The organism is Paenibacillus sp. EZ-K15, from assembly GCF_002573715.1.
Classification (GTDB): Bacteria; Bacillota; Bacilli; order Paenibacillales; family Paenibacillaceae; genus Paenibacillus_AQ.
Map to the genome: position 1 here is coordinate 84,000 of NZ_PDHM01000018.1, position 230,686 is coordinate 314,685.

Genomic DNA, 230,686 nt, shown 5'->3' on the forward strand with positions numbered 1-230,686 from the left:
CCTTCTCGGTGCTGAAAATCGACCTTTTTGAACACGCACTTACACGCTTTTTTCGCTGTCCAGGCCAAGCTTCACATACATTTCGCGAGAATAGCCCTGCAGCTTTTGCTCTAACGCTTGAGCCTGGTCCTTAAATGCGGTCAGCTCCCGAATCATTCGGGAACGGCCAGCCGGACTGAACGTCTCATGAATCCGTTCTTTGAAATAATCATGAACGATGTAGTTACGCTGCTTCCAGACTTCTTTTAATTGAAGTGTTTCTTCTTCGGAGAATGGAAAGTAATGCTGGATCTCGTGTACCAGTTGGCCCAGAGAGCTGCTTAATTTCCGATGATATAATTGGGTGAAATCTTCTTCTGAAGGCACATTCCCTTGGGAAAGCTTGATCAGCATCAACAGATTCGCGAGCTGCTGCTCAAGCGCCTGTGAATAATACACCGCTAATCCGAAATAGGCAAACAGCTCTTTGGAGTGGTCACTATCCATCAGTCGAGATTGTTTCATGGTATCCTCCTCTAGTATTGGCTGTCTTTACCGTTTCTATTTGTGTATATCCCTATGGTAAAGGAAGATTCCTCCTACTTCAACCTACTTTTCGGATTATGCTTGCCGCATCCTTACGACAGGCCGTCCATAGATAAACAGCCAGCAAAATAAAGCTGTAAATGAACGTGTACGCAATCGTCATGAATAACACGAACTGGGAACGCTCGTCAGCATGAATGAACATGTCAATCATAACAGAGACAGGCGGCAGAACATAAGGAATCAATCTCAAATAAGCAAGATCATCCTGAACGATAGATTGCCCGGCTAAGGAAATAACGATAACGATTAACAGCCATCCTGCCGCTCTTCCCTGATTCTCCATAAAGCCAAACTGAAAAAATACGGACAGAGAAATCCCGAGCAAGGACAATGCAACATGTCCTAGATAACCCAATGCAAACTGGGATAATGTAATCGGCTTATCAAACATTCCAAATACGATTGGATAAAGGACGGCAAATAAACTGAACAGGATAGATAGAAGCGTTACGGTTACATATTGGGCGGCATAATATCGTATGGCCTTCCCACTGTGAACGATCAGGAGCATCGTTTGACGCCCTTGATCATGATTGAGAAAGTTCAAACCAAGCCAAGCTGAGCCAACAAACAGAAATGCAGCCGTTACCGCATAACTGTCCATGATCGGGTTGGGCCGGTAGGAGTAGATAAACACCACCGATATCAACATGAAGGCAATCGGAGCGAAATATCGATAGGATCTCGTGTAACTAGCAAGCATGTAACGAATCAATGATCCCATTATGCTCCCTCACCTTCCATTGATTGACCGGGGCTTGGGTACACTTGCTCTGTCATCTCTCCGCTCCAGGGCTCCAGCCGTGTCAGCGATCCGCCTGACTGTAAAATATCCAGCAGCATTTCATCCACAACCTGCCGCGACACGACCATCGATGTTGGATTACCTCTCGATATCCAGTAATGAAACCCTGAACGGCGTTCCAGTTCCAGCATTTTGTCCTGAGAAACACGCGAGAATTCCAGCTTCATCCGTCCCATCTCCGAACCGGTTTCCAGCATTCCGTCCCGTTCGATCCGTCCCCGGCGGAGCTGCGTTACACGGTCGGCCAGCGAAGCAATAAGCAACGGCTCGTGAACGGACATCACAATCGCTGTTCCTTGTCTTTTGATTTCACTTAGAATGCCAATCATCTCCATTTGAGAAGCCTCGTCCAGTCCCGACAGAGGCTCATCCAGAACCAATAGATCGGGCTGACGAAGCAGGGCCTGCATGATGTTGACTTTTTGCAGCATCCCCTTGGAGCATAGGGTCATCTTCATGTCCTGCAGCTGAAACACGTTCAACATCGCATCTATTCGCTTTCCTGCTTCTTGCTTGTTCATACCCTGAATGGCGGCCATATGGCGCAAGTATTCAGAAGGACGAAATCGAAGCGCAGGAAATCGCTCCGGAACATATCCGACGCGAAGCGAGGATTCATATTCGACCCGGGATCCTTCCGATGGGTTAGCAAGCCCGGCTATTACATGCAGTAGGGTGCTCTTTCCAGCGCCGTTGCTTCCTGTAACAGCAACGCATTCGGCTCGGGAAATGCTCCAGGTAATGTTATGTAAGACGGCGAATTTGCCGAAACGCTTGTGTACTCCGTTCAATTCCAGCAGCTCTTGCAAACATTTCAACTCCTGTTCACTTAATCTGGTGTTATATGTATTGTAGAGCTATTTTACCTGAAAGCACAACACTTCAAGCTCCATGAACAAAGGTGCGGTTATCTCACATAACACGAAAATCCAGCGTTTATTCCGGCTACGAGGCTATTATCAAAAAGCATCGGAGGTCACGGGCAGGAAGATAAAATAAGCAAAGGCGGCCTAATGGCCGCCTTGTTAATCATTCTTTCTTAACGTTCACCTTGGTCATAACCCTTTTCTGATTGACCCAATCCATTTACGCTGTCATCATCGCGCCCGTTGAACCTGCCACTTCAAACGATTCAATCTCTCCTGATCCGGCGCCTGCGTTTAGCGCAGCGCCTATGGCCTCTTCGGCATGACCTTTGGCTCACATGAGTCACATTGCTTTAACCGCTAATTATTTTGCTTATTCTCCAGATCTTCGATATTCTTATCGCCTTCATTCTTGTAATCGTCATAAACCTGGTTTCCATTTTTAGTGACTTCGTCATATAAACGTCTCCCTGTATCACGAGCATAATTCCATGCGAAATTCTTACGATTAGTAACCTGCATCCAGATCTCACCGTGAGGGATATCATTTCCGTATTTAGTTTCTAGAACCCGAAGGGCTGCTAGCAGATTATCATATTCTTTGTTCGCTAGAATTTGCATATCCATTTCTGTAGTATTGATAGCTCCCTGCTTCCGTATGACTTGTGTATTTGCCTCTCCTTCTCCTTTTATTTGCCACGTCTTCCACTCGCCGAGTAATTTGATATACGCTTTATTGAGATAATTTTTTAGTGATTCGTCATTATTTACAGAAGTGAACTCTCCACCTCCAGATGAAGCAACTTGTCGAAGCAATTTCTGTCCTTCGTTATCCACATCAAAGCCAATAATATTTACAACGGTCTTCACTTTGGATTGGTTGAGTTCTTTGGCAATCTGTACTGGATTACCTCCACATGTTTCAATTCCATCACTAACCACATATACGACCGAATCGGTTGTCTCGGGATTAATATCTTGTTTTACAGATTCCAGAGCATTTGCAATGGGTGTCCATCCAGCTGGTTTTACGCCTTGTAGTGCCGTTTTCATTTGATTTGCCTGGTCACCTTGGCCATGAAATATTTCTTCTGTACTGTTACATGATACTTGTTTATCTTTCTGACTTCCTGTTCCTTTATGTCCATATACCCGCAAAGATACTTCTGCATTTTCAGGTAATTTATCTGCGAAGATCTGTATAGCTTCTTTGGCAGAGTCCATTTTTGATTTGCCATTGATCTGCGCTTTCATGCTGCCACTGGCATCAAGTAGGATCGAAATGTGTAATTTCCTACTTGCGGGTAATGTGATGTTTCCATTAGGTCGCTCAATATCCACTTTAACTTCTGTGTCATATTCTTTGAAAGTGGTTATATAAGAGCGATAATCTTCAGCCAATAGAAGGAGAAGTTCTTCAGTATATTGATCAACAGTCAAGTCATTCGGTAATTGATCCACAGCTTCCTTAACTTTCTGTTCATCATAATTGGAACCGGCAAAACGTCCTGGTGGTTTCATTAATGTTTCTTCATCGGTCAAGGAAGTCTGAGGTTCACTTTGATTAGAGTCCGGTGGACTCTGAATTTCTGAGCTGGGTTCATTTTGATCTGAACCTGATGGGGTCTGAATGTTTGAAGGGTTCTTTTCTGGTTCAATACTTTGCGTAGAATCCGATGAGTCAGGAATTTTAAAAGCATTCTTATCTGTTTCATTACTGCAACCTGCAAGGAATAAGATTAACATCATAAAAATGAAGATAGATCTTCGAAACATCAACTCACCTCTAATTAATAATCTTCTGATACATAAACAAATGATTATCCATCCATCCGGAGTTCATTTGGATTACCGCTGCTTGCGAGATCATGCCAATGAATAGGCTGGTAAGGGAAATTTGGAACCCCCCCTCTCGTATTCGTACTTCCCTCCTTAATCTAAGTGTTGTTATAAGGACCCGAATCTCCTGTGTCTTTCCAAAATCATACACTACAATCAAGTAATTAACACCCAATAATGGATAATCGAATAAATATTAGACTTTCTTCCCATAACCATTGAACCATAAAGCGGACCCACCAGCTCTTATCGTAAATAAAGTGGTGAACTTTATCATGATATTCAAGATTCTTGATCGTAATTTATAAAATCTTGATACTTCGTAATTAAATGCCGAATAGCCCTGTGCAACAACACTTGATATCGTTTAGCAGGTTAACCGTTTAAACAAGAACTTAATATCATTTTTGCAATCCTCAGCACCTGTATAGAGCGTCTGCAAAGCCTCGATTTTGGCAAAGATGAGTACACTTCGATAGCAAAAATTGATTGAAAAAGCAAAAACAGCTCGTTCATCTGACGATGAACGAGCTGTTTTTGCTCCCCTACTACACTGCGGATTTGCCTTACCAAAATCAATATCTGAGCATAGCCACGAACTTTCACGAATTCCAAAGTGACCGGTTTCCTGCGCCAACATCCGCTTGAACATGTCTTTAGTGGACTTTGATAACGTCGGGTACTGTAGAAGTTGATCCAGAGCCACTTAGGGCGGTGGCTTCACAGATTATTAAACCGTATTTATTATTTATGTAGGTGAGGGTATCCTTTTCCCCTCTAATCGCTTATTTCATCCAAGTATTTTTCAAACACAATCGTCCCTGCGCCAACGATGCCCGCATGTTCTCCCAACTCGGAGGGCTGCAGCACCATTTTATTATGGAAGCTGGACAGGCTTCTGTTAAAGGATGTTTCTTTAACATGATTGAAGAAATCCGGGTAACAATTAGCCAGTACTCCGCCAAGGATGATGGTCTCCGGTGTAAGCAGATTTATGATATTGGCCAGGGATATACCGACATAACGTGCCGATTCGTGCAGTATATTGGCAGCCAATTGATCTCCAGCCAGCCCAGCATTGATTACATCAACTACATCCAGACCATGATCATCGCCATTAAAATAAGAACTAAGAGAACTTGCAGCCCCACCTCCTAACTCCTCACCCACTCTGCGGACGATGGCAATCCCCGACGCAATCGCTTCAAGGCAGCCGTCATTACCGCAATTGCAGCGCGGACCGTCGATATCGATCGTACAGTGCCCAATCTCACCGGCTCCATAGGGATAACCTTGATATATTTTCTGGTTGAAAATCAGTCCGCTCCCGATCCCGATATCCGCATCCACGTACACCAGATTGTTGAAATGCCGGCCGTTTCCATACCATAACTCACCGAGTGCCATTACGTTAGCGTCCTTCTCAACATGGGTTGGAAGCTCCGTATTCTCCTCGATCAGTTCCTTTAATCGTACTTGATGCAGACCGGGTAGATTGGGCGGAGACAGAATTTTGCCTTGAACCGGATCAAGCGGTCCGGGAGCTCCTACGCCGATGCCGATAATTTCGGACTCCAGGCCTGACTTGTCCAGTACAGCTTGTATCGTGGATATAATAATATTCACTACGCTGCCGCGATTGGCGCTATCTTCAAAGGAGCAACGTTCCTCCAACAACATTTTCCCTTGCAAATTAATGACTGCCGCCCGTACGGAGGATGCGCTAATATGAACTCCGACTGTGTACATATCGGCGGGATTCAACGAGATGAGCTTGGGCTTCCTGCCACGGCTGGATTCATCATATAACCCGGCTTCAATGATTAATCGCTCCTTCATCAGCTCTTCCACCAGATTGTTAACGGCCGTAAACGTCAAGTTCATCTTGGCTGCGATTTCCGCTTTCGTTAAACTGCCGTAGTCACGTAGCAGCGCGATAATGCCGATACGATTCAGGTTCCGGACATGCCGATTGTTCTTACCAACTGAACTATTCATATTACAACCTCATTCTTTTACCTATAATTGAACTTGCCTTCTCACACATCTATCATAGGGGAAAATTCGGAGTTAGTAAAATTCCTCTAGGTGGTCTCGCAGAGAAAATGTCCTTGGAGTCTGGCCTGGAATCTTATGTACGCCGACCCCAAACCCGGCGAAGCCGGGCCAACAGAGAGGCTTGGAATCTGGCCAAAATTGCCGTTTTCCACGTTGAAGCGGATCAGTACACCGGACCTGAAGACACTTCACTCACAACCAAAAGCCTGATCTCCCGCTTCGGAAATCAGGCTTTGTTATATCGCACGATAGAGACTGGTTAACTTACATGTGATTTAGCATTTCGCGGCATGCTTCAGCACATTTCCGGCACGCCTCGGCACATTGTTTGCAGTGCTCGTGATCATGCTTCCCGCATTCTTCCGCACAAGCCAGGCATGCCTTGATGCATAGTTCGCAAATTTCCTTAACGTAAGGACTTTTCCGTGACATGGCTTGAGCCGCAAACGCGCATATATCGGCACACTCTCTGTCGAGCGTTATACAATCGCGAAGCATGGCCAGTTCATATTCTTTCAGACAGGATACATAGCATACATTGCAAGCGTTCATACATTGGAGACATGCTTCAATACATTCTTTATATTTGAGTTCATTTAACATTGGGTAGATCCTCCTTGTAGTTATTACGCTATGCCTTTGTATTAAACTTTGAACTGCCCTCTGAATCAAACATGGGCCAGAAAGCCCCCGTACAATTGCCCAAAAAATGATCAGGTAAGTCTGTGACTTATGCCCGACTTATCTTCCCTTCCAGCATTTCAAGCTGCTCTCGCAGCAGCGACTTCTGGAAGTGCTCCCCGATAAATACCACCACATCCGGTACTTGACCCTGGGGCGTAATTTTCATAAAGTCGGATTCCCGGAAGGCGTACTGAAACAGAAACCGACTGTTGGTATCATTGAAGGTGAGGATGCCTTTAGCCCGGTACACATCCCTTGGCAGCCCAGCTATGAATCGCTCGAATTCCACACTGTTTACCGCATGGCTGAAATAGTAGGTGTAGGACATCACATGATCATGAGAATCGTGAGCATGTCCATGGTCGTGGTTGTCGGCATGGTCATGGTTGTGCGCATGGTCATGTCTGTTGGCGTGCTCTTGCTTGTCTGTATGTACATGGACCTCCCTGTCCTCTCGATCATGTACATGCGAGTGCTCATTCTGTCCATGTGGACCACCCTGCAGTAGATCTTCAAGATTCAAGTCGCAGCGCACCGCAGGAATAATCGGAGCATACGGATTCCAGTGCTCAACCAGCTGCTGAATCGTCTCCTTGTCCTGATCGTTCACCAGGTCCATCTTATTGAGGACGAGCGCTGAGGCGGCGCGAATCTGCTCCTGCATCAAACGATACGTCTTCCCCTTCTGTTCTATGTTCAAATGCAGCAGATGCGCGGCATCCACGACGGTGATCAGTTTTTTTACATCGATTCTCATGTATAAAGAAGCTTCCGCCGCTGCGTCCAGAATTTCCATCGGATTCGCGATCCCCGTCGCTTCAATGACGATGACATCCGGCTGTTCCCGCAAGATCAGCATCGCGATTTCAGATGATAAATCGGATCGAATGGTACAACAGATACAGCCGCTTAGCATCTCAGCCGTCGGTACCTCTTCACCGGCGACAAGGCCTTCAATGTTGACCTCGCCGATCTCGTTCATGACAATGGCCGGCCGTAAGCCCTGCTGCTTGAAGTAGGTAATGAGACGGCTAAGCAATGTCGTTTTTCCACTGCCAAGAAAACCTGATAAAATATAAATGGGTGTTACGTGCTCCACGTTCCATACTCCTTTGCGTGCATCATGATTATGCTAGCGAGTGTACTACATTTCATCCGACTACTGCAAGCTCACCACCATTAACTACAACAGGAGATGTCATTTCTATGAATTCAACGCAAGAGCATAAACAGCAATCCCCCGCTTCCGTGAACTGTAAGGTGATTACCGTCTCGGACACGCGGACCAAGGACACGGATAAGAGCGGTAAACTGATGATCGGCTTGCTTGAAGAAGCCGGACATGTCGTTGTATCTTACAGCATTGTCCAGGACGACTACGAAACGATCCGTGAAACGATCTATTCCGCGGTCAGCAATCCGGAGATTGATGTCGTCCTATTAACCGGCGGAACAGGCATATCGAGCCGGGATACCACCTATGAAGCCGTATCTTCACTGCTTGATAAGGAACTCCCCGGATTCGGCGAGATCTTCCGCTTCCTAAGCTTTACCGAGGATATTGGGTCTGCAGCCATTTTGAGCCGCGCGATCGGCGGCACGTTAAGCCACACGGCCGTCTTCTCGATGCCAGGTTCGACCGGAGCCGTCAAGCTTGCGATGAACCGGATTCTGCTGCCTGAGCTGCGGCACATCAAATATGAGCTGGATAAACACAAATCATAATAACAGTGAATTTAACATGCTAAAGAGGGTGTCCCAAAAGATCTTAGATCTGGCGGGATGCCCCCTTTTTCTGTTAGGAGACGCTCCGTGTACGAATCGTTCCTCCCATCGCTGTTGCCCCCAAATTTCTTGGAACGGTTCTAAGCAAGGATGAAATTTGGGGACAAAGGCGACCGCTCTCGCTTGTCCGGAATCGTTTCGTCCTCTCCGCTAAGTTGTGCAGATCCCCCACTTCAATTAGACATACGAAAAGAAACTGGACTTGGAGGACGACATTCCACCTCATCATCTTGTTCGCATCATTCATGAAGCGGTTTACCGCTTTTACGGCCGCCTATCCCGGTGGCGGACGAGACAGCTACCATCCCAAGATGCTCATCAAAGTCATCATTTACTCCTACACACAGCGAATCTATTTCTCTCGTCAGATCGCCAAAGCCGTCCATAACAAAGTGACCTAGGTCGGATGGCTTTCGCTTGCCCATAATCTACTCAAGCAAGCGACAAAGACCGAAAAGCAAGAAATGGCGGTGCAAGGATAACATCCTGAGCACCGCCATTTCTTCATTTGACACATTTTTTATCTGACGAACCGCCAGTAAAGTGAGCAAATCTACTTATGGACAGCTCCTTCTCTCCATTCTAACTGCTGGCGCGTCGTTGATGTTTGGCGAGCAGGGAGGGCGCTATTTTTTTGACCTGGTCATAATAGTTATCCGTTTTGTCGCCCGTCGACGTATATACGATGGACGTTTCCTTGTCGCTCATGATCAGGTTATGCCCGCCGGCCGCATTGGCATCCCCTTCTGTAACGCCGTATATCTCCTTGATCCCTTTTTCCCTGGCCGCTTGATCCTGATAGACATACACGGTAATAAACTGGCTTGCATCATAATTGATCCGGTATTGATACGTGATGTTGCCTACGTTGTCCTCCGCATAGGTTTCATTGGTCAGCGGCATGCCCACCTGATTGAATGAGGCCTGGAGATCCTCAAGGAATTTTCCATTCATGCCCCGCCCCGATATCCGGGCCTCCCTGGAACCTTCCTCGTAAGCCCTCATGTTATATAGACGCATCTCGTCCTTGGCCACCTGCCTGGAGCAGCCAACCGATATGGCAAGAATGGAACAAAGCAATAAAGCGGTAACGATTCTGCGGTAATTCATGTTCACTCACCCTTCCTTAGGTGTCAGAGGTTGCCTTCCCTTAGAATGCCTGTGGATGAGGAACATTATGCGAAATCAAGCCAATTATTATAGAGCGATGACGCTTCTTCCAACCGCCCCGCCCTGCAGAATGGTGTTCAGCACTTCAGGCAGATCGTGTAGACCGTATTCTGTAATTCCTTCTTGAAGCACGGATGCCGGCTTCCATTCATCGGCCAGCTTCGACCATACCGATCGGCGGTAGGCCATAGGACAATACACCGAATCGATTCCGAGAAGATTGATCCCCCTAAGAATAAACGGAAACACCGTCGAATCAAAAGCACCGCCGCCCGTCATGCCGGAAACGGCGACGCTCCCGCCGTATTTCACGCCTTTCAGCAGTGAACCCAATTGGTTTCCACCGACCGGATCTACCACCGCTGCCCATCGCTCGGCAGAGATGGCCCCCTTGGAGGATGCCGCAGCCTCTTCCCTGGATATCACTTCATGGGCTCCCAGCTTTAAGAGCCAGTCCCTCTGACTTGATTTACCTGTGGATGCTGTTACGCTATAGCCTAATTGACTGAGGATGGAGACCGCGAAGCTGCCCACGCCCCCTGTTGCCCCCGTAACTAGAACGGCCCCCTGTTCCTGTCGCAGTCCATTCCGTATCAAGGCCTCTATCGATAATGCAGCCGTAAAACCTGCGGTTCCGATAGCCATCGCATCACGCGGGGACAAACCCTGCGGCAACGGGACGAGCCATTCTCCCTTAACCCGTGCGTACTGGCTGAACCCCCCTTCATGAGATACCCCTAATTCATAACCGGTACAGAGAACGCCATCGCCTTCCTTGTAATCAGCATGAGCGGAATGCACAACCGTCCCTGCCAGATCAATACCCGGAATGAACGGGTACCGGCGGACAATTTTCCCCTCCGGTATGCTGGCTAGACCGTCTTTATAGTTGACCCCGCTGTATAATACCCGCACAATAACGTCACCTTCGGGCAGCTGCTTCAAACTCATGTTCTCCACACTGCCGCGAACCCCTTGCTCATCTTGACGCAGCACGTAGGCCTGAAATTCGGTTTCGTTGTCCACATATATCACTCCTTGGGTTAGTTTAGGTGCTGTAAAGCAATCTGGATCTGCACTATGAATATGTCGAAGCTTTATACATGCTCTCGGAATATGGCGACTTATGCGCTTTCCCGAGAAATGATCCAGTATCGTCCTTTATAATCAGAATTATGTTATTATGGAAAAAGAATACTTTCATAAAAAAATTATCAGCAGGAGTTGAAATCCACGTTATGACTCATTTTGATCATGGATCTAAACGTAGATCCTACCGCTTCTCGTTCTTGCTCACTCTGGTGACGCTACTTCTGTTACCGGTCATCTATAAACCGATCAGCCAGGTTTTTGGATTCCTTGGGATACACACACAATCAGGGGGCATTGCCGGCTCGTTTCTCGTTTTCTTTCTAAGCTTGGGTCTCGTTCTAACGCTGTTTAGACTAGTCTTCTGGGTTTTCCCTTTAATTACCCGGCCTGGTCTCAAAGTGTACGTACTAATCGGCCTCCTCTTCATTTTGATAACAGGGATCTACGAATACACAAGCACACACCGCTCGATCGAAGCGGCGGTATTCAACGAGAAACATGCTTTTATTGAAGCACCTTTCAGCATTGATCATGCTGAAATCATACAATCCGAATTAACCTCTGAGAAGGCTTATTCTTTCGTGGTGACATCTAGACTGGGACTACAATTATCCACCTATACCAAAGGATGGTTCGGATGGAATATGTCCGCCGTATCTACATTATACCCTTCTGCCGAGAATCCCTCTTCTCCGTCCGTATTCTCGGAGACAAGCATGGATTCATCACTCGTATTTGGCCTGTATAGAAGCACAGAACCCATTCAGATTCATGTAAATGGTCAGCCGGCACATACCATACCCTACCAACAACTGAGGCCAGATGTCAGTGAAGATTTGTACATGTGGTATTACGAACGCCAGCCCGACATGCTAGAGAACAAGGACAAGGTTCATCTCACCGCGCGTGACGTCAACGGAAGTATAGTGGATCGACTTGAACTGTAGCCGAGTACAAAAAGACGCCCCTTCTCCTGCCAAGCGGCAAGATTGGGAAAGCGTCTTTTTCATTGCTGTATTTTATAACCTACTCTTCATGCTGTTCCATGAACTCGGCCATCATCCGCTGTTTCACTTCCCAGACCTCTTCACTCAGATTAACGCGGTATATTTCCGGATTCAGCTTCCGCAGATACTCCGGCCAGAACTGATCCAGCTGAGCATCATGATAGCTGCGAATTTCTTCAAGCTTCGGTAGCTCATACACCAGTTCGCCATTCATGAACACCGGTTCAAGCATGGACACCGCTTCAAAGTTCTTCACGTTTTTGCGCATATAAGGATGCAGCGGATTAAACAGCTTCAGCTTGCCGTTTTCCGGCGGCATCTCTTCTTCCGGGAAGCAGATGTAATCGGCTATCGCTTTGCCACTTCCCTTGGATATGATGCGGTATACTTCTTTTTTGCCTGGTGTGGATACTTTTTCGGGGTTGCCCGAGATTTTGAGAGTCGGCACCATCTTGCCGTCAACTTCCCGCTCCACGAGCTTATAGACGCCTCCAAGCGCAGGCTGGTCGGCTGCCGTGATCAATTGGGTACCAACTCCCCAAGTATCCACTTTAGCCCCCTGTGCCTTGAGATCCAGAATCGTTCCTTCATCCAGATCATTGGATGCCACGATGCCGACGTAATGAAGACCAGCCTCATCCAGCATCTTCCGTGCCTGAATCGACAGATAGGCCAAATCCCCGCTGTCCAGACGAATAGCATTCATCCGCTTCCCTTGAGCCTCCAGCTTCTTCGCTGTTACAATGGCATGGGGAATCCCGCTCTTTAACGTATCAAAGGTATCCACCAGCAGCGTCACTTGATCCGGCATCACCTCGGCAAAAATATCAAAGGCCTCCTGCTCACTCCGGAAGGTCTGCACCCAGGAATGCGCGTGCGTACCTTTCGTCGGGATTCCGAACTTCTCGCCAGCCAGCATATTCGATGTGGCATGGAAACCGGCCAGATACGCAGCACGCGCGCCCCAAACCGCCGCATCCGCTTCCTGTGCACGTCTTGTGCCAAACTCCAGCAAGGTATCGCCGCTGGCAACCTGACGGATACGGGACGCTTTGGTGGCGATCAAGGTTTGAAAGTTCATGAAGTTCAAGAGTGCCGTTTCAACCAGCTGTGTTTCAAAAATGGTGCCTTCAACTCGAATGAGCGGTTCATTCGGGAATACCAGCGCCCCCTCTTTCATGGAATGAATATTCCCTTGAAAACGGAACCGGCGAAGCTCCTCCAGAAATTCAGGTTTATACTTCTCTTCCTGTTTTGCCAAATATGCGATATCATCCTCCGTGAAACGCAAGGATTCAATATAATGTATAATCCGTTCAAGACCGGCAAAAACCGCGTATCCGTTACCGAATGGCAGCTTGCGGAAATACGCCTCAAACACCGCACGCGTACGATGAGAGCCATTAATCCAGTGAGCGTACATCATGTTGATCTGGTATTTGTCCGTATGTAGTGCTAATCCTGCTGTCAGCATCACGATCATCCTCCACTGTTACCCGGTTCATCTAGGCTTCCGGGTGGTTCAAGCTGTCTATTGATTAAGAAGTTCCTTGCTTCGCACGACCGATGCCCCGAGACTACCTTGAAAGTGACTTAAAGCCCACTTGTGTCCCTCCGGATTAAAGCTCGCGACGGCATCTTCATAAACCGTAATCCGGTATCCGTAATTATAAGCATCCACTGCAGTATGCAGCACGCAGATGTCGGTGCACACTCCGACGAGATCGACTTCGGTAATCCCGCGTTCCCGCAGCTTCTGGTTCAGATCCGTACCGCAAAATGCGCTGTACCTCGTTTTGTCCATCCAATAAATAGCGTCCTTGCGTTCCTCATATACCTGCTGAAGTTCACCGTATAATTCCCGCCCCCGGGTTCCCCGAATGTTATGGGGAGGAAACAGCTTGGTTTCGGGATGATAAGCATCATTGTGCTCATGCAGGTCCACGGCCATTACAACAAAATCACCACGATCGCTGTATGACTTGGTTAGCTCCGCGATTGTGTTCTGAATGTCGATGGCGGGTTCGCCTACGGGCAGATTACCATCCACGAAATCATTCGTGAAATCTATCACGATCAAGGCTTTCATCTGACACACTCCTCTTCAACATGATTAATGTGATCGATAAAATAACAGCGGGTGAATCCATTCCATTCCTACGTATAAATCGATAGCAGTGGTGCATGATCCGTAAAACGATACAATTGGGCCGGCCGTTGGGAATATTGATTGGAATTTAGCGGCTTGCCGTTCTCATCCCGGGCTTCTTCCAGTATCCCCTGCCTGCTGCGGGTCGATGTGATTTTGCGGATAAAATTGGGCTCGTTGAACTCGGGCACGACGGTCTGAATGACCTGATACAACTCACTCAGTGTAAAATGCTCCGGTAAAAACTGCCGCGCAATCGTCGTTTGCAGCATTTGCTGCTGAATCTTGCGGTACGCATCCATAATGATATCCCTGTGGTCAAAAGCAAGCTCCAGCTCCTCCAGAGCTTCCGCTACAGTAAACAGACCCACCTCTTCCGCATCATCGGCAGCCTGGCGGTGCTCCAGCATCCATTCTTCTACCAGCGCATAGAATGCATGGCTGATGATCCAACCCCTTGGATCCCGTCCCGGTGCGCTGTACACGCCCAAGTACTCCAAGTGACCGCCGTCCACCCCGGTCTCTTCTTTCAGTTCCCGTTTGGCGGCATCGTAAATAGACTCACTCTCACGGCAAAATCCGCCGGGGAGTGCCCACATCCCCGCACATGGCCATGATCTACGCCTGATCAGCATCACCTTAAGCTCACGTATGGGCAATGTCTTGGTGAAGGTTTTCCGTTCCCGCTTCGTCAAGGTAAACATCACGATATCGGCGGGTACACCATCCGGTGTTCTGTATTTCTTGGCACTGCTCTCTGGCGCCTGTTCGCGATCCGTCATTTCCATCACCATAACTATTATTTTGATAATTTCATTATGACATATTTAAAGATGATGTCAAGGATTTCCTGACCTCATCCTCTTTATAAGTGTACTATGCCCTATTCATTCTCATTCTGTGCATAGTGTAACAAGAATAGAAAAGGTGCGGAACCATTCCGCACCTCGTTTCATCTATCCGCAGCTGCTTGGCGGCGTATCTTTTCCTGTTTCCACATTCACTTTTTCCGAAACGGTATCATGAATCACGGATACGACCAGCTGAAGAAGATAATTAATATCGCTTTGACTTTGCTGGAATTCCATCACGAGCGGAATACCGTCAATCTCCTCTTGCAGTTCCTCGATCTCCCGTTCGATTTTGGCAACCATATCCTTGTTCTGGAACGTTTCAAAGGCTACGATTTCTTTTTGCTTTTTCTTAATGGTTTTGATCAGGTTTTGAACCCGTTCGTGGTTCTGGATCTTCTCTTCGGCCTGCTTAAACATCTGAACTTCTTCACTGGTGGATATTAATTCAGCCAGCTCGCCCGCTTTTGCTAAAATATCGTCACGTATAATCAATTCACGAGTGTTGTAAGTTGACATACCGTATGTGTTCGTACGAACATGATCATGTGCCAAGGTTCATCGCTCCAATTCTTCATCATCTATATGGGAATATGCAGCACCAGCCGGATTCTGCTCGCGGCCCAATGCTGCATTTGAATGCTGTGCTTCTCTATTATACCGCATCCGAGGCAGGAATCGTGTCCGGGATCATATCCCCTTTGATATACCAGGTCTTCGTATCCGTAATTCGGACATTCACGAAGCTGCCTATGAGATCCGCTGAGCCTTCGAAATGAACCAGCTTATTCGTGCGTGTGCGTCCCGACAGCATGGAATCATTGTTCTTGCTGACACCTTCTACAAGGACCTCCACCGTAGCGCCAAGCAGCCTGTCATTGCTCTGGCGGCTGTACTCACTAATGGCTGCATTCAGACGTTGAAGCCGCTCGCTCTTGACCTCCATCGGTACATTATCCTCCATCACTGCAGCCGGTGTTCCTTGGCGAGGAGAATAGATGAACGTATAAGCAGCATCATAACCTACTTCTCGCACAAGAGACAGCGTCTCCTCAAACTGCTCATCGGTCTCACCGGGGAACCCGACAATAATGTCGGTGGTAAACGCTACATTGGGAATTGCCTTCTTAATTTTATGGGCCAGTTCCAAATACGTCTCGCGTGTATATTTGCGGCTCATTTTTTTGAGCACTTCGGAGCTGCCCGACTGTACCGGCAGATGAATATGCTCGACCAGGTTGCCACCCTTCGCCAGCACTTCGATCAGATGATCGTCGAAATCCCTTGGATGGGATGTCGTGAAGCGAATACGTGGGATATCGATCTTGTGAATATCATCCATCAGATCGCCGAAACGGTACTCGATATCTTCAAAATCCTTGCCGTAGGCGTTCACGTTCTGACCGAGCAGCGTAATTTCCTTATACCCTTGCCGGGCCAATTCACGAACCTCAGCAATGACATCCTCCGGACGCCGGCTGCGTTCCTTGCCGCGGGTGTATGGAACGATGCAATATGTACAGAATTTATCACAGCCGTACATAATGTTGACCCAGCCGCGGAGCCCTTCTCTCTTCTTCGGAAGATTCTCAACAATGTCCCCCTCCTTGGACCACACTTCAACCACCATTTCCTTGCTGAAGAGCGCTTCCTGAATAAGGTGAGGCAGACGATGTACGTTGTGCGTACCAAAGATCAAGTCCACGAAGCCATGCTTTTGGAGAATTCGATTAACAACCGATTCTTCCTGCGACATACAGCCGCAAACCCCAAGCAGCATATCCGGCTTTTCGATCTTCAAATGCTTCAGGTGGCCGAGTTCGCCAAACACTTTGTCCTCCGCATTTTCACGAATGGCACATGTATTGAGCAAAATGATGTCCGCCTGCTTCCGATCCTCGGTTGCCTGGTAGCCCATCTGCTCCAGCAATCCCTTAATCGTCTCGGAATCATGCTCATTCATCTGACATCCGAACGTATACACAATATAATGCTTGCCAGCTCCGATGCTTCGGAACTCTTCCGGCAGCTCGGTATCATACAATACTTCGACACTCTGCTTGCCGCGCTGTTTTTCCTGTCTATGATTAGGCTCCGAAAGGATGTTGATTTCCCGGCCATTGATGCGAATTCTCTTCCCGTGTTCATCTTCCGAGAGAACTTTGGCTCCTGAAAAATCAAAATACTTGGAGTAGTCCTTACTTTCTTTGGACATGCTTGGTCACTCCTTAGATCCGCAAAATCTTTGGTTTACATGACAAAATATCTTAAATAGTACGTGTTCAAAAAGTCAGGTTTTCAGCACCGAGAAGGTTGGATGAAGCTAGGGACTGAGGAGCGGAGCGTAGGCAAAACCTACGTGAGCACCGGAAGGCCCGGCTGAATTCAATATTCGATGTCGATTAAGCTTCATGTGCTGCTTCGTGATCAAAAGATGACTTTTTGAACTACCTCTAATAGGCACTATTTTAAATTATATCATGATCTTAAAACCTAAGCTACCACCCTGGCGTTATTGAGGCTAAACCTTAACAGATGAACTTTCTCCTTCAAATTGGCTTCCCGAAACATTAAACCCTTGGGAAATTTCAAAAAAGAGCCTGAAATCGAAGTGAATCGACTCAGGCTCTTCCAGCTGTGATCGCTTAACAGCAGCACATGCGTGACACATACAGTATGTTCATAAAGGTTTACTGAAGCTATGGATTAATCAATAATTTCAGCAGTGTCTCCGGTTTTGGCGCCAGCAGCGTTAGCTTCATCGGTATCGATGTGCATGTCGAGCGCAAAATTATCGGATACACGGGCAATGACGTTCTCCAGTACAAGACCGCGTTCGCCGCCTAAGCGTACCTTCAGCAGATCCTTGTCTTTAATCCCCCATTGATCCGCATCGGACGTATGGAAGTGAATGTGACGAGCAGCTACGATAACACCTTCGTCCACCGTTACTTCGCCTGCCGGGCCTTTAATCGTGATACCCGGGGTACCGGTAATGTTTCCGGATTCGCGTACGGGTGCTTTCACACCGATGGCGAAGGAATCCGTGCGGGAAATTTCCAGCTGGGTAGCAGGACGTGCAGGTCCCAAAATTCTTACTTTATCGAATTGTCCCTTCGTTCCAATGACCGCTACCGTTTCGTTGGCTGCGAATTGTCCTGGTTGGGACAATGGTTTGAACTCTGTAAGCTGATATCCAGGGCCGAACAAAGCCTCAATATGCTCTTGGGTTAAATGAATATGGCGGGCGGATACACCCACAGGTACAGTTTTACTCATCTGTCTCACTCCTTGTTTTTCTCTATATGCTGTACATGCCATCACCTATTATACTCTCTATTACCCAAAAATAAAAAGGCAACCCGGGTGATTCAGGCCGCCTTCTTCCGTTTCTCGAGCAATCTGCAACAGGATTGTCAAAGTTATCCTCGAATCATAGTCGTTATGCGAAAGTTTACTACGCTCGGGCTGACATTGAAGGTAAATTCTGCTCAAGAAAATGGAGGGTATACTCCGACATCCAGCCCTTGACCATCGATTCAGGATAATGTTTAAGCAGCAGCTCCTGAAAATCCGGATACCGGCCCGGATGCTCAAGTCCGGCAACCCATTGATCAATCCCGTCGAAATCCGAACCAAACATGATGTGCTTCTCTCCGCCCAGCTCACAAATCTTCTCGATATGCGGCAATACGTCCTCCGGCTTGACACGCTCCACTCCGCTGCGGATAAACCAGGGCACAAACGTGATTCCGATCATCCCGTTTAGCGCGATTAATGCCCGTATCTGTTCATCATTCAAATTCCGGGGATGCTGGCAGACGGAGTACGCATTGGAATGCGAGGCAATGATGGGCCCTTTGGTCAACTCCGCGAGCTCCCAGAAGCCAGCTTGGGACAGATGGGACACATCCAGAATGATACCTGTCGAATTGCATAGCTCCACCAGTTGACGCCCCCGTTCTGTGAATCCCCCATTTCGCTGCTCCAATGCTCCATCTGCAGCCCAGTTCGCATAATTCCAGGTAATCCCCATAAAACGAACGCCCATCTCAAACAAGAGCTGGACGTAATACAGATTCCCCTCCAGCCCGTCAACGCCTTCCAGCGACAGAACGCCGTACCGTCCATTCTTCCGTTGTACGATCTCTTGGACTTGCTCCCGCCAGAGCAGGGGCTTCAGATGACCCGGTTTAACAATGCGGCTGCGGTAAGTATCGATTTGTGCCAGCACCCGTTCAAAGGAGGGTCTCCCCCATTTCTCCGATAAAAAAACAGCGAACACCTGAAGAGCCAGATCACCCTCCTCCATGCGCTGCAGCGTTACATCCAAATGCGGGTCATCCACAAAGGAAGCTTGGGAATCTTCCCACATTTTGCTCAAAACATCACAGTGAAAATCAACCGTCCGCATCGCGCCGTTCATCTCCCTTCTAAACTTGTCACAGCAAAAAGCCTGTTTACACCAAGGAGAGTAAACAGGCTAATACCTCAACATTCGAAATTTATCTAGGTTCTACGATCAATTTAATTGCCGTCCGGTCTTCGCCATCAATCACAATATCCGTAAAAGCAGGGATACAAATCAAATCCACCCCGCTCGGTGCTACAAATCCCCGGGCAATCGCTACCGCTTTAATGGCCTGGTTCAGTGCTCCCGCCCCAATCGCTTGCAGTTCCGCCCCGCCGCGCTCCCTAAGAACTCCAGCGAGCGCCCCTGCAACTGAATTAGGATTGGATTTTGCTGAAACTTTTAATACTTCCATGGTAAGTACCTCCCCTGGGAATGTTGAGTGATGGTTTGCTTCCGCTTACTAGATGTTATTCGTGAGAGGGGAAAAAATTCCTGCTTTTTACCATCCGTTCCTAATTTAATTAAACGGATTCCGCCTTTTTTAATCCATCCGCCATTCGTCTTCGTACATGCGGATTTTTTGTATCTTCCGTGCTCTTCCCGTTTCCTCATCCATATCCACGCACACGGCATGGAACTGCCATTTGCCTTCGTCGACCTGGAAACGAGCAGGAAGCTGGGTCTTGAACTTATACATTACCGCATCACGCTGCATGCCGAGGATGCCTTCCTTGGAGCCCACCATGCCGGTATCCGTAATGTAAGCCGTTCCTCCCGGCAGTATGGTATCGTCATTGCTTTGCACGTGCGTGTGCGTTCCGACCACCATCGAGGCGCGGCCTTCCAGATGCCATCCCATAGCAATCTTCTCCGAGGTCGCCTCTGCATGGAAGTCCACCAGAATGCACTTCGTCTTCTGGAGAAGTTCATCCACAATGTCATCGGCTGCACGAAACGGGCAATCGATCGCTGGCAGGAATGTTCGTCCCTGTAGATTCACAATCGCTAGCTGTTTGCCGTTCGCTTTGATGATCGTGTATCCGCGGCCCGGTGTGCCGGGCGGAAAGTTTGCCGGACGAATCATGCGAGGCTCATCATCGATAAACTCAAAAATATCCTTGTTATCCCACGTGTGGTTTCCCAAGGTGATGCCATGAATGCCCCAATTAAAAAATTCATTGGCTATGGCCGAGGTAATGCCGCGTCCTGAAGCTGCATTCTCCCCATTGGCAATAATGATGTGCGGATTATATTTGGACTTCAGCTCCGGAAGGGAAGCCTTCAAAGCTTTACGACCTGTACTGCCGACAATGTCTCCGATGAATAATACGTTGATGTCAATCACTCCTTCAGGGATGCTTGTCCTGATTCCCGGCAAGACCGTTCCCGATTCATAAATGTCCGAACTGTATTTTCGGAAATTTCAAAGATAAAAAGTGGCCGGATTGCGGCCACTTTTTAAGGTCCAAACTCTATTTTGCGTAATCCACCGCTCGGGTTTCCCGGATAACGGTGACTTTGATATGACCCGGATAATCCAGTTCATTCTCAATCGTTTTGGTAATGTCGCGTGCCAAGCGGAATGCTTCGGCATCGTCGATTTTCTCAGGCTGTACCATGACACGAACTTCACGTCCTGCTTGAATGGCATAGGATTTCTCAACGCCTTCAAAGGATTCGGAAATTTCTTCGAGCTTCTCAAGACGACGGATATACGTCTCAAGCGTCTCTCTGCGTGCTCCCGGTCTGGCAGCAGACAATGCGTCAGCTGCGCCAACCAGCATGGCAATAACCGAAGTTGCTTCACAATCACCGTGATGAGAGGCAATGCTGTTGATAACCACCGGATGTTCCTTATACTTCTTCGCCAGCTCCACGCCGATTTCAACGTGCGATCCTTCCACTTCATGATCCAGCGCTTTACCGATGTCATGCAACAGTCCTGCCCGTTTCGCAAGCACGATGTCTTCGCCCAATTCGCCGGCCATCAGCCCAGTCAAATAGGCCACTTCCATGGAGTGTTTCAACACATTTTGTCCATAGCTTGTACGGAATTTCAGTCGACCCAGAATTTTGATCAAATCTGGATGCAAACCGTGAACGCCAACCTCGAAGGTGGCTTGTTCTCCATACTCGCGAATGCGTTCGTCCACTTCTTTGCGGGATTTCTCCACCATTTCTTCGATACGAGCCGGATGAATCCGTCCGTCTGCCACGAGCTTTTCCAAAGCTGTACGGGCAATTTCACGGCGAATCGGATCAAAACCGGAGAGAATAACAGCTTCCGGAGTATCATCGATAATAAGGTCAATCCCTGTAAGGGTCTCAAGCGCACGAATGTTTCGGCCTTCACGTCCGATAATCCGGCCCTTCATTTCTTCATTCGGCAAGGTGACTACAGATACCGTGGTCTCAGCTACGTGATCAGCCGCACAGCGTTGAATAGCCAGCGTGATGATCTCGCGTGATTTCTTATCTGCCTCTTCCTTCGCCTGCTGCTCGATTTCTTTAATCATCTGAGCGGTTTCATGACGAACTTCCTGCTCAACATTACTGAGAATGATGCTGCGGGCATCCTCCATCGTGAGGTTGGAGATGCGCTCCAGTTCTGTCGTTTGTTTCTTGTAAATGGCATCGATTTGCTGCTGGGTCTCTTCTATTCGTTTCTCTTTGTTCGCCACTTGTTCTTCTTTACGTTCCAAAGATTCTATTTTTTTATCCAGCGACTCTTCCTTTTGCAACAATCTGCGCTCCTGCCGTTGAATTTCATTCCGGCGCTCACGAGTGTCTTTTTCAGCTTCGGCTCTGATTTTATGAACTTCGTCTTTAGCTTCAAGAACCGTTTCTTTCTTCAATGCTTCTGCTTCCTTCTTCGCACTTTCTACGATCTGCAAAGCGGCATGCTCGGCACTGGAAATTTTAGCTTCTGCAAGGGATTTGCGAATAAAATAACCGAACCCAAAGAATATAGCGGCTACAACGAGAACGATTATGATCCACCAAATGGAATCCATCTGATCACCTCCTCGTTGGTTCCTCCAAGGCATTCCTTGGGAAATGTGCAATTGTCAGGTTACTCATTCATACATAAAATTTTCCGGCAGTGGAAGCTGCCGTCCATACTGCGAACGCCGTATCACGTACGCAAATTCCGCCTTAACCAGCGGAATACATTTCACTATGAATTGGCGATTTAAGAATCTTTCACAAAGTAGTCACTTTTTTGGAAGGAAAAAGGATTCTAATTTATGATAAAAAGATTCATATTTATTTTAGTATTTATAAAAAGATATTGTCAAGGGAAAGCAATGGGTAAACGTCAGTTTCATCCAACGAAACCATTTCTTTCACGAAAAAGTGCCCAATTTGCCCTTTATTCGAAATCTTCCAGCCCCTCGTCCCACTCGCCCTGTTGCTGATCCTCATCGACCAGAAGTTTGAGTACCTGACGCACTTGCTCCCCGCCGAAGCCCCTACGCATTAAATATGCTCCCGTTTTACGTTTGCGATCCAGCATCTCCCCATGGGTTTGCTGCCATTTTTTCCGTCCCACGGCGAGCGCGCTCTCCAATTCGGCATCTGCACTGATCTCGCCCAATGCCTCGGAGATCAGCTCCGTGCCGATTCCCTTCTGTCTCAGTTCCTGCTTGACCCACAGCCGTCCCTTCTTATGGCTGGTCATTCGCTGCTCTGTCCACATCTTGGCGTATAACGCGTCATCAATCAGCTTGTCCTTCTCCAGGCGCTCCAGCGTCGTCTCCACGCTGCTCGGCTCGAAACCTTTTTGCTGCAGTCGCTGGGTAACCTCCTTGGCTGTTCTTGGCTTCCTAGCCAGATGATTCAGCGCCTCTACGTAAGCCCGCTGTCGCTCGTCGGCCACGATAATTTCTTCCAGCTCTTCCTTGCGAAAAACATTTCCCTTGAACATCCGGTATTTCAGCATTACATCTTCATGAACGGTCATGAGGTACGGACCAAACGCGATTTGGTATCGGTGTTTGGGCTTTTTCAGCATTTCGACTGACGTTACAACCAAATCCTCGTGAGCCGGGAAATGCTCAATACCTGATGATTCTGCCTGCTCCGACATTTCTTTATTCTCTTCTTCCATATGTCGCTCCTCTCACTGCCGCACCATCCTGAGTAAAATAACCAAGACTGACTCTCAAGTCTGGTAAATGCAAAGAAGACCGTCTGGCGTTACAAACACCGGACAGTCCTCAACACTGTAATCGTTAACCAGCAATTTACTACTCTACTTTAAACAACTCTTGCTCTTCTATTTCCTCTTGTTCCTTATCCTTCTCGGAAGGCTCAGGAACAGCCGTAGTCAGATTGCTCGCTTCACGGATTTTGTTCTCGATAACACTAGCGATCTCCGGATTCTCCTTCAAGAATTGCTTCGCATTCTCACGTCCTTGGCCAAGACGGTCACCTGCATAAGAATACCATGCACCACTCTTATCCACGATATCGAGGTCCGTTCCGATATCGATTAGGCTTCCCTCTCTAGAGATGCCTTCACCGTACATAATATCAAGCTCAGCCTGTTTGAAAGGTGGCGCTACCTTGTTCTTAACAACCTTAATCCGTGTGCGGTTACCCACCACATCGTTCCCCATCTTGATGCTCTCAATTCGACGCACGTCCAAACGAACCGTCGAGTAGAACTTCAGAGCACGTCCGCCTGGAGTCGTCTCAGGGTTACCAAACATAACACCAACCTTCTCACGAAGCTGGTTGATAAAGATGGCAATCGTTTTCGATTTATTAATAGCACCCGACAATTTACGAAGAGCCTGGGACATCAGACGAGCTTGCAGACCTACGTGGGAGTCACCCATGTCGCCTTCAATTTCAGCTTTTGGTACAAGCGCAGCAACCGAGTCAATAACGATGACATCAACTGCACCACTGCGTACCAGAGCTTCCGCAATTTCCAGCGCCTGCTCACCCGTGTCCGGTTGGGAGAGCAGCAATTCATCAATATTAACGCCCAGTTTGCTTGCATACGATGGATCCAGAGCATGCTCGGCATCGATAAATGCAGCCTGTCCACCAGCTCTCTGAACCTCCGCAATAGCATGGAGGGCTACTGTTGTTTTACCGGAGGATTCCGGTCCATACACTTCAATAATCCGGCCTCTAGGCAAGCCGCCGGTTCCTAAAGCTATATCCAATGCCAACGATCCGCTCGGCACAATCTCAACTTGCATGTGGGTGGATTCACCCAGTTTCATGATGGAACCTTTTCCGAACTGTTTCTCTATCTGACGAAGCGCCATTTCCAGCGCAGCACGACGATCTGACAATTGTTCCACAACCCTTCACTGTTGATAGTCATATCATACCTTGTTTTGACACGTTTGCCAAGCTTTTTTTCGAACATACATTCGTTTTTTTTATTCAACGCCCCTTCCGGTATATGCTCCATACCCTATGTATAAAGAACAAGAACCGTGGCAACATCATTCGATATGCCACGGTTCTTCCGTATTTCCCATTATACTTGGAACTGTTCATTAATTCAAGAAGAGGCACCAAGCAAGGTGTAAATTATTTACTTTTTTTGAAAAGCGGATCTCTCTATTCTGCAAAATTAATCCTGTTTGGAGGCATCAAGACGCTGCCAAAGCCGGTAGAGCAGCGCCTTCGTTGCACGGAGCCGGATCGTCTCACGGTTACCCTGGAGGTGCAGCTCATGCACTTCTGTTTCTTTTCCCCGTTGAGACAATCCGATGTAAACAAGACCTATAGGCTTACGTTCAGCGTACCCTGGACCTGCTACGCCCGTTACCGATAAACCAAAGTCGCTGTCGGTTACCATCCGGACATGATCCGCAAGCGCTTCGGCAACCTCCGCGCTGACGGCTCCCGGCGCATCATCCCCCTCAAGCAGCGCATGCGGGATATGCACAAGCTTCTCCTTGATCTGGTTGGTATAACAGACGATCCCGCCAAGGAACATCGATGCGCTGCCGGGGATGGAGGTCAGCGTCTCCGCTACAAGGCCTCCCGTGCAGCTCTCCGCGGCGCTCAGCGTCCAGCTATGATCTGCCATCATATCCACGATAACCTTCTCAATGGGCACATCCTCGTTAGCATACATAAACTCAGGGCCTCTCTCCTGGATCCGGGCTTCCAGTTCATTCAACCGGACCATCGCCTCAGCCTCGCTTGCGGCCTTCGTGGAGATTCGGACGGTGACCTCCCCTTCCTTGGCATACAATGCAATCGTCGGATCGGTCTGGGCCGTAATCAGGTCTTCCAGGCGCTTATCAAGCGCGGACTCCCCGATGCCTGCGAATTTGAGCATCTTCGAATAGATGGGAAGCTCTCCCGTAAGTACATGCTGCAGAAGCCAAGGCTTGGCCTCCTGCTCAAACATCGGCATCAGTTCTTTCGGCGGTCCCGGCAACACAATATAATGAGTGCCTTCATACGATACCGCGTTCCCGACGGCGAGGCCTGTTTCGTTCGGAAGCGGAGTCCCTCCCTCGATAGCCAGGGCCTGGCGCCGATTGTTCTCGGTCATTACGGATCCCCGTTCTTGGAAGAAACGTTCAATCCGGTCCATAGCCATCCGATCAATATGCAATGAACGATTCAGAAAGGATGCGAGCGCATCCTTCGTCAGGTCATCCTGTGTGGGGCCCAGGCCGCCGGACAGAAGCACGATATCGGCTCTGCTGCTGGACAGCTGCAAGGTCTCCTTGAGCCTCTCCATGTTATCCCCGACAACGGTTTGATAGTACACATCGATTCCCATTGAAGCAAGCTGTCTGGACAAGTACTGTGCATTGGTATTCACAATCTGTCCAAGGAGAAGTTCGGTTCCAACTGCAATGATTTCTGCTTTCATGATTCGTCGATCCTCCTGTATCTTCTATCTCTTCACTATTCGCCGTCACTAATTTCTTACCCAGCGGAAGAAAAAAGCAATAGGATAGCTCCTATTGCCGTTATGCCCCGGTACCTTTAAGAAGATGCCTGTTCTGGACAAAATATTCGATTCCCGAATAGATCGTAATTATCGCGGCAGCCCAGATTGCAATGACATCAAACGGAATTCCCAAGAATACAAACGGGAAATTATTAATCAGAAGCGCGACAATCGCCACAATCTGAATCACCGTCTTGATTTTTCCTGATTGACCTGCTGCAACGACGGAACCTTCCAGGAGCGCAATTTGTCTCAAGCCAGTAACCGCGAATTCTCTGCTGATAATGACAACAGCAATCCATGATTCACATTTCCCCATCTCCACAAGCGATATGAGGATAGCTGCCACCAGCAGTTTGTCCGCGAGCGGATCCATAAGTTTACCCAGGTTTGTCACCATATTGTTTTTCCGGGCCAAATACCCGTCAATCCCATCCGTGCTTGCAGCAAGTATGAATATCAAAGCCGCAATCAATTGGTTATAGGGCAGGACAAAATCATTCCATACAATAGGAGCCGGATAAAAATCAAAATCCACCAGCAGAAAAATCATCATGACAGGGATCAAGCAAATGCGGGCCAACGTGATACGATTGGGTAAATTCATGGGGCAACCTCCCTTGCAACGGGTTGTCTTGATAATTCGGCAGACCCCGCGACTGTTATCCATCTGTACTTCAAAAGGGTCGCTCTTCCCAAGAGCCTAAAGGGTTTGAAGCGTGAAGCGCTGTCTGTCATATTCATCCCCCAGTGATCTATGTATACGTTAATCCTTATATATCGTTTTTTAGTATAATATTTCCGTTGACGCCCTGTCAAAAGAAACAACCTGTCCATCCAATCCTACGTGAGCCTGTGACGGCGTTTATTTAAAATTGGTGAACTGCAGGTCCAGAGAAAGATCCGCTTTGCGAAGCAGCTGCATGATCTGTTGAAGATCGTCCTTGTTTTTTCCGGTTACCCGAATTTGGTCACCTTGAATCTGACTCTTGACCTTCAGCTTGGAATCACGGATCAATATATTGATCTTTTTCGAATTTTCCTGATCGATTCCTTGCTTTAAGGTCAAACGCTGGCGAACGGTACCCATGGAAGCCGGCTCGATCTTGCTGTACTCCACATTTTTCAGCGACAAGCCCCGTTTCACCATCTTGGTTTGCAAAATATCAATAACGGCGTTGAGTTTATACTCGTCATCGGATGCAATGACCAGTGCGTCCTTGTCCAGCTTCAAGCTGCTCTTGCTGCCCTTGAAGTCAAAACGGTTCTCAATCTCCCGCTCCGCCTGATTAACCGCATTACTAAGTTCCTGCATATCCATTTTGGATACGATATCAAATGAATTTTCTGAAGCCATGGTGAATCCTTCCTTTCATTAACGATAATGCTTCTATTATAGGTAAAACATAGAGACAAGTCTAATCCCATAAAGGATCAGCGGGTGGATCTGGAACGAAAAAGACTCCGCTTATCGCCAACACCCGGCGAAAACGAAGTCTGCTCCTTCAACTGCTCGCTTTCTCATCATGCACCGGACGGCGGAACATGCTCAATATACCAAGCAAAATATGTGCCAGTCCAAAGCCTAATATGCCATATCCCCAGTCGCTTGGAATCAAATAATAGCCCAAGAGGCTGACGATGACGCCTAATCCGAATATAATCCAGTTGACCGTCACAGAGCAACACCTCTTCCAGGAAGCGAAATAACAGCATGCAGCTGCATGCTGTTATGATGGCCTAGAGGTCAGACAATTATTCTACATCCGTGGTGCCTGTAGAGTCAGTAGTACTGGTATCCGTAGTCCCTGTGGAACCATCTGCCGGCTCCAGCAAGATACGCGACGTTGATTTCCCATCTGTTACAGGCTGGCCGCCAACCGTAATGGTGGTTGCAGCGGAATTCCCCGATTTCACGTAGAGTCCCTGGCTATCCAGGTCAAAGCTGAGCGCAGCACCATTCTCAAGCATTTGGAAAGCCAGCTTCTCCCCGGAGGTATTGTAACCACGATACACTTCTACCCAGCTCTTTCCGTCGCTCGTTGCCACAATTTCAACCTTCACAGACGAGCCTGATACCTTAAATACGGTGTTCTTGCCTTCCGTCCGGTCCTGCGTCACCGTAGTTGCTCCAGGCGTTGTATTCCCTGGTTCATCGATGTCCGTGCCATCTGTTCCATCCGTTGCGTCTGTTCCTTCACCGTCTGTGCCTTCGTTACCTGTACCGTCCGTGGCGTTATCGCCGCCCTGCGCTCCGTCACCTGGCGTGGCGGGATCCGTATTGCCAGAATCTTCCGGCTTTTGGGCTTGATCCGTCTGCGTCTGGTCATTATTGCTTACCTGAGGTTCATCCTTAGGCTCATTCGAATTGATTGCCACCAAATAAATGACAACAACGATCAGAATCGGGAATGTCCACATCAGCAGAGTAGGCAGCCATTTCATGTTCCGTTCGGCTGAAGGTCTGGTGGCACGTTTTTGAATAACCGGCTCCATGGTCGCTTCCGGTTCGGATTTAGGCACATCCTGTTTATGGCCTTCAAGCAGTTCGTCCGGGTCAATCCCCACCGCTTCCGCATAGGTTTTGATGAATGCCCGCACGTAAAAACTGCCGGGAAGTACTTTGTAATCCCCTGCCTCGATGGCTTCCAAGTATCGCTTGCGTATTTTTGTCATTTCCTGCACATCATCAAGGCTCATCCCTTTTTGTAGACGCGCCTCCCTCAATTGCTGTCCCAGTTCGGACATGCCATCACCTCCTACTTTAGAATTTCGTGGTCAAAGTCAAAAAAATATTATAAATCGTCACTATAAGAGCCCGTGAACGTATCATAAACGATTTCCTCTTCCGGATTGTTTCGCAATTCGATTATAATGTCGAAATCATCATAGGAATATTCGGATTCGCGAACAAAAATATCCGGATGCTCGATCACCTTCGTGCTCCCCATCCCCATAATATCCTGCAGGAGCTGATAGTGGCGCTCATTCGATCGGATCGTGCTGACAATCCCGTCAATGATGAAAACGTTGTTCGAGTTCATCTCGTCCTCAGAGAGTTGACTGCGAATGGTTTGGCGGAGCAGCGTAGAGGAAACAAACGTCCAGCGCTTCATAGCGCAGACACTGCCAGCGATAATGGACTCGGTTTTGCCGACGCGAGGCATTCCGCGAAGACCGATGACCTGATTACCTTCCCTTTTGAACAATTCACCCAAAAAATCAACAAGTAAACCGAGCTCATCACGCGTAAAACGAAACGTTTTACGATCATCCGAGTCCCGGTCAATATATCGTCCATGTCGGACAGCCAAAATATCCACCAGTTTTGGGGGTCTCAAGGCTGTTACCGTAATATTTTTCATTTTGTTTAACATTTTGCCCATCAGGATAATTTTTTCTTCATCATCCGTTTCCAGCAGCATCCCGCGAGTTTGGCCTTCAACGCCATTAATTGTTAGGATATTCACTTCGAGCATACCGAGCACAGAAGCAATATCACCGAGCAAGCCAGGCCGGTTCTTATGTATCTTGTATTCCATGTACCATTGATTCGATTCCACAAAGACACCTCTTTGCACTTCTTTTCCATCAATATTCGACAAATTCCAGCGAAAATTGCACGCAAAAACAGGTCAAATGAAAAATGGGTCACGTTAATGATATATAAAATAAAAATGAAAGGCAAGTATTAACGATGACATGAAAATTACATTCTTTTTTCTTGACAAAAAGCCCCCGTTGGCGGGGGGCTTTTTGCAAGAGGGTTATGCGTTGTTCTTGGCCAGTTTCACCATCAGACGCGCGATAACGTGGCGTTCTTCCTCGTTACCTACATCCCACAATTCTTTCAGTGCCCGGTTGGATGAGTTTTGCGGATCAACCTTCTCATCAAGGAAATCACCGATCTCATAAGCCAGCTGAGAAATGGTGTCTTCACTCATACCCGCTTTCTCGGCTTGAACGACACGATCGCCCAGGAATTTCTTCCAGGAATCAAAGTTTTTGATTACGGATGACATGAGTTAAATCCTCCTTTTGCGTGGTGGCAATTCAGATTTAAAGTAACAATAGTAATATGTCCCCGTAACCAATACCTTATGAGTGGTGAATTGCACCACGAACTTACGATCAGGTCACCCAGCCGCCATTCGGGCTGATCACTTGCCCGGTAATGTATCCCGACTCGGGCAGCGCCAGAAAATACACCAGTGATGAAATCTCATCCGGCTGCGCCAATCTGCCGACCGGAATTTCATCCTCCAGCATGCGGATCTCATCCGATTCCAGATGCCCCAGCATGGACGTATCCACCGCGCCGGGTGCAACGGCGTTCACCGTCACGCCTGATGGGGCAAGCTCCTTCGCAAGGGCCTTCGTAAAGGCGTTAACGCCGCCCTTGCTTGTTGAATACAATACCTCGCAGGAGGCACCCGATAAACCCCAGATCGAGGACACATTGATAATCCTGCCAAACCGCTGAGAGATCATACGCCCCATAAACGCCTGGGAACACAGAAACATCCCTCTCAGGTTAATGGACATCAAAGTGTCCCACTCCTCTTCCGTCACGTCAGACAGAAGCCCATAATGGGACACCCCGGCGTTGTTTACCAGGATATCGGGCTCCATATCATGACTCTGCAGCTTCTCTTTCATGCGCAATATCTGCTCTTTGTCGCGAAGGTCCGCAGATACGGTTAATACCTTTGCTCCATAGGCCATACAGCGACGGGCAACTTCATTGGCCGCTTCATGCGAATTCATGTAGTGAATAACCACATTCATGCGTACCGAGGCAAAGCGCTCGGCAACAGCCGCACCAATGCCTCTGCTCGCACCGGTGATCAGCACCGTCATTTCCCCGATCGGTTTCAGTTCTCTTCCCATGTCTTGCTTCATTACGGACTCACAACGATCGATACGGCCAATTGATCCCAATCGACATGCTCCTGCAGGCGGCGGTTTACATCATCAATGGTAATAGATTCATAAACCGAAAGAACCTTGAAGAAATCCACCCCGCGGAATTGATAGCGAGTGAATTCATGAGCAATGTTTTCCGGGGAATTGAGCATACGCAAGTATCCGCCCATTTTCTTTTTGCGGGCACGTTCAAAGTCGGAGACCTGAAATCCGGTTGCCTTTAGCTTATCCACCTCAGTGCGGATGCGCTCCAGCAGTTGATCCGGATCCTTTGTATCTCCGCCAACCGCAGAGAACGCATACTGTGGTGAACTGTTATACTCATGGCCGAAGCTGTCGGAAATCAAATCTTCGTCATATAGCTGCTGATACAATTCCGTACTGGATCCGAACAGGAGATCCATCATCAGCTTCGTTGTCAAATCGCGTCGCAGCTGCTCCTCGGCCGTTAAGCCGACCTGCTTCTCCTTGAAGCCGAACAGGCATTTCGGCAGCGATACAGCCAGGCGGCTCTCTCTCCGCTTCTCTTCAACTCCCTGCGGCTCTTGATCGAATAAACGCTCAATGGAGCCTTGCTTCTCATACGATTTCGCGGCTTGATTCGAACGGATCAGGTTCATCGTTTCTACAGGATCTACGCCACCCACCACGAACAGCAGCATGTTGCTCGGGTGATAAAACGCATTGTAGCACGTATACAGATCTTCCTTCGTAATCGTCCCGATGGATTCAACCGTACCGGCAATATCAATATGCACCGGATGCACCTTATACATCGCTTCGATAAGACCGAAGTATACGCGCCAATCCGGATTGTCCTGGTACATGTTGATTTCCTGCCCGATAATCCCTTTTTCCTTCTCCACGTTCTGATCGGTAAAATAAGGGTTCTGCACGAAATTGATCAGTGTCTCCAAATTTTCATGGATGTTCTCCGTGGCAGAAAAGAGATATACGGTCTGGTCAAAGCTTGTAAAGGCATTCGCCGAGGCACCGTTCGAGGCAAACTTGGCAAAAATGTCGCCTTCCGGCTCCTCAAACATTTTGTGCTCGAGAAAATGCGCAATGCCATCAGGAACGCGAGTTTCGGACTCGCCTTCGACCTTGAAATGGTTATCCACCGAACCGTATTTGGTTGCGAAGGTCGCATAAGTTTTCTGGAAGCCGGGTTTAGGCAGCACGTACACGTGCAGCCCGTTATCCATCACTTCGTAATACAGCGTTTCCTGCAGGTTGTCATAATGAATGCTCTCCACCGGCTATTCCTCCTTTTGACCTTTCAGGAAATAGATCGTATCCAGCGAAAATGCCGCAGCCGCCTGCTTCACATCATCCGCTGTAATGCCTTCCACCTGCTGCAGCAGCTCATCCGGCGTACGTTCCCGGCCTGACAGCGTTCGATTGAAGTCATAGGCAATCATCTCAAAGGCCGAATCCTGCATTTCCTTAATTACGTTGCGAATCATCGCTTTCGTTTGGGTCATTTCGATATCCGTAATGGCACCCTTGGCCATGTCATCAAGCTGCTGGCGAATAATTTGGACGGCCTTCTCAAAATTTTGAACTTCGATGCCGGACTGAATGGTAGCAATCCCTTTATGGCCGTCATATCGGGACGACGCGTAATACGCCAGACTTTCCTTCTCCCTCACGTTAACGAACAGCTTTGAATGTGGGTAACTTCCCAAAATCCCGTTATACATGAGCGCAGCGGCATACTCATCATCGCCGTAAGTAATCGTGCTTCTCAGGCCCATGTTTAGCTTGCCTTGATTAATGTCCAGCTTCTCCACAACCGTCTGCGTCTCGCTCGCGACCGTTCGTGTGGTGGAAGGGACATAATCCTTACTTCTGGTTCGGTTCAGTTTAAAATGCTCCTCTACGAGCTTTTTCACCTCATCCAAACTCGTATCGCCAACCACATACAGATCCAGAACAGATTCATTAAGCCAATTCTGATAGGACTCATACAAGCCTTCCGGCGTGATACCGTCAAGATCCTTCCGTTCTCCTAACGGATGCAATCGATACGGTTCGTTCTTGCACATGACCTCAATGCAGCGCTCCGCGGCGTAACGAATCTTATCATTGACGATGGACTCCAGCTTCTTGCGGACCGTGTCACGCTCGGTCTGTACATAAGATTTGCGGAATGCGCCATTCTCTAGCACAGGCTGGGTGAAAGCCTCACCCAAAAAAGCAAATGAAGAGCGCAGCAGGCTCTCCGGACTCTTAACAAAAGAGTCATTGATCGTATCCATGCGAAAGTGCACGATCTGATAATCGCCACGCTTATACACATCAAATCCAAATCCGGCGCCATATAACTGCTCCAGCTGCTCACGGAATGCTCTTGTTTCCGGGTATGAAACGGTTCCTCTGCGCAGCACAAAAGGTGTAAGCGCGGTCGAGGTCACGGTTTCTTCTGCTAACGGACTTCCGGCGTAAAGCGATATCGCAAATGTCTTGAATCGGTTGGTCGGCAACACGTGAATTCGTATTCCTCCGGCCATACCGTGTTCAAATTCCGTTTTCGTCAAGGTCCATATCCCCTTACATCATGGATTGTCGTTGCCATAATTTACTTCATAGATAACTTTCATTCTAACCCATTGCAAAGTGAAGAAGCAACCGAAGACAGGCCCCGGTTGCTGTTGTTTGCGGCTTACATACAGAAGATATGTTGACCGATGGTTTTGACTTGAGGGCGGGTCCATATCCATGGCGAGGTCGCTGTTTTCGGATTAAAGTAATACAGACAGCCCCCTGTCGGATCCCAGCCATTTAGCGCCTGCTCTACGGCTTTCCGCGCCTGCTCGTTCGGCTCAAGCCATATTTGACCGTCAGCCACCGCGGTAAAGGCTCTCGGCTCAAATATAACCCCATGCGGCGAGTTAGGGAAGCTTGGAGATTTCACCCGATTGATAATAACCGCCGCTACGGCAACCTGCCCTTCGAACGGTTCTCCGCGCGCTTCACCATAAACGGCATTCGCCATGATCCTTAAATCGTTGTCTGAAAGTCCCATTGTATTCGAAGAGGCTAAGTTGTTATTGCCGCCTTCCTTGTTGGATGTACCGCCGCCCGCACCGGCCGCTGCTCCGCCCCCACCTTCATGAAGCTTCGGAGCGGTCGGACGGAAATCCTTGGTTGCATTATACAGTTTAAGCTTGACCTTCGGACCTACGACACCGTCCACCTTCATGCCAAACTCCGATTGGAACCATTTAACGGCTCCTTGAGTTTTGGAGCCAAATACGCTATCGATTTTGCCATGATAAAAGCCCAGGTGTTTCAGACGGCCTTGCAGCTCATACACATCTTCGCCGGTAGAACCAAATTTAATGGTCTGCTGGCTAAAGGTTGGCAAAGCTTCCTGAAGATTCGAATGATCTGCTTTAAGGCCTCCCTGAGCGAAGACAACGGCAGATAACAGGATCGCAATGCTGATCAGAATCCAGATTCTTGAGTTTTTCATGCTGCGCTCTACCTTTCTCTTGTGGTTTAACAAGCCTCGCTACCGTTATTATGACAAGCCTGCCAGTTTCCTATGCACCTGTTCGGCGAGAGGAGCGAACGAAGACGGCACATCATTGAAACACAAAGAGAGCTGTTCCTCTAAGGAACAGCTCCTTGTCGTTCGGAGTATAGTTAACGATCCTGCACGGATTTATTCAGATGTTCTGCCAAGTTCTACACACGCCATGACCAACGCTCCAACCCCATGAAGATCATTCTCGCACTGCTGCCTTTCCACATAGTGCTTATAATCGCCGACACCTGTCCCGATGCAGATTTTAGGCATAACCAGATGCCCCTGATCATTCATATATACAGATTGGGCCAGGCCATTATATCCGTGTCTTGCGTGCGAGATCAGGGAAGAATCCAGGTAACCGAGACGGATTCCTTTAGCTAAGGTATATATGAAGAGACTGGAGCATGAGGTTTCCAGCCAATTGTCCTCCCGGCCCCCTTTATCTATAACCTGATACCACAGCCCGGTCAGTGGATCCTGATAACGCACCAGCGCCTCACTTAATTCACGGAGCACGACAGCCAGTTCTTCCCTCGCCGGATGATCCTCAGGCAGTAAATCAAGGAATTCCACGATCGACAGCGCATACCAGCCTAACGCGCGTCCCCAAAATTCCGGGGATTGTCTGCTAACCGGATCTGCCCAAGGCATCGTTCTGCTCTCGTCCCAAGCATGATAAAATAACCCGGTTGCCTGGTCCTTGGTATGGGAACGCATCAGCCTCTCCTGGAACAGCACCTCGTCAAATAAATGCGGCTCGTTATACTGCTGCGCATATTTCATCGTGAACACGCCACCCATATACAAGCCGTCCAGCCACATCTGATAAGGGTAGCGATCCTTATGCCAGTATCCTCCATCCGTGGTCCGATTCAGCGTAGATAACAGACGGAGCAGTTTATCCGCGGCAGCCCTGTACCGATGTTCGGGACATACGGCATCCAGCTCCATCAGGAGTTGGCCCGCTTGAACGGAATCCAGCTCCCCCCGCTCCAGCAGCAGATTCCCGTTGGAATCCACCAGATGATCGACATAACCCTTTACGTAATCCAAAAACTTTGACTCACCGCTAAATTTCCACAATTGAGACATGCCGACCAGAAATACGCCCTGATGGTAATGCCACCGCCCTGCAGGCGGCAGCTGCTCTGGCGAATATGTTTCCATGATCGATTGACAAGCCTTGGTGCCAAGTTCTAGGGGTGATAAGGTTAACGGTCCTTGCTGCTGAATAGGATTGGACATATGTGCTCCTCCTCTTTTTTCTATACATCGTTCCAACAACTCATGCTATAAAATGACGCCATCCTTAAAAATGGATATTTCCCGGAAGCCATTGCGTTCATTTCTCGTCTGTTCAATGCCCGAGGCTAATTGGACCATACGATTCATGAGTTCCTCATGGAGGTCATCCATGCTTTTACCTTCCAGCAAAGCACCTGCATTAAAATCAATCCAATGCTTTTTGCGAGCGGCCAGTTCGGAATTGGTCGCGATTTTGACGGTGGGGACCGGGCCGCCAAACGGCGTCCCCCTGCCCGTCGTGAACAGCACGAGATGGGCGCCAGCTGCAGCCAAGGCCGTAACCGATACGAGATCATTGCCTGGCGCTTCGATCAGATTTAACCCCGGCTTCGTTGATCTCACGCCGTAACGGAGTACATCGGATACCGTGGCATTTCCCCCTTTTTGAGTGCACCCCAGCGATTTCTCCTCCAGGGTTGTGATGCCACCGTCTTTATTCCCGGGAGAAGGATTTTCATAGATTTCCTGTCCGTGCGATACGAAATATTGCTTAAAATTGTTAATCAGCACCGTAATATCCTTAAACACCTGTTCGTCGGCTGCCCGGTCCATCAGGATCGTTTCGGCTCCGAACATCTCCGGCACCTCCGTCAGCAGAGCTGTGCCACCATGAGCGGTGATGGTATCTGCAATGCGGCCCGCCAGCGGATTGGCTGTAATGCCCGACAGACCGTCCGAGCCCCCGCATTTCAGTCCGACCTTCAGTTTGGAGAGAGGAACTTCCGTTCGTTTGAAAGTCTCGGCATATTCCACAAGCTCGGATATGAGGGACATGCCCTCCTCCAATTCATCCTCCATATCCTGAGCCCGCATATATTTGATGCGTTTCCCATCCTGCTCTCCAATCATGGCCTGCATCTGATCGATCTGATTGTTCTCGCAGCCAAGCCCGATAATAAGCACGCCTGCTGCATTGCCATGGTGGGCCAGGGATGAGAGCAGACGCTGGGTATGGCTTAGATCGTCTCCAAGCTGCGAGCAGCCGTAGGGATGCGGGAAGTGATAAACTCCATCAATGCCTCTCCCTTGAAACTGCTGGCCAGCCATGCGCGCTAACAGCTCGCAGGTTTTGTTAATGCAGCCGACGGTGTTGATGATCCAAATTTCGTTGCGGATCCCAACCTCACCGCTCGGTCTGATATATCCATGGAACGTCGGGGATTCCATAACAGTTGGTGAATCTTGAGGCGCTGCTTTTGGATTAGGCTTATACTGGTACTCCACTTCACCGGATAGTCCGGTTTTCAAATTGTGAGTATGGATCCATCGTCCCGGCAAAATGACTTCCTTCGCCAGTCCGATCGAATAACCGAATTTTAAAACATGGCTGCCCGGCTCTATCAATCGAAGAGCCACCTTGTGACCTTTGGGCACGTTCTCGGTTACCTCGATCGCATGCTCCTTCCCGTTCAGAAGCCCGATGGCATGTTCTCCTGCTGACAAAGGACGAAGCGCGATGCCTACATCATCCTTGTTGTGAAGTATGACGATGTCGCTCATGTCTCGATCAGCTCCATTTCTTCGATATAGCTGCTTACAACTTCATGAAGATTGGATATCTGGTTCAAATCCTCGCCCCATAAAGCCTGATTGCCAAGAATGGATGCCACAAGCTGACGTATACTCCATTCCCCGCCTTCTACCTTTTGCCACGCTTGACAAAATGTCATCAGGCTGTCTGGATCATCTCTTAACAGCATCTGTTTACCATCAAGACACGTTCCGTTCCACTGCCCCTCGATCGATTTGGCATGATACAGACGGATCAAGGAGGCCAATCCCCGAGTCATAAGGCTTGGGAGCGTGTTGTGCGAACTGACATATTCCTTTAAGCTTGGCAAAAGTCTCACCTTGAACTTGGAGATGCTGTTCATGGCAATATCCTGGAGATTGTGCCGAAGAAAGGGATTGCGGAATCGCTCCCATACAGATATGGCATATGCTGTAACCTCTTCCAACGGGAGAGGCACCAAGGGGACGATCTCTTGCAACATTGCGTCGCGAATGTCTTTTCCCCATTCCGTGCTTTCTGCGATCTCTTTCACTTCAGTGAAACCATGAAGCAAACCGATGGAAGCCATCAGCGTATGCGTTCCATTCAATATTCTTACCTTTCTCACTTGATACGGGGTCAGATCGGGTACCCACCTTACCTGGAGACCCGCTGACTGCAGGGGCAGCCTGGACTCCAAGGACGGGTCGCCCTCAATAGCCCAGAAATAATAGGGCTCCGCCGTGTTCAACAATCGGTCTTCATAACCCCATTGGTCAAAATAGCGCTCAGCCTCTTCCGGATAACCGGTTACGATCCGGTCCACAAGTGAGTTCAGAAACAGGTTGCACTCCTCGATCCAGCTCCGAAAAGACGACGAAAGCCCCCAATCCTCTGCATGCCGCAGCACAATCGAGCGCAAGATGTCCCCGTTTCGTTCCAGCAGCTCGCATGGGAGGATCAACAGGCCCTTGTCCGGCGAGCCTTCATAACACTCATAACGCCGATATAAAAGCATGGTCAGCTTTGCGGGGAATGACATCGGTGGTTCCGACGGATTCCAGTCACTGTGCTGATAATCAAGACCAGCTTCCGTTGTATTGGAGACTACGATCTCCAGGGAATCCAGCTCGGCTATCCTTAAGAAATTCTCCCATTCCGCATAAGGATCTATGATCTTTGAGAACACCGGGATCCACCGTTCTTCTTCAATCTTCCGTCCATCCTGCATACCTCGGGTCAGCAAACCGTAAATCCCTTCCTGCTCTCGAAGCTGCTCCAGCTTACGTCGTCCCCCTGGTCTTGGCTGACTGACGGCAACGCTCCCTTGAAATAACCCCTGCCGGTTGCATTCATAGATCATCCAATCGAAGAACCCCCTAAGAAAGTTGCCCTCGCCGATTTGAAGCACCTTAACGGGGTAATTCAACATTTCCAAGTGGTTCTGCTGTTGTAATTGTAAAAAATCCCGTCCTATCAACTTCAGCGCTCGGCCACGGTCTGTCTCTGCATCCATGATCTGATCTATCTCCCTTCCATCCGGCCAAATCGGAAGTAACTCTCTGCGTTGTTGTAACAAATATCCTGTACAATTCCCCCGAGCCATGGAAGATCTTCCGGCGCTTCTCCCCGTGTAACCCAATCTCCGAGGAGATTGCACAGAATCCGCCGGAAATACTCATGACGGGTATAGGATAAGAAACTTCTGGAGTCGGTCAGCATGCCGACAAATCGGCTTAACAGCCCCATATTGCCGAGTTTGCTCATCTGGTCGACCATACCGTCCTTGGTATCATTGAACCACCAAGCGGATCCGAACTGGATTTTACCCGGAATGCCGTCGCCTTGAAAACTGCCGATAAGTGCTGCGAGAATATCGTTATCGCTTGGGTTAAGCGAATAAAGAATCGTTCTCGGAAGTGCCCGCTCTTGATCAAGCCGATCCATCAACTTCACGAGCGGTACCGCGATTGGACTATCGTGAATCGAATCATAACCGGTATCCGGGCCCAATTCTCGGAACATCCGGGTGTTATTGTTGCGCTGGGCATTAATATGAAATTGCATGACCCAGCCGAGTTTCGCGTAGATTTGGCCGAGATAAAGCAGCGTATACGTTTTGAATTGTTCCTCCTCCTGACGGGAAACCCGCTCCCCTTGAAGCGCTTTCAGGAATATGTCAGCCGCTTGCTTCTCCGTAACCTCTTGATAGGGCACATAATCCAGCGCATGATCGGATACCCGGCCGCCAACCGAATGGAAAAACTCAGCCCGCTGCTCAAGTGCCTTCAGGAATACCGAATAATCCGTAATCTCCATCTGACTTCGGTCCGCCAACAATTTCACCCAGGGCAGGAACGTCTCCCGGTTAATCTCCAGTCCCTTATCCGGACGGAATGAGGGGAGCATCTGAAATCCGGTATCGCCTTCCTCCGCCAACTTGATATGATATTCCAGGTTATCCGTCGGATCATCTGTCGTACAGACGACTTTCACACGGCTTGAAACGATCAATCCCCGGGTTGTCAAATCATGTTCCTGCAGTCGCTTGTTTGCCGCTTCCCATATCTGCGGAGCATTCTGTTCATGAATGATATCCCTAATGCCAAACAGTCTTTGCAGCTCCAGATGAGACCAATGGAATAACGGATTGCCGATCGTCATCGGAACGGTGCGCGTCCAAGCCAAGAAGCGGTCATAATCGCTCACTCCCGGGCCGCCCGTGATGTATGCCTCTTCCACTCCAGCGGCTCGCATTGCCCGCCATTTATAGTGATCGCCGTTAATCCACGCTTCGGTCAAGTTCTCAAACCGGTGATTGTCATAGATCATTTTCGGACTCAGATGACAGTGGTAGTCGATGATTGGCATGTCTTTTGCATAATCGTGGTATAAGGTACGCGCAGTCTCGTTGTTGAGCAAAAAATGTTCATCCATAAAAGGTCTCATCATAACACCGCCCATTTCTGTAGATTATCTACTATGTTACGGCATCATCAGTTGGATTTCTTCACGTTTATTGCGAAATTGAAGGATTATTCAACATATCTTGCTTTGTTTTGGTTAATAGAAGTTGCTACAATATAACTGAAGAACTGGAATAGACCTGATCATGAAGGAATTGAAACGAAACGGGGGCGATTATGATATCCAGCGATACCCATACCGTAACCTACGGAGAAGAAGAAGGGGAATTTTACTACCATCGCATTCATCGCACAAAGCCCTTTGAACGAAATAACCATTATCATGGAACCTATGAAATCTACTATCTGGTTTCAGGCGAGCGCAATTATTTTATCAAAGAAAAATTGTACACCATTCGGGCGGGAGACCTCATTCTCATCAATAAATTCGACGTTCATAAAACCTCGGGTCAAGGCGATCCGGAGCATGAACGTATCGTCATTAATTTTAGCGATTCTTTTCTGGGGAAAGGCCACCCCTTGCTGGCATCCGGATTGCTGAGCATGTTTAATCAGGATACGCCGCTGTTGCGTTTAACCGTTCCAGAGCAAGCAATCATCATGCAAATTTTGAATAAAATGGCCGATGAAATCAGCGAAGGCTCCGCTTCGTACGAATACATGCTGCAGGTACTGCTTACGGAGTTATTAATTAAAATCTCTCGGTTAACCCATTCCGCCTCGCTGCCTGCTCACACCTCCATGAATCCACTCCATCAGAAAATCACGGACGTCGTTAAGTTTATTCACGCCCATTACGCAGACAAAATCACGCTGCAGCAATTATCTGAAACCTTCTACATCAGCCCGTTCTACCTGTCCCGGATATTCAAAGAAATTACGGGCTTTACGATCATTAACTATCTGAACCTCACCCGCATTCGCGAGGCACAGCGCCTTCTGACGGATACGGACCTGAAAATCGTGGACATCGCCGAATCGATCGGCTTTGAAAGCCTGACGCATTTTGACCGAACCTTTAAGAAACTTATGAAAATGACGGCGAGCAAATACCGCAAAAGGCACAGTATCCCGTGAACCAACAAAAAAGGAAGCGATCAACCCAAAATTCTGGTTGTTCGCTTCCTTTTTCTGAAGTTAAGGGATTGACTCCCTTAACTGATTCGATTCTGCTGTTGTTGGTATTGCTCCATAGACATCAGCACTTCCCGCGGTTTGCTTCCCTCGTAAGGTCCGATAATCCCGCGTGCCTCCATGGAATCAATAAGACGCGCTGCACGGGTATAGCCTACGCGCATTCTCCGCTGCAGCAGCGATACGGACGCTTGCTTCGCTTCCAGTACGATGGTCACCGCCTGCTCATACAGCTCATCCAATTCTTCTTCATCCGAATTCGACGATTCCTCTATCTCAGGCACTAACGACTCATCATATTCCGCCTGCCCTTGATCCCGGACAAAATCCACAATGTTCTCGACTTCATGATCACTCATGAAGGCTCCCTGCACCCGGATCGGCTTGGAGGAACCCATCGGCATAAACAGCATATCCCCGCGGCCAAGCAGCTTCTCTGCTCCCGCCATATCCAGAATCGTTCGGGAATCGACCTGCGAAGATACACCAAAGGCAATACGCGACGGAATGTTTGCTTTAATGACTCCGGTAATAACGTCGACCGACGGACGCTGCGTCGCAATGATCAAGTGAATCCCGGCTGCACGGGCCATTTGGGCCAGACGCGTGATCGCGTCTTCCACATCGTTGGCTGCAACCATCATCAAATCGGCCAGCTCGTCCACGATCACGACGATATAAGGCAATACTGCCGGCAGATTATCCTTCATCAGATTGTTGTAGCCTTCAATATTTCTCGTCCCGGATTTGGAGAACAGCTCATACCGTTTCTCCATCTCTACTACGATTTTCTTAAGTGCCAAGGATGCCCGCTTCGGATCCGTTACCACCGGTGCCATCAAATGCGGAATTCCGTTGTAGACATTGAGCTCGACCATCTTCGGATCGACCATCAGAAACTTAACCTCATCCGGCTTCGCTTTATACAGAATGCTGGTAATGATGCCGTTGATACATACGGATTTACCCGAACCCGTTGCACCTGCAACAAGAAGATGGGGCATGCGTGCCAAATTACCGACAATCGTCTGGCCTGAAATATCACGGCCAAATGCAATTGACAGCTTCGATTCCGCTTCTTGGAACGTCGGCGTCTCCATAACCTCTCTCATCGTAACCAGTGATACTTCGTTGTTCGGCACTTCGATCCCGATGGCTGATTTGCCGGGAATCGGCGCTTCCATCCGAATATCCTTGGCCGCAAGCGCGAGTGCAATATCATCGGTCAGATTGACGATCCGGCTGACCTTAACCCCGATGTCCGGCTGAATTTCGTAGCGGGTTACCGACGGCCCCCGGACAACCTCCAGCACCTTGGCCCGAACGCCAAAACTTTCCAGCGTCGCCTCCAGCTTGCGCGCTGTCTGCATATAATCATTCTGGTCTCCACCCTTACCGCCGTTATTCGGTTTGGATAGCAGCCGGAATGGAGGCAGCTTGTACGGCTTGGGTGGCGGAGCCGGAGGTGCTGCCGGTGCCGTTCCCTCCTGCCCCTCATTACCTGCAGCAGCAGCTCCATTCAACTCGTCATTCGACGCTTCAAGGCTACCACCGATGGGCTCAGGACTTGCTGCCATGTTCCCCGAAGGGTCCTCTTGTGCCGAAGGTATCACCGCTTCGTGATCGTCGTACTCGTCATCCAGGCGCCCTTCTTGTTTCACTTGCTCGAAGAAATCACGAATAATCGGCGAGGAAGGCACGGATTCTGCTGCAGGAGTAATAACATCCGCTCCCTCCTCCGGTTGAACCGGACTGTTGAACAGGACGACCTCCCCTTTCTCCTTAGCGCCATGCCCGTTGCCAACGGTAAATACCGGAGCCGCCTCATCCGCAGCATCCCCAGCCTCTTCCACTGCTTCGTTCCGTTTGTTGCCTTTGGAACCGAACAGCTGGAAGAATTGCGGCGCTTTGCGGCGCGGCAGCCTCATGCTCTCCATATCATCCATATCATCTTCATCTAGATCTTCCGGCAGCTGCATGCGTTGTTCCTTCGCACTTGATTTTGCCGCAGCTCTTGATTTGGTCTGCTGGCTGTTCACTTTTTTCTGAATCCGTTCTCCAGCCTTTACAACCCTCACGCGGAACATCCGCATTAAATCAACATAGGACAAATTGGTAATCAGCATGAAGCTGATTACTAGCATGACAATCACAATCAACTTTGCCCCTATGCTGCCAAACAGCATTAACAGAAAGGCAAACTGCAACGCTCCAATGTAACCGCCGCTGATGTCTCTGCCCATGACGGGATGATGTCCATCATCTGCCCCGGCATGAAGGAGCTCGCCTTGCAAATCACTATGTATCTGGCTCATCGCATTTGACGCATTCAATTGTCCAATCGGGGCCAGCTTCGACTCCAAACCTGCAATGCTGCTCATTAAAGTGAGCGATAATACCAAGAGAAGGACACCGGTGCGTCTGCTGTTCCACCGTTTGGGCCATTTCCGGTGAATCATCACCATTAACCCGTAATAGATGCCGATTAGGGGGATGATAAAATAATATTTGCCCAGCAGATATCCCGACATCTTGGACAGGGAACGCCCTACCGGTGCTTCTCCGGATAATGCGATGACCGAAAGTGTCATCAATACAATCCCATAAATTTCATACTTCAATACGGCTGCAAAGGCTGCCTTCTTCTTTCTTTTCCGCTTTGCCAAAAGTGTCACCCCCGAATCCATATTATAGCATAATATTCGGTGGCGTACCTATGTTCTGTTTTCAGCCTTTAGCCTCATTTTCTACCGTCGGAATATAGCGAATCATTGCCCCCGGAGCGTAGCGTGGATTCAAGTAATCTTGAAGTCCGCAATCCAATAAACGGACAATTTTCGCCTGATCCTCTGCCATAGGTTCAACTTCCATTAGTATTCCTTCAACCCGAACTTCCCTGGATGTGACGGCTGCCTGTTCCCCTTGCAGCATCTCGATCGGATCCAATGGCATGACGCTGTACCATATCATTGCGTAATCCCTCCAGGGCTTATCGTTTTACGTTCTTCAATCATGCTGTTCAAACGGCTTAATGCCTGCCCAATGCCCCCCACTTCGTTCATAAGGCCATATTTGACGGCGTCTGTACCTGAAACCGCGGTACCGATATCCCTGTTCAATTCACCGGTTTTGAACATCAGATCCTTAAACAGTTCCTCCGTTATCCTCGAATGGCTCGTTACAAAGCGTACGACACGTTCCTGCATTTTCTCCATGTATTCAAAGGTTTGCGGCACGCCAATGACCAACCCGCTCATGCGTATCGGGTGAATGGTCATCGTCGCGCTCTCCGCGATGATCGAGTGATCTGCTGCTACAGCGATAGGGACGCCGATACTGTGCCCGCCTCCAATGACTACCGTTACGGTCGGTTTGCTGAGCGATGCAATCATCTCGGCAATGGCAAGTCCGGCTTCAACGTCGCCGCCAACGGTATTGAGAATGATCAAGAGTCCTTCGATCCGCGGATTTTGCTCAGCTGCCACAAGCTGTGGAATCATATGCTCATATTTGGTGGTTTTATTTTGCGGTGGAAGCACGATATGTCCCTCGATTTGTCCAATGATGGTCATGCAAAAAACGTTGGATTCCCCGCCGTTAGGCAGTCCCGTCTGTCCCAGCTGCTGTATCGTTTCCGTTACGGCCGCTTTCTTGCCTTCCTCGGTGGGCACGACCGGAGGCGCTTCCGTCTCGCCAGTCCATCCTGCTCTTCTGTTGCCGGTAGTCCATTGATCTTTCTCCATCGCGCATCCCTGCCTTCATCTTAATGTCTAGCTGCTGCAATCAACACATAGCTAACCCTTAGTATGGCAAATGACGGGATCATTTTATGCTTATATGGTACATTCAGCTTGGGATCGGAATAGCAGCAACCAAAAAAACTCCTGCCGAAATCATTCGGGAGAAGTATAAGGATCAACCTATAAAAAGCCCCTCTTTCGCGGGAACCGTCCAATTATTACCTGCGAAAAAGGGGCGACTGTGTGCCTGATTTATTTTATTATCTTGTATCAGACTTCCATAATGATCGGCAAGATCATCGGTCTGCGACGTGTTTGTTCATACAAGAAGCGTCCCAAAGCGTCTTTTACGCTGGTTTTCAGTGACGCCCACTCATTCACGTTTTCACTCATCAGCTTCTGAAGCGTGCTGGAAACGATACGGTTCGCTTCATCCAGAAGCCCTTCGGATTCCCGTACGTATACGAATCCACGCGAAATAATATCAGGACCGGATACGATGGAACCGTTTTGCTTGCTCAAGGTAACGACAACGACCAGAATTCCGTCCTGGGACAGAAGCTTGCGGTCGCGCAATACGATGTTTCCTACGTCACCAACGCCAAGTCCGTCAATCAGAACATTACCAGCGGTTACTTTGCCGGCTTTGCGGGCCGAGCCACCTTGGATTTCCACAATTTCACCGATATCGGTAATAAAAATGTTGTCCGGATCAACACCAACGGACTCTGCAAGCAGAGCGTGACGGCGCTGCATCCGGTATTCGCCATGGACAGGGATGAAAAATTGCGGTTTCATCAGATTCAGCATCAGCTTGAGTTCTTCCTGACTGCCGTGACCCGATACGTGGACACCCGAATTGGATCCGCTATAAATCACGTCTGCTCCAAGGCGGAACAACTCATCAATCGTACGTCCCACATATTTTTCATTGCCTGGAACCGGTGTCGCTGCAATGATGACCGTATCCCCTGGCAGAATGTCCACCTTGCGGTGAGTGGAACGTGCCATGCGTGTGAGCGCTGACATCGGCTCTCCCTGACTGCCTGTACACAATACGACAACCCGGTCGGCTGCCATTTTGTTAACCTCTTCAGGTTCGATCAGCATGCCGTCCGGAATGTGCAAATATCCAAGCTCAGCGGCAATGGACACCACATTGACCATGCTTCTTCCGATAACCGTTATTTTGCGGCCCGTGGATTCGGCTGCATTAACAACCTGCTGAATCCGGTGCACGTTCGATGCAAACGTTGCAACAACCACCCGCTGCTCGGCTTTGCGGAAAATATCTTCCAGCACGATGCCCACGTTTTTCTCGGAAGGCGTGAAGCCTGGTCTCTCTGCGTTCGTACTATCTGACAGAAGAGCCAATACTCCCTTGCTTCCGATCTCAGCCATACGCTGCAGATCCGCATATTGGTCATTTACCGGAGTATGGTCGAACTTAAAGTCACCCGTATGCACAACATTGCCTTCCGGTGTTTCGATACAGATCCCTACGGAATCCGGGATACTGTGATTGGTCTTGAAGAAGGTCGCTTTCAGTGTGTTTCCGAGTTGTACTTCCGAATCCGCATGGATCAGAATCCGTTTCGTCTCACCCAGCAAATTCGCTTCTCTGAGCTTGTTTTCCACTAATCCGAGCGTCAATTTCGTTCCGTACACAGGAACATTCAAGTGTTTCAATACGTAAGGGAGGCCGCCGATATGGTCCTCGTGACCGTGAGTCAGCAAAATCGCTCTCACTTTGTCGCGATTCTCCGTTAAATAGCTAATATCAGGAATAACAATATCAATCCCAAGCATATCTTCTTCCGGGAACTTCAATCCCGCATCCACGACAACGATGTCATTGGCATATTGAATGACATACATGTTCTTCCCGATCTCACCGACGCCGCCCAAGGCAAAAATCGATAGTTTATCGTTGCTTATTTTCTTAGACAAATGTATCTAACCCTCCTATAGTTTTGGACGTCGTACCATTGTTATATTAAATTTCAAAAAAATACCGCACCCAGTCACTTGAATTCATTATACATGATGAAAAAGTGAAAACACAAGTCAACCACCTTCGTGAGCCATAGGATACCCAGAAACAGAAGGGTTTAAAACGAAGAAAAGCCACTGCCTTCATTGAAGGCAATGGCTTAGGTTTGGTAGGTGCGCAGCTTACAAGGAAGACAGCATATTACGGATAAATGCAGCCTCGTTCTCACTAGGAGAAACGAGCGGCAGACGAACGCCGCCGACCTGATAGCCCCGCTCATGCAGAGCTAATTTAACCGCCGCCGGGTTTGGAAGCGGGTCAGGACATTCAAACAGGCCCTTGAACAACGTGAACAAGGATTGATGCAGCTTGGCGGCTTCCTTCACGTTTCCTTCCACATAGGCGTGGATCATATCCTTCATGCGGGCGCCAGCGATATGGCTGGCCACGCTTACGATTCCGTAAGCACCTACGGCCAGAGCAGGCAGTGCTGAGGAATCGTCGCCGGAATAAACGATGAACCCGTCCGGAGCACCTGTGGCAATGGCGGTGACCTGATCAATCGAAGCACATTCCTTCGTCGCAACGATGTTCGGTAATTGAGCCAGACGCAGGGTGGTAGCCGTGCTTAGGCTGATGCCCGTCCGTCCAGGCACATTGTACAGCATGATAGGTAGAGAAGTTGCCTCAGCGATCGCCTTAAAATGCTGGTAGAGCCCTTCCTGGTTCGGCTTATTGTAGTACGGAGCGACAAGCAAAATGCCATCGACGCCGCAGCTTTCCGCTTTTTTCGTCAATTCTGCAGAATGTGCCGTATCGTTGCTGCCGGTACCTGCGATAATCTTGCTTCGTCCACCTGCCTGCTTCACTGCGAACTTAAACAATTCAAGCTTCTCGTCTTCGCTAAGCGTTGGGGATTCGCCCGTCGTTCCTGCAATGACCAGGGAGTCCGATTTCTGTTCGACAATCAGGTACTCAATCAATCTCGCAGTCTCGTCCCAATTGATCTCGTTATTCTGATTAAATGGGGTTACCATAGCCGTAATCAATCTTCCGAAATCCACAATGATTCCTCCTTAAAGCTCTCCCAAACAGGCAAGCTTCCTTCGTAAGTAATCTTATATATAGTATTTCCTATCAAACGATTAACGAACAGACTCTAAGGTATTATCGGTGAAGTTCAAATTTGTGATGCAATGCGCGCAGCGCTTGAGCCATATCTTCCTTCTTCACAAGCACCCAGATCGTTGTGTTCGAATCTGCCGATTGCAGAATCGGAATATCGTGCTCGCTCAAGGATTCTACGATTTTGGCCATGATGCCCGGAACCCCGTTGATGCCGCCGCCAATAACGGATACCTTCGCACAGCCGGACAAGCTTTTTGGTTTCAAATCCAGGCTCTGCAGCACTTCAATCGCCTTCTCCGAGTCGCTGTCAAACACCGTATAAAGGACTCCTGTAGGGGTAACATTAATAAAGTCCACGCTAATGGAATGCTCTGCCATCGATTTGAAAACCTTCAGTTGAAGACCTTCCGTGCGATCGCATTCCACTGAGATTTGCGTAATATTGCTTACATAAGCAACTCCCGTCACAAAGCGGTCCACAATTCCGGATTGTATATCTCTGAAGCCTTCCGGCTGGGTAACCAGTGTCCCCTCATTATCCGAGAAGGTTGACCGCACTCTGACCGGAATTTGGGATTGCATAGCAATCTCAACTGCTCTAGGATGAATGACCTTGGCACCTTGATGAGCCATATTGCAAATCTCCGTATAACTTACATAACTGAGCGCTTTCGCATCCTCGACGATGCGGGGATCCGCCGTAAGAATGCCGTTGACATCCGTGTAGATATCAACCATTTCGGCGCGAAGCGCGGCTCCAAGCGCGGTGGCTGAGGTATCGCTTCCGCCCCTGCCCAGCGTCGTGAAGTCACCCGAATCGGTCTGCCCCTGGAAACCAGTGACGATAACAACTTGGTGAGACTCCAACTCTTTCAAAACCCGTTCAGGTTTTACGTCCTTAATGCGTGCATTTCCGAAGTGATCGTCTGTAAGAAATCCGGCTTGGGCACCCGTCAACACCGTCGCGGTTATCCCTTCATGCTGAAGGAGACTGCATAGCGTTGTGGCTGAGATAATCTCACCGCAGCAGAGCAGTAAATCCCGCTCTCTGTCTGGAAGCGCGTTTCCGCTCTGACCGATCCAATCCAGAAGAGTATCTGTAGCGTAAGGCTCCCCGCGGCGTCCCATAGCCGATACGACCACGACCAATTGGTAGTGATTAGCCAGTTCGCGCTGGATGTGCCCAATAACATGGGTTCTTGCTTGCGGTGTAGACAACGAGGTTCCGCCGAATTTTTGAACTAAGATGCGCATAAAATATTCCTCCGTTTATATATGCCCAGGAGACGTAAATTTCGGGCCGACCGATTGAAACGGCCGGCTACTAAGCCTGGCCGTTCCGTTTGTTAACGATGATTTCTGCGATTAGCACGGCATTCCATGCTGCACCCGTCAGAAGATGATCTGAAACGATCCACATGTTAAGTCCGCGCTGATGTCCCTCCAGCAGCTTGGGAATCTGTTGCCCGACTGCGCCAGTTGCTCCAACAAAGGCCACATTATAATAATGCTCCGTCATCTGGCTAAATTCCCCTTCATGAATGAAACTGCAGCTGTAACTTTTCTATGTTGCCCTTATTGATCAAAAGGCTTTATCGCGGTTAATGCGAATATTCAACGATCATCGGCTGCAGCTGCTTCCCTTCCAGTGCCGCATAACACGCTTCCGGAATCAAATCCATTTTGGCGACAAGCGAGTTAGGCTTCTGCTGCGGATTATCCTGTCCGTAAGGAACAAAATAAATATTTTTCGTTACAAGCAGCTTCGCGATATTCGCCGCATTCAGTCCAAGGCCATCATTCGTTGAAATCGCCAGAACCAGCGGTCTGCAATTTCTCATCTGTGCCTTGGCTGCCATTAACACAGGGCTGTCAGTCATCGCATTGGCCAGCTTGCTGGTCGTGTTTCCCGTACATGGGGCGATAACCAGAACGTCAAGAAGCTTGGATGGGCCTAGCGGTTCCGCCTCCACAATTGTAGAAATAATATCATTCCCGGTTATATCTTTCAACTGTTTCTGCCAATTCTCCGATGTGCCGAATCGGGTATCCGTTGTCATGATAGTGCTGGACACAATCGGCACCACATTCGCTCCACCATCTTTGAACCGCTGGATCTGCGGCATCACTTCTTCAAGCGTGCAGTGCGATCCTGTCAGGGCATAACCCACTGTTATTCCATTCCAATTCATCTACGCATCCCCCCGAATCTTGATTTCTTCAGAAATCAGCTCCACCAGCGTATTGGCCATAATGATGCCGGCTGTTTTAGGAGCCACGATTCCGGGTAGTCCGGGTGCGAGCATGGCTTTGATGCCCCGTTTTTCAGCATAGCGAAAATCGCATCCACCGGGTGCGGAGGCAAGGTCGATGATGACAGCCTCCCGTGGCATTTTCGAGATGATTTGTGCTGTGACTATCATAGTTGGAATCGTGTTAAAAAGCAAGTCAATATCCGACACATAAGAACTCAGATCCCTTACCAGGAAGGGCTTCCAGCCCATTTCCTCCGCTCTGGCATAGTGCTCCGATTTACGTACGCCCATCCGAATTTTGGCACCCAGGCCTTGCAGGCTGCGCGCCATGGTGAACCCTGTCCGTCCCATGCCAAGCACCATGCTGGTTGATCCGTGAATCGTAAAATCCGTGTTTTGGATCGCCATCATCAGTGCACCTTCCGCTGTCGGAATGGAATTATAGATGGCTACATCGTCCCTCTCCAAAATCTCTACCAGCTTGATCTTATATTTGTCACATAGCGAGCGCAAATAGGGCTTCGCCATGCCTGTATAGATCACTCCATGTCCTGGCATCGCTGCGATATGCTCCTCCTGCAGTCGCAATGGCCCCTCTGAGAACAGCGCGCTGACACGTCCCTCATCATCACATCCCACGACAGGCAGGATCAGAGCATCGGCATTCGATAACAGCTCTGGCGTGAGCGGCTCGCGAGTCACTCCCTGAAAAGAATCCTGCAGTTTCTCAAACCCGGCGATCATGACGGAGGCATCCATCTCAGCGCATTTTCGTATGACTTCAATTTGCCTTGCGTCTCCACCTACAAAGACGGTCCGGACTCCAGTCAGCATGGAAGGCCTCGCTCCTTTCTTCTAACCAACGTATAAACCATCTTATGCCGTCGCCTATAGGGTGGTGAGCGCATTTCAATTAAACTACCGCCTTAACGCAATAAATAACACTATAGATGGCGAGTCGGATCCGAAGCCATTTTGCATGGACGCTAACGCAAAAAACACCGCCCGGCTAGGCCGGAGCGGTGTGCTTGGTAAAACTATGATGATGATGCCCATAAATTATCTATAATATAGATTACTTGCCGGTATGACCGAATCCGCCTGCACCCCGTACGGTATCGGACAACTCGTCAACTTCCATGAATTCTACCGCCGGGACGGTTTTGAACACCATCTGGGCAATGCGTTCATTACGCTCAATTGCAAATGGCTCTTGTCCCAAATTCACCAGCAGCACCTTCACTTCCCCGCGATAATCAGCATCAATCGTGCCTGGAGAATTCAAGCAGGTAATACCATGTTTGTAGGCCAGTCCGCTGCGCGGACGGATTTGAGCTTCAAGCTCGGCTGGCATGGCAATCGCAAAACCGGTCGGGATTAATTTGCGTTCGCCCGGGTTCAATACCACCGGCTCATGAACCGCCGCGTGCAGATCAAAACCTGCGGCTAGTTCGGACATTTTTATGGGAAGTTTCACATCTTCATTACCTGGCAATCTATTGATTTGAACGTAGTGCAACAAATTCATTCCTCCTAAGTACATTCAGTGCTTTATCTGAAGTTCCTACCATCGCTAGTGCATATGGAGTCCCGAACATGCGGTCAAGAACCGCGTCGACATCCTTCATGTCCACCTGTTCAATCCGCTTAATAATTTCATCCAGGCTGAAATGGCGACCCAGCATTAATTCGTTCTTACCCAAGCGATTCATGCGGCTGCTCGTGCTCTCCAGACTCAGAATGAGACTGCCCTTCAGTTGTTCCTTCCCTTTGCGCAGCTCTTCCTCCGTCATCCCGTTCTGTGCCAGATCCTGCAGCATTTCCGTGGTCAGCTGAAGGACTTCCTTTGTCTGCTTGGGCGCTGTGCCCGCATAGATGGTGAACATTCCGTTATCTGCGTGCGAACTATGATATGAGTATACCGAATAAGCCAGTCCGCGCTTCTCCCGGATTTCCTGAAACAAGCGTGAACTCATGCCGCCACCAATGGCGTTATTCAAGAGTACCATTGCATACTGAAGCTCGTCTCCGATGGAGCAGCCGGGAAACGACATGCAGATATGATTCTGCTCTGTTTTCTTCTTACGGAACTGAACACCATCCAAAAAGGCAGGCACGGCCAGCAGTTCGGAGCTGCCGTGATTGGCAAAGCCGCCAAAATGACGCTCCAATAACTCAATCGCATCCTCATTAATGTTGCCTGCCAGAGCGATCACTGTATTCTCAATGGTATAGTGTTTGTCCATGTAAGCTCTCAGCGCTTGCGAATCCATCGATTCAAGCCGTTCCTTTGTGCCGAGAATCGGATATGCCAGCGGATGATCGCCGTACGCCGATAACGACATCAGGTCATGGACCAGATCATCCGGTGTATCCTCATACATCGCGATCTCTTCCAGAATGACATTCTTCTCCTTGGCTAACTCGCCCGCATCCAGCTTGGAGTTGAAGAACATGTCGGACAGCACGTCAACCGCAATCGGAAAATGCTCATCGAGCACCTTGGCGTAATAACACGTATATTCCTTGGACGTAAAAGCGTTGACGTTGCCGCCGATAGCATCAAATTCTTCAGCAATCGCACGGGCGTCAAAACGCTCCGTCCCTTTGAACATCATGTGCTCTATAAAATGCGTTATCCCGTTGATGTCCTCCGATTCATTGCGGGATCCGGTCTTCACCCAAATACCGAATGAAACCGAACGACTTGTCGGGATTTGCTCCATAACCACTCTTAGGCCGTTAGACAATTGTATTTTTTTCACGAGGGCCCCCCTAACTGTTCCATCCAGGCTCACTTTAGCTGATTACCAGCCTCATGCCATCCATTCATTCTATCAAACTTTACCATGCCGCTCAACTTCCCTTCGGCATAATTCGCTCAGGAGAAAGCGTCTGGCTCACGGTTCCGATTTCCAGCCCTTTGGCCCGTATTCCGTCAATCATTCCCTTTAACGCCCGGGACGAGGAATCGGTGGGATGCATCAAAATCAGAAAACCCGGCTCCACCTTCGTGGAGATTTTCTGAACGACCGCATCCGGTGCAGGATGCTTCCAATCGACCGTATCGAGCGTCCACAGGACCGTCTTCAATCCCCTTGCCTGGGCGATGGATACGGTCTGCTGATTGAAATCGCCGGAAGGCGGCGCAAACCATTTGTTCTCCACACCGAGGCTTTCTTTGAGCAGATCCTGCGTCTTCGCGATTTCCAGCTCCGCCCGATCTCTGCTGAGACGGCTCATATTCGGATGCGTATAGGCATGATTCTCCACCTCATGACCTCGTTTCAGAATTTCGCCGGCAAGCTCCGGGTTCTTCTTCAACCAGCTCCCATCCAGGAAAAAGGTCGTCTTCACGTTCTCCGCATCCAGCGTGTTCAGCATCGGCACCAGAAATTCATTCCCCCAGGCCACGTTAATCATCAACGATACCATCGGCTTGTTGGGGTTGCCCCGATAAATCGGTTGCTCTCCAAGATCATTAAGCGTTACTTTGGCCGGAATTTGCCGGTATACGTAAGGAATGGCCTCTCCGGCTTTTCGCTTTTTCGACGATGCGGCTTGGTATGTAGCTTCAATATCGATTTCAAGTCCATTATAACCGGGAATCGCTTTCCACACGGAGTCCACCCTGGCATCCACCGGCTCAATGCGTGACTTCGCCGCGGCGGTTTCGATTTGACTCAATAAATCCAGGTCGACTGCCTTCTCCGAACCAGTAACGAGTTGCACCTCCGGTTTATTCTGTAGTCCCGAAACATATCCCCAGGCCCCGCTGAACACGGCAACAGCCGATACCAGTGCGGCACCGGTAAGCAGCACAGCCATCTTTTTTCCATTCACGGGCATATCCACCCTCCCCTTGAAAAGCTTTGTCCCATTTTATGTAGGTTCAGGAGGAAATATGTGCCTCAAAGTGGGCCTATGCCGTGAAGCCTATTGTAGATGCTTGTCCAAGACTAGAGGAATCCCATGGGCAAAAAAGATTAAAAAAAGAGCCAGAATGATAGGTTCTGCCTCTTTTCCTTGTATCTATATGCTGTTAAACAAACAAAGCGCGGATTAAGATCCGCTCTTGTTTGTTTCCGCAGTCAAAACCGCTTTGCGAGACAGGTTAATCCGTCCCTGCTGGTCGATTTCGGTAACCTTCACGGTAATGACGTCACCGATGGCAACCACGTCCTCTACCTTCGCTACGCGCTCAGTTGAGAGCTGGGAGATATGAACAAGCCCGTCTTTGTTAGGCAGGATTTCAACGAATGCACCGAATTTCTCAATCCGTTTGACAGTACCTGTATAGATTTCGCCAACAGCTACCTCACGGACGATGCCTTCGATAATCGAAAGAGCTTTTTTGTTCATCTCATCGTTGGCAGATGCAATGAACACGCGGCCGTCTTGTTCGATATCGATCTTCACGCCGGTTTCCTCGATGATTTTGTTAATGATCTTGCCGCCGGCACCGATCACATCGCGAATTTTGTCCGGGTTGATCTGCATCGTAATAATCTTAGGCGCATATTGGGACAACGTTTCTCTTGGCTTTTGAATGGCTTCTGCCATTTTTCCAAGGATATGCATGCGTCCTTCTTTTGCCTGCTGCAGTGCTTCCTGCAAAATCGCGCGGTCAATACCGTCAATTTTGATATCCATTTGAATGGCGGTAACCCCGTCAGGTGTCCCTGCCACTTTGAAGTCCATGTCGCCGAGATGATCTTCCATCCCTTGAATATCTGTCAAGATGGAAACATGATCTCCGTCTTTAATCAAGCCCATCGCCACGCCGGCTACAGGTGCTTTGATCGGCACCCCTGCATCCATCATAGCAAGTGTGCTTGCACAAATACTCGCTTGGGAGGTCGAACCATTCGACTCAATTACTTCGGACACGAGGCGAATCGTGTACGGGAATTCCACTTCATTCGGAATAACCTTCGACAATGCACGTTCACCAAGTGCACCATGACCAATTTCACGACGGCCTGGAGCGCGAAGCGGACGAGCTTCCCCTACGCTGAACGGCGGGAAGTTGTAATGGTGCATGAAACGCTTGGTCTCTTCCAGATCGATTCCATCGAGAATCTGTACATCACCTAGAGCACCTAGTGTACATACGCTAAGAGCCTGGGTTTGTCCACGTGTGAACAGACCGGAACCATGCGTTCTAGGCAGCAGACTGGTATCGCAATCGATAGGACGGATCTCAGACAGACCACGACCGTCCGGACGAACCTTGTCATGCGTGATCAAACGCCGAACTTCTTCCTTCACGATATCGTGAAGCACTTCTTTAACATCCTTCAACAACTCAGGTGTCTCGATATACTTCTCTTCAAATACGGTGTATGCTTCATCATTGATAGCGTCAATCGCATCCTGGCGAGCATGTTTCTCCTCAATGCGAACGGCTTCAACAAGACGAGCTTCGGCGAAATCACGCACTTCACGATTCACCGTTTCATTGACCGCATGAAGTTTAACCGCCATTTTCTCTTTACCGCAAGCGGCTACGAGTTCTTCGATCTTGGCTACAATTTTCTTGATTTCCTCATGCCCGAACATAATCGCTTCCAGCATGACTTCCTCAGGAACTTCGTTCGCTTCGGCTTCAACCATCATGATTGCATCTTTGGTACCTGAAACAACAAGATAGATGTCACTTGCTTCCTGCTGCGCAATATTCGGATTCACCACAAAATTGCCATCAACACGCCCTACGGCTACGCCGCCGATCGGACCGTTAAAAGGCACATCCGAGATGCTCAAGGCAGCGGAAGTACCGATCATGGCCGCGATTTCCGGCTCGCAATCCTGATCTACGCTCATCACGAGATTCAGAACCTGTACATCATTACGGAATCCTTCAGGGAACAACGGACGAATCGGACGGTCTGTCAGACGGCTGGCAAGAATCGCTTTCTCGCTTGGTCTGCCTTCGCGTTTGATGAATCCACCCGGAATTTTACCGACTGCGTACAAACGCTCCTCATAGTTGACCGTCAATGGAAAGAAATCCAAATCCTTCGGTTCACTGGAAGCTGTCACTGTACACAGGACTGCCGTTTCGCCGTAACGAACCATCACAGCCGCATTTGCCTGCTTCGCAAGGCGCCCTGTTTCGAATACGAGGGGTCTTCCGCCAAGCTGCATTTCAACACGTGTTTCCATGTAATCCCTCCTCATGGGGATAAATTTTTTTTGAAATCTTCTTCTACCATCAGCATGTCTTTTGCAAAACGCTGTCCACATTTCCTAACCAGAGCCATCCAAACGGTCGAAATCGCAAACCTATGTACAGGAACAACCCGAACCGTATAGAACATTCTCCGTATAGATTGCCCCTGGTTATACCATTAAGCGAAATTTAGCGAACAGACCACGCCTACAATCTATAAAGAATCTATATTAAGATAACCCCACAAAGTGGAGTTTAGGCTATGAAGCGTACGCAGTACTTTGTGGGGAAGCTCGAAAACGGTAAATTGTACAATACTTAGAAAAGAGCCCGGCTGCGCCGCTGTCGTTCCAAGAAGGACAGTGGACAACCAGGCTGTTTTCGGCACATCTTATGGATGATTAGCGACGCAATCCAAGCTTCTCGATCAAAGCACTGTAACGTTTAACATCCTTGTTTTTCAAGTATGCAAGCAACTTACGGCGTTGGCCGACCATTTTCAACAATCCACGACGGGAATGATGATCCTTCTTGTGTGTACGCAAGTGGTCAGTCAAATTCGTAATGTTTTCCGTTAGGATAGCGATTTGCACCTCTGGAGATCCTGTATCGGACTCATGAGTTTTGTGCTCGTCAATCAGTTGTTGTTTACGTTCTTGAGTTAATGCCATCCTGTTCACCTCCCTCATTATAATCGCCGTTGGCCCAGGTACCGACGGTGAGATCGAACATCCAAGCCAAGGTTAAAATCGCCCAATCTTCAGGCGACCTCTAAGAGTATAGCATACTTTACCTGAAAAAGAAAATCCGTTTGCGAACAATTTGTCCCAAAACGTTTATTCACTGACTTCTAATATTTTGCGAGCCTCGACGGCATCTCGCTGAATCCATTCCACAAGCTCCTGAACCGATTCGAATTTATGCTCCTTGCGGATATATTGAACGATATCCACCGTCATGGTCTGATCATACAGATCCCCTTCAAAATCAAACAGATGCACCTCAAAAATAGGCTCTGTGATCCCTTCATGGAACGTTGGTTTCACGCCGATGTTCATCACGCCCGGAATCCAGTCGTGATGCTTATCTGTGCGTGCCCGAACGGCATAGACGCCTAATGCAGGTACCACGAACGGATCCGTCAATTCCAGGTTAGCGGTAGGAAAACCGATCTTTCTTCCCCGCTTCTCCCCATGAATGACCGTGCCGCGGATATGATAATTCCGTCCGAACCAGCGGTTCGCATCCGACAGCTGTCCCGTTTTCAAGGCAATCCGTATGGATGAACTTCCTACCTTCTCGCCATCTACCAAGAATGGCGGAACCGTAACGACAGACATCCGGTCTTCACCGAGTTCCTGAAGTTTGACTGCGTCACCGGCGCCTTTATGGCCGAAACGGAAATCAAACCCGACCACCGCTGTTTGAAGATTCAAGGGAAACAGCATCTCTTCAACAAATGTTTCCGGACTCACCTGGGAGAACTCCTTATTGAACTCGACAACGTACAAAATATCGATGCCCATCTCCTCAAGCAGCTGCTGCTTGTCAGGCTGAGGCGTCAGATATCCCTCATAGCTCCCTTTACCAATCACGTCTTTCGGATGAGGATAAAAGGTAATGAGGGCAGCCGGCACTCCATTCTCCCGCGCAATATTGACAGCGGTCGAAAGCACGCTGGCATGTCCCAGGTGAAGACCGTCGAACTGGCCGATTGCAGCTACCTTCGGCTCGGCAGCTTCTCGTACGATATCAGAAGATACAGGATAAGATAAAGAAACAATCCTCATGATTACTCACCTCCACTCACTAAATCCAGTCATGCTTAGGAAAATACTTTCACAGGAACGATAGCCCCTGTCTCCTCTTGCCGCTGATAGATTCCCAGAAAGTTTTCCTTTATATCATACAAGCGAATAGGCTCCGAGCTGTCAACAGGTGGTTCTACCGCTCTCGAGGACAATCGCTGTCCCTGCAGGGCAGCATCCGTTTTCTCTTCAGAAACCGTATGCTTCGGCAGATAATCAATCGCTTGATCCACGGGAATAAGCCGGGTGTGCAGCGTTTCATCCATCATGAACTGCTCAATTTGCTCCAGGGTTAAGCACTGCTCCTCCGTGATTCCCGCCGATACAGTGCGTACCAACTTAACCATGACAGACGGCACGCCGAGTTTCCTCCCGATATCCACGCAAAGCGTGCGGATGTATGTACCTTTGGAGCACAATACTCGAAAAGAAATTTCCGTATAATCCCCTTCAGCATCAAAATCCGTCATTTCGATTTCATGAATCGTTACGGTCCGGCTCTTGCGCTCCACGGTCTTACCTTCTCTGGCAAGCTCGTATAATCGTTTACCATTGATTTTGACAGCGGAAAACATGGGTGGGATCTGAGAAATCTGGCCTGTAAAAGATTGCAGCGCTTCAAGCGCCTCTTCTCTGGTCACATGAACATCATCTGCCGTCTCTACCACTTGCCCGGTGATATCCTCGGTATCCGTCGAATATCCAAGGCGGAGGACCGCGTGATACTCTTTAGGCAGTTCCTGCAGGTATTCCACTACTCGCGTGGCTCTCCCCAGGCATAACGGAAGCACGCCTGTTACTTCGGGGTCCAGCGTACCCGTATGTCCAATTCGCTTCATGCGAACCATTCCCCGAACCTTCGCCACCACATCGTGTGATGTCCAGCCTGCCGGTTTGTGAACGGCCAAGATGCCTTCTAATTGCGTCATAGCTTTAATCTCACCTGCTCTACTACTCTAGGGATGATGTCATGAAGGGAGCCTTCAATGCTGCAGCCGGCTGCCCGAACATGGCCGCCTCCTCCAAATATCTGGGCTAATGCCGCAACATCCACTTTTCCGGCTGAACGCAAACTCGCCTTGACCATTCCGGATTTCAGTGACTTGAATAGAATCCCGACTTCAACTCCCTGAATGTTTCGGGGGTAATTCACAATCCCTTCCAGATCCTCGCTAACGGCGCCGCATGATTCCATAAACTCAGGCGTTACGTATACCCAGGCTATTTTACCATCATCCGACACACTTAACGTATTTAATGCCTGAACCAGCACTTTCATCTGTGGAAGCGTCATTTCCTCTAGTAACGTTTCCGCAATTTCGGGTCCGTTCACGCCGTAGGACAACAGATCGGAAGCGATGCTCATAACCTTGGGCGATGTATTCGAGTACCGAAAACCGCCGGTATCCGTTAGCAATCCCGTATAAATCGCCGTTGCAATATCGGCATCCCAGTCCACTTCAAACAAATTCAGCAAATCATAAAGGATTTCTGCGGTTGCTGCCGCATCCGGCACGACCAGGTTGACGGCTCCATAACGATCATTTGTTGGATGATGGTCAATATTAACGATGCTTGCCTGATCGGCAAATACCTGTTTCGTATAGCCTACTCTAGCAAAATCCGCACAATCCACACAAATGACGTGAGAGAACGTTCTTCCTGGCTGCTGTTCAGACAGATTGAGAATGTCTTCTGCATGCCACAACATTTTCATGCGTTTTGGAATGGGCCCCTCATTGATCATCGTGAATTTCTTGCCCAGACATGAGAGAAGCCAGCCCACCGCAAGGGTGGAACTGACTGCATCTCCATCGGGCTGAACATGCGACACAACCAAATAATCATCGTGCTCCAGCAGGAATGATTTCACCTGCTGCAGCTCTTGTTCATAGGTCTGCATTCGCCCTCTCCTTTATAAAAACGAACTACTCTATTTCTCTTCGTGATCCACGATTTCGGTCAGCAGCTTTTCAATATGGCTGCCATACGCAATGGAATCATCGAATTTGAAGATCAGCTCCGGCACATGCCGGAGTCGGATCCGCTTGCCCAGCTCGGAGCGGAGAAAGCCGCTTGCCTTCTCCAACCCTTTTAAGGAAGCTGCCTTCTGCTCGTCGTCGCCGAGCACGCTCAGGTATACCTTCGCTTGAGACAGGTCATTTGTAACATCAACACCGGTCACAGTAATGAAACCGATTCTTGGGTCTTTCATCTCCGTTTGGATCAGTTGGCTGAGCTCTTTTTTAATCTGCTCGCCTACGCGCCCAGTTCTGATTTTTGCCATGGTCTGATCACCTCATTCGTTAGCGCTCTACCGTCTCCATGATGAAGGCTTCGATTACGTCTCCTTCTTTGACGTCGCTATAGCTTACCAAGGTAATACCACACTCATAACCTTGTGCCACTTCTTTAGCGTCATCTTTAAAGCGCTTGAGGGAATCGATCTTGCCTTCATGAACGACAATGCCGTCACGGATCAAGCGAGCTTCTGCGTTACGCGTAATTTTACCGGATGTCACCATACATCCTGCAATCGTACCCACTTTGCTCACTTTAAAGGTGTTGCGGACTTCCGCATGACCGATCACGGTTTCTTTGTACTCCGGATCGAGCATCCCCTTCATAGCTTGCTCAATTTCCTCGATTACATTATATATTACACGGTGCAGACGAATATCAACCTTTTCCTGCTCGGCGGTTTGTTTCGCTTGGACGTCCGGACGAACGTTAAAGCCGATAACAATCGCGTTGGAGGCAGCTGCCAAAATAATATCGGACTCCGTGATCGCCCCGGCACCGCTGTGGAGAATTTTGACGCGAACGCCTTCCACTTCGATTTTGTTCAAGGAACCTTTCAGTGCCTCAACAGAACCTTGTACGTCACCTTTGATAATCACGTTAAGATCTTTGATCTCGCCGTCCTTAATGTGTTGGAACAGGTCATCCAGCGTCACGCGAGTATTCGTGTTCAACTCGGATTGACGATGGGTAATCGCACGCTTATCAGCGATATTACGCGCTTTACGCTCATCCTCAAACACCATAAACGGATCGCCGGCACCTGGAACTTCAGTCAAACCGGTAATTTCAACTGGTGTTGAAGGACCCGCTTCTTTTAATCGACGGCCTTTATCGTTCACCATCGCACGAATACGTCCAAAGCAGTTGCCTGCTACGAAGGCGTCGCCCACTTTCAATGTACCATGCTGAACGAGAATGCGTGCTACCGGACCTCTGCCTTTATCCAGCTCAGCCTCAATAACGGTACCGCGTGCGCGTTTGTCAGGATTTGCTTTGTATTCATTCACTTCTGCTACCAGAAGGATCATTTCAAGCAAGTCTTCCAGACCCATCCGCTGTTTCGCCGAAACGTTAACAAAGATGGTATCTCCGCCCCACTCTTCAGGCACTAACTCGTATTCCGTCAATTCTTGTTTAACTTTATCCGGGTTAGCATCCGGTTTATCGATTTTGTTCACGGCAACGATGATCGGCAAACCTGCTGCTTTGGCATGGTTAATCGCTTCGACTGTCTGTGGCATTACGCCGTCGTCAGCCGCAACCACGATGATCGTCATGTCCGTTACTTGTGCACCACGGGCACGCATGGCTGTAAACGCTTCGTGACCCGGTGTATCCAGGAACGTAATCTTCTTGTTATTGATCTCGACTTGGTAAGCACCGATATGCTGCGTAATACCGCCAGCTTCGCCACTAGATACGTTCGCGGAACGGATCGCATCAAGCAGCGTCGTTTTACCGTGGTCGACGTGACCCATAATAGTAACGACTGGTGGACGCTCTTTCAGTTCTTCAGGAGCATCGTTTTCTTCAACGGTCTCAAAACGATCTTCCTCTACCGGAATTTTCACTTCGACTTCTACACCGAATTCACCAGCGAGCAATAGAATCGTATCGATATCCAGCTCCTGGTTGATGGTGGCCATCACGCCGAGGAAAATCAGCTTCTTGATGACTTCGGAAGCGTCCTTATGAAGCAGCTTCGCCGTTTCACCGACGGTCATGTTCCCACGGACGATAATTTTCTTCGGCGTGTTGTCGATTTTCTCGCGAGGCGGCTGCTGATTATATTGATTCCGGCCGCGGTTGTTCTTTCCACCGCGATTGTTGCCACGGAATCCTCCCTGACGGTTGTCATCAAAACGCTTGGAGTCTGAACGATTGTTATTGTTGTTTCTGGAATTGCGGTTCTGGCCATTGCTGTTATTGCTATTGTTATTGTTGGATCCTGAGAAACCGCCTCCGGTTCCACCCGGCTTGCTCTGAGGACGCGCTCCGCCTTGGTTGTTGCTGCCCTGCGGACGCGTTCCACCTTGATTATTGCCTTGCGGACGTGCGCCGCCTTGACCTCCGCCCTGAGGACGTGATCCGGTCTGCGTGCTGCCGCCTGGTCTGGATGATTGGCTACGATTGTTCTGCTGACTTCCTTGTGCGGAGCCAGACTGATTTCTTCGGGTATCCTGCCCACCTTGGGGACGCTGGGAACCTGAAGTGTTCTGAGTGTTTTGATTCGTTCTACTATTCATACCTACCTGCTTTTCCTGTTGTTTTTTGGGCTGGCTTTGACCTTGTTGTCCTGGTGCTCTCTGTCCTGAATTACGCATACCGTCCTGCCCATTACGGTTGCCTTCGGCACTTACACTAGCGGAAGTGCCTTCTGTTTTTGCATTGGATACAGTCGCAGCCACATTGGCTCCGGAAACCGCTGGTTTACGGTTCTCGGTTCGGGAAGCGTCACCACTATCCCGCTTGGCTGCTGCATTCGATTTGATATCTTTGAAAAACTGCTCTACCTTGGACACCGTATCGTTTTCCATTACGCTCATATGGTTATTGACCGGAATGTTCAAACGTTTGAGGATCGTGATAATTTCTTTACTGCTCATGTTCAACGATTTAGCATATTCGTATACTCGAAGTTTATTGTCTTTGTTTTCCTGTTTACTCAATATACTCCACCTCCGACATTGTCTCCATTTTCTTGGAGATCATTTCTGCGAATCCTTGATCCGTAACTGCCAGCACAACCCGCTCGGGTTTACCTATACTTGTGCCCAGACTTTCCCGGTCAAATCCGATTACCAGAGGGATATTGTAAGAACCGCATTTATCGCGGAACTTCTTTTTTGTATTAACTGAGGCGTCACCCGCCAGAATAACCAATTTTGCTTCAGAAGACCGGATGGCTTTGAGCACGATCTCATCCCCGGTAACCACCTTACCTGCCCTCATGGCCAGGCCGAGCTGAGAAAGCGCCCTATTCATCATCGGCAGCACTCTCTTTTGCAGCCAGGAATTCATCTTCCACCTTGATGAAATCCTGTGCCAACTGTTCATAGATCTCAGGCTTCACATGTTGTTTCAACGCTCGATCCAGTGCTTTATTTTTGTGTGCCAGCTTGAAGCAGGAAACTTTGCCGCATAAATACGCTCCCCGTCCCGACTTTTTGCCGGTGAGATCGATCAGGACAGCATCCTCGGGCGTCCTAACAATCCGGATAAGCTCTTTCTTCGGCATCATTTCCTGACACGCTACACATTTACGCAGCGGTATCTTTCTCTGTTTCAAGACGACAACCCCCTGTCATTTGGAATTAATCGACAGAGACGGAATCCTGGTGCATTTCACCTGATTGGGACTTCGGTCTGCCAAATTCCTGCTCCGCCTGACTTTCGCTCTTAATATCAATCTTCCAGCCTGTCAGCTTCGCCGCGAGACGAGCATTCTGGCCTTTGATCCCAATCGCAAGCGAGAGTTGATAATCCGGAACAATTACACGCGCCATCTTCTCATCTTCAAATACTTGAACTTCAAGTACTTTGGATGGGCTGAGCGCATTGGCCACGTATTCTTCAACCTGATCGGAATAGCGCACGATGTCAATTTTTTCGCCGCGAAGCTCATTGACAATTGTCTGCACGCGCATACCCTTAGGTCCTACGCAAGAACCAACCGGATCGACTTCATCGTTGCGGGAAAATACCGCAATTTTGGAGCGGAATCCAGCTTCACGCGCAACCGAGCGAATTTCAACGACGCCATCAAAGATTTCCGGCACTTCAAGCTCGAACAGGCGCTTCAAGAGGCCCGGATGCGTACGGGACAGCATAATCTGCGGCCCCTTGGTTGTGTTCTCAACCTTGGTAATGTAAGCTTTGATCCGGTCGCCATGCTTGAACTTCTCGTTAGGCATAAGCTCGGTAAGCGGCAAGGCCGCCTCGATCTTGCCAAGGTCGATATAGATGTTTCGTAAATCTTGGCGCTGCAGCGTACCCGTTACGATATCATCTTCCTTGTCAATAAAAGCGCTGTAGATCAGGCCTCGTTCGGCTTCTCTAATGCGCTGGGTGACAACTTGCTTTGCCGTTTGAGCTGCGATCCGTCCGAAATCACGTGGCGTAACCTCGATTTCCGCTATATCTTCAATCTGAAAATGCGGATTGATTTCCCGGGCCGCATGCAGCGAAATTTCAGTCCGCGGATCCAGCACCTCGTCCACAATCAGCTTCCGCGCGAACACCTTGATGACACCCGTATTGCGATTCATGTCTACCCGTACATTTTGCGCCGTGTTGAAATTGCGCTTGTAACTCGAGATCAGTGCCGCTTCAATGGCTTCAAACAGCACATCTTTGCTGATGCCCTTTTCTCTTTCCAACTCATTCATCGCTTCAATAAAATCCATACTCATTGAAAATCGGTTCCCCCTTTCAAAACTTCCGTTTAAAAAATGATGGCCAATCTGGCACTGGCTACTTTTGCATATGGAATCACGTGCTGCTTCTTGACGGTTTGAATGACTAGCTCCTCGTTATCGAAGGATTCCAGCTTGCCTTCAAACTCTTTCAACCCGTTAATCGGCTCGTATACCGTAACAAACACGTTCTTGCCGACTGACTTCGCAACATCCTCTTTTTTCTTCAGGGGACGTTCCGCGCCAGGAGAAGAGACTTCAAGAAAATAAGCTGTCGGGATCGGATCGTTCTCGTCCAGCTTCTGGCTCAGGTATTCACTGATTAAACCGCAATCGTCAATGTCAATGCCGCCGTCTTTATCAACAAACACGCGCAAGAACCAGTTGCTTCCTTCCTTAACGTATTCCACATCTACCAGTTCAAAGCCGTGTTCGTCCAAATACGGCTGCACCATTTCTTCCACAGTCGTTTTAATCTTTGATGTGCTCAAAGAACATAACCTCCAAGTTGATTTCCTATATACCAAAGAGTAAAGAGTGGGTTGCCCCACTCTTTACACAACGGTTTTATCTCCATGATTACCAAAAAAATTATAACATAGTCTGGTAATAGTGACAAGTATGACTCCTTGACTGTCAAGGCGTCACGGCCATGAAAGGATGACAAGAATCAGAACAATGACAACTGATTGCTCTCCGGCAGACCGCGGAAGCATCCCATTTGGGTTAACAGCTCCACGGCGGTTTTGCTTGCCTTCGATTTTTGCTGGAAATCCTCTATGGAGAGGAATTCACCGAATTCACGTGCGGCAGCAATATTGCGGGCGGCATTATCACCGATCCCCTGCAGTGCAGAGAATGGCGGAATGAGCGAATCTCCATCCACCTTGAATCGGAGCGCATCCGATTGATACAGATCGATGTTCTTAAACGAGAAGCCCCTTGCCGTCATCTCCAGCGCCATCTCCAGAATCGGCAGCATCCCTTTTTCCTTCGGGCTTGCTCCGAAGCCCAGCTGCTCAATCTCTTCAATTCGGCGATAAATCGCCTCATAGCCCTGACAGCATAATTCGATATCGAAATCCTCGGCTCGAACCGAGAAGTACGTTGCATAATATTCGATCGGATAATAAAGCTTGAAGTAAGCCGTCCGCACCGCTGAGATAACATACGCGGCGGCGTGGGCTTTCGGGAACATGTACTGGATTTTGAGACAGGAATCAATGTACCACTGCGGCACTTTGCATTTCTTCATCTCGTCAATCCATTCCTGTGACAACCCCCGGCCTTTACGCACGCTTTCCGTTATCTTAAATGCGAGGCTAGCATCCATGCCTGCCTTATAAATCAGGAACAACATGATATCGTCGCGGCAACCAATAACGGTTTTGATGTTGCATGTACCATTCTTGATGAGCTCTTGAGCATTGCCGAGCCAAACGCCGGTTCCATGTGACAGACCCGAGATTTGCAACAAGTCGGCAAAACTCGACGGCTGCGATTCCACCAGCATCTGGCGTACGAATTTGGTTCCCATCTCCGGCACGCCGAAGGTGGCCACCGGCGAGCGTATTTGCTCCGGCTTGACGCCCAGCGCTTCCGTTGAGTTGAACATGCTCATCACTTTCGAATCGTTCATCGGAATGGTCGTTGGATCCACACCGGTCAAATCCTGAAGCATTCTCATCATGGTTGGATCATCGTGCCCGAGTATATCAAGCTTGAGCAGATTCGCTTCAAAGGCATGATAATCGAAATGCGTCGTTTTCCACTCCGCGTTGACATCGTCCGCAGGGAATTGCACCGGCGTGATCTCTTCCACTTCGATGTAATCCGGCACAACGACAATACCGCCGGGATGCTGGCCCGTGCTTCGCTTGACGCCGGTACAGCCTGATGCAAGCCGGTTTAATTCCGCGCCCCGCCAGCGCTTGTTGTTGTGTTCCTCGTATTTTTTGGCAAAACCAAACGCCGTCTTCTCTGCCACGGTACCGATGGTTCCGGCACGGAATACATTCTCCTCGCCAAACATCTCTTTGGTGAAATTATGGGCATGCGGCTGATATTCACCGGAGAAGTTCAAGTCAATATCGGGAACCTTATCCCCTTTAAAACCCAGGAAGGTTTCGAATGGTATATCCTGTCCCTCGCCTTTCATCATGTTTCCGCATTCCGGACAAGCTTTGTCCGGCAAGTCGAATCCACTCGGCACGCTGCCGTCCAGGAACCATTCGCTGTGCTTGCAGTCGCTGTTCAAGCAAATGTAATGGGCAGGAAGCGGGTTAACCTCGGATATGCCGAGGAACGTGGCAACGACGGATGAGCCTACGGAACCCCGTGAACCAACCAAATAGCCGTCCCGGTTTGATTTCTTAACCAGTTTCTCGGAAATCAAATAGTTCGCTGAGAAACCGTATTTAATGATCGGCTCAAGCTCTTTCTCCAACCGGGCCACTACGACTTCCGGCAAGTTCTCGCCATAAATGGACTTGGCCGTGTCGTAGCAGGTGTTGCGGATTTCTTCATCCGCGCCATCCAGAATCGGCGTAAACAGCTTATCCGGGAACAATTCCAACTCTTCAAAGCGGTCGGCCAGCTCGCTAGTGTTCGTCACAACAACTTCATAACATTTGTTCTGTCCCAAAAACTCGAATTCTTCGAGCATCTCTTCCGTAGTCCGAAAATGGGCATCCGGCTTGCGCATATCCTTGAGCGGGCTGAAACCGGTAATCCCATGGATGGTAATGTCCCGGAACAGCTTATCCCGCGGTTCAAGATAGTGCACGTTTCCTGTGGCGATGACTGGCTTGTTCAGCTTTTCCCCAATGCGCACGACTTTGGAAATTGCGGTTTTTATCTCTTCGGGACTGCCTACCAAGCCTTTGTCCACCAGATGCATATACATCGTCAACGGCTGAATCTCCAAAACATCGTAAAAGTCCGCAATCTCTTCGGCTTCCTCCTCCGTTTTGTTCAGCACCGTTTCGAAGAACTCCCCTTTTTCGCAGCCGGATAGCACCAGTAACCCATCTCGCATCTCTTGAAGCTTGGATTTAGGAATACACGGCACTCGCTTGAAATATTCGGTATGTGACATGGAGATCAGCTTGTAGAGGTTTTTCTTGCCCGTCATATTCAAAGCATAAATACCGCAGTGGAAAGGACGGGTATTGGACAGATCCGTACCGACGTAATCATTGAGGCGGTCCAGCATCTTGACGCCTTTGGTTTTGTCCACATCGCTAAGGAGCCCGTTCAGGATTCCAGCCAACGCAATCGTATCGTCAATCGCGCGGTGATGGCTTTCGAGCAGTACCTTATACTTATCTGCTAATGTGTTAAGACGATGATTCTTAAGTCCCGGATGCACCAGACGTGCAAGCTCCAGCGTATCCAGGGAGGGATTGTCGAGCGTATCCATTCCGGCATTCTTAAGTGCTGCCTGAATGAACCCCATGTCAAATCGAGCGTTGTGAGCCACAAGTACGGCATCCCCAACGAATTCAACAAACTCTTTCAATACCGGCTCCAGTTCAGGAGCATCCTTAACCATATCGTCATTGATATTGGTCAATTGCTGAATATGGTACGGGATTCTCTCGTGCGGATTAACGAAGGTCGCGTAGCGATCAATCTCCTTGCCATCGTTCATCTTCACGGCAGCAAGCTCGATGATTTTGTTTGCGGTAATGGACAAACCTGTGGTTTCAATATCGAATACCACATAAGTGGCACTGCTGAGTTCAATCGGCTGTGCCTGTTCCACGATGTTGACGGCATCATTCACGACATTGGCCTCAACGCCGTACATCATTTTAATGCCATGCTTCTTGGCGTTCTTTGCTGCATCAGGATAACACTGTACACCACCATGATCACTTACGGCGATGGCTTTATGTCCCCAACTCGCCGCTGTTTTGATATAACGGTCGATCGGCGTGACCGCGTCCATCGTGCTCATGGTCGTATGCAGATGGAATTCCACCCGCTTCTCGGCCGCGTTATCCTTGCGCGAAGGAGGCGACGGTACTTCGTTGAGATCAGACGGGATCATCACCAGCTCAGGCACCTGCATAAACCGGTCATATTCAACCCGTCCGCGAGCCTTCACCCACTTGCCGTTTTCAAGTAGGCTCAATACCTTAAGATCATCCTTCGTCTTGCCAAACATTTTCATTTGCAAGGAATCGCTGAAATCCGTTAGATAGAATGTGAATAACGTACTGCCGTTACGAAGCTCCTTACGATCCAATCCGAAGATGGTCCCCTGAATCGTAATTTTCTTTTCTTCGTCTTGGATCTCCTGGAGCGGAACCGGTTGATCCTTGATATCATACCCAACCTGCAGCCGAACCGCGCCCTCTTCCTCATCTTCCGCGTCCAGCTCAGCTTCCATGCTGCTCATGATCTGCTCGATCACTTCGCGCTCTTCCTCGCGCTTCCTCTGCTCGAACTCCTCATAAGCTGCCTGACCATTATCGCCAACCTGCATCTTCACACGCAGCGTCAGATCAAAATATTGTCCGAAAAAACGGGCAATGGCGGCATCGATCTGTTTCTTTCGGGCAAGCTCAAGCGACATGCCATCCGACATGGAGAGAAGGACTTGCCCATCTTCCACCTCGTATTTGGCCCTTGCCATCCATCCATTAACTGAAGGGATCTCCCGATGTGCCCACTCTAGAAACAAGCCCCAGTATTCTTGCACGATATCTGCTTCGGGAACGCCGCTTCCATATCGGAACACAAATTTGATCTTCGCGATATGCCCCATCTTCTCCTGAATTCTTAGACAAAATGTACGATAGACCTCAGCTGGAACCAAGGTCTCCTTCAGGACGGTTATTCTCCAGTCCTTGCTGGCCCTGCTTGTCTCTACTTGCTCGATCACACCATCCAAAAAATAGGGTTCCACCAGATTGGCCGGAACATCTCCCTGCTTGACCAGCAGTTCAAATCGCTTCCTTTTATCTTCTGTTGTGCCCATGGTTCCCTCCCCCTGCATTGCACAAAGCTATAAGAAAAACTTCTATCGACGTACATCCACAGAAGACAGACTGCGTTTAGTCGATGTGAAAAAATAGAATAAAGCCTCCGCTGGCAGCACCCATTCGTCCTGCCCCAAAAAGAAGAGCGTCCGCCATACTGCCATCCGGAAGCTTACTCCAGATGATGAATTCCGGTTTTGGACGAAGGACTCCTCCCTCATCCAAACTTGCCGGGAACTCATAATATCGATTTACTAGTACGCTCTCGCGAACAGCACCGTATGTTTCGCATCATCACCGCATACGAGACACTTGGTTTTCTTCTCAGACGGTTCAAACGGAATGTTTCTGCTCGTAGCACCGGTTTCTTGCTTGACAGTATCTTCACAAGCTTCCGAACCGCACCATCCTGCCAAGGTAAACCCGCGTTTTTCTTCCATGCTTTCCTTCATTTCATCCAGCGTTTCCACGGAATAGAAATGATCCTCACGGAACTGCTTCGCGCGCTCGAACATTTCCTGGTGCACCTGCTCCAGCATATTCTGTACTTCCTCGGTCAGATTAGCTTGCTCTACGATTTTCTTCTCGCCTGTGATGCGGGAGACAAGCACGCACACGCCATTCTCCATGTCACGCGGCCCGATCTCCAGACGCACCGGAACTCCGCGCATTTCATACTCATTGAATTTCCAGCCTGGACGCACATCCGGATTATCGTCAACGCGTACGCGGATACCTGCGGATTTCAGTTCACGGAACAGCTCGTCCGTACGACCCACAACCGCGTCTCTCGTCTTCGGTGGACCGATTGGAATCATGATCACTTGCGTTGGTGCGACTTTAGGAGGAAGCACCAATCCCCGGTCATCCCCGTGAACCATAATCAAGGAGCCAATGAGACGCGTGCTGACGCCCCAGGATGTTGTATGAGCGTATTCCAGCGTATTTTCACGGTTCAAATATTGAATGTCAAAAGCTTGTGAGAAGTTGGTACCCATATAATGCGAAGTACCTGCCTGTACAGCTCGTCCGTCTTTCATCATCGCTTCGATCGAGAATGTATCCACGGCGCCCGCGAATTTCTCCGAAGGTGTCTTCTGTCCTTTGATTACCGGAATCGCGAGATAGTCCTCTACGAATTGCTGATAGATATCCAGCATTTGCATGGTTTCCCCTCTTGCCTCAACTTCCGTTTCATGAGCAGTATGGCCTTCTTGCCATAGAAACTCGCTCGTGCGAAGGAATGGCAGCGTGCGTTTTTCCCAGCGTACCACGTTGGCCCACTGGTTGATCAGCACAGGGAGATCACGATAGGATTGAATCCATTTGGAATACATATGCCCGAACATCGTTTCAGAAGTCGGACGGATTGCCAGACGCTCTTCCAGCTTCTCTCCAGCCGCTTCCGTTACCCATGGCAGCTCCGGATTAAATCCTTCGACATGCTCCTTCTCCTTCTGGAAAAAGCTCTCGGGAATGAACAGCGGGAAATACGCATTCCGATGGCCCGTCGCCTTAAAGCGCCGATCCAACTCTTCCTGGATATGCTCCCAAATTTCATAACCGTCCGGTTTGAAGACGATGCAGCCTCTGACTGGAGAATAATCCATCAGGTCCGCTTTTTTGATGACATCGATATACCAGCGCGAGAAATCTTCCGCTTGCGGCGTAATCTCCGTCACGAATTGTTTATCCTTCGATTCCTTAGACATATAAATCGTGTGCCTCCCATTAATAAAACGCATGGTCAAAGCTCCTGATTCAGGCGGCTCGACTGGCGTTATTGGCGATATGTGTGAACGAGCTGCGGCTATAAAGCCAGCCCTTATAGTAACTCCATTTGCTAGATAGTGACGCGTCATAATCTGCTAACAATAGAAAAGGTACGGCATTCGTTGCGGCTGGCGCACCGAGCCGTACCTTAGGGTTTATCCGTTGATCAAACGCAAAATATCGTTATAGGTTACGGCTATCATTAACAGGAACAGCATCGCAAACCCGATAAAATGAACCATGCCTTCTCGGTTCGGGTCAACTGGCTTGCCTCTTAAAGCTTCAATCCCTAAGAATACGAGCCGGCTTCCATCCAATGCCGGTATCGGCAGCAGATTGAATATGCCCAGATACAAGCTTAGAATGGCTGCCCAATAGGTCAGCTGTTCGATACCCTGTTTGGCGATTTGTCCCGTCACTTCGAACGTCCGTACAGGACCGCCAAGATCATCCATGGAGAACTTCTGAATCAACTGTCTGAAACCCTGGAAGATAATATTCGTTGTATCTACCATTGCGGTCCCGGAACTGGTAATTGTCTCCCCAATCCCTGCGGATCGCGTAGGAAGCTTGGGAACAATCCCGACCTTGCCGCCTTCCTGACCCTCCATGGTCCGCGGAGTTAAGGTCAGATCAAACGACTCCTCACCCCGGCGTACCGTCCATTCCATCGGCTTGTCCTTGGAAGCCGCAATCAATTCGATCATCTTCTGATAATCGGCACCAATGGCGGTTCCGTTAATGCTCTCGATGATGTCTCCCTCTTTCAGATTGGCTTCATCTGCTGGCATGCCTTTAGTAATCTCGCCAATCTGCACATAGGTTGGATTCTCAACCGGTATACCGGCCATTTGGATGTGAAGGGCAAACAGCACGAAGGCCAGAATGAAGTTCATGACAGGACCGGCAAAAATCGCAAGCGCTCTTTGGCCCACGGTTTTGCTGCCGAATTGGCGATCTCTCGGTGCGATCTGCGTCTCGACACCTTTGGCTACCGTTAAGGCTTGCGGATGAATTTCAAATTGCTGGAATTCACCATCCACATCAAGCCTAACCGACAAACGATCCACCATATCCATAAACTGGACTTCGCCGCGAATAACATTCTTACGGTTGTCGAGTTGATCCAGATAAATCTTTTTCACTTGATTCTCTGCATTCAATCGAACCGCAATCGTCTGACCGGGCTGAATCTCGACAAGTTCCGGATCTTCTCCGGCCATGCGGGCGTATCCGCCGAACGGAAGAAGACGAAGCGTAAACTGTGTTTCATTGCGTTTATATGAGAACAGCTTTGGACCAAATCCAATCGCGAACTCGCGTACCAATATTCCGGCACGCCGGGCAAAATAATAGTGACCCCATTCGTGCACGGTAACGATCACAAAAAACATGAGCACCGTTAAAAAAACGACCCGAACCATTTCCAATTCTTTACATCCCCCTTTTCCTCTGAGAACGCAGTATGTCCCTATAGATTATCATTATTCTCCTGTCGTCCACAAGAGAATCACAAGCTGTCCGCTTTTTTTCAAGGGAGATTTCAAAAACACTTCAAATCCTATAGTCGGGAAGCTAATTCACGTGCGATTCGATCATTCTCTTCAATCGTCTCCAGTGCCGGTTCCGACACTGCATGATGGCTTTGCAGCACTTCCTCAATGATCTCTTCTATCCGCAGAAAAGAGATTTCGCCGCGGAGAAACCGGGCAACCGCAATTTCATTGGCAGCATTGAATACCGTTGGCGCTGTCCCACCCATTTTACCACATTCATAAGCAAGCCTTAAACAAGGAAAACGTTCAAGGTCCATCTCCCGGAAATGCAGCTTGCCCGCTTCTGCCAAAGATAGCCTTGGCGCAGGCGAAGACCACCGCTCCGGATAAGTCAGCGCATATTGAATCGGAACCCGCATATCAGGGTTGCCGAGCTGGGCAATGATGCTCGAATCACGGAATTCCACAAAAGAGTGAATGATGCTTTCCGGATGAAGAAGCACGGAAATATTGTCATAAGGAATATCATACAACCAGTGGGCCTCCATCACCTCAAGCCCTTTATTGACCATGGTGGCCGAATCAATCGTGATTTTGGCACCCATGGACCAGTTTGGATGTTTAAGCGCATCCTCCACCGTAACGTTAACCAGTTGTTCACGGGTATAATCCCGGAATGAGCCTCCGGAAGCCGTCAGCGTGATCCGTTCAATATCTTCATGCCGCTCTCCGTTGAGGCATTGGAATATGGCGGAATGCTCACTATCAATCGGCAAGAGTTTTACCCCTTTTGCAGCCGCTCGAGCCGTAACCAGATGACCAGCAGTTACCAACGTTTCCTTATTGGCAAGCCCGATTGTCTTCCCCTCATCGATCGCTGCAAGCGTAGAGGACAGCCCCATGCTTCCAACGACCGCTGTAACCACCATTTCCGCATCCGTCGCTGCCGCAATCTCGATCAAGCCTTCATGACCATGGAACACTTCGGTTCCGGCAGGAAGATCATGCCTGATGCTGTCAGCAAGCTCTTTCGTGGCAACGGACACTTTACGCGGAGAAAATTCCTTGACCTGCTGAAGCAGCACTTCCTTATTACTCCCTGCTGCAAGGCCCTCAATCTGAAAATGTTCCCGGTGTTTCCTCACGACATCCAAGGTCTGGGTACCTATGGAGCCAGTGGAGCCGAGTACGCTGATCTTCTTCATGCACATCTTTCCTTTCATCAGTAAGGCAGGAGACTCAATATATGTACAAACGGAAATACGACGATCCAACTGTCACATCGATCCAGTATCCCTCCATGGCCCGGCAGCAGTTTGCCCGAATCCTTGATGTCATACACCCGTTTATAAGCGGATTGCACCAAATCTCCGAGTTGACCGATAACAGCGCAGGAAAGTCCGATCAGAATCGCTTGTCCAGCCGTCAGGAATCCATCTGAGAAGAATGAAAAGAGCAGTGATGTGAACACGGCAATGACCACACCGCCGAGTGCACCCTCAACCGTTTTGTTCGGGCTTATGGAAGGCCATAATTTATGGCGCCCCATGGCGCGTCCGACAAAATACGCTCCCGCATCACTTGCCCAGATCGAGGCCAGAAGCAGAAAAGTCCAGAATACGCCATGGCCGTCAGGAGCATGTCGTGATTCGGCGATAAAGGAAAATCCGATTCCGATATACGCTGATGCCAAAAATAATAATGAAACCCGTTTGATATCAATTACATTCTTCGTCGTTACGGTCGCCAGCAAAAATAAAAGCAGCAGGAGCCAAAGTACATGTTCCCACGGGATCTGAATATTCAAATTAAGCGGACCCCATGGAAATACAAGCAGCAGCACCCCCGCGTACCCAATCCATGCCGTTCCCCCGAACGGTGCCGTATTGGTCATGCGCACAAACTCATAATAACCGATTAGCGCCATCGCCAGAATAAGAAGATGGTACCATAGACCGCCTATGAAACATAATCCTAAAAAGACCGCTCCCGCTATAATTCCGGTAATCAATCGCTGTTTCAAAACGTTCCATCCTCCATCGGCTACGAAAGTCCACCGTAGCGCCTTGTTCTTTGTTGATAATCGGCTATGGCCTCCACCAAATGATCTTTGGTAAACTCCGGCCAATAGGCATCCGTAAACCATAGCTCACTATACGCTAACTGCCACAGCATGAAATTACTCAGCCGCAGCTCGCCGCTTGTGCGGATCAGTAAATCCGGATCCGGCAATTCGCCTGTGAGGAGCCGCTGGCCAATCAGTTCCTCTGTAATATCCTCAGGACGAAGAATTCCGTCTCGCACATCTCGTCCGAGCGCCTTGACACTTTCGGTGATCTCTTTCCGGCTGCCGTAATTGAGCGCAAAGTTAAGCACAAGCCCGTCATTGCCGGCTGTCTTCGCAACTGCTTCTTCCATCGCAGACACGGTATGGGACGGAAGGTCTTCCGGATGCCCCATCATGCGGACCTGGACATTTTTTTCGATCAGCTCCTCCAGCTCAATAGCCAGGAACTCTTGCGGAAGCTTCATCAGAAAATCGACCTCATCCTTCGGACGCGTCCAATTTTCTGTCGAAAAGGCATACATCGTCAATATTTTGATTCCCAAATCATCGGCAGCGATGGCCGCTCTTTTGACAGCCTTCATGCCATTCTGATGGCCAATGATTCGCGGCATACCGCGCCGTTTTGCCCAGCGTCCATTACCATCCATGATGATGGCAACATGATGTGGGATGTTGTCCGGAGAGAGCTGATGCGTCTGCTGACTGTCCTCCTGATTCAACCACGATCGAACCCGTTTGATCATTCCATTTCCTCCAGGCATCTTTCTGCAAAAAAAGAGACAAACCCCACCATTGACAGGAGGGGCCACAAGTCTCTTATACTTCCATAATCTCTTTTTCTTTAGCAACGAGGACTTTGTCGACTTCTGCGATAAATTTATCCGTCGCTTTTTGGATATCTTCCTGATGTCTCCGGGACTCGTCCTCGGAAATATCTGTTTTCTCCAATTTTTTGATGTCGTCGTTGGCATCACGGCGAATGTTGCGGATGGCCACTTTCGCTTCCTCGCCGAATTTCTTCGTCATTTTCACCAGCTCGGTTCTGCGCTCTTCCGTCAGTGCAGGTACGACGAGGCGAATTTGATTACCATCATTCGCCGGCGTCAATCCGACATCCGATTTCATGATCGCTTTCTCGATATCGGCCAAGGACGACTTGTCCCAAGGCTGGATCATGAGCGTTCTGGAATCCGGCGTACTGATGTTAGCCAGCTGATTCAGCGGAGTTGGCGCTCCGTAGTATTCCACCGTGATCCGGTCGAGTAGGGCTGGCGCTGCCCGTCCTGCGCGCAGCGTTGCCAGGTCACGCTTCAAAGACAGGATCGCTTTTTCCATGCGTTCTTCTGCATTCTTTTTCACCGATTGCGGCATTAATCTACACTCCCTTTAACGATCGTTCCGATTTTCTCGCCCAGAACGACGCGCTTGATATTACCTTGCTCCGTAATAGCGAAGACGATGAGCGGGATGTTGTTGTCCATACATAACGATGAAGCTGTAGAGTCCATTACCCCAAGGTTTTTGTTCAATACGTCTAGATACGTCAGCTGCTCGTACTTCTCGGCAGTTTCATCCTTAAATGGATCAGCGGAGTACACTCCGTCCACCTTGTTCTTCGCCATGAGAATCACTTCTGCTTCGATTTCCGCTGCGCGAAGCGCTGCAGTCGTATCGGTGGAGAAGTAGGGGTTACCTGTTCCTGCCGCAAAAATAACGACACGACCTTTTTCCAAATGCCGAATGGCTCTACGGCGAATATACGGCTCCGCAATTTGCTGCATGGAGATAGAGGTTTGCACCCGAGTCGGCACGTCGATCTGCTCCAAAGCATCTTGCAATGCCAAAGAGTTCATCACCGTTGCCAACATCCCCATATAATCTGCTGTTGCACGGTCTATTCCGTTCGCGCTGCCAGCGATACCGCGCCAGATGTTTCCGCCGCCGCACACGATCGCGACCTCCACACCAAGCTCGACAACCTCACGAACCTGCTCAGCGATCGATGAGATCGTCTCAGCATCAATACCATATCCATTCTGCCCTGAAAGGGATTCCCCACTGACTTTCAATATCACTCGTTTATATACAGGCTGTTCCAAATGATAACCCTCCACTTTAAGACGGCGCCTAAGTATACGACGCCCGTTTGAAAAACGACAGACAGACACACCGGCACACTGCTTGACGGTTTATAAAAATCGGGTAAACACATCCGTCTCAAGTAGAAACTTCTGGTCGTCTAATCAAGACTTAAATCCACACTTTCTTGTGAGATAAGGGTGCCTTACTCCGAATTTATAACAATCTTATCTCTCTTATGCCTTTATATCTCTTAAAAAAGAAGGAACACAGGTGTGTTCCACTCTTTTCTATAACTTATATTAGCCTATTCGGCTTATTTATTCACCTGGGACATAACTTCTTCAACGAAGTTGTCTTGTTTTTTCTCCAAGCCTTCGCCCAATTCAAAACGAGCAAAACGACGGATGGAGATGTTCTCACCGATCGTGCTGATTTTTTCGTTAAGCAGCGTGTTGATCGTTTTATCAGGATCTTTGATGAAGGACTGCTCAAGCAAGCAATATTCTTCATAGTATTTGTTGATGCGGCCTTCAACCATTTTTTCAACGATTTTTTCAGGCTTGCCTTCGTTCAGGGCTTGGTTTTTCAAAATTTCTTTTTCTTTCTCAAGCTCTTCCGTTGGCACTTCTTCGCGACGAACATATTTAGGGTTTGCAGCGGCAATATGCATAGCGATATCGCGAGCAAACTCTTTGAATTGATCTGTTTTACCTACGAAGTCGGTTTCACAGTTGATTTCAACGAGAACGCCGATTCGTCCGCCGCCGTGAATATAAGACTCGACAACGCCTTCAGTTGCAATACGTCCAGCTTTGTTAGCTGCTGCAGACAAACCTTTTTCGCGAAGTACTGCGACCGCTTTGTCGATATCACCATTTGTTTCATCCAGCGCTTTTTTGCAATCCAGCATGCCCGCGCCTGTTCTTTCGCGAAGTTCTTTTACCGCACTAGCTGTTACTGCCATTAGAATTCCCTCCAAATTGGTATGATAAAGTTTGCGCTTGAACCTCTAGAAAACCGTCATACGATTGTTCTCTCCAAGATTCAGACCGCGTTAAGTAGTTGTTCTTCCCCTGCGATGCCAGGCTCCGGATTCCACGCGTTATTCGCACGTCACCCGTTCTAACATCTTAAAAAAAGGGCAGTGAGAGGTTATACACCTACCAACCACCCTTTTCATTTAATTCATGATTTATACGTTTAATCCTGATTACGCAGTTGTTTCTTCGCCTTGGTGAGCTTCAACAACAGCATCGGCCATTTTACCAGTCAACAATTTGACAGCGCGAATCGCGTCATCGTTACCTGGGATTACATAGTCGATTTCATCCGGATCACAGTTCGTATCAACGATACCAACGATTGGGATACCCAATTTGCGAGCTTCCGCTACGGCGATACGCTCTTTGCGAGGATCGATAACGAACAATGCGCTCGGAAGACCCTTCATGTTCTTGATACCACCCAAGAATTTCTCAAGACGATCTTTCTCTTTGCGGAGAAGGATAACCTCTTTCTTAGGCAATACTTGGAACGTGCCGTCCTCTTCCCAAGCTTCGAGCTGCTTCAAGCGGTTAATACGCTTTTGGATCGTTTCGAAGTTAGTCAAAGTTCCGCCGAGCCAACGTTGGTTGATGTAGTACATACCGCAACGCTCTGCTTCTTCCTTCACGGAATCTTGAGCTTGTTTTTTCGTGCCGACGAACAGGATTGTACCGTTCTCTCCAGCTACGTTTTTCACGAAGTTGAATGCTTCTTCAACTTTCTTGACCGTTTTTTGCAGGTCGATGATGTAGATACCGTTTCTTTCAGTGAAGATAAATTTATCCATTTTCGGGTTCCAGCGACGAGTCTGGTGACCGAAGTGTACGCCAGCTTCCAAAAGCTGTTTCATGGAAATTACTGCCATCTTCACGCACCTCCTAAGTTTGGTTTTTGTGTGTCCCTCCGCCAAGATCATTTTTCATTAAGACTCCCAATCCTGGAAGCACCCTCAACGAAATCACTCTAGCGTGTGTTTTAACACCGTCAATTACTATAACATAACCATGGGCAGGTTGCAATGTCTTTTGTGCACTTGAACAGGTCTATTCCATCAACGGCTGCAAGCAGATCCTGTAAAGAAAAAAACCACTCTCAACCGAAGGGCTAGTTGGAGGGTTTTGCTGTGATTTTGGTTATGATCGAATTGTAGCTCTCATCTGCTGTGAACGAATATGTACCGCTTTGGATCATGGTGTTGATCTTTTTCTCGGTTGCCTTATTAATGAATGCTTGTTTGTTATCAATGACGCCGGCACGCAAAAGACTGTTTGCCACATCACTGAGATTATTTCCAGCTGGAATATTCACTTTGATAGGCGCTTCCGCTTTGGCTGGCGTTTTCGGCTTCGCCGGATCCGTCACTTTGGGAGTAGATTCCTGATTCTTATCCACGCCCGCTTCAGGCTTCTCCGGCTGCTGCGGTGCTTCCGGCTTGTCCGTTCCCGTCTTCCGTGCAGGATCGGCCCCTTCTTCGGACTCACCAGCGCTCTCACCAAGCCTCTTCTCTTCCCACTGCTCCGCCGTCATCAGCTCGTCCGAACCTTCGACGACTTGCATATCCAAAGCTTCCGCTGCTGCCAGCAGCTGCTCCTTCGTTAACTCCTGCGTCTCCGATGCGGCTGTGCCTTGACCGATCCACATCAGCTGAAGCAGCACCGCGCCGATCACGAGACCGCTCCCCAGGCCCATCATAAATGTACGATTCTTGATCACACGGATTCCTCCTGTTTGGCCAACTGGATAATAAGTTGAACTTCGCCTCGCTGAAGACCCGTGGTCTTGGCAATCATATCGATGGACTTTCCTTGTTCATATAGATCAAACAGCTCCGCGTATCTGGATTTAATGGAATGGACAAGTGGTGCAGGCTCGGCTTCGGAAGCCGCTGCAGCCTCTCCTGCAGACAAAAAAGCGGCCGCAGTCGTTTGCGCCAGCTTCTCTTCCGCTGTTCGAAGACGCATTTGCGATTCGGTCATTTTCTGCTCCATGGCCAGCATGCGCTGCCGCAAATCACTGACCTGCTCTTGATGTGTTTGCTGCTTGGCATCAAGCTCTTTCTTCATCTTACCAACCAGTTCCACCAGCTGTTCGTTCTCGTTCTGGATTTCCGCCATATATCCTTCAAGCGTGTTCTCCACTTCTTTTACAACCCGCTCGCTGGACACGGCCTCTTCACGGCGTTTCGGCAGCATAAAAGCATACAGCACGGCGGCAATGCCAAGCAGCACGATATATATCCATGGTTTCAAATCCATTAACTCCTTTATGCCTATAAATTATCTAGAGCGAAACATCGAAATTTTTGCCTTTATAGGGATGCTCTGCCGGCTGCTCCACTGTCTCGCCCGTTTCCGCTGTTCCCCGACCTTGTTGCTGACCAGAGGATTGACGGCTCCCGTCATCGCGCACGGCTGTTTCCGCCGTCTCACTCACTTCTGTGCTTCGCTGGGCTTCCGCACGGCTGTTCTTGGATAACTCACCCGCAAGCAGCGTCTGATCATTCATCGGGCGCTGCTGGGATTCATTATGCATCTTGCCCGCTTCATTGGTTCTGGGGACCGCAATTTGCATCTCAACCGATTTCAAACTCAATGGAATCACCTCATGATATAGGATCATGTCCACAAGCATTTAAAACGTCTGTTCCGTCCTACAAGAGCGGTACCATAGTGATATCCCCTTCATGATAGTAAAAAGAAACCCGCTGCGTGGGATCCTTAACAAAGCGGGTATACCGCCCTATGACAATTTTGGCACCGCCGTAGATCGTCTTTACCACATTCACTCTTGCTTTGCCGGTATCCTCAAGCATCTTCTCGATTTCCAGCATTCGGTCCTTAATATCGGATTGTTCTGCCATGTTTGATTTTTTGGTGGCATTCAGTTTGATTCGCAGCGCCAGCTTGTCTGGCGACAATTGACCCGAGGAAGCTAACTGATTCAGAAGATAAAGCGCTTTATCGGTTTTATCCATACTTTCCAATGACTGTTTCAATTGGGCTCTAAGATCCGACAGTTCATTCCGCAGCTCGGGGAGAACACCAACTTCAATTACGGTAGCTGTCGACATGCTGTTTCCGATCGTTCGGGCAACCCCTTTTTCACCCGCCTGCAAAATGCCGCCTACCACAAGGCCCTTCATACCGTTGCATTCGATATTCCGGACCGCCCGGATATTGGAGTGCATGATGCTCTGCGAGACAAATACGCTAGCGCCGGCTATGACGTTTCCATCCTGGATGAACGAGCTTTTGACATCCTGACCCGCCTTGACATAACCCTTGTTATAACCGATGATTCCGCCGGATATATCGATCGAGCCTTCAGCCTCCAGCTCGGCTCCTTCCACAAAGCCAGTGACTCGGATATCCCCTGCTGCCTTGATTCTGAATCCGGTCAGCACATTGCCGCGAATGACCACCGTACCGACAAAGTCGATATTACCTATACTGTAATCAACATCTCCGTTAATCTCATATACCGGAAACACATTGATTTTTCCCTTTTCGGTTTTGGTGAGGAGTCCGTCAATTGCAGCGTACATGGCGGTTTTCTCGGCGTTAACAACGACGTTCTTCCCAACCTTGAAATGAGCTTCCTTTCCCGGTTTGCTCGGAATCTCCTCTCCGGTCACCGCCGTTCCGGGGACACCCTTCGTTGGCGGAATTCGGGTGGCAAGCAGCTGCCCCTTCTTTACATTATTTAAACGAATCACTTCTTTATAATCCACTTTGCCATCTTCGATCTCAAGCGGCTTCAGATTCGTCTCATTCCCAAAATTAACGGTAAATTCGATTCTGCCGTTCTGTCCGTGCATAGGTTCCGTTCCCATTGCAATCGGCGTTCTACTATATTGATACTCCTCCGCATGATCTGCGATTCGCCGCAACGTATCATGTTGAAGTCCATATCGTATCTGATGACTTCTCAGAAATTGTTCAAGAGCTTCTACGGAGCAAGAGAAATCCTTCTCCCATTTGGTGAACTGTATATAGGCGACGACCTTGTCATCCGATAGCGTAACGCTAAAGTACTGATCCAATGCATAATCTACAGACAATCCAGGAACCCCCTTCATATATGGCAAGCGTCAATCGTTTTGCATCAGCAAATCCCGATCTTTATCGAGCGCGCCCCGAAGTCTCAAAATCGCTTTGGAATGAAGCTGAGATATTCGTGAAGGTGATAGCGACATCACTTCAGCAATTTCGCTGAGTGATAAATCCTCATAATATAATAAGGAAACTACGGTCCGCTCTTTCGGGGTTAATTTACCGATACCCTTCATCAGGGCTTCTCGCAGGTAAAATTCATGGACCTTGTGATCCGGATTTTTCGCTTTCTCATCAACCAGGAGCGACATTCGGGTCTCAGACTCCTCCTCGCGGATCGGATCCTCCAGAGATGTCAATGTCATGACCGCTACTTCCTGCAGCATGTGCCGGAATTCCTTCTCGGTCACGTCAAGGTAATCACTCATCTCGGAATCACTGACGCTGCGTAAATACTTCTGTTCCAACTGCTGATATGCAGTTTCAATCTTCTTCGCCTTCTCGCGGACAGAGCGCGGCACCCAGTCCCCTTGGCGCAGCGAGTCCAGTATAGCCCCACGCACACGCCAAGAAGCATAGGTTTCGAATTGCAGGCCTCGTTTGTAATCAAACTTCTCGATGGCGTCAATCAGACCCATTACCCCATTGCTGGCCAAATCTCCCTTAGACACGTTCTTCGGAAGACCGATGGCCAAACGGCTTGAAACATAGTCAACGATGTGCAAATGATATTCGATTAGTTTCTTCTTCGCTTCATGGTCTCCATCTTCCTTCCATGCGCTCCATAAATCCGCATGGTTTAGCACAGAAGCTTTACGTTCGTCCAATTGCCTTCACCCTCCTTATTTTTCCGTAAGGTGACGAACGGCCTTGGCCAGTTCTTCGGGTTCTTTCGTTGAAACCAGCTTAGGAGGATTTAGCGGTACAAAGTCTCCATTCTCTTTGCTGCTGGATTCGGAATGGATTAAATCCATCAATTCCCGATCCTCATCAGGCGTGGATAAATCAAGAACAGTTCCTCGGTCTTGCTCCCGCTGCGTGTCGGCGTCCCCTTGAACAGTGGCTCGCGGACCCGTAATGGCAGCAAACATCCAATTCAGCAGGAACGCCAGAAGAAACCAAATCGCACATGCAAGGAGAGCCCGATACATGCTAGTCATCCACAGATTGTTACGTATGGAGAAAATAAATGTGAACACAAATCCGGCAATTCCAGTCATCAGATAAAAACGAAGTTTTCCCATTAGCTACAATTCCTTTATGCCCTTTTGTACGCTTCGTATTGTAAACTTACCCGTTGCACAGTCCAACTCAACGGTTCTTCCGTAATTTCCTCCGGTATCCTCGGCAATTAGCGTTATCCCCATCTGCTCGAGCCCAGCCTTGCAAGACTCCACATTACGAGGACCAATGCGCATGGTGTCACCGGAGCCGGCAAAAGCAAACATTTGGGCTCCCCCCGCCATTTTGGCTACCATACGTGCCGGGGAAGCCCCCAAATTCCTCATCTTGTTCAACAGGATCGGAAGAGCCGTATCGGCGTATTTTGCCAGGTTAAGCTGCCCTTCTCTGGCAATCGCTGAAGATGGAAGCATCACATGCGCCATTCCACCAATCTTCGTCACCGGATCATACAACGTCAGTCCGACACACGAGCCGAGTCCCGTTGTACGCAAAATACCGTTTGGACCTGCGACGTTCAGATCCGCCATGGCTACTTTCACTATGCTTTGTTCTTCAATCATGCTCCAAAGGCACTCCTAAAGCTTCAAAAATTTGAGCAAATGATTGTGGATCAGGTATGAGGAAGAACTGGCCTTCCACCTCGTTCTGCCCTTCTAGGAACGTCGTGTTGATTAAGAGGGCATCGTCTCCCATTTCTCCGAACTGCAGCAGTCCATAACTTAAGATGGCACCTGCCATATCCATCGCAAGAGCCGGCACCGTAGGTGTCATGGACAGATTGGTCAAATCAGCGAGCGACGATAAGTACGAGCCTGACAATATATTTCCGATCTCGCATAATGCGGACTGCTCCATCTCGGAGAATTGCTCCTCATCCGACACTTCAAAGCCCGCCAGATTCTGCAGCAAATTCTTCCCGGCTTCCGGACTCATAATAAAGAAGAGATTTCCCGGCGCACTACCTTCTACCCGTAAAAATACGGCAAGAACGAGTTGTTCGCTCCCTCCTACACTTTCGGCAATCTGTTCAAAAGGCAGGAGTTGAACTTTGGGAACAGCCATATCAATCGGTTTGTTAAGCAAGCGGGAGAGGGCGGTTGCCGCATTGCCCGCTCCGATGTTTCCAACTTCCTTCAAAACATCCATTTTGATTTCCTTGCCATGCTTAAACAGCTCCACTGTCTACTCCTCAAGGCCTTCCAGCTGAATAATCTCACTTTTGTTCAGCACTTCGGACAGATTCAGCATGACGAGAAGGCGCTCCTCTCCTACCTTCGCGACACCGCGAAGATATTTCGCTTTAATTCCGCCGACAACCTCAGGTGGAGTGTCAATGCTGTCCGTATTCAGATCGATGACATCACTTGCGGAATCCACGATAAAGCCTACCTGCATGTCATTCACCGCCACGATGATAACCCGCGTTTGATCGGTTGCTTCAACCTCGTCCAATCCAAAGCGGCCGCGCAGATTGATTACAGGAATGACGACGCCGCGAAGATTAATAACCCCTTTTACGAAAGCATAGGTCTTGGGAACACGCGTAATGGGCATCATTCGCTCAATGGTCTGAACCTTGTCTACCTCGATGCCGTATTCTTCCTCGCCAAGTCTAAAGACAATAACCTTGATTTCTTCTCCCATGAAAAAGTCCTCCTTCAAAATGTGTGGCCTGCCGCCTGAGTTATAGCAACCTGCTATTTGATAAATGCATTTGCGTCAATAATGAGAGCGACTTGTCCATCCCCTAGAATGGTTGCTCCGGATACTCCCTGAATGGCAGGCAGATATTTACCCAAATTCTTAATGACAATTTCACTCTGTCCGATAAAATCATCGATGGTGAGTGCCGCCAGACGATCCCCCTTGCGGATTACAACGATCTCTGTTTCTTCTTCCAGCTCCTCATCGAAATCCGGAATTTCAAACAAGCGGCTGAGCGAGATAACCGGAATCAGCGATTCCCGGAACTGAATCATGCGGCTGCCGTGAACATGTTTGATTTGGCCACGCTTGATGATGCCCGTTTCAACAATGGAGGAAAGCGGAATTGCATATTTTTCAGACCCCATCCGAATCAGCATAGCTGCAATGATAGACAGCGTTAATGGAAGCTGAACGGAAAAGTTCGTGCCTTTTCCCGGTGTCGAGTAGATGGTGACGTTACCGCCCAGGGCAACTATTTTGGATTTAACAACGTCCAGTCCAACGCCTCTGCCGGATACATCCGAAATTTTCTCTGCGGTGCTGAATCCCGGTGCGAATAGCAGTTGATTGACCTCGTCATCGGTCATGGTGGCTGCTTCGGCCTCCGTCACAACGCCTTTTGCCAGCGCGTTCTTCAGAATTTTGTCACGGTAAATGCCGCGTCCATCATCTTCAATCTCAATGAAAACATTGTTGCCGCTATGAAACGCACGCAGATGCACTGTACCGGTCTCCGGTTTACCAGCAGCGATGCGGTCGGCAACAGGTTCGACACCATGGTCAGCCGAGTTGCGCAGCAAGTGGACCAGCGGGTCGCCAATCTCATCAATAACCGTACGATCCAGCTCCGTCTCAGCTCCGGTAATAATCAAATCAATCTTCTTGTCCAGTGTTTTGGCAAGGTCGCGTACCATCCTTGGAAAACGATTAAACACCGTATCTACAGGAACCATGCGCAGCTTCAGGACGATATTCTGCAAATCGCTGCTCACGCGGCTCATATGCTCAACGGTGTCCGTCAGCTCCTGATTCTTGGATTCACTGGCCAACTGCTCTAGCCGTACCCGGTCAATCAGCAGCTCACTGAACAGATTCATTAAGACATCCAGCCGCTCAATATCAACCCGGATCGTTCTCGAAGGATTACCTCCCCCTGCATTTCGGGCAGGTACCTTGGACTCTTTGGCAGGCGCTGAAGGACTCTTAGCTTCCGGTGAAGCCGCAGCCGCTGGAGCTGCCTCTGAAACTTGCGGTTTGACAGCTTCTGCTGTAGCCGCACTCTCCTGAACCATTTGCTGCAAAGATTCATGATCGAGCGCCACAACCGTAGTAGTCTCGATCTCCGAAACGCCCAGAATCTGGCTTTCAATGTCTTGCGTTTCTCTTTGCGTTATGTAATACAACGAAAATACGCGATCGAATTCACCTTGTTCAATCTCTTGAACGTCCGGATACGTTTTGACGATTTCCCCGGATCTTTCCAGCGTTTCGAATACCATGTAGGCACGAACCGCCTTGAGTTGGCAATCCTCTCGCAATGTCACTTGTATATATAAAACCTTATGTCCTTCCGAAATCGATTGATCAAGCACGGAAAATTGAAACTCATCCAATTCAATTCCTTGGACGGCCACAGCGGAGTTATCTCCTTCAGCAGCTGCCCCGCCAGGCGAAGCTCCTTCACCACGTACAATCGACTGCAAGGAAGCCACGATCGAGGAAACATCCGCTTTCCCGTCTCCGCCTTCGGTAATATCCTGCACCATCGATTCAAGAGCGTCCAAGCTTTTGAAGAGCGTGTCAAAGATAAAATCCTGCATCTTTAGCTTTTCGTTCCGGACAAGATCCAGCACGTTTTCCATCTGGTGGGTAAGTGAAGCCAGATCTTCGTATCCCATCGTTGCTGCCATACCCTTCAACGTATGAGCCGATCGGAAAATAATCTGTACGATCCCGATATCGTCCGGGTTGCTTTCTAATTGAAGCATGTTTTCATTTAATGATTGCAGATGATCATTTGACTCATCAATAAACATTGTCAAATATTGATTCATGTCCATTGAGAGACACCTCCTCTTCAAGTTCACTTTCCGTTATTTACAGCTTGAACCATTCTAGGTGCAATATCATGAAGTGGCAGAACGTGGCTTACGCAACCGAGCTCAACAGCTGATCTTGGCATCCCGTATACGACGCAGGTTTGCTCGCTCTCCGCATAGGTGGATGTCACTCCTGAATCGTAAAGCTTCTTCATCATTCTCGCCCCATCGCTTCCCATGCCGGTCATCAGCACCGCATGACGCTTGATCATGGTCAACGGCAGTAGGGATTCGAACAGCACATCTACAGATGGACGGTGACCATTGCGAGTCTCATCCTGGCTGATCCTGATTTGGTAAGCGCCGCTGTCCGAGCGGTAAACCCTCATATGGTTGCCCCCCGGTGCAATGTAGGCTTTCCCCGGTTCCAATACCATTCCTTGTTCTGCTTCCATGACCTCCAGCTGACTGAATGAATTCAGGCGCTGTGCAAGCGATTTGGTAAAACTCGGCGGCATATGTTGAACGATGACAATCGGGGCACAGAAGTCACCGGGAATGGGCTCGAGAAAAGCTTTCAATGCTCTTGGCCCGCCGGTGGAGCAGCCCACCGCAACCAAATCCGTCAATTCCGTTGACTGCGGTATCTTGGCTTCACGGAGCTGACGACCCTCGTTCTCTGGAAGCACGACTGGAGTTAAGTCTGCAACAGACTTACGATCTGCCCGTTTTCTCTTTGATCCAGAGGGCTCGGCTCCTTCCGTAGCAGTAGACATCTTCTTCTCAACAGTCCGAGATGACGGCATACGAGGCGAATCCATTCGCTTGCTCCGTTGGTCAGTCTCGCGGACCGTCGTTCGCGTCTCATTCACCTGCGGCTTCTTGTTCAGCGTTTTGTCAGAAGGCTTTGGCGAAAGAGGAACCGTTATGTCCGCACTCCGTCGTCTCTGCTCTTCTTCTTCCCACAATGCCCTCCGCTGTTTAGCCTGCATCGCCGCATTCAGTTGCTTCATTAGTTCTGAACGCACCTGCTCAATATCAAGCGCATTAGAAATGGAAGGCTTTCGTATAAAATCAAATGCTCCTGCCTCAAGGGCAAGAATGGTCTCTTTCATGCCTTGCTCATTAATGCCGGACAACATAATGACCGGACGGGGGCCAGAATCCATAATGAACTTCAGAGCATCCAGGCCGTTCATTTCCGGCATTTCTACATCCAGTGTAATGACATCCGGATTCAATTCCTTTACTTTCCGAACGGCGTCAAGCCCGTTATCAGCTGTTCCGACAACCTGAAAAGATGGGTCACGCTCGATGAAATCGGAAAAGATTTTCCTCATAAATGCGGAATCGTCAACGACAAGCACACGAAAAGGCTTCATAGATGTCCACCTCAGTTTCCATTAATCCAAGCAAAGAATCATTTCGTACGTTTGAGCCACCGATGCATAAATCCTTTGATTCCCTTCGGAGCTTCCGGCTCTGTGGCAGCAGGAACGGTCATGTAGCGAAGCGCGATCCGTCTGATATCACTAGAGGCGTTACATCGCGGATAAGCTGCTGTAAATGGGACCTGCCGCTTAACCGCCTGGACAACATGCGTATCATCGGCAATCGAGCCAAGCAGCTTGATGTCGATATCAAGGAAACGCTGGGCCGTCAAAATAATTTTGTTCGCTGCCTCCCGAGCCTCCTGTTCATCACCCGCACGATTGACAATCAGGCTGAACGGAACCTGGTTTTCCGTGCCGTGCACCACCTTGATTAAGGCATAGGCATCCGTAATGGATGTCGGTTCCGGCGTCGTGACGACAAGGCATTGATCAGCGGACGTAATAAATTTCATATTTTCCTTGGATAAGCCGGCTCCTGTATCAAAGATGATATAGTCCATCTCGGAAGCAATACGCTCAATCTGAGATATAAAATAATCCATCTCGTCTTCAGATAGGGTCATCATATCCGCCAAACCGGAACCTCCGGCAATGTACGGAAGCTTGTCCGGCCCATACTGAATCACTTCTTCAATGCTCTTCTCCCGGCGAATGAGATGATACAAGCTGTACCGGGAGCTTACGCCCATAAGAACGTCAATGTTTGCCATCCCGATGTCGGCATCAAACACCAATACCTTTTTGCCCATCGACTGCAAAGTCAGCGCAAAATTCAGTGTGAAATTGGATTTCCCGACCCCGCCTTTTCCGCTGCTGACCGTTATAATCTTGGCCGTTCTTGGAGATGCTGCCTTACCGCTGTTCCCTGACTGTTGGGACGAAACCAGCTGGCGAAGCGAATGAGCTTGATCCGTCATGTACGAATCTCTCCCAGCAGCAAATCGCATAACCGCTCACGATCAGCCATCAACAGATCATCCGGCACATTTTGACCATTGGTCATATAGGACAAGCGAAGGTTATGGGCATCTATCAGATTAAACAAGGAGCCGTAACTGCCGGTCTCATCCATCTTCGTAAAGATGACCTTATCAAGCTCGTATTTGCTGAAATGATCCGCGATTTCGATCATATCACTGCTCTTGGAAGTCAGGCTGAGCACAAGATAGGTTTCACTTTGATCGGAATGGGAGAACAGACTTTGAAGCTCGGATACGAGCAGCTCATTCCGATAGTTCCGACCCGCTGTATCCATCAACACCAAATCACAATCCTGCAGCTTCTGGAGGGCCCGCTGCATATCGCCAGGCGATTGCACGACTTCCATCGGCACATTGAGAATGGATGCATAAGTACGCAGCTGTTCAACGGCAGATATCCGATACGTATCGGAAGTAATAAAACCTACCTTGCGTTGGTTACGGAACAGCTGCTCTGCAGCGATCTTCGCGATCGTGGTAGTCTTACCGACCCCTGTCGGTCCAGCGATATATACAATCCGCGTCTCGGGTTGAACGCCGCCGCCGATACGCCCCTCAAGGAACGTCTCAGCTTGCTTGTAAATCACGTTCTGCAGCTCGGCCTCACTCATCTGCATATGATTAGCTTTCCAGGCTTCCTCCGCGGCTGTAAGCCACTCTTCCGTCAGTTTGGCCGAAAGATCCTGCTTGAGCAGTTGATCCCGAATGAAATGCAGCGGCTCAGGAAGATGCTGCGCTTCTAGATTTTGCCTGGATAATCGCGCAATCCATTCCTTCATTTCCTTAAGTTCTTCAAGGACTCTTTGTTCGGATTCGCTAATTCCCAGACGGGAACTTAAAGATTCCTCCTGTCCCCCACGGGATGATTGAACCGATTCAACGGAAGCTGCTGTTTCCGTTTGATCGTTTCGCATCGCTGCTTGTGCAGCTGCTGCAGGCTGTTGCACATGGCCCACTTCGTTCTTTTGCCTGTTAACCCCCTCCTCGGAAGCTGCAACCTGGCTCAGAATCTCGGCAAAACGACTATAGTCATCCTCATGCTGTACGCCGGAAGCTGTATCCGTGTTATTCGCAGAATTCGTGGAGGTCTGTGTACCGGGCTTCGAAATTTCAGCCGTTCTTTGATAGGCCTTGGGTACAGCACCAGAAGGTACAGCAGGCAGAGCTTTGGACTTCATCGGAGCAGAACCTTTGGATTTCTCCGCTTGCTCTACTGCCGCGATCACCTCGATCTTCTTACGGGTAAACATCCCCAGGAATCCGCCTACCTTGGTTTCCTTCGTACTCAGTATGACGGCATCCGCACCCAAATCCGTACGAATGTGCTGCATCGCCTCAGGCATCGTGTCGACGATATACCTCTTCACTCTCATAAGTTCACCACTCCGACACTTTGAATTTCGACGTTCGGCTCCAGCTCACTATAAGACAACACCGGAATATCCTGCATGCTTCGTTCAATGACCTGCCTTAAATACATTCTTATGGCCGGTGAGGTAAGCAGTATAGGCTGCTGTCCCATCTGAATGATCCGGTTAACCTGTTCACTGAGCTTCTGAAACACACTCTGTGTCGATGCCGGGTCCATTGCGAGATAACTTCCTTGGTCACTCTGCTGGACGCTTTCGGCGATCTTCTTCTCCAGCTGCGGTCCAACCGTGATAACCCGCATGGCCTCGCCCTCTTGAGCATATTGCTGGGTAATTTGGCGCGAGAGGGCTTGTCTTACATATTCGGTAAGGACATCGGGATCTTTCGAATAATGTCCGTAATCCGCAAGGGTCTCGAGAATTGTGACCATGTCCCGGATCGAGATTTTTTCGCGGAGCAGCTTAGCCAATACCTTCTGTACTTCTCCAATGGTCAGCACGGAAGGAATAAGCTCATCCACAAGGACCGGATAGCTTTCTCTGATATTGTCAACCAATGCCTTGGTCTCCTGGCGTCCAATCAGCTCATGGGCATGTCTCTTAATTAATTCGGTCAAATGGGTAGCCACAACGGACGGTGGATCAACAACAGTATAGCCGGCAAGATCCGCTCGCTCTTTCATGGCTTCATCTATCCACAGAGCAGGGAGCCCGAATGCCGGTTCGGTCGTTTCGATCCCCGTTACGGAATCATCCTCGTACCCAGGGCTCATGGCGAGATAGTGATTTAATAATAATTCACCACCGCCGACAGCATTCCCTTTTATTTTTATGACATATTCATTCGGTTTTAGTTGAATATTGTCGCGAATTCGGATAACCGGTACGACGAGTCCCAGCTCAAGTGCGCATTGTCTCCGAATCATAATGATCCGGTCCAATAAATCTCCGCCCTGCTGCGCGTCTGCGAGCGGAATCAACCCATACCCGAATTCGAATTCGATCGGGTCAACCTGAAGCAGGTTGATCACACTTTCCGGACTTCGAACCTCTTCGATTTGCTGTTCCTCCTCCAGCTGCTCCACTTCGACCTGCTTGCGATCCAGATTGTTCTGCATCCTCCGTGCCGCAATGAATAAGATGAGGGCAATCGGTGCAGTCGTAATCAGATGAATGGGTGTGAAAATCCCTAGCAACAGAACGGTACCTGAAACAATGTACAATAGATGAGGGTAGGAGAAGAGCTGCCCTGTTAGATCCTCCGCCAGGTTCCCTTCCGAAGAGGCTCTTGTAACAATCAAGCCCGCTGCAGTGGAAATCAGAAGCGCCGGAATCTGACTGACCAATCCGTCCCCAATCGTCAGGATGGAGTATGTGCTCATCGCGTCTCCGAATGACATTCCATGAATCGAGATCCCGATGATAAACCCGCCGATCAGGTTGATCAGCATGATGACAATCGTGGCGATGGCATCACCCTTAACGAATTTACTTGCACCATCCATAGCCCCGTAAAAATCGGCTTCCCGCTCGATTTTTCTTCTGCGCTCCCTGGCTTGCTGCTCATTGATCAAACCTGCGTTCAAATCCGCATCGATACTCATCTGTTTACCAGGCATCGCATCGAGCGTAAATCTTGCCGCAACCTCGGCTACCCGCTCCGAGCCTTTGGTAATGACGATGAACTGTACGACAACGAGGATCAAAAAGACGATGAAGCCAACCGCAATTTCGCCATTCGCTATCCACTTACCGAACGTGGCTACAACCTCACCCGCGCTAGCTTCCGACAGGATCAGCTTCGTTGTCGAAATGTTAAGCGCTACACGAAACAGTGTCGTGATGAGCAATAAGGAAGGGAAAATGGAGAAGTCCAAGGCTTCCTTCGTATTCATGGCCACCAGCAAAATAATAAGCGCCAGCGAGACATTGATAATCAGGAGTACATCGAGCAGCCATACCGGGATCGGAAGAATCATCATGAGTACGATGCCAATGACACCCGCAAGGACAGATAGATCTTTTATTTTCACTGCACTGACGCCTCCGGTCCCTAATTATTTCACTTTACCTTTTAGTTTATATACATAGGCCAGCACTTCCGCTACGGCCTGGAACAGGTCTCCCGGAATCGAATCCCCGATTTCCGACCGTTGGTACAAAGCGCGTGCCAGCGGCTTGTTTTCCATCGTTATAATTCCGTGTTCCTTCGCTATTTCTTTAATCCGCAAGGCCATGAAATCCTGGCCCTTCGCAATGATCTGCGGAGCTTCCATCATGGACCCGTCATATTTGATCGCCACTGCAAAGTGGGTCGGGTTTGTGATGATAACGTCGGCATTCGGGACTTCCTGCATCATCCGCTGAAGTGCCATCCGACGCTGGCGTTCCCTGATCTTTCCCTTAATCAGCGGATCGCCCTCCATCTTCTTGTACTCGTCTTTGATGTCCTGTTTGGACATTCGAATGTTTTTTTCGTAATCATATTTCTGATACATGTAATCCAGAATGGCTAGAATAATCAGCCCGATGGCAATCTTGAAACCCAGTGACATGGTGATATCGGCCACGAAATGAAAAATGGTGTCGGGTCCCATCGTTGACAAGGAAGATAATCCTTCCCTCGCAGCCCACAAGGTGGTGTACACGAGGTAACCGATGATGGTCAATTTAATGACCGATTTCAAAAATTCGACCAAGGAACGCATCGAGAATATGTTCTTGAACCCTTTGATGGGATCGATTTTACTGAACTTCATTTTCAAAGTCTCGCCCGTCAGCATAAACCCGACCTGCAAATAATTAGCCACCAGCGCAATAACGAACACCGAGATAAACAACGGAGCCAGCAGAAGCAAGATTTGGACACCGTACTCCCCAAATAACTGCATCACATTGTCTTTCGTAACGTCCATGGAGAGCCGATTAATATAAATGTCGGTGAATAATCGAACGATGCGGTCTCTCATATACCCGCCGAAAATTAACAAGCAAAAGAATGCGGCCAGCAAAACCGATGCACCCGATACCTCCATACTTTTGGCAACTTGGCCTTTCTTACGCGTATCCTGGCGTTTCTTCGGTGTGGCTTTCTCCGTCTTTTCACCAGCGAAGAGCTGTAAGTCGACCGGATACCGGTATGACATCCGCTTCACCTCCATCCTCCTTAAGTCGGCCCGTCTCCAATAACGCCGAGCAACTGCCGGAGTGCTTCAAACATTTTGGCAAACAGATGATCAAATAGTGACACCAGCATCGGCATGAGCAGCATCAGCAGCACGAGTCCAACGATGATTTTGATGATAATACCGATAACAAACACATTGAACTGCGGTGCCGTCCTTGCCAGAAAGCCAAGCCCGACATCGGTCAGGAACAGGGCTGCTACCAGCGGAGCGGCCATTTGAAGTGCCAATACAAAAGAGTGCGAGAATGTCCGTACGAGAAAATCCGTCACATTGCCGTCATGGATCTTCCCAAACACATCACCCGTAATCGGAATCCAATCATAGCTGTACATGATCGCATCGAGCAGATAATGGTGACCATTCATGCTCAGGAATACCAGTAAAGCCAGATAATACTTGAAGGTACCGATTAATGGGGTTGAAGTCCCTGTAAAAGGATCGATGACATTGGCCATGCTGAACCCGATCTGAATGTCAATTAATGCTCCTGCCGTTTGGACGACGGTCATAATAAGATAAGCAGTGAAACCAAGAAGCAGTCCCACCAATACTTCCTGGACAATCAATATGACATAAGATAGATCTTGCGGAACCACTTCTCCGAGCCCGAACGAAAAATATACGATCAGGGCGATGATGGCCGAAAGGCCTATTTTGTAAGAAGGTGGTATACCGCGTGAAGTAAACACTGGCGATATTACAAAAAAAGCTGTTATTCGACAAAAAATAAGCATGAAAACAGGTAAACTTTGCTGTAACCATTCCATGGACACTCAGCCTATCCGATATATTTGTAGAGATTGTCCAAAATACCGTGGGTAAAATCCACTAACGTCGTTAATATCCAAGGACCAAACAGCAGTAATGCTACAAGAACAATAATAATTTTTGGTACGAAAGCCAGCGTCTGTTCCTGGATTTGTGTTGTCGCTTGAAAAATACTGATGATAAGTCCGACAACCAGTGCGAGAACCAGCATCGGTGCGCTCACCTGGAGCACAATATAGACCGCTTGTCCTGCCAGACCGATAATAAATTCAGCGCTCACGGCGAGTCCCCCTGTATTCGAATTACTTGCCGCTTATTGCTACGTGTTAAAGCTCATCAGCATGGATTTCACGACCAGATACCAGCCGTCTACCAAAACGAAGAGCAAAATCTTGAATGGCAGCGAGATCATGACCGGCGGCAGCATCATCATACCCATCGCCATCAGCACGCTGGCAACCACGATATCGATGACCAGAAACGGAATGAAGATCATAAAGCCCATTTGAAAGCCGGTCTTCAGCTCACTAATGGCAAATGCCGGTACCAAAACCGTTAATGGAATATCCTCGTAAGATTCGGGTTTCTCTGCGCCTGTGTAATTCATGAACAACAATAGATCTTTTTCCCGTGTGTGCGCGAACATGAACTTCTTCATTGGATCTTGAGCCTTATCCAGCGCTTCCGCTTGGGTAATCTCACCTTTAAGATAGGGCTGGAGCGCTACATCATTCATCGACGACAACGTTGGAGCCATTACGAATAAGGTAAGAAACAGGGCCAGGCCGATCAACACTTGGTTTGGCGGTGTTTGCTGTGTGCCGAGCGAAGTGCGGACAAAGCCAAGCACAATAACAATCCTTGTAAAACTAGTCATCAACACCAGTATCGCCGGTGCAATGCTAAGAATGGTGATCAGGAGTATCAAGGACAAGGAGCTTGTCCCCGGTGTGTCTCCCTCATTGCCGATTTGAATATCAATGTTTGGAATCGGATCCGCAAATGCCGTATGGGAAAACAGAAATCCAAACAATATGAAAATCGCGATAGCGTACGAGATCTTTTTATTCATGAATCTTTATGATCCTCCCGCAGCAATTCTTCGACCTTTTCTTTCCGGTTCGGTACGCTGCGCAGCTTGGATTCGAACACTTCATGGAAAGAAGATGTATCGTCCAATTCCATTTCTTCCGGTGGTTTGCCTTTACGGAGTTTTGCCGCCAATTTTGCTATAAAAGGCGGCAGTGCCCCATTATGTATTCCAGAATCCTGTTCAAATGCAGCTTGGATAAGCGCAACTTCAGCTGGATCAGAAATTTTGTCCACCAACCGGACGTCTTCGCCAACACCGATCACATAGATGATGCCCCCAATTTCGACGAGCTGAAGGGACTTGTTAGGGCCCATCCCAACCGCACCCAAAGTACGAATGGAGCGGCCCTGCATCCAGCTCTGATTCTTTCTGCTGAGAAAGCGAATCAGGAACACGATCAACGCAACGATGATGGCAAGTACGATAAAGACATAAAATAACTGTAAATAATACCCGGTAGTACTACTTGAGCTTAATCCATCAGAAGCTGCCATCATCATAAGAAGAATCCTTATACGCCAAGCGTCTTATTGATGGCTTCAATGACTCTGTCCGATTGGAACGGTTTAACGATAAAGTCCTTGGCTCCAGCTTGGATCGCATCAATAACCATCGCTTGTTGGCCCATGGCAGAGCACATAATCACTTTTGCGTTCGCATCGACTTTTTTAATCTCTTTCAGCGCTGCGATACCATCCATTTCCGGCATCGTAATATCCATCGTAATCAGATCTGGACGAAGTTCTTTAAATTTCTCGATTGCTTGCGCACCGTCCTGTGCTTCTCCCACAACCTCGAATCCGTTCTTGACCAATATGTCACGGATCATCATTCTCATAAATGCAGCATCGTCCACAATCAGAATTCGGTTAGCCATTGATAAAAATCCTCCCTAAAATGTTTGTGCTATTGTAATTTTTGAATCCGGTCCCATTGGCTTACGATATCCGTCACGCGTACACCAAAGTTCTCATCGATGACAACGACCTCGCCTTTGGCAATCAGTTTATGATTGACAAGGATGTCTACAGGCTCACCGGCAAGCTTGTCCAGCTCGATGATCGAACCTTGTGACATTTCCAGGATATCCTTAATTTGCTTTTGAGTCCTCCCTAATTCTACGGTGACTTTAAGAGGAATGTCCATCAGTAAGTTCAGATTGTTTTCATCCACCTGGGTGTAAGGCGCAGATTGCAGATTAGCGAACTGTACGGGCTGTACATTCACATTGCGATTCGGCATGCCGCCATACTGTTGCGGCTGCCCTTGGTAAGGCATCTGCGGCTGTCCATATGGCATGGATTGCGGGATCTGTCCTCCCTGTCCTTGCACTGGCTGGCCGTAGCCTTGTCCGTAGTCGAATCCTTGGCCCATGTCATTGCCATTAACAGGGTTAGCCAGTGCTTGAGCTGGTTCCTGTGTACTGACAGGTGCTTCCACCGTCGGCGCGGCTTCCTGCTTCGCAGGCTGCGGCTCTTCCGTCCCGTTGATAAGCATGTGAACCATATCCTTGGAAAAATGAACGGGAAGCAGCTGCATAATGGTTGAATCAATAAGGTCACCGATAATTAATCGGAATGAAATCTTAATCAGTGTTTCATCCGGCGGAAGGTTGTTAACCCCTTCACCATTCGCCATGTTCAGAATGTCAATGCCTGGCGGCGATATATTGACAAACCGGTTGAAAATCGTTGACATGCTCGTTGCGGAAGAGCCCATCATCTGGTTCATCGCTTCCTGAACGGCACTGATATGAATCTCGTTGAGTTCCTCTTCCACGGGGTTGCCTTCCCCGCCTAACATCAGATCAGCAATGACCTGAGCATCACGTGTTTTAATGACTAGAGAGTTAATTCCTTCAAATCCATCCACATAAGTAACATGTACCGCTACATGCGGCTTCGGAAATTCTTCTTCAAACTCGCTTCGCTTAATGATCGACACTTTGGGTGTCGTGATATCCACTTTTTTGCCCAGCAAGGTAGACAGAGCGGTTGCAGCACTTCCAAAGGTTATGTTACCAATCTCACCAAGCGCGTCCTGCTCTAGAGGTGTTAATACATCATCGACAGTCGCCGCCGAAGGAATTGATGCTGGTGATGCCATTTCCGACTGTTTTAACAAAGCGTCGATTTCTTCCTGGGATAAATAGTCTTTACTCGTCAAATTCTTCAGCTCCTTCGATGACAATTTCATCGATTTGTACAGCAACCCGGTCTTTTATCGTTCCGGGACTGCCAATAAACTTTAATCTGTCCCCAACCTTTATGGAAAGTCCATCATGCATCGGTTTGTTTAATGAGATGACGTCGCCGACACTCAGTCCTAAAAATTCGGACACGGTAAGCTGTGAAACGCCCAGCTCGGCAACAATCGGAAGCTTGGCTTTACTTACACGCTGCTTAAGAGCATCTACTTCCTCTGGAACACTCGCTTTTTTCTCCGAGATAAACCACTGATGCGCCGATAGCTTGGACATGATCGGTTCCAGCACCACATGCGGGATACACAGATTAATCATCCCCGTGGTATCGCCGATTTTGGTGCTAAGGGAAATTAGCGCAATGGTTTCGTTCGGAGAAACGATCTGCATAAATTGTGGATTCGTTTCCAATGCTTCAAGGCGCGGTGAGATGTCCAGCACCGTTTTCCACGCTTCCTGCAGACTATCGAATGCCCGGCTGAAAATGCGCTCCATGATGATTGTCTCGATTTCGGTCATCGAGCTGACGGAAGAAGGAGCAATGCCCGTTCCTCCCAGCAAACGGTCCAGCATCGCGTAAGCAATGTTCGGATGGACCTCAAGCACCATGCGCCCGACAAGCGGTTCCGCCTCGAATATATTAAGAACTGTCATTTTGGGTATGGAACGAATAAATTCATCATATGGAAGCTGTTCAACCTGCACCACATTGATTTGCACAAAAGTACGTAATTGCGCTGAGAAATAAGTGGTCAAATATCGTGCAAAATTCTCGTGAATGCGGGTCAAGCTTCGAATATGATCCTTGGAAAACCGGAGTGCCCTCTTAAAATCATAAGAACGAATTTTCTTTTGCGTTTCCTCTTTTTTCAGTTCTTCAGCATCCATTTCCCCTGAAGAGAGAGCGGCCAATAAGGCATCGATCTCATTCTGCGATAAAACATCAACCATCTACTCACCCCCTTACAGGTCGTCCGACGAACAGTCTAGATACCTACGATCATTACATCTGTCATTTCGATTTGAATCAACTGCCCGGACGTTAACGACTTATTGATCAGGTTCTGCAGCTTGCCAATAAACTGTTCGCGCCCTTTGGAGTCATTAAGCAACTCGGGTTTCGTGTCGGCCAACGTTTTGATAATAATCGGTTTGATTTTAATCTCCTTGATTTTGTCGAATTCTTCCTTTGCTTTTTTGTCATTAAGCTGAAAAGCAAAGGCCATCTGGGCAATATATTCAGGATCTGCGAGATTCGTCTTGATCCCGGTGATTTCCGAGGTCATCTTGACGATCTCATCGGCTGATAACTTGGATAAAGCCGCTGCATTAGCCGAAACCTGACTTTTACCGTTATCGCCAAGCAGTTTGTCCGACAACAGGAAGATCGCCACAACAATCAGCGTAATAGACAACAGGATCGTAACTAACCAGGGGAGCATCTTTTTCATGAAGGTTCCTCCAATTGCTGCACTTTAATGGTAGCTTGATGAATGCCTACCTCGTGATGATACGCCTTAACGGAAGCGATGATTTCATTTGCACTTTCAAGCACAATCATGCGTTTTCCATTAATCAATGTAATGTAGGTGTCAGGAGTCTCCTCAACCATTTCTATCAACAGCGCGTTAAGCCACAACTGCGAACCATTTAACCTCGTTACCGATATCATGGACAGCCTCCTTGTTTAATGAGGGAGGGGGCTCCCCCTCCCTCTCCATCCTTATCGTTTCAGATTGACAACTTCTTGAAGCACTTCGTCCGAAGTCGTGATAATCCGGGAGTTGGCTTGGAAGCCGCGCTGAGCAACGATCATTTCAGAGAATTCGCCTGTCAGGTCAACGTTGGACATTTCGAGCTGACCGGCAATAATCGCACCAGTTCCTTCTTCAGCATTATTCCCTTCAAACATAACGGCATCCAGATCGCCATCAGGAACTGCATTCAGGGTCACGCGATACATATTGCCGCCGATTTTCTCAAGACCTTCCGGATTCGGTACTTTCGCAACGCCAATGATGGCTCCCTCTTCCGTTGATCCGTCACTCATCTTCTGAATAATGGCGCCGTTTTGCGCAATCGTGAATGCTGTTACATCATCGCCCAACTGGATAGGCTCACCTGTCGCATCGAGAACAAGCATACCGTCAGACGTTACCAGGTTACGCGCTACGTCCACATGGAAATCGCCTGCACGGGTCAAGAAAGGCACATCTTGATCCTCACTAAGCTTCACCATGAAAAAACCGTCTCCGTCGATTCTCAGGTCCGTTGGATTCGGAGACATCATCGCGCTGCCTGGGGTATGCATGGTATCAATCGAACCGATCGATACACCAAGACCAACCTGCTTTGCGTTTACACCACCGGATGGATCGTCGGTTCCCGGCGTGACACCGGACATCGTTTGACTTAGTACGTCTTTAAACATCACTCGTCCCGCTTTAAACCCAACCGTGTTTACGTTAGCAATGTTATTACCAATGACATCAAGCTTGGTTTGGAAACCTCTCATTCCGGAAATACCGGAATACATGGATCTTAACATCGATTTTCCTCCTTTTGTTATGGACCGCTTCTGTCGATCAGCGGCCGCCTGGCTTCCTCACGGGCCAGCCAGATTTATGAAATAATAACTGCACTATCAATTTGCGTAAATACGTTATCCTTCATCGCTTTTCCATCCATTGCAGTGACCACGGTCCGATTCGGAATATTCACAATCAGAGCCATATCTTTCATCAAAATGAGAGATTCCTTGCTCCCCTTCGCTGCAGCTTTGTCCACAGCGCTCTGGATCTGCGCAAGCTGATCACTCTTCAATTCAATGCCGCGCTGCTGAAGTCTCTTCGCCGCATGGTTGCTGATTTTAAGAAGATTCTCACTTAAGAGTTCCTGAAACGTGCCCGCGGGTGGATTTACCAGAGCTTGTGCTGGTTTTCGTTCATTGTGAAGCGCTGCGGGATGTATTTTTCCAGGGTATAAATGGCCTATCATCATGCGGTCACTCATGGCGCTGTTCCCCCAGGCTCTTCTCCCCCTTGTCCGGGATCTCCGGCTTCAGGAACTGACGGATCGGGATTGCCTGTTTCGGGTACGGAAGGATCCGGATTGTTTGTTACAGGATCTGTTGGGCCCTGATTACTGGTGTCAGGTACAGAAGGACCCGGATTGTTTATTTCAGGATCTGTCGGACCTGAATTCAATGCATCTGGATCATTCTCGGTTACAGCGTTCTCGATTTTCACAATCTGGTCAAGCGATACTTCACTGTCACCGACTTTGGCATAATGGACGCCTTCACGAACAATGATGGAATCTACGATACCGCTCTTCATGACGGACTCCGAACCATCCTCCGGCTTGAACATCCAGCTGATCTGTTTACCGATCAAACTTGAAGCAGCGCCCAGAGACTGACTCATCGCCGTTAATTGAGTATTGATATTCATCAGCTGCTCCAGGGAAGTAAACTGGGCCATTTGGGCAATAAACTCCCGGTCCTGCATCGGCTGAAGCGGATCCTGGTGCCTTAATTGCGTAATCAGGATGCTCAGGAACTGATCCTTTCCAAGCTCCTGGCCGTTTCCGTTTTTACTGCTGACATTCCCTTTAGCATAGTTGGGCCACATATTTTTCGTAGATACCGGATTAGTTGCCATCCAAGCTCACCTCCTCACTGTTAGGCTTTCGCGGTAAATGTTCCTGCTTGTACAAGTTCATCGTCGGCTTGATGCTCAGCAATCCAATCGTTCAATTCTTCCGTCAGATTTGCGGCCAGCACGGCATCATCGGAAGGACTATCCTTCTCCTTTGAGCGGTGCTGCGGCTGCTGCTGGCCTGATCCAGGCTGACGGCCGTCTTGATAAAGATTCGCATTGGAAGGCTGGCTGCTCTGTGTAACTTCAATTTTCTCGATCTGCAGCCCTTGAGCTTGCAATGCGCTTCGAAGCTGTGCCATTTGCTGGTCAATCAGCTCTTTAGCATCCGTCGAACGTGTCATGAACTGGGCGATTAATTGGCCATTCTGCATCGTAAGTTTGATATCTACTTGACCCAGATGTTCCGGATTCAAGGAGATTCTCGCTTCCGTAAAACCGGTTTGTTTCACGATTTCGAGCTTATTAATAATGAAGGAAGTCATTTCGCTTCCGAAGTTCTCAACAGGCACCGGCGGAGCTGCAGGCTTTACTGCAACTTGCGTACCTGAACGCAGGGCTAGCTGACCGGCAGTGACCGTTCCTTGCTCCAACAGCGAATCGCCTTCGTTAATCACGAACTCAGTTGCTGTACCATCAACGTCGGTACTTGTCGTCAGCGATGACCACTTGGCATTCGCTTGGCCCGTTGTTTGTGATGAAGCCGACTGTCCTGAAGTATTCGTGGATACGTTAGACTGAACAGCATCCGGTTGCTTTTGGGCCAGAATGTTATCAAAACTGCCGCTTGCCTTACTCTCCCCGGTCCCTGTTCCTTGACCAAGCAGACTATGGAAAGATTGGACAAGCTGTTTTACAGCAGCTTCGGTAGTCAGATCCACCTGACCAGATTTGGTCAGCATCGATGCCAGCTGGCTGATCGTATCCTGTACTGCAAATCGAATGGTCTCCGGTCTGGAAGCCAATGGAGATATCTCATTCCCATCCGAATTTTCTTGTGCTTGAGGAGAAGCTCCGCTCAGCATAAGATTCGCTTGCGTTAGCCAGTTCTGCAGCTCTTGCAACAAGGATGGATCCTCCATTAATGCCTGATCCATGGTGTCCAGCTCCTGCAGCAAACCTTGAAGCAATTCCATCAAGCCTTCAAGTGATGCTTCGGTTTCCGAAGAATACTGCGTTAGCAAGGATTCCAGCTTGGCAGCGACTTCCGGCGAAGTTGTTGAAGCGCTGTTACCGCTGCTGTTCATCTGGTAAGCCAGTGTCGCATCAAAGGAAACAGCCGCTGTCGCTTGACCCGCCGCGCTTGTCTTTCCGCTTCCCGAGGGACTGCTCACGGATGGAGACATGTTTTGTACCGTTATTGTCATCGTCTTATTTCACCTCCTTTCCTGGGGATGGAGATTCATTTCAGAGCTTATTTAGAGCCCATCAGGCGATTCAATATCTTTGCTGCCAGCTCCGCATCTTTCGAGGACATCGCATTTAAAATCCGTGAACGAGTAGCATCATCCACTGTATTTAAAATGGTCATGGTCTTAGCGGGACTGATCTTGTACGTTTGCATCAGCAGCTCGGCAGCGTTGGCGGGTGTCATTCCGGCAAAGGTCTGATTCAACTGGTTTTTATCCAGATTGTCGGATGACTTCTTCTGCGCTGCCTCCGTTTCGTTCTTCTTGAGTCTGGATTGCAAAGCCGCGATGGCCAAATCTTCAGAAGTCTCAGCATCTTTAAGCATCATGGTTGCATCCGCTGCCGTTTTCGGATCCATTTTCTGCAGAATGGCAACCCGGTTGCTGCTCTTCATCTGACTAAGCATAAGCACCAGTTCTTCCTGCGTAAGGTTTTGCATAATCGGTGCGGCTTTGCTTGGACTCATGTCGGCGTAGAGCTTGGACAGTTCACGAATCTGCTTGGTATACGCGTCTTCCTCTTCTGTCTCACCGCTTGTCGGTGTGCTCTGCATCGAATCAATCTGGGTTTCCAGCTCTTTCACCTTGTTTTCCTGTGCTGCCTTTTGCTCTGATACTTCATTTAATGTTTCTTCGCGTTCGGCAAGCTGCTTCTTGAGTTCAACAATCGTTGCTTCCGCGCTTTCTTCCTGCTGCTTCGCTTCTTTGAGTTTCTGCTCTTCCGGGGTCAGCACCGGATCCGGGACCCAGTTCTTGATAACCGGAATTTTATTAGCTACATCGATTAGTCCATCCCGCACATCGGCTCTAAAAAATACGGCAAGCGCCCCGAGCAGAACAATCGTGAATATAGCAGGTACCAAAATCAACAGTATCCGTTCAAATCCTCCGCCTGATTCTTCCTTATCAAGCGGCATGTCTTTTCGTGCCACTCTCATTCCTCCTTCGCGGTCATAACCCTTCGGTGTTTGCAAACCTTATCGGGCTTTGATCGCAAAACGTACCGTCGCCATTTCGTCCAGCTCGTTTTGTTCCCGAAGGAGACTTTCATGCCGGAACTTTTCTTGGGATTTATCTCTTGCCTTTAACCACACTTTTTCGTCAAGCATCTTATCAGACAATACCTTTTGTTTCTTCGTTACATTGACATGAGCGATTCGTATGTCATCCCGTTTCCGCTCAATGCATTCTTCCAAGTACTCTGCATATACCTGAATGTTTCGGATCTCAGCAACCGGCACGCATCGCGATGCCACCTCCTGCTGAGCGCGATACATTTGATCCCGCATCTCATACAGCTCATTCAGACTTTTCTCTTCTGCCTGCAGCTTCCCGATGGCACTTGACAGCATCCATTCGGCTTGCGTTTTCTCGTTGCTTTTCAGGTCTACGATTTTCTGGAATGCATAATGAAATTTCATTCTTCAAAGTCATCTCCTTGAAAACTCGGAAATCAAACGTTCCTGAACCTCATTCAATGTTGTCTTCTCATTCACTTTTTGCTTCGTGAAATCCCATATTTGGCCGATATATTCAATCGATTCATCGATATCAGCATTCGAGCCCTGTTGATATGCCCCAATATTGATCAAATCCTCCGAGTCCTTGTATATCGCCATCAGCCGCTTTACGTTCTCGGAAGCATCGATTTGTTCCTCCGGCGAAATATCTTTCATTACGCGGCTAATGCTAGCCAGCACATCGATAGCCGGGAAATGCCCTTTGTTCGCTATATTCCGGTTTAAAACGATATGACCATCGAGGATCCCCCTGACCGCATCCGCGATCGGTTCGTTCATGTCATCACCGTCTACCAGCACCGTGTAAAAAGCGGTAATCGAACCCGTTGGCCCTGTGCCTGCGCGTTCCAGAAGCTTCGGCAGACTTGCAAAAACAGACGGAGTATAACCACGCATGGCCGGCGGTTCTCCTACAGCAAGGCCTACTTCACGCTGCGCCATCGCATAGCGGGTAACAGAATCCATCATCAGCATCACATTCAGGCCGCGATCCCGGAAATATTCAGCGATCGTTGTAGCAATCAAGGCTCCCTTAATGCGGATGAGTGCCGGTTGATCCGAGGTCGCTACAATCACGACGGACCGTTTTAACCCCTCGGGGCCCAAATCCCGTTCTATGAAGTCCAGCACCTCGCGTCCACGTTCCCCGATCAAAGCAATGACATTGACATCGGCAGATGTGTTTCGAGCGATCATTCCCATCAGAGTACTCTTCCCGACACCAGATCCGGCGAATATGCCGACCCGCTGGCCTTTGCCGATAGATAGCAATCCGTCAATCGCGCGGACGCCGATGCTGATGGGCTCCTGAACCCTCGGCCTATTGAGCGGGTTCTGGGGGACATTATGTGTTGAATAATGCGGCATACGCGCCGGAATGATAGATCCATCCAGCGGTTGTCCCAATCCGTCGAGCACTTTGCCAAGCAGTTCCGAACCTACTTGCACGCTCAGCGGTTTGCCGGTACCGACTACATCACAGCCGGGACCAATAGAGTGAAGCTCGCCAAGAGGCATCAGCAGCACTTTGTTGTCTCTAAAACCCACGACCTCCGCCTTGAGCGGCTTGGATTGCTTCGTGGGATAGATGTAACAAACATCGCCGATGCTTGCATCCGGACCTTCGGACTCCACCATCAGCCCGATAACCTGCGTAACTTTGCCGTTGATGCGAACAGGGTCCAGATGTTTCAGATGATCCATATACCGCGCGCTATTCAGCTTCTTCATCTTGATTTCTCCGTTCCTCATCATCAAGAGCGAACCGCACGAGTTCTTTTTTGATCTCGGCTAGCTGTGTATCGATGCGGGCATCCACGCTTCCGAAGGAAGACCTGATCACGCAGCCGCGATCTTTAACCGTGGAATCCGGCAAAATTTGAAGTTCTGCCTGAGAATCGATCGATAATCCGAGCTCTTCCCGTGCCGCGTTTACAAATTCGAATTGCTCAGGAGCTACGCAGAGGGAGATGACTCCTTTTTCCCGCTTGCGTGCCAGGTTCTTTCGAATCAGCTCCAGCGTGAAAGCAGGTTCAATCGTAAGCTGACGATCCAGTACTTTCTCCGCTATGCTGCAGCTGAGCTCCACCAAGAACGGCTCCGCTTCCTGAATTAAATCATCCTTAGCTTGATGGGCGAGTTGAAGCAATTCACTCGCTTGTAAAGTCGCTTGCTCCATCAGTTCCTTCATCTCAAGTTCTGCCTTAGCTGAGCCCTCGGCGTATCCTTGGTTAAATCCTTCCATCTTCAGCGTTTCAGACAAATCCTCGTCCTGAAGCCTTCTTTCGGTCCACCACGCTTCAATCTGCTGCTGCGCTTCACTCAACAGCCGCTCCGCCTCTTCCGAAGCCTCACGGATTTGCCTTTCGGCAAACTCTTGAGCATCCTTCAGCATCTCATGCTTTAAGCGTTCAGCTTCAGCCAGCGTCTGTACAGCAGCCGGCTCGGCAGTCGGGGGAGTATATTCCTCGACCGTTTCGTGGGTTGGTGACGCGTAACGACGAGCAAGATCCAACTCTTTCAACACATCCATCGGTTTATAGTGGGACGATTTGATCAAGTTAGACAATGATGTCATCTCCTCCGCCGCGAGCAATAATAACCTCGCCCGCTTCTTCGAGTCTTCGGATCGTGCTTACAATCCGCGTCTGAGCTTCCTCTACATCACGCAGCCGCACCGGTCCCATGTATTCCATTTCTTCGCGGAAGGTTTCGGCCATACGCTTGGACATGTTGCGGAAAATGACATCCCGCACCTCTTCGCTTGCCACCTTGAGTGCAAGCTGTAAATCGGCGTTCTCGACATCGCGGATAATACGCTGTATCGAACGGTTGTCCACGTTGACGATATCTTCGAATACAAACATCCGCTTCTTGATTTCTTCTGCGAGCTCAGGATCCTGGATTTCCAGGGAGTCGAGGATTGTTCGTTCCGTTCCTCGGTCAACGCCGTTCAAAATTTGAACGATGGATTCAATGCCACCCGCACTGGTGTAATCCTGCGTAACCGTAGCCGACAGCTTCTGTTCCAGCACGCGTTCCACCTGGGCGATGACTTCTGGTGAAGTACTGTCCATGACTGCAACCCTACGCGCTACTTCGGCCTGCTTCTCTTGCGGAAGCGAAGATAGGATCGCGGATGCCTGCTCGTATTGAAGATAGGACAAGACGAGTGCAATGGTCTGTGCATTTTCGTTCTGGATAAAGTTCAGGATTTGGCTTGGGTCCGCTTTGCGGGCAAAGTCAAACGGTCTTACTTGAAGCGTTGCTGTCAGTCTGTTGATCACTTCCATCGCTTTTTGCTGTCCAAGCGCCTTCTCCAAAATCTCTTTAGCGTAATTAATACCGCCTTGCGAGATGTATTCCTGGGCTAGACAAATTTGATGGAATTCCTGAATAATGCTATCTTTCTCATCACTGTCGACTTTGCGAACATTCGCAATCTCCAGCGTTAATTGTTCAATTTCTTCATCTCGAAGATGCTTAAATATTTGAGCGGACACTTCCGGGCCAAGTGTAATGAGCAGTATAGCCGCTTTTTGACGTCCGCTTAACATTTGGTTATTTCCCTTAGCCAATGCTTCCACCTCTATTCCTCAGCTAGCCATGTGCGAAGTAAATTCACGAATTCATCTGGCTTCTTCTTCGCCAAGGTTTCGAGCTGCTTACGAACCTGGCTTTCATTGGTTATACTTTCGAGATTAATCGATGGGAATTCCGTAACTGGTGGAAGCTGAATGTCATCTTCAAATTCTTCCTGCTGCTGTCTGCGTCTGCGGATGATGAAATAGGCTCCTCCGGCAATTAACGCTAACGCAGCGATACCAATCCCCCATAATACAGGTTTTGAAAGAACGGTTTTCGGATTTTCATCCGCATTTACATTAAATACCTGTGAAATAACCGAAACTTTTTTGGACAAATCAGCGTCTGTATAAGTAGAGTCTGTATCCGAGAGCGACGCTCGTACAATATTCACCAGAATGTTCTGTATTGCCGTTCTTGTTGCATCATCCAAAGTTTGTTGTCCGGCAGGTGGTTCAACCGAGACATTAATGGTTAAATCTTTAACAGTATATGGGCTTGCTATGATATCCTTCGTAATCCGGTTAACTTCATAGTTAACGGTTTTGGAGAGCTCTTCCGAGTTCGTTTCTCCACTTCCAGAATCGCTAGGATATCCCGGAACAGCTTCTTCGCCTACACCGGCCACTCCGCCGGTTGGACTACTGGTTCCCGAATAGTTCTTCTGGATCTCCTGAACACTGAGCTCAATCCCCTTCATTTCTTCTTCATCAACAGGGGTTACGATGTTTTCTTTGCTCTGCACTTGATCAAAGTTCAGTTTCGAGGCAACCAGAACATTAACTTTATTCGATCCCATGTATTGCGAGAGAAACTGCTGAACATTTTGCCTAACGTCGCTTTCGAATTTTTTCTGAAGCGCGAAGTTTTCTTCCACCTTGCCCATCAATCCACCTTGGCCGCCTTTAGCTGTTGCGAGCAGCTCGACTTCGTCATTGGTGATTGTAATGTTCTCAACCGGCAAGTTTGGAATGGCTGTCTTCACCAGGTTGTAGTACCCGTCAATGACTTCTTGATTAGGACGATAGCCCGGTTTGAATTGCACAACTACGGAAGCACTGGCTTGATCTTCGTTTCCGTTCTTGGCAAATACACTTTCTTTTGGCAGATTTAATAATACCGTTGCATCTTGGACGCCCTGCATCTTCTCAAGCAGTCGTTCTACTTCGCCATTCAGTGCATTTACATATTTCACTTCGAATTCGTTATCTGTCATCCCGATGGCCGATGCGTTCTTCTCGAAGGTTTCGAATCCGATCGTACCATTCTGTACAAGTCCTTGAGACCCTACATCAATCTGGACTTTAGCTGCGCTCGTACTCGGAACCAGGATGCTTCTGCCATCCTCGCTCAGCTTGTAGGAAATCCCTTGAGTCTCCAGGTGGCTGATGATTCCTGCGGCATCGCTGGAATTTAGATCCCGGAATGCTACTTCGTACTTCGTCTTAGAGAACTGCATCGTTAGTACGATTAGAGCAATCAAAACAAATGCTATTGTAGCGATTAACATTATTTTTTGTTTGTTGCTGAATTGGTTCCAATACTGGGTCATTCTCTCCCTATATTGGGTAATTCTCTCGTTCACATTGTCACCCCATCCGAAACTTTGCTAGAAACATTTAGATTTGCGTGCGCATGATCTCTTGATAGGCTTCTACCACTTTGTTTCGGACCTGCGTTGTGAGCTGAATGCTCAACAGAGCCTGTTGGGCGGATATCATCGCCTGATCTACGTTTACTTGTCCAATCATTAATTTATCGCTCATGACATGAGCATTTTGTTCCTGTGCTGCCACAGAGTTCAGTGCTTCATTCAGGTAAGAGCCAAAATCGCGAATCGATTCGGAAGGAGTCGCTCCATTTTTCACTTGCTCCTGCAGTTGAAGCGGCTGTACGCCCTGAACACTGAACATTGCATTTTGAATCATCTCTTTCTCTCCTCCTACAATATGGGCTTATGTATTTCTATTTGCTATCTACCGATCTCCAACGCCTTCATAATCATCGCTTTCGAAGCATTTATCGCCGTAACGTTAGCTTCGTAAGAACGGGTAGCTGCCAGCATATCCACCATTTCCTTCGTTATGTCCACGTTAGGCATAAAGACATAGCCTTCCGCATTCGCATCCGGATGTGTAGGGTTATATACCTGTTTCAGCGGAGCTTGATCTTCCCGCACCTGCGCAACCTTTACCCCTCGTCCCACATTCTGACCATTCATCTGAGCTCTAAGAAGCCCTTCAAATGACTCCTGCTGCGGCTGTAACACAACCGTTTTACGGCGATACGGAACGGCATGGCCATTCTCTATTCGAGCGCGAGTGGTTTCCGCATTGGCTATGTTGGAGGAAATGACATCCATTCGAAGCCGTTGTGCTGTTAGAGCTGATGCATTAATACCGAAGCTATTGCTAATATTCATGAACCCTATCTCCCTTCAATAGCTGTACGCATCATTCGAATCTGCTCATTTACAGCTTGTATGTATGAATTATAACGGAGCTGATTCTCTGCAAGCAGCGACATTTCTCTGTCTGCATCGACATTATTCTGGTTGTTATTCATGGAGCTGCTGCCATCCTTCATAACCGAAGCATCAGGAATCCCCCCGGTTGGACCAATGACAAAATGCCTGGGATCCGTTCTTCTGCCCTGAAGCGACAATTGGGCCCCATCCATTTCTTTTTTCAGAAGACTCTCAAAGGATACCTCGGATCTCTTAAAATGAGGAGTATCCACGTTGGCGATGTTGTTTGCAATCACATTGTTTCTGAGATTCGCTGCATCCAAACCGCTTTGAAGCCGTTGAAAAGAACTATTGTTCAACAGATTCACTAGCTCATTCCTCCTGACTGGACTTTGCAGAAAGGTATTCCACTCTTCCTAGCTAAATCCTCTTTTTTCGACAAATCATATAATCCGTATGAACTAACCTAGGTCTTAAGTAGAAAAAGACAACATGATGTCACATAAACTAAGTTTCTTAAAGATTGGGACTTTTTACAATAAGAAAAAAGCCCTATCTTTTACCAAAAAGAAGGGCTTTGTGTTCATTTTTATCCGATTTTTTTCTATATTATTGCAAATCGTACCACTAAATCTGTAAAATTTAAGCGATTTTTCCCGAAGGGTAGGTCCTGCTACGACCCATAAAATTCACAAAAAATTACGAAATCCGTCCCGATCCCTTCCAACATGCGAAAGCGCTTCGACAACTTGCTGGTAGGGTCATGATGAATATCGACAATTATTTCCTTTCGCATACCCGGAAGATAGACCTATATGCATGCAACTACAGAATATACTGGCTCAGATCCCGGTCCTGGGCGATGCCGGCAAGTTTCTCCCGGACATACTGCGGCGTAATCACCATGCGGTCCAGCGTCAACTCAGGCGCTTCAAATGACAGGTCTTCGAGGAGCTTCTCCAGTATCGTATGAAGTCTCCGCGCGCCTATATTCTCCGTGTTCTGGTTAACCGAAGCCGCGATTTGGGCGATCTCCCGTATAGCTTCCGGGGAAAACTCAACCTCAAGATCTTCAGTACGCAACAGATTGACGTATTGCTTGGTTAGTGCATTTTTCGGCTCGGTCAAAATAGATACAAAATCGTCGAGTGACAAGCTGCTAAGCTCCACCCGAATCGGAAAACGCCCCTGAAGCTCGGGAATCAAATCCGATGGCTTCGCAATATGAAATGCACCGGCAGCGATGAAGAGGACAAAGTCCGTTTTTACCGGCCCGTATTTCGTCATAATCGTGGAGCCTTCCACGATAGGCAAAATATCGCGCTGCACACCTTCTCTGGACACATCTGGACCTGATTGACGGCCCTGGCTGGCAACCTTGTCGATCTCGTCGATAAAGATAATGCCGGATTGCTCTGCCCGACGAATGGACTCCTGAATGACATCATCCATATCGATAAGCTTGCCCGCTTCCTCTTGCGTCAGCACTTTCCTGGCTTCCTTGACGGACAGCTTGCGGCGCTTTGTGCGCTTTGGCATCAGATTACCGAACATTTCCTGCATGTTCATCCCCATCTGATCATTGCCCTGCCCCGCAAACATATCAAACATGTTCGGAGCAGCATCCTCGACATCAATCTCAATCGTTTCGTCTTCAAGCTTACCGGACAGCAGGTTAAAACGAACCTGTCTCCGTTTCTCTTTGAGACTAACGTCCTTATCGTCCGCATCCTCATCTTCGGCCTGGGTATCGTTATTAGTACCGCCAAACAGCATCTCAAAGGGATTGCGCTGACTCTTCTGTCCTTTGGTTGAAGGCGCCAACAGCTGAACGATCCGCTCGTTCGCCATTTCCTCGGCTTTGTCCTTTACCTTCTCGGTACGTTCCAGCTTCACCATCCGGATCGCGGTTTCCACAAGATCCCGTACCATGGATTCCACATCACGGCCGACATAACCAACCTCGGTAAACTTTGTCGCCTCGACCTTGACGAACGGTGCATGGACCAGCTTGGCAAGCCTTCTTGCAATCTCCGTTTTGCCGACGCCGGTAGGACCGATCATCAGAATGTTCTTCGGTACGATTTCATCCCGCTCGTCATCCGTAAGCAAACTCCGGCGATAGCGGTTCCGAAGGGCTACAGCGACCGATTTTTTAGCGTCCTTCTGGCCTACGATGTATTTATCCAGCTCGGATACAATCTGTCTTGGCGTCATCGATTCTTTACTCATCGCGAATACCTCCACCCCTGATATGGCTATATGTTACTGTATGGCATCCTTACAGCTCTTCGACAATAATATTGCTGTTGGTATAGACACACACCTCAGAAGCGATCTGAAGCGCCTCTCTGGCTATATCTTTCGCTTCCATATGTCCGGCATGTCGCTTAAGCGCCCGACCTGCCGACAACGCAAAATTGCCGCCTGACCCTATGGCCAGCACATCATCATCAGGCTCGATGATTTCGCCGCCGCCTGAAATCAGGAGCATTCCTGTTTTATCCATAACAATCATCAAAGCCTCAAGTTTGCGAAGCACACGGTCTTGACGCCAGTCCTTCGCGAGCTCAACAGCGGCACGCTGCAGGTTTCCATGGTGCTCTTCCAGCTTGCCTTCGAATTTCTCAAATAACGTGATTGCATCCGCCACAGAACCGGCAAAACCGGCGACAACTTGTCCCCGGTAAAGACGGCGCACTTTCTTGGCGGTCTGCTTCATGACTACACTTTCACCAAATGTAACTTGGCCATCGCCGGCAATAGCTGCTGTGCCATTATGCCGTACTGCGCAAATCGTCGTGGCGTGAAAAGTCATTTCCATGATGGCAAGACCTCCCTAAGAAAATAAGATTAGATTGTATTTAGTTCGTTAGCATTAATAAATATTCGTACTCCGTCAAGAGCTCGGCTCGCAAGCGCTTCGTTCTTTTCCTTTTTGTTGCGAATGCGCTTCTCGAGACTCGGAAGAAGACCGAAGTTCGCATTCATCGGCTGGAAGTTATCGGGATCAGCATGGGTGATGTAGTAGGCCATACTCCCGATAGTTGATTCCTGAGGGAATACAATCCCCTCCTGCCCCTGAGCCGCTCTTGCTGCATTGATTCCAGCAATCAATCCGGATGCCGCCGATTCAACATATCCTTCGACACCCGTCATTTGTCCCGCGAGATACAGATTAGGCCTTGTTTTCACCTGATAGGTTTGTTCCAGCAGTCTAGGCGAATTAACAAACGTATTGCGGTGCATGACGCCGTAACGCACAATTTCGGCGTTCTCGAGTCCCGGAATCATGGAAATGATCCGCTTCTGTTCGCCCCACTTCAAATGAGTCTGGAAACCGACAAGGTTGTAGAGGGTACCTGCCGCATTATCCTGACGGAGCTGCACCACAGCGTGCGGCAGCTTGCCAGTATGCGGGTTCACCAATCCTACAGGCTTCATCGGGCCAAACAAGGCGGTTTGTTTACCACGCTTCATCATAATCTCGATCGGCATGCAGCCTTCGAAATAAATCTCCTTCTCAAACTCTTTCAATTGAGCGACTTCGGCATTGATAAGAGCGTCATAGAAAGCGTCAAACTCTTCTTCCGTCATGGGACAATTCAGATATGCCGCTTCGCCTTTATCGTAACGGGATGCCAGATAGACCTTGCTCATATCAATGGAATCCTTTTCCACGATCGGAGCAGCTGCATCGTAAAAATAGAAATAGTCCTCACCCATCAGCTCACGAATCTGTGATGACAATGCAGGCGAAGTCAGAGGCCCTGTGGCAATAACAACGATGCCTTCTTCAGGTATATGCTGAATTTCTTCATTTACAACCTCAATTAAAGGATGCTGATGCAGGGTTTCCGTAATTTCTCCCGAAAAACCGTCACGGTCAACGGCCAATGCGCCGCCAGCCGGGACAGAATTGCGGTCTGCCGAACCGATGACAAGCGAGTTCAGCATCCGCATTTCTTCCTTCAATACCCCGACTGCGTTGGTTAAACCGTTCGCGCGAAGCGAATTACTGCATACAAGCTCAGCGAACTTGTCCGTATGATGAGCCGGCGTCTTAACGACCGGCCGCATCTCATATAATGTAACGGGTACGCCGCGGCTAGCGATCTGCCAAGCAGCTTCACTGCCTGCAAGCCCTGCACCGATAACCGTAACCCTCTGTGAATCTGTCAACGTCATTACCCCCTGTATGCCTTACAAATCTGCTGCATCGTCCTGTTCCTCGACCATTTCGGAATAATCACAAGAAGTACATTGAAGCTTGATGCCTTGCTTGCTTTTCTTCTCTACCATCAAACTGCTGCAATTCGGACATGGCTTCGTTGACGGTTTATCCCATGATACAAAGTCACATTCGGGATAACGATCACACCCAAAGAAGACGCGCCCCTTCTTGCTCCGGCGTTCCACGACATGGCCTTCCTTGCATTTCGGGCAGGCTACGCCGATATCTTTCACGATCGGCTTGGTATTCCGGCAATCCGGGAAGCCTGAGCATGCAAGAAACTTGCCAAACCTGCCCAGCTTATACACCAATGGCTTACCGCATTTTTCGCAGATTTCATCGGAAACCTCATCTTCGATTTCGATTTCCTTCATTTCTTCCTCTGCTACTTCAAGGCGCTTTTCAAAGGATTCATAGAACTCTGCCAATACTTTGACCCAATCTTCGGAGCCCTCCTCCACATGGTCGAGGTCCTCTTCCATGTTCGCCGTAAACTCCACATTGAGAATTTCCGGGAAGAACTGCTCCATCTGTTCGATGACAAGTTCACCGAGCTCGGTTGGCATGAATTTTTTCTCTTCGATGGCAACGTAGCCTCTCTTCTGGATCGTCTCCAGCGTCGGTGCATACGTACTAGGACGCCCTATACCGAGCTCCTCCAGCGTTCGGACAAGACGTGCTTCCGTATAACGCGGAGGCGGCTGGGTGAAGTGCTGCTTCGGCTCAATATCCTGCTTCTCCAGAATGTCGCCACTATGAAGCTCTGGCAGGTATTTATCTTCCTCTGTCGTCCCGTCGTCGTTGCCTTCAACGTAGACCTTCATAAATCCAGGGAAACGAACCTTCGAACCCGTTGCGCGGAAGACTGTCTTGCCCGCGGTAATATCCACAGAAAGCGTATCCAGCACAGCAGAAGACATCTGACTCGCCACAAATCGCTCCCAAACCAGTTTATACAGGCGAAGCTGATCACGACTCATGAACGGCTTCACGGATTCAGGATCCCGCAGCACCGATGTAGGTCGAATCGCTTCATGCGCGTCCTGAGCGTTGGCCGCTTTTTTCGAGTATTGTCTCGGGCTCTCCGGAACGAACGGATCACCATACTTCTCGGTGATGTATTCTTTCGCTTCCTCTTGAGCCGTGCCTGAAATGCGCGTAGAATCCGTACGCATATAGGTAATCAAACCGACGGTGCCTTCCTTGCCAAGCTCGACGCCCTCGTACAGCTGCTGGGCAACGGACATGGTCTTGGCAGCCCGGAAACCAAGTTTACGTGCAGCTTCCTGCTGCAAGGAACTTGTCGTAAACGGTGGAGACGGGTGGCGCTGACGTTCGCGCTCTTTTACTTCGCCGACTTGGAAGGAAGCATCCCGAATCGCTTCGAGAATTTCATTGACTTCCTGTTCATTGGTCAGCTCCTTCTTCGCGCCGTTAAGCTGCGTGAATTTGGCTTCGAATGCGGATCCTTTAATGGCCAGCTTGGCCGTAATGGTCCAATATTCTTCCGGAACGAAAGCGCTTATCTCATTCTCACGGTCGAGAATGATTTTGACGGCTACCGATTGAACGCGGCCGGCAGAGAGTCCCTTTTTTACTTTCTTCCATAGAATAGGGCTGATCTTATAACCAACCAAACGGTCGAGGATACGTCTTGCCTGCTGCGCGTTAACCAAATCCATGTTAATTTTGCGCGGCGTCTTGAAGGCGTCCTTCACGGCCGTTTTCGTTATTTCATTAAATACAACCCGCAGGCTTTGAGTATCATCCAGCTCCAATGCATGCGCAAGATGCCATGCAATGGCTTCCCCTTCGCGATCGGGGTCAGCTGCGAGGTACACTTTTTTCACCTTTTTGCTAGCATCCTTAAGTTCCTTTAAGACAGAACCTTTTCCGCGGATCGTAATGTATTTCGGATTGAAGTCGTTTTCCACTTCAACCCCGATCTGGCTCTTCGGCAAATCGCGAACATGACCCATCGAAGCCTTCACGATATACTTGCTGCCGAGATATTTGCCAATCGTTTTCGCCTTAGCAGGCGACTCTACGATGACGAGTGAATCCGCCACAGGTTCATCCTCCTCTCCAACATTCAAACTTTCCCATTAAATGATCTTATATATAGCACCGGGTAATTGGGTAATCTGCTTTTTTATGATTAAAGATAACAGAACTGAATGCAAATGTCCAAAATCCCACCGGGTTCGCTCGATCATCTCATCCAGCGACCCGGGACCCTGTTCGAGCATATGGTATATTTGTCGTTCGTCATTTGTCAACCCGGCTAGTACATCCGGATGATCCTGACGAGGGGCCCGCCGCTCCTTATTGTATGTATCCGAAGCCACTTTTGGCAACCAGGAATCATATTCTTCTATTATATCACTAGCTTGCGTGACCATCTTGGCCCCTTGCTTGATCAAATCCAAGGTCCCTCTGCTCTTCGGTGAAGTGAGAGGTCCCGGAACGGAGAACACGTCCCTTCCCGCCTCCAGGGCTAAATCCGCCGTAATCAACGATCCGCTGCGGGCATCCGCCTCTACCACCACGGTGCCTAGCGTGAGCCCCGCAATAATCCGGTTTCGCTGAGGGAAGAATCCCGGGAGCGCCTTGGTGCCAGGCGGGTATTCGGAAATGATAAGTCCCTTAGCCGCGATTTCTTCATACAGCGATCGGTTCTCCGGTGGATATATAACGTCGATGCCAGCTCCGAGAACCGCTACTGTCGGTCCCCCGCTTCGCAAAGCCGTATCGTGGACTACGCTATCAATGCCTCTGGCCATGCCGCTGACAACCATGAACCCTGCTCGTGCCAACTCCTCGGATAGCATCGTTGCAATCTTACGCCCATATGCAGTAGGCATTCTTGTACCTACCATCGCAATCCCTGGCCTCGACAGCAGATGAGGATCGCCTATGCAATACAACACCCAGGGTGCCTGTGGCGAAGATTTTAACGTGTCCGGATAGATATCATCGAGGGCTGTTATAATACGTATTTTTGAACGGTTTGTCAAATTCCATACCCCGGCTTCATGTTGTCCAAACCCGACATCATCCGTACTCGACAGATCGACCTGCTTTCTTTCGACAACGGAAGAAAAATCTTTGGCCAGTTTATTCGCTTTTTCGACAGATAGACCACAGGCTCTCCAATCATTCGCATCATATGACAGCAACCCCTGATGCAGTTCACCATTCAATATGATTCGGTTAATGGACTTCCATCCGATACCTTCGCTTTCATGCAATGCGATCAGCAGTAAGCTATCCAGCTTCATAATGGGACCTCCTTAAAATATAAAATCAAAAGCAAAAAAGCAACCCTTCATTTCCTGTTTAGGAAATAAAAGGTTGCCTACCTTAGATTATAACCATGGGCTTAGCCTAGGATTGCATAAGAATCTACTTCTAGTGAGTCGTGCAAGACTCCAAAAGACCTTTCTCCTCAAGCACGCTAACCAGGGTTGAGCCCATTTCAGCAGGTGTAGGAGCTACCTTGATACCGCAAGCTTCAAGTACAGAGATTTTCTCCTTGGCTGTTCCTTTACCGCCAGAAATAATCGCACCTGCGTGGCCCATACGTTTTCCTGGAGGCGCCGTTGCGCCGCCAATGAAGCCTACCACTGGTTTAGTCATGTTCGCTTTGATCCATTCAGCCGCTTCTTCCTCTGCTGTACCGCCGATCTCACCGATCATAATAACCGCTTTGGTGTTAGGATCTTCATTAAAGAGTCTCAATACATCGATAAACTCCGTCCCTTTAACCGGGTCGCCGCCAATCCCTACGGCGGAGGATTGTCCGATGCCGCGAGCTGTCAACTGGTGAACTGCTTCATATGTCAGGGTACCACTGCGCGATACAACGCCGACATGTCCTGGCGTATGGATGTAACCAGGCATGATGCCGATTTTGCATTCACCCGGTGTAATGACACCAGGACAGTTAGGACCGATCAGACGAGTTTTCTTGCCTTCCATATAGCGGGATACTTTTACCATATCCAGCACTGGAATGCCTTCCGTAATACAGATAACCAGATCCATCTCGGCATCAACTGCTTCCAGAATGGAATCGGCTGCAAAAGCCGGAGGCACATAAATTACGCTAGCGGTTGCGCCTGTTTTGGCTTTGGCTTCCTCAACGGTGTTGTAAACCGGCAATTTGACGGTTTCGCCGTTCTCAAGCGTAATTTCGACTTCGGTTCCACCTTTGCCAGGTGAAGTTCCCCCGACCATCTGTGTACCGTAATCCAGGGCGCCTTTTGCATGGAAAAGGGCTGTTTTACCAGTAATCCCTTGCGTGATAACTTTTGTATTTTTATCGATCAAAATACTCACGATTGATTCACATCCCCTATTGTTATTTGAAAATGAAAGCAACCGCACGGCAGGGCTTTCGAAGCCCATCGTGCCATGCCCCTTCAGGAATGAAATATTACTGAACGAGGGAGACGATCTTCTGTGCTCCGTCGGCCATGGAATCAGCAGGTACGATATTAAGACCGGACTCAGCCAGAATCTGCTTGCCGAGGTCTACGTTCGTTCCTTCCAAGCGTACAACAAGCGGACGAGTTAAGCCCAGTTGTTTTGCAGCTTCGACAACACCGGTAGCGATAACGTCGCAGCGCATAATACCGCCGAAAATGTTGACAAAGATTCCTTTTACTTGAGGATCGGACAAAATAATCTTGAAGGCTTCCGTTACCTTCTCCGTTGTTGCACCGCCCCCAACATCAAGGAAGTTAGCAGGGTCGCCGCCATAATACTTGATGATGTCCATCGTAGCCATGGCAAGACCTGCGCCGTTAACCATACAGCCGATGTTGCCATCGAGAGCTATGTAACTCAAATCGTATTTGGATGCTTCGATTTCCTTCTCATCTTCTTCGTCCAGGTCGCGCAGTTCAAGGATGTCTTTATGACGGAACAACGCATTGGAATCGAAATTGAGTTTGGCATCGAGAGCCATGACGTTTCCGTCACCGGTTACGACTAGCGGATTGATTTCAGCGATAGAGCAATCCTTCTCTACAAATGCCTTATACAAGGCCAGCATGAACTGAACGGCTTTACCTACCAGTTCATTCGGAATATTAATGGAATACGCTAATTTCCGCGCTTGGAATGTTTGAAGTCCGATCGCTGGATCTACAACCTCTTTAAAAATCTTCTCGGGAGTTGCTGCTGCAACTTCTTCGATCTCGGTACCGCCTTCTTCGGACGCCATCAAAACGACACGACCGGTAGCACGGTCAACGACCACACCGATATAATACTCTTTGCGAATATCGCAGCCCTCTTCAATGAGGAGACGCTTGACTTCCTTGCCTTCCGGACCCGTTTGGTGAGTCACCAACACCTTGCCCAGAATTTCTTCAGCATAAGCACGAACCTCATCCAGGTTCTTCGCCACTTTAACACCGCCGGCTTTACCCCGACCGCCTGCGTGGATCTGTGCTTTGACAACGGTTACGGGACTGCCCAAAGATTGTGCAGCTTCAACTGCTTCTTCTACCGTAAACGCTACCTTGCCGTTCGGAACAGCTACTCCATATTGCTTCAGTACTTGTTTTCCTTGATATTCATGGATATTCATTCTCGAATCCTCCTATCAACATGACTGGAACAAGGCTGGCTAACACGGAACTAATCTATGAAAGATCACCCTGTCAACCTTTATATATTAAACCCAAGCTATTGTAACATGTTTTTAAAACGCTTACCTTAAAAAGTTCACAGTTTATCCACTCGATTTGGCATGGGTATGATTCCTTCCAGATATAAATTGGAGAAATATGTAAAATTCAATTCATTTGTTTTTTCGTGCAAAGCGTATCAATCCGATAATCCACAATACGACAACGGCAATGCCTAACAACCCTGCAACTAGAGTAATGATGATATTTCCCCAGAGTATTGTCATTCCGATTCCCTCTCCTATCCGAAATAATTAGTACAACAGTTACTATTATACCATTAAATCCCTTTTTATTTAAGTTAAACTGTGACGCAAAATAAAACTCTTTATCCTTTTTCTGCTATCCGTTAGAATGATTGAAAGATTAGTGAACGCATTCATAAGGAGATTCAGCATGAGTTGGTTGAAGTCATTTTTTCCACTGCATTCATTATTTGTCAAAATGCTGGTGTATTTTCTCATCGTGATTTTCTTGCTCTCCTCCTACAACCTATGGTCGATGACATTCTACTCCCGAAATGTAAACAATGAAATTGTCAAATATAATCTGACCCTGATTCGAAATACCGTAGATCAATTTGAGAAACAATACTCCACTTGGAAGAATCTCCTCCTCAACCTTCAGCACGATGAATTTGTCGGAAATATTAGCAGGCAGGCCGATTCCGGCGGAAAGAAAGGCATCAATTATCTGCAGGTGGATATGGTGATGGATCAGATCCGGACCTTGGTAAGCCAGCCCTACTATCACTTGAACAATGTCATGATCTACTACCAGAATCATTCCTTCCTGCTTGAACGGGATGGCATCGTTGACGATGACCGCATGTTTAAGCATTACTACATAAGCGACTCCATTCCATACGAGTTCTGGAATCGGAGAGATCACGCAACCGGTTTTCTGCAAATGCTCCCCAGCAGCACTTTCTCCATCGGGACAGAGAAGAGTGAGTTACAGCTGATGCCTCTAATTACAAACGTACAGGGCAGTCCCTGGAAGATCATAGCTTTCGTAAATATGAAAAGCTGGTATGAATCCTATAAAGGAATGACCGGTTCCCGTTTTCTGTTGGTGGACTCGAAGGGAGAAATTCTGTTCGAATCCGCCCCGGATGCGAAAACCCAGCCACTGCCGGAATGGGACGGCCAATCGGAATGGATGATGGAGAAGGGATCTTATTACTTTTTCGAAAAGGGCACCCGCTCCGGCCTCACCTATGTCTCCATTATTCCGCATAGCGAACTCAACCAAAGCATCAGCCGCATGAACTGGATTGCCGTGCTGTTATTTACAGCTACCCTGCTCATCGGGATTTTGGCATCTTGGGTATTTTCCCGCAAAATCAACCGGCCGCTCAAGAGAATGGTTACAGGACTGGGCCAGGCGGAGATGGAGCTATATCAAGGGAGCATTGCCGAATTCAGCGCCATTTCCAACCACCTGAAGGGTTTGCAGCATGAACGGAAGAGCATCAAGGAATGGATGGACCATACCAAACCGCTCTTAACCAGCTACCATTATTTGGCCCAGTTCAAAAACATTGCCATTGATACCGCCGCTGCCAAAGAGCTTTGGGTCGGCGAGGGTGCATTCATGGTTATCGTTTATCAATTGAGGTACCGGCACGACCCTTCTCGCCAGCTTGATGCCTTGATGACAAGGGCAACCGGCAAGATCAAGGCTATGATCACGCTGCAGATCCAAGAATCGTTTCCCCTATCACACACCCTTCAGATGGAGGGCAAACAAATTTTATCCATTGTGTATACACAAGAAAAATCTGACACGCTTCAGCAGTGTCTCAGTCAGCTCAAACAGATTTTTGATCAAGATCAAAGCACCTATCTCGTGAATATTGCGGTTTCGTCCGTGTTCCAGCAAACCTCTGATTTTGACCGGGCTTATACAGAAACCATGTCGCTCCTGCATCAAGCCATGCCGATTGAGGAAACCCAGATTATCTGGGAGAAGGAACGCCGGGAAGATGTAACAGGGTTCACTGCCGAACAGGAACACGAATTTTACGTGAATTTACAGGCCGGTAACGAGAGCAGCTGCCAATCGCTTATCGAGCGCGCCCTGGATCGATTGCAGCGGCAAGAGGCCACGGCAGATCAGCTAAGCCACTTTGCCAAATCGGTCTCGGTCCGCATGAGAAGGACAGTAGAACTGCTGAAAATCAATACCGACGCGCTTCCGGATTACGCTGAAAAACTTGCATACAGCATAACCCCCGGGCAATACCGGGAAATCCTTCTCGACGAGCTCGCCCATGCAACCCATGCGATCCGTCTGAAACGAGAGGAACATTACGATATCATTCAATATGTCATTCATTATCTGGAGTCCCATTTTGCTGAAGAAATATCACTTGAGCAGCTAGCCTATAAACTCAACATGTCGCCTACTTATCTGTCAGGGTACATTAAGGAGAAGACAGGGAGTAATTTCAGTGACCAATTGAATGCGATTCGAATATCGAAAGCGAAAGAACTTCTGGAGACGACAAATATGCCGATTCAGGAAGTAGGTAACCGGATCGGCTACCGTAATGTCACCTCCTTTATCCGCATGTTCAAAAAAATAACCGGCCAAACACCAGGTGATTACCGGAAAACCAACTGGGTCCGATAAACACACAGATGAGCGGCCGGCCGCTTTAACCTTTAACGGAGCCAATCAAGGCCCCTTTCACAAAATACTTCTGTATAAACGGATAGACAAGCAGGATCGGCAAGGTGGATACCATAATGGTAGCGAATTTCAGGCCATCCTCCACTACCACGATATCGCCCACAACCGGACCATCCGTTCCCGTCAATTGCCCCGACAGCACGATATTTCTTAAAATCACCTGGAGGGGCTGCATATCGGCATCCCGCAGATACAGCAGCGGCCCCATGAAGTTATTCCACATCCCGACGGCATAATACAATCCGATGGTGGCCAGCACCGGCTTGGAGAGCGGGAGCACAATCCGGAAGAAGATTCCGATTTCGGACAAACCGTCTATTTTTCCGGATTCCTCTAGCTCTTGAGGCATACCCATGAAGAAAGTTCGCATGATGAGCAGATTCCAGGTGCCTACCGCTCCGGGCAGCACCATGCCCCATATAGTATTGACAAAGCCAAGCTCCTTCACGACCAGAAACGTCGGAATCATCCCACCGTTAAAAAACATCGTAAAGACGATTAGCATCAGGATCGGTTTGCCCATGACCATCTTGGTCTTGGACAGGGCATAAGCCCCCAATGCCGTTACAATCAAAGAAATGGCGGTCCCAATAATCACATAAATCAGCGTGTTTTTATATCCTTTCAGCACCCGTCCGTCCTCAAACACATACTGATACATATCCAGGTTGAAGCCCTTCGGCCATAGCCATACTTCCCCGGAGGCGATGGATGCGGAATCACTGAGGGACACGGCCAGCATATAAACAAACGGGTAAAGACACGCCATCACAATCCCGGACAAAATCAAGGCATTGAGCGCGTCAAACCAGTTCCATTTCGGTTTCATCACGTTCCTCCTTTACCAGATGCTGCTTCCGCTGACTCGTCGGCTGAACGAATTGGCCGCGATAATGAAGATAAAGCTGATGATGCCGGTAAACAGATCAATTGCCGTGGCATAACTGTAGTTGCCTTGCGTTAAGCCGACCCTGTACACATAGGTGGATATAATATCCGCTGTCTCATAAGTGGCCGGAGTCGAGAGCAGGTATACTTTCTCAAAGCCGATCTCCAGTATTTTCCCGATATCAAGTATCAAGATAATCACGATCGCCGGCGCGATGCCGGGAAGTGTGATGTTCAGCGTCTGCTTCCACCGATTTGCCCCATCCATCCGTGCCGCCTCATATAATTGCGGATCGATTGCCGTCAAAGCAGCCAAATAGATGATGGTGCCCCATCCAATATGCTGCCATACGTCAGTCGTTACATAAATCGATCTGAACCATGAGGCCTCAACCAAAAAGTTGATTCGTTCGAGTCCGATGGCACTCAGCAGCTGGTTGACCATCCCGCCTGTAGGTGACAGAAACATGACCGCGATCCCCGCTACAACCACGTTGGATATGAAATGCGGAAGATAACTGACCGTCTGAACAAACCGCTTCAAAAAGGATTTGCTCACTTCATTAATGAGTAACGCAAGTATGATGGGGGCCGGAAAGCCGAAGATCAGCTTATATAACCCCAGCAGGAATGTATTTCGGAGAACAGGCCAGAAGTCAGGCGTATTAAAAAACATGCTGAAATATTTGAACCCCACCCAGTCGCTCTCCGTGATCCCCTTAAATAAGTTGTAGTCCATAAAGGCGATCGAAATGCCGAATATGGGAACATACTTAAAAATGATGTAATACAGAACACAGGGAAGAAGCAGCAGCAGCAGGTATTTGTCCCGCTTCACTTTCGTCAAGAAACTCGAATTCTGTGCTTGCAAAAAACGTATCCTCCTTTAGCAGCGAAATCCATGCTGTACCTGCAAGCCGCTCCCCTTGCGGACCCGGACCAGGCTTGATACGAACCATAGAACCGGTCCGTAAAAGAGAGCCACTGCGTTCATCTGGCTGCATGGCGTAAAGCTTTAAATCACTTGGCTTCATTCAGGAATTGTTGCGTCCGCTCATAAGCGCTTCTATGAACATCCAGCACCTGCTGCACGCCAAGCTTGTTCACTTCGTTCACGTAAGCATCCCAATCATCCATCGGTTTCTGTCCTAGAATGAACTTGGCAATCTGCTCCTCATGAAACTTTTTCACGGTTTCGCCGACCATGCTCAGCACTTCATTTTCTTCATTCGTATAGGCGAGTCTTGGCTGCGGCTTCGTTTCATGGTCAGGCGCGATTTTCATCGCTTCCCGCATTTTTGGGGAATACATGGACTCGTAAGCCGTCATATCCAATACCGAATGTGCCCCGATCGTTGCAATGCCCGTCTTGGTTCTCAAGTCGCCGAACTCTTTGTAATCCGCGTTGAATTTGCGAACCCCGTTCTCGGTTGTGAATGTCTCCCCTTCCCTACCCCAAGTTGCCAATTCAATTCCTTCAGGGGAGAACAAGAAATCGAGGTACTGAAGCAGACGATCCCGCTCCTTGGAATTTGCCGCCACCGCAAAGCCGTCGGACTGCAATCCGGCAAATACATTGTGGGACTTGCCATCCGGAGTTCCAACAGGAGGAACCATATAATCGAGACTGAACTCGGATGCCTTATCCCCAAGCATTAACGGAAGTTCATCCATGATGCCGATATAGTCGCTGGCGATAAACGATTTGTTCTGAAGCAGCAGATCGTTAAATTGCTTGCGTTTATGCGCCATAAAGTCAGGGGCTATCAATCCTTCCGCATAAAACTTATTCATATACTCAACCATTTTCTTGTAATTGTCCTCTGTTGGGCCGTAGCGCCATTCGTCCTTCTCATCATCGTAATAATAGCCGCTGTTGGTGTTAAACGCAGGTGCCATATTGACCAGAGGACTCAAACCGTTAAACACGGCAATCGGAAAGCTGTCCGGATATATTTCCTTCAATTTTTTCGCAACCGTATATAATTCGTCGTAAGTGGTCGGCGGCGTCAGATTGTGTTTCTCGAATACGTCGTCCCGGTAAAGCCATGACCGCCTGGATTGCTGCTCAAGTCCATACAACGGCATAAAATAATTTTTCCCCTCTGGAGACAGAATAGCTGCCTTTACTTCCGGATGGTCCTCGAGAAACTTCTTATAGTTTGGCATCTGATCCAAGTGCTCGAAATAGTCGACAAACGCTCCGCTTGCCCCGTGCGTATTGGCGGCATTCAGGCTGTTGACCATCATAAGATCCGGTATCTCGCCCGAGGATATCGCCAGGTTCATCGTTGTGGTGTAATCGCTCATCACGGGTTGTACCTTGAAGGAGATGCCGGTTTCTTCTTTTAAGTACTTATAAATCGGCCAATTTTCCTTATACGGCCAGTTCGTATGAGAGAAAGTCATCATCTCTAGTGTGACTTCCTTGCCTAAGGCGACGTTTTCATGATTCTCCTCCTTTACCGCGTTTTCTTTTGAGCAGCCGCTCAATAATGTGCCGGTTATAACGGCTGCTAATGCCACCAACCCGAGCTTTCGGTTCCAAATTTTCACGCAACCCTCTCCCTTATGTAAAATGATGTAACGCCAGCCGCTCTTAAGGCAGCATGTCGTTTATGATTTTGATTCTACTTGCCGAACCCGTGCGTTGACTATTCACATTCCTTCCCGTTATTGCCTGTAGCTACGATTCTGAAAAAGTGGCAACTTTCTGAACCACGGTACATTCACCGCTCAGATCCCGCACCACGGATGGGCCCTTGCCTATTGAATGGAGTTCCTTGCATCTTAGTGCGAATTGACAGCCAAGGGGTAAACTTTTACAATACGGACTAGAGTCACCCAGCGAAAATGAGGAAGCACCCTTTTCGAATCTTGGATGTTCTATTACGATTCAATCCACTGATATCTGAAAAGAGAGGTGCTTTCATTTATGTACGGAAAACTTCATAGCGCTTGCTTGCACGGCATTGACGGTGTTGTCATCCAGGTGGAGGTGGACCTGGCGAACGGCTTGCCCCAAACCTCCATCATCGGTCTGCCCGATTCCTCCATTCGTGAATCTATTGAGCGCGTTCGCGCAGCGATTAAAAACTGCGGTTTTACCTATCCCTTAAAACGGGTAACGGTCAATCTTGCACCGGCAGATCTGCGCAAAGAGGGCTCTTCCTTCGATCTGGCGATCGCCGTCGGCATATTGCTAACAAGCGAACAATGGACCTTTTCGAATGCCGGGCAATTGTTGATCCTGGGCGAACTTGCACTGAATGGTACGCTTAGGCCCATCACAGGGGTATTACCAATGGTAGAGCAAGCGAAAAAGGAAGGGTATGCCGGGGTTATTCTTCCACGCGAAAATGCTCCGGAAGCCGCATTGATCGGGGGGATCGAGGTCTATGGGCTCCAGCATTTAAAGGAGCTTGTCCAGGAAGGACCCGATGAAAACATCCATACTAGTGAAACTGGGGGAGCTACAAGCTTTACCGTTTCGCTGTCAAATCTCAGATATGATCGATCGAAGCCTACAAGCAGAACCCATGTGAACGGCCTGCAGGACAAGCAGCTGGAAGACTATAGAGATGTGATCGGTCAGCAGCATATCAAACGCGCCCTGACCATTGCTGCCGCAGGCATGCACAATATTCTACTCATTGGGCCCCCGGGTACTGGAAAAACCATGCTCATGAAGCGCCTCCCCACCATACTGCCGCCGCTGGCGGACCAAGAAGCGTTGACCACGACGAAAATCTTCAGCGCTGCCGGAAAGCTAAAGCCATCCGATGGGTTGATGACAAGACGTCCCTTTCGGTCCCCTCACCATACCATTTCGGCTGGCGGGCTCATCGGAGGCGGCACCATTCCGAAGCCGGGGGAAGTCAGTCTGGCCCATAAAGGGATCCTATTCCTGGATGAGCTTCCTGAGTTCTCGAGGCATGTGCTGGAGGTGCTGCGACAGCCCCTGGAGGATCGTGAAGTAACCATCAGCCGGGCACGAGCGGTGTTTACCTTCCCGGCGCATTTCATGCTCGCTTGCTCGATGAATCCCTGTCCGTGCGGTTATTACGGCAGTGATCATCCTCATCAACGATGCACGTGCAGCGTTACACGAATCGCTCAATACCGCGCTAGAATATCGGGGCCCTTGATGGATAGGATCGACCTTCAAGTGGACGTGCCTCGGCCCAAGGAATGGCCGGGAAGCGCAACACCTATATCCTCCGAGCAAATGCGGGATCAAGTCTATGCGGCACAAACGATTCAATTGGAACGCTATAGCAGGCTCCCGTTCAGCTGGAACAGCGAACTGTTCGGCAGCTTCCTGAGGAAACATGCGGTGCTGGACAAGGACTCGGCAGAGCTCCTGCAAGCGACAATCGATACGCTGGGCCTGAGCATGCGCGCTTATGACCGAATCCTGAAGCTGGCCAGAACCATTGCCGATTTGGAGGCATCCGATGCAATCCAGAGCCAGCACATCGCTGAAGCGATTCAATACCGTCAGCTGGATCGCCAATATATCGCTGCCGAAGAAACAACTCGTTTATGAAATGGAGTCAATAGCCCATGATCATCAGACCGATGACAAATGAAGATATGAATGACATTATCGAAATATGGCTTAATGCATCCAAGGATGCCCATCATTTTATTCCTGCCGATTATTGGGAATCCAAGCAAGAGGAAATGCGAAATATTCATCTGCCGATGGCCGAAACCTATCTGCTTGAGGATAACGGTCATGCACATGGCTTTGTTTCCCTTGTAGAGGATAATCTTGCGGCGTTATTCATCGATACAAATCGTCAAGATCAAGGATATGGTAAAGCGTTGCTTCACTATGCCATGGACCTTCGAAATGTATTGAAGCTTCAGGTATACGAGGAGAATCAGAGAGCATTTCGCTTCTATGTAAAGAATGGTTTCCAAGTGCATGAAAAAACCGTGGATAGTGATACGGGGCAGAAAGAGCAAATCTTGATCTGGAATAAAATATAAAGCCTCTACGGAGGAAGCGAAGTACTTCGAGCCGCGACATGCCATGTTTAACTTTTATGTCTCCAATGTCGAGGAGGCTTATCAGCATCTGAAAGAAAACGGAGTACCTGTCGATACCATTATGGAATACGGCGCAACCTATTTCACTTTTTATGATCTGGATAACAACTGTCTAGAAGTTTGCTCGTATTGAATAAAATAACCTGTCATACGCAAAGAAGGTGATGGAGCTCAGCTCCTATCACCTTCTTTTTTTATTGTAATCCTTATGGATTCTTCGGATCGTATCCATCTAAAATGCATTCTCGATATGATCCATCGAGACAGGCGTCAGATCCGCGCAAAGCATAACGGAGATAACATCAAACCGGATCGGCCGATCATAATAACGCTTATGATGAACGTACTGCTGGGCCGTGTTTCGGACCTGCATCACTTTGCGAGCATTCACGGACTCGGCAGGCGTGCCGAAGCTATTCGTTCCGCTTCGGCTTCTGACCTCAATTACCACAAGGGTCTCCCCTGTTTCAGCGACGATGTCCAGTTCTCCAAAGCGGCAGCGCCAATTGCGGTCCAAAATCCGGTATCCTTTTTCAATCAGGAAAGCGGCCGCCAGCTCTTCGGCAGCGGCTCCTTTTTGCTTGCGGCTGTCCTTTTTACCGTATGGCGGGTTCATTAGGGCATCATCCCTCCATTCTTCGCTTGACGATCCGCACGATAAACATATGTCAACACTTCCGCTACAAGCTGGTATAGCACCTCCGGAATCTGCTGATCCAGATCCAGCTTAGAGAGAATCTCCACCAAAGCTGCATCTTCTTGGACAGGGACGCCATGCTCTTTGGCTTTGTCTAATATAGACTCCGCCAATTTCCCTTGCCCTTTGGCAACCACAATCGGTGCTTCACTCTCGCCAGGCGTATATTTAAGGGCGACCGCCTTTTTCATGGCCGTTATTTGCCCTTGCTCTTTCTCTTCCTTGCTCATATCCGCATATCCACCCCTTTATAGGTTTGCGGGGTGTATTCTGCCGCCGTTCCCTGCACGGACGTGTCTGAAGTAAGCGGTGCAACTAGGGGCAGCGGTTCTGTTTTTACACTGAGCAATTGATAGCCGATAGACGAAACAGCCTGAGCCAACTCTTGCTTTTTCCCCTCAAACAGCTCCGCGGCGTAACTCTGATCATTCCGAAAGCTGAGGCTGACAATCCGGTCAACGACCTGCACATCGATCAAGGTCGGGCCCAGAAATTTCATGTCCAAGTCGAATAACAGCCTGCAGTTGGTCGCGTCCAGCTCGCCTTTGCGCCCTCTACGTGATTGAATATGTACGGATGCCGTCTGTTCCCCGTCAACCCCATGCAGAGGGATGAACATGGTGACCTGCGCGAACGGTGCCGTTCGATCGGTGTTTAGCAAGAGCTGCTGGCCCGTTAAATGCTGAACGACTTGCTGTGCCGCTTCCTTTAGCGCAGGCGGCGCATCCTGGCTGGACAACACCTGAAGCAACACTCCCTTCAGTGTGTCTTGCAGGGCAAGCCCCGATTCACCCGATGATGGCATTGAGGCCATAACGGCTTGCTGTACGCCTTGGGCGATATTCTGCTGCCCGGATGGCACAACTGGCTGCGTCGAGCCCTGCTGATTCACAGCACCGGCCTGAGCATTCGGAACAGCTTGCTGGCTCGCATTCGCCGCATTCCCTGGCGTGCCGAGGGCACCTGGTGTAATCGCTGCTGCGCCACTGCTGCTAGGGGCAGGTGCTGCTGGCTGGGAAGCTGCTTGTCCGCCTGCTTGGCCTGCCGCGGCAGCGGTTGGCTGAGCTGTAGGGGACGGCGGTGCAGCAGCTGGAGCAGGAGCGGGAGCTGCTGCATTCGCTCCTGCCGTGGCGGCGCTCGGAGCCGTGCCTGCGGCGGCACCGCTGCCGGGCGGCGCTGCCGCAGGCTGCCCGGCTGGTGCGGCGCTACCCGTGCGCGCCGCTTCGCCCGCGGGGCCCGTACCGGCCCCGCGCAGGGCTTGCTGCTCGTGCTCCGCACCGAGCAGCTTCAAGAGCCGCCCCACCCACGGCTCCGCGCCGAGGGTGGGCGGCTTTGGCGAAGGGCCTGCGGCCCCTTCGCCTGGAGCTGCCGCCGGGCCCATGGCCACGGCGGCGGGTTGACCGGCGGCAGGCGTTGCCGTGCCGCCGCTGGCCCATGGCTGCGCGAGCTCGCCGCGCAGCTGCTGCAGCAGGCCTTGCAGCTTGGTCAGCAGCGCTTGCTGACCTGAGCCGGCCTGCGCTGTACTGCCAGCAGCGCCATTCGCAGCCGCTGCTTGCTGCGGTGCCCCAGCGGAGGCCTCCCCGCCAGCAACCGTCGCAGGTGCTGCAGTTGCTGCTTGTTTCCCTGCATCCACCAAACCTCCGGTACCTGCGCTTAAAGCAGACGCCAGCTGCTGCTCCAACGACTGCAGCAGTTGATGCAGCTGGGGCCCGAATACCGCCTGATGCAGTCCCTTCACGCTTTCGGGGGTAATCGGCAGTCCGCGGTGAAACGCGATCGCTGCCGATTCTGCCCATTCCGCCGCGGGAATCTGCGGAGGCTTCACGGCCAATGCCTCGCGGAACATGGCGATATTATCCTTCGTTAGCGGAACTCCCGCGTTCTGCATACCCCGGATCATTTCGCGGTTTTCCTTCGTATCCGGAAGACCGGCAAAATCCAGCACCTCAGCCATCGAAGACGGGGACAGGGGCTGGCCAGGCGTTTGACTAAGCGGCTTGAGAACGGCCGTCCCTCCCTCTCCCGGCGGCTGAACTTGCAGAAGAGCAGTTTCCCCAGCTCGAAGCGGCGTTTCCAGCTTCGCCTTCACTTGAACGCCCTGGATCTGCACCACGGCTTCTTGTCCGTCTTCCGATACGTTCATAACGACACCGCGAACGACCTGACCCGGTTTTAATTCCAACGTCTTGGCGTCTCCCGGCTTTTGCTCTCCCAGGAGGCCGCGAATCAACGATCCGATGTTCACGATAGTTCCTCCCACACCTTCTGTTTACCTTATATATCGGCAGCAGCCCGCCTTTTGACGAGGGCGGGCTGCATCGAAATCTAGAATAAGGACAATTGCTCAATCTCCATATTTTTCAGAAAGCTTCTTCTATGCATGGCGGTAGGTCCGTGCAGCTGCAGCTGTTCACGGTGAAACTTGGTAGCGTAGCCTTTATGTACGGCGATTCCGTATTCCGGATAACGCGTCTCCCATTCCCCTTCGCACAATTTATCGCGAGTGACCTTGGCAATAATGGAGGCCGCAGCAATGGACTGGCTGTTAGCGTCGCCTTTAATGATGGAACGTTGGGGAATATCGCAATCCACCTTCTCGGCATCAACAAGCAGAAACTGGGGAGTAACAGCCAATTGCTCCATGGCCATCTTCATGGCAAGCCTTGCGGCTTGTTTGATGTTAATGCGATCAATCGTTTCCGCGTCCACCAAACCAACGCCAACCGCCAGCGCCTGTTCCATGATGAGGTCATAGAGGATTTCCCGCTTCTTGGCACTGAGTTTCTTCGAATCGTTGATCCCCTCAATCACTAACCCCTCCGGCAAAATGACCGCCGCAGCGACTACGTCGCCGAACAAACAGCCGCGCCCTACTTCGTCAATACCTGCAATATGTATATAACGGCTCCAGTACTCACGCTCGTACATTAATAAATCTGTCATAGGTTTAACCCCTTTGGTTCCGAATTACCGTTTGTTTGATGTCTGTACACGGTGCTTCAAACACTTTCTATCAATCTAGTAACTCTTCTAGATTATCACACTCGCCACGGAGCGTCACCCTTTATCCCCCCTTTCCAGCTGGAGCTGATGCGAAAATGCCCGTCCTAACAAGTTATACGCCAAAATGATTTTGCTCCGGTCCATGTGATGAAATCATTGCAGAATAAAAATACCGCCATTTTCGTTGTCATTGCCGGCGGCTTCAATAATGCACCTGAATTGCGTATTGTTGAGCCTCACTCACCAACTATACATAGCGATGAAATCGGAATTAATGCTGCTAACATACTATTATCCCTGGTGAAAGAACCGAAATTATCTTAATCAAGTTACGCACATCCAAACGAAGTCGATCATCAGAGCATCTACGAGTTAAACTAGATAGAATGAATGCAATCTAATCTCCTCCTGTTCTGATCCATAAAAAATAACCATTCCGCCGTTTAACCGGCAGAATGGTTATTTTTTGGTTTAAACTAGTGGAAGATAGATCTCGTTCACCCTATTGAATCAATAAGGGGATTCCATCGAATAACGCCCGAGCTTGCCTGCTCGTAGTTCACGTAGGAAAATGCTCGAGGCTTTCTCCAGATCGACTCTTCCTCCGCTGACGATGCAGCCTCGTTTTCTTCCGATCGCTTCCATTATCGCGACAATTTCATCCGGATTATCCAGATCTGTTGGACGCTCCTTAAGATCAAAACGTTCGCTCATCGACTCCCAATAATAGTTGGAGAAATATTTGATCGCAAAAAAGGCAATATCCTCTACGTTCAATATTTCCTCTTTGATGGCGCCGGTTACCGCAAGACGATACCCTACATTCTGATCCTCGAATTTCGGCCACAGGATGCCGGGTGTATCCAGCAATTCCATCTCACCACCGGCAACCTTGATCCACTGCTGTCCTTTCGTGACACCCGGGCGGTCTCCCGTCTCCGCAATGTTACGACCAGCAAGACGGTTAATCAGCGTAGATTTGCCTACATTCGGTATGCCTACAATCAACACACGCATAGCTCGCGGGTTCATGCCCTTGGCTATTTGTTTATCGATCTTCTCTTTCAGCAGCAGCTTAATCTGGTTCGGAATATCCTTAACACCTGTCCCTGTGGATGCATCTACAGGAAAGGCGGTTAGGCCATTTTCCTTGAAGTGGGCTTGCCATTGCCTTGTGACCTCAGGATCTGCCAAATCGGCTTTATTCATAATAATAAGCCGCGGCTTGCCCTGCAAAATCTCGTCAATCATCGGATTTCGGCTTGAGAGCGGAAGCCTCGCATCGATCAGTTCAATTACAGCATCGATCAGCTTCAGCTTCTCCTGAATTTGGCGGCGCGCTTTGGTCATATGTCCGGGAAACCATTGTATTGTCAAACGTCGTCACCTCTACTTTGCACTGCAAACTTCATCGTTTCTTTAGCGCCTTGGCTAATGGTTGATGAGCCCTATGTCTTTAATCGGCCAGAAAATCAAGTCTGCTCGCCCGATAATATCCCCCAAAGGAACATATCCTATCATACGGCTGTCCGTGCTGTTGGAACGGTTATCGCCCATCACAAACACATGACCCTCTGGCACAACACCGTCCTGAACGAACGAGTTCGGGAAATCTGTGTTATTGTATAATCTGTTTTCAGCATGGGCTTGATCAATCGCTTCCTGTATGTAGGTTTCATTCACAGGCTCCCCATTGACAAGCACTTTATCGCCTTCAACTTTAACCGTATCACCAGCAACTGCGATCACGCGTTTAATGAAATCCCTGCCCTCATCAGGAACATGGAATACGATAACTTCTCCACGCTCGGGTTTGCGGATATCATATAAAATCTCATTGACGATCAGCTTCTGATTGGATACAAAGTTAGGTTCCATGGATGGGCCCTGCACAATAAACGGTTTAAAGAGAAGCCAGCGAATGAGAACGACGAGAACCAGAGCAATGAGAAGAGCCTTCAGCCATTCTACAAGCTCGTTCTTAGCCTTTTTGGCCGGTTTCCCCACGTTGGTTTCAATTGCCTCCTGGTGTTGATCTTTCTCCATAACCCACCGTCCTTCCCTATAGATCGCTCTCGCATTATAGCGATTTTTGGATATACAAAAGGGGCTTGTATATACGCACAAGCCCCTTTTACCGCCTTGTAATTAACGACGAATTTCTTTAATTCTCGCTGCTTTACCGCGCAGTTCACGAAGATAATAAAGCTTCGCACGACGCACTTTACCACGGCGAGCCACTTCGATTTTATCGATTTTAGGCGAGTTGATTGGGAAAGTTCTTTCCACACCAACACCGTAAGAAATTTTACGAACGGTAAAAGTCTCACTGATTCCGCCACCGCGACGTTTAATTACTACACCTTCAAACAACTGGATACGCTCACGAGTTCCCTCGATAACCTTAACGTGTACTTTTAAAGTATCACCAGGACGAAAGCTCGGAATATCTTTACGAAGTTGTTCTTGAGTAATCGCTTGAACGATATTCATCTATGACTCCCTCCTCTCACACAGGTGTTCTTGCATCTTCCGGAAACTCTATGTATTTCCTTCATTATCCGCAGCGGACCACCGTATTCACAACAAAAGAAATGATAACATATTTTGTAGACCGAATCAAGTGTTTTATCTTTACACCCTCATGTATAAACCAGCTTTTTCACCTAGCTCTCGTCCATAAAAAACCACTTCCAGCATGAAAAATCATACCGAAAGCGGTTAGTCTCACCTTAATTTACGGTTTCTTTCGAGTCGTTTATGCCCTTATGACGCTTGCCATAGTATTCAAGGATGTCATCTACCGTTTGAAATTGAACTTCTGTATTTGTTGTTTCTTCTATTTTCGCTTCATGTTGTTGTCGATGTTCTGCCATGACAAGATGCCTCCCAGTTCTCAAGTGATTCTCAAGTTACTTCTCCAGTTACATATTACCCATCAACGCAAGAGTTGTATCAGCAATATTTAAAAAATATAACACTGAAGTATACAAATCTGGGTTAAGAGCCAATTCTAAAGATAGAAATCCTTGCGCCGGTTTGAGGAGCATTAATCGCTTTGCTGACTGGCGATAAATTATAGAGCCCTACGGTGTTACCAGCACTTAAATTGATGACCGTAGATCCTGATACCCCGGCAGTGGTTGAATTCGAGTTCATGTTCGCCGTACTGGTTATATTCCCGTTCACGGCGATTCCGAACGTGTTGGGAGCGGTTTGGCCATTTTCGAGCGATATCTGCCAATCAAAATAGTAAAAACCCGCTGTCACGATAGTCAACGTCGTTGTACCATTAAATGTTACACCTTGAAGTGTGCTCGTCGAGAAGGTTACAGGTGAATTAGTAGCCACATTTTGAGTGACTCCATTACTGGCATACAACACGCTGCCGCCGATAAGCGTGTTCGCCCCCGTCGCACCTGTTACACCTGTAGCACCCGTTACTCCTGTTGGACCTGAGGCTCCTGTCTCTCCCGTAGTTCCGATTGGCCCTGTAATCCCGGTTGCTCCTGTTATTCCGGCTGCTCCAGTAACACCAGTTGAACCAATTTCTCCGGTTGCTCCTGCTGGACCCGTAACGCCGGTTACTCCCGTAGCACCAGTCAAACCTGTTATTCCGGTTACTCCTGTGGCACCTACTTCTCCCGTCACTCCAGTTGGGCCTGTTACACCGATTGCTCCCGTAACTCCCATTGGCCCTGTAACGCCAGTTGAACCTGTCGGACCCGTTAACCCTGCTGTACCTGTTGCACCGGTCATACCTGTAGATCCGGTCACTCCGGTTGCCCCTGTTTCGCCTTTTACTCCTGTTGCACCTACTTCTCCCGTCACTCCTGTTGGGCCTGTTACACCGGTTGCTCCTGCAACTCCCGTTGGACCTGTCACGCCTGTTGCTCCCGTAACACCTGTTTGCCCTGTGGCACCGGTCACTCCAGTTACCCCAATTTCGCCTGTTACTCCTGTAACTCCTGTTGCACCAATTTCTCCTGTCGCTCCTGTCGGACCCGTAACACCTCTTGGTCCTGTAGCACCGGTCATTCCTTTCGATCCTGCGACTCCGGTTGCACCTGTTTCGCCTGTTACTCCTGTAGCTCCCGTCTCACCCGTGGATCCCGTTACTCCTGCCGTCCCTGTTGCTCCCGTAGCACCTGTAACTCCTGTTAGCCCTGTAACGCCAGTTGCTCCTGTTGCACCCGTAGCGCCAGTCGGACCTGTTACACCGGTAACTCCTGTAACTCCTGTTGCACCAATTTCTCCTGTCGCTCCTGTCGGACCCGTAACACCTGTTGGCCCTGTAGCACCGGTCATACCTGTCGATCCGGTCACTCCGGCTGCTCCTGTAGCTCCTGCCTCACCTGTTACACCCGTTGCTCCTATCGGCCCAGTTGCGCCTGTTATTCCAGTGGCTCCCGTTGCCCCGGTCTCGCCTACTGCTCCAGACGCACCGGTTTCACCAATCGGTCCGGTCGCTCCTGTTATCCCGCCAGGTGCCCCTGGCGGTCCTTCCGGACCTGTTGGACCTGTAGTGCTGCCCACCGCGCCCGTCGGGCCAGTTGCTCCCGGCACACCGTTAGCACCTGCAGTGCCCGTCGGGCCAGTCACACCCGCGGCCCCTGTCACACCTGCCGCTCCCGTCGCTCCTGTCGCTCCAGTCAAGCCCGGCATACCATTTCCCTGTACACTTCCCAATGTTTCCCGAATCGTAAGACCTTGAACACTTTCAGCACTCGTCCTTGCAATGGAGAGTAGAGATTGCAAGGCGACATCTTGGACAGCCAATGGAATACTCAATGTCGCTACCGTTCCTGATAAAGCATTTGTATAATGGGTCAACTGTTCATTCAAAAGTTCAAGGGACGCTCCATTCAACAGCAATGCATTCATTCCATCCGCTGCTGCTTGCAGCCTGCCCAGCTGTTGTGCGGAGCTCCCTAACCTCGCAGCCTGCTCATGAATTCCTTGAAACACCTCGGCAAGCCGCTGACGTGATCCAACACCTGGATTCGTAGTCGCATCCATGATATAAAAAGGTATATTATCCATAAGGTTGACTAGTGGAGCAGCATCCGTACTCTGAATGGACTCTATGCTGAATTGAATACCATTCTGTAAAGCTGTGATATCTGGTCCGATATCGCCGCCGACTCCGAGTCGTTCTCCATACGATTGAAACAGCGTCATGACCTCATTCAGTCTTATTAAGATCTCCTGCAGATTATCTGTATTGGACATCTTTGCAATTTGCTGTACGACCTGCCTAAGACCCCGCCGTTCCAGCAGTGAGAACCTCATTCCCGAAACCAGATCGTTAATGCTCTGCAATTGTATTTTAATAAGTGTGAAATCCTCGTTAACCGGCTCTTTCACAAATGCGCGTAACAGTGATATTAATTGACGGATCAATGTAACGAAACGAGTGACTTGGTTCCTTCCGACATCGATTCGTCCGGGTGTAAGTCCCTGAATTACAACCTTGCTATTCCTACGTTTCCTTCTTTCTTGCCTCAATCGATTTCACCCCTTACGATTAATGCATCCGCAAACGCCTATTTATCACACTATTCAATTCATACGAATTTTGTTCTCAGGTGCAAGCATGAAACGTGCATATTACTACATACTAGCCACATTCAAGAAATAAAAAAACGAACAGACCTGTGCTTACAGATCTGTTCGTGAGATTAATCAAAAAAAGCTTATGAGGATCCCGCTTCTCGCTGAAGCTTGTTTAAATATGCCCGATCCTGCTTGGACAACTCCAGCTTGTCTAACAACTCAGGGCGACGCTCCCATGTCCGCTTAAGCGCCTGTTCCCGACGCCACACGTCAATATTTGCATGATGACCGCTTAACAAAATATCCGGCACTTTCCAGCCACGAAACTCTGCCGGGCGGGTATAATGCGGATATTCCAGCAGGCCAGTACTGAAGGAATCCGTCACCGCTGAGGTTTCATTCCCTAGTACACCCGGCAGCAAACGGACCACAGAATCGATGGCAACCATCGCTGGCAGTTCTCCACCGGTAAGCACATAATCCCCAATGGATAACTCATCGGTAACAAGAAACTCGCGAATGCGTTCATCATAACCTTCGTAATGCCCGCATATAAACACCAGATGGTCTTCCTGAGACAACTCTTCGGCCTTTTTCTGCGTAAAGGTCTCTCCTTGCGGACACATCAGAATGACTCGCGGAGGTTTGGCTGTTCCGGATGTTTCCACTGGAATCTCTCCAGCAGGATTAGCCCCATCCTCATGATTCGAAATTTCATGCGTATCAGAAGCAAGGATATCCTCTACCGCTGCAAAAATCGGGTCCGGCTTTAACACCATCCCCCCACCACCGCCATATGGAGTATCATCGACCTGACTGTGCTTATTTCCGGCATACTGACGGAAGTTAATGGCATTCAAGTTCACAATTTGTTTTTCGGCCGCTTTACCTAGAATACTCGAATGAAACACACCATCGAACATCTCAGGGAACAGCGTCAGCACATCAATCCGCATGGACTATAACAACCCTTCCATGAGATGCACGCGAACAAGCTTCGATTCCTTGTCTACATCAAGTACGACATCCGGTATGGCCGGAAGGAGAACTTCTTTTCCCTCAGGTGTCTTGACAACCCACACATCATTCGCGCCTGGGGTCAAAATTTCGGTGATCGTGCCAAGCTCCTCGACAGGGTCTTCGTCGATCATCACCTTGCAGCCAATGATTTCATGGAAATAGTACTCGTTCTCCGGAAGCTCTTCCTGAAGATCCGCTGTGATCTTCAGCAGCGAGCCCTTATATTTTTCAGCATCATTGATGCCATGCAGCTCCTTGAATTTAACGATATACATGTTTTTATGAAAACGAGATGTATCCACCGTTACTTCAATCTTGCTCCCCTTGTCCGGGACAATATACAACTGGCTCTTTGGAGCAAATCGCTGGTCGGCAAAATCCGTATGCGGCATGACTTTAACTTCCCCGCGGATGCCGTGCGTATTCACGATTTTCCCTACAGTTAACAACTTTTCAGACATGGTCTTCCTCCTGCATCACTTAATGAACGTTCTAAGCTGGTTTGACCGGCTGATTTCTTCAGCATGTACGAAAAAGGGCTAGGACATGCATCCTAACCCCCTTTCGTATATTTTAAGAAATGATATCAACGGTCACCCGTTTATCCATTTTAACCGCCGCCGATGTTACGACTGTACGCAATGATTTGGCGATACGCCCTTGTTTGCCTATGACCTTCCCGACATCGTCAGGATGCACGTACAGCTCATAGACAATCAAGTGCTCCTTCTCAACGGTTTTCACAGTCACATCTTCTGGATGATCCACTAAAGCCTTAGCAATAACGCGAACTAATTCTTCCATAGATAACCCTCGCGATCAGTCTTATTTCTGATGCTTCAGCTCATGAAACTTCTTCATTACGCCCGCTTTGCTAAGCAAGTTGCGAACCGTGTCAGATGCTTGCGCACCATTTTGAAGCCAGTTCAGTGCTTTCTCTTCATCGATTTTAACTTCAGCCGGTTGAGCAACCGGATTGTAATAACCGATTTCCTCGATAAAACGGCCATCACGTGGGGAACGGGAATCAGAAACCACCACGCGGTAGAAAGGAGCCTTGTGAGCACCCATGCGTTTCAGACGAATACGTACTGCCATTTGAAAATTCACCTCCTTCAAAAAATGTCCATTCGATATGACCGAGACTTAACGGAATGGAAACTTCATGCCTTTCCCGCCGGTCAAGCCTTTTAGCTGTTTCATCGCTTTGTTCTTACCGCCTTTAGGACCCATCATATCCGAGAACTGCTTCATCACGCGGCGCATTTCGTCAAACTGCTTGATGAGCCGGTTCACTTCAGCCAGCGAGGTTCCGCTGCCTGCCGCAATCCGTTTACGACGGTTGTGATTGATGATGTCAGGCTGCTGCTTCTCCGCCGTTGTCATGGAGTGGACAATAGCCTCGATGCGTCCCATCTGCTTCTCATCAACCTTGAGATCCTTGGCTTGCTTCATCTTGCCCATGCCCGGAATCATATCCATCAGCTGATCCAGAGGACCGAGCTTCTTGACCTGATCCATCTGCTCCAGGAAATCCTCGAACGTAAATTCGGCATTACGCATTTTACGTTCCATTTCCTTGGCCTTATCTGCATCAATGTTCGATTGTGCTTTCTCGATAAGAGACAGCATATCGCCCATTCCGAGAATCCGCGATGCCATCCGTTCCGGATGGAACGGCTCAAGTGCATCAATCTTCTCGCCGAGTGCGGCGAATTTGATCGGACATCCGGTAACCGCCTTAACCGAGAGGGCGGCACCGCCTCGGGTATCACCGTCCAGCTTCGTGAGTACGACACCTGTCAGCGTCAATTGCTGGTTGAAGCTTTCCGCGACATTCACCGCATCCTGACCCGTCATCGCGTCAACGACAAGCAGGACTTCGTCAGGATTTACAACGCTGTGAATCTGCTTCAATTCTTCCATCAGCTCTTCATCGACATGAAGGCGACCGGCAGTATCGATAATGACATAATCGTGACCATTATCTTTGGCATGCTGGAGGCCTTGCTTCGCGATTTCGACCGGGCTTGTCTTGTCTCCCAGGGAGAACACCGGCACGTTGATCTGATCACCGAGTACTTCGAGCTGCTTGATCGCAGCAGGACGATAGATGTCGCCGGCAACGAGCAGCGGTCGGCTGTTCTGCTTCTGAAGCAGCTTAGCCAGCTTGCCCGAAGTCGTTGTCTTACCGGCACCTTGCAAACCGGCCATCATAATGACCGTTGGCGGCTTATTGCTCTTCGCCAGTTTGGCTTGGCTTCCTCCCATCAACTCCGTCAGCTCTTTATTAACGATGTCAATGATCACCATGCCGGGCGTAAAGCTGTCCATCACTTCCTTGCCGATGGCCTTCTCTTTTACTTTGGATACGAAATCCTTAACCACTTTGAAGTTAACGTCGGCTTCGAGAAGCGCGAGTCGAACTTCACGCATGGCGGCTGTTACATCTTCTTCGGACACCTTGCCTTTACCACGAAGCTTGCTGAACACATTCTGTAGTCTGCTGGTCAATCCTTCAAACGCCATATCCGCCACCTCCGTTCATACTTAATCCCATACTTTTAATCGTTCAACCATATCGGTCATTACATTCTTATCATGTTCACCCAGGTCGCTACTCTCCACCATTTCCCGAAACTTATTCAGCTCCCGGATGCGCGTCTCATGCTTGCTTAGGAGCCCCAACTTCTCTTCATAGGACTCGAGCACCTGCTCTGCACGCTTGATATGTTCATAGACGGCCTGACGACTAATCTCAAATTCACCTGCGATTTCGCCAAGGGAAAAATCATCATGGAAATAATATTTCAAAAAGGTCTGCTGTTTCTCTGTCAGCAGCTGCTCATAGAAATCGAACAGCAAATTGATCCGGTTCGTCTTCTCGAGCCGATTCTCCTGACTCATTTAAGGGCACCCCCCTCGTCAAGGAAAAACACTTTACAGTTCGCTTAACGAACCTTATCATACAAAAAACAAAGAAGGATGTCAAGCCATTTCCCTTGTCATCCTTCTTCATGTGCAGGAAGCCTTCTTCCTGCCCGTTCAACCGATAGGAAGAAGGTAAATCAGTATCGCAAAAAAGTGGAGAATCGAACCCGCCAGCACAAACAAATGCCAGATGGCATGATGGTAAGGAAAACCCCGCCATACATAGAATATGGTGCCCAGCGTGTACAGCACGCCCCCAATGGCAAGCAAATTCATGCCTTGCGGCGCTACAACCGCCGTTAACGGATTCCAGGCAATGACGATCAGCCAGCCCATCGCAATGTAAAATATCGTGGAGAGGAACAGAAACTTCTTGACGAAGAATGCTTTAAATACGACACCGAACAGCGCAACGCCCCATACGATCCCGAAGAGACTCCAGCCCAGCGTTCCCCGGATGGCAACCAGCAGGAAAGGGGTATACGTCCCTGCGATAAACAAGTAAATGGAGGAGTGGTCCATAAACTCAAAGAAATCCTTAGCTTTCCCGTCTCTCAAGCCGTGTACGAGCGTTGAGCTCAAATACAGCAGGAGCATCGTCGATCCATAGATCGTAAAGCTAACCACATGCCAGGCAGTGCCCTTCAAACTTGAAAAAACAATCAGGAGCACCAGTGCTGCAACACTTAGTGCCGCTCCTATGCCATGTGTTATTGCATTCGCTATCTCTTCTCTGCGTGGATAAGTGTAAGTATTGGCCATAACATGTATCCTTTCGCTTGAAATCTTATACTTCATTATACGCGCTGCGGGCATGCAAAATCAAAACCGCCCCCTATATCAGCCCCTCTGCGATTGGAAGAATTGCTGGATGGCGCTGACGATTTGGCGGGACGCGGTCCCGTCACCAAACGGATTATGGGCTCTTGCCATGCTGTGGTACGCTTCCTTATCCGTCAGCAGCTGCTCTATTCCTGCCTGAACCGCTTCACACTCCGTACCAACGCATTTTAGGGTACCGGCCGTGACTCCTTCCGGGCGTTCGGTTTTATCCCTCAGCACCAGAACCGGCTTCCCCAGGGACGGCGCTTCCTCCTGTATGCCGCCGGAGTCCGTCAAGATCAGATAGGAACGCTGCATAATATGATGGAGATCAACGACATCGAGCGGTTCGGTCAAGTGGATTCGCTCGTGCCCCTCAAGCTCTTGCGCGACCGCCTCCTGCAGCACAGGGTTCGGATGAACCGGATATATCACATCAATGTCAGGGTGCTTCTGGATCACCCGCTTCACTGCCTCAAACACCCCTTTCATCGGTTCTCCCCAATTTTCCCGCCGATGCATCGTCATCAATATGAGTCGGCTATCTTTCCGTAACTTGTTCTGTATCGGATGCTCAAAAGGTGCCTGGAGCGTCCACTTCATCGCATCGATTCCCGTGTTTCCCGTTACATACACATGAGCCGAACGATTCTCGGCTTTGAGATTTGCTGCGGACAGCGCCGTCGGGGCAAAGTGCATATCAGTCACTCTGCCGATCCACTCGCGATTCATCTCCTCTGGAAACGGTGCGTATTTGTCATACGTCCGCAGCCCTGCTTCCACATGTCCCACCGGAACCTTTGCGTAATAAGCTGCCAATGCACCAATAAATGCAGTCGTCGTATCTCCGTGGACATGCACGAGATCATATTGATTTGCTTGAAATATTTCCTCCATCCCTTTTAACAGGTCAGCGCTCAGACTGTACAGAGACTGCCCTTCCTTCATGATATTCAGATCCATTTGCGTCTTTATTTCAAAAAAGCGAAGCACCTGATCCAGCATTTCCCGATGCTGGGCGGTTACACATACGATGGGAGTCAACCCCGGGGTTAACTCCAATTCCTTGATCAAAGGCGCCATTTTAATCGCTTCCGGACGCGTGCCTAATATCACAAGAAGGTTTTTCTGATTCACGAACCTTCACTCCCCTCGTTTATATGAAAAGATAAGTCTGAAAGGTCATATCTTAAGCATTATATGGAAAGTTGATAGATTCGTTCAGGTCATAGAGAAGCTTGTAGAAATCAACCATTTTTCAGTCATTCGGCTCATTCGTCCAATTCTATGAAGCTAGCAACGCATATATTATCCCGAAAATAAAGAAAGGAGGAAACCTCTTGGCTGTTATCATTTATCCGAGAACGATGAACTGGTCGTATATGAAACAGAGACCGCAGCAGCTTATGGCTCAATTGGGCGCGCTTGGTCATCAGGTTTTCTTCGAAAACCTGGCACCGCTGGATAAGGAGTTCAAAGAAATTGAACCGAATGTGTTCCTATTCACCGATACCAAAACGTTTCTGCACAAAAAGCTGCCTGCGCTTCGCAAAGAACATCCCATAGTCGTCTGGACGACCTGGTCTAAACTTCGAACGCGCATTTCCACTCTCTTCAAACCGGACATTACGATCTACGACTGCTGTGACGAATTCCCGCATTGGGCTAAATACGAACCCAAAATGATTGAAGAGGCGGACCATGTCGTGTGTACCGCAGAGGTGATTCACACCCGATTGTCCTTGGCGTATCCGGATAAACCGCTTACCCTGATCCCCAATGGCGCCGACTCTTCATTTTTTCATATTCCATTCAGTGAAAGACCCGCCGATCTGCCTCCGGGTCCTGTTGTGGCTTATATCGGCGCCTGGGCGTATTGGGTAGATCATGAGCTGTTTGCTAAGGCGGCCCTTCGTTTTCCAAACGTCCATTTCGTTTCCATTGGAGCTCCTTACGGCAGCTCCGGCGATTATTCGAAGCTTTCCAATGTGCATATACTCGGTGAAAAGCCGCACCAGGAGCTCAAGCGTTATCTTACTCATATTGATGTGGCATTAATCCCATTCCAATACCATCCGATTACGCTGGCAACCAATCCAGTCAAAGCATACGAGTATCTGGCTTCAGGTGTTCGCGTACTGTCAACGGCTCTGCCGGAATGCATTGCCATGGAGCCGCATGTTACCACAGCGACAACCCATGATGATTTTTTGGGCAAGCTGTCCTCCATGCTCCATCACCTGGACGCAGCAGAGCATAAACTAGCCCGCATTGCCTACGCCAGAGAGAATCGCTGGGTTGAACGCGGATTGAAAGCCGATCAAGTGATCCGGCAGGCCATCCTGGACAAAGGCATGAGCACCCATTGAAACCCTATACCATACTCCGTACGCAGCCATTCGGCTACGGAGCCACCGATACGTCAGCCTATCGTGAACAAATCATTCAGGAAGTCAAACAAATAGACCGTGAGTGGATTCTATGGGGCGGTACCTTGTCTTTTTCCCATAAAAGCGCACAGACTTCCATTCCGATGCCACCCCCTATTCCAGATCATGTTGTCTGTGTATGCATGAACGGTGCCCCGCTGTATTGGAGAAAATCCTGGCTGCTTGCTTCTCTTACCTACTGGAATAACAGGCTTCCGGCTGCCAAATTTCTGCCTTACGATCTGCTGCCCGAAGACCCAAGCCTTACTATGCATCTGGACCCAACGCAAAATCCTCCGTATCAAAAGGATCTGGAGTATATTCTCCCTATTCTGTTGTCTGCAACAAGAATGCGAGAGAATACCACCAGCTCCAAAGGGACTTTATCCCCTGTAATTCCTCCGCAACCTGTCGTCTCCATTCTGATGAGCATTCACAATATGAAGGACACTTTAGGCTGGAGCATCCGTTCCGTGTTGGCACAATCAAGCGATAACTGGGAGCTGCTAATAGGTGATGACGGCTCTGAAGACGATAGTCTGGAGGAAGCCTGCGCTTATCTTGACAGCAGAATTCGGGTTCTGTCTCAATCGCGTAACCGCGGAAAGGCGATCATGATGAATCGGCTGCTTTTTGAAGCAAAGGGTCAATATATTCTGGAATTGGATGGCGATGACTGGCTGGCTCCCGATGCGGCCGCACTCTTGTCCGAAGCGCTTGACAACAATCCGGACAGCAGGATGGCCACGGGCCGGTATGGATGCTGGGAACGCACCCGGCAGCTCGGTCCTCTATGGAGAAGAAACGTTGATTCGGGCAAGCTTTATTCGGCGTGGTCTACTTCCTTAAATCGAACGAAACTACACGGCCACCCGCTCGTTCCCCGTATGTATCGAAAGTCATCCCTAATCGCCATTGGCGGCTGGTGGAATCGGGAGGATCGCCTCGGACGTATCTTCGAAGATATCGATATCACTTCCAGGCTTCTTAAGCACAGCTCACCAGTTCAGGTCGATGCTATCTTGTATCATCGCGTCATTTATGGCAGCAGTACCAGCCAACGTAACCGCAGCCTCTTTGAAGCCTGGTATCAGCAAACACACAAGAGCTAGACAGCGCTTGAAAAGGAGGTGATACGTACATGCATATTGCCGCTTCCGGGTACTATGGAATGGGAAACTTCGGTGATGATTTATTTCTCCACACCCTTCGCCAATTATTCCACGATCATCACGTCTATCCCTGGAACTCCCGATTGGATCCCCATCAGACTGATGCCTTCATCATCGGTGGTGGAGATTTAATTACACCTTACTCATTCAGTCCCTATTACTTCCCGCCTCAGCTCGTAGGACAGCCCACTTGGGTCTATGGTGTCGGCATTGTGGATGCCTACCCCGAACACACCTGGCCTGAAGAGCAGGTATCCGCCTATCGGAATATCATCTCCAAGGCAAACCGTGCGGTGTTCCGGGATGAACGATCGTCAGCCATCGCCAAGCGGGCAGGCTTCCACCGAAATGTCGAAACAGCCCCTGACATGGTATTCGGCTATCGTCAGCCCGATATCCCGGTGAAACGTTTCTCTAAACGTCCAACGATTGGCGTCGTTGTATTTTCCTATGAATCATTTCCGATGGACAACATGACCAAACTGCTGGCACATTTTATCGCCAAAGGCTATCATGCCGTCCTTATCCCGGTCATTCATCATCCGGGCAACGCGTACTCCGATTACGACACATGTCTGCAATTGCAGCAAAAGGTAAAGGAGTCTACACCCGCTGCTTCCATTGAGACGCTGCCGTTTCTCATGGATATTGAGCTCACTTATCGTTTCATTCAATCTGTCGACTATTTGATATCCTTCAAGCTTCACCCGTCGCTAGCCGCTTTACGTGGCGGCAAGCCTGTACTGGCGCTTAGCACCATGAGCAAAGTGCATAGCCTGCTGAGCTCTTTTCAACTCGGTCAGTACTTTACGGATTATCGTCTACCACTAGATGTTCTGATCGATAAAACCGAAACCTTCCTTAAATACGGCCCTGGTCATGTACAGCAAATTATGCCCATGATCCGCGCGGCGGAGGAAGAAAGCACTGCTTCGCTTCTGGATTTAAAGAAGCATATCGAAGAGCACAACCGTTGGTAATACAGAAAGGAGAATGACTATGTGTTGCTTCCTGTTCTGCAGAAGACTTGCAAGGCGAGTCCAGATGTTAACACGGCAGGTCGAGCTTCTAAGCCAGGAAACCAGTCAATTAACCGAACGGGTAGGGTCATTGGAAAGTCAGGTCCTCACCGGTTTAACGATTAATCCGGAGCTGACTCAATTTTTCGAAGTCCGTACCGGCCAACAAGTCCGGGTCAGCACAACGTTTGTCACGTTGGAAGGGGTCGTTTTGGCTACTGCTGAAGATGGTGTTCAGCTCCGTGAGGCATCTGGTGACCTTGTGCTGATTCCATTCGCTAATATTACTTCCGTTCAGTAATTCCTACGAATGATGCTGGATATCAGCTTCAAACTTTCATTACGGCAAGGAGGTTAACCGATATGCGCTACGTGGATTGGCTGCAGGGATTTATCGGCTCGGAAACCGAAGTAACGGTGTCGGGAGATGTGATCATTGGCACGCTGACCAAAGTGGGCGAAGGAACCATCACCTTAAAAGTACCGCCCATCATCTATGGTCCTCCTACAGATACGGCCATCATCCCGCTTCGTTCAATTGAATTCGTTCGGATCGTCTCTTCATAAAAAGCATGTGCCCGTAGATCGAGCCGAACATGAAGAAGGACCGAAAGTAAATCTTTCGGTCCTTCTGTATACATATTTGATTAGACCAGTGTCTAGTCTTGTTGTTCTACAGCATTCTCTTCTTCTTTAATCAAACCCGCGAAGAGGGCATGAACGAACTGCTCCGAGTCAAAGGTCTGAAGGTCGCCCATTTTCTCTCCCAAGCCTACCAGCTTCACCGGAAGATTCAACTCTTGACGAATCGCGATCACGATGCCGCCCTTAGCCGTTCCATCCAGCTTGGTTAATACGAGGCCGGTCACGCCGCTCTTCTCCCCAAACAGCTTCGCCTGGCTCAGCGCATTCTGTCCTGTCGTCGCATCAAGGACCATCAGTACCTCATGCGGGGCACTCGGAATTTCACGTTGAATGACGCGGAAGATTTTATTCAACTCTTCCATCAGATTCGTTTTGTTCTGAAGGCGTCCCGCCGTATCGCAGAGCAGAACATCCGCTTGCCGCTGCTTGGCGGCTTGAACCGCATCGAACATGACAGCTGCCGGGTCTGAGCCGGGCTGCTGTTTAATGACTTCAACGCCAACCCGTTCTCCCCATACTTCTAGCTGTTCAATCGCACCCGCACGGAACGTGTCGCCCGCTGCGAGCAAAACCTTCTTGCCCTCCTGCTTGTAACGATGCGCAAGCTTGCCAATCGTAGTTGTTTTACCGACTCCGTTAACGCCGACAAACAGAATGACCGTAATGCCATCCGGATTCTCCCGCAGCTCATTGCTGCTGTCATCACGAAGGAGTCCCATCAGCTTCTCTGACAATACTGGCTGCAGATCGGCAGCGTCTTCAATCCGCCGTTTCTTCACTTCGGCACGAAGATCGTCCATCAGATCCATCACGGTATTCACGCCGACATCAGCACCAATCAGAATCTCTTCCAATTCCTCATAGAATTCTTCATCGATCTTTTTCCGGCGGATCACCAGGTCCGACACTTTCTCGATAAATCCCTTCCGAGTTTTCTCAAGTCCGTCGCGGAACTGTTTTGTTACGTTTTCCGTTTTGCTGGAAATGCTCTCTTTTAACTTCTTAAAAAAGCTCATACGTACCCTCCATGTCGTTATGTTAAATTAGGCAATCTCCGCTTCCTCATTCTCAAGCTTGACGGACACCAGCTTCGACACGCCGCCTTCTTCCATCGTGACGCCGTACAGCACATCCGCCTCTTCCATCGTTCCTTTGCGGTGGGTGACCACAATAAACTGCGTTTGTTCAGAGAACTCCCGCAAATACTGGGCAAATCGGACCACGTTCGCTTCATCCAGCGCCGCTTCGACCTCATCCAGTACGCAGAACGGAACCGGCTTCACCTGCAAAATGGCAAACAGCAGCGCCATAGCGGTTAATGCACGCTCTCCGCCGGAGAGCAGCTGCAGATTTTGCAGCTTCTTACCAGGGGGCTGTGCGACGATATCGATCCCCGTCTCAAGCAATCGATCCGGATCGATCAGGACCAGGTCGGCTCGTCCACCTCCGAACAGCTTCGTAAATACCGTGCCGAACTCGCGCCGGATCGCATCGAACGTCAGCTTGAAGCGCTTGGACATTTCATCGTCCATTTCCTTAATGACCTGGTACAGCGTTGTCTTCGCTTCAACGAGATCCGCCTTTTGCTCACTCAAGAACAGATATCTCTCATTGACACGCTGATACTCTTCAATGGCCCCAAGATTCACATCTCCGAGGGAAGTTATCGACCTTTTCAAGTCACGTACTTCGTTCTGAGCGGCAGTGATGTCTTCCGGAATCGGATACCGCTGCTTGGCAAGCTCATAACTCAGCTCATAGTCCTCGCTTAATTTCTTCAATATATTCTCAAGCTCAACATCGAGCCGGTTTACCCCAATCTCGGTCTGGCGAAGCTGATCATCCACGGACCGCAGCTGCGTACGCTGTTCCTTGGTTTCGCTCTCTTCCAGCTCCAGCTTCCGGCTTAGCGCGGTGCGTGCAGCCCGTTTGAATTCAAGCTGCTGCGTCGCCTCTTCCTTCTTCAGCTTGTACTGGTTCAGATCCTCGATCTGCTTCACGCTTTCGCTTTCGTTCTGATTCAGGTCGGCTTGAACGGAGGCCAGCATCGTGCGGTTCTGCTTCTGCTCCTTCTCATGGTTGTCGACATCCGACTGAAGGCGCTTGAGCTGTTCCTCCAGCGAGAAGGTTTCCTGATCCAGCTTTCCTTCGCGAACCTTGAGGTTCGTCAGCTGACTCTGGAGCTCTTCCTTCGCCGATTCATTTGCTTTCCGGGCAAACTCTGCAGCTTGGATGGCCAGATGGGTTGATTTCTCTTCTTCCTCCAGCTCGGACAACAGCTTCTGCGCGCGTTCACGGCTTGCCTGAATCTCTTTGGCTTCCTTCTCTTGACTGCTCTTCTCTTCGCCTGCCAGCTCGGCTTGTTCGAGGACGTGGCGCAGCTCATGCTCAAGCTGCTTGCGGTCCCCTGCAGCCTGCTGTTCCTCAATCCGCTTATCGTCTCCGGCTTTACGGAGCTCGTCCAGCTTATCCTGAGATTCAATCATTTGATTCCGGACGCTTTCAATGCCCTGCTGCAGCTTCTCCAGCTGCTTCTCGGTTTCCGAAATTTCCTGATCCAGCTGCTCCAACTGACGCTTGCGTCCCAGCAGACTGTTCGTTTTCTTGTGCTGACTACCGCCTGTCATAGATCCGCCTGCATTGACCACGTCTCCCTCGAGCGTGACTACGCGGAAGCGATAGGAAAATCTGGCGGCAATTTTGTTCGCTTGCTCCAAGGTCTCGGCGATAACGACATTACCCAGAAGGCTGCCGACGATGTTGCTATATCTGGAATCATACTTCACCAGCTCGGAGCCAAAGCCTACAAACCCGGCTTCCCCTTCCGCCAAATGCCGGTCGGATGCGGATACGTTCCGCGGACGAATGACGTCCAGAGGCAGAAAGGTCGCCCGACCTAACTGGCGCTGCTTCAGGAAGGCAATCGCCTGCCTGGATACGGATTCATTCTCCATGACGATATGCTGAACCGATGCGCCAAGGGCGGTCTCCATCGCAAGCTCCAGCTTTTCCGGTACACGAATAAGCTCGGCCACCGCACCATGGACGCCATGGAGCACGGATTTGCGGGATGCCTTCAGCACTTCTTTAACACCTAGCATAAATCCGTCAAAATCGTCCTGAAGCTCTTTCATGGTATCGCGGCGGGAAATTTGCGCTTCCCGCTTCTGCTCCCATTTCCGAAGGGCTCCCTGCGTCTCTTCCTGCAATTTCTGCAGGGATTGATATCGCTCGCTCTCGCTGATATAACCGCTGCGAAGGTCGGCAATCTCTTTACCGAAGCGTTCAATGCTTCGATCGATACTCTCTTTGCGGCGGAGCAAATCCTCTTTCAGGGCTTCCCACTTACCTGACTCTTCTTGTGCTCGATTCATCCGCCGGTCCAGCGCCTCCTGCTGCTGGTCCGCATACCGGATTTCATTCCGCGCTTGAGCCATTTGGTTCATAAGCTCTAACAAATTCCCCTTCAAGCTCTCTTCCTGCTGCTGGCTGATTCCGCCAGTTACGCCCACCAGCTTCGCTTCTTCCGCAGACAGCTGATCCCGCACTTGGGTTAATTCCTGCTGGAGCTCTTGCAGCTTGCTCTTCATGCTCGCAAGCTCGCTTACGCGCTCTCCCAAACGATGATCGCCTGATTGCAAACTTTCTTCCAGCTGCTCGCGCGTACGTTCCAGGTTACGGCGGCGCTCCTTAAGCACCTCGCCATAGCCTTCGCTCTTCTCAAACAGCTCGCTGAATTGAAGCAACTGGCTCTGCAGATCCTCAACTTCCTGTTCCAGCTGGCGCAGCGCCGATCTGTCACTCTCCAGCTTGGCATCGTGCGCGGATACAACGGTGGACAGAGCAAGCTGCTCTTCCTTTAGCTGCTCCAGCTTGGCATTCGCCTCGCTCCATGAGGTATGTATCTGTTCGATCTGATACACATACAGAGAGATTTCCTTATGTTTCAGCTCCTCCCGAAGCTCCTTGTAGCGAATAGCCTTCTCGGACTGCTCTTTCAGCGGTCCGATCTGATCCTCAAGCTCTGTGACCAAGTCGTGGATACGAAGCAGGTTTTGCTCCGTTTCATCCAGCTTGCGCACAGACTCTTTTTTACGAGATTTATATTTAACGATCCCGGATGCTTCCTCAAAAATCCCCCGACGATCTTCTGAACGTGTACTCAAAATTTCCTCTATACGGCCTTGTCCAATAATGGAATAGGCTTCTTTACCGATTCCGGTGTCCATGAACAGCTCCGTAATATCCTTGAGTCGGCACGATTGCCTATTAATGAAATACTCGCTGTCCCCGCTGCGGTGCACCCGTCTGGTTACGGTTACCTCATTAAAATCCAGCGGCAACACATGGTCCTCGTTGTCCAGCGTAAGGGAGACCTCTCCATAATTAACCGCTTTGCGCGCATCACTCCCGGCAAAGATAATATCCTCCATCTTGCCGCCGCGAAGCGATTTGGCGCTTTGCTCACCGAGCACCCAGCGGATCCCATCGGAAATGTTGCTCTTACCGCTGCCATTCGGACCTACAACGGCTGTAATTCCCCGGACAAATTCCATCTCCGTCTTGTCGGCAAACGATTTAAATCCTGCTAACTCGATCCGTTTCAAAAACATATTCGACCTATCACCTCTCCTGCTATTGTACCACAAGTAGAATCGGCTTCACCGCCGTCTTTGGACGAGGTCCATCAACGTTATAAGCAGCTGTCCATTTATAAAGACAGACAACGAAAAGAGCAAAAAACAGTCATCCTATCCGGGTCCGGTTATCCGCTTGACTGCTCTTTGCTCTTTGTTTGTCATCACATCAGCGAAGCTTTAGGCATCCGCACGTTTCAGCTGCTTTAAGGCTACTGCCGCTGCCTGCTGCTCTGCTTCTTTCTTGGATCTGCCGCTTCCGCGTCCAAGACATTCGCTTCCCATGTAAACCTCCGAGACAAACTCCCGCTCATGTGCCGGTCCTCGCTCTTCTACGATACGATATTCCAGTGCGCCCATGCCGTGATGCTGGGTCAGTTCCTGAAGCTCGGTCTTATAATCGCTCATCTGCGGACGACCGTTGACGGTCACCGTGGGAAAGACATGGTCGCTTAAAAACCGGCGAACCGCTTCCAATCCCTGATCCAGATAAAGCGCCCCCACAAATGACTCAAATACGTCTGCCAGAAGAGCCGGGCGGGTTCGACCGCCCGTCATTTCCTCTCCTTTGCCTAGCAGAACGTAACGACCAAAATCCAGACCTACAGCGAATTGAACCAAGGAAGGCTCGCATACGATAGCGGCCCGCAGCTTGGTTAACTCACCTTCCGGACGGTCCGGAAATAGGTTGTATAAGAATTCGCTCACCGTCAGCTCCAGGACAGCATCCCCGAGAAATTCAAGACGCTCGTTGTCCTGGCTCTGACTGAAGCGATGTTCGTTTACATAAGATGCGTGGGTAAAGGCCTGCTTCAGCAGCATTGCATTGCGAAACTGGATTTGAAGTTTATGCTGTAACTGCTTCAGATCTCCACTCAACACACTGTCCCCTTACTCGGCGTATTTTTTCAGGATAATCGTAGCATTATGCCCGCCAAATCCAAACGAATTGGACATAACGATATCCAAATCGGCTTTACGCGGGTGATTCGGTACGTAGTCAAGATCGCATTCCGGATCTTGATCCTCCAGGTTAATCGTTGGTGCAATGATTTGGTTCTTCAAGCTCAGTCCGCAGATAACGGCCTCAACACCGCCAGCAGCCCCAAGCAAATGACCTGTCATCGACTTGGTTGAACTAACGGCCACTTTATAGGCATGGTCACCGAGAGCCATCTTAACGGCCTTCGTTTCCGAGCGGTCACCCACCGGCGTTGAAGTCCCGTGAGCATTAATGTAATCCACTTCCTCCGGCGCAATGCCTGCGTCACGAATCGCCATCTTCATGCAGCGGGCTGCTCCATCCGGATCCGGTTCGGTAATATGATGGGCATCGGCACTAAGGCCATAGCCAACCACCTCGGCATAAATGTTGGCACCGCGTTTCAACGCATGCTCCAGGGATTCGATCACAAGTACGCCCGCGCCTTCACCCATTACAAAACCGTCGCGGCCGGTATCGAATGGCCGGCTGGCTTTCTCCGGCTCGTCATTGCGGGTTGACATTGCACGCATAGCGCAGAAACCAGCCATCCCTGTTGGACGAATGGTTGCCTCCGCCCCGCCGCAGATCATGACATCCGCATCACCACGCTGAATCAGACGATATGAATCGCCGATCGAATGCGTTCCGGTAGCACAAGCCGTAACCTGTGTGGTGTTCGGACCCTTGGCTCCCAGATTGATCGACATCTGGCCTGAGGCCATGTTGGCGATCATCATCGGAATAAAGAATGGGCTTACACGTTTCGGGCCCTTCTCGAGCAGGATATTATGCTGATCCTCCCAAGTTCCCAAACCGCCGATACCCGATCCGATCGATACGCCAACACGCTCTGCATCGGCATTCACTCCAATTTCAAGACCACTGTCCTCAAGCGCCTTCGAACCGGCTGCAACCGCAAGCTGTACAAAACGGTCCATCCTGCGGGCTTCTTTGCGATCCATGTAATCCTCCGGATTAAAATCCTTCATGGATGCTGCGATCTGCGTTGTGTAATCACTCACATCAAATGCTTCGATGCGGGATACGCCAGACTTGCCTTCCATCAAACTGTTCCAGAATGTATCCAGGTCTTGACCAATCGAGGTCATGACTCCCATTCCTGTTACAACGACTCTATGTTTCAAACAGACTCACCTCTATGTGGACTGCCCGTCCATCTATGAGGCCGCACACGCAGACTCATGATAACGAAGGCAGTAATAATCTATCACTTGTTCGTTCTAAAGCTTGGATTGAATGTGGAGAAGTCCCGTCTTGCTAAAGAACGGGACTTAACTGTAATGACTTAGGTATGAGATTGTATGTAATTTACAACTTCACCTACGGTCGTAATTTTCTCCGCATCTTCATCAGAGATCTCCATATCAAACTCATCTTCCAACTCCATCACCAATTCAACTACATCGAGAGAATCAGCTCCAAGGTCGTCTTTGAAAGATGCTTCTAATGTTACGTCGGCTTCGTCAACACCCAGGCGGTCGATAACGATGCGTTTCACGCGTTCCAATACATCGGACATCCGGCTCACCTCCTCTTGGTAATTATACGAGATATGACTTCAAATTGCCATAGAAGGCATTTGAAAACGATTTAATGCCCGGCGGCCAGCGCCGGAACAGTAGCGGCGTCTACATATACATGCCGCCATCCACATGCAGCACTTGTCCAGTCATATAGGATGCACTGGAAGATGCTAGAAAAGCAACCACGCCGGCAATTTCCTCCGGCTGACCCAATCGGGCGAGCGGAATTCCGCCAAGCAGGCCTTCCCGCATGTCCTCAGGAAGTTCCCGGGTCATATCGGTATCGATAAAACCAGGTGCCACGGCGTTCACCGTAATTCCACGGGAAGCGAGCTCCCGCGCGGCTGATTTGGTCAGACCGATGACTCCGGCTTTGGCCGCAACATAGTTGGCCTGCCCTGGATTACCAAGCGCTCCGACAACGGAGGATATATTGATAATGCGTCCATAACGTTGTTTCATCATGGGACGCGTCACCGCCTTAAGACAATTGAATACCCCTTTAAGATTCGTTTCGATTACCTGATCGAACTCCTCTTCCTTCATCCGCATGATTAGATTATCTCTAGTAATCCCTGCATTATTCACCAGGATATCAATTCGACCAAAAGTCTCCAACACCTGCTTTACCATTGCATCGGCTTCTTCGGTCCGTCCAACGTTGGATTTAACCGCGATCGCCGATACGCCCTTTGCGCGAATCGCTTCCACAACCTCGACTGCAGCTGCTTCGCTTCCTGCGTAATTAACAGCAACGTTAGCGCCCAGATCGGCAAGTCCGAGAGCAATGCTCCGGCCAATGCCGCGGGAAGCACCCGTAACAAGCGCAGTCTGTCCTTTTAGAGCTTCACTCATACCTATTCCTCCTTTCCAGAGTGATCTGGTTTTTATCCATCGTTATTTATACGACCGTCTCCAAACTGCTGACGCTGTCCAGACTATTTACATTAATGACTTTGACGGATTTGTCAATCTTCTTGATCAAACCGCTGAGTACACTGCCAGGACCAATCTCGACGAAGGTATCCACGCCTTGAGCGATCATCCATTCCACGCTGTCATGCCATAACACGGGGGAGTATACCTGTTCCACCAGCAAACCGCGGATGGCAGCGGCATCTTCCACTGAACGCGCCGTCACATTGGCAACTACCGGCACGGAAGGGGTATTAAACGCAGCCTGCTCCAGTTTACCAGCCAGCCGGTCAGCCGCCTCCTTCATCAAGGTCGAATGGAAGGGTCCGCTAACCTCCAGAGGGATAGCCCGCTTGCCGCCAGCTTCCTTCACTCTTTCTGCAGCAGCTGCGACTCCTTGAGCTGAACCCGAGATGACGATTTGCCCCGGACAGTTCATGTTCGCAAGTTCTACAACATGTCCCTCTGCCGTAATGCTCTTGCACAGCTCGGACAAAGCCTCACGGTCTGCGCCAAGCACGGCTGCCATTGCGCCTTGACCTCCGGGAACGGCTGCCTCCATGTATTCTCCGCGGGCTCTAACGATCGACACAGCTTCTTCAAACGAAAGCACGCCTGCACATACAAGTGCACTGTATTCGCCAAGGGAATGGCCCGCAACGTAATCCGGTTCGATCCCCTTGCCGCGAATGGCTTCGAGGTAAGCCATGCTGGTTGTGAGTAGAGCTGGCTGAGTATTTACCGTTTGTTTCAAATCTTCATCAGGACCATTAAAAATAATGGAGCTGAGCGGAAATCCAAGCTGATCATCCGCGGCTAGAAAAAGATCCCTTACGGCAGGAACCGCATCATAGGCATCCTTACCCATTCCGACGGACTGAGCGCCTTGACCAGGAAATATAAATGCTGTTTTACCCAAAATCGTGAGCTCCCTTCTCTTATTTCACTAGGCCTAAAAGCTGTTCTGTTTACCAGATAAGTACGGAGGAACCCCATGTTAATCCGCCACCAAACCCAACCATCAACACCTTGTCTCCTTCTTTCAGGCGACCGGACTCCTGTGCTTCGACAAGAGCTAGCGGCACGGAAGCGGCTGAGGTATTGGCGTATTTATCAACATTGATCATGACCTTCTCTTCCGGAAGCTCCAATCGCTCCATGGCAGATTTAATAATCCGGATGTTGGCTTGATGAGGAATGAATAAGTCGATATCCTTTTTGTCGATGCCTGCTTTGGATAATACAGCTTCCGTGGCAGATCCCATTACCCGTACCGCAAATTTGAACACTTCGCGGCCGTTCATATAAATAAAGTGTTTATTCGTGTTAATTGTTTCAGCAGAAGCCGGCAATCTCGAACCGCCTGCCTCAATGTACAGATGCGCTCCACCTGCACCTTCCGCACCAAGATCAAAGGCTTGGAACCCGCGGCCTTCCGGCACTTCGCCAACAATCGCCGCTCCGGCACCGTCGCCGAATAGAACGCAGGTATTACGGTCGGTATAGTCCGTAATGCGGGACAAGCAGTCCACCCCGATCACCAAAGCATTGTTGTACATGCCCGTCTTCACGAAATTTGTAGCTGTAGCCAGGCCGTATACAAATCCCGAGCAAGCAGCCGACAGGTCAAATGCCGCCGCTTTTTTGGCTCCAAGCCGATCCTGAAGCAAACATGCGGTCGATGGAAAGAACATATCCGGCGTAATGGTCGCCACAATAATCAAGTCCAGATCCTCGGCGTTCATTCCGGCTGATTTCAACGCGTTCACAGCAGCGTGGTAAGCCAAATCCGACGTCGCTTCATTCGGAGCGGCAATATGCCGTTCCCGGATTCCCGTCATCGAGACAATCCATTCATCGCTTGTATCTACCATTTTCTCTAAATCACGATTTGACAATATTTTCTCAGGTACGTATTTGCCTGTGCCAATAATACCGACCGGACGCAAATTGTTCATTTCCTCACTCACTTCCCGCTGATTTCATTCGAAATACTCTCTACCAATCGGTTCTGCAGCGCCGTCCGCGCTTGGCGAACCCCATTCTTGATGGCGTTCGCATCCGATGAACCATGGCTCTTAACGACCAGACCGCTCAGACCAAGCAGGGGCGCTCCGCCATGCTCCTTATAATCGAGCGTCGATTTCAGGCTGCGAAGCTCCGGCATCATCAAGGCGGCAGCCATCTTGGTCTTAAGGGACTTGCTGAACTGCTCCTTCAACAGCGAAAAGAGTGCACCAGCTGTCCCTTCAATCGATTTCAACAAAATATTGCCCGAGAACCCGTCACATACGAGTACATCACAAACCCCGTTCATGACATCGCGGGACTCAACGTTGCCAACAAAATGAATAGGCAGCTCCTCCAGCAACGGATAAGCATGCTTCGTCAATTCATTGCCCTTGCCCGGCTCGGTACCGACATTTAACAGCCCGACCCGCGGCTTGGTGATTCCGTGCACCTTCTCGCGATACAGGCTGCCCATTAATGCGTACTGCTGCAGATGCTCAGGCTTCGAATCCATATTCGCTCCAAGATCCAAGGCGAGCATCCCCTTGCCATCGAGAGTAGGAATCATTGGCGCAAGCGCAGGCCGCTCAATCCCCTTCATCCTGCCCACGACGAGTAGCCCGGTCGTCATGAGGGCCCCCGTATTGCCTGCCGAGATCATGGCATCCGCTTCACCTTCACGAATCATGCGCCCCGCCACAACCATCGAAGCATCCTTCTTCCGGCGGACCGCCTTAACCGGCTCATCCTCCGCTTCTATGACTTCACTTGCATGAACCACCTTCAGATTGGACGGCTTGTCCTTCAGCAGCGCTCCAATCTGCGCTTCATCCCCCACGAGAATGATCTCGGTATCGCTCCATTCCTGTGCGGCAATGAGCGCGCCCTCGACGTTACTCTGGGGGGCGTTGTCGCCGCCCATCGCATCAATCGCAATTCTCATGCCAAACTTCCTCCTTTACTTATGTCATTCTCCTGCAGATCGGTAGATTACGAAATTCCCCTGAAACACCATTTCATCAGCGACATAAGTAAACACTTCCACCTTGGCCTTTCCCTTCTGGCCGGCAATGGACCTAACGTAGGCTTTGGCAATACATTTCTCGCCGAGACGCACCTGTCTCAAAAACCGTATATCCGCTGAAGACGTCAACGCGATTTCTTCATTGATTACGGCAATGGCAAGTGAATTGGCTTGAGCGAACACGTAATGCCCGCGGGCAATCCGCGTTTTGCTGAATACATGTTCCTCACGGATTTCAAATATGGATATTCCGCTCTTGTCCAACTGCAAGTCAACGACATCCCCGATCACCTCTTCGAGTGACAAGGAACGAACCTGGTCATAGGAATGCTCCGCCATCTGCTTCATTCGCTCACGAAGCTCCGGGATGCCAAGTTCCATACGGTCAAGGCGTATCGTCTGAATGCTCACTTTAAGCTGGCGAGTCAACTCGCGGTCTGTAACAAAGGGATTCTCGTCGATCAGCTGAATCAGCCGCTGGTGACGGTCTTTCTTGGATAAACGATCGATGACGAAACAACTCCTTCTGCCGCTATGAAAGCCGCCATTCTTCAAACATACATATATGTAAATTAGTCGCAAATATTAGAACCTGGTACTAATGTTAAGTATAAATCATGTCACGTTAAAAAGAAAGGGGGACTTGAGACAAAAAAAATAGCACCTCACCAAAGATGAAGTACTACTTATTTAAAAATTATTGTTTGATGATCTCTCTTGCCTTATACGTTCCGCATACTTTACATACGCGATGAGCAAGTTTCAATTCTCCACATTGCTCGCATTTCACCATGCCTGGCACAGCCAGCTTAAAATGAGTACGACGCTTGTCACGACGTGTTTTGGACGTTCTACGTTGAGGTACTGCCATGTTCCCACCTCCTTATCAATTCAACCCGCTGAACACGGGTGCCAAATCCATCATCATTTAAAGAAGTCCTTCAGTCCGGCTAGCCTAGGATCGATCACTTCCGTATCGCAGTTGCACGTGCCTTCATTCAGGTCCTTGCCGCAATTCGGGCAGAGTCCCTTACAGTCGGCTTTGCACACCGGAGCTAGCGGCAGGTGGAGCAAAAATGCTTCTTCTACATAGGGAGTGAGATCCACACTCTCACCTTGCACATATGTAGTGTCATCATTCTCATCCTGAATCGATTCAGGATCTTCCACCGGCTGGAATACTTCATGAAAAGGGATGTGCACATGTTCGCTGATCGGCCTCAGACAGCGGGAGCAATTCATCTCCAGCTCGCCTTGCAACCTTCCACGAACATCCACCGTACCAGAAATCGATGAGGCTGCTGTCAAATCCACGTCTAATGGCTGAACAGCAATAATGTCCTTCCGATCCTTAACGGCATTGCTTACATCCACGGTTTGATGGAACTGTAACGGTTGATCGCTGGTTGTCAATTTACGAAATTGAATTAGCATATCCATCACTCCAAACAAACAAAGATTATTATACCGATTCCCAAAGACTTTTGTCAACAGGATAACCCTAAAGAACCATGATTGTTTCCCGATATTTCTCGCGCTACAATAAGATTATCACCCATATTTGGCGATGATCTTATTGTTGCAGGAACGTCCTGTAATTATGTTATATTCTTATCAAGGAGTTGAAACTAATGAAGACGGTTGGCATTGTCGTTGAATATAATCCCTTACATAACGGTCATGTTCTGCATTATCGCAAATCCAAAGAAGTAACAGGAGCGGATGCCGTTGTTGCAGTGATGAGCGGTCCTTTTCTCCAACGCGGCGAACCTGCTATTGCAGGCAAACGCGCACGCGCCGAAATGGCCCTTGCCATGGGAGTGGATCTGTGCATCGAGCTGCCGGTAACCTATGCCGTGCAGCCTGCAGAATGGTTTGCATATGGTGCGATAGCCATTCTGGAAGCTACCGGGGTGGTGGACTGTCTTTCCTTCGGATCTGAGAGCGGTACGCTGGAGCAGATTCTACCGCTGTCCCGTTCGCTTGCCAGCGAATCCGGCGAGCTCCAATCCGAAATTGAAAGGCATCTCCGGGAAGGCATGAACTTCCCGTCCGCTTACGGTGCCGCCGCTGCAGCTTTATTCGGTGAGCCCGGACCTGCAATTGCTCATTTGCAAGAGCTGCTCACGCAGCCGAACAATTCCTTGGGCCTGCACTATCTGATTGCCCTCCACCGCCTGGGCAGCCGCATTACACCCTACACCATTCCAAGAGAAAACGCGCACTACCACGATCCCTTGCCGGGAGCGTCGTCCATTGCCAGTGCAACCGCCATCCGTAACATCATCCTTTCACAGGGATTGGAAGCAGCCAGACCCTACATCCCCGAATTCACGCACAGCATCATGGAGCGGGAAATGGAGAGCGGACTAGCTCCCGTCCACTGGGAACAGTTTCGTCAGCCGCTGTTTCAATCCCTGCTCACGCATACACCCGCGCAGCTTGAAGGCTTCCTTGAAGTTACCGAAGGCTTGGAATATCGTGTTCAACGCATGCTTGCGCAGTTGAAGCAGCCTACGGTTGGGGCTCTCCTCGAAGCGTTGAAGACCAAACGCTATACCCGCACCAAGCTTCAGCGCATGCTCCTGCACATCATGCTCAATCATGACAAGGCATCCATGAATCGCGAGGAGTTGGCCAAAGGTCCGGGATATATCCGAGTCCTTGGCTTCAGCGATACAGGGCGTTCCTTGCTGAAACGAATGAAGCAGAGCACCTCGCTACCTGTCATTCAGAAGCCGACGACGCTTGAGCATCCTCAGTTGGAGAGGGACCTGATGGCAGCCGCCGTATACGCCAACGGACACCCTAAGCCGGATATCCGCCATTATTACAGTGATTACCTGCTGCCGCCACTCACCCCTTAGGCGGCAGCTGCTCCAGATAATCTACTGCATCCTGCAGATCGTCAACCGGGACCAGCTTCATATCCGTTTTGATTCGGTCCGCCCTCTTCTTGGCTTCATCGTAATTTTTTTGCGGCACAAAAAAGATATCGGCTTCCTTACGGTCAGCCGCCACGATCTTGTGCTTCACGCCGCCAATGGGACCTACGGCGCCTGATTTATCAATGGTACCCGTTCCCGCTACCCGGTAACCTTTGCTTAAATCACCATCGGTGAGCTGGTTATAAATTTCAAGGGTAAAGATCAGTCCGGCAGAAGGCCCACCGATATTGGTATCCTTAAAATGAATGGTGTGATCGGGATTCGCCGGCTCCACGCTTTGCATCGTCGCAATCATGACGCCAAGACCCGGACGCTCCGCTCCGGTCTTCTCATCCTTAATGCTAACAAGCTGAACCTGTTCCTTAACGGTTTTCCCCTTGCGTTCAAGCTCCACGGACACCACTTCTCCGATAGTTTTCTCGCTTAACAGGCTGGCGATTTTCTCATTATCCTCTACCGGCTGCCCATCAATCTTGATCAATTTATCGCCAGGTCGGAAATGCTCGGCATTAGCAGAATTCTCGGAGATCGACATCACGAATACATAAGCAGGCTCGATACTGTAGTCAATTCCTGCTTCTTGATAAGCGGCTTCCATTGCAGCGGACTGGGAAGAATTCATGTAATACACTTGTGTGGCTGCATACTCGTCCTTACTCTGATCGCCCATTTTTTCGGCCTTTTTCACAACCTCCGAATTGGGATTAAACGCAGACATCATTAACAAAGCCATATTGGCATAGCTTGCCGACACGGTTGTCATCATAAATGTGCCCTCTTCCGCCGGATCGCTCTTCTCGACATTGATCATGGGGCGAACCTCCTCGGCACTCCCCGGCTGGTATACAAGATAAGGGGTCGGCATATAAACGACAACGTACAGCATGACCCCAACCATTAATAAATACAGCGCAATTTTTAAGCCATTCGGTTTTACAGACTTCTTCATGTAGTTTCCTTCCCTCCGCCTTATATATCCAGCCTTCCACCAAGTTTGGTCTGACGGTTGTCTCCTTTGCATAAAGTTGTACTAGCCATGTTTACGCTGAAAGGAGATTCCTTATGAATAAAGACAACGCCGTCAAGTCATCAAACGGGCTGTGGAACACCATCCTGCTGGGTGCTGCCGCTTTCCTGCTTGTACTGGCTGTCGTCAGCGCGCCCGAACCTGCCTTCCAAGCCACCCTGCAAGCACTTAAGCTATGGTGGAATATCGTATTTCCCGCTTTGCTGCCGTTTCTCGTTCTGGTGGAAATACTCATCGCCTATGGCTGGGCCCATGGAGTTGGCGTACTGCTGGACCCTTTGATGAAAAAAATATTCAAACTTCCCGGTGCTGGCGGCTGGGTTCTTATAACAGGAATGACAGCCGGGTTCCCGGCAGGAGCGCAGGCCGCCTCCGGAATGTATAGACAAGGCGAGCTTCGTGCCGATGAGGCCGGAAGGCTCGCCGCTTTATCCCACTTCTGCAATCCAATGACCATTCTCGTTGTCATCGGAACTGGTCTGCTTCATCAACCGGAAGCTGGTTATCTGCTGCTGATCGTTCATTGGATTTCCGGACTGCTGGCCGCTTGGATATTCGGACTTTTCCATAAACCGGCTTCTTCAGAAGGAACACGGCAGTTTACAGCATCTTTAAATAAAGTCCGATCAAGCAAATTTACCCAACGTCCCCTCTTAAAAAGGGCAGCGACTGCGGCTCTGGAGGCCCATCAGCGGGATGGACGAAGCTTTGGCAAGTTACTGGGCGATTCCGTTACCCGTTCGGTTCAAACCTTAATGATGACAGGCGGCTTTATCTTGTTCTTCGCCGTCCTGACCAGAGTATTGACCGGTCACCTGCTGCCGCAGCTTCCGCCCTATCTTGTATCTGGACTATTGGAGGCCCATCTGGCAGCCCAATCCATCAGCTCGTCGGCATTCCAAGCCGGCATTTTGCAGCTGGCTGTACTGTCCGCCGCACTGGCATGGAGTGGAATCAGCGCTCAGCTGCAAAGCCTGTCGCTGATGCAGGAGACCGGTCTCTCTTGGCGTTACTTTATGGTGAAGCGAGCCTTGCATTCGGTGCTCGCCTTTGCGATTACACTGGCCTTGTGGAAGCCGGTTAGCGCCCTTTCAGCAGGCATCGTACCAGCCTTCCGAACGGAACCACTGGATCACGCCAACGCAGATCAGCACTTCAACTTTTGGAGCGGATTGCCTTCATTCTTGCAGGTTCAAGGCGTAATCTGCTTATTATTGATAGCGGCGTTCTGGCTGTGTTCCCGTCTTATTGACCGTTATCGCCGCTAAATTTACGGCGCATCGCGGCATGGACCTCGGGGCTGACCAGATCCGTTGTATCTCCATTAAAATGCGCGATTTCCTTAACAAGACTTGAGCTCAGGAACGAATATTTCGGGTGTGTCATCATAAAGATCGTCTCCGCATCCGGATTCAACTTATGATTGGTGGATGCCAGTTGAAGTTCATATTCAAAGTCGGTCACCGTGCGGATCCCCCGTACAATGACCTGGGCATTCTTCTGGCGGATATAATTCGCCAGAAGGTCACGGAAGCTGTCGATTTCCACATTCGGAAGATGTGCAGTTTCCTGTCTCAAGAGGTCCTTGCGCTCTTCAATCGTGAACAGCGGGTTCTTGCTTAAATTATTCAACACGGCCACAATCAGCAGATCAAACTGCTTGGAAGCGCGTGTGATAATATCCATATGTCCCATGGTGACCGGATCAAAACTTCCCGGGTATACGGCAACACGGTATGTACTAGTATTCTCATTTCTCATCCTGTAATTCCTCCTCATCAAGCTCGAACGCTTGATCTTGCGCTGTGTCGTAACGGTATATCGATATGGCGGCTTCTCCGTACTTCGCAGTCCGGAAACAACAAAAGTCACCAAATTTCTCAGGATAATTGTAGCTTGATTCGTATTCCAATACCACCACAGCTGAATCTTGCAGCAAACCTCGCTCTGCCATATCCAGCATCAGCTCATCACCATTCTTAAACCTGTATGGCGGGTCCAAAAAGACCAGATCGAAGCTGTAGCCGCGCTTTTCTAGCGCTTTAAGCGCTCGTGCCGCATCATTGCGGTACACCTCAGCGCCTTCTTCAAGCCTGGTTGCCTTCAAATTATCCTTGATCGTACTGATGCTCTTCGGCTCCACATCAATAAAAACAGCACGTTCCATACCACGGCTTAATGCCTCAATGCCAAGGCCTCCCGTGCCTGCGAACAGGTCAAGCAGGGCCCCCCCCTCAAAGTAAGGACCGATCATACTGAATATGGATTCTTTCACTTTATCCGTCGTCGGACGGGTGCTTGTACCAGGCACACTTTTGAGCGGCCGGCCCTTTGCACTTCCGGATACTACTCTCACTGCTTCATTCACCCGTTTCATTATCTATAAATTCATTGCCAAGACAACGCCATTGACAGTGATTATCGTAACACAATCATCCCATATATGAAAAACGAAACATAACGTCACTCCATTTTTTTTCAAAGTCAGGTATATTTCTACCGCAGCCGGGCATCCTTGAAATATCGACATCAATGAATGTCGTAGACAACCGCGGAGAAGACTTACGTTTCCCCATAAGCTCTTCGTCCGGTTTCTCCTCTCCCATGAGGGAATCTCTTCGGAGGTTCCCGAACTAAATCCCTGTAACGGCAACGTTTATTACAGGGATTTAGTTCTTTTCTTATGCCTTTTTTTCCACATCAATATTCGCCTTCTAGTCAGGCGAGTCACCTAACCTTATGTGAAAAGCATAACCAATCCCTCTCAGCGAACGTTCTAACGATAAAGGGCATGATGGGGGGAACACGTGATGAACCTGTTTTTATATGCAGGATTGGGTTGCCTGTTGGTTGCAGGGCTTCTATCCGGAGCGTTTACTACGGGACACCAACAAAGAAGCAACTTCTATGCTGAATCCAAGGACGACCGCGCATCCAGAGAGAGAGTAGCCAACTGGTTCTTATTAGCCGGTTTCGTATTTCTTGCGGTCGCCGGTATTGTGTATTTGTTTCGCTAAGTTGACACTGTAAACATTTGCTCACACCACGCAGCGGCAAGACGCCCCCCCCGGATATCCGGCGGGCGTTTTTTTGTTCCCCTCTTTAAGCCCATAACGCCACGCGACCTTTGCAGGAATAACACCGATTTTGTCGAATCAATAAATCTGTTTGAAAAATATTCCTAATTGTACAGTGAAGAGAGGTCATGTAAGTGAGAAAAACGTTGTATGTTCTCGTATTGTTCAGCATGCTGGTGGGACTTGGCTTTGCGGGCACGACACACGGGATCGCTTCTGCCGAAGAGTCCAGGCTCCAGATCAGCGATATTGCGGGAAGAAACACCTTCCTGATGAGCGATGGCTCCATGTGGTCCCTGATTGACGGACGACATGCCATACGGACGCCGGGTAAAGTTGCAGCCATCAGCGGTTATGAATACGCAGGCATCGGTATGACGCAGGATGGGCGATTAGTGGAATGGGATATCGGCAAGGGACCCGAGGTCGTTCCGGGAACAAGCGGCGTGAAGCAGATAGCGGGTTACTACTGGCTGAAGTCAGACGGTACCGTATGGGGCGGCTCGGAAAAAGCAAAAAGCCTCAGCGGCATTTTGCTGATCGCCAATGCCGATCAAGAATTTGCCGCCTTGTCCTCCAACGGGGAGCTGCTACTACAGGATAACTACAAAAAGGGACAATTCAAGAAGCTCGGCATCGTGGAAAACCCGGCAGGGGTCAAATCCATGACGGTTCACAGCGGGCGTGTAGCCCTATTGCGTGACAACGGTGACGTGGTTGTATACGAAACGTCCAACTTTGACGATAAAGGGCGCATCATACCAGTTACCGTCGCTCAGAATGCATCTCATATCGTTTATGCTTCCAATGAGCCGACGGATCTTCTAATTGTGACGCTCCAAGACGGAACCGTATGGACAACCGGAGTGTATAAAGACCGCTGGAAGCTCAAGGAGCAGGTCTCCGGACTGAGCGGGATCGTAAAAACCTCCATTTACGGAAATGCAAAGGATCTATCGGAGGGATTCTATGCGCAGCGCTCTGACGGAAGCTGGATCCATCACAAGGATGGACAGAATAAATCGGTTGATGTGCCTGTCGTTAAGGCCGTATCGGTTTCGGTATCCGATGCCAAGCCTTATGTAGGGGATACCCTGGAAGTCAGTATCCAGGAGACTTACACGAACGGGGCCAAGATCAAAGTACCGGTTAAAGATGCCCAGATCGATATAGAGAAGCCTTATTTGATGAACATGCAGAAGAATGGAACACTGAAGTCTGCGGGCGTTGGCAAGACACAGATTACGGTAACCTCGGGTGGTCTGTCCAAATCGATAACGGTATCGTCCAGCCTGCGCAACAATTTGAAATATGCGAAACAGATCAACGGGAATATCATGGTGCCGGCGAAATCCGTCATTCAGGCACTGGGCGGCACCTACTCGGCCAAGAACGGAGCCGTGGAGGCCAAGTTCGGAGAGACCGTGCTCTCGCTTACGGCAGGCAGCAATCAGGCTAAGTTGAATGATAGTCCGCTGCGCCTAAAAGCAGCACCGATCACCGACAAAGGCGAGCTGCTGATTCCGGCCGCCGTGTTATCCGATGTTCTGGGTACGAAAATCAGCTGGGATACCAAGTGGAAACAAGCGAATATCTCCTTCGGAAGCGATGCAGAGATGACCATTGTCTCCAACGAAACGGCTGGCCTTATCAAAAAAGCGATGCAAGGCAGCTTGGTTAAATTCATCGGCCGAACGTATTGGGTGAATGATTTCGAAGACTTGGAACGCTTCTCGAAATTATCGGTAACCGACATTTTGCCGGACGACAAAGGCGAATTCAACGTGATCTTCAAAACGGCATCAGGAAAAACAGTGAAAAGCTATCCTATGCGGTCTTCGGAAGTGCTGCAGCTGTTTGCAGACCGTTCTTCTTTATTAAATTACGACCCTTATCAAAAATACAAATGGTCCGCATCGGTCTGGAAACAGATTAAAGCAGGCCAGGTTTCCCTCGGCATGACAAAAGAACAGGTGCAGCTTTCATGGGGGAACCCGGCAGCCAAGGACATTACGACTGGCGGCGGAAAAACCATTGAAACCTGGGGGTACTCGAATTTCGATATCGTATCTTTCGTAAACGGTAAGGTTATATTGATTATGATGTAGCCTGAGTAACAGGCCGGGGCAAGACCTCTGACCAGATAATATTCGTTCTCCCAAGAACAGACCACTCTTCTGAGCGGTCTGTTTTTATTAGTGATTTTCAGATAGGTGGTTAAAACGATGATTCATGACAAGTCATTAAAGCAGATTCTCGCTTCAAAAAACAGGACCGCCCTAAGAAGAGGCCATGCCTCTTTTGGACGGTCTGTCGTTGTGACTGCTCATGGTGCTCGGTATTACTTATTGATTCAATTGGTTTGTTCGCTCAAAAGATGGATTAGATAAATGCGCGAGTAATGATCACCAACAAGATGAATAATACCAAAATAGCACCTACAGAAGAGCCATATCCATAGCCACCATAACCTTCTCCTACTCCGCTCACATGAATCCCTCCTTTTTTGAACATACCACATGTTATGTTGGTTCCGCTCAAATGAACTGGGCTGCCGCCTGTTCGGGTTAAGAATAATGAATCAGCCCATGCCTTCGAATCTGCCGGATTTGGATTGAACATTTCCTTTGATTCCGATATGAAAGAGGCGTGGTTTAACCGTCGTTCCACCACGCCTCATGCGATCACTAATTGTCTATACCTGCGAAAGTTGTTCTTTTTCATCCCGATCGGTATCAGGATCTGAATATACAATTTTTCTGCGGCGATCGACCAAACCTTCCTCGCCCAACTCACGGTATTTGCGCATCCATACTTTCAGCCGTCCGATATCTGATATTTGTAAGGCGGATGCCACTTCTTTCTTAGTCATACCTTCCAGCCGCATGGCGACTGCCTTTTTCTTCGTTTCGAAACTGTAATGATGGAATGTCTGTCCCTTTTTCGCCATGATTATCACCTCTTTACTACCTTTATCGGCTATCATCGACCTTCTTTCAATACCTAGGGCCTATTCCGACATGCGCATGCCTTCAAGGTCTATAGAACCGATGTTATTTCCACCTAAATAAATCCATGTTATGGTATAATTTGTGTTACAACTTTACATAGAAATTGAGGGATCTCTTTTGTTTAAACTCATCATTTTTGGATTTCTATTCTACATCTTCGGTAATCCGATTACGGCGATCCTGGTGCTGCTTCTCATCGTGTATGTGCTGGATCGCCGTTTTGTCGGGGTCTTTCCCAGTTTGACAAAGCCAATCAAGCGTGCACGGAATATTTCCAAGCTGCGCAGACAGATTGCAGTTAGCCCCAGCGACGTTTCATCAAGACACGAGCTTGCCAGATTACTCTTGGAGCGCCGTAAGTATGGGGAAGCTCTGAAGCTGCTGGAATCCATAGCATCCAGTCTAGAGGACTCCGCCGAATTCTGGGACGATATCGGAAACGCACGCCTGCTTACCGGCAGCATCACGCAAGGGGAAGCGGATATTATCCGGGCACTGGAGATCAACCCAAGGGTCAAATATGGCCGGCCTTTTCTTCGGCTTGCTGATGCATTTCGGGATTCGGATCGGGAGAAGGCGCTCCATTATTTGGAACAGTTCCATTCCATTCACTCTTCCTCCAGCGAAGCCTTTTATTTGCTGGGTTATATGTATCAATCGCTTGGAAGGACCGATGATGCCAAGAAGTCCTATCAGGAATCGCTGGATGTGTATCGGTCACTGCCGAAATACAAAAAACGGCAAGAACGCAAATGGGCAGTGCGCAGTTTTTTTAGGAAATTATTATAAATCATAAGTGATCATATAAACTAAAGGGCGTCCACACGGTCAAGAGACCATGGGACACCCTTTTTTTCTTGATCATTCGGTTTTCTATGCAAGTGGCTTGTACCCAAGCCGATTTAATTGTTCCGCGATCACCCGGTACCCTCGGCCATTCGGGTGTAAACCGTCCACCGACATCAGTTCTTTCTCTCGGCCAGAAAATTGTGTGTAAATATCAGCTACGCGAAAATAGCCGTCGCTTAACCCCATCAAATGCCGATTGAACCGAATCACGTATTCCGTCGCCTCCGTCCAGGCCGGATATGGATTATACAGACCGATAGCGCGAATAAAATAAGGTTTGCTGACCGGTGACTTTATTTTACGGATATGTTTGACGATATTAGCCACATGATTCTGACATCGATACAAGGCAGCGTCCAGCACCTCCCGATTCGGTCGACCTCCCGTGGACTTTACCGCACGTATCAAGTCATTGCCTCCGATCGATATCGTAATGATCTGAGCCTGCTGCAGATGATAGCGAAACGTCGGAAGCTGAACTACCCGATCGTATAACTCATCCGAGGTTAATCCATTGACCCCGAGATTCTCATGGGCCACGAACTGGCGAAGCTTCTCCTCCGCCATCCGACGGTATAACGGAACAAAACCGCTGCCAGGCATCGCCCCAAACCCAAAGGTCAAGGAATCGCCGACAGCGGTATAATGGTACACCAACATGTTCACCCCCTGCCCCGCTCGTTACGACATTATATGAGGGATCACCCCATTGCGAAACGGGTTTATTGTCTTGAATGGCAATTTTAATTCCACTCCAAGACGGCAAACATGCTTTTAATCTGAATAGCTTATTCTTCGGACTCCTCCACCTCGTAAATGCAGCGGAATCTTTCAACTCCCGGATACTTCTCTCCCAAGCTGTATACCTCAAAGCCGATACTGCGATAGAAGTTTACGGCTTCTTCGTCCGTTTCCGCAATCACTCGGGCCGGTTTAGGCTGAACCTCAAGGAGCAGCTCCAAAATCAATCCGCGACCATATCCCTTTCCCCGATTCTCCGGAAGAACGGCAAGATGCCGAATGGTAAGCTCGTCCTGATCGATATCAAAACCGATGACTCCTAAGAGAAGTCCATCCTCTTCATATCCAAACAACCGGTTGCGGCCCGTCTGATAAGAAGCTGCCGCCTGATCCACCGCTTCCGGATCCGGAAATACCGAGTAACTGAGCAGTTCCTTTACTTCGGGTTGTATCGCTTGCGCCGTTATATCTTTAAGCATACTTATCTCCAATCTAAAGCTTGTATAGGTCTACAACATCTTCTCTGCACTGATTCCCAGCTTGCGCAGCAGCATCGCCGCCTGTGCTCTCTCGTCTTCCGACAAACCGCTAAGCACCTTAACCATCAATTCCTGATGCTGAGGAAAAATGGCTTCGAAGAATTCTTGTCCCTCTGCGGTAAGCTCAGCATAAATAACGCGACGGTCCTCAGCGGAAGCCCGGCGAACCAGCAGATTTTTCTTTTGAAGCTTATCCACCACATATGTAATGTTACCGCTGGAGATGAGCACCTTCTCCCCTATTTTCTGCAGCGGCTGCGGTCCTTTGTGATAGAGTACATCCAATACACCGAATTCGGTGGAGTTCAATCCGTGACTATTGATGCTGCGATTCGAATGTGTCATAACTGCGTTATAAGCTCTGGCAAGGACAACCAGCAAATGTAACGGGGTATCCTCGTGTTCTTGAATATCCGACATATTTCACCCTCCGAAAGATATCATGTTATTAAGGTTAATGAACGCCGGATCAACTGTCAAATGTATTCTTTGCTTCTATGCTCCCGGAATGCAGTATCCGTACTGTTCCATCCTGGCAGCCTATGATCGCTTGGTCGGCCATACCGATAAACAGCCCATGTTCAACCACGCCCGGAATGTTGCCTAGCCGAGAGCTCAATTCCTCTGGGTGGGCAATATGCTGAAACCGGCAATCAGCAATATAATTCCCGTTATCCGTAACATAAAACCCTTCATCTTGCTTACGACGGATTTGCACCGTACATCCAAGCTGGGCCAGTGACCGAACTGTCCACTCATAAGCAAAAGGGACAATCTCAACCGGCAGCGGGAAAGCGCCGAGTTGAGTTACTGCTTTCGCTTCATCTGCCACAATCACGAGCCGTTCGCTGTGAAAAGCAGTGATCTTCTCGCGGAGAAGCGCTCCGCCCCCTCCCTTGATTAAGCGCAGCTGGTCGTCCAGCTCATCAGCCCCGTCAATCGTCAGATCCAAGCGATCGATCTGATGTAAAGGCGTCAGGGATATTCCTTGTTCCATAGCCAGCTTCTCCGAAGCTTCAGAGGTAGCCACGGCCTGGATCGAGAGTCCGGATCTGACCATCTCGCCGATTTTGAGAATGGCGTAATAAGCGGTTGAGCCTGTGCCGAGCCCAATCTTCATTCCATCCTGCACATACTTGGCGGCATGCTCCGCCGCCATTTTCTTCATATTATATTCACTCGTCATGTGAACCCCTCTTTCGTCTTAAGCTGAATCAAATGCTATAATATGGGGTAAATTGATGGATTTCATACCATAACGAAAGGATTATACCATGCGAACAGAGAACCAGATCAAATCCAAGATCAATGAACTTACGATGCAGAAGAAAAAGCTGCAAACCCGCTTGGCTGCTCTCGAAGAGAACAGTCCGGAGCGAGCCTCCCTTCTCAATCAGGAAGCCCGCCTCGATGATATGATCACGATGCTGGAATGGGTACTGTTTGAGCCAAGCGGCTCCTATCATATGTAAAGTCGACTGACAAACGTCAGGGGCGCTAACTGCGCCCCTGACTTTCATTAAGATTACAGAATTTATAATTTTTCAGCGGAGCTGAACCATTCTATAATCGCAAGAAAACTTACCTTCGAATCGCGGTCGCTCATCCTTGAAAAGGCCTCGATAGAGGTTTGTTTTTGGGGGTCCCCGCTAAGTATTTGGAATAAGCATCGAAGCATAGGCTCCACTTTGTGGGGTTATTTTATATTTGCGCCTCCTTCTCCTGTGTGTACTGCTCAAGCCAATGGATATAGAGCTCTTCATTATCAGGAGAAAAACAAATGAAGTCAATCCGATCCAGGCGGTTATCCGGCAAATCTTCCTCAAGCAGCTTCGTAACCGCCTTTAACGCAACATCACATGCAGGAGCCTTAGGGTACTCATAGATACCCGTGCTTATATTAGGAAAGGCGATGCTTCTGGCACCCACCTCGATTGCAAGCAGGAGACTGTTGCGGTAGCATTCCGCCAGCGTATGCTCCTCACGCCGTCCACCGCCCTCCCATATCGGGCCTACCGTATGAATGATATGCTGAGCAGGCAGCTGGCCTGCACCGGTAATCACGGCATTGCCTGGTGGGCATCCGCCTTGCTGCTTGCGAATTTCCATGCACTGCTCCATGATCTCCGGGCCGCCGGCGCTATGAATTGCGCCGTCCACGCCTTTTCCACCCAGCAGTCCCGAATTTGCAGCATTGACGATAATGTCGCCCGTCCATGTCGTAATATCGCCTATAAAGACGGAGACCGATGTCCTTCCGATTTTAAATGTTTTCATTTCGGAAAATCTCCTTTCGGTCTTTTATTTCTCTATTACCCCGCAAGTGGGTGGATTGACCCTGTTTGCCTATTCTGTTCTGGGCTTTTTTTTCGCAGCTGCAGACAGTCGATCGGTCAAGCTCTTCTCTTCCGCTCCTTGCAGCGCTTCCTCCACCGTACGGTAGAACATCAGCGTGCCGGTATCCCTGGCCTTCGTCAAATGATGAAGAAACACATTGCCGGCTTGCTCCAGCTTCAAATCCTCGGATTCATTCTTGACCCGGCAAAGATATACCTTCATCATGCCTTGCGGATCGCGAAATTCCATGACGCCGATGGGACTCATCGATCTTTTGTCCTCCTCCGTGAACTGAGGCGTCATATAAACGGTATATTCCGAAGCAGGCGGAGGAATGTATGCTTCCCGTTTTTTATCCGCAATTAATTTGGAATTCATGAATGCGATGTAACCCGCCGCCGCGAACAAAAGGATGCAGGCAGCAATTGCGATATTGAACATGTATGTCTCTCCTTGTATATAATCAATCCATCGGGCATTAACCTAAAGAGTTCTTCTCTATAAAAACACCCGTAATAACGCAATAATCAGTAAATGCAGAGGATAAAATGAACGCCATACCCATCGGCTCACCCGGATAGACTCCAGCTTCCTCCATATATGCGGGCCATAGGCTATCGCAGCCGTCGGGATGACACTCCACATCTGCAGCTCCCAGTTATTAAGGAACCAGAATAACAGGTTCAACACAATATGAAGCGGAACAAGCCAGCTGGCCTGGGCATATCGGAAAATCAAGATCAACAGCAGGCCGTAAGCTCCGTAATCAAACGGAAATTCGCTCATTAGTGCACAGGCGGCAACAACAATCATCCATGATAACAGCTGGGAATCCGATCGTTCCAGCACATACAAAACGATGGCTCCAGCTACCAGGGTAATGACTACATTCAACCCTTTAGGATCCAACGCAAGCTGATAGGGAATTTGGGAGATTGCCGCAATAACGGCCAGCCGAATGATATACTTGGGTCTCGAAGAAGTGTAGCGGTGCCCCTGAACGAGAGCATAGACGTAGATTGGGAAAGCAATGCGGCCGATGATTCTCCAAATCTCCTGATGCGGAAAAAACACAAGTCCTACATGATCAATCAGCATCGTCAGCATGGCGATCCACTGCATGATAACCCCCTCCTCGCACTCGAAGATGTTGAATCCATATGTACTTGAAATCGATATATCTATTATGGGTTGCAACACTGGGACTTGCAAGCGAAGAAAACATGCAGGAGCTCAGCAATGACAAGCGATAATGAAAAGCCCCCTAATGAATAATCAAAACTTCAAATCAAATAACAATAAATAGACCACCCGATATTTCCCGGGTAGTCTATTTGGGGCAAGTGACATCTATTTCAATACAGCATGAATTTCTCGGATGTTCCCGTTCCGAACTTCATGAGCCAACGCTCCTGTAAGGAGGGGGCCATCCACCTTGATCGAATCCCCTCCCACCGTGATGAGAGTTAATCGCTGAATTGTAACTCCGTCCTGGCCATACGTATTTGCTGCGCGCTCGCTGCGATACGTCACCTTGACGGAACCAAGGAAGGTGAACGACACTTCTTGATTCTCGTCAAACAGCCAAGCCGGAAGCAGTGGGTTCAGATGCAGATGCAGCTGGCTGCCTTCGTAACGGAATACCTTCTTCCCTGCCATCATCGTAATCCACATGCTTAGGAACTCGGCCGTCGATCCGCTAAGCCGTGCCACAAAACCTCGTCCATGCACGTGAGGATCCGGATTGACGCTGCTGGCAATGAACGAGGAATTCTCCAGCGTGCTGCGTCCATAAACCGCCGGGTCCAGAAAAGGTACAAGGGATGTTTTGATTTCCGAGAAAAACTCGTCATACAATCCGGCTTTTAATAATGAAAGCAAGTATTTATAGGTCATATGCAAAAATACGGATTCCCGCTCCAGCCACCCGGCTGTAAATGCACGAATGCGTCCGATTTCATCGGTTTCGCCTGCCAGGCTGACGGACGTTTTATACATCCCCAGCGCGGGATCATACAGATCGGAAGCCTTGATCCGGTCATACATCGTTCTCGCCTGGCCTTCATCAGCGAGCTTCATTCCGCGGGCCGGTGCCTCCAGAAAATGCGGGAGCGCATAAGCCTTGAATTCAAGCACTTTTGCCGCAGGCAAACCATAGCGGGTGATCACTGGGTTCCCCGCTGCATCCCGAACCTCTTCAAAGCGCTCGGCTTCAAAGCGGAAATACGTTGGCACGATTCCGCCTCCCATCTGCTCGGCACGCTGAATCCCTTCTTCGATTTTGTCCAAGAATGCCGCGTACATGACCTTCACGTTCTTCACCGACATCTCAACCTCTTGACCGCTGATCCCGTACCGGACCGATGCACGATAGGATTCACGCTGCCCCGCTACCAAGTCCCAATAACCGAATGAGTCCAATGAGCCGGACTGATATTGCTGTACGGCTTCGTATACACTACCTAAGTAAGACGCGATCTCCTCCGGTACCTGAATCACTTGATGGCCGAACCGCTCGGCCGCATCCACGATAAATGCGACCAAACGCTTCAATTCCATCGTTTCGCTCATACCCGACCCAAACAGGCCCGGCAAGCCGTTCATTGCGTCATTCCAACCCGGCTTGTTCGCCTCCATCTCTACCCCCATCCCGTAAGGATCGAGTGTCGCTATTTTACTGAGGGACAATGAGATCATTTTGACAAACAGGTTCGTGCGGTACATGCCGCCTAGTCCGCCATCTACCCGCAGCCATTCCGCCGCGTTCCGTTTTCTGCCGAGCTTATTCAGCTTCTCCTCGTCCTCCAGCAGCGCACCATATTGCCGAACCTTGCCTCCTCGACTGATCACAACCTTCTCACTCCGCGGAAGGACGTACACCGGGCTGTCAAAGAACGTATACGTATTCTCGCCAAACAATAGTTCCTCATAACGGTCGGGATAAATATCCAAGTAGGTATCAACTAAATCCATATTATACGTCCAATGATCCGACCAGAACCCTTCCCCGAACGAAGCTGCAAAATGCTGATCGGATATCGTCAACAGCCCGGATAAGAACTGTTCCTCACTAATCTCCAACCTGATGCCTTGATCCGAAATCGCGTTGATAATTTTACCTGGCGTATAGTCCCCGGCGCATGCCTTTGCCAGCTTCTCATAATCTTCCTCAGCCGCGGAGGAGCGCAGCAGCTTCTGCAACTCCTCCTCCTTCCCTTCGCTCAAGCGGAATTTCGTTCCTTCTACGCTAAGCGGGTTATAACCGTCGGCTTGAATGAGACTGAAAAACATCCGGATATTGAACGTGCCCACCTTCGGGTTAAAAAACACGTCATTTCGTCGATTCTGATTCATATCCCGGAAATTGCCGTTCCCTTGTGAATAGTACTCCGGCGCAAGAGAAAAGAAGTTATAATCTCGCTCCAGATCCCCATGCTTGCGGGAGTATAGGTGGACAACGGCCCCTTCCTTCCCGTTATCGAATAGGAATGGATATCCGCCCCGCAGAAAATTGTCCAGGTAGGACTGACGGCTATATTCATCAAATAGGGGTAATCCCGTTTTGGTGGCCACATCCTCGGTTAATTTCCGGGTCAACGCCGAGGCCTCCTCGCGCTTATGGAGGATATAGGCAGGAGAACACAAATCTTTGGAGCGCTTATTGATTTTACCGATATCGTTCACATGACCAACCAGCGTATAAACGGTCGCCGTCTCCCCAGGCTTAAGCTGAGTCGATAATCCGCTGAATCCGCAGGGCACTTTGTTCACGGCATACGGCGTGGCGTTCAGCAAAGCTTCCATCGAACTCTCAGCAAATCGATCAGGGTGGATTAATGAAGTGTTACCGCCAAAAATCAGCTCAAAGTCTACAAGAGGTTGGAGCAGCTTCCCGTGCTGATTAAACGACAGATAGAAGTGACCGCTCGTAACTTCGCTAACTTCCGCCTCGTCGTGCGTACTGGAGCGAACTTTATAAAACGGGATCCCCTGATCCAGGTTCTCCACTTCCATCCAGCTCCGCAGCAGATTGCCGACCTCCTTGTACCCGCTATTCTCGACACCGTAAGGCAGAATCTCCGGCATGCCGTCCAGCAGTTCAAGCGATACAGTCTGGGTTCCGATATTCGTTACACTGACCTCGCGGACAAGCGCGGCAAAATCCTCACCAGGCAGCTGAAAGTATGACACCGAAGTGCGAAGTCCGTTACCGGCATGCTCCTCCTCAATGACCAGCTCATTTTGACGAATCAGCATCGTTCTCTTCGCTTTGGAATCCGGCTGATAGGATTGGAACGGCTCATAGACTGACGGGGTCCCCGCCATCTTGATAAACGTACGAAAGCCGGTAGTCGAGACGTTCTTATACGAGATATTCGCCGGGGAAAACTCCATGATCGGCGAGTTCTTATCGCGTATGCCAAAGCTGCAAATCCCCTGACCCCGATTCACATAAAAGGTCCACATCGGAATCCCTTTCAAGCCTGCGATTCCCGGCAGAAAGCTGGAAAATGGTTTAGCAAGATCATACTGCTCAATAACAAAGGTATCTTTCTCAAAACGATAATTTGACATGCTACATCCTCCTTAAATGGGTTCATAATCAACTCAACTCTATATTCCAATTATTTTCGAAACCGGTTTCGAAAAATGGTAAAAATGAGTCCTGCCTTTATGTTTCACCTAGGTGACCGGGCGGCAGGATTCCCGGATAATCAATTGAACTGGCAGCATAACCGACTTTACTGTTGCGTCTTGCTCTTCGATGGAAGAAATAAGGATCTCCGCCGCAACGGTGCCCAGCTGCTCCGTATCCTGGCGTATGGTCGTTAACGCAGGGGTGATGTAACGGGACATTTCAATATCATCAAAACCGATGATGGACACATCTCCCGGTACATGCAGGCCATGATCCTGAACGGCACGAATGGCCCCAAGCGCGAGTAAATCTCCAGCCGCGTATACAGCAGTCGGCCGATCCTCAAGCCCCAGCAGCTTCTTCATGGCTTCGTATCCGCTCTCGGTGGAGAAAAAATCGCTGCCGGTTATGTACTCTTCCCTTAGATCCAGATCAAGTTCCCGAAGGGCTTGCTCATAGCCTTGTTGGCGCTGCTCGCCTGCAAACGTATTCAATCCGCCCGATATATGGGCAATGCTGCGATGTCCGAGCGAATGCAAATACCGAAGTGCCTGCATGCTCCCTCCGATATTGTCGGAGTATACCGAATGCACATGCTCCGGTGACGAATCCAGAATGACGCACGGAATGCCGCTATCCAGCAGCTCCTGGAAATCGGGATCCTCACTGCTCGACAGAATGACGACCACACCGTCGACGCCCCGGATTTTGCAATGCTCCACATAACTGCTTCTTCGGCCGCCGACATCCTTGGAGATAAACATCAGATCATACCCTTTGGATACGGCAATTTTCTTAAAGCTTTCGATAACAGCTCCAAAATAGGGATGACGAATTCCTGCTCCCGTAGCTTCTACAAAGAGAATACCAATGGTCCAGGATCGCTTCGTTGTAAGCGATCTGGCGTTTGCGTTTGGAAGATAGCCCATTTCCTTCGCGGTTGCCAGGATCTTGGCTCTCGTCTTCTCCCGAACATCCGGATAGTTGTTGAAGACTTTGGACACCGTCGTAGGCGAATAGCCTGTTTTCTTGGCAATATCATAAATCGTAGTCAACCTTGGAATCAGCTCCTGCACCTTCGCCGGCATATTCTAATTCAAATCTATCTGATATTAGATTCTACCTGTGCTGGCAGGCTCTCGTCAATGTTATTCCGCACGGACGGACTAGCAGGAGCCGAACCTTCGGTTATCAAAATACAAATCGGCTAGGACAAGCTGGCGGAAGAGGTCTGCGGTTTTGCAGGACTTTCCGTTTCCTGATGGCGAATCATCAGAACGCAGATCAGCGCGAGCAGCATGCTGCCTGCGGCACAATAAAACAGAATCGAATATCCCATGCCATCAATGAGCTTGCCCAGCAGAGGCGGTGACGAGATCGCCGCCAGCGAGGATACCAAATAGTACATTCCTGTCCGCGTCCCAATGCTGTCCTCCGATCCGGTAGATACGATAAACGGATAGGAGTTAATATTGATGCAAGCCCAGAATAATCCGCCAACAGTCAGCAATACACGGAGCAATAGCATTGATTCAACCCATGGTACAAGCGCGAAGACAATCAACAGCCCGCTGACGCCGATCAGAATCATCCGTTTCTTGCCGAATTTACCGCCAAGCCATCCGCTTGGAATGGCGAACAGAACAAAGGCCAGTGAAAAAAACGTTAGGGAAAAGGACGCCTGCGATTCCGTTAGCCCCATCTCGTTCTTCCCGTACAACGTAAACAGCGTCTCAACTCCCTGATAAGCAACAAACCAGAAAAATATAGCCGCCAAGAGCAGCACCGTCGTCCGATTGAGCTGACTCTTAAAGGAAACCTTAGCTTTGGCAGCAGTCTGAGCCTGATAGCCTGGAGCGTCGCGCTTCTCCTGGATAAACGTTCTCAAAATGAACAACGACACCAGCGTAATGCCGGCCGCGGCAATAAAAGGCAAGGACTGATGAGCGCTGTACAGTACCGAGCCCACGCCAAAAGCCAATATAGACCCTATGCCGCCCATAAAGTTAATGATGCCGTTGGCCCTCGTGCGTCGTTTCTCCTCCGTAATATCCGGCATTAGTGAAACGGTAGGCGAACGATACAGACTCATGGCCAGGTTCATGAGGACCATGAACAGTATCAATGTTGCCATCCCGGTGTGAAACGGAATGATTGCTGTAAACAGAGCGCCAAGCGGCATTCCGATGAGCAGGTAAGGCATTCTTCTGCCATACCGGGTATGAGTACGGTCGCTTCGACTTCCAATCCATGGCTGCAAGAACAAGGCAAAGTAATTGTCGATCGTCATAAAAAAACCGATCAGTGCGACACTGGATATGTAATCCTCCAGAAAATAGGGCACAAACGCATTGTAGAGCGCCCAGGTAATGCTAATGCTGAAAAAGCCAAAGCCCAGCAGCCATGTTTTTTTCACAAAGTCACGCTCCCTTGGTTTGTAGCAATCCCCCGAGTACATCCGGATAATCCGTAATAATGCCCGCTACGCCTGCATCGATCAAGGCTTTCATCTGTTCCTCGTCATTGACGGTCCAAGGGTGATAGACAACACCATGCTGCTTCGCTTCCGCTACCCATTCCGGCAGAACTGCGCGATGGTATGCATGAAGCGCATCCGCTTTAGCCAATTTGGCATACTCCCACGGTTTGTATAACCCTTCCCCATACAGCAGGCCGGTACGGATTTCAGGATCAATATGTTTGCACTCCACCAGGGAATAATGATTGAAACTTGAGATGACGATTTGCTCTGACATTTTGTAGTGTCTTACGGTCTCGATCACACGCTTTTCCAGCTCAGGATATTGAATCGACCCGTTCTTCAGCTCAATGTTCACGATCGTGCCACGGTTTTTCGTTAATTCCAGCAGTTCTTCCAGCAGCGGAATCCGTTCCCCTTGAAAAGCCGATCCAAACCATGAGCCTGCGTCCAACTTGGCCAGTTCGTCGTATGTATAATCCTTGACTAGCCCCTCAGCCCCCGTGGTTCGGGCGACACTCTCATCATGGATCAGAACCAGCCTTCCATCCTTCGTCATCTGAACATCGGTTTCAATCCCGGTAGCTCCCTGCTCCAAGCCTTTGGCAAAGGCAGCCATCGTATTCTCGGGGCATATAGCCGATGACCCGCGGTGTGCAAAATTAATCAATTGTGTCATTTGTCTTCCTCCTGAGTGGTTAGAAATTGGTTTGTACTATAAATATAGCTCGCAATTGTTAGAGCTATGTTATCATTCCATTTTTCATATTCCACATCGTTTTACGAAACCCTGTCATGCAGACAATTAATTTTTTGAATGGTTTGACTGATTTGCATGTCAGGCATATAATTGTTTAGACAACTATTTTTTGAAAACTTGAAATGAAAGGTGTGACTTGTTTCTTGAAAATACCTAAACGCAACCCCTCCATCGGTTTTCATCTGGGTTACACCTATCGCCGCGCATCCCATTTGTTTGCTAACGCCTTGAAGCCCTATGATATCACCCCTGAGCAATGGCTGGTGCTGTACCACATCGGAGAGCACGAAGGGTTAAATCAAAAGGAAGTTGCCGCCAAAGCGGACAAGGACCAACCGACCACTACCCGCATTTTAGATCTGCTCGAGAAAAAAGGATACACCCGCAAATCCGTATCGGTAAACGACCGAAGAGCTTTCCAGCTCTATTTGACGGATACAGGCAAAGAATTGATCGAGACAACCACAACGATCGAAAGTCAATGCGGGAGCCAGTTAATCGAAGGCATTGACGATCATCAATTAGAGATGTTCTGGGACACACTCTCACGCATCAATACCAACATACACAACTTAGAGAATAACAGGAGTGATGTTTCACATGAATGAAATAAATTCGAAACAACGATTATGGACCAAAGAATTCATCACCTTGATGGTCAGCAACCTGTTTCTGTTTCTGACCCTGCAGATGATGCTGACCACGCTGCCCGCATACGCCAAGGAGGCGTTTATGGCAAGCCCGCTTCAGGTCAGCCTGATAACCAGCCTGTTCGCCTTCAGTGCGATCACGTCCCGCTTCGTGTCAAGCAAAGCGCTGGAAAAAGGAAAACTACGCCTGCTTCTGTACGTCGGGCTGTTGATATCGCTGGCAGCCACGCTCGGCTATTACTGGGCATCCGGCATCGCCTTTCTGCTGCTGATGCGCGTTTTGTTTGGCATCGGCTTTGGCATGACAAGCACCTCGTTTCCTACGATGGCTTCGGACGTCATTCCTATCAAACGACTGGGCGAAGGCATGGGGTACTTCGGATTATCCACTACGCTCGCCATGTCAATCGGCCCGATGATCGGCTTGACGCTCCTGCAAGACGGGGGGTTCACACCGCTTGTGGTCATCACCGTCATCATCAATGTACTTATCTTCCCACTCGCCTACGTTCTAACATCAAGATCGGCAAAACGGAAAACGGAGCGCCCCGCAGCGGTTCAACCTCGAGTTGAGGAACAACCGAAGGGCTCGTTCAACAAAAAGCTGATTCTCCCCAGCGTCCTTAATTTTTTGATGTCCATTACGTACGGCGGGCTGCTGAGCTTCATGGCGTTGTTTGGCACCGAGGCTCACCTCCGGAATCCCCAGTATTTCTTCTTGTTCAATGCCATTGCCATCATTCTGGTACGGCCGTTCTCCGGCAGAATCTATGACCGCTATGGACACAAGGCGCTGGTTATACCTGCTGCTGTTCTGATGGTCACCGGTCTGCTGTTGCTGACCTTCGCCTCATCGACGGGAACTATGCTGTTATCGGCATTGTGTTATGGCCTTGGCTTTGGTGCGATGCAGCCGTCCATCCAGACCTGGATGATCCAGGAGGTTCATCCACTCCAGCGCGGCATGGCCAACGGCATGTTCTTCAACTCCCTGGATTTCGGTGTCGCTATTGGCTCTATCGCGCTCGGCTCCATCGCCAAATCCACTTCGTACGCTATCATGTACCGATATTCAGCCATTGCGCTTGTGCTGTTGATCCTGATTTATATCGTCATGCAGGCCACCGGCAAATCACGCACTAAAGCTACATCAAAGCTTGAGGATACCGAACCCACCGTTGCAGGATAACGGAGATTCGAAAGCAAAGCCAATTCTTTGGCATCTCCTCTTCGATTCTTTGCACACATCAAGCTCTGACCTCCCGGATCGGACCGGATGGATCATGCGGAGCCCGTTTACTCGATTATACGAGTGGACCTCCGTTCCCTATGCTCCCGATCCGTATTCGAATATGAGAGAAAGGTCTTGTCCATTATTTATGGACAAGACCTTTCTTTTTCAAGCCCTGCGGTTTCTTGAAATTCACTCGGTATGAATTCCCTCCGGTATCGTCTTCCTTCGCCTCCGGCTTCACGGCGAATAATGTGAGCAGGCCACCTACAGCCGCAACGGCTGCCAACGTGCCGAACAGCACCCAATGATTCGCCCCGAGCAGCAGTGAAACAACTGGCGGACCGAGCGATACGCCGATAAAACGCATACTGCTGTACAGAGAAGTAATGGTACCGCGCTGCTCCTTCTCTATACCTTCCGTTAGCAGCGTGTCCATGCATGGCAATACCATCCCGATCCCTATGCCGCCAAGCGTCATCATACCAACTACAAAATATATCTGTGCGCTAAATCCGGTGACGATCAGGGAAGCCGTCAGAATGGCCATACCCGCGAAACCGGTCCACTTTTTAGCCGCTTTATTTTTGCCCGTGAATTTACCGGCTAAATAGGAAGACAGACATAACAAAGCCAGCGGAATCGCAAGCACCAGCCCTTTCACCACACCGTGTAAATGGTAAGTGCTCTCAAGCGTCTCCGACAAATAGAAAAGCACGCCGAACACACCAAACATCGCAATGCCGCCGATGGCAAATATCGCGTACAGCCATCTTCCCTTCTCGTGCAAAACCTGCTTGGTTGTTTTCAAAAACTCGCGAATGGATTGTTTATCGTTATGGTTTGACTTTGGCGTCTTCACAAGAAAAATAACAAGCACGATAGAGATCAGGCACAGAACTGGAATAGCTATAAAGGGCAAGAACCAGATAAAACTTCCAAGCAGGGCTCCCAGTATTGGACTGACTACCTTGCCAAACGTATTGGAGGTTTCGATAATACCCAAACTCTTACTAACCTCTTCTTCCTCTTTAAACATGTCACCGACAAGCGGAATGACAATGGGGAATGCCCCGGCAGCACCAATTCCCTGCAGAAACCGACCCGCCAAAATAACGTAATATGCCGCTGTCCCACTCAGCATCCAAGCTGCTACAGCCGAGACTGCTCCGCCTAACGCCGCAATAATTAAGCTTGGGATGATGATCTTCTTTCGTCCATACCGATCCGATAAATAACCGGCAATCGGAATCAGTAAGATGGCTACAACAGCATATACCGTTATAAGCATACTGACTTTGAAGGAACTGATCCCCAGAGCTTTTGAAATCTGCGGCAAAATGGGAATCAGCATGGAATTTCCCAACGTCATGATAAGTGGTATGGATGCAAGGGCAACCAGATCCCATTTTTTGTTTTCCATGAGAGAAAGACCACCTTTGCGTTATCTGTCATCCATATTGTAGGTTCTTTTACCCGGAATATGCATGATTGCAAGGTGGCCGATTTTTCCCATATGCAATTTTTCCTTATTTATACTTTAAAGCCGGACATCAACTGCCGCAGCTTGCTGGACATTACGTTCAAATCCTCAACGGAATTTGTAATTTCCTCCATAGAAGCCAGCTGCTCTTCCGTGGCTGCACTGACGCTTTGGGTTCCACCTGCCGTTGTCTCCGTGACCTCCTGAATTCTGCGGATTGCATGAACAAGCTCTCCTGCTCCGGAATCCATCTGTTTAGTTGCAACAGTGACACTCTGAATTTGTTCGTTCAATTCGCCGACGGATTGTTCAATGTCCTTAAAGGCTCTCTCGGCTCCTTGTGCCACGTCCATGCCCTCGGTCACTTCGCGGGTGCCCTGCTCCATGACGCCGGCCAAATCAACAATATCCTGCTGAAGCTCATGGACGAATTGTCTGATTTCGACGGAAGAGTTTGAGGCCTGATCAGCCAATTTTCGGACCTCAGCCGCTACAACCGCAAAACCTCTGCCATGCTCGCCTGCCCGAGCGGCCTCAATGGAGGCATTCAAGGCAAGCAGTGATGTCTGCTCTGCAATTTCGATTATGATCTGTCCCATCGCTCCAATGTTGGAGGCCTTTTCGCCGAGCGCCCGCACCGATTGCGCAGATTGATCCACACTGGTGCGTATGCCTTCCATCTGAGCCAGCGTATGTATAAGTGCCTGTTCCCCTTCAGCCGCAAGTTGGTTCGTCGTTGCTGCCAATCCCGAGACGTCTTGGGCGGCATGCGCGATATGTTTCATGCCTTCCGCCATGTCCGTTACCGTAGCTGTCGTTTCCTCCGTATCCTGAAGCTGGTTTTCTACCCCGGCCGCCAGCTCTTCCATAATCCCAGAGGTTTGCTGAGAAGCTTGACGGATTTCCTCGGTCGTGGAGTGCAGCGTCGAAGCTGCGACACCAACTTTGCCAGCCGTATCCTGCACCTGTACGACAAGCACCCTGAATCCATCAACCAGTTTATTGTAGGCGTCGGCTACCGCCCTGATCTCATCTTTCGTAGTAATCTGTAATCGGGTAACCAGATCACCACCGCCCTCGGCAATCTTCAAGAGTTGTTCGCTCATCTGATTCAAAGGTCGAATCGAGCGAATAAGAAGATATCCTTGTATCGCAAAATAAACGATACCTGCAATACCGATCAACATGATCACCATGTTCTGAAATCTGCTGCTGTCCGCAATCTGGTCAGCCTGCTTAGCCAAGTCTTCATTTTTATGCACCGTAAATTGGGCGATAAGCGTACTGAAGGAATTGCGCACTTCCCGTTCCTTGCTAAACGCAGCCTCATATACCCGGAACGGTACAGCCTTGTAAAAACCGGTGTCATACCCTAATTTGTTTAACACCTCAGTCACGGCCTCGGTGTATATGACATACCCGGTTTCGATCTCGTTAAATACCTTTTGGTCTTCCTCAGCCGTCATCAAGCCTTTGGTTTCAGCCATAAGTTTGGCAACGGACTCCTGTTTCGCTTTCAATGAATCTGCAAAGGTCGAATCCCCGGTCAATAAGTAGCCCCGCTCATCATTAGAGACACCCGTCAATAGGGTCTCCAATTGCGTCAGGTTATAAATGACCTTCTGATCCACTTCAATAATTTCGCTGAACCTCTTCTCCGTCATGTTCGAAGTGATGAACGCGATGATTACGATAACCACCGTAACCGTTGCAAGAATCGTAGACGAAAGAATTAATTTTGTTTTTATCTGCATCCGCAAGCACCCGACCTTTGATATAAGTAATAGACCCCCAATCCTTTTTTCGTCAAATTTGTGTCCAAAATGAATAGACTCGGCGGTCGAGAAAGCACTTATCCCGAAAATTATTGAAAAAAATTATTAATCACCGGTCAAATCATGATAAATATTGGATAACTCCCTCCTTATGGTATAACGTATATTCCCTAGATCTCCCTAAATTCATTTCCGTTTTTTTCCTCTGCTCTGAAACATGGTTTGGTTTTCATATATCAATCATGAAAAAAAGGCCTGCCTGAGCCGTTGCTCAGACAGACCTTTACTCATTTAATCTTGATCCGGTATAAAGTGGCTTTTTTTCCCGATATGATACACATGAAGTTTGTGCATGGCACGCGTACATGCGGTGTAGAACAGCTTGCGGTCGCTTTCGCGATGGTACACATCCTCAGAGCCGTTGTATATGATCACCGCGTCGAATTCCACGCCTTTGGCCAGATACGCAGGAACGACAAGCGTTCCTTTCTCAAAAGCAGGCGTCGTTTTGGCAATTAATCGCGTAGGTATATCTGCTGACAGCTGCTCGTGTACGCGTCTGCTCTCCTCTTCTGTCCGGCAGATCACCGCCACGTACTGGAATCCCTGTTCATGAAGCTCACGGATATCAGAGACAATCGCTTCATGCAGATGTGCTTCATCAATCATCGCAACCACCTGTGGAGCTTCGCCGCTCCGGTTAAATGGAACGATGCGCTCCCCGCCCGGTATCATCTGCCGCGTGAAATCAACGATTTCATATGTGGACCGGTAGCTTTGCGTCAGATTGATAACCTCCGTATCCTCCTTGCCGTACAGACTTACCAGATTCTCCAAGCTGCCAAGTGCCTCTCCGTGAGCATAAATGGCTTGATTGAGGTCGCCCAGCACCGTCATTTTCGCTCGCGGGAACAAACGCTTCAGGAATTCCAGCTGAAATCCGGAGTAGTCCTGAACCTCATCGACAATGACGTGACGAATCGACGTGTTCGTGCGGAAGCCTTGAAGCAGCTCCTTCAGATACAGGAACGGAGTGGCATCCTCGTACAACAGCGTTTTGTTGTCCAGCGACGCTACTGTGCGATTGCAGATTTCCTCCCAATGTCCCGGGAGCGTCTCCAAGTTACCTGCTGCCCGGCGGAATAAGGATTCATCCGTGTATAATTTACGGTACATGCCCTTAACATCCACATAACGGAACCGCTTGATCCAGCGCCTAACCGGCTTGAGCCGAGTGCTGATGACCATTTTGGCAAGGATGTCTTTTTCCTTATCGAAATCGTCAAAGGTTTCTTCCTTCCGGTTTTGCTTACGTCTCATCGTTTGAAAGGCCCGTTGGTAATCATCCGTATCCAGCAGTTGGATTTGCTCCTCCACCCACGGGGCGTCTTTTTCGCTCTGGGCAAACTCCGACAGGCGTTTCAGCATCCACTCTTTCATGAGGTCGATCCGTCCAGCAAGCTTAACCGCCGCATCATAACCATAGAACTGCGCGGTCATTTCTTCCGAGCTGACGATAACCTTACCCTGGAATACGACCGGTTTAAAGAGCATCCCGCCCTGTTCCAGCAGCTCCTTGTATCGTCTGATGGTGTCCAGATAAGCACCCGAGGATTTATAGGATATACTCTGAAGCCGTGCCCGGTAACGCGGCGAATCGTCCGCATTCAGCAAGGTTTCCGTCTGCGTGAACACGTCTTCAAGCTCAAACTCTTTGCCGAGCCGGTGCTCCAGATAGGACTGAAAGGTCGTCTGCTGCATATTGTCCTCGCCAAGCTCCGGAAGCACCGTGGATACATAACTGTTGAACAGCGGGTTCGGGGAGAATAGTATCATCTGATCGGCCCGAAGCGTCTCCCGGTACTTATACAATAGATAAGCCACTCGCTGCAGTGCCGCTGAGGTTTTGCCGCTGCCGGCAGCCCCCTGAACGATCAGCATGCGGGTTTTGTCATTTCGGATGACTGCGTTCTGCTCTTTCTGAATCGTAGCCACGATGTTCTTCATCCGATCATCCGCGCTGTGACTGAGCACCTGCTGCAGCAGCTCATCTCCAATCGTCACGCCGGTATCAAACAATACCTTGATCTCGCCGTTATGGATGACGAATTGGCGCTTAAGCAGCATTTTGCCTTTAACCGTACCCGAAGGAGTTTCGTATTGGGCCGGGCCGGGTGCCCCATCATAATACAAACTCGAGATCGGAGCGCGCCAGTCGTAAACCAGAAACGTCTCCATATGTTCATCCAAAAAAGATCCTGTCCCCAAATAAATGGTGTCCGTCTCCGTGGTTCCATCCTCCTGAAAATCAATGCGTCCAAAGTAAGGGGATTCCACAAGTTTTCTATACTTTTTAAGCAGCTTGCTGGATTGCAGATGTGCATGCTCACGTTCCGCGAGCACCTGCGACTGCTGTCTCAGGTTTGTGGACGTTTCACCCAGATCGTCCGGGTTGCTGAAATTGACCGTTACTTCGTCCCAAAAGTCTTTCCGCATATCAATAACGACTTCACGGATATCTCCGACGCTTGCTTCCAGCTGAGATATTTTATTACCGATTTTCGTTGTCACTTCCGTTACCCGAGCCTGTTCTTCTCGCCAATCCTGTTCGCTGATAGCCATTTGTTCATCCCCCTAATATACTGGTTGACAGCGCAATTCGTCTGTGATATAATACAATTGTGATATTCTAACCATATCTTAATGATTTAATGACAAACCATTGCTAATTATAGCAATGTGCCTCGTATAATTCAACTTCGAATTTCAGTAACCGACCCACCGGGGCGGTTTTTTTTGCGTTTATATACAATACCATTCCCAAGGCTCACTGCCAAGAGAAATGATCCTACATCCTGGTGCATGAAAACAGCCGATCAAATATAGCAGCTTGATCGGCATCCTCATGATGAACTTCTCTTATTTACGCAGCCACGAGAACAAGGCTTCATCCTGCTCTTTATCATCCGCGACGCGGCTGATATGATCCGCTACCCGGTTCAGCCGGTCAAGCTGATATCCGTAATCATACATGGAGGCGGCCACCACGGACAGCCGAAGCCCCCCGGAATTGGCGCCTGGCCCGCACATCACCTGCTCCAAAAACGCTTCATTGTTCTCCGCCATGATCTCGGCCTCGTCCTCATTCGGCTTCAGTTTATCTTCGAACTTCCACAAAATATGCTCATGGTATTTCATTAACCGCTCCAGATTGTGATCAAACTGCTCGTCGATTTCTTCGGAGCGTTCCGCCTGAAAATAGTGGTTCTCCACCGCATCCAGCACTTCATACCCCTTACGAAGGGATTGAAGCAATTGCTTATACACGACCAGCTGTCTTGCTTGACTGTACTTTGCCCGCTTCAGCTTCTTCTGCTCTTCCTCAAATAAATTGTATTTATCGGACAACGATTTGATCGCCGATTCCAGCTCCTTCTTCTCCGCACGGTATACCGAATCCTTCATCTCGTGGGATATGGCCGTGCGCAGCAGCAGCGACATTTTGCTAAATACAATATGAATCCGCGTGATGTACTGTTCCTTGGGTTTCGGGGGAAACACAAGAATATTGATAAGAAATGCTGATATGATACCGATAATCGTCAGAATAAAGCGATTGAGCGCAAAATCCCATTGACCTGAAGCTTCCATCACGGAGATAACCGTGACAAGCGTAAGTCCGATGGTCTCGCCCATTTTCAGCTTCATGCAAATCATAATTACTAGAATACATACCAAACCGACGGAAATCGGCTGATTCGATAAAAAGTATCCTCCGAGCATCGCCAGAATCGCACCGAGCGTACTTGTCTGCAGCTGGTCCAGGAAATATCTCCACGACCTGTATATGGATGGCTGCATCGCAAAAATCGCGGCTATGGCGGCAACAACAGGGGATTTAAAGTCAAACAGCATGGCTAAATAAAGAGCCAGCGTCACGGCTAAGCCGGTTTTGAACATTCTTGCTCCAAACGCCACAGACACCCCTCCTTACCGAACCCAATTTCACATCTATGGATACACACCATGATACATACTCCTCCGTTTGAACCGCTATTACATGAATTACCCTTACGCTTCCAATGTTATGCAGTTTCTGATTCATTCACATCTTCCGGGTTGGCCCGCTTCCCCATCCTCTTCTCGTAAGATCGGACCAGAAATCCAAGCCAAGCGCAAGCAGCCAGATATCCACCAAGAATATCGCTTGGATAATGGACCCCAAGATAGACTCTGCTTAGTCCGATGCCGAGAATCATGACGACGGAGATGGATATTAAAGCCCCTCTCCCCGCCCTGCTGTCGATATGTCTCCACAACAAGTAAGCGAGCACGCTGTAAAACGAGAAGGCAGCCATGGAATGTCCGCTGGGATAGCTGTATCCCGTAATTTCAATTAAGCGGTGGATGTCAGGCCTTGCCCGTTGAAAGACCCATTTTAATATTACATTCAGAATAGAAGAACCGAAGACGACCACAATAAGGAGAAGGATCTCCACGCGGTGCCCCAGTACCCAATATAGCACGGCGATTACAATCAGACATAACACAATTACCGGTCCGATAGAGCCTATAAACGACAGCCCGATGGCGATATCCGTGATAAGCGGCTGCTCCCAGGCTTGTACCGTTGTTATGATCGCCATGTCAAACGTTTCCAGGCCTTGCCGCTTTACCAAAGCTGCCAGCACAACAAATCCTATGAGGCTGATCATCGATATGAGGAAAATCCAGCGTTGTCTTCTTGAAGTCGGGTGTAGCTTCTGTCCGCTCAACTCTCTTTTCTCCTTTGCCTTTGTTTCGAACCCGTGTCAATTGGTGAAAACAAGATAATATCATTTTCCCGAGATAAAGGAAAGTACATTTGGGATATACATGAAATATCCCGTAGTCTATGTCAAAATCGCAATGATTACTCTTTCAAGGAAATTTTTACCGTAAAGGAGCATGTCCACATGAAGGTTCTCGTTGTCGGTGCCAACGGCCAAATCGGCAAACAGCTTACACATCTGTTGCAAGACCATGAAAGCTATACCGTAAGAGCAATGGTACGAAAAGAGGAACAGGCCGCCCCATATCAAGCTGCCGGAATAGAGTGTGTTCTTGCGAACCTGGAAGGATCGGTCGAGGAGCTTGCTGATGCGGCGAAGAATTGCCAGGCGGTGGTATTCGCTGCCGGCTCAGGCGGAGCTACCGGATACGACAAAACCCTGTTAATCGATCTGGACGGAGCCGCAAAAATGATCGAAGCCGCCGAGCAGGCATCTGTTTCGCGTTTCGTAATGGTTAGTGCGATTGGGGCCCATCATCGGGAATATTGGAATGAGGAGATCAAACCGTATTATGCCGCCAAGCATTACGCGGATCTTATGCTTCGTCAGAGCAGCCTCTCGTACACCATCATTCGTCCAGGAGGACTTACGAATAAACCCGGTACCGGTCGTATTACCGCTGCGGAGAATATCCAGGGCGGATCGATTCCGCGCGAGGATGTAGCAAGAACGATACTGTTATCCTTGGATGAAGAAAATACCTTCCGTCGTTCCTTCGACCTGATCTCAGGGGATACTCCCATATCCGAAGCTTTATCCTCCATTTAAAGCGTTGCCTTTATCAAAAAAATCGCCCCTTAGTATAAGCGGTACGGTTGTATCCGCTCATACTTCAGGGGCGATCTTCCAGTTCTGGTTGAATAATAACCAGCTCACAATAAAAGAGGTCCATGCCAACGCAGCGCATAGATCGTGAATTGCTTCGTCAAATTAGCTTTTGTTTTGTTATCTTACGCGCCTGTCTTCTGCAGCATTTGGTTCCGCAATATATCTTTTACCGCATCCACAGCTTCTTCCACCCGGTCCACCGCGACAACGATGGGCGTGCTTCCCTCATATTGACTGAAAGAGTGATTATACTTGGGATCATAATAATGCTCGAGCAGCAGCTGTATTCCCTGAGCAAATCGCCCCTCTTCCAACGACTTGCCGATTTCCGCAGCGATAGGCGTGTGGATCCTGCTTTTGATTAACTGAAAGGCCTCTAAATATTGCTCTTTAAAAGCAGCCGGGTTGTAATCCTCCAGAATCTGCCGAACACGCTCGGCCATCGGCAGTTCCAACACGATGGCTACCCCCGACTCCTTCTTCTTCATCAGGAAATCGGGAACGACGATTTTGCCGATCCGTTTGCTCTCCGCCTCAAATAACAAATATGGCGCAGATTCCAGTTCCTTCAGCCGCTCAACTAATCCCGAATCAAACGTCTTCTGATTATTCGCCTGAAGACCGATATGGCCAAAGATCGAGCCGCGATGTCCTGCCAGCCCTTCCAGGTCCACGACCGGGTAGCCTTCCTGCTGAAGCTGTTTAAGCACTGCGGTCTTGCCTGTGCCTGTCAATCCATGAAGGACAAATGCTTCTGCGTCCAGACTTTTATGTTCCAGCGTATCCAGCACATACTTCCGGTAAGCCTTAATCCCGCCCGTAATCCGGTTAACATGGATATCCATTAAAGAGAGAACGGTTGCGGCGGTCCGGCTGCGCATGCCGCCCCGCCAGCAATAGACCGCCTTATCCCCTTCGATCTCCTTGAATTGCTTCACAAAGCTCGGGAGCTTGGCCGACATAATGGCAAGTCCACGCTCTTTAGCCGCATCCACGCTCACCTGTTTATAAATCGTCCCGATCTCCGCCCGTTCTTCATCATTGAAGACCGGAATGTTCAGACTTCCCGGAATGGTGGAATCCCTGTACTCCGAAGGGGAACGGACATCAATCAAAGTAATCTTCTTCTTGCTTTGCAGTTCCATTAATTCATTTACGGTGATGTCTTGAAACATGTCTGTTCGCTCCTTTATTGATACAAAACCCGATTCCCTTTATAACTCAACGACAATGCGATTCGGATGGTTATCCACGACCTCACCGATTCTTCCTGCTTCCAGACCCGCATGGCGAAGCTCTGACAGAAGCTGATCGGCCTGCGAGCCATCAACCGCAATGAGGAGTCCTCCTGAAGTAACGGCATCGCACAGTATCCACTTATCGATCTGGTCCATGCTGTCCGGGAAATCCACGTCGTCCTTCACGTGATCATAGTTGTTTTTTGTACCGCCTGGAATAACACCGCCATCGGCCATCTCTCGAACCCGCTCCAGAATGGGAACGGAAGATTTAGAAATCCGGATCCCCGTGCCGCTTCCTTTCGCCATTTCAAGCGCATGGCCAAGGAGACCGAAACCAGTTACATCCGTGCACGCATGCACCTCATATGGTTCCATGAGCTCGGCAGCCGTTTTGTTCAATGCCGCCATCACGGCGGTAACTCGGCGAATCTCCTCATCGCTTAACAGATCCTTCTTGATGGAACTCGTCAGGATACCCACGCCGATTGGCTTGGTCAGAATCAATGCATCGCCTGGCTTAGCGCCGGCATTGGTTCTTACTCTGTCCGGATGGACGGTACCTGTAACGGCAAGGCCGAATTTTGGTTCTTTATCATCGATGGAGTGCCCGCCAACCAGGGTTACCCCCGCTTCCTTCAATTTATCCCCCGCACCTCTCAAAATATCCGTCAATACCTGCTTGTCCAGCGTTGAGATCGGAAATGCCACGATATTCAAGGCAGTCAACGGCTTGCCTCCCATGGCATAAATATCGCTGATGGCATTCGCTGCAGCCACTTGTCCAAAATCATAGGGATCATCCACAATCGGCGTAAAGAAATCGACGGTCTGAACCATAGCCAACTCATCCGTGAGGCGGTATACGCCTGCATCATCACTTGTATCCAAACCAACCAATAAATTGGGATTCGGCTCGGCTTGCGGGAGCTTGCGAATGACCTGTGCCAGGTCAGCAGGTCCGATCTTGCATCCGCATCCTCCTTTAGAGGAATACGAGGTTAATTTTATTTTCTCCGATTGACTCATCACGGGTCTTCCCTTCGTCTTAAGAGTTAATTTTAACAAAACACATGCAACAACCCCGGCGTGGATGCATAAAAAACGTCTCATCTACCCCGGGGATAATCTGATATTTGTCCGTTTACCAACACTTGTGATCACACACAATATCTATATTATAAGAAATCGGCTGCTCCAAGTCTAATGGTCTTCCTATTTCTTGCAATTACCGGGAATATCTTTCTTCGTTCTGTCCACAATGTGATATACTAATTGATTGGATATGTAAATCATTTCACAACGCATCGGGGGAGTATAGATCATGAATCACTCAAGCGACGGTAGAATGGCCTTTGATCATTCGGATCGCAGAAGAACCATCTGGTTCATCACCATCTTCATCATCATTGCTGCAACAGGGCTAACCTACGTAAAATGGTGGCCTTATTACGATAAAGCGCTCAAAGCTATTATGGAGCACAGCATTGGCTCCTCCATATTAGGCATGGACCCGGGCAATGCCGCGCCTTCTTGGCAAGCAGCCTGGGAATATGCGGTTATGTATTTTAAAGCAGTTTGGAAAGCGGCGGTGCTCGGAATCCTGCTCGGGACCTTGATCCAGTCACTGCTGCCCTCCCAGTGGCTGCTCCGCGTACTTGGCAAAACCACCTTCGGCAGCACGGCGATTGGAGGAATCGCCTCCATTCCGGGCATGATGTGCTCCTGCTGCGCAGCACCAATCGCGATCGGTCTGCGTAAGAAAAAGGTGTCCGTAGGCTCCGCCCTCGCGTTCTGGATCGGTAACCCGACCATCAATCCGGCGACACTCGTGTTTATGACGTTTGTTTTGTCATGGAAATTCACCGCGCTGCGTTTGATCTTCGGCATCATTCTGACCTTTGGCGTCAGCTACTTGGCTAACCGCTTTGCCAAAGAGGCGAATCCAGTAGAGATTGACGCGCCAGAGAGCACTGAACAACTCGATGAACGTCCACTGTGGAAACGCTGGTTCGCCAGCATCGGTCATATGATTATTCGGGTGGTTCCGGCTTATTTTATCGCTGTGCTTCTCCTTGGCGCCCTGCAAGTGTGGATGTTCCCTCATTTGGGAGCTGCTGCTGGAAACACGCTGCTGGCCGTCATTTTCTTCTCCGTGATGGGAATGCTGTTTGTCATTCCAACCGCAGCGGAAATCCCGATCATTCAGGCCTTTATGGCCGCGGGCCTCGGAGCGGGCCCGGCCGCAGCGCTGCTTCTGACGCTGCCGGCCATCAGTCTTCCGTCCCTTCTCATGGTGAGACGCTCATTCCCGAGGAACGTCATGTGGTTTGTTGTTGCTGCCGTGGTCCTGCTTGGAATTATATGCGGTATAGCGGGAATGCTGATCCTGTAGGCCCAACTCCAACTTTTTCGATTATCTTTTCAATTTTTATTTTTTCTTAAGGTAAACCCTTGGCTTATCTGGTAAAGTGATTAAAGAATGAACCAACTCATTATTACATGCAGTCGAAGGGAGTCAATCATTAAATGAAAGATAACGATTTGCAGCCACACCATCCGGGGCAACCCGAGGATGAACTAGGACAAGCCCAAGAGAAAGAGAATAACCAACAAGATCCGGGCAGCTTGTCTAATGAAGAAGAAAGAATAGATTCAACCTATCCTGAGTCGATCGAGCTTCACAAGGATGAGAACGAACAGCCTTCGCTCATGCATCCAGCAGGGGATCAACCGCTTTACGATGAACAGTCTCCTGCAGGAGGCGGCGGCAACGGAAGCAAAGGTTGGATGATCGCTTCGCTGGTATTGGCGGCAGCGTTAATCGTCGTCCTGATTGTCCCTCCGTTTGCCAAGGGATCCGGCAATGAAGCTATAGCTAAAGTCAATGACGTTAACATTACCAAGGATAATCTGTACAACGAGCTTGTCAGCGCAGGCGGTAAACAAACACTCAATTCCATGATCACAGAGGAATTGATTCAGCAGGAGCTGAAGAAGAAATCCATTACGGTGACCGATGCTGACGTAAATAAAGAAGTGGATGCCTTGAAGGGAAGTTTCCCGTCCGAGGATCAATTCAATTCGGCTCTGCAGCAATCCGGCATGACGCTCGACGACCTGAAGGAGCAAACCAAAACCCAGGTCGAGCTCAAAAAACTGATGGCCGACAAAATCAAAGTAACCGATGAAGAAGTTAAAGAAATCTACGACCAAAACAAAGAAAGCTTCGCTACTCCTGAGCAAGTTCGCGCTTCCCACATCCTGGTTGAAACCAAGGAAGAAGCTGAAGCCATCGTGAAGCAATTGAAGGAAGGCGCCGACTTTGCAGCGATTGCAAAAGAGAAGAACCAAGATGCTACGAAGGAAACCGGCGGCGACCTGGACTTCTTCGGACGCGGCCAGATGGACCCTGCATTTGAAGAAGCAGCGTTCAAATTGAAGAAGGGTGAAATCAGCGACCCGGTGAAGAGTTCCTTCGGTTACCACATCATCAAGGTTACCGATCGTAAAGCAGCAACGAACCCTACCCTGGAAGATAAGAAAGAAGAAATTCGCAGTCAGCTTGAGAACCAGAAGGTTTACTCCGAATCCACAGCCTATATTCAAGAGCTGAAGGATAAAGCAACCATCACCAATACGCTGGAAGAAACTCCGGCTGAAACGCCAGCAGATCCTGCAGCGGAAACACCAGAAGCACCTGCTGCACCTTAAACGTTAGTCCAAGCCCCTACCCTTGCGGTAGGGGCTTTTTTTATGCGAAATAAAAAGTTCTTTAAACCCCAGGGAAAACATGTTAGAATGTAAGCGTTATCAAATGTTGATCTTGGAAAAGGGGGAAGCAGAATGATGAAGCACGTATCGGAATCCCGCAACATGTATGAGGACTTCGTGGTGGAGACAGACATTCTGTTCTTTAAAACCGGATCGCACGGTTTGGTCAGCTTTCACGGCAGAAACTATAATATTAAAAAGAGAATGACTGCCGAAAAAATCGCATCCCTGCTCTCCGGTAAACAGTTCTATCATGTCGGCGGAAACTGCTACGTCAATGTAGACAAAATCACGACGGTAGAACAAGGCATCGTTTACTTTGGGGAGAAGGCACCTTCTGCTAAACATCTTCGGATTCCGAGATGGAAGCAAGAGTCACTCAAGCGCCTTGTCGCTGAAGTAAAACAGCCTGTTTGAGAGCAGCGCTCTCTTCAGAATCAGGCGTCAAACACAGAAGATCCCGTATCCGTTAACCGGAAGCGGGATCTTTTGGTTTGCAGGGTTAAAGCTTCAGTTTTTTAGCATTGACGATGTACAGATGCTTCAGCGGCATTGCACCGTTTCTGTACTTCCGGGCACCGGATTCAAACAGAACGTACAGATCATTACCCCGCATCGCAATATTCTCGGACATCGGAGGCATCGTCAGCGGCGTAGCTGCAGCCTTTCCCGATGTTCCACGAGTATATATGAGCAATTTGCTTGCATTGTTGCGACCGCAGGATTGGCTGTACACAACGCGTGATTTCGTCACGACCGCCCCTTGTATACGGTCAGGTGTACTCCATGTATAGGTCGCCTTCCGATTCGACGGGAAACCGTCGCTGGACGTCAATGGATAACCTCGCAGTTTGCCCTTAGGTCCCGGCGCACACTGTTTGCCTCCTTGATCCTCACCATCCATATATTCGCCAATCCATAGAATGCCGTCTGAATACGTGGCATAGGATGCTTTATGGCCGAGCGCATATGGAGTCATGACAATATTGCTGTAATCTTTCTTGCTGCTAATTGTACTCAGCGGAATTTTGTACACTTTTTTGCCGGATGCTACCCACAGATGTTTTTTGCTAACCGCAAGCCCTCCGACATGCCCGGTATGCTTTTTGCTGCCGCTCTCATACAAATAGAGTGTTTTGATACGTTTGCTGGTTTTGCTGCTTGTAATCGAGATGCTGCTGGCTTGATTGCTGTCCTTTTTGCCCCAATAATGCGAGATAATAATCCAGTTCTTGCTCGGAACGAGAGCCAGTCCTTGCGGAATCCACTCCTTGGTCCCGGAGTAACCAGGAATGGGAGCGCCCTTTTTGCTGATATCGAAAAACTTTTTGTACTTCGAGCTGGCTGCTTCGACCTCTCCGGGATGAACAAGCCCGCTTAAGCTGAAGATCAGCACTAAGCTAAGCAGGAGAAATGCATAACGTTGGTTCCCTGTCGTTTACTCACAATCAATACACCTCTCTTCCCTCGTCATAATCTATAACGGTATGATTTTCACCTTGCTTACCTACTTAAATGTAATGTATTCTGGTCTGGTTGTACCCGATGATCGATAGGGATGCAATGGTATGATCCTACCCCCAACGCGCCCCATATTATGGTAATATCAAATCTAAAGCTTATGAACATAGAGAGGATGATTGCGCATCGGTCCCTATTTTGATCCGAGATATCCGGAAGTTTTTACTGCTTTCTCCATTGAACATTGGATAGCCATTATGGTATTTATCGCCCTTGGCTCGCTATTGTACCTGTTCAGGACTACAATCGCCTCCAAGCCTTCTTTGCAAAAGACCGTGAGGTGGGGGCTGCTTGCTGCACTTTCGTTACCCGAAGCCTCCCTTCATATCTGGTATGCGTCAACGGGAATATGGGACCCTGCCACTTCGCTTCCATTGGAATTGTGCAGCTTGACCCTGTTTCTCTCCATCGCCATCCTGCTTACGGATGAACGCCGTCTATATCCGTTGGTTTACTTTGCCGGAATCGGAGGGGCCTTACAAGCTATATTAACCCCCAATCTGGGTTACCCTTTCCCACACTTCCGGTTCTTTCATTTCTTCGTCGTCCATATCGCGATCATATTGACGGCATTGTACATGACATGGGTCCGCGGATACCGTCCAACCTGGAAATCCATTGCCTTGACGATGGTCTTCCTGAACGTATCCGCAGTCGTTGTCGGTCTGGTCAACCTCGCTGTCGGCTCGAACTATATGTTCCTGATGCGCAAGCCGGACACCGCTTCGCTGCTGGACCTGCTGGGACCGCATCCCGTATACATCCTCGTTGAGGAGCTCATCGCACTCGCGCTGTTTATCCTTACGTATATCGCCTTTTTTGTCATTCCGGATCGCCTGAAACGCAGTCGCCGCCCTAAACAGGAACCAACGACTTTTTCTTCGGCTGACAGTTGAAGAAAGAGTCCTATAAATATAAAGCGTATGGATTGTAAACGCCCTGTGTATTCGGGTGCCGCAATCCATACGCTTTTTTTCGGGGAAAAGCCTAGTTTAGATCCTTAATCCTTAAGATACAGCCTGGAGGTTGCTTCCCAAATTTCGCCCGGAGCCAAACCGAACAGGCCGATATCGTCAGCGGGCAAGTCCACGTTCGGCGCATTCACCAGGTTGATCTGTGGTTCGGGACAGAAGAACTTCCGGGATGCCTTGTTGTTCCATACCATCCACTGCTTATACGAATTGCCGACATCATAAACGAACGTTTTACCAAGCTTGGTATCCGTCAGTTCCATGCGGTTTCTGCCGTTTTGCGGAACGGCCGTGTAATGGTTGTCCATCGAATCGAAATAAGGATTAACGCCGCTTGTCCGAAGCAGTTCTTCTTCTGGCGTCAGAGTCTGGAATTTGCCAGTCGGCAGCATCCGCTCACTCATTTCCCACCGCTGGCCCATGGTAATTCTCACGACGCAGTTATCCGCCATGCTCTCAGGTGCAAACGGAGCGTTGATCGCCGTGTGGAAGGCTAGCAGGCACGGCATGCTGCCGGTACCCTGATTACGGATAAACACATGCTGGGCCAATCCATCCTGATTCAGTGTATAGCGAAGCCGGAAGGTGAACCGGTGCGGAAGCATGGCATATACGGGATGATTCTCATCAATGGTGACCGAAACCACCACGTAGCTTTCAGCCTCGCTGCTGCCATACTCCTCCACACTCCAGGGAATCGTATGTAAAAAGCCATGGAGGTGGTTGCCCGTCTCTTCTTCATTGATTGGGAACTGATAGGTTTGTCCATTCCATGGAAACCGGCCGTCCTCATAACGGTTAGGCGGAAAGAGAACAGGAATGCCGTGAACGCCCGGATTGGATTTGAATGCTTCCATCTCGCCTGCTTCCGGTTCGCGGAGGAACCGGTAACCGCTTTCGTTATCCCTAAAAGCGATGAGATTGCCTCCGATTTCGGGCAATATCGCCGCTTCGTAAGGGCCGTGCTGGAGCCAAACCGCGCGCTCTCCGTGATATGATCCTTCATACGCTTGGTGGTTCATCGGGTCATCTCTCCTCTCAAGTGTGAACGTATATAGATTATCATACCAATGCCCTTAACTTCTATATTTGAGGAGGGATAGTCATCCGAGTCATTCGCCCCCCTCACTCCGTTTGTTTAAAATTATATACCGGTTAAGACGAAAGTTTCGTTTTAGAAGAGTTTTGCAGAATTGGAGCCGGGGCCGATTGTTCGCTTGCTGCCGGCTGTGTGGCCGAGACCAGCTCCTCCTCCAGTTCCTTCGTGTATTCGAGCGTCTGCTGCTCGCTCCAACCCAGTACGGTAGCCATATAATCGATCACAGGCAACTTCCATTTTCTTGTCCAATCGATATGAAATAACAGGGAACCTGTGCGACGGATAAAAAAGTCGGCCGGCTTCGCTGCCATCTCATGCTGAATCGCATACATCAGCGGAACCAGCACCGATACCGGAAGCGCCGCTGCTTCCGCCTGTTCGGAGCCCTCCTTGGCCAAGCAGAACAATTCCGACACGTTGGAGCCGTACGTTCGCGCCCACTGCTCGGCGAGCTTACGGTCAATTCCTTGCGCTGCGCCGATCTCCGCCTGCTTGCGGACAAAATCAGGGAATTGGGCAGATCCGCCAACCTGACCGCCGGAAATCGGCAGATTCTTCGTTACGCAGGCACCATACGCTTTCCCGCCGCTCTCTTGGATCCGTTTCGCAACCAGGTCGACGACGGTGCCGGCCATTTTACGATAGCCGGTCAGCTTCCCTCCGGCAATGGTAATCAGGCCGGACGGGGACTCCCAAATTTCATCCTTGCGTGAAATTTCGGACGGGCTTTTGCCTTCCTCCAGAATCAGGGGCCGGACTCCCGCCCATCCCGATTCAACGTCTGCCGGGCTTAGCTTCACGCCAGGGAACATGTAATGAATGGCTTTCAATATATAATCCCGGTCCTCCACCGTGATCAAGGGACGTACGGGATCAGCCTTGTAGACCGTATCGGTTGTTCCCACATAGGTCTTCCCGTCACGAGGAATAGCAAACACCATTCGGCCGTCAGGTGTATCGAAGTACACCGCCTGACGCAGCGGGAACTTGGATTGATCGATGACCAGATGAACCCCTTTGGTCAGCTGAAGCATTTTCCCCTTCTTGGACTTATCTATTTCGCGCACCTGATCCACCCAGGGCCCTGTCGCATTTACGATTTTGGTTCCGGATACGGACTCGGTCTCACCACCCAGCATATCCCGCACGGTGATACCGGTGATTCGTCCATTCGCATCATAATTCAATGATTCGGCCTTCGCGTAATTGAACAGAACCGCCCCTCTGGCGGCTGCCTCCTTCATGACCTCCAGCGTCAGCCTGGCATCGTCCGTCCGGTATTCCACATAATAACCGCCGCCCTTAAGGCCCTCCTGCTTCAGAAGCGGCTCCCGCTTCAGCGTCTCGGATGCAGACAGCATGGAACGCCGTTCCCCCCGCTTTACGCCGGCCAAGAAATCATACACCATCAGCCCGATGGAGGTGCTGAACCTCCCAAAGGTGCCCCCCCGGTGTATCGGCAGGAGCATCCACTCCGGCGTGGTAACATGCGGCCCATTCTCATACACAACAGCCCGTTCTTTGCCGACTTCGGCCACCATGCCGACTTCAAACTGCTTCAAGTACCGCAGTCCGCCATGCACCAGCTTGGTCGAACGGCTGCTCGTTCCTGCGGCAAAATCCTGCATCTCGACCAACAAAACCGACATCCCGCGCGTGACCGCATCCAGCGCAATCCCCGCACCGGTTATACCGCCGCCGATAACGATCAGATCAAAGGTTCCCTCTGCAATTTCTTGAAATCGATGCCTGCGGTACAAACTTGAAAACGACTGTGCCTGCTTCACAATGAATCCCTCCCAGTATGATTTACCCTGTTTTTATCTATCGTTACCCTTCCAATGAAAAAAGACAGCAAAAAAGAGACCACGAAACGCGCAGTAACAAACCCCATATCATGAGGTATTCCGCGCCTAGTGGTCTCTCCAAGTCTCCAGACATATATTCACTTATTGATTATTATACCATAGAAAATGCTAATGAAAAGCCATTGCCGCATAAACGGCTTTTTTCCAGCCGCTGTATAATTGCTCCCTTACGTCTTCCTCCATGGTTGGCTTGAAGCTTTGCCCCATGCTCCATTTGCTGCAGATTTCCTCCTGATCCTTCCAGAAGCCGACAGCGAGCCCCGCCAGGTAGGCGGCACCGAGTGCCGTTGTCTCCGTAATGTTGGGCTGTTCCACCGGAACATTCAAGATGTCGCTTTGGAATTCCATAAGAAATGTGTTGGATACTGCCCCTCCATCCACCCGCAGCGATGAGATGCTATAGCCGGAATCTTCTTCCATCACGGATAGGACATCCCGTGTTTGATACGCAAGCGACTCCAGGGTTGCACGGATGAAATGCTCTTTCGACGTGCCTCGTGTCAGGCCGAAGACCGCCCCTCGGACATCGCTGTTCCAGTATGGGCTGCCAAGTCCGACAAAAGCCGGCACCACGTACACGCCCTCCGTCGAGTTGACCCGGCGCGCATAAGGCTCGCTGTCCTTCGCTTCGCGGAACATCCGCAGCCCGTCGCGCAGCCACTGGATCGCCGAGCCGGCCACGAACACACTGCCCTCGAGCGCATACTGTACGCGGCCATCCAGTCCCCAGGCGATCGTGGTGATCAGCCCATGCTCGGATTTTACCGGCTTGTCGCCGGTATTCATCAGCATAAAGCTGCCGGTTCCGTAGGTTGTCTTCACCATGCCTTCCGAGAAGCAGGTCTGGCCAAACAGCGCCGCCTGCTGATCGCCGGCCGCTCCGGCAATCGGTACCTCGCGTCCGAAGAAATGATAGGAAACGGTATTGGAATATACCTCGGAAGAAGGTCTGACTTCGGGCAGCATGGCCACGGGGATATCCAGGAGCTGCAGGAGTTCCTCATCCCATTTCAATTCATGAATGTTATAAAGCATCGTACGCGATGCGTTGGAATAATCGGTCACATGCGCCTGGCCTCCGGACAGCTTCCAGATCAGCCAGGTATCAATGGTCCCGAATATTATGTCTCCGCGCTCGGCCCGTTCACGGGCACCGTCTACATGATCGAGGATCCATTTGATCTTCGTTCCCGAGAAATAAGGATCAATCAATAGTCCGGTCTTCTCCCGAACCATCCCGTCATGTCCGGCGGCAATCAGCTCCTCGCAGATACCCGCCGTCTGGCGGGATTGCCAGACAATGGCGTGGTATATCGGTTCGCCACTATTCCGATCCCATACCACGGCCGTTTCCCGCTGATTCGTAATTCCGATTCCGGCAATCTGATCCGCCTTCACGCCCGATTCGGATAAGCAGGTCGCTATGACCGCAAGAATGGAGCCCCATATTTCATTGGCATTCTGCTCCACCCAGCCCGGCTTGGGAAAATACTGCGGAAACTCCTTGTGAGCCGAGTGTACGGTTTCTCCTTCCTTGTTGAACAGGATCGCGCGCGAGCTTGTTGTTCCTTGGTCAAGCGCCAGAATGTACTGCTCCAATCAACTTCTCCCCTTCCGCATATGCATTTAACCAAAGATAACGTGCAGGTGGAAACGTTGTCAAATCCATTATTCCGTAAGGGAGAAACCTAGCAAGTCCTGCAGCAGGACTGAGGCCGCACCCATTAGCTTGTCTTCCTCGCCAAGGGAGGCCAAACCGAATACCATGTCCTCCTTCAGAATCGGCAGCGCATGCCGGTCTATATAGCTGCGGACCATTTCCAACAAATTCGGATTTCCATGCGCCATTTCCCCGCCCAGGATTAGCGCTTCGGGATTAAACATATTGACCAGATTGACGATGGCTGCTCCCAGAAGCTCCGCCACTTCCTCATTCAGATCCCTCGCCAGCTTGTCCCCTCTGCGAAGAGCTTCCTTGAATACGGACGGAACAATTTTACTGTAATCTCCACCGCTCAACTCCTGGATTAGCGTCGGTCTCCCCGTTGCGATTGCCGTTATAATTCGCGAATACACGGCCATCCAGCTGATGTAACTGTCGAGGCAGCCTACATTGCCGCATTCGCAGCGGATGCCGCTACGGTTTACGCTCGTATGACCGAATTCGCCGGCACCGCCATGCTTGCCCCTTAGGAGATGATCGTTAATCAAAATACCGGAACCAAGCCCGTCGCCAATGGAGATATAAATCAGGTTCCCAAATGCGTAATCGCCAAATCGGCGTTCAGCCAGTACAACGGAATTCATATCGTTCTCCACCCAGGTGCGAAGTCCATAGCGCTCTTCAATAATCCGTTTCAACGGAACATCGGTCATGCGAAGTTTCGTGTTATAGTGCACCATGCCCTGACTATCACTCACAATGCCCGGCACGGTAACGGAAATCCCGACACACCGCTCTAAGTCTTCTTGGCCTGTCATGAAATCGTCCATCAGGCTCAGCAGCCACTCGATAACGGCTTCTCCTTGTAGCCCGGCTAGAGGATGCGTTTCCTTCTGGAGCACCTTCGCCTCCAGATTCAACCGGGCCAGCATCATGACCGAATTCGTTATTGCTACAGCGAACAGATAATGATTATCCGGATTGAATTTAAGCAGAATGGGCTTTCTTCCCCCGCTGGAGGAGCCCGTTCCAATCTCGGAAACGTAGCCTTCCTTGATGAGCTCTTGTACGGCTGAGGCAACCGTGGAGGGACTCAGCCTGTTTTTTTTGGCCAGATCGATTCTGGATATGGGTCCCTCCGTGCGGATCTTGTTCAGCACCATGGACCGGTTTAATGCCTGAATCAGCTTATGGTCACCTTTTTTCATATTGTTCAAGCAAGCTCAACCTCTCTATCGTTTCTTCGCATAGTGCGACTTTCTGTATCGGAAAAATGAGGATAGAATCACTATAACATGTTCCAGAACTGAATAAAAACTTATTCCATTACTCGAAATAAGATGCAATGTTAGATCTCATGCTGATTCTCTCATATTGTGAAAAAAAGAATTTAAATGGATTTGAAATCGCTGTCTTGAAAAATAATCGAGGTAATTATATAATCTTTCGCAATAGAAGCTGGTTGTTCTGTCAAGAAAGATAGCATATCGATGTTATCTTTTTTCGACTTATGGAATAACTATCGCTTTTTATACCACATAAAGGGGGCGCTTAAGGGGGACCGATTCACTTCGAACAAGCCGTATGACCAACCACGCTTGATCAAAAATCATGTGAATTCAAGGAGGGTTATCTGATGAAAAAAAGAATGTCTGTCCTGATTTCGGTATTATTCGTGTTCACCGCGTTACTATCTGCTTGCGGAGGCGGCAATGCCTCTGGAGGAGATAACGGCAAGAAAGTCATCAGTGTCGCTCTATGGGACGAAAATGTGCGGGATACGCTGGACAAGTCCATTAAAATTTTCAATGAGAAGCACCCGAATGTTGAAGTGAAAGTGACTTACACCCCATGGGCCGATTATTGGACCAAGCTGAAAACCAGCCTTGCCGGTAACAGCGGTCCTGACGTCTACTGGATGAACGGTCCTAACTTTCATTCCTATGCCTCCTCCGGTCTGATCAAAGACCTGTCTCCCCTAATTGAGCAAAGCGGTCTGGACACCTCGGTTTATACCGAAGCGCTCGTCAATATGTACACCTATCAGGGTAAACTTCACGGACTCCCTTACTTCCAGGATTCCGTCGGACTTTTTTACAATAAAGAATTGTTTGACCAAGCAGGTCTGCCATATCCCGACAAGAGCTGGACCTGGCAAACCGTCGAGGAGAACGCAGCCAAGCTGACGGATAAATCGAACGGCATTTACGGCTTCATCGCGCCGATCGACAGCCAAATCGGATATTACAACTTCATTGCTCAAGCGGGCGGATACGTCATCTCGGACGATAAGAAATCATCCGGGTTCGATACACCCGAAGCGCTATCGGCCTTCCAGTGGGAGCAGAGCTTGATTGAAAAGGGTTATTCCCCAAGCGCCCAGCAGCAGCTTGAAACAAAGTCCCGCCAATTGTTCGGCTCCGGCAAGGCCGCCATGTTCCCGGGGATTTCGGTTAACTCCCCCGAGTTGTACAAGCTTCTCGGCGACAAACTCGGTGTCGCTGAACTTCCTGCCGGCAAGGAAAAGGCATCGATCGTTCATGGACTCAGCTGGGCCATCAACGGCAAGACGAAGGTCGAGCAAGAATCCTGGGAACTGATTCAGATTCTTTCAGGCAAGGAAGGTCAGGAATTACTCGCCGAATCAGGATTCTCGATGCCTGCATACAAAGGCACGGAGGGCGGCTGGCTGAAGTCCATTCCATCTCTTGATCTGCAAGTGTTCGTGGACAGCCTGGAGTTCGCCGTACCTTATCCCGTATCCCAGAAAACCGCAGAGTGGCAGGACGCTGAAGTGAAGGAAATTCAGGCGGCTTTCCTCGGAAAGAAATCGTTTGAAGAAGCACTGAAAAATGCCGGCGAACAGATGAATGCGATCCTTGCGACAGAAACGAAATGACGAGCGGCCACGCCCAATACGGAAATTAAGAAAGGACGGTGCAGCCTGTGAGCTCTCCCATCACCGTGACCACAGAACCTCCTAAAACGACAACCAAGCGAAAGGCTGGGAAACTTGCCGTACACGAAGCTGTCTGGGGGTATATCTTCATTCTTCCTGTTGTGCTGGGCCTCGGTCTGTTCTATATGGCACCTTCCGCAGCATCTCTGTTCCTGTCGTTTACGTCGTGGGATGGACTAACTTCACCTCAATTCATCGGATTCGATAACTTCGCAAATTTGATGAAGGACGACAAATTCACCGGTTCCTTGCTCAATACGATGCTGTATACCGTCGGTACGGTGCCATTATCCGTTGCACTCGCAACGGTGCTGGCCGTGCTCTTGAACCAGAAGATCAAAGGCATGGTCTTCTATCGCACCCTTTATTTCATTCCCGTAATCACCATGCCGATCGCGGTTGGCATGGTATGGAAATGGTTATACAACTCCGAATTCGGATTGATCAACCATGTGCTGGGCGTCATGAACCTGCCGCAGCCCAACTGGCTGTTCGATGAGCGATTCGCCTTGTTCTCCATCGTGCTTGTCAGTGTCTGGAGCAGCATCGGATACAATGCCGTCATTCTCCTGTCTGGTCTGCAGGGCATCTCCGGCAGCTATTATGAAGCGGCTTCGCTTGACGGAGCGGGGACGCTGTATAAGTTTTTCCGGATTACACTGCCTCTGCTCACGCCAAGCTTGTTCTTTGTCTTAGTCATGTCCTTCATCAATTCGTTCCAGGTGTTTGACCTGATCTTCATCATGATGGATCAACAGACCACGATGCTGGAATCCACCCGAACGGTTGTATACAGCATCTGGGAAGATGGCTTCAAATACTTCAACATGGGTTACGCTTCAGCGCAGGCCTTCATTCTGTTTATCGTTATTCTGATCATCACCATGGTCCAGATGTATATTCAGAAGCGCTGGGTCCACTACCAATAACAGGAGGTGTGTAGAGGTGAATACTTCAACCAATACGGGAAAAGCAAGCCGTCTAGCGGTCCACATCCTGTTAGTTGTCGGGGCGCTGCTCATGATTATGCCGTTTCTGTGGATGATATCGACATCCTTCAAGTCCTTTGCGGACTCCATGTCCGTTCCGCCCAAATGGCTCCCTGTGGAATGGCACCCGGACAACTACCTGCGGGTCATCCAAACCATCGACTTCGGTACCTATTACTTGAACACCGTTATCGTGACGGTCGGACGAACGGCTGGACAACTCATTCTGTGCTCCCTTGCAGCCTATGCATTTGCCAGCTTGAGATTCCCTTTCAAGAACGCCATTTTTCTCGCGCTCCTGGCCGTATTGATGGTCCCATCCCAGGTCGTTATGATTCCGAGCTTTGTCATCATGCGCGAGTTCAACTGGCTCGACACGTTTTACGTGCTCATCATCCCCGGCATATTCAGCGCCTTCGGCACGTTCTTGTTAAGACAGTTCTTCATGACGCTGCCGAAGGACCTGGAGGAAGCCGCCAAAATCGACGGCTGCAGTTATTTCCGGATCTATTGGAATATCTACTTACCGTTATCCAAAGCAGCACTCGTCTCGCTGGCGATCTTCACCATCTTAGCCTCATGGAACGATCTGCTGTGGCCGCTCATCATGACAAGCTCCGAGGAGATGCGCGTGCTTTCGATCGGGATTTCCAGCTTCCAGGGACAGCATTCCACCGATTACCCGCTGCTGATGGCAGGCGCCCTAATGGCTACCCTTCCCATCATCATCCTGTTTATCTTCCTTCAGCGTTACTTCATTGAAGGCATTGCCATGAACGGGATTAAGGGATAGAACTCGGAAAGCAAGAACCATGCAGAAAAAGAAGTGGACGGAAATGTTACAGGGGTTAGTTATTGGAGCAGGCACCATGGGAAGAACCCATGGTGCCGCCTATGCTTCGATGCCGGGCGTTAAACTTGCCGGCATTGCGGATATCCGGGTGGAGGAAGCGCAGCAGAGTTAGCGGACAGACATGGCGTACAGGCCTATGCTTCATTCGAAGCAGCGGCACAGAAGGCGTCGTGGTATTTGAGGAGGTCTTCTGTGCTTTTTTCATTGCGCATCCGTCAATCTAGGTTCAAATGAATGCTTGAATAATATGGATAGCAGGGCTATAATCACGTGTGAGTAATCGAGTTACCGGAATATGTAACCAACATCTTATACGATCAGGAGTGAGGCAACCTATGATTAAAGCAGGCGTGCTAGGAGCGGGAGGCATGGGCGCCGTCCATATCAAAAACCTTCACGGGAACGAACACGTTCAGCTGGCTGCAATATGCGATACCAATGAAACGTTAGCGCAGCAGCAGGCCGAACTGTACGGCACAGCTTACTATACGGACGGCAGCACGATGCTGGAGCAAGAGCAGCTGGATGTGCTGTATGTGTGCATTCCACCATTTTGCCATGGTGATATCGAAGAACAGGCAGCCGCGAAGGGCATTCACCTCATGGTGGAAAAGCCGCTGGGACTGGACGCCCAGTCCGTCCGCCACAAAGCCAAGGTCATTGCTGAAAGCGGAATCATTGCAGCTTCCGGCTACTGTCTACGGTACCTGGACACGGTTGCGATTGCCAAAGACTTTCTCAAGGACAAAAAAATCGGCATGGTTCGCGCCCACTACATTACAACACCTGTACCAACTCCTTGGTGGCGCAAGAAGGCGTTATCCGGCGGACAGCTGGTTGAGCAATCCACGCACACCATGGACTTGGTTCGCTACCTGTGCGGCGATATCACCCGCCTGTATGCCGATATGAAGTTGCTGCTGGTAGACGACATCCCGGACCTCGACATTCCGGATGTGGGCGCCATCCAATTCGTGTTGGATTCCGGAGCCGTTGGCCATATGCAAACTGGATTTATCCAGTTCGATCACCGCAGCGGAATCGAGATCATGGGCCGCGGCTTCCGCGTCGTTCTGGACGGAACCACGCTCTCCATTGTAGAGAAGGAGAAAGAGATCGTGTATCGGAGCAAAACGGACTTCTACAAAAACCTTACCAATGCCTTGATCGACGCCATTCGTAACAACGACCCAAGCCTTGTGCTGGCATCTTATGAAGACGGCTTCAAGACGCTGGAAGTGACGCTCGCGGCCAATGAATCTGCGGAAACTGGCAAACCCGTCATCCTACAAGCATAATAAAATGGGGCATGCTCATGGTCTGAAAACCTTGAGCATGCCCCTTAATTTTGAATTGGCATGGAGTAGCGCAGTAAGATAATATATGCTCGTCAATCTACCCGTTTCGCGTTATCGTGTGCAAAGATACATTTCCGCCCCGCTCTTATAAGCCAAGCGAAATGTACTTCACCTCCAGGAACTCATCCATTCCGTAGTGCCCGCCTTCCCGGCCCAGTCCACTCTCTTTGAATCCGCCGAACGGGGCTTGCGCCGTCGAAGGTACGGGATCATTCACGCCCACAATCCCGTAATCCAGCGATTCCGCAATGTTGACCGCTTCGCCTAGATTCTGCGTAAATACATAGGCTGCTAATCCATAGGGACTGTTATTGGCACGCTGCACCGCTTCGTCTATCGTCCGGAAAGTGGTAATCGGGGCAAGGGGGCCGAAGGTTTCCTCGTTCATGCACTCCATGTCATCAGTTGCGTTCATGATGACCGTCGGCTCAATATAATTGCGACCCAGCTCAGATAATGCCTGACCTCCCGCCAGTATGACGCCGCCCTTCTCTTCCGCGTCCTTGATCTGTCTTACGACTTTATCCACAGCGTCCCGGTTGATCAAAGGACCAATATCGACGCCGTGCTCCAGTCCATTTCCTACCTTCAGTTGCTTGACAAGCTCAGCAAACTTCGCGGCAAACGCCTTCGCAATGCCTTCCTGAACATATACCCGGTTGGCACACACGCAGGTTTGTCCCCCATTGCGGAATTTAGAGGAGATTAATCCGGCAGCCGCTTGGCTCAGGTCAGCCTGATCCGTCACAATAAACGGCGCATGACCGCCAAGCTCCAGCGATATTTTCTTGACGTTAGCGGCAGCTCCGGCCATCAGCTGTTTCCCCACCTCGGTTGATCCTGTAAAAGACAGCTTTCTTACACGGCTGTCCGCCTGCCACACGCCGGAAATATCGCTTGAAGATCCAGTTACGATGTTAATGACCCCTGCAGGAATACCAGCCTGATCGGCAAGCTCTACCAGCTTGATGGCCGTGAATGGCGTCTCACCGGATGGCTTGATCACCACCGTGCATCCGGCGGCTAGAGCGGGCGCCACCTTACGAGTAATCATGGATGCAGGAAAGTTCCACGGCGTAATCGCTGCTACGACGCCAACGGGCTGCTTCGTTACAATGATGCGTTGGCGGCTGGATGATCCGGGTATCGTCTCGCCGTAGATTCGTTTGCCTTCCTCCGCATACCAGGACACAAAGCTGTTAGCATATTGTATCTCGCCTGCTGCTTCCTTCAGCGGTTTCCCCTGCTCTGTGGTCATAATCCGCGCCAATTCATCCGTATGCTCCGCTATGAGCTGATGCCAGCGGCGCAGCAATTCCCCTCGCTCATTCGCCGTCCTTCGGGACCACGCCGGAAAAGCATCGGCTGCCGCATCGACGGCCAGGGCGGCTTCCTTCTTGCCAGCCTTGGACACGGTACCTATCACCTTGCCATCCGCCGGATTATATACATCTATCTGTTCTTCGGTCTGAATCCATTGTCCAGCGATATAGATTTGATTTCGAAACATAGTAAAGACCTCCTCATCATCTCTTCATGGCTGCAAGTGACTGTTGATCATCTTCTTCTAAGGTCACGATTCGTCCTTCTTATTATCCGTTACCCACTTACCCTAATGCAAAAAAATAAAACACCGGAGCTCAAGTGAAAAGCTCCAGTGTTTCCTATATTCATAACGGCTTCGCTAACTTATTTAATCGCTGCGTCTACTTCCGTGATCATTTCGGATACGGACGTCAGGCCGCCGCCGGAAAGATACCAGAAATCCGGATTCAAGTAAACGATGTTACCCTCTTTCGCTGCGTTCGTTGTATTCACAAGTTCGTTCTCAACGACCGCTTTAGCGCCTGAATCCCCTTCGCCTGTGGCAACCGCTGCACCACGATCGACAACAAAGAGATAATCCGGGTTCATCTCAACGATGTACTCATTCGAAATGTCTTTACCATGTGTGCTGACTTCAATGTTAGGATCTACAGCTCCAAAACCAAACACGTCGTGCAGAATACCAAAGCGGGAACCTGGTCCGTATGCACTGATTTTGCCTTCGTTAGCCAGGATGATCAATGCCTTCTTGCCAGTTGCTGTAGCTTTCTCATTCAAAGCTTTGATGTTCTCGTCAATTGTAGCAAGCTCTTTTTCAACTTCTGCTTCTTTACCAAAGATTTGACCCAGCGTGTTCATGTTCGCTTTAAAGGATTCCATGTATTTGCTTGTATCCACACCCAGGAAGATGGTTGGAGCAATTTTGCTGAGTTCATCATACGCATCTTGCTGTCTGCCGGAAATGATGATCAGATCCGGTTTAATGCTGTTGATTTTCTCGAAGTCAGGCTCTTTCAAGCTGCCCACATTCTCATATTTCTTGTCTTCGAATTTGGACAGGTAGGCCGGGACATTCGCTTGCGGTACGCCCAGAACCTCAACGCCCAGTTTATCGACAGAGTCCAGAATACCAAAATCGAAAACAACGACGCGGGAAGGATTCTTCTTAACAAGTGTATCGCCCAGTTGATGGGTGATCGTGATTTCTTCGGTTGCAGCCGGTGTATCTCCAGCTGCATCTCCTCCACCCGTGCCGCTTGTTTTATCGTCTTGACCACAAGCAGCGAGTACAAGCATGAACATTGCTACCATAAATAAAGCCAACCATTTTTTCATTGTTTTACACCCCATTTTTATATTTAAAAGCTTTAATAATCCAACATATATTTGAACTTATGGTTGAATATGTAATTTGTTGCGCACAGATTAAACTATGCCGTCCTGTATCCAAGGCAGCCCTGTCCTTGCATATGATTAAGGATTCCGTGCTTCTGTTCCCCCAGAATCCTTATCCTCTACTCTCTACTACCATGTCGCCTAGCCGTAGTAGACACATACCCGATTGTCATTAATCTCTTCGATCTCAATGTCCATGTCATAGATTCCGCGAAGCACATTGCTCTGAATGATGTTCTCGGTCTTCCCTTCGCTTTCAATGGCTCCATCCTTCAATGCCACGATGTAATCCGAATAAAAGGAAGCGAAGTTGATGTCATGAATCACGATTACAATCGTCTTGTTCAGATCAGCGACAAGCTTTCTGAGAATCTTCATAATCTGTACGGAGTGTTTCATGTCCAGATTGTTTAGAGGCTCATCCAGCAGGATATACTCTGTATTCTGGGCGATAACCATCGCAATGTAGGCACGCTGGGTCTGACCGCCGCTGAGCTGATGAAGATATTTATGCTGCATATCCCCAAGCTCCATATAAGAGATTGCCTCATCTACGTATTTCTCATCTTCTGCGTTCAATCTGCCCTGAGAGTAAGGAAAACGACCGAAGGATACAAGCTCACGCACCGTCAGACGGAGGCTGATATGGTTGGATTGTTTCAGGATCGAAACCTTCTTCGCCAGATCGCCGCTCTTCCATTGGCTGACCTCTTTACCGTCCACCGTAATTTGTCCGCTGTCTTTGCCTGTTAATCTGCTAATCATGGACAGCAAGGTACTCTTGCCGGCACCATTCGGGCCGATAAAGGAAGTGATTTGACCTTTCGGGATCGTAACCGACACGTTATCAACGACTTTTTTGCCGCCATAGACTTTCGATACGTTCGTAACCTGGATCATGCTTTACTCTCCTTTAGTAGCAGGTATATGAAGTAGACACCGCCGATGAAGTTGATAATGACGCTGAGCGTTGTAGAGAACGTAAACACCCGCTCTACAACCAATTGACCGCCGACCAGTGCAATAATGCTAATCAGTATGGATGCTGCAATTAAATACGAATGCCTGTATGTCTTCATAACTTCGTACGCAACATTGACAACCAGGAGCCCGAGGAATGTGATCGGTCCTACCAAAGCGGTAGCCACCGAGATCAGAACGGCAACCACAATCAGAAGCCGCTTCACAACATAATCATAATTCACGCCGAGATTGATCGCTTGCTCACGGCCAAGTGCCAGCACGTTCAGATACTTGGCAAATCGGGCAAAGTACAGCAAGGTCAGCACAACGACAATGACGGAAAGGACCAGAAGCTCGGTCTTTACATTGTTAAAGCTGGCAAACATTTTGTCGGCCACAAACTGGAACTCGTTCGGGTCAATCAACACTTCCATAAAGGAAGACATGCTGGAGAACAGGGTTCCAAAAATCATGCCGATCAGCAGCAGGAAGTAAATGTTGTTTCCTTCCCTTTTGAACAGAATCTTATATAAGACTCCGGCAAATAGGATCATCCCGCCGACGTTGATCAGAAAGTTAACGTTGCTGCCCAGTTTGTACAGCGTGAAGGATCCGAAGACGAAGATAACGGTAGTCTGGATCAGTACATATAAGGAATCTAATCCCATAACGCTTGGCGTCAGTATCCGGTTATTCGTGACCGTTTGAAACACCGTGGTAGACAGAGCAATCGCTCCGCCGGTCAGAATGATGGCAAGCACCTTCTTGATTCTTCTTGGAAGCGCGTAATCCCAATTGCCGCCAAGATCAATGAACAGAAAGACTGCCACCAGGATGATTGCCGCTGCGGCCAACAGGCCGAGTTTGGCTTTATAAGTCATAAGCCTTTCTCCTCATCAGTAAGAAAATGAATATACCGCTTCCGAGTACGCCCACGGTTAGACTAATCGGAATTTCATAGGGATAAATAATGATCCGGCCCAGGATGTCACAGAACAATACGAACCCGGCCCCCAGCAGCGCGGTATGCGAAAGGCTTTTTTTCAAGTGGTCTCCTAAGTACAAACTGACAATATTAGGTATGATCAGACCAAGAAACGGAATCACGCCGACCGTCAGCACGACAGATGCCGTAACCAGCGCCACGATGACCAATCCCAGATTCACAACTCTCCGGTAGTGAAGACCCAGGTTGGTTGCAAACTCCTCTCCCATTCCGGCCACCGTAAACTTGTTGGCAAACAGATACGCCAGAATCAAAAGCGGGATACTAATATAGAGCATTTCATACTGGCCCTTCATGATCATGGAAAAATCACCCTGAAGCCATGCGGACATATTCTGAATAAGATCATATTTGTATGCAAAGAAGGTGGCTATCGAACTGACGATATTACCAAACATCAGCCCTACGAGCGGGATGAAGATCGCATCCTTGAACTTAATCCGATCCAGTATCTTCATGAAGATAAAGGTTCCTGCCAGAGCGAATACAAATGCCACCAGCATTTTGATAAGCGGACCGCTTGTCGTGAAGACAAGCATGGCTACCAAAATCCCCAGTCTGGCAGAGTCCATCGTACCTGCCGTGGTCGGCGATACGAACTTATTGCGGCTGAGCTGCTGCATGATCAATCCGCAGATACTCATGCTGACACCCGCCAATATAAGACTGACAAGCCTAGGAATCCGGCTTACAAGCATAATATGCTGTTGTTGTTCTGTCATCGAGAACAGTTGCAGTGGCGAGATATCTTTAACTCCAATAAATAATGAGATTATCGAGAGTACCACAACGGCTGCAAATAAGTATCTAATCTTCATGGCTCTTCCTTCTATGCGTATGTCTCTAAAATATCCGGGATCTCGCAATTTCCAACACCATTCTCATTGAGATTGATTATCAATCGCGCTCTGATATGCATTATATCATCCTCATTCTGGCTCGACAAGTGTAATTGAGAATCAAAATCAATTAAATTGTTCATACTTGTATATTTTGTTCATGAATTGTTCATAATATGAAGTTTCGAGAAGACATAGCTAATATCCTCAGGTAGGAAGCACTCCTTTCGTTTAAACCTCCATATAATGAAGCTTCTCTAAAAGCCAGACGGATTCAATTCATATTAAATAGATAAGGGAATTTATATTTAATCAAAAGTCGTTGACAATTACTCTAAGTTATATTAATATACTAACATAAATATTATTCCTAACTAAACGTAAGTTAATATGGAATGATAATTAAAAATATTGCTAAATAAGCAAAATGCATATTTGCTTGAAGTAAAGGACATCTTCTTATCAGGCGTATGCAAATTCGATTACACCAGGAGGTTTTTTTTCAATGTCTAAAGATTTTTCAACTGCACTCAAAAGTCGCCGTTCTTATTACGGGATTAGCAAAGAATCCGTTATCTCGGACGAGCGTATTCAGGAAATCGTAAACGAAGCAGTTAAGTATACCCCGTCTTCTTTCAACTCCCAAAGTGCACGCGTCGTTGTATTGCTTGGCGAACAGCACGATAAACTGTGGAACATCACGGAAGGCATCCTGAAGGAAGTCGTTGGCGATGAAGAAGCATTCAAATCCACTGCCGACAAAATGGGCGCATTCCGCGCAGGTTACGGTACGGTATTGTTCTTCGAGGACAACAACGTCATTGCCGGGCTGCAACAAAACTTTGCCGCTTATGCCGACAACTTCCCGATTTGGTCCAACCAATCCAACGGCATGCTGCAATTTGTAGTATGGACATCCCTTGAAGCAGAAGGTCTGGGTGCATCCCTGCAGCACTACAACCCGCTGATCGACGAAAAAGTAAAATCCGAATGGAACATCCCGGAAAGCTGGAAGCTGCTTGCTCAAATGCCTTTCGGTAAGCCGGTTGCTGAACCAGGCGAGAAAGAATTTGCACCGCTTGAAGATCGCGTAAAAGTATACAACTAATTATATAGATGAAAAAGGCCGCCTCCCTAAGTTCCAGCAACTTGGATAGGTGGTCTTTTTATAATGGGCAAAGATTGAAAAACCGATCACTAAGCGATACAATTAGTCAGGTAAGAACCCTCGAACTTCTAAGATAACAGAAGCTCCGGGCAAACTTGCGATAACCAACTACATAGGATGTTGGCTGTACTAGGGGTGCCATGTGCTGAGAGACGGCGGCTTGCCGTTAACCCTTAACACCCGATCTAGGTCATACTAGCGTGGGGAAGTGTAGCATTTATGTTTATTTCTTTTCGTAGGCATAACTGCACTTTCTTCATGGGGTGCGGTTTTTTTGCGTGGACTTATATCATGGGGAGGAAATAACAATGAATGAGCTTGTATGCGGAACCAGTCGGATCGTCGGATGCCGATTCTCGGTATTTCCCATGACGGACCGGTTTGTGAAGGTCATCATGGGCGCACTACATTCCGTGGATACGGGGAAGGTATGGATTCAGACAGATGATGTGAGCACCTGTATTCGTGGACGTGCAGAGCATGTCTTTGATGTTACAAGGGCGATATTCGCCTATGCTGCAGCGAGTGGTGTGCATACCGTTTTTAATGGTACTTATTCCATCGGTTGCCCCGGAGATACGGACGCCGATGTATTTATGACTGAGGATTCGACCCTTTTAAACAACGACATCGGGGAACATGCCGATATTGAGACTGCCTGCCAATTCGCTCTTTACCCCATGGGTACCGATAACTACATGGATGTCATCTACGGTGAAGTTAATCGTGCGAAGGCAGCCGGGACATTCGCCGGAAGCGTTCATTACGCCAGCCGATTGGATGGGTCACTGGCCCAGGTGTTTGGATCGCTTGAAGAGGCGTTTTTACATGCGATTCAATCCGACAGCAGCCATTTGGTCATGACTGCGGTTGTGTCCGCACACAGCCCTTCGGTCAAAGCCGCATCGAATTGAGTTCTATTGAGGCAGACAAAAGCCCGGCAAGCGCCGGGCTTCCTGTCACTACTGCCAAGAATCTTGACAGTTTAAACCCAAGCACTCAAGATAATTACGAGCAGGATAAAGAGAACCAAAATAATTCCTACTGAATTGTTCCATCCACCGCCGCCATATACTCCGCTCATGAAGATCCCCTCCTGGATTTAAAGAATGACGTGATGTAATCACACTATTATAGTATTTCCCGTCTCGTGCTAGTGTCACGGCTAATGTACCCCTCTTTTTATATTGGCAAGGAAATTCTATTCCTCATAACCGATGAGAAGCTTGCCTCCGTACGGATGGAGCATTTCCTCGGTGAATGCCATAAGAACTGAAGGATCATCCTGGCGATACATCGCCGCGAGCGCTGCTTCCAATCGTTCTCCCAAGATCGAGTCATAGCGGTTGAACAGACGGAACAGTGTTTTCCCTTCACCCGTCCACTCCCGGTTCACCCTAAGTACAAAATCACAGAGAATCGCCGCTATTTTGTGCACCGTAAACCATTTTTCGCCATCCCTTCGGGGACTCATCAAATCCAGCATGTACTCGGTTAGCATATAACGGTATTCGTCAATGTCGGTTAGCGTCAAGGGCATGGGGCCGTAATTCAAGTCGCTTCGGGCTTCCGCCCGCACCTCTTCCCCCTCAGGCAGCGCGCGCAGCACCGCCCCTTCTACGACCATCCGCTGCAATGAAGGATTCGCCGCGCTCACTCCCTCGTCGAAATATTCGCGATAGGAGAATAAAGACAATATAAATATTTCCGCGATCCACTCATGTGCCTCTATCGTCTTCCTGCTGAAATCATAACCGTCCCGTTCAATGACTATGATGTCCAAATCGGATTGTTCATTATATTCGCCTCTGCTCGCGCTGCCGCCAAGCACAGCAAGCAAACAGTCGGGATAATCGTGTTGAATGATGCGTTCCGCTGCCTCTACCGGTTCCATCCTCATGACGTTTCCTCCATTATGATTCTGATCCTCCCGAAAAAAGGGCTCAAAATATCTAATTCAGCTAAAACCCTAAACGTACTTGAATCATATGGTAAATAAACGATTACCCTCATGTTGATGACAAGGAAGAAGGGATAGATGAGATGAACTATATTCATATGCTCTCCAAATTAGGTATGGGCAGTGCCCACCCGGGAGGATTCGAGGCAACTCTCCGAATGCTGAAGAATTATCCCATTCAACCGGGCAGCCGCATTCTGGAGGTCGGGTGTGGAACGGGCAGAACCGCATGCCATCTTTCGGAGATGGGGTATCAAGTAACGGCCATTGACCTGAACGAAAATATGATCAAAAAAGCCCGTGCAAGAGCCGAAGCGATGGAAATCGACGTGCAGTTCCAACAAGCGGATGTATGCGCATTGCCTTTCGAGGACAACCAATTCGACCTAATCATGGCCGAGTCCGTTACCGTATTTACGGATACTGCGAAATCACTGCCCGAATATTACCGCGTTCTGGATCATGGAGGCGTCCTGCAGGACAGAGAATTGCTGCTTGATAAACCCATGCCTGAGGCAAAACTTCAGGAACTGCTCGAATTCTTCGGAATTCCTAATCTCATGATGAGGGAAGAATGGGCCGACTCCCTCTTGGTTTGCGGGTTTAAACAGGAAGAAATTCTGGAGTACAACCACTTCAATGAGCAGTTAAAGGAAGAACAAACACGTCATCTGGATACATTTGAACAGCGCGATAAAGGACTCCTGTTCGATGTGGCGCTCTGGGAAACGCTGTTCAAGCATGACCGCATGATCCTGGATAATACCGATTATCTCGCTTCCGCCTTATTCCGAGCTGTAAAATAAAACTACTTCATATCTGTGCATCAAGTGGGGATTCGCATATTTGCTGCGTCTCCCCTCTCCCTTCTCAATTTCAGTTCTTTCGACCTAATCCAACACTTTTTGTCAATTCGTTATATCTAGTTTTGCCTGTCGATGCTATAATCATGGTAAATATATCCTATGTTGTTGAGGAGGACTCATTCTTATGGCATGGTTCAACAGACTCCCTATCTCGCGAAAAATTACCGCAGCCTGTTTTCTCATTGCCGCTTTGTTTGCGGTTCCAATGCTGCTTGCATTTATTCTAATGGGTAAAGCAATCATTGGCGTGGTCATCGTCGTAGCACTAACCGGTCTTACTTTTCCTCTTTCTCGTCTTATTGAGAAAACGCTTACCAATTCCTTTGCGGAGATCTCCAGCGTTTCCGCCAAAATCGCCAAAGGCGACTTCACCTTCCAGGTAGAAGAGGTTGGGGGCATGAACGATCTCAGCCGAACGTTCAACAGCATGGTGGACAAGCTTCGAAAAATATTGCAGGAAACCTCGGATATCACCCGCCAGGTCATGTCGTCAAGCTCCAACATCTCGATTAAAAACCAGGAGCTCATTCAAGTGATGAATCAAGTCTCCTTATCTTCCAATGAGCTGGCCGTCGGCGCGAACGAAATATCGGAAGACGTAGCCGAAATGACGCATTCCATCGGTGAGATCGAAGAGAAGGTCAGCAATTATACGCATTCAACCCAGGAAATGAATACCCGTTCGATCGAAACGCTGGGACTGGTTGAGCAAGGAAGGGACTCCGTTGCCAAGCAGTCTGCAGGGATGCAGCGTAATATTGACGCAACAGCCAAGGTCTCGGAATCCATTGATGCGCTGGCTAAAAGCGCCAGAGGAATTACGCAGATCACGGAGACGATCTCGGAACTGGCCGATCAGACCAACTTGTTATCCTTGAACGCATCCATTGAAGCGGCAAGGGCAGGCGAGCATGGCGCTGGCTTTGCCGTTGTCGCCCAAGAGGTGCGTAAATTGGCTGAGGAATCCACATCATCGACAAGAGAAGTATTCAATCTCGTACGGAGCATTGAATCGGACGTCAAACATGCAACTCAGAACATAAAAATTAATGAAGAGGTCGTCAGGCAGCAAACCGAAATGATCCGTGAAGCTGAGCTGGTGTTCATGGAGATTGTAAACAGTGTGCAGTATATTTCGGAACAGATCGCCGCTTTCTCCAAGGAGAGCGAATCCATGCTGGAAAGTGCGAAGAGCATTTCTTCCGCAATTCAGAATATATCGGCGATTACGCAGCAATCCGCCGCAGGAACGGAGCAGGTGTCGGCATCCATGAATGAGGGCATCTCATCGATCCAGAAGATGGCCGAGGAAGCAGAAGCGATGAATAATGCCGTCTTCCGGCTGCAAAAAACGATCAACATTTTCAAATTTTAAGTAGGGTACAGCCTACATACATCATGTCTACTGCTTTCGAAGCGGAAACGAACCAAAAATGCAAAAAATGGCTGTGCAAGGATACCATCCTGGGCACAGCCATTTCTTCATTGACACATTTTTTCGATCTACGAACCGTCCATGTGAGCAAACCCTTCATATGGGATGGGATAGCTCCCTTTTGTATCATGTCAAGTACACCTGCATTATTGCTCGCTCCATAACCGCGCGATATTCACAAGCCGCCCTTCTTCAAACTCGACTCGGTATATATCCGGCAGCGTCGTTCCTTGCCAGAAAAGGTAATCGAACCGTTGATCATAATGCTGCAGCATAAGTGTCATAATGTCGCCGTGCGTGCCAATCACGACACGCTTTCCTATATGCGCATTCAAGATTTCCTCTAGCACCTGGACTGCTCGGCTTTGTGCGGTTTTGCTGGATTCCCCTCCGGGGAAGGACGTAGTTGGATCCTGAAACAGTATCTTTTTGGCATCGAGGAAGGAATGCCCCTGAAAATCTCCGACCTTCCGTTCCCTTAAGTCCTCTTGCTCCGCAATCGGGAGTCCTAAAGCATCCGCCAATGGTTGGACCGTGTCCTTGGCTCGCTGATAAGGGCTTGAAGTAATAGCGTCAATCCCTTCACCCAGGAGCAATTCCTTGACTCGAACCGCAGCGAGGGAACCCTCCGCGGACAATCCCCGCGTCCTTTCCTTCCCATCGATAAAAGGAGATTTTGCATGTCTCACAAAATAGATAGTCGTCATCCTTCGACCTCTGCTTCTTTATGAGCCTCACCCTTTAATACGGGCTCCATCATCATCTCTACAAATGGTGTTAACGGTAACACCCCCAATGACTCCAAGGGAATCCATTTGGCTCCTAATGAGTCTTGGCCGTCACCGTCCGTTTTGATAACAGCTTGAAGATCCAGCAGCTCGACATCATACATGATACCGATGTGATGCAGCTCTTCCATCTGATTCGCCTCATACTGATATACGATCGTGTAAGATACAGCCGTCCGAATGCTCCCCTTAATTGGAGAAAGCCCGGTTTCCTCTAAAAATTCGCGCTGCAGCGTATGCTCCGGCTCTTCTCCGAACTCAATGGAGCCGCCCGGTAAATCCCACTTCCCCTTGTGCGGTCCTCTCGCTTTCTGGATCAACAGGATATGATCATGCTGAATCAGTAATCCATAAACACCGAGATGCGTATGTTTCACCACGGTCAACACCCTCCTTTTCTTGCAGTGAAGGTAATCCATTGACTTCGGAAAAGTACGTCTCTCCCATCCTTCACTTCCTGAATATCCTGCTGCACCTGCCGCCTCGTTAAGATCTCCCATTCCGAATACAGCTCATCAAGGATGGAAAAGGCTTTGTCGGCGGATAGATTCAACTCGATTAAGCCTCCCTCCTCCAAGCCCGTTTCCTGATCGATTTCCTTCACCTCGGTGCTCATCAATATGCAATGTACGCCCTGCTCCACGGTTCCAGCCTGCATCTGTTTGATCTTGGATACAAAGGCTTCCTCGGAGCTCATATGCTCCAGACATGAGCATGCGATGACGTAATGATAAGTATCCTCGGCAATTTCATAGTGCTCTACGTCTGCCACAAGTGCCTCAAGATTTGAGCTTACGCCATGCAATGCGGCATACTGCCGCAGCTTGTCAACTGCCGATGGCAGCAGATCCACGCAGATGACCTTCCCGTTCACCGCTTGGATCCGCTGCGCAACCGGGATGCTGTTACGCCCGACGCCACAGCCTAGATCCAGTACCCGCATCTCACGAAACGGTAATAATTCCAAATGATCCAGGACCGTCTGAACGGGCTTGGCTAACCAGCTCCCAGGTTGAAACAGTACGGCTTCTTTGTACAATGTCTCGTGATACGATATTTCCTTATCACGTGCGCGGTTGAATATGTCCATGCTATATCCCCTTGTTCTGGCCGTTATAAGGCCTCCCTACAAATTCCATACGGACAAGCCCATTTCCTTGCTCACTGCAACTCCTGCTAGGATACCTTTTTCTAATCTTCGCTTATCGTTAGCTGCGGCCACTGACCCTTCCATTGCTTCTTTCCTACCCGTTCCAAATAATAGCGTCGCTTATGAAAGTTAGGGCATCTGCGAACCCGAAGCGCAAATAAATCCTCCAGTCCGTAAGGACAGCAGAGCTCAAGCTCTCCTTCGGCGTTCAGCCTTGCCCCGACCGCGGTAGCCGTCTCCGTCCAATGAGCTAACGCATCATGGGTCGAGTGATAGGACTCATCTCCATTCTTCACATGCATTCTGGCCTGATTCTTGACCGACCATTTCGGGTTCCCCGTTGTTGTTCTTAGAAGCTCTTCCAATCGAATATCCCGCGCTTCAGACACATCTTCCGGATCGAAATACACAACATCGATATCCGTATGCCGATCCGTCCCTTCTAACCCATGAAGCAAGTCCCACACATAATTTCGGATGTAGCCTGCAGCAATATAGCATTGCGGCAGCCCTAAGTCGCGAACGATGACCAAATCCGTCATCAATTGCTGATGCTGGCTTATGTACTCCTTTAACCGCTTCTCTAACATACCATCCACCGCCAATGACTTGAATTCTTCTCTGCCCTCTTACCATTCAACTTCAACAAGTTCTTATATTAGTTAGTGCAACTTGAATAAGAGCGTACCCTAAAATCCTGTATTCGTGTAAAAAAGCATAGACCGCTTCACGAAGAGAAGGAAACGGTCTATGCACACTCATAGATATAATTATTATATTCCAGATAATCCCTGAACGGCAAGAGAAAGCAGGGATTATGGGACGCAGCGGGTGATACCCGAGCTGCATGTTGGACAGAAATCTGAGCATGCGCCCTTACAGCTACAACTTGAGCCAGATTGACCTGCGTATGCTCCTGTGAGGGAGCTTATAAGCCGGATCTCGGACAGCCATGCACGAAATAATCCCACTGCCGAACAATCAAGACCAGTGGTGCTAGCTACACAGCCGCGTCCACCCGCTCCTGCGAAGCGCCGTCGCAGCGCTTGCACACTTTCAGGGCAGTCCCGTCCGATTTGGTTCGGGGATACAACAATTTCGTTCGGGTACTCTTGCACACCGGACATGTACCGCGCGCGCGAGTTGGTAGGTTCCACAAGGATTTGCCTCTTTTTTGTTTTGCCATTCGTCAGATACCCCATTTCATAGATTCATTATTATCACTCTTACATATATGAAAGGGTTCGGCAGAACATGTCGGGCAGCTCCATTTAGATCTCACATAATATGGCTCACCACCATTGCAACCTCATCAGATCTGGAATAGATGATGGATCGCCGTCATGGACACCTCCGTCGCACATTCGAAATATTACTTATTTATAAAAGCCAGAATCTCTTCCTTGGACGGTATGGAGACTTGCGCGCCTGGCCGGGTCACCGTCAATGCAGCCGCTGCAGTTGCAAACTGAAGTGCTTCTTCCGTTTCCAGTCCCTCCGTGCAAGCTGCCGCATAAGCACCGATGAAGGTATCTCCTGCCGCCGTGGTATCCACGGGTCTGACGCGGAAAGCCGGAACGGTGAAACGCTCACCTTGTGCATTCCCATAGAAGCAGCCTTGCTCGCCAAGGGTAATGATTACGTTGGAGGTGCCTCTGCCGGTAATCGACGCTGCAGCCAAATCTGCTGAAGCAGTGTCCTCCACCTTTAAGCCGCTTACCACTTCGGCTTCCGTCTCGTTCACAATCAAGGTATCGATCAGCGGCAACACATCATGAGGGATCTTTCGCGCAGGCGCCGGATTCAACCAGACGCGGACACCTGCCTTGTTGGCCGATTGGATAACATACTGCGTCGTCTGCCACGGAATTTCATTCTGCAGCAGTACAGCATATACTCCATCCCACTTCACCTCAGTCGCAACATCTTCTTCGGTCAACCGCCCATTGGCTCCTTCCGACAACACGATATAATTCTCGCCCGCCTCGTTGACCGTGATGATCGCCATCCCCGAGGTGCCTGTCTTGGAGAGGACGGATGTAACGCCAACTCCGCGCTCCTCCAAGGAAGCAACCAGGGTATTCCCAAAAGGATCAAGACCAACCGCGCCGACCATGACACAATCCGCACCTGCTGAGGCTGCAGCCACAGCTTGATTCGCTCCTTTACCCCCAGGAAAAAAAGATGTGCCCCTGCTATGAATCGTTTCTCCCGGCCGGGGAAACTGCTCTACATTACTCACAACATCCATATTAATGCTTCCAATGACAACTAGCTTGCGCAAAGATAACCTGCTCCCTTCTCTTAAACCGGCTTCGGCTCTGATGTACGGACGCGAACATCCTTGATCTCATTCTCGCCATCCTCCAAGCAGCCAAAGCCGAACATGCCATGACCATAGGCGGTTTCCTTGCATTCTAGCACATTGTCTCCATTAATATACAAGATGAACCGATCCTTTTCGGACACCAGCTTCAAGCGGTATTCTTTCCCCCATTCCCAATCGTATCTTGCCGTAATCAGACGCTTGATCCCGAAGTCCTGTTTGATAAACGATACGGAATTCGGACCGTCGAACCCGGCCAGATAATGCTGCATGACCCCTTGCGCCCTTGTAATCAGACAATGGCTGGTGCCTGATATTGGTCTAATCGTCGCTTCAATCTCCATATCTCCTGCATAGTAATTGCCGGAAAAGGATGAAGTATCTCCTTCAGATATACAATGCAGTGCTCCGTCACGCAGCTCCCAGTTTCCTCGATGATGAGAAAATGGAGTAACAGAAGCGAACTCTGTGGCCTGCTTGGCAAAATCGATCGTATAATCCGCCGCTCCCGTGATGCGGAATTGCCCGACGAACAAACTACCGATAGCGCGGTTCAAGAGCGGCGACGGGCTCTCGAGTATCCAGCCGATCTCATCAATCATGGCGCCTTCGGTATCCGGAATGACGAATTCAACCGGGTTCCATTCCCCGCCAACCGGAGTATACGTTGCCAAACGTACTTCCTCCTGCGTATAAGTATTGCGCACATACGGAGTCAAGGTTACCGGTTCGCCTTCCCACTGATCCACATAAATTTGGGCGGATACGGTCTGCCCGCTATTGGCCAGAGGGGCAAAGGTCGGCTTATATTTCTCATCGTTAAACTCCGCCCGGCGATAGAACGGTTTATGGTAGATTTTGCTGCTGTCGCCTTCTACCAGTCGGTCAAAGACCACTTCCAATGATCCTCTGCCATCATACGTATTCTTGGTTGAATGGCGCAAGACAGGCGTCTTGAACGAGTTGCTTGTCCGAAAGCCGTGCGTGGACCCCGGCAGATCGAAATCGAAATACACCTCGCCTTGCTTCACCCGCGACACCAACGCTTCGGGTGCCTTCTCTCCATTGAGGCGATAGCCAAGCAGGGCAAGCTCTTTGGCGAATGTCGGAAAATCCACCAGATTCAAATAACCGGATACACTGGAAGCCACGATGAAGTCATTGATCGGCTTGCGATAATGATCCGGAATCCCCGCCAGGCCTCCGTAAACGCCAAGGATCGAGCCCACGTTTCCTGCGTTGCAATCGGTGTCCCAGCCACACATCGATGCGATCTCGACCGTGCGCGCAAAATCCCCCTCACCATACAGAAGGGCAAGCACGCAGACGCCTGCATTCGGGATAATGTGGCAGACGCCCGTATATTTATCGTATCCCCAGTGATCCTCCAAGTATTGACGGCAAGCGCGGAAATCGGATGGTTTCTCCCGGTGGAAGTCCATGACCGCATGCACCACGCGCGCATAGGTGGAGTCATCCGGAATCATGCGAAGTCCTTCCGCGATAATCTCATCCATGGATGAAGCATCAAAGGCTTTAGCTATGCAAGCAGCCATGAAGCGGGCGCCGTACAGCCCGTTGCCGTCGTGCGAGACACTGGCGGCTTTTTCCGCATAATCCGCCGCTTTCTCCGCCTGGCCCGGGAACAGCAGTCCCCAGGAATCGATGAAGATCTGGCCGCCGATCTGCTCCGCCATCTCCGTGCCGTTGACCTCAATCGAACCGGAGCGCGGGGCTGAAATGCCTTTGCGCAGATTAACATAAGCACGGTGCTCCGTACTGATATCCTCGCCGCCCCACCAAAACATGCCGATCCCTTCCCTTGCGTAGTTGAGCCATGCCTTGCCAACATCCTCCGGCTCAAGCTCGCGGTCCGTCGCATCGTCATACAGTGCGCGAATAAAGAATACCGGTCCGTTCGCGTCATCGTCGGCGGCAAAGGTTTTGTACGGCTTCACGTAATCCCGTATATCGCCGTACACATCCCGAATGCGTTCGTAAGTCCAAGCAACCGGTTCGATGGGGGCACCGAGTCTGATGCCAATGTTCATACCGATGAATCCTGCATATACCGTCTCCAGATAATGTTCAGGTATCATTTGCTCTCCCTCCTTGCCTTGAAACCATATATTTGCGCATGAAAAAGCTAACGATTAATAATTTGCTTTCGGTTCTCGTTGATCCGCAGATCATCCTCAATGATCTGCGCGGCAATGCCGCTGAATCGGTCCGCGATGGCACACAGGTCCAAGCGGTTTACCTTATTCAGCTGCTCGATATCTTCCTTGCGTATAACCTCACAGCCATACACGGCGCCCAGGATGACCCCGGCCATAACGCCGATCGAGTCTGTGTCACGCCCGGAGTTAACCCCGTCCAGAATCGAACGATAGTAATCGCCGTCGTTGAGAACGATAAACGCTAATGCCATCGGCAGCTCTTCAATCGACCATAGACGGCTCGGTGTATAATGATTGCTTAGGATGCCAACCTTGTCGATATGACGGCTCACGTCATCACCCATCGGCGAATACTTGAGCATGATCGCCTGAAACACCTCGATCACTTTGTCCATGTCATCCCGCTCCTGCCGCAGATCATAAGCAGCTTGCGTCAGCTCCTGAATGGCTGCTTTCGTGCCGTCTTTTGCCAGGCTGATCGCGGTGCGGACAATATCGTCCACACTCACCCCTGGCTCAAAGGCTTTCGCCACGCAAGCAGCCAGAACGCCTGCGGCTTCCAGACCGTAGCTGCTCTGATGACCCATCGCAAACAGGATGGCCTCATCATAGGCCGCCTTGGGGTTGCCGGCATTCACGATCCCGATCGGGGCGATATACATCGCCGCCCCGCAGTTCACCATATTCCCGATGCCGCCTTCTCTCGGATCGCAATTGGCCAGCACATGACGCATAAAGATATATTTTTCCGGATAGAACAATCGGTCAATAATCAATGTTTCCTCATTCAGCTCAGGGACAAACGTCTTGCGGAACGCAATCTCCTTCACGAATTCATTGCCCATATCATAGGCATCCAGATGCCTGCCCTCGGTAAGATACACGTTCATGAGCGCAATGGTCATCAACGTATCATCCGTGACAATGCCATCGCCTCTTACCCGGCCAAGCCGGACGTCGGCGGGCAGATCCATCTTATGCCATCTTGTCATCAGGGATTCCACGCGTCCGTATTTGGACTTGATCTCCCCGTACGTCAATTTCTCGATTGGAGCTCCCATTGCGTCTCCGAGCGCGGTGGATATCACCACGCCCCTCACCCGGTCACGAAACGAAGTCATAGTTATAAGCTCCTTACTTGATGTTTTCGTTAGCGTATTTCGTTATCTCTGCTCCGCCTGCAGCATTCCAGGCCTCAACGAATTGATCAAACTGTGACAAGTCCATCTTGCCTGTAATAAAGTCCGTGGAATATTCCTTGTACAGATTGTTCATCGCATCCCAGTTCGCAATGAATTGCTCAGGAATGATAAAGTTGTTGTCTTCCGTGTAGAAATCGGTAGCCATTTTCAACGATTCGGTTCCCGGCTCACCCAATAGCGGTGTTTTCAATGGTGTTTCGGATTTGATCTCGGTCGGCTCCCAGAAACGCGCATACCATTCGCTATAGTATTTCTCGTTCAACTCGATCTCGCCGTCAACCACCTTGTAATGCTCGTCTTCAAAGCCGAGGCGGTCCAGCATTTGCCCCTTCGGACTTGCAAGGTAATCGAAGACCTTGAACGCTACGTCCTTATGCGGTGACTGCGAAGAGATCGCAAGTCCTCTGGATTCCTTCGTCACGTCGGTTGCCCCGAAGCCTTGGGCTTCACCCTTGGCAGGCGGCAGCACGATTAGATTTGCATCATCTCCGCCGAGTTCCTGCATTCTTCCGTCATACAAATCGATGATTTTGCCGGCTGTGCCCGTAATAACGGCAGCTTCCCCTTTATAGAAGGCATCTTCCTTGGTATCCCATTGCTTTGTAATGAATTGCGGGTCCAGCAGCCCTTCCTTGTAGAGCTTGTTGTAGAACGTCAGCTTTTCTTTTTCCTTTTGGGAAACCTTGGAGTACTCATAA

Annotated in this window: 225 protein-coding genes, 1 pseudogene and 1 riboswitch (1 of these 227 running past the window's edge); of the genes and pseudogenes, 36 read left to right on the plus strand and 190 right to left on the minus strand. The window is 49.4% G+C overall.

The window, feature by feature from the left end:
• Nucleotides 1-39: 39 nt before the first annotated feature.
• The 5 genes from CRG97_RS20635 to CRG97_RS20655 all read right to left on the minus strand — a co-directional run bounded on the left by CRG97_RS20635 (nucleotide 40) and on the right by CRG97_RS20655 (nucleotide 6,096).
• Nucleotides 40-504, minus strand: coding sequence for a hypothetical protein (locus tag CRG97_RS20635; protein WP_076324908.1), 465 nt, complete (start codon nucleotides 502-504; stop codon nucleotides 40-42).
• Between the two features lie 79 nt (nucleotides 505-583).
• A complete protein-coding gene (locus CRG97_RS20640; protein WP_237566521.1) occupies nucleotides 584-1,312 on the minus strand; it encodes a hypothetical protein in 729 nt (242 codons plus the stop codon).
• Nucleotides 1,312-2,202, minus strand: a complete 891-nt coding sequence (locus CRG97_RS20645) for an ABC transporter ATP-binding protein (protein ID WP_098746901.1) — start codon at nucleotides 2,200-2,202, stop codon at nucleotides 1,312-1,314. Before CRG97_RS20645 ends, CRG97_RS20640 begins: the two co-directional genes overlap by 1 nt.
• A gap of 417 nt (nucleotides 2,203-2,619) precedes the next feature.
• Nucleotides 2,620-4,035: a VWA domain-containing protein gene (locus tag CRG97_RS20650; protein ID WP_098746903.1), complete on the minus strand. Its 1,416-nt coding sequence runs from the start codon at nucleotides 4,033-4,035 to the stop codon at nucleotides 2,620-2,622.
• Nucleotides 4,036-4,875: 840 nt separating this feature from the next.
• Nucleotides 4,876-6,096, minus strand: a complete 1,221-nt coding sequence (locus CRG97_RS20655; RefSeq protein ID WP_098746905.1) for an ROK family protein — start codon at nucleotides 6,094-6,096, stop codon at nucleotides 4,876-4,878.
• 107 nt (nucleotides 6,097-6,203) lie between these two features.
• Here CRG97_RS20655 and CRG97_RS20660 point away from each other — a divergent pair, with 107 nt between their 5' ends.
• A complete protein-coding gene (locus CRG97_RS20660; protein ID WP_098746907.1) occupies nucleotides 6,204-6,419 on the plus strand; it encodes a hypothetical protein in 216 nt (71 codons plus the stop codon).
• 1 nt (nucleotide 6,420) lies between these two features.
• Here CRG97_RS20660 and CRG97_RS20665 read toward each other — a convergent pair whose 3' ends face one another.
• Both CRG97_RS20665 and CRG97_RS20670 read right to left on the minus strand, forming a co-directional pair.
• Complete coding sequence (locus CRG97_RS20665; RefSeq protein WP_098746910.1) at nucleotides 6,421-6,759, minus strand: four-helix bundle copper-binding protein; 339 nt, start codon at nucleotides 6,757-6,759, stop codon at nucleotides 6,421-6,423.
• Nucleotides 6,760-6,886: 127 nt separating this feature from the next.
• On the minus strand, nucleotides 6,887-7,939 hold the full coding sequence (locus CRG97_RS20670; RefSeq protein ID WP_098746912.1) for a CobW family GTP-binding protein: 1,053 nt from the start codon (nucleotides 7,937-7,939) through the stop codon (nucleotides 6,887-6,889).
• A gap of 107 nt (nucleotides 7,940-8,046) precedes the next feature.
• Between CRG97_RS20670 and CRG97_RS20675 the strand changes: the two genes are divergently transcribed.
• Nucleotides 8,047-8,565 carry a MogA/MoaB family molybdenum cofactor biosynthesis protein gene (locus CRG97_RS20675; protein WP_098746915.1) on the plus strand — a complete coding sequence of 173 codons (519 nt, stop codon included), beginning with the start codon at nucleotides 8,047-8,049 and terminating at the stop codon, nucleotides 8,563-8,565.
• Between the two features lie 256 nt (nucleotides 8,566-8,821).
• Nucleotides 8,822-9,020 (plus strand): annotated as a pseudogene (locus CRG97_RS34285) (transposase); the annotation flags it as partial.
• 187 nt (nucleotides 9,021-9,207) lie between these two features.
• On the opposite strand, the gene CRG97_RS20685 reads toward CRG97_RS34285, so the two are convergent.
• Nucleotides 9,208-9,735 (minus strand): hypothetical protein, encoded by a 528-nt coding sequence (locus tag CRG97_RS20685; protein ID WP_098746917.1) that lies wholly within the window; start codon nucleotides 9,733-9,735, stop codon nucleotides 9,208-9,210.
• 87 nt (nucleotides 9,736-9,822) lie between these two features.
• A complete protein-coding gene (locus CRG97_RS20690; RefSeq protein WP_098746920.1) occupies nucleotides 9,823-10,821 on the minus strand; it encodes an NADPH:quinone oxidoreductase family protein in 999 nt (332 codons plus the stop codon).
• A gap of 212 nt (nucleotides 10,822-11,033) precedes the next feature.
• Between CRG97_RS20690 and CRG97_RS20695 the strand changes: the two genes are divergently transcribed.
• Nucleotides 11,034-11,834: a PepSY domain-containing protein gene (locus tag CRG97_RS20695; RefSeq protein ID WP_098746923.1), complete on the plus strand. Its 801-nt coding sequence runs from the start codon at nucleotides 11,034-11,036 to the stop codon at nucleotides 11,832-11,834.
• Between the two features lie 79 nt (nucleotides 11,835-11,913).
• Here CRG97_RS20695 and CRG97_RS20700 read toward each other — a convergent pair whose 3' ends face one another.
• The 27 genes from CRG97_RS20700 to uxaC form a co-directional block, all read right to left on the minus strand.
• Nucleotides 11,914-13,368: a nicotinate phosphoribosyltransferase gene (locus tag CRG97_RS20700; protein WP_098746926.1), complete on the minus strand. Its 1,455-nt coding sequence runs from the start codon at nucleotides 13,366-13,368 to the stop codon at nucleotides 11,914-11,916.
• Between the two features lie 57 nt (nucleotides 13,369-13,425).
• Nucleotides 13,426-13,983 (minus strand): cysteine hydrolase family protein, encoded by a 558-nt coding sequence (locus CRG97_RS20705; RefSeq protein WP_098746929.1) that lies wholly within the window; start codon nucleotides 13,981-13,983, stop codon nucleotides 13,426-13,428.
• Between the two features lie 68 nt (nucleotides 13,984-14,051).
• The gene (locus tag CRG97_RS20710; RefSeq protein WP_098746931.1) at nucleotides 14,052-14,837 is read right to left on the minus strand and encodes an NUDIX hydrolase; all 786 of its coding nucleotides are present in this window, start codon (nucleotides 14,835-14,837) and stop codon (nucleotides 14,052-14,054) included.
• 162 nt (nucleotides 14,838-14,999) lie between these two features.
• The gene (locus tag CRG97_RS20715) at nucleotides 15,000-15,449 is read right to left on the minus strand and encodes a YlbF/YmcA family competence regulator (protein WP_071220156.1); all 450 of its coding nucleotides are present in this window, start codon (nucleotides 15,447-15,449) and stop codon (nucleotides 15,000-15,002) included.
• 100 nt (nucleotides 15,450-15,549) lie between these two features.
• Nucleotides 15,550-17,109 carry a tRNA (N6-isopentenyl adenosine(37)-C2)-methylthiotransferase MiaB gene (gene miaB / locus CRG97_RS20720; protein ID WP_098746933.1) on the minus strand — a complete coding sequence of 520 codons (1,560 nt, stop codon included), beginning with the start codon at nucleotides 17,107-17,109 and terminating at the stop codon, nucleotides 15,550-15,552.
• 491 nt (nucleotides 17,110-17,600) lie between these two features.
• Nucleotides 17,601-18,173 carry a phosphate propanoyltransferase gene (pduL, locus tag CRG97_RS20725; RefSeq protein ID WP_098746936.1) on the minus strand — a complete coding sequence of 191 codons (573 nt, stop codon included), beginning with the start codon at nucleotides 18,171-18,173 and terminating at the stop codon, nucleotides 17,601-17,603.
• A gap of 178 nt (nucleotides 18,174-18,351) precedes the next feature.
• Nucleotides 18,352-19,308 (minus strand): dipeptidase, encoded by a 957-nt coding sequence (locus tag CRG97_RS20730; RefSeq protein WP_098746938.1) that lies wholly within the window; start codon nucleotides 19,306-19,308, stop codon nucleotides 18,352-18,354.
• 91 nt (nucleotides 19,309-19,399) lie between these two features.
• Nucleotides 19,400-19,660, minus strand: coding sequence for a stage V sporulation protein S (locus CRG97_RS20735; RefSeq protein ID WP_006211249.1), 261 nt, complete (start codon nucleotides 19,658-19,660; stop codon nucleotides 19,400-19,402).
• A 129-nt stretch (nucleotides 19,661-19,789) separates the two neighbouring features.
• Nucleotides 19,790-20,584 (minus strand): TIGR00282 family metallophosphoesterase, encoded by a 795-nt coding sequence (locus tag CRG97_RS20740; protein WP_179090707.1) that lies wholly within the window; start codon nucleotides 20,582-20,584, stop codon nucleotides 19,790-19,792.
• A gap of 136 nt (nucleotides 20,585-20,720) precedes the next feature.
• The gene (rny, locus tag CRG97_RS20745; protein WP_071220152.1) at nucleotides 20,721-22,262 is read right to left on the minus strand and encodes a ribonuclease Y; all 1,542 of its coding nucleotides are present in this window, start codon (nucleotides 22,260-22,262) and stop codon (nucleotides 20,721-20,723) included.
• 359 nt (nucleotides 22,263-22,621) lie between these two features.
• Nucleotides 22,622-23,359 (minus strand): regulatory protein RecX, encoded by a 738-nt coding sequence (locus tag CRG97_RS20750; RefSeq protein WP_098746940.1) that lies wholly within the window; start codon nucleotides 23,357-23,359, stop codon nucleotides 22,622-22,624.
• Between the two features lie 139 nt (nucleotides 23,360-23,498).
• A complete protein-coding gene (gene recA / locus CRG97_RS20755) occupies nucleotides 23,499-24,560 on the minus strand; it encodes a recombinase RecA (protein WP_076324928.1) in 1,062 nt (353 codons plus the stop codon).
• A gap of 287 nt (nucleotides 24,561-24,847) precedes the next feature.
• Nucleotides 24,848-26,110, minus strand: coding sequence for a competence/damage-inducible protein A (locus CRG97_RS20760; RefSeq protein ID WP_098746942.1), 1,263 nt, complete (start codon nucleotides 26,108-26,110; stop codon nucleotides 24,848-24,850).
• Nucleotides 26,111-26,210: 100 nt separating this feature from the next.
• Nucleotides 26,211-26,798 (minus strand): CDP-diacylglycerol--glycerol-3-phosphate 3-phosphatidyltransferase, encoded by a 588-nt coding sequence (pgsA, locus tag CRG97_RS20765; RefSeq protein ID WP_076324930.1) that lies wholly within the window; start codon nucleotides 26,796-26,798, stop codon nucleotides 26,211-26,213.
• Between the two features lie 258 nt (nucleotides 26,799-27,056).
• Nucleotides 27,057-27,548 carry a YajQ family cyclic di-GMP-binding protein gene (locus CRG97_RS20770; RefSeq protein WP_076324931.1) on the minus strand — a complete coding sequence of 164 codons (492 nt, stop codon included), beginning with the start codon at nucleotides 27,546-27,548 and terminating at the stop codon, nucleotides 27,057-27,059.
• Nucleotides 27,549-27,696: 148 nt separating this feature from the next.
• On the minus strand, nucleotides 27,697-27,870 hold the full coding sequence (locus CRG97_RS33100; protein ID WP_146746999.1) for a DUF4175 domain-containing protein: 174 nt from the start codon (nucleotides 27,868-27,870) through the stop codon (nucleotides 27,697-27,699).
• A gap of 76 nt (nucleotides 27,871-27,946) precedes the next feature.
• A complete protein-coding gene (locus CRG97_RS20775) occupies nucleotides 27,947-28,939 on the minus strand; it encodes a helix-turn-helix domain-containing protein (RefSeq protein ID WP_098746944.1) in 993 nt (330 codons plus the stop codon).
• 47 nt (nucleotides 28,940-28,986) lie between these two features.
• Entirely contained in the window at nucleotides 28,987-29,754 is a 768-nt protein-coding gene (locus CRG97_RS20780; RefSeq protein WP_076324933.1) for a DUF3388 domain-containing protein, read from the minus strand.
• Between the two features lie 204 nt (nucleotides 29,755-29,958).
• Complete coding sequence (locus tag CRG97_RS20785) at nucleotides 29,959-30,213, minus strand: DUF3243 domain-containing protein (protein ID WP_076324934.1); 255 nt, start codon at nucleotides 30,211-30,213, stop codon at nucleotides 29,959-29,961.
• 109 nt (nucleotides 30,214-30,322) lie between these two features.
• Entirely contained in the window at nucleotides 30,323-31,093 is a 771-nt protein-coding gene (gene ymfI / locus CRG97_RS20790) for an elongation factor P 5-aminopentanone reductase (protein WP_071220144.1), read from the minus strand.
• The gene (gene yfmH / locus CRG97_RS20795; protein ID WP_098746947.1) at nucleotides 31,093-32,373 is read right to left on the minus strand and encodes an EF-P 5-aminopentanol modification-associated protein YfmH; all 1,281 of its coding nucleotides are present in this window, start codon (nucleotides 32,371-32,373) and stop codon (nucleotides 31,093-31,095) included. The genes ymfI and yfmH overlap by 1 nt, the downstream gene beginning before the upstream one ends.
• 3 nt (nucleotides 32,374-32,376) lie before the next feature.
• Complete coding sequence (yfmF, locus tag CRG97_RS20800; protein ID WP_098746949.1) at nucleotides 32,377-33,657, minus strand: EF-P 5-aminopentanol modification-associated protein YfmF; 1,281 nt, start codon at nucleotides 33,655-33,657, stop codon at nucleotides 32,377-32,379.
• A 125-nt stretch (nucleotides 33,658-33,782) separates the two neighbouring features.
• Nucleotides 33,783-34,595, minus strand: a complete 813-nt coding sequence (gene sleB, locus CRG97_RS20805) for a spore cortex-lytic enzyme (protein ID WP_098746951.1) — start codon at nucleotides 34,593-34,595, stop codon at nucleotides 33,783-33,785.
• A 192-nt stretch (nucleotides 34,596-34,787) separates the two neighbouring features.
• On the minus strand, nucleotides 34,788-35,900 hold the full coding sequence (locus CRG97_RS20810; RefSeq protein ID WP_098746953.1) for a glycoside hydrolase family 88/105 protein: 1,113 nt from the start codon (nucleotides 35,898-35,900) through the stop codon (nucleotides 34,788-34,790).
• A 45-nt stretch (nucleotides 35,901-35,945) separates the two neighbouring features.
• Nucleotides 35,946-37,460 carry a UxaA family hydrolase gene (locus tag CRG97_RS20815; RefSeq protein ID WP_098746955.1) on the minus strand — a complete coding sequence of 505 codons (1,515 nt, stop codon included), beginning with the start codon at nucleotides 37,458-37,460 and terminating at the stop codon, nucleotides 35,946-35,948.
• Entirely contained in the window at nucleotides 37,457-38,968 is a 1,512-nt protein-coding gene (locus CRG97_RS20820) for a tagaturonate reductase (RefSeq protein WP_098746957.1), read from the minus strand. Before CRG97_RS20820 ends, CRG97_RS20815 begins: the two co-directional genes overlap by 4 nt.
• 8 nt (nucleotides 38,969-38,976) lie before the next feature.
• Complete coding sequence (gene uxaC, locus CRG97_RS20825) at nucleotides 38,977-40,401, minus strand: glucuronate isomerase (RefSeq protein ID WP_098746960.1); 1,425 nt, start codon at nucleotides 40,399-40,401, stop codon at nucleotides 38,977-38,979.
• Between the two features lie 194 nt (nucleotides 40,402-40,595).
• Here uxaC and CRG97_RS20830 point away from each other — a divergent pair, with 194 nt between their 5' ends.
• On the plus strand, nucleotides 40,596-41,456 hold the full coding sequence (locus CRG97_RS20830; protein WP_098746962.1) for a helix-turn-helix transcriptional regulator: 861 nt from the start codon (nucleotides 40,596-40,598) through the stop codon (nucleotides 41,454-41,456).
• A 77-nt stretch (nucleotides 41,457-41,533) separates the two neighbouring features.
• Here CRG97_RS20830 and CRG97_RS20835 read toward each other — a convergent pair whose 3' ends face one another.
• The 78 genes from CRG97_RS20835 to sucC form a co-directional block, all read right to left on the minus strand.
• Entirely contained in the window at nucleotides 41,534-44,200 is a 2,667-nt protein-coding gene (locus CRG97_RS20835) for an FtsK/SpoIIIE family DNA translocase (RefSeq protein ID WP_202618975.1), read from the minus strand.
• Between the two features lie 40 nt (nucleotides 44,201-44,240).
• On the minus strand, nucleotides 44,241-44,483 hold the full coding sequence (locus CRG97_RS20840; protein ID WP_098746966.1) for a YlzJ-like family protein: 243 nt from the start codon (nucleotides 44,481-44,483) through the stop codon (nucleotides 44,241-44,243).
• The gene (locus tag CRG97_RS20845; protein WP_098746968.1) at nucleotides 44,480-45,256 is read right to left on the minus strand and encodes a ClpP family protease; all 777 of its coding nucleotides are present in this window, start codon (nucleotides 45,254-45,256) and stop codon (nucleotides 44,480-44,482) included. The genes CRG97_RS20840 and CRG97_RS20845 overlap by 4 nt, the downstream gene beginning before the upstream one ends.
• 267 nt (nucleotides 45,257-45,523) lie before the next feature.
• The gene (locus CRG97_RS20850) at nucleotides 45,524-47,203 is read right to left on the minus strand and encodes a ribonuclease J (protein WP_076324947.1); all 1,680 of its coding nucleotides are present in this window, start codon (nucleotides 47,201-47,203) and stop codon (nucleotides 45,524-45,526) included.
• A gap of 225 nt (nucleotides 47,204-47,428) precedes the next feature.
• Nucleotides 47,429-48,310: a 4-hydroxy-tetrahydrodipicolinate synthase gene (gene dapA / locus CRG97_RS20855; RefSeq protein WP_098746970.1), complete on the minus strand. Its 882-nt coding sequence runs from the start codon at nucleotides 48,308-48,310 to the stop codon at nucleotides 47,429-47,431.
• 103 nt (nucleotides 48,311-48,413) lie between these two features.
• Nucleotides 48,414-49,628: an aspartate kinase gene (dapG, locus tag CRG97_RS20860; RefSeq protein ID WP_098746972.1), complete on the minus strand. Its 1,215-nt coding sequence runs from the start codon at nucleotides 49,626-49,628 to the stop codon at nucleotides 48,414-48,416.
• Nucleotides 49,629-49,698: 70 nt separating this feature from the next.
• Nucleotides 49,699-49,893, minus strand: coding sequence for a hypothetical protein (locus tag CRG97_RS32945; protein ID WP_098746975.1), 195 nt, complete (start codon nucleotides 49,891-49,893; stop codon nucleotides 49,699-49,701).
• Nucleotides 49,894-49,975: 82 nt separating this feature from the next.
• Entirely contained in the window at nucleotides 49,976-50,566 is a 591-nt protein-coding gene (locus CRG97_RS20870; protein WP_071220129.1) for a dipicolinate synthase subunit B, read from the minus strand.
• Nucleotides 50,567-51,463, minus strand: coding sequence for a dipicolinate synthase subunit DpsA (gene dpsA / locus CRG97_RS20875; protein ID WP_098746977.1), 897 nt, complete (start codon nucleotides 51,461-51,463; stop codon nucleotides 50,567-50,569). It lies immediately after the preceding gene.
• A 241-nt stretch (nucleotides 51,464-51,704) separates the two neighbouring features.
• Nucleotides 51,705-52,151 carry a dUTP diphosphatase gene (dut, locus tag CRG97_RS20880; RefSeq protein WP_202618976.1) on the minus strand — a complete coding sequence of 149 codons (447 nt, stop codon included), beginning with the start codon at nucleotides 52,149-52,151 and terminating at the stop codon, nucleotides 51,705-51,707.
• Entirely contained in the window at nucleotides 52,126-53,394 is a 1,269-nt protein-coding gene (locus CRG97_RS20885; protein ID WP_098746979.1) for a M16 family metallopeptidase, read from the minus strand. Before CRG97_RS20885 ends, dut begins: the two co-directional genes overlap by 26 nt.
• 91 nt (nucleotides 53,395-53,485) lie before the next feature.
• On the minus strand, nucleotides 53,486-54,478 hold the full coding sequence (locus tag CRG97_RS20890) for a polysaccharide deacetylase family protein (RefSeq protein ID WP_098746981.1): 993 nt from the start codon (nucleotides 54,476-54,478) through the stop codon (nucleotides 53,486-53,488).
• A gap of 213 nt (nucleotides 54,479-54,691) precedes the next feature.
• The gene (gene pnp, locus CRG97_RS20895) at nucleotides 54,692-56,797 is read right to left on the minus strand and encodes a polyribonucleotide nucleotidyltransferase (protein ID WP_098746983.1); all 2,106 of its coding nucleotides are present in this window, start codon (nucleotides 56,795-56,797) and stop codon (nucleotides 54,692-54,694) included.
• Between the two features lie 408 nt (nucleotides 56,798-57,205).
• Nucleotides 57,206-57,475 carry a 30S ribosomal protein S15 gene (rpsO, locus tag CRG97_RS20900; protein WP_006211281.1) on the minus strand — a complete coding sequence of 90 codons (270 nt, stop codon included), beginning with the start codon at nucleotides 57,473-57,475 and terminating at the stop codon, nucleotides 57,206-57,208.
• A gap of 165 nt (nucleotides 57,476-57,640) precedes the next feature.
• A complete protein-coding gene (locus CRG97_RS20905) occupies nucleotides 57,641-58,594 on the minus strand; it encodes a bifunctional riboflavin kinase/FAD synthetase (RefSeq protein ID WP_098746986.1) in 954 nt (317 codons plus the stop codon).
• 35 nt (nucleotides 58,595-58,629) lie between these two features.
• Nucleotides 58,630-59,541, minus strand: a complete 912-nt coding sequence (gene truB / locus CRG97_RS20910) for a tRNA pseudouridine(55) synthase TruB (protein ID WP_098746988.1) — start codon at nucleotides 59,539-59,541, stop codon at nucleotides 58,630-58,632.
• Nucleotides 59,538-60,515, minus strand: a complete 978-nt coding sequence (locus tag CRG97_RS20915) for a DHH family phosphoesterase (RefSeq protein WP_098746990.1) — start codon at nucleotides 60,513-60,515, stop codon at nucleotides 59,538-59,540. Before CRG97_RS20915 ends, truB begins: the two co-directional genes overlap by 4 nt.
• Before the next feature lie 30 nt (nucleotides 60,516-60,545).
• On the minus strand, nucleotides 60,546-60,899 hold the full coding sequence (gene rbfA, locus CRG97_RS20920) for a 30S ribosome-binding factor RbfA (protein ID WP_098746992.1): 354 nt from the start codon (nucleotides 60,897-60,899) through the stop codon (nucleotides 60,546-60,548).
• 19 nt (nucleotides 60,900-60,918) lie between these two features.
• On the minus strand, nucleotides 60,919-63,585 hold the full coding sequence (gene infB / locus CRG97_RS20925) for a translation initiation factor IF-2 (protein WP_098746994.1): 2,667 nt from the start codon (nucleotides 63,583-63,585) through the stop codon (nucleotides 60,919-60,921).
• Entirely contained in the window at nucleotides 63,578-63,901 is a 324-nt protein-coding gene (locus CRG97_RS20930; protein WP_202618982.1) for a YlxQ family RNA-binding protein, read from the minus strand. Before CRG97_RS20930 ends, infB begins: the two co-directional genes overlap by 8 nt.
• On the minus strand, nucleotides 63,894-64,205 hold the full coding sequence (rnpM, locus tag CRG97_RS20935; RefSeq protein ID WP_053492673.1) for an RNase P modulator RnpM: 312 nt from the start codon (nucleotides 64,203-64,205) through the stop codon (nucleotides 63,894-63,896). Before rnpM ends, CRG97_RS20930 begins: the two co-directional genes overlap by 8 nt.
• Nucleotides 64,206-64,230: 25 nt before the next feature.
• Nucleotides 64,231-65,328 carry a transcription termination factor NusA gene (nusA, locus tag CRG97_RS20940; protein WP_076324961.1) on the minus strand — a complete coding sequence of 366 codons (1,098 nt, stop codon included), beginning with the start codon at nucleotides 65,326-65,328 and terminating at the stop codon, nucleotides 64,231-64,233.
• 32 nt (nucleotides 65,329-65,360) lie between these two features.
• A complete protein-coding gene (gene rimP, locus CRG97_RS20945) occupies nucleotides 65,361-65,822 on the minus strand; it encodes a ribosome maturation factor RimP (RefSeq protein WP_076324962.1) in 462 nt (153 codons plus the stop codon).
• Between the two features lie 179 nt (nucleotides 65,823-66,001).
• Nucleotides 66,002-70,318, minus strand: a complete 4,317-nt coding sequence (locus CRG97_RS20950) for a PolC-type DNA polymerase III (RefSeq protein WP_098746998.1) — start codon at nucleotides 70,316-70,318, stop codon at nucleotides 66,002-66,004.
• A 42-nt stretch (nucleotides 70,319-70,360) separates the two neighbouring features.
• Nucleotides 70,361-70,483, minus strand: a complete 123-nt coding sequence (locus tag CRG97_RS34040) for a hypothetical protein (protein WP_272914374.1) — start codon at nucleotides 70,481-70,483, stop codon at nucleotides 70,361-70,363.
• Nucleotides 70,484-70,573: 90 nt separating this feature from the next.
• A complete protein-coding gene (proS, locus tag CRG97_RS20955) occupies nucleotides 70,574-72,031 on the minus strand; it encodes a proline--tRNA ligase (RefSeq protein ID WP_098747000.1) in 1,458 nt (485 codons plus the stop codon).
• Between the two features lie 216 nt (nucleotides 72,032-72,247).
• Nucleotides 72,248-73,516, minus strand: coding sequence for an RIP metalloprotease RseP (rseP, locus tag CRG97_RS20960; protein WP_430165010.1), 1,269 nt, complete (start codon nucleotides 73,514-73,516; stop codon nucleotides 72,248-72,250).
• Between the two features lie 137 nt (nucleotides 73,517-73,653).
• A complete protein-coding gene (locus CRG97_RS20965) occupies nucleotides 73,654-74,793 on the minus strand; it encodes a 1-deoxy-D-xylulose-5-phosphate reductoisomerase (protein ID WP_098747004.1) in 1,140 nt (379 codons plus the stop codon).
• 17 nt (nucleotides 74,794-74,810) lie between these two features.
• Nucleotides 74,811-75,611: a phosphatidate cytidylyltransferase gene (locus CRG97_RS20970; RefSeq protein WP_098747006.1), complete on the minus strand. Its 801-nt coding sequence runs from the start codon at nucleotides 75,609-75,611 to the stop codon at nucleotides 74,811-74,813.
• A gap of 20 nt (nucleotides 75,612-75,631) precedes the next feature.
• Nucleotides 75,632-76,399 (minus strand): isoprenyl transferase, encoded by a 768-nt coding sequence (locus CRG97_RS20975; RefSeq protein ID WP_098747009.1) that lies wholly within the window; start codon nucleotides 76,397-76,399, stop codon nucleotides 75,632-75,634.
• 73 nt (nucleotides 76,400-76,472) lie between these two features.
• On the minus strand, nucleotides 76,473-77,027 hold the full coding sequence (gene frr, locus CRG97_RS20980) for a ribosome recycling factor (RefSeq protein WP_071220110.1): 555 nt from the start codon (nucleotides 77,025-77,027) through the stop codon (nucleotides 76,473-76,475).
• A complete protein-coding gene (gene pyrH / locus CRG97_RS20985) occupies nucleotides 77,027-77,755 on the minus strand; it encodes a UMP kinase (protein ID WP_006211297.1) in 729 nt (242 codons plus the stop codon). Before pyrH ends, frr begins: the two co-directional genes overlap by 1 nt.
• Before the next feature lie 296 nt (nucleotides 77,756-78,051).
• Nucleotides 78,052-78,702 (minus strand): translation elongation factor Ts, encoded by a 651-nt coding sequence (gene tsf, locus CRG97_RS20990; RefSeq protein WP_076325251.1) that lies wholly within the window; start codon nucleotides 78,700-78,702, stop codon nucleotides 78,052-78,054.
• A 246-nt stretch (nucleotides 78,703-78,948) separates the two neighbouring features.
• Nucleotides 78,949-79,647 (minus strand): 30S ribosomal protein S2, encoded by a 699-nt coding sequence (gene rpsB, locus CRG97_RS20995; protein ID WP_036642081.1) that lies wholly within the window; start codon nucleotides 79,645-79,647, stop codon nucleotides 78,949-78,951.
• Nucleotides 79,648-79,886: 239 nt separating this feature from the next.
• Nucleotides 79,887-80,495 carry an endolytic transglycosylase MltG gene (locus CRG97_RS21000; RefSeq protein ID WP_098747011.1) on the minus strand — a complete coding sequence of 203 codons (609 nt, stop codon included), beginning with the start codon at nucleotides 80,493-80,495 and terminating at the stop codon, nucleotides 79,887-79,889.
• On the minus strand, nucleotides 80,492-81,037 hold the full coding sequence (locus tag CRG97_RS21005) for a hypothetical protein (RefSeq protein WP_098747013.1): 546 nt from the start codon (nucleotides 81,035-81,037) through the stop codon (nucleotides 80,492-80,494). The genes CRG97_RS21000 and CRG97_RS21005 overlap by 4 nt, the downstream gene beginning before the upstream one ends.
• A 25-nt stretch (nucleotides 81,038-81,062) precedes the next feature.
• On the minus strand, nucleotides 81,063-81,374 hold the full coding sequence (locus CRG97_RS21010; protein ID WP_098747425.1) for a hypothetical protein: 312 nt from the start codon (nucleotides 81,372-81,374) through the stop codon (nucleotides 81,063-81,065).
• Nucleotides 81,375-81,432: 58 nt separating this feature from the next.
• The gene (locus CRG97_RS21015) at nucleotides 81,433-82,842 is read right to left on the minus strand and encodes a DUF342 domain-containing protein (RefSeq protein WP_098747015.1); all 1,410 of its coding nucleotides are present in this window, start codon (nucleotides 82,840-82,842) and stop codon (nucleotides 81,433-81,435) included.
• Between the two features lie 30 nt (nucleotides 82,843-82,872).
• Nucleotides 82,873-83,661, minus strand: coding sequence for a FliA/WhiG family RNA polymerase sigma factor (locus CRG97_RS21020; RefSeq protein ID WP_071220103.1), 789 nt, complete (start codon nucleotides 83,659-83,661; stop codon nucleotides 82,873-82,875).
• A 15-nt stretch (nucleotides 83,662-83,676) separates the two neighbouring features.
• On the minus strand, nucleotides 83,677-84,078 hold the full coding sequence (locus CRG97_RS21025) for a hypothetical protein (RefSeq protein ID WP_098747017.1): 402 nt from the start codon (nucleotides 84,076-84,078) through the stop codon (nucleotides 83,677-83,679).
• A 3-nt stretch (nucleotides 84,079-84,081) separates the two neighbouring features.
• The gene (locus CRG97_RS21030) at nucleotides 84,082-84,579 is read right to left on the minus strand and encodes a chemotaxis protein CheD (RefSeq protein ID WP_006211305.1); all 498 of its coding nucleotides are present in this window, start codon (nucleotides 84,577-84,579) and stop codon (nucleotides 84,082-84,084) included.
• Complete coding sequence (locus CRG97_RS21035; RefSeq protein ID WP_251035541.1) at nucleotides 84,572-85,165, minus strand: chemotaxis protein CheC; 594 nt, start codon at nucleotides 85,163-85,165, stop codon at nucleotides 84,572-84,574. The genes CRG97_RS21030 and CRG97_RS21035 overlap by 8 nt, the downstream gene beginning before the upstream one ends.
• A 36-nt stretch (nucleotides 85,166-85,201) precedes the next feature.
• A complete protein-coding gene (locus CRG97_RS21040) occupies nucleotides 85,202-85,663 on the minus strand; it encodes a chemotaxis protein CheW (protein ID WP_098747019.1) in 462 nt (153 codons plus the stop codon).
• A 53-nt stretch (nucleotides 85,664-85,716) separates the two neighbouring features.
• Nucleotides 85,717-87,786 (minus strand): chemotaxis protein CheA, encoded by a 2,070-nt coding sequence (locus CRG97_RS21045; protein WP_098747021.1) that lies wholly within the window; start codon nucleotides 87,784-87,786, stop codon nucleotides 85,717-85,719.
• A 23-nt stretch (nucleotides 87,787-87,809) separates the two neighbouring features.
• Nucleotides 87,810-89,147 (minus strand): protein-glutamate methylesterase/protein-glutamine glutaminase, encoded by a 1,338-nt coding sequence (locus CRG97_RS21050; RefSeq protein ID WP_098747023.1) that lies wholly within the window; start codon nucleotides 89,145-89,147, stop codon nucleotides 87,810-87,812.
• Between the two features lie 38 nt (nucleotides 89,148-89,185).
• Nucleotides 89,186-90,076 carry a MinD/ParA family protein gene (locus CRG97_RS21055; protein WP_098747025.1) on the minus strand — a complete coding sequence of 297 codons (891 nt, stop codon included), beginning with the start codon at nucleotides 90,074-90,076 and terminating at the stop codon, nucleotides 89,186-89,188.
• A complete protein-coding gene (gene flhF, locus CRG97_RS21060; RefSeq protein WP_098747027.1) occupies nucleotides 90,073-91,512 on the minus strand; it encodes a flagellar biosynthesis GTPase FlhF in 1,440 nt (479 codons plus the stop codon). The genes CRG97_RS21055 and flhF overlap by 4 nt, the downstream gene beginning before the upstream one ends.
• Nucleotides 91,509-93,542, minus strand: coding sequence for a flagellar biosynthesis protein FlhA (gene flhA / locus CRG97_RS21065; RefSeq protein WP_098747029.1), 2,034 nt, complete (start codon nucleotides 93,540-93,542; stop codon nucleotides 91,509-91,511). Before flhA ends, flhF begins: the two co-directional genes overlap by 4 nt.
• A gap of 24 nt (nucleotides 93,543-93,566) precedes the next feature.
• Complete coding sequence (gene flhB, locus CRG97_RS21070) at nucleotides 93,567-94,655, minus strand: flagellar biosynthesis protein FlhB (protein WP_098747031.1); 1,089 nt, start codon at nucleotides 94,653-94,655, stop codon at nucleotides 93,567-93,569.
• Between the two features lie 20 nt (nucleotides 94,656-94,675).
• Nucleotides 94,676-95,464 carry a flagellar biosynthetic protein FliR gene (gene fliR, locus CRG97_RS21075; RefSeq protein ID WP_098747033.1) on the minus strand — a complete coding sequence of 263 codons (789 nt, stop codon included), beginning with the start codon at nucleotides 95,462-95,464 and terminating at the stop codon, nucleotides 94,676-94,678.
• Nucleotides 95,465-95,475: 11 nt separating this feature from the next.
• Nucleotides 95,476-95,745, minus strand: coding sequence for a flagellar biosynthesis protein FliQ (gene fliQ, locus CRG97_RS21080; protein ID WP_009594725.1), 270 nt, complete (start codon nucleotides 95,743-95,745; stop codon nucleotides 95,476-95,478).
• A gap of 39 nt (nucleotides 95,746-95,784) precedes the next feature.
• On the minus strand, nucleotides 95,785-96,537 hold the full coding sequence (gene fliP, locus CRG97_RS21085) for a flagellar type III secretion system pore protein FliP (protein WP_076324981.1): 753 nt from the start codon (nucleotides 96,535-96,537) through the stop codon (nucleotides 95,785-95,787).
• Entirely contained in the window at nucleotides 96,534-97,058 is a 525-nt protein-coding gene (locus CRG97_RS21090; RefSeq protein ID WP_098747035.1) for a FliO/MopB family protein, read from the minus strand. The genes fliP and CRG97_RS21090 overlap by 4 nt, the downstream gene beginning before the upstream one ends.
• An 11-nt stretch (nucleotides 97,059-97,069) precedes the next feature.
• On the minus strand, nucleotides 97,070-97,435 hold the full coding sequence (locus CRG97_RS21095) for a response regulator (RefSeq protein ID WP_006211317.1): 366 nt from the start codon (nucleotides 97,433-97,435) through the stop codon (nucleotides 97,070-97,072).
• A 29-nt stretch (nucleotides 97,436-97,464) separates the two neighbouring features.
• Nucleotides 97,465-98,724 (minus strand): flagellar motor switch phosphatase FliY, encoded by a 1,260-nt coding sequence (gene fliY, locus CRG97_RS21100; RefSeq protein WP_098747038.1) that lies wholly within the window; start codon nucleotides 98,722-98,724, stop codon nucleotides 97,465-97,467.
• Nucleotides 98,714-99,712, minus strand: coding sequence for a flagellar motor switch protein FliM (gene fliM, locus CRG97_RS21105; RefSeq protein WP_076324984.1), 999 nt, complete (start codon nucleotides 99,710-99,712; stop codon nucleotides 98,714-98,716). The genes fliY and fliM overlap by 11 nt, the downstream gene beginning before the upstream one ends.
• A 35-nt stretch (nucleotides 99,713-99,747) precedes the next feature.
• Nucleotides 99,748-100,212, minus strand: coding sequence for a flagellar basal body-associated FliL family protein (locus CRG97_RS21110; RefSeq protein ID WP_098747040.1), 465 nt, complete (start codon nucleotides 100,210-100,212; stop codon nucleotides 99,748-99,750).
• Nucleotides 100,209-100,433 carry a flagellar FlbD family protein gene (locus CRG97_RS21115; RefSeq protein WP_009594749.1) on the minus strand — a complete coding sequence of 75 codons (225 nt, stop codon included), beginning with the start codon at nucleotides 100,431-100,433 and terminating at the stop codon, nucleotides 100,209-100,211. Before CRG97_RS21115 ends, CRG97_RS21110 begins: the two co-directional genes overlap by 4 nt.
• 51 nt (nucleotides 100,434-100,484) lie before the next feature.
• Nucleotides 100,485-101,309 carry a flagellar hook-basal body complex protein gene (locus CRG97_RS21120; protein ID WP_098747042.1) on the minus strand — a complete coding sequence of 275 codons (825 nt, stop codon included), beginning with the start codon at nucleotides 101,307-101,309 and terminating at the stop codon, nucleotides 100,485-100,487.
• Nucleotides 101,310-101,383: 74 nt separating this feature from the next.
• Nucleotides 101,384-101,773: a TIGR02530 family flagellar biosynthesis protein gene (locus CRG97_RS21125; RefSeq protein ID WP_098747045.1), complete on the minus strand. Its 390-nt coding sequence runs from the start codon at nucleotides 101,771-101,773 to the stop codon at nucleotides 101,384-101,386.
• Nucleotides 101,770-102,423 (minus strand): flagellar hook capping FlgD N-terminal domain-containing protein, encoded by a 654-nt coding sequence (locus CRG97_RS21130; protein WP_098747047.1) that lies wholly within the window; start codon nucleotides 102,421-102,423, stop codon nucleotides 101,770-101,772. Before CRG97_RS21130 ends, CRG97_RS21125 begins: the two co-directional genes overlap by 4 nt.
• Before the next feature lie 20 nt (nucleotides 102,424-102,443).
• Nucleotides 102,444-103,787: a flagellar hook-length control protein FliK gene (locus CRG97_RS21135; protein WP_098747049.1), complete on the minus strand. Its 1,344-nt coding sequence runs from the start codon at nucleotides 103,785-103,787 to the stop codon at nucleotides 102,444-102,446.
• A 47-nt stretch (nucleotides 103,788-103,834) separates the two neighbouring features.
• Nucleotides 103,835-104,767 carry a MotE family protein gene (locus CRG97_RS21140; RefSeq protein ID WP_202618977.1) on the minus strand — a complete coding sequence of 311 codons (933 nt, stop codon included), beginning with the start codon at nucleotides 104,765-104,767 and terminating at the stop codon, nucleotides 103,835-103,837.
• Nucleotides 104,768-104,806: 39 nt separating this feature from the next.
• On the minus strand, nucleotides 104,807-105,250 hold the full coding sequence (gene fliJ / locus CRG97_RS21145; protein WP_098747053.1) for a flagellar export protein FliJ: 444 nt from the start codon (nucleotides 105,248-105,250) through the stop codon (nucleotides 104,807-104,809).
• 9 nt (nucleotides 105,251-105,259) lie between these two features.
• Nucleotides 105,260-106,579, minus strand: a complete 1,320-nt coding sequence (fliI, locus tag CRG97_RS21150) for a flagellar protein export ATPase FliI (protein WP_098747055.1) — start codon at nucleotides 106,577-106,579, stop codon at nucleotides 105,260-105,262.
• Nucleotides 106,563-107,417 carry a FliH/SctL family protein gene (locus CRG97_RS21155; protein WP_098747057.1) on the minus strand — a complete coding sequence of 285 codons (855 nt, stop codon included), beginning with the start codon at nucleotides 107,415-107,417 and terminating at the stop codon, nucleotides 106,563-106,565. The genes fliI and CRG97_RS21155 overlap by 17 nt, the downstream gene beginning before the upstream one ends.
• On the minus strand, nucleotides 107,410-108,426 hold the full coding sequence (gene fliG / locus CRG97_RS21160) for a flagellar motor switch protein FliG (protein WP_071220479.1): 1,017 nt from the start codon (nucleotides 108,424-108,426) through the stop codon (nucleotides 107,410-107,412). Before fliG ends, CRG97_RS21155 begins: the two co-directional genes overlap by 8 nt.
• Nucleotides 108,427-108,437: 11 nt before the next feature.
• Nucleotides 108,438-110,018: a flagellar basal-body MS-ring/collar protein FliF gene (gene fliF / locus CRG97_RS21165; protein ID WP_098747060.1), complete on the minus strand. Its 1,581-nt coding sequence runs from the start codon at nucleotides 110,016-110,018 to the stop codon at nucleotides 108,438-108,440.
• Between the two features lie 34 nt (nucleotides 110,019-110,052).
• Complete coding sequence (gene fliE, locus CRG97_RS21170) at nucleotides 110,053-110,361, minus strand: flagellar hook-basal body complex protein FliE (protein WP_076324995.1); 309 nt, start codon at nucleotides 110,359-110,361, stop codon at nucleotides 110,053-110,055.
• A gap of 44 nt (nucleotides 110,362-110,405) precedes the next feature.
• Complete coding sequence (gene flgC / locus CRG97_RS21175) at nucleotides 110,406-110,855, minus strand: flagellar basal body rod protein FlgC (protein ID WP_098747062.1); 450 nt, start codon at nucleotides 110,853-110,855, stop codon at nucleotides 110,406-110,408.
• Between the two features lie 5 nt (nucleotides 110,856-110,860).
• Nucleotides 110,861-111,268: a flagellar basal body rod protein FlgB gene (gene flgB, locus CRG97_RS21180; RefSeq protein ID WP_076324997.1), complete on the minus strand. Its 408-nt coding sequence runs from the start codon at nucleotides 111,266-111,268 to the stop codon at nucleotides 110,861-110,863.
• Nucleotides 111,269-111,725: 457 nt separating this feature from the next.
• Entirely contained in the window at nucleotides 111,726-113,132 is a 1,407-nt protein-coding gene (gene hslU, locus CRG97_RS21185; protein WP_098747064.1) for an ATP-dependent protease ATPase subunit HslU, read from the minus strand.
• A gap of 49 nt (nucleotides 113,133-113,181) precedes the next feature.
• The gene (gene hslV / locus CRG97_RS21190) at nucleotides 113,182-113,724 is read right to left on the minus strand and encodes an ATP-dependent protease subunit HslV (RefSeq protein WP_006211334.1); all 543 of its coding nucleotides are present in this window, start codon (nucleotides 113,722-113,724) and stop codon (nucleotides 113,182-113,184) included.
• Nucleotides 113,725-113,753: 29 nt separating this feature from the next.
• Complete coding sequence (gene trmFO, locus CRG97_RS21195) at nucleotides 113,754-115,088, minus strand: FADH(2)-oxidizing methylenetetrahydrofolate--tRNA-(uracil(54)-C(5))-methyltransferase TrmFO (protein ID WP_372238816.1); 1,335 nt, start codon at nucleotides 115,086-115,088, stop codon at nucleotides 113,754-113,756.
• 15 nt (nucleotides 115,089-115,103) lie between these two features.
• Nucleotides 115,104-117,203 carry a type I DNA topoisomerase gene (gene topA, locus CRG97_RS21200; protein WP_076325000.1) on the minus strand — a complete coding sequence of 700 codons (2,100 nt, stop codon included), beginning with the start codon at nucleotides 117,201-117,203 and terminating at the stop codon, nucleotides 115,104-115,106.
• A gap of 36 nt (nucleotides 117,204-117,239) precedes the next feature.
• Nucleotides 117,240-118,415, minus strand: coding sequence for a DNA-processing protein DprA (gene dprA, locus CRG97_RS21205; protein WP_098747066.1), 1,176 nt, complete (start codon nucleotides 118,413-118,415; stop codon nucleotides 117,240-117,242).
• 130 nt (nucleotides 118,416-118,545) lie between these two features.
• The gene (gene sucD / locus CRG97_RS21210; RefSeq protein ID WP_071220478.1) at nucleotides 118,546-119,475 is read right to left on the minus strand and encodes a succinate--CoA ligase subunit alpha; all 930 of its coding nucleotides are present in this window, start codon (nucleotides 119,473-119,475) and stop codon (nucleotides 118,546-118,548) included.
• 97 nt (nucleotides 119,476-119,572) lie between these two features.
• Nucleotides 119,573-120,733, minus strand: a complete 1,161-nt coding sequence (gene sucC, locus CRG97_RS21215; protein WP_006211339.1) for an ADP-forming succinate--CoA ligase subunit beta — start codon at nucleotides 120,731-120,733, stop codon at nucleotides 119,573-119,575.
• A gap of 496 nt (nucleotides 120,734-121,229) precedes the next feature.
• Between sucC and CRG97_RS21220 the strand changes: the two genes are divergently transcribed.
• Nucleotides 121,230-123,470 (plus strand): helix-turn-helix domain-containing protein, encoded by a 2,241-nt coding sequence (locus tag CRG97_RS21220; RefSeq protein ID WP_098747068.1) that lies wholly within the window; start codon nucleotides 121,230-121,232, stop codon nucleotides 123,468-123,470.
• Between the two features lie 25 nt (nucleotides 123,471-123,495).
• Here the strand turns inward: CRG97_RS21220 and CRG97_RS21225 are convergent, their stop codons facing one another.
• The 3 genes from CRG97_RS21225 to CRG97_RS21235 form a co-directional block, all read right to left on the minus strand.
• Entirely contained in the window at nucleotides 123,496-124,359 is an 864-nt protein-coding gene (locus tag CRG97_RS21225; RefSeq protein ID WP_098747070.1) for a carbohydrate ABC transporter permease, read from the minus strand.
• A 12-nt stretch (nucleotides 124,360-124,371) separates the two neighbouring features.
• Nucleotides 124,372-125,289 (minus strand): ABC transporter permease, encoded by a 918-nt coding sequence (locus tag CRG97_RS21230; protein WP_098747072.1) that lies wholly within the window; start codon nucleotides 125,287-125,289, stop codon nucleotides 124,372-124,374.
• Nucleotides 125,290-125,438: 149 nt separating this feature from the next.
• Nucleotides 125,439-126,974, minus strand: coding sequence for an ABC transporter substrate-binding protein (locus tag CRG97_RS21235; protein ID WP_098747074.1), 1,536 nt, complete (start codon nucleotides 126,972-126,974; stop codon nucleotides 125,439-125,441).
• Nucleotides 126,975-127,353: 379 nt separating this feature from the next.
• On the opposite strand from CRG97_RS21235, the gene CRG97_RS21240 reads away from it, so the two are divergent.
• From CRG97_RS21240 to CRG97_RS34110, 3 genes are read left to right on the plus strand one after another with little or no spacing between them, the layout of a single operon-like run.
• Nucleotides 127,354-128,967, plus strand: coding sequence for a YifB family Mg chelatase-like AAA ATPase (locus CRG97_RS21240; RefSeq protein WP_098747076.1), 1,614 nt, complete (start codon nucleotides 127,354-127,356; stop codon nucleotides 128,965-128,967).
• A gap of 17 nt (nucleotides 128,968-128,984) precedes the next feature.
• Entirely contained in the window at nucleotides 128,985-129,416 is a 432-nt protein-coding gene (locus CRG97_RS21245; RefSeq protein ID WP_098747078.1) for an N-acetyltransferase, read from the plus strand.
• A 43-nt stretch (nucleotides 129,417-129,459) separates the two neighbouring features.
• Nucleotides 129,460-129,609, plus strand: coding sequence for a VOC family protein (locus CRG97_RS34110; RefSeq protein WP_343225204.1), 150 nt, complete (start codon nucleotides 129,460-129,462; stop codon nucleotides 129,607-129,609).
• Nucleotides 129,610-129,708: 99 nt separating this feature from the next.
• Here the strand turns inward: CRG97_RS34110 and CRG97_RS21255 are convergent, their stop codons facing one another.
• The 17 genes from CRG97_RS21255 to wecB all read right to left on the minus strand — a co-directional run bounded on the left by CRG97_RS21255 (nucleotide 129,709) and on the right by wecB (nucleotide 144,642).
• Nucleotides 129,709-130,092, minus strand: a complete 384-nt coding sequence (locus CRG97_RS21255) for a YraN family protein (protein WP_098747081.1) — start codon at nucleotides 130,090-130,092, stop codon at nucleotides 129,709-129,711.
• Nucleotides 130,092-130,403: an EscU/YscU/HrcU family type III secretion system export apparatus switch protein gene (locus CRG97_RS21260; RefSeq protein WP_098747083.1), complete on the minus strand. Its 312-nt coding sequence runs from the start codon at nucleotides 130,401-130,403 to the stop codon at nucleotides 130,092-130,094. The genes CRG97_RS21255 and CRG97_RS21260 overlap by 1 nt, the downstream gene beginning before the upstream one ends.
• Nucleotides 130,400-132,418 (minus strand): hypothetical protein, encoded by a 2,019-nt coding sequence (locus CRG97_RS21265; RefSeq protein ID WP_098747085.1) that lies wholly within the window; start codon nucleotides 132,416-132,418, stop codon nucleotides 130,400-130,402. Before CRG97_RS21265 ends, CRG97_RS21260 begins: the two co-directional genes overlap by 4 nt.
• 80 nt (nucleotides 132,419-132,498) lie before the next feature.
• Nucleotides 132,499-133,116, minus strand: coding sequence for a ribonuclease HII (locus tag CRG97_RS21270; protein WP_098747087.1), 618 nt, complete (start codon nucleotides 133,114-133,116; stop codon nucleotides 132,499-132,501).
• A 570-nt stretch (nucleotides 133,117-133,686) separates the two neighbouring features.
• Entirely contained in the window at nucleotides 133,687-134,553 is an 867-nt protein-coding gene (ylqF, locus tag CRG97_RS21275; protein ID WP_098747089.1) for a ribosome biogenesis GTPase YlqF, read from the minus strand.
• 54 nt (nucleotides 134,554-134,607) lie between these two features.
• Nucleotides 134,608-135,222, minus strand: a complete 615-nt coding sequence (gene lepB / locus CRG97_RS21280; RefSeq protein WP_036663956.1) for a signal peptidase I — start codon at nucleotides 135,220-135,222, stop codon at nucleotides 134,608-134,610.
• A 102-nt stretch (nucleotides 135,223-135,324) separates the two neighbouring features.
• Nucleotides 135,325-135,669 carry a 50S ribosomal protein L19 gene (gene rplS / locus CRG97_RS21285; RefSeq protein WP_015736355.1) on the minus strand — a complete coding sequence of 115 codons (345 nt, stop codon included), beginning with the start codon at nucleotides 135,667-135,669 and terminating at the stop codon, nucleotides 135,325-135,327.
• A gap of 239 nt (nucleotides 135,670-135,908) precedes the next feature.
• Nucleotides 135,909-136,052: a hypothetical protein gene (locus CRG97_RS33340; protein ID WP_202618978.1), complete on the minus strand. Its 144-nt coding sequence runs from the start codon at nucleotides 136,050-136,052 to the stop codon at nucleotides 135,909-135,911.
• A 124-nt stretch (nucleotides 136,053-136,176) separates the two neighbouring features.
• Complete coding sequence (locus tag CRG97_RS34045; RefSeq protein WP_114149315.1) at nucleotides 136,177-138,684, minus strand: collagen-like repeat preface domain-containing protein; 2,508 nt, start codon at nucleotides 138,682-138,684, stop codon at nucleotides 136,177-136,179.
• Between the two features lie 188 nt (nucleotides 138,685-138,872).
• The gene (trmD, locus tag CRG97_RS21295) at nucleotides 138,873-139,688 is read right to left on the minus strand and encodes a tRNA (guanosine(37)-N1)-methyltransferase TrmD (RefSeq protein ID WP_098747091.1); all 816 of its coding nucleotides are present in this window, start codon (nucleotides 139,686-139,688) and stop codon (nucleotides 138,873-138,875) included.
• A 3-nt stretch (nucleotides 139,689-139,691) separates the two neighbouring features.
• The gene (gene rimM / locus CRG97_RS21300; protein WP_098747093.1) at nucleotides 139,692-140,213 is read right to left on the minus strand and encodes a ribosome maturation factor RimM; all 522 of its coding nucleotides are present in this window, start codon (nucleotides 140,211-140,213) and stop codon (nucleotides 139,692-139,694) included.
• Nucleotides 140,214-140,325: 112 nt separating this feature from the next.
• Complete coding sequence (locus tag CRG97_RS21305) at nucleotides 140,326-140,556, minus strand: KH domain-containing protein (RefSeq protein ID WP_006211360.1); 231 nt, start codon at nucleotides 140,554-140,556, stop codon at nucleotides 140,326-140,328.
• A 21-nt stretch (nucleotides 140,557-140,577) separates the two neighbouring features.
• Complete coding sequence (gene rpsP, locus CRG97_RS21310; RefSeq protein ID WP_006211361.1) at nucleotides 140,578-140,850, minus strand: 30S ribosomal protein S16; 273 nt, start codon at nucleotides 140,848-140,850, stop codon at nucleotides 140,578-140,580.
• 48 nt (nucleotides 140,851-140,898) lie between these two features.
• Nucleotides 140,899-142,281 (minus strand): signal recognition particle protein, encoded by a 1,383-nt coding sequence (gene ffh / locus CRG97_RS21315; protein ID WP_076325017.1) that lies wholly within the window; start codon nucleotides 142,279-142,281, stop codon nucleotides 140,899-140,901.
• A 21-nt stretch (nucleotides 142,282-142,302) separates the two neighbouring features.
• Complete coding sequence (locus tag CRG97_RS21320) at nucleotides 142,303-142,659, minus strand: putative DNA-binding protein (protein WP_098747095.1); 357 nt, start codon at nucleotides 142,657-142,659, stop codon at nucleotides 142,303-142,305.
• Nucleotides 142,660-142,797: 138 nt separating this feature from the next.
• Nucleotides 142,798-143,445: a PAQR family membrane homeostasis protein TrhA gene (trhA, locus tag CRG97_RS21325; protein ID WP_053492602.1), complete on the minus strand. Its 648-nt coding sequence runs from the start codon at nucleotides 143,443-143,445 to the stop codon at nucleotides 142,798-142,800.
• 78 nt (nucleotides 143,446-143,523) lie between these two features.
• Nucleotides 143,524-144,642, minus strand: coding sequence for a non-hydrolyzing UDP-N-acetylglucosamine 2-epimerase (gene wecB / locus CRG97_RS21330; protein ID WP_098747097.1), 1,119 nt, complete (start codon nucleotides 144,640-144,642; stop codon nucleotides 143,524-143,526).
• Between the two features lie 203 nt (nucleotides 144,643-144,845).
• Between wecB and CRG97_RS21335 the strand changes: the two genes are divergently transcribed.
• The 5 genes from CRG97_RS21335 (at nucleotide 144,846) to CRG97_RS21355 (ending at nucleotide 148,692) form a co-directional block, all read left to right on the plus strand.
• The gene (locus CRG97_RS21335) at nucleotides 144,846-145,874 is read left to right on the plus strand and encodes a glycosyltransferase family protein (protein WP_098747100.1); all 1,029 of its coding nucleotides are present in this window, start codon (nucleotides 144,846-144,848) and stop codon (nucleotides 145,872-145,874) included.
• The gene (locus CRG97_RS21340) at nucleotides 145,871-147,046 is read left to right on the plus strand and encodes a glycosyltransferase family 2 protein (protein WP_098747102.1); all 1,176 of its coding nucleotides are present in this window, start codon (nucleotides 145,871-145,873) and stop codon (nucleotides 147,044-147,046) included. Before CRG97_RS21335 ends, CRG97_RS21340 begins: the two co-directional genes overlap by 4 nt.
• 29 nt (nucleotides 147,047-147,075) lie before the next feature.
• Nucleotides 147,076-148,086 carry a polysaccharide pyruvyl transferase family protein gene (locus CRG97_RS21345; protein ID WP_098747105.1) on the plus strand — a complete coding sequence of 337 codons (1,011 nt, stop codon included), beginning with the start codon at nucleotides 147,076-147,078 and terminating at the stop codon, nucleotides 148,084-148,086.
• A 64-nt stretch (nucleotides 148,087-148,150) separates the two neighbouring features.
• Nucleotides 148,151-148,426, plus strand: a complete 276-nt coding sequence (locus tag CRG97_RS21350) for a hypothetical protein (RefSeq protein WP_237566523.1) — start codon at nucleotides 148,151-148,153, stop codon at nucleotides 148,424-148,426.
• A gap of 62 nt (nucleotides 148,427-148,488) precedes the next feature.
• A complete protein-coding gene (locus tag CRG97_RS21355) occupies nucleotides 148,489-148,692 on the plus strand; it encodes a hypothetical protein (protein ID WP_098747109.1) in 204 nt (67 codons plus the stop codon).
• A gap of 92 nt (nucleotides 148,693-148,784) precedes the next feature.
• On the opposite strand, the gene ftsY is transcribed toward CRG97_RS21355, so the two are convergent.
• The 12 genes from ftsY to CRG97_RS21415 form a co-directional block, all read right to left on the minus strand.
• On the minus strand, nucleotides 148,785-149,786 hold the full coding sequence (ftsY, locus tag CRG97_RS21360) for a signal recognition particle-docking protein FtsY (protein WP_098747111.1): 1,002 nt from the start codon (nucleotides 149,784-149,786) through the stop codon (nucleotides 148,785-148,787).
• 27 nt (nucleotides 149,787-149,813) lie between these two features.
• Nucleotides 149,814-153,383: a chromosome segregation protein SMC gene (gene smc / locus CRG97_RS21365; protein WP_098747114.1), complete on the minus strand. Its 3,570-nt coding sequence runs from the start codon at nucleotides 153,381-153,383 to the stop codon at nucleotides 149,814-149,816.
• A 204-nt stretch (nucleotides 153,384-153,587) separates the two neighbouring features.
• Complete coding sequence (gene rnc, locus CRG97_RS21370; RefSeq protein ID WP_071220044.1) at nucleotides 153,588-154,286, minus strand: ribonuclease III; 699 nt, start codon at nucleotides 154,284-154,286, stop codon at nucleotides 153,588-153,590.
• 12 nt (nucleotides 154,287-154,298) lie between these two features.
• Nucleotides 154,299-155,537, minus strand: coding sequence for a beta-ketoacyl-ACP synthase II (gene fabF / locus CRG97_RS21375; protein ID WP_076325026.1), 1,239 nt, complete (start codon nucleotides 155,535-155,537; stop codon nucleotides 154,299-154,301).
• 161 nt (nucleotides 155,538-155,698) lie between these two features.
• Complete coding sequence (gene acpP / locus CRG97_RS21380) at nucleotides 155,699-155,932, minus strand: acyl carrier protein (protein WP_006211375.1); 234 nt, start codon at nucleotides 155,930-155,932, stop codon at nucleotides 155,699-155,701.
• A gap of 109 nt (nucleotides 155,933-156,041) precedes the next feature.
• A complete protein-coding gene (gene fabG, locus CRG97_RS21385) occupies nucleotides 156,042-156,791 on the minus strand; it encodes a 3-oxoacyl-[acyl-carrier-protein] reductase (protein ID WP_098747116.1) in 750 nt (249 codons plus the stop codon).
• A gap of 46 nt (nucleotides 156,792-156,837) precedes the next feature.
• On the minus strand, nucleotides 156,838-157,770 hold the full coding sequence (fabD, locus tag CRG97_RS21390; RefSeq protein WP_098747119.1) for an ACP S-malonyltransferase: 933 nt from the start codon (nucleotides 157,768-157,770) through the stop codon (nucleotides 156,838-156,840).
• A 49-nt stretch (nucleotides 157,771-157,819) separates the two neighbouring features.
• Nucleotides 157,820-158,809, minus strand: coding sequence for a beta-ketoacyl-ACP synthase III (locus tag CRG97_RS21395; protein WP_098747121.1), 990 nt, complete (start codon nucleotides 158,807-158,809; stop codon nucleotides 157,820-157,822).
• An 8-nt stretch (nucleotides 158,810-158,817) separates the two neighbouring features.
• Nucleotides 158,818-159,804 carry a phosphate acyltransferase PlsX gene (gene plsX / locus CRG97_RS21400; protein WP_098747123.1) on the minus strand — a complete coding sequence of 329 codons (987 nt, stop codon included), beginning with the start codon at nucleotides 159,802-159,804 and terminating at the stop codon, nucleotides 158,818-158,820.
• 24 nt (nucleotides 159,805-159,828) lie between these two features.
• Nucleotides 159,829-160,440: a transcription factor FapR gene (gene fapR / locus CRG97_RS21405; protein WP_179090709.1), complete on the minus strand. Its 612-nt coding sequence runs from the start codon at nucleotides 160,438-160,440 to the stop codon at nucleotides 159,829-159,831.
• A 142-nt stretch (nucleotides 160,441-160,582) separates the two neighbouring features.
• Complete coding sequence (rpmF, locus tag CRG97_RS21410; protein WP_006211382.1) at nucleotides 160,583-160,756, minus strand: 50S ribosomal protein L32; 174 nt, start codon at nucleotides 160,754-160,756, stop codon at nucleotides 160,583-160,585.
• A 53-nt stretch (nucleotides 160,757-160,809) separates the two neighbouring features.
• Nucleotides 160,810-161,319 carry a YceD family protein gene (locus tag CRG97_RS21415; RefSeq protein ID WP_098747125.1) on the minus strand — a complete coding sequence of 170 codons (510 nt, stop codon included), beginning with the start codon at nucleotides 161,317-161,319 and terminating at the stop codon, nucleotides 160,810-160,812.
• Between the two features lie 197 nt (nucleotides 161,320-161,516).
• On the opposite strand from CRG97_RS21415, the gene CRG97_RS21420 reads away from it, so the two are divergent.
• Nucleotides 161,517-162,752: a nucleotidyltransferase gene (locus CRG97_RS21420; RefSeq protein WP_098747127.1), complete on the plus strand. Its 1,236-nt coding sequence runs from the start codon at nucleotides 161,517-161,519 to the stop codon at nucleotides 162,750-162,752.
• On the opposite strand, the gene CRG97_RS21425 is transcribed toward CRG97_RS21420, so the two are convergent.
• Nucleotides 162,742-163,782 carry a SepM family pheromone-processing serine protease gene (locus CRG97_RS21425; protein ID WP_098747129.1) on the minus strand — a complete coding sequence of 347 codons (1,041 nt, stop codon included), beginning with the start codon at nucleotides 163,780-163,782 and terminating at the stop codon, nucleotides 162,742-162,744. The genes CRG97_RS21420 and CRG97_RS21425 overlap by 11 nt on opposite strands.
• 113 nt (nucleotides 163,783-163,895) lie before the next feature.
• On the opposite strand from CRG97_RS21425, the gene CRG97_RS21430 reads away from it, so the two are divergent.
• Complete coding sequence (locus CRG97_RS21430; protein WP_098747131.1) at nucleotides 163,896-165,128, plus strand: nucleoside recognition domain-containing protein; 1,233 nt, start codon at nucleotides 163,896-163,898, stop codon at nucleotides 165,126-165,128.
• Here CRG97_RS21430 and coaD read toward each other — a convergent pair.
• Together coaD and rsmD are read right to left on the minus strand one after the other, a co-directional pair.
• Nucleotides 165,106-165,621: a pantetheine-phosphate adenylyltransferase gene (gene coaD, locus CRG97_RS21435; RefSeq protein ID WP_076325035.1), complete on the minus strand. Its 516-nt coding sequence runs from the start codon at nucleotides 165,619-165,621 to the stop codon at nucleotides 165,106-165,108. The genes CRG97_RS21430 and coaD overlap by 23 nt on opposite strands.
• Nucleotides 165,611-166,216 carry a 16S rRNA (guanine(966)-N(2))-methyltransferase RsmD gene (gene rsmD / locus CRG97_RS21440; RefSeq protein ID WP_098747431.1) on the minus strand — a complete coding sequence of 202 codons (606 nt, stop codon included), beginning with the start codon at nucleotides 166,214-166,216 and terminating at the stop codon, nucleotides 165,611-165,613. Before rsmD ends, coaD begins: the two co-directional genes overlap by 11 nt.
• 454 nt (nucleotides 166,217-166,670) lie before the next feature.
• Between rsmD and CRG97_RS21445 the strand changes: the two genes are divergently transcribed.
• Both CRG97_RS21445 and CRG97_RS21450 read left to right on the plus strand, forming a co-directional pair.
• Nucleotides 166,671-166,877 carry a DUF5316 family protein gene (locus CRG97_RS21445; protein ID WP_098747133.1) on the plus strand — a complete coding sequence of 69 codons (207 nt, stop codon included), beginning with the start codon at nucleotides 166,671-166,673 and terminating at the stop codon, nucleotides 166,875-166,877.
• Between the two features lie 194 nt (nucleotides 166,878-167,071).
• Nucleotides 167,072-169,045 carry a stalk domain-containing protein gene (locus CRG97_RS21450; protein WP_098747135.1) on the plus strand — a complete coding sequence of 658 codons (1,974 nt, stop codon included), beginning with the start codon at nucleotides 167,072-167,074 and terminating at the stop codon, nucleotides 169,043-169,045.
• Between the two features lie 274 nt (nucleotides 169,046-169,319).
• Here CRG97_RS21450 and CRG97_RS21455 read toward each other — a convergent pair whose 3' ends face one another.
• Both CRG97_RS21455 and CRG97_RS21460 read right to left on the minus strand, forming a co-directional pair.
• The gene (locus CRG97_RS21455) at nucleotides 169,320-169,427 is read right to left on the minus strand and encodes a YjcZ family sporulation protein (RefSeq protein WP_233355008.1); all 108 of its coding nucleotides are present in this window, start codon (nucleotides 169,425-169,427) and stop codon (nucleotides 169,320-169,322) included.
• A 205-nt stretch (nucleotides 169,428-169,632) separates the two neighbouring features.
• Nucleotides 169,633-169,887 carry a helix-turn-helix domain-containing protein gene (locus tag CRG97_RS21460; RefSeq protein ID WP_098747138.1) on the minus strand — a complete coding sequence of 85 codons (255 nt, stop codon included), beginning with the start codon at nucleotides 169,885-169,887 and terminating at the stop codon, nucleotides 169,633-169,635.
• A 178-nt stretch (nucleotides 169,888-170,065) separates the two neighbouring features.
• On the opposite strand from CRG97_RS21460, the gene CRG97_RS21465 reads away from it, so the two are divergent.
• Nucleotides 170,066-170,737, plus strand: coding sequence for a tetratricopeptide repeat protein (locus CRG97_RS21465; protein ID WP_098747140.1), 672 nt, complete (start codon nucleotides 170,066-170,068; stop codon nucleotides 170,735-170,737).
• 84 nt (nucleotides 170,738-170,821) lie between these two features.
• On the opposite strand, the gene CRG97_RS21470 is transcribed toward CRG97_RS21465, so the two are convergent.
• The 4 genes from CRG97_RS21470 to rpiA all read right to left on the minus strand — a co-directional run bounded on the left by CRG97_RS21470 (nucleotide 170,822) and on the right by rpiA (nucleotide 173,263).
• On the minus strand, nucleotides 170,822-171,457 hold the full coding sequence (locus CRG97_RS21470; RefSeq protein ID WP_098747143.1) for a GDSL-type esterase/lipase family protein: 636 nt from the start codon (nucleotides 171,455-171,457) through the stop codon (nucleotides 170,822-170,824).
• Between the two features lie 128 nt (nucleotides 171,458-171,585).
• Nucleotides 171,586-172,017 carry a GNAT family N-acetyltransferase gene (locus CRG97_RS21475; RefSeq protein ID WP_098747145.1) on the minus strand — a complete coding sequence of 144 codons (432 nt, stop codon included), beginning with the start codon at nucleotides 172,015-172,017 and terminating at the stop codon, nucleotides 171,586-171,588.
• 30 nt (nucleotides 172,018-172,047) lie between these two features.
• Complete coding sequence (locus CRG97_RS21480) at nucleotides 172,048-172,497, minus strand: MarR family winged helix-turn-helix transcriptional regulator (protein WP_076325043.1); 450 nt, start codon at nucleotides 172,495-172,497, stop codon at nucleotides 172,048-172,050.
• Between the two features lie 49 nt (nucleotides 172,498-172,546).
• Entirely contained in the window at nucleotides 172,547-173,263 is a 717-nt protein-coding gene (rpiA, locus tag CRG97_RS21485; RefSeq protein WP_098747147.1) for a ribose-5-phosphate isomerase RpiA, read from the minus strand.
• Nucleotides 173,264-173,351: 88 nt separating this feature from the next.
• Between rpiA and CRG97_RS21490 the strand changes: the two genes are divergently transcribed.
• A complete protein-coding gene (locus tag CRG97_RS21490) occupies nucleotides 173,352-173,549 on the plus strand; it encodes a hypothetical protein (RefSeq protein ID WP_098747149.1) in 198 nt (65 codons plus the stop codon).
• Between the two features lie 229 nt (nucleotides 173,550-173,778).
• On the opposite strand, the gene CRG97_RS21495 is transcribed toward CRG97_RS21490, so the two are convergent.
• From CRG97_RS21495 to CRG97_RS21525, 7 genes are all read right to left on the minus strand, one after another.
• Nucleotides 173,779-174,354 (minus strand): macro domain-containing protein, encoded by a 576-nt coding sequence (locus tag CRG97_RS21495; protein WP_098747152.1) that lies wholly within the window; start codon nucleotides 174,352-174,354, stop codon nucleotides 173,779-173,781.
• Nucleotides 174,355-174,423: 69 nt separating this feature from the next.
• Nucleotides 174,424-174,855, minus strand: coding sequence for a hypothetical protein (locus CRG97_RS21500; RefSeq protein WP_076325046.1), 432 nt, complete (start codon nucleotides 174,853-174,855; stop codon nucleotides 174,424-174,426).
• A gap of 57 nt (nucleotides 174,856-174,912) precedes the next feature.
• Nucleotides 174,913-175,536, minus strand: coding sequence for a TraX family protein (locus CRG97_RS21505; RefSeq protein ID WP_098747154.1), 624 nt, complete (start codon nucleotides 175,534-175,536; stop codon nucleotides 174,913-174,915).
• 228 nt (nucleotides 175,537-175,764) lie between these two features.
• Nucleotides 175,765-178,989: a helix-turn-helix domain-containing protein gene (locus tag CRG97_RS21510; protein ID WP_098747156.1), complete on the minus strand. Its 3,225-nt coding sequence runs from the start codon at nucleotides 178,987-178,989 to the stop codon at nucleotides 175,765-175,767.
• A 108-nt stretch (nucleotides 178,990-179,097) separates the two neighbouring features.
• The gene (locus tag CRG97_RS21515; RefSeq protein ID WP_098747434.1) at nucleotides 179,098-180,108 is read right to left on the minus strand and encodes a LacI family DNA-binding transcriptional regulator; all 1,011 of its coding nucleotides are present in this window, start codon (nucleotides 180,106-180,108) and stop codon (nucleotides 179,098-179,100) included.
• A gap of 152 nt (nucleotides 180,109-180,260) precedes the next feature.
• Nucleotides 180,261-181,469 carry an SLC45 family MFS transporter gene (locus CRG97_RS21520; protein WP_098747159.1) on the minus strand — a complete coding sequence of 403 codons (1,209 nt, stop codon included), beginning with the start codon at nucleotides 181,467-181,469 and terminating at the stop codon, nucleotides 180,261-180,263.
• Nucleotides 181,470-181,473: 4 nt separating this feature from the next.
• Nucleotides 181,474-182,211: a glycerophosphodiester phosphodiesterase gene (locus CRG97_RS21525; RefSeq protein WP_098747162.1), complete on the minus strand. Its 738-nt coding sequence runs from the start codon at nucleotides 182,209-182,211 to the stop codon at nucleotides 181,474-181,476.
• A 224-nt stretch (nucleotides 182,212-182,435) separates the two neighbouring features.
• Here CRG97_RS21525 and CRG97_RS21530 point away from each other — a divergent pair, with 224 nt between their 5' ends.
• Nucleotides 182,436-182,900 (plus strand): MarR family winged helix-turn-helix transcriptional regulator, encoded by a 465-nt coding sequence (locus CRG97_RS21530; RefSeq protein ID WP_098747165.1) that lies wholly within the window; start codon nucleotides 182,436-182,438, stop codon nucleotides 182,898-182,900.
• Nucleotides 182,893-184,131 (plus strand): MFS transporter, encoded by a 1,239-nt coding sequence (locus tag CRG97_RS21535; RefSeq protein WP_098747168.1) that lies wholly within the window; start codon nucleotides 182,893-182,895, stop codon nucleotides 184,129-184,131. The genes CRG97_RS21530 and CRG97_RS21535 overlap by 8 nt, the downstream gene beginning before the upstream one ends.
• A 184-nt stretch (nucleotides 184,132-184,315) precedes the next feature.
• On the opposite strand, the gene bcbE is transcribed toward CRG97_RS21535, so the two are convergent.
• The 5 genes from bcbE to CRG97_RS21560 all read right to left on the minus strand — a co-directional run bounded on the left by bcbE (nucleotide 184,316) and on the right by CRG97_RS21560 (nucleotide 192,206).
• Nucleotides 184,316-185,596, minus strand: coding sequence for a bacillibactin exporter BcbE (gene bcbE / locus CRG97_RS21540; RefSeq protein WP_098747170.1), 1,281 nt, complete (start codon nucleotides 185,594-185,596; stop codon nucleotides 184,316-184,318).
• 110 nt (nucleotides 185,597-185,706) lie between these two features.
• Nucleotides 185,707-187,410: a methyl-accepting chemotaxis protein gene (locus CRG97_RS21545; RefSeq protein WP_098747172.1), complete on the minus strand. Its 1,704-nt coding sequence runs from the start codon at nucleotides 187,408-187,410 to the stop codon at nucleotides 185,707-185,709.
• A 312-nt stretch (nucleotides 187,411-187,722) separates the two neighbouring features.
• Nucleotides 187,723-190,053 carry an RNA polymerase recycling motor HelD gene (gene helD / locus CRG97_RS21550; protein ID WP_098747174.1) on the minus strand — a complete coding sequence of 777 codons (2,331 nt, stop codon included), beginning with the start codon at nucleotides 190,051-190,053 and terminating at the stop codon, nucleotides 187,723-187,725.
• A 297-nt stretch (nucleotides 190,054-190,350) separates the two neighbouring features.
• A complete protein-coding gene (locus CRG97_RS21555) occupies nucleotides 190,351-191,409 on the minus strand; it encodes an FUSC family protein (protein ID WP_098747176.1) in 1,059 nt (352 codons plus the stop codon).
• A gap of 107 nt (nucleotides 191,410-191,516) precedes the next feature.
• Nucleotides 191,517-192,206, minus strand: coding sequence for a phosphatase PAP2 family protein (locus CRG97_RS21560; RefSeq protein WP_098747183.1), 690 nt, complete (start codon nucleotides 192,204-192,206; stop codon nucleotides 191,517-191,519).
• Between the two features lie 180 nt (nucleotides 192,207-192,386).
• On the opposite strand from CRG97_RS21560, the gene CRG97_RS21565 reads away from it, so the two are divergent.
• Nucleotides 192,387-193,031, plus strand: coding sequence for an SDR family oxidoreductase (locus tag CRG97_RS21565; protein ID WP_098747186.1), 645 nt, complete (start codon nucleotides 192,387-192,389; stop codon nucleotides 193,029-193,031).
• A gap of 182 nt (nucleotides 193,032-193,213) precedes the next feature.
• Here the strand turns inward: CRG97_RS21565 and mnmH are convergent, their stop codons facing one another.
• Nucleotides 193,214-194,266 carry a tRNA 2-selenouridine(34) synthase MnmH gene (mnmH, locus tag CRG97_RS21570; RefSeq protein ID WP_098747188.1) on the minus strand — a complete coding sequence of 351 codons (1,053 nt, stop codon included), beginning with the start codon at nucleotides 194,264-194,266 and terminating at the stop codon, nucleotides 193,214-193,216.
• Nucleotides 194,267-194,305: 39 nt separating this feature from the next.
• Complete coding sequence (gene selD, locus CRG97_RS21575) at nucleotides 194,306-195,358, minus strand: selenide, water dikinase SelD (protein WP_098747190.1); 1,053 nt, start codon at nucleotides 195,356-195,358, stop codon at nucleotides 194,306-194,308.
• A gap of 295 nt (nucleotides 195,359-195,653) precedes the next feature.
• Here selD and CRG97_RS21580 point away from each other — a divergent pair, with 295 nt between their 5' ends.
• The 3 genes from CRG97_RS21580 to CRG97_RS21590 all read left to right on the plus strand — a co-directional run bounded on the left by CRG97_RS21580 (nucleotide 195,654) and on the right by CRG97_RS21590 (nucleotide 198,520).
• Nucleotides 195,654-196,724 (plus strand): permease, encoded by a 1,071-nt coding sequence (locus CRG97_RS21580; protein ID WP_098747192.1) that lies wholly within the window; start codon nucleotides 195,654-195,656, stop codon nucleotides 196,722-196,724.
• Nucleotides 196,725-196,858: 134 nt separating this feature from the next.
• Nucleotides 196,859-198,043, plus strand: a complete 1,185-nt coding sequence (locus tag CRG97_RS21585) for a peptidyl-prolyl cis-trans isomerase (RefSeq protein WP_098747194.1) — start codon at nucleotides 196,859-196,861, stop codon at nucleotides 198,041-198,043.
• A gap of 132 nt (nucleotides 198,044-198,175) precedes the next feature.
• A complete protein-coding gene (locus CRG97_RS21590) occupies nucleotides 198,176-198,520 on the plus strand; it encodes a LytTR family transcriptional regulator DNA-binding domain-containing protein (protein ID WP_009590070.1) in 345 nt (114 codons plus the stop codon).
• Between the two features lie 85 nt (nucleotides 198,521-198,605).
• Here CRG97_RS21590 and CRG97_RS21595 read toward each other — a convergent pair whose 3' ends face one another.
• Nucleotides 198,606-199,499: a hypothetical protein gene (locus CRG97_RS21595; protein ID WP_237566524.1), complete on the minus strand. Its 894-nt coding sequence runs from the start codon at nucleotides 199,497-199,499 to the stop codon at nucleotides 198,606-198,608.
• A gap of 322 nt (nucleotides 199,500-199,821) precedes the next feature.
• Here CRG97_RS21595 and CRG97_RS21600 point away from each other — a divergent pair, with 322 nt between their 5' ends.
• Nucleotides 199,822-200,520 carry a YwaF family protein gene (locus CRG97_RS21600; protein ID WP_098747438.1) on the plus strand — a complete coding sequence of 233 codons (699 nt, stop codon included), beginning with the start codon at nucleotides 199,822-199,824 and terminating at the stop codon, nucleotides 200,518-200,520.
• A gap of 104 nt (nucleotides 200,521-200,624) precedes the next feature.
• On the opposite strand, the gene CRG97_RS21605 is transcribed toward CRG97_RS21600, so the two are convergent.
• The 4 genes from CRG97_RS21605 to CRG97_RS21620 all read right to left on the minus strand — a co-directional run bounded on the left by CRG97_RS21605 (nucleotide 200,625) and on the right by CRG97_RS21620 (nucleotide 206,433).
• Entirely contained in the window at nucleotides 200,625-201,617 is a 993-nt protein-coding gene (locus tag CRG97_RS21605; RefSeq protein ID WP_098747197.1) for an aldose 1-epimerase, read from the minus strand.
• A 133-nt stretch (nucleotides 201,618-201,750) separates the two neighbouring features.
• On the minus strand, nucleotides 201,751-203,481 hold the full coding sequence (locus CRG97_RS21610) for a glycerol-3-phosphate dehydrogenase/oxidase (RefSeq protein ID WP_098747199.1): 1,731 nt from the start codon (nucleotides 203,479-203,481) through the stop codon (nucleotides 201,751-201,753).
• A gap of 189 nt (nucleotides 203,482-203,670) precedes the next feature.
• Nucleotides 203,671-205,161, minus strand: coding sequence for a glycerol kinase GlpK (gene glpK / locus CRG97_RS21615; RefSeq protein WP_098747201.1), 1,491 nt, complete (start codon nucleotides 205,159-205,161; stop codon nucleotides 203,671-203,673).
• A 69-nt stretch (nucleotides 205,162-205,230) separates the two neighbouring features.
• Nucleotides 205,231-206,433 carry an ROK family transcriptional regulator gene (locus CRG97_RS21620; protein ID WP_237566536.1) on the minus strand — a complete coding sequence of 401 codons (1,203 nt, stop codon included), beginning with the start codon at nucleotides 206,431-206,433 and terminating at the stop codon, nucleotides 205,231-205,233.
• Nucleotides 206,434-206,861: 428 nt separating this feature from the next.
• Between CRG97_RS21620 and CRG97_RS21625 the strand changes: the two genes are divergently transcribed.
• The 5 genes from CRG97_RS21625 to CRG97_RS21645 all read left to right on the plus strand — a co-directional run bounded on the left by CRG97_RS21625 (nucleotide 206,862) and on the right by CRG97_RS21645 (nucleotide 211,324).
• Nucleotides 206,862-208,124 carry an ABC transporter substrate-binding protein gene (locus tag CRG97_RS21625; protein ID WP_098747208.1) on the plus strand — a complete coding sequence of 421 codons (1,263 nt, stop codon included), beginning with the start codon at nucleotides 206,862-206,864 and terminating at the stop codon, nucleotides 208,122-208,124.
• A 47-nt stretch (nucleotides 208,125-208,171) separates the two neighbouring features.
• The gene (locus tag CRG97_RS21630; protein ID WP_098747209.1) at nucleotides 208,172-209,113 is read left to right on the plus strand and encodes a carbohydrate ABC transporter permease; all 942 of its coding nucleotides are present in this window, start codon (nucleotides 208,172-208,174) and stop codon (nucleotides 209,111-209,113) included.
• Between the two features lie 16 nt (nucleotides 209,114-209,129).
• Nucleotides 209,130-209,966, plus strand: a complete 837-nt coding sequence (locus CRG97_RS21635; RefSeq protein ID WP_098747210.1) for a carbohydrate ABC transporter permease — start codon at nucleotides 209,130-209,132, stop codon at nucleotides 209,964-209,966.
• 19 nt (nucleotides 209,967-209,985) lie between these two features.
• On the plus strand, nucleotides 209,986-210,138 hold the full coding sequence (locus tag CRG97_RS21640) for a hypothetical protein (RefSeq protein WP_202618979.1): 153 nt from the start codon (nucleotides 209,986-209,988) through the stop codon (nucleotides 210,136-210,138).
• Nucleotides 210,139-210,361: 223 nt separating this feature from the next.
• Complete coding sequence (locus CRG97_RS21645) at nucleotides 210,362-211,324, plus strand: Gfo/Idh/MocA family protein (protein ID WP_098747211.1); 963 nt, start codon at nucleotides 210,362-210,364, stop codon at nucleotides 211,322-211,324.
• 145 nt (nucleotides 211,325-211,469) lie between these two features.
• On the opposite strand, the gene CRG97_RS21650 is transcribed toward CRG97_RS21645, so the two are convergent.
• From CRG97_RS21650 to CRG97_RS21670, 5 genes are all read right to left on the minus strand, one after another.
• A complete protein-coding gene (locus CRG97_RS21650; RefSeq protein ID WP_098747213.1) occupies nucleotides 211,470-212,894 on the minus strand; it encodes an NAD-dependent succinate-semialdehyde dehydrogenase in 1,425 nt (474 codons plus the stop codon).
• Between the two features lie 179 nt (nucleotides 212,895-213,073).
• Nucleotides 213,074-214,045, minus strand: coding sequence for a siderophore ABC transporter substrate-binding protein (locus CRG97_RS21655; RefSeq protein WP_098747215.1), 972 nt, complete (start codon nucleotides 214,043-214,045; stop codon nucleotides 213,074-213,076).
• Between the two features lie 201 nt (nucleotides 214,046-214,246).
• Nucleotides 214,247-215,005, minus strand: a complete 759-nt coding sequence (locus CRG97_RS21660; protein WP_076325073.1) for an iron ABC transporter ATP-binding protein — start codon at nucleotides 215,003-215,005, stop codon at nucleotides 214,247-214,249.
• The gene (locus CRG97_RS21665) at nucleotides 215,002-215,949 is read right to left on the minus strand and encodes an iron chelate uptake ABC transporter family permease subunit (RefSeq protein ID WP_098747217.1); all 948 of its coding nucleotides are present in this window, start codon (nucleotides 215,947-215,949) and stop codon (nucleotides 215,002-215,004) included. Before CRG97_RS21665 ends, CRG97_RS21660 begins: the two co-directional genes overlap by 4 nt.
• Complete coding sequence (locus CRG97_RS21670) at nucleotides 215,939-216,892, minus strand: ABC transporter permease (RefSeq protein ID WP_076325075.1); 954 nt, start codon at nucleotides 216,890-216,892, stop codon at nucleotides 215,939-215,941. Before CRG97_RS21670 ends, CRG97_RS21665 begins: the two co-directional genes overlap by 11 nt.
• A 526-nt stretch (nucleotides 216,893-217,418) precedes the next feature.
• On the opposite strand from CRG97_RS21670, the gene CRG97_RS21675 reads away from it, so the two are divergent.
• Together CRG97_RS21675 and CRG97_RS21680 are read left to right on the plus strand one after the other, a co-directional pair.
• Entirely contained in the window at nucleotides 217,419-218,021 is a 603-nt protein-coding gene (locus CRG97_RS21675; protein ID WP_098747218.1) for a nitroreductase family protein, read from the plus strand.
• Nucleotides 218,022-218,202: 181 nt separating this feature from the next.
• Nucleotides 218,203-218,305: riboswitch (TPP riboswitch) on the plus strand.
• Between the two features lie 84 nt (nucleotides 218,306-218,389).
• Nucleotides 218,390-218,995, plus strand: coding sequence for a YkoF family thiamine/hydroxymethylpyrimidine-binding protein (locus tag CRG97_RS21680; protein ID WP_098747219.1), 606 nt, complete (start codon nucleotides 218,390-218,392; stop codon nucleotides 218,993-218,995).
• Nucleotides 218,996-219,066: 71 nt separating this feature from the next.
• Here CRG97_RS21680 and CRG97_RS21685 read toward each other — a convergent pair whose 3' ends face one another.
• Together CRG97_RS21685 and CRG97_RS21690 are read right to left on the minus strand one after the other, a co-directional pair.
• Nucleotides 219,067-219,165: a sporulation protein YjcZ gene (locus CRG97_RS21685; RefSeq protein ID WP_076325078.1), complete on the minus strand. Its 99-nt coding sequence runs from the start codon at nucleotides 219,163-219,165 to the stop codon at nucleotides 219,067-219,069.
• 117 nt (nucleotides 219,166-219,282) lie between these two features.
• The gene (locus CRG97_RS21690) at nucleotides 219,283-219,981 is read right to left on the minus strand and encodes a nucleotidyltransferase domain-containing protein (protein ID WP_098747220.1); all 699 of its coding nucleotides are present in this window, start codon (nucleotides 219,979-219,981) and stop codon (nucleotides 219,283-219,285) included.
• Nucleotides 219,982-220,124: 143 nt separating this feature from the next.
• Between CRG97_RS21690 and CRG97_RS21695 the strand changes: the two genes are divergently transcribed.
• Together CRG97_RS21695 and CRG97_RS21700 are read left to right on the plus strand one after the other, a co-directional pair.
• Nucleotides 220,125-220,847, plus strand: a complete 723-nt coding sequence (locus tag CRG97_RS21695; protein ID WP_098747221.1) for a class I SAM-dependent methyltransferase — start codon at nucleotides 220,125-220,127, stop codon at nucleotides 220,845-220,847.
• 184 nt (nucleotides 220,848-221,031) lie between these two features.
• The gene (locus CRG97_RS21700) at nucleotides 221,032-222,282 is read left to right on the plus strand and encodes a methyl-accepting chemotaxis protein (RefSeq protein ID WP_098747222.1); all 1,251 of its coding nucleotides are present in this window, start codon (nucleotides 221,032-221,034) and stop codon (nucleotides 222,280-222,282) included.
• A gap of 206 nt (nucleotides 222,283-222,488) precedes the next feature.
• Here CRG97_RS21700 and CRG97_RS21705 read toward each other — a convergent pair whose 3' ends face one another.
• The 9 genes from CRG97_RS21705 to CRG97_RS21745 form a co-directional block, all read right to left on the minus strand.
• Complete coding sequence (locus tag CRG97_RS21705; protein ID WP_098747224.1) at nucleotides 222,489-223,049, minus strand: histidine phosphatase family protein; 561 nt, start codon at nucleotides 223,047-223,049, stop codon at nucleotides 222,489-222,491.
• Nucleotides 223,046-223,510, minus strand: a complete 465-nt coding sequence (locus CRG97_RS21710) for an NUDIX hydrolase (protein WP_098747226.1) — start codon at nucleotides 223,508-223,510, stop codon at nucleotides 223,046-223,048. Before CRG97_RS21710 ends, CRG97_RS21705 begins: the two co-directional genes overlap by 4 nt.
• Before the next feature lie 2 nt (nucleotides 223,511-223,512).
• The gene (locus CRG97_RS21715; protein ID WP_098747228.1) at nucleotides 223,513-224,220 is read right to left on the minus strand and encodes a class I SAM-dependent methyltransferase; all 708 of its coding nucleotides are present in this window, start codon (nucleotides 224,218-224,220) and stop codon (nucleotides 223,513-223,515) included.
• A gap of 101 nt (nucleotides 224,221-224,321) precedes the next feature.
• The gene (locus tag CRG97_RS21720) at nucleotides 224,322-224,870 is read right to left on the minus strand and encodes a nucleotidyltransferase family protein (protein ID WP_098747441.1); all 549 of its coding nucleotides are present in this window, start codon (nucleotides 224,868-224,870) and stop codon (nucleotides 224,322-224,324) included.
• Between the two features lie 410 nt (nucleotides 224,871-225,280).
• Nucleotides 225,281-225,466, minus strand: coding sequence for a hypothetical protein (locus CRG97_RS21725; protein ID WP_074961828.1), 186 nt, complete (start codon nucleotides 225,464-225,466; stop codon nucleotides 225,281-225,283).
• 186 nt (nucleotides 225,467-225,652) lie between these two features.
• A complete protein-coding gene (rbsK, locus tag CRG97_RS21730; RefSeq protein ID WP_098747230.1) occupies nucleotides 225,653-226,564 on the minus strand; it encodes a ribokinase in 912 nt (303 codons plus the stop codon).
• Nucleotides 226,565-226,584: 20 nt separating this feature from the next.
• Nucleotides 226,585-228,705, minus strand: coding sequence for an ADP-ribosylglycohydrolase family protein (locus tag CRG97_RS21735; protein WP_098747231.1), 2,121 nt, complete (start codon nucleotides 228,703-228,705; stop codon nucleotides 226,585-226,587).
• Nucleotides 228,706-228,752: 47 nt separating this feature from the next.
• Nucleotides 228,753-229,907: an ADP-ribosylglycohydrolase family protein gene (locus CRG97_RS21740; RefSeq protein WP_098747233.1), complete on the minus strand. Its 1,155-nt coding sequence runs from the start codon at nucleotides 229,905-229,907 to the stop codon at nucleotides 228,753-228,755.
• A gap of 13 nt (nucleotides 229,908-229,920) precedes the next feature.
• Nucleotides 229,921-230,686: the 3' portion of an extracellular solute-binding protein gene (locus tag CRG97_RS21745; RefSeq protein ID WP_098747234.1), read on the minus strand. 728 nt of this gene lie beyond the right edge of the window; only the last 766 of its 1,494 coding nucleotides appear in the window; its start codon lies off the right edge, out of view; its stop codon occupies nucleotides 229,921-229,923.

Excerpts from the sequence above, each read along its gene's own strand:
- CRG97_RS20890 (WP_098746981.1), bottom strand. The coding sequence starts at position 54,478 with ATGCCCGTGAATGGAAAAAAGATGGCTGTGCTGCTTACCGGTGCCGCA.
- hslU (WP_098747064.1), bottom strand. The coding sequence starts at position 113,132 with ATGAGTAAAGAATCGATGACGCCAAGACAGATTGTATCCGAGCTGGAT.
- CRG97_RS21565 (WP_098747186.1), top strand. The coding sequence starts at position 192,387 with ATGAAGGTTCTCGTTGTCGGTGCCAACGGCCAAATCGGCAAACAGCTT.
- CRG97_RS21425 (WP_098747129.1), bottom strand. The coding sequence starts at position 163,782 with ATGAAGAAGTCTGTAAAACCGAATGGCTTAAAAATTGCGCTGTATTTA.
- CRG97_RS21725 (WP_074961828.1), bottom strand. The coding sequence starts at position 225,466 with ATGGCAAAACAAAAAAGAGGCAAATCCTTGTGGAACCTACCAACTCGC.
- CRG97_RS21690 (WP_098747220.1), bottom strand. The coding sequence starts at position 219,981 with ATGAGGATGGAACCGGTAGAGGCAGCGGAACGCATCATTCAACACGAT.
- CRG97_RS34040 (WP_272914374.1), bottom strand. The coding sequence starts at position 70,483 with ATGGCAGTATGGCGGACGCTCTTCTTTTTGGGGCAGGACGAATGGGTG.
- CRG97_RS20710 (WP_098746931.1), bottom strand. The coding sequence starts at position 14,837 with ATGGTGATGGAAATGACGGATCGCGAACAGGCGCCAGAGAGCAGTGCC.
- rpmF (WP_006211382.1), bottom strand. The coding sequence starts at position 160,756 with ATGGCAGTACCTCAACGTAGAACGTCCAAAACACGTCGTGACAAGCGT.
- CRG97_RS21590 (WP_009590070.1), top strand. The coding sequence starts at position 198,176 with ATGATGAAGCACGTATCGGAATCCCGCAACATGTATGAGGACTTCGTG.
- dapG (WP_098746972.1), bottom strand. The coding sequence starts at position 49,628 with ATGCGCATCTTAGTTCAAAAATTCGGCGGAACCTCGTTGTCTACACCG.
- CRG97_RS21225 (WP_098747070.1), bottom strand. The coding sequence starts at position 124,359 with ATGAAACCGAAATGGAACTGGTTTGACGCGCTCAATGCCTTGATTTTG.
- CRG97_RS21220 (WP_098747068.1), top strand. The coding sequence starts at position 121,230 with ATGAGTTGGTTGAAGTCATTTTTTCCACTGCATTCATTATTTGTCAAA.
- CRG97_RS21240 (WP_098747076.1), top strand. The coding sequence starts at position 127,354 with ATGTACGGAAAACTTCATAGCGCTTGCTTGCACGGCATTGACGGTGTT.
- CRG97_RS21320 (WP_098747095.1), bottom strand. The coding sequence starts at position 142,659 with ATGAGTCAGGAGAATCGGCTCGAGAAGACGAACCGGATCAATTTGCTG.
- CRG97_RS21120 (WP_098747042.1), bottom strand. The coding sequence starts at position 101,309 with ATGTTAAGATCCATGTATTCCGGTATTTCCGGAATGAGAGGTTTCCAA.
- fliM (WP_076324984.1), bottom strand. The coding sequence starts at position 99,712 with ATGGTTGATGTTTTATCGCAGAATGAGATCGATGCCTTATTGGCCGCT.
- acpP (WP_006211375.1), bottom strand. The coding sequence starts at position 155,932 with ATGTCCGATGTATTGGAACGCGTGAAACGCATCGTTATCGACCGCCTG.
- CRG97_RS20835 (WP_202618975.1), bottom strand. The coding sequence starts at position 44,200 with ATGGATTCGGGGGTGACACTTTTGGCAAAGCGGAAAAGAAAGAAGAAG.
- CRG97_RS20785 (WP_076324934.1), bottom strand. The coding sequence starts at position 30,213 with ATGTCATCCGTAATCAAAAACTTTGATTCCTGGAAGAAATTCCTGGGC.
- ffh (WP_076325017.1), bottom strand. The coding sequence starts at position 142,281 with ATGGCGTTTGAAGGATTGACCAGCAGACTACAGAATGTGTTCAGCAAG.
- CRG97_RS20775 (WP_098746944.1), bottom strand. The coding sequence starts at position 28,939 with ATGTCCGAACTGGGACAGCAATTGAGGGAGGCGCGTCTACAAAAAGGG.
- ymfI (WP_071220144.1), bottom strand. The coding sequence starts at position 31,093 with ATGAAGCAAGACATGGGAAGAGAACTGAAACCGATCGGGGAAATGACG.
- CRG97_RS21140 (WP_202618977.1), bottom strand. The coding sequence starts at position 104,767 with ATGAGAGTGGCACGAAAAGACATGCCGCTTGATAAGGAAGAATCAGGC.
- CRG97_RS21640 (WP_202618979.1), top strand. The coding sequence starts at position 209,986 with ATGCAGAAAAAGAAGTGGACGGAAATGTTACAGGGGTTAGTTATTGGA.
- CRG97_RS21305 (WP_006211360.1), bottom strand. The coding sequence starts at position 140,556 with ATGGAAGAATTAGTTCGCGTTATTGCTAAGGCTTTAGTGGATCATCCA.
- CRG97_RS21345 (WP_098747105.1), top strand. The coding sequence starts at position 147,076 with ATGCATATTGCCGCTTCCGGGTACTATGGAATGGGAAACTTCGGTGAT.
- CRG97_RS20655 (WP_098746905.1), bottom strand. The coding sequence starts at position 6,096 with ATGAATAGTTCAGTTGGTAAGAACAATCGGCATGTCCGGAACCTGAAT.
- CRG97_RS21470 (WP_098747143.1), bottom strand. The coding sequence starts at position 171,457 with ATGTTGGTGTACCATTATACCGCTGTCGGCGATTCCTTGACCTTTGGG.
- CRG97_RS20675 (WP_098746915.1), top strand. The coding sequence starts at position 8,047 with ATGAATTCAACGCAAGAGCATAAACAGCAATCCCCCGCTTCCGTGAAC.
- CRG97_RS21430 (WP_098747131.1), top strand. The coding sequence starts at position 163,896 with ATGAATAAAGACAACGCCGTCAAGTCATCAAACGGGCTGTGGAACACC.
- CRG97_RS20635 (WP_076324908.1), bottom strand. The coding sequence starts at position 504 with ATGAAACAATCTCGACTGATGGATAGTGACCACTCCAAAGAGCTGTTT.
- CRG97_RS21270 (WP_098747087.1), bottom strand. The coding sequence starts at position 133,116 with ATGACAGATTTATTAATGTACGAGCGTGAGTACTGGAGCCGTTATATA.
- CRG97_RS21130 (WP_098747047.1), bottom strand. The coding sequence starts at position 102,423 with ATGGCAACTAATCCGGTATCTACGAAAAATATGTGGCCCAACTATGCT.
- CRG97_RS20965 (WP_098747004.1), bottom strand. The coding sequence starts at position 74,793 with ATGAAGAAGATCAGCGTACTCGGCTCCACTGGCTCCATAGGTACCCAG.
- CRG97_RS20820 (WP_098746957.1), bottom strand. The coding sequence starts at position 38,968 with ATGGATGCAGAGACAGACCGTGGCCGAGCGCTGAAGTTGATAGGACGG.
- rbfA (WP_098746992.1), bottom strand. The coding sequence starts at position 60,899 with ATGGCAAAAATCAGAACTGGGCGCGTAGGCGAGCAGATTAAAAAAGAG.
- fliR (WP_098747033.1), bottom strand. The coding sequence starts at position 95,464 with ATGGAATGGTTACAGCAAAGTTTACCTGTTTTCATGCTTATTTTTTGT.
- CRG97_RS20950 (WP_098746998.1), bottom strand. The coding sequence starts at position 70,318 with ATGGGCACAACAGAAGATAAAAGGAAGCGATTTGAACTGCTGGTCAAG.
- ftsY (WP_098747111.1), bottom strand. The coding sequence starts at position 149,786 with ATGAGCTTTTTTAAGAAGTTAAAAGAGAGCATTTCCAGCAAAACGGAA.
- dprA (WP_098747066.1), bottom strand. The coding sequence starts at position 118,415 with ATGAAGCTGGATAGCTTACTGCTGATCGCATTGCATGAAAGCGAAGGT.
- CRG97_RS20915 (WP_098746990.1), bottom strand. The coding sequence starts at position 60,515 with ATGCAGACCTATGAACAAGAGCTGCAGCAGGTGAAATCATTCCTGCTG.
- helD (WP_098747174.1), bottom strand. The coding sequence starts at position 190,053 with ATGGCTATCAGCGAACAGGATTGGCGAGAAGAACAGGCTCGGGTAACG.
- CRG97_RS21415 (WP_098747125.1), bottom strand. The coding sequence starts at position 161,319 with ATGCTAATTCAATTTCGTAAATTGACAACCAGCGATCAACCGTTACAG.
- mnmH (WP_098747188.1), bottom strand. The coding sequence starts at position 194,266 with ATGTTTCAAGACATCACCGTAAATGAATTAATGGAACTGCAAAGCAAG.
- CRG97_RS20660 (WP_098746907.1), top strand. The coding sequence starts at position 6,204 with ATGTCCTTGGAGTCTGGCCTGGAATCTTATGTACGCCGACCCCAAACC.
- CRG97_RS21045 (WP_098747021.1), bottom strand. The coding sequence starts at position 87,786 with ATGGACATGAATCAATATTTGACAATGTTTATTGATGAGTCAAATGAT.
- plsX (WP_098747123.1), bottom strand. The coding sequence starts at position 159,804 with ATGAGAATTGCGATTGATGCGATGGGCGGCGACAACGCCCCCCAGAGT.
- CRG97_RS20750 (WP_098746940.1), bottom strand. The coding sequence starts at position 23,359 with ATGGAAGAAGAGAATAAAGAAATGTCGGAGCAGGCAGAATCATCAGGT.
- fliE (WP_076324995.1), bottom strand. The coding sequence starts at position 110,361 with ATGATTCAAAATGCAATGTTCAGTGTTCAGGGCGTACAGCCGCTTCAA.
- CRG97_RS33340 (WP_202618978.1), bottom strand. The coding sequence starts at position 136,052 with ATGGCAGAACATCGACAACAACATGAAGCGAAAATAGAAGAAACAACA.
- fliP (WP_076324981.1), bottom strand. The coding sequence starts at position 96,537 with ATGAATAAAAAGATCTCGTACGCTATCGCGATTTTCATATTGTTTGGA.
- CRG97_RS21715 (WP_098747228.1), bottom strand. The coding sequence starts at position 224,220 with ATGGACATATTCAACCGCGCACGTGATAAGGAAATATCGTATCACGAG.
- CRG97_RS20695 (WP_098746923.1), top strand. The coding sequence starts at position 11,034 with ATGACTCATTTTGATCATGGATCTAAACGTAGATCCTACCGCTTCTCG.
- trmD (WP_098747091.1), bottom strand. The coding sequence starts at position 139,688 with ATGCGGATTGATGTGCTGACGCTGTTCCCTGAGATGTTCGATGGTGTG.
- CRG97_RS21680 (WP_098747219.1), top strand. The coding sequence starts at position 218,390 with ATGAATGAGCTTGTATGCGGAACCAGTCGGATCGTCGGATGCCGATTC.
- CRG97_RS21480 (WP_076325043.1), bottom strand. The coding sequence starts at position 172,497 with ATGTCGGATATTCAAGAACACGAGGATACCCCGTTACATTTGCTGGTT.
- CRG97_RS21620 (WP_237566536.1), bottom strand. The coding sequence starts at position 206,433 with ATGAAAAAAGGTGACCATAAGCTGATTCAGGCATTAAACCGGTCCATG.
- CRG97_RS20815 (WP_098746955.1), bottom strand. The coding sequence starts at position 37,460 with ATGAGCGACATCGTCATACTTCACAACAAGGATGATGTAGGCATCGCG.
- smc (WP_098747114.1), bottom strand. The coding sequence starts at position 153,383 with ATGTTTTTGAAACGGATCGAGTTAGCAGGATTTAAATCGTTTGCCGAC.
- CRG97_RS21535 (WP_098747168.1), top strand. The coding sequence starts at position 182,893 with ATGAATGAAATAAATTCGAAACAACGATTATGGACCAAAGAATTCATC.
- flhF (WP_098747027.1), bottom strand. The coding sequence starts at position 91,512 with ATGAGAGTGAAGAGGTATATCGTCGACACGATGCCTGAGGCGATGCAG.
- CRG97_RS21490 (WP_098747149.1), top strand. The coding sequence starts at position 173,352 with ATGCGAACAGAGAACCAGATCAAATCCAAGATCAATGAACTTACGATG.
- flgC (WP_098747062.1), bottom strand. The coding sequence starts at position 110,855 with ATGAATATTAGCAATAGCTTCGGTATTAATGCATCAGCTCTAACAGCA.
- CRG97_RS21040 (WP_098747019.1), bottom strand. The coding sequence starts at position 85,663 with ATGGGAGAAGAAATCAAGGTTATTGTCTTTAGACTTGGCGAGGAAGAA.
- CRG97_RS21735 (WP_098747231.1), bottom strand. The coding sequence starts at position 228,705 with ATGATACCTGAACATTATCTGGAGACGGTATATGCAGGATTCATCGGT.
- pduL (WP_098746936.1), bottom strand. The coding sequence starts at position 18,173 with ATGAGTAAAACTGTACCTGTGGGTGTATCCGCCCGCCATATTCATTTA.
- trmFO (WP_372238816.1), bottom strand. The coding sequence starts at position 115,088 with ATGACGTTGACAGATTCACAGAGGGTTACGGTTATCGGTGCAGGGCTT.
- CRG97_RS20870 (WP_071220129.1), bottom strand. The coding sequence starts at position 50,566 with ATGAATTGGAATGGAATAACAGTGGGTTATGCCCTGACAGGATCGCAC.
- CRG97_RS20810 (WP_098746953.1), bottom strand. The coding sequence starts at position 35,900 with ATGTCCAATCCTATTCAGCAGCAAGGACCGTTAACCTTATCACCCCTA.
- coaD (WP_076325035.1), bottom strand. The coding sequence starts at position 165,621 with ATGAGAAATGAGAATACTAGTACATACCGTGTTGCCGTATACCCGGGA.
- CRG97_RS21110 (WP_098747040.1), bottom strand. The coding sequence starts at position 100,212 with ATGAAAAAGATGCTCCCCTGGTTAGTTACGATCCTGTTGTCTATTACG.
- CRG97_RS21695 (WP_098747221.1), top strand. The coding sequence starts at position 220,125 with ATGAACTATATTCATATGCTCTCCAAATTAGGTATGGGCAGTGCCCAC.
- CRG97_RS20650 (WP_098746903.1), bottom strand. The coding sequence starts at position 4,035 with ATGTTTCGAAGATCTATCTTCATTTTTATGATGTTAATCTTATTCCTT.
- CRG97_RS20845 (WP_098746968.1), bottom strand. The coding sequence starts at position 45,256 with ATGGAGAAAGATCAATGGACTACCGGCAACAGAAGAGCAGGATGGACT.
- CRG97_RS20735 (WP_006211249.1), bottom strand. The coding sequence starts at position 19,660 with ATGGAAGTATTAAAAGTTTCAGCAAAATCCAATCCTAATTCAGTTGCA.
- CRG97_RS21090 (WP_098747035.1), bottom strand. The coding sequence starts at position 97,058 with ATGATGATGGCAGCTTCTGATGGATTAAGCTCAAGTAGTACTACCGGG.
- CRG97_RS20640 (WP_237566521.1), bottom strand. The coding sequence starts at position 1,312 with ATGGGATCATTGATTCGTTACATGCTTGCTAGTTACACGAGATCCTAT.
- CRG97_RS21600 (WP_098747438.1), top strand. The coding sequence starts at position 199,822 with ATGGTATTTATCGCCCTTGGCTCGCTATTGTACCTGTTCAGGACTACA.
- CRG97_RS20705 (WP_098746929.1), bottom strand. The coding sequence starts at position 13,983 with ATGAAAGCCTTGATCGTGATAGATTTCACGAATGATTTCGTGGATGGT.
- CRG97_RS20930 (WP_202618982.1), bottom strand. The coding sequence starts at position 63,901 with ATGAATAGGGCGCTTTCTCAGCTCGGCCTGGCCATGAGGGCAGGTAAG.
- CRG97_RS20760 (WP_098746942.1), bottom strand. The coding sequence starts at position 26,110 with ATGAAAGCAGAAATCATTGCAGTTGGAACCGAACTTCTCCTTGGACAG.
- tsf (WP_076325251.1), bottom strand. The coding sequence starts at position 78,702 with ATGGCAGTAACAGCTAGTGCGGTAAAAGAACTTCGCGAAAGAACAGGC.
- trhA (WP_053492602.1), bottom strand. The coding sequence starts at position 143,445 with ATGGCCAATACTTACACTTATCCACGCAGAGAAGAGATAGCGAATGCA.
- CRG97_RS21585 (WP_098747194.1), top strand. The coding sequence starts at position 196,859 with ATGAAAGATAACGATTTGCAGCCACACCATCCGGGGCAACCCGAGGAT.
- CRG97_RS21005 (WP_098747013.1), bottom strand. The coding sequence starts at position 81,037 with ATGGATTTGAAACCATGGATATATATCGTGCTGCTTGGCATTGCCGCC.
- rpsO (WP_006211281.1), bottom strand. The coding sequence starts at position 57,475 with ATGGCATTAACTCAAGAACGTAAACAACAACTGATTGACGAGCACAAA.
- uxaC (WP_098746960.1), bottom strand. The coding sequence starts at position 40,401 with ATGAGACCTTTTATGGATGAACATTTTTTGCTCAACAACGAGACTGCG.
- CRG97_RS21525 (WP_098747162.1), bottom strand. The coding sequence starts at position 182,211 with ATGACACAATTGATTAATTTTGCACACCGCGGGTCATCGGCTATATGC.
- CRG97_RS20830 (WP_098746962.1), top strand. The coding sequence starts at position 40,596 with ATGATATCCAGCGATACCCATACCGTAACCTACGGAGAAGAAGAAGGG.
- CRG97_RS21700 (WP_098747222.1), top strand. The coding sequence starts at position 221,032 with ATGGCATGGTTCAACAGACTCCCTATCTCGCGAAAAATTACCGCAGCC.
- rpsB (WP_036642081.1), bottom strand. The coding sequence starts at position 79,647 with ATGGCAGTAATTTCCATGAAACAGCTTTTGGAAGCTGGCGTACACTTC.
- CRG97_RS21050 (WP_098747023.1), bottom strand. The coding sequence starts at position 89,147 with ATGAAGCCTTTTCGTGTGCTTGTCGTTGACGATTCCGCATTTATGAGG.
- CRG97_RS21500 (WP_076325046.1), bottom strand. The coding sequence starts at position 174,855 with ATGTTCAATATCGCAATTGCTGCCTGCATCCTTTTGTTCGCGGCGGCG.
- sleB (WP_098746951.1), bottom strand. The coding sequence starts at position 34,595 with ATGAAAAACTCAAGAATCTGGATTCTGATCAGCATTGCGATCCTGTTA.
- lepB (WP_036663956.1), bottom strand. The coding sequence starts at position 135,222 with ATGGAGAAAGATCAACACCAGGAGGCAATTGAAACCAACGTGGGGAAA.
- CRG97_RS21670 (WP_076325075.1), bottom strand. The coding sequence starts at position 216,892 with ATGAAGATTAGATACTTATTTGCAGCCGTTGTGGTACTCTCGATAATC.
- rplS (WP_015736355.1), bottom strand. The coding sequence starts at position 135,669 with ATGAATATCGTTCAAGCGATTACTCAAGAACAACTTCGTAAAGATATT.
- CRG97_RS21245 (WP_098747078.1), top strand. The coding sequence starts at position 128,985 with ATGATCATCAGACCGATGACAAATGAAGATATGAATGACATTATCGAA.
- truB (WP_098746988.1), bottom strand. The coding sequence starts at position 59,541 with ATGACGCAATTAGAAGGCATCTTGGCCGTTCACAAACCGGCAGGCTGG.
- CRG97_RS21625 (WP_098747208.1), top strand. The coding sequence starts at position 206,862 with ATGAAAAAAAGAATGTCTGTCCTGATTTCGGTATTATTCGTGTTCACC.
- CRG97_RS21510 (WP_098747156.1), bottom strand. The coding sequence starts at position 178,989 with ATGTCAAATTATCGTTTTGAGAAAGATACCTTTGTTATTGAGCAGTAT.
- rimM (WP_098747093.1), bottom strand. The coding sequence starts at position 140,213 with ATGTCTGAAAAGTTGTTAACTGTAGGGAAAATCGTGAATACGCACGGC.
- CRG97_RS21650 (WP_098747213.1), bottom strand. The coding sequence starts at position 212,894 with ATGTTTCGAAATCAAATCTATATCGCTGGACAATGGATTCAGACCGAA.
- nusA (WP_076324961.1), bottom strand. The coding sequence starts at position 65,328 with ATGAGTATGGATTTTATTGAAGCGATGAATGAGTTGGAAAGAGAAAAG.
- hslV (WP_006211334.1), bottom strand. The coding sequence starts at position 113,724 with ATGGAAATGACTTTTCACGCCACGACGATTTGCGCAGTACGGCATAAT.
- CRG97_RS21055 (WP_098747025.1), bottom strand. The coding sequence starts at position 90,076 with ATGACGGATCAAGCTCATTCGCTTCGCCAGCTGGTTTCGTCCCAACAG.
- CRG97_RS21645 (WP_098747211.1), top strand. The coding sequence starts at position 210,362 with ATGATTAAAGCAGGCGTGCTAGGAGCGGGAGGCATGGGCGCCGTCCAT.
- rpiA (WP_098747147.1), bottom strand. The coding sequence starts at position 173,263 with ATGACGAGTGAATATAATATGAAGAAAATGGCGGCGGAGCATGCCGCC.
- fliI (WP_098747055.1), bottom strand. The coding sequence starts at position 106,579 with ATGAAGAAGCTGAATAGCGCGCGGTATATGGATCATCTGAAACATCTG.
- CRG97_RS21035 (WP_251035541.1), bottom strand. The coding sequence starts at position 85,165 with ATGGATGTTTTGAAGGAAGTTGGAAACATCGGAGCGGGCAATGCGGCA.
- CRG97_RS21255 (WP_098747081.1), bottom strand. The coding sequence starts at position 130,092 with ATGAACCCGCCATACGGTAAAAAGGACAGCCGCAAGCAAAAAGGAGCC.
- CRG97_RS20685 (WP_098746917.1), bottom strand. The coding sequence starts at position 9,735 with ATGAATTACCGCAGAATCGTTACCGCTTTATTGCTTTGTTCCATTCTT.
- CRG97_RS21720 (WP_098747441.1), bottom strand. The coding sequence starts at position 224,870 with ATGTTAGAGAAGCGGTTAAAGGAGTACATAAGCCAGCATCAGCAATTG.
- CRG97_RS21115 (WP_009594749.1), bottom strand. The coding sequence starts at position 100,433 with ATGATATCGGTAACGAGGTTAAATGGTTCGCAGTTGTGGCTTAACGCG.
- CRG97_RS21665 (WP_098747217.1), bottom strand. The coding sequence starts at position 215,949 with ATGACTTATAAAGCCAAACTCGGCCTGTTGGCCGCAGCGGCAATCATC.
- CRG97_RS21475 (WP_098747145.1), bottom strand. The coding sequence starts at position 172,017 with ATGCTTAAAGATATAACGGCGCAAGCGATACAACCCGAAGTAAAGGAA.
- CRG97_RS20840 (WP_098746966.1), bottom strand. The coding sequence starts at position 44,483 with ATGATATGGTACAGCGTCATGCCATTGGATCCGATCGAGATGCTGCAA.
- miaB (WP_098746933.1), bottom strand. The coding sequence starts at position 17,109 with ATGTCCAAAGAAAGTAAGGACTACTCCAAGTATTTTGATTTTTCAGGA.
- CRG97_RS21260 (WP_098747083.1), bottom strand. The coding sequence starts at position 130,403 with ATGAGCAAGGAAGAGAAAGAGCAAGGGCAAATAACGGCCATGAAAAAG.
- CRG97_RS21605 (WP_098747197.1), bottom strand. The coding sequence starts at position 201,617 with ATGAACCACCAAGCGTATGAAGGATCATATCACGGAGAGCGCGCGGTT.
- CRG97_RS20665 (WP_098746910.1), bottom strand. The coding sequence starts at position 6,759 with ATGTTAAATGAACTCAAATATAAAGAATGTATTGAAGCATGTCTCCAA.
- dpsA (WP_098746977.1), bottom strand. The coding sequence starts at position 51,463 with ATGCTGACTGGAGTCCGGACCGTCTTTGTAGGTGGAGACGCAAGGCAA.
- CRG97_RS21495 (WP_098747152.1), bottom strand. The coding sequence starts at position 174,354 with ATGAAAACATTTAAAATCGGAAGGACATCGGTCTCCGTCTTTATAGGC.
- CRG97_RS21460 (WP_098747138.1), bottom strand. The coding sequence starts at position 169,887 with ATGGCGAAAAAGGGACAGACATTCCATCATTACAGTTTCGAAACGAAG.
- bcbE (WP_098747170.1), bottom strand. The coding sequence starts at position 185,596 with ATGGAAAACAAAAAATGGGATCTGGTTGCCCTTGCATCCATACCACTT.
- CRG97_RS21125 (WP_098747045.1), bottom strand. The coding sequence starts at position 101,773 with ATGAGTGACCGCATGATGATAGGCCATTTATACCCTGGAAAAATACAT.
- CRG97_RS21350 (WP_237566523.1), top strand. The coding sequence starts at position 148,151 with ATGTTAACACGGCAGGTCGAGCTTCTAAGCCAGGAAACCAGTCAATTA.
- frr (WP_071220110.1), bottom strand. The coding sequence starts at position 77,027 with ATGCCGCAATCGGTGAAAAAGAATGCAGAAGAACGCATGGAAAAAGCG.
- CRG97_RS21395 (WP_098747121.1), bottom strand. The coding sequence starts at position 158,809 with ATGAACAATTTGCGTCCGGTCGGTATTATTGGCACAGGCAAATACGTA.
- CRG97_RS21660 (WP_076325073.1), bottom strand. The coding sequence starts at position 215,005 with ATGATCCAGGTTACGAACGTATCGAAAGTCTATGGCGGCAAAAAAGTC.
- CRG97_RS21420 (WP_098747127.1), top strand. The coding sequence starts at position 161,517 with ATGAAGACGGTTGGCATTGTCGTTGAATATAATCCCTTACATAACGGT.
- CRG97_RS21355 (WP_098747109.1), top strand. The coding sequence starts at position 148,489 with ATGCGCTACGTGGATTGGCTGCAGGGATTTATCGGCTCGGAAACCGAA.
- CRG97_RS21685 (WP_076325078.1), bottom strand. The coding sequence starts at position 219,165 with ATGAGCGGAGTATATGGCGGCGGTGGATGGAACAATTCAGTAGGAATT.
- pgsA (WP_076324930.1), bottom strand. The coding sequence starts at position 26,798 with ATGAATTTACCCAATCGTATCACGTTGGCCCGCATTTGCTTGATCCCT.
- CRG97_RS21445 (WP_098747133.1), top strand. The coding sequence starts at position 166,671 with ATGAACCTGTTTTTATATGCAGGATTGGGTTGCCTGTTGGTTGCAGGG.
- flhB (WP_098747031.1), bottom strand. The coding sequence starts at position 94,655 with ATGTCATACCGGTATCCGGTCGACTTACAGCTCTTCGCTGGTGAAAAG.
- CRG97_RS20975 (WP_098747009.1), bottom strand. The coding sequence starts at position 76,399 with ATGATCAAACGGGTTCGATCGTGGTTGAATCAGGAGGACAGTCAGCAG.
- CRG97_RS21025 (WP_098747017.1), bottom strand. The coding sequence starts at position 84,078 with ATGGGAAAACTTCGTTTTTATCTGATGACTGGAATTGCCGGATTTGTG.
- selD (WP_098747190.1), bottom strand. The coding sequence starts at position 195,358 with ATGAGTCAATCGGAGAAAATAAAATTAACCTCGTATTCCTCTAAAGGA.
- CRG97_RS21030 (WP_006211305.1), bottom strand. The coding sequence starts at position 84,579 with ATGATTGAAGAACAAAGCATAGTGAAAGTAGCCATGGCGGATCTGAAC.
- proS (WP_098747000.1), bottom strand. The coding sequence starts at position 72,031 with ATGTCTAAGGAATCGAAGGATAAACAATTCGTGACGGAGATTACGCCG.
- rny (WP_071220152.1), bottom strand. The coding sequence starts at position 22,262 with ATGGATTCCATTTGGTGGATCATAATCGTTCTCGTTGTAGCCGCTATA.
- CRG97_RS20730 (WP_098746938.1), bottom strand. The coding sequence starts at position 19,308 with ATGCGGACGGTTGATTTTCACTGTGATGTTTTGAGCAAAATGTGGGAA.
- pnp (WP_098746983.1), bottom strand. The coding sequence starts at position 56,797 with ATGGAAACACGTGTTGAAATGCAGCTTGGCGGAAGACCCCTCGTATTC.
- CRG97_RS21095 (WP_006211317.1), bottom strand. The coding sequence starts at position 97,435 with ATGGCTAACCGAATTCTGATTGTGGACGATGCTGCATTTATGAGAATG.
- CRG97_RS21135 (WP_098747049.1), bottom strand. The coding sequence starts at position 103,787 with ATGACAATAACGGTACAAAACATGTCTCCATCCGTGAGCAGTCCCTCG.
- rseP (WP_430165010.1), bottom strand. The coding sequence starts at position 73,516 with ATGGTTCGGGTCGTTTTTTTAACGGTGCTCATGTTTTTTGTGATCGTT.
- CRG97_RS21705 (WP_098747224.1), bottom strand. The coding sequence starts at position 223,049 with ATGACGACTATCTATTTTGTGAGACATGCAAAATCTCCTTTTATCGAT.
- CRG97_RS32945 (WP_098746975.1), bottom strand. The coding sequence starts at position 49,893 with ATGACGGAGCATTATTATAATGTGGCCTTTGTTGGAGCAACTGGCGCA.
- fliJ (WP_098747053.1), bottom strand. The coding sequence starts at position 105,250 with ATGAAATTTCATTATGCATTCCAGAAAATCGTAGACCTGAAAAGCAAC.
- sucC (WP_006211339.1), bottom strand. The coding sequence starts at position 120,733 with ATGAATATCCATGAATATCAAGGAAAACAAGTACTGAAGCAATATGGA.
- CRG97_RS21545 (WP_098747172.1), bottom strand. The coding sequence starts at position 187,410 with ATGCAGATAAAAACAAAATTAATTCTTTCGTCTACGATTCTTGCAACG.
- CRG97_RS21740 (WP_098747233.1), bottom strand. The coding sequence starts at position 229,907 with ATGACTTCGTTTCGTGACCGGGTGAGGGGCGTGGTGATATCCACCGCG.
- rpsP (WP_006211361.1), bottom strand. The coding sequence starts at position 140,850 with ATGGCAGTACGTATTCGTCTGAAACGCATGGGTGCTCACAAGGCTCCT.
- CRG97_RS21580 (WP_098747192.1), top strand. The coding sequence starts at position 195,654 with ATGAATCACTCAAGCGACGGTAGAATGGCCTTTGATCATTCGGATCGC.
- CRG97_RS21655 (WP_098747215.1), bottom strand. The coding sequence starts at position 214,045 with ATGAAAAAATGGTTGGCTTTATTTATGGTAGCAATGTTCATGCTTGTA.
- CRG97_RS20770 (WP_076324931.1), bottom strand. The coding sequence starts at position 27,548 with ATGGCTTCAGAAAATTCATTTGATATCGTATCCAAAATGGATATGCAG.
- CRG97_RS34110 (WP_343225204.1), top strand. The coding sequence starts at position 129,460 with ATGTTTAACTTTTATGTCTCCAATGTCGAGGAGGCTTATCAGCATCTG.
- CRG97_RS21675 (WP_098747218.1), top strand. The coding sequence starts at position 217,419 with ATGTCTAAAGATTTTTCAACTGCACTCAAAAGTCGCCGTTCTTATTAC.
- fabG (WP_098747116.1), bottom strand. The coding sequence starts at position 156,791 with ATGAGTGAAGCTCTAAAAGGACAGACTGCGCTTGTTACGGGTGCTTCC.
- CRG97_RS20700 (WP_098746926.1), bottom strand. The coding sequence starts at position 13,368 with ATGCTGACAGCAGGATTAGCACTACATACGGACAAATACCAGATCAAC.
- CRG97_RS21505 (WP_098747154.1), bottom strand. The coding sequence starts at position 175,536 with ATGCAGTGGATCGCCATGCTGACGATGCTGATTGATCATGTAGGACTT.
- CRG97_RS20905 (WP_098746986.1), bottom strand. The coding sequence starts at position 58,594 with ATGAGGATTGTTTCTTTATCTTATCCTGTATCTTCTGATATCGTACGA.